General features: G+C 49.3%; 149 protein-coding genes and 1 pseudogene. 78 read left to right on the top strand and 72 right to left on the bottom strand.

Annotation, left to right across the window (positions count from 1 at the left end):
* Window positions 1-710, top strand: a pseudogene (locus ACN4EK_RS04560) (cobyrinate a,c-diamide synthase); the annotation flags it as partial.
* A 91-nt stretch (window positions 711-801) separates the two neighbouring features.
* Here ACN4EK_RS04560 and ACN4EK_RS04555 read toward each other — a convergent pair.
* Both ACN4EK_RS04555 and ACN4EK_RS04550 read right to left on the bottom strand, forming a co-directional pair.
* Window positions 802-1668 carry a DNA adenine methylase gene (locus ACN4EK_RS04555; protein ID WP_431656304.1) on the bottom strand — a complete coding sequence of 289 codons (867 nt, stop codon included), beginning with the start codon at window positions 1666-1668 and terminating at the stop codon, window positions 802-804.
* Between the two features lie 159 nt (window positions 1669-1827).
* On the bottom strand, window positions 1828-2175 hold the full coding sequence (locus ACN4EK_RS04550; protein WP_431656303.1) for an ArsR/SmtB family transcription factor: 348 nt from the start codon (window positions 2173-2175) through the stop codon (window positions 1828-1830).
* 180 nt (window positions 2176-2355) lie between these two features.
* On the opposite strand from ACN4EK_RS04550, the gene ACN4EK_RS04545 reads away from it, so the two are divergent.
* Complete coding sequence (locus tag ACN4EK_RS04545; protein ID WP_431656302.1) at window positions 2356-3465, top strand: alkene reductase; 1110 nt, start codon at window positions 2356-2358, stop codon at window positions 3463-3465.
* Window positions 3466-3535: 70 nt separating this feature from the next.
* Here ACN4EK_RS04545 and ACN4EK_RS04540 read toward each other — a convergent pair whose 3' ends face one another.
* Entirely contained in the window at window positions 3536-4273 is a 738-nt protein-coding gene (locus tag ACN4EK_RS04540; protein WP_431656301.1) for a dienelactone hydrolase family protein, read from the bottom strand.
* Window positions 4274-4404: 131 nt separating this feature from the next.
* On the opposite strand from ACN4EK_RS04540, the gene ACN4EK_RS04535 reads away from it, so the two are divergent.
* Together ACN4EK_RS04535 and ftsE are read left to right on the top strand one after the other, a co-directional pair.
* Window positions 4405-5163, top strand: coding sequence for a WecB/TagA/CpsF family glycosyltransferase (locus ACN4EK_RS04535; RefSeq protein WP_431656300.1), 759 nt, complete (start codon window positions 4405-4407; stop codon window positions 5161-5163).
* Window positions 5164-5323: 160 nt separating this feature from the next.
* Window positions 5324-6109, top strand: a complete 786-nt coding sequence (gene ftsE / locus ACN4EK_RS04530; protein ID WP_431656299.1) for a cell division ATP-binding protein FtsE — start codon at window positions 5324-5326, stop codon at window positions 6107-6109.
* Between the two features lie 4 nt (window positions 6110-6113).
* Here ftsE and ACN4EK_RS04525 read toward each other — a convergent pair whose 3' ends face one another.
* Together ACN4EK_RS04525 and clpB are read right to left on the bottom strand one after the other, a co-directional pair.
* The gene (locus tag ACN4EK_RS04525; protein WP_431656298.1) at window positions 6114-7127 is read right to left on the bottom strand and encodes a M48 family metallopeptidase; all 1014 of its coding nucleotides are present in this window, start codon (window positions 7125-7127) and stop codon (window positions 6114-6116) included.
* A gap of 382 nt (window positions 7128-7509) precedes the next feature.
* On the bottom strand, window positions 7510-10128 hold the full coding sequence (gene clpB / locus ACN4EK_RS04520) for an ATP-dependent chaperone ClpB (RefSeq protein ID WP_431656297.1): 2619 nt from the start codon (window positions 10126-10128) through the stop codon (window positions 7510-7512).
* Window positions 10129-10221: 93 nt separating this feature from the next.
* Between clpB and ACN4EK_RS04515 the strand changes: the two genes are divergently transcribed.
* The 9 genes from ACN4EK_RS04515 (at window position 10222) to ACN4EK_RS04475 (ending at window position 17891) form a co-directional block, all read left to right on the top strand.
* Window positions 10222-10353, top strand: a complete 132-nt coding sequence (locus tag ACN4EK_RS04515) for a hypothetical protein (protein ID WP_431656296.1) — start codon at window positions 10222-10224, stop codon at window positions 10351-10353.
* Window positions 10354-10833: 480 nt separating this feature from the next.
* A complete protein-coding gene (locus ACN4EK_RS04510) occupies window positions 10834-11079 on the top strand; it encodes a hypothetical protein (RefSeq protein ID WP_431656295.1) in 246 nt (81 codons plus the stop codon).
* 620 nt (window positions 11080-11699) lie between these two features.
* Window positions 11700-12437, top strand: a complete 738-nt coding sequence (nuoB, locus tag ACN4EK_RS04505) for an NADH-quinone oxidoreductase subunit NuoB (RefSeq protein WP_431656294.1) — start codon at window positions 11700-11702, stop codon at window positions 12435-12437.
* A 393-nt stretch (window positions 12438-12830) separates the two neighbouring features.
* Window positions 12831-13802, top strand: coding sequence for a sodium-dependent bicarbonate transport family permease (locus ACN4EK_RS04500; RefSeq protein ID WP_431656293.1), 972 nt, complete (start codon window positions 12831-12833; stop codon window positions 13800-13802).
* A gap of 6 nt (window positions 13803-13808) precedes the next feature.
* A complete protein-coding gene (locus ACN4EK_RS04495; RefSeq protein ID WP_431656292.1) occupies window positions 13809-14123 on the top strand; it encodes a P-II family nitrogen regulator in 315 nt (104 codons plus the stop codon).
* Window positions 14124-14319: 196 nt separating this feature from the next.
* Window positions 14320-15027, top strand: coding sequence for a carbonic anhydrase (locus tag ACN4EK_RS04490; RefSeq protein ID WP_431656291.1), 708 nt, complete (start codon window positions 14320-14322; stop codon window positions 15025-15027).
* A 145-nt stretch (window positions 15028-15172) separates the two neighbouring features.
* On the top strand, window positions 15173-16570 hold the full coding sequence (locus ACN4EK_RS04485) for an MATE family efflux transporter (protein WP_431656290.1): 1398 nt from the start codon (window positions 15173-15175) through the stop codon (window positions 16568-16570).
* A gap of 17 nt (window positions 16571-16587) precedes the next feature.
* Window positions 16588-17073, top strand: a complete 486-nt coding sequence (locus tag ACN4EK_RS04480) for a GNAT family N-acetyltransferase (protein ID WP_431656289.1) — start codon at window positions 16588-16590, stop codon at window positions 17071-17073.
* Between the two features lie 101 nt (window positions 17074-17174).
* Window positions 17175-17891, top strand: a complete 717-nt coding sequence (locus ACN4EK_RS04475) for a potassium channel family protein (RefSeq protein WP_431656288.1) — start codon at window positions 17175-17177, stop codon at window positions 17889-17891.
* Here ACN4EK_RS04475 and ACN4EK_RS04470 read toward each other — a convergent pair.
* A complete protein-coding gene (locus ACN4EK_RS04470; RefSeq protein ID WP_431656287.1) occupies window positions 17848-19461 on the bottom strand; it encodes a cation:proton antiporter in 1614 nt (537 codons plus the stop codon). The two genes, ACN4EK_RS04475 and ACN4EK_RS04470, sit on opposite strands and share 44 nt — an antisense overlap.
* Before the next feature lie 70 nt (window positions 19462-19531).
* Between ACN4EK_RS04470 and ACN4EK_RS04465 the strand changes: the two genes are divergently transcribed.
* The 8 genes from ACN4EK_RS04465 (at window position 19532) to ACN4EK_RS04430 (ending at window position 28957) form a co-directional block, all read left to right on the top strand.
* Window positions 19532-20119 carry a DUF3124 domain-containing protein gene (locus ACN4EK_RS04465; RefSeq protein ID WP_431656286.1) on the top strand — a complete coding sequence of 196 codons (588 nt, stop codon included), beginning with the start codon at window positions 19532-19534 and terminating at the stop codon, window positions 20117-20119.
* A gap of 390 nt (window positions 20120-20509) precedes the next feature.
* Complete coding sequence (locus ACN4EK_RS04460; protein ID WP_431656285.1) at window positions 20510-24520, top strand: GAF domain-containing protein; 4011 nt, start codon at window positions 20510-20512, stop codon at window positions 24518-24520.
* The gene (locus tag ACN4EK_RS04455; protein ID WP_431656284.1) at window positions 24507-25337 is read left to right on the top strand and encodes a beta/alpha barrel domain-containing protein; all 831 of its coding nucleotides are present in this window, start codon (window positions 24507-24509) and stop codon (window positions 25335-25337) included. Before ACN4EK_RS04460 ends, ACN4EK_RS04455 begins: the two co-directional genes overlap by 14 nt.
* Before the next feature lie 64 nt (window positions 25338-25401).
* Window positions 25402-25707: a hypothetical protein gene (locus tag ACN4EK_RS04450; protein WP_431656283.1), complete on the top strand. Its 306-nt coding sequence runs from the start codon at window positions 25402-25404 to the stop codon at window positions 25705-25707.
* Between the two features lie 14 nt (window positions 25708-25721).
* The gene (locus ACN4EK_RS04445) at window positions 25722-27401 is read left to right on the top strand and encodes a glycosyltransferase family 4 protein (protein WP_431656282.1); all 1680 of its coding nucleotides are present in this window, start codon (window positions 25722-25724) and stop codon (window positions 27399-27401) included.
* Window positions 27402-27561: 160 nt separating this feature from the next.
* On the top strand, window positions 27562-27876 hold the full coding sequence (locus tag ACN4EK_RS04440) for a hypothetical protein (protein WP_431656281.1): 315 nt from the start codon (window positions 27562-27564) through the stop codon (window positions 27874-27876).
* Between the two features lie 155 nt (window positions 27877-28031).
* Complete coding sequence (locus ACN4EK_RS04435) at window positions 28032-28526, top strand: universal stress protein (protein ID WP_431656280.1); 495 nt, start codon at window positions 28032-28034, stop codon at window positions 28524-28526.
* A 20-nt stretch (window positions 28527-28546) separates the two neighbouring features.
* Window positions 28547-28957 (top strand): nuclear transport factor 2 family protein, encoded by a 411-nt coding sequence (locus tag ACN4EK_RS04430; protein ID WP_431656279.1) that lies wholly within the window; start codon window positions 28547-28549, stop codon window positions 28955-28957.
* Between the two features lie 11 nt (window positions 28958-28968).
* Here ACN4EK_RS04430 and ACN4EK_RS04425 read toward each other — a convergent pair whose 3' ends face one another.
* A complete protein-coding gene (locus ACN4EK_RS04425) occupies window positions 28969-30030 on the bottom strand; it encodes a DMT family transporter (protein WP_431656278.1) in 1062 nt (353 codons plus the stop codon).
* A 230-nt stretch (window positions 30031-30260) separates the two neighbouring features.
* Between ACN4EK_RS04425 and sppA the strand changes: the two genes are divergently transcribed.
* Together sppA and aroH are read left to right on the top strand one after the other, a co-directional pair.
* Complete coding sequence (gene sppA / locus ACN4EK_RS04420; RefSeq protein WP_431656277.1) at window positions 30261-31097, top strand: signal peptide peptidase SppA; 837 nt, start codon at window positions 30261-30263, stop codon at window positions 31095-31097.
* A gap of 158 nt (window positions 31098-31255) precedes the next feature.
* Complete coding sequence (gene aroH / locus ACN4EK_RS04415; RefSeq protein ID WP_431656276.1) at window positions 31256-31690, top strand: chorismate mutase; 435 nt, start codon at window positions 31256-31258, stop codon at window positions 31688-31690.
* 145 nt (window positions 31691-31835) lie between these two features.
* Here the strand turns inward: aroH and ACN4EK_RS04410 are convergent, their stop codons facing one another.
* On the bottom strand, window positions 31836-33389 hold the full coding sequence (locus ACN4EK_RS04410) for a pentapeptide repeat-containing protein (protein ID WP_431656275.1): 1554 nt from the start codon (window positions 33387-33389) through the stop codon (window positions 31836-31838).
* A 100-nt stretch (window positions 33390-33489) separates the two neighbouring features.
* On the opposite strand from ACN4EK_RS04410, the gene ACN4EK_RS04405 reads away from it, so the two are divergent.
* Window positions 33490-34329 (top strand): prephenate/arogenate dehydrogenase, encoded by an 840-nt coding sequence (locus ACN4EK_RS04405; protein WP_431656274.1) that lies wholly within the window; start codon window positions 33490-33492, stop codon window positions 34327-34329.
* A 44-nt stretch (window positions 34330-34373) separates the two neighbouring features.
* Here the strand turns inward: ACN4EK_RS04405 and ACN4EK_RS04400 are convergent, their stop codons facing one another.
* On the bottom strand, window positions 34374-35282 hold the full coding sequence (locus ACN4EK_RS04400; protein ID WP_431656273.1) for an ABC transporter ATP-binding protein: 909 nt from the start codon (window positions 35280-35282) through the stop codon (window positions 34374-34376).
* Between the two features lie 101 nt (window positions 35283-35383).
* Window positions 35384-36547 (bottom strand): hypothetical protein, encoded by a 1164-nt coding sequence (locus tag ACN4EK_RS04395; protein WP_431656272.1) that lies wholly within the window; start codon window positions 36545-36547, stop codon window positions 35384-35386.
* A 94-nt stretch (window positions 36548-36641) separates the two neighbouring features.
* Here ACN4EK_RS04395 and crtD point away from each other — a divergent pair, with 94 nt between their 5' ends.
* Window positions 36642-38210, top strand: coding sequence for a C-3',4' desaturase CrtD (gene crtD, locus ACN4EK_RS04390; protein ID WP_431656271.1), 1569 nt, complete (start codon window positions 36642-36644; stop codon window positions 38208-38210).
* Here crtD and cbiD read toward each other — a convergent pair.
* From cbiD to hisH, 9 genes are all read right to left on the bottom strand, one after another.
* Window positions 38207-39286 carry a cobalt-precorrin-5B (C(1))-methyltransferase CbiD gene (gene cbiD / locus ACN4EK_RS04385; protein WP_431656270.1) on the bottom strand — a complete coding sequence of 360 codons (1080 nt, stop codon included), beginning with the start codon at window positions 39284-39286 and terminating at the stop codon, window positions 38207-38209. The genes crtD and cbiD overlap by 4 nt on opposite strands.
* A gap of 358 nt (window positions 39287-39644) precedes the next feature.
* Window positions 39645-41987: a catalase/peroxidase HPI gene (katG, locus tag ACN4EK_RS04380; RefSeq protein WP_431656269.1), complete on the bottom strand. Its 2343-nt coding sequence runs from the start codon at window positions 41985-41987 to the stop codon at window positions 39645-39647.
* A gap of 300 nt (window positions 41988-42287) precedes the next feature.
* Window positions 42288-43235 (bottom strand): pentapeptide repeat-containing protein, encoded by a 948-nt coding sequence (locus ACN4EK_RS04375; protein WP_431656268.1) that lies wholly within the window; start codon window positions 43233-43235, stop codon window positions 42288-42290.
* A 547-nt stretch (window positions 43236-43782) separates the two neighbouring features.
* Window positions 43783-45213 carry a cyclic nucleotide-binding domain-containing protein gene (locus ACN4EK_RS04370; RefSeq protein WP_431656267.1) on the bottom strand — a complete coding sequence of 477 codons (1431 nt, stop codon included), beginning with the start codon at window positions 45211-45213 and terminating at the stop codon, window positions 43783-43785.
* An 85-nt stretch (window positions 45214-45298) separates the two neighbouring features.
* Window positions 45299-48535: an AAA family ATPase gene (locus ACN4EK_RS04365; protein ID WP_431656266.1), complete on the bottom strand. Its 3237-nt coding sequence runs from the start codon at window positions 48533-48535 to the stop codon at window positions 45299-45301.
* A 107-nt stretch (window positions 48536-48642) separates the two neighbouring features.
* Window positions 48643-49098, bottom strand: a complete 456-nt coding sequence (locus tag ACN4EK_RS04360; protein ID WP_431656265.1) for a DUF4385 domain-containing protein — start codon at window positions 49096-49098, stop codon at window positions 48643-48645.
* Window positions 49099-49201: 103 nt separating this feature from the next.
* A complete protein-coding gene (locus tag ACN4EK_RS04355) occupies window positions 49202-49474 on the bottom strand; it encodes a GlsB/YeaQ/YmgE family stress response membrane protein (protein WP_431656264.1) in 273 nt (90 codons plus the stop codon).
* A 153-nt stretch (window positions 49475-49627) separates the two neighbouring features.
* Window positions 49628-50182 (bottom strand): 16S rRNA (guanine(966)-N(2))-methyltransferase RsmD, encoded by a 555-nt coding sequence (gene rsmD, locus ACN4EK_RS04350; protein ID WP_431656263.1) that lies wholly within the window; start codon window positions 50180-50182, stop codon window positions 49628-49630.
* 9 nt (window positions 50183-50191) lie between these two features.
* Window positions 50192-50833 carry an imidazole glycerol phosphate synthase subunit HisH gene (hisH, locus tag ACN4EK_RS04345; protein WP_431656262.1) on the bottom strand — a complete coding sequence of 214 codons (642 nt, stop codon included), beginning with the start codon at window positions 50831-50833 and terminating at the stop codon, window positions 50192-50194.
* Window positions 50834-50913: 80 nt separating this feature from the next.
* On the opposite strand from hisH, the gene ACN4EK_RS04340 reads away from it, so the two are divergent.
* The 4 genes from ACN4EK_RS04340 (at window position 50914) to purU (ending at window position 54653) form a co-directional block, all read left to right on the top strand.
* Window positions 50914-51462 carry a pyroglutamyl-peptidase I family protein gene (locus tag ACN4EK_RS04340; RefSeq protein WP_431656261.1) on the top strand — a complete coding sequence of 183 codons (549 nt, stop codon included), beginning with the start codon at window positions 50914-50916 and terminating at the stop codon, window positions 51460-51462.
* 48 nt (window positions 51463-51510) lie between these two features.
* Window positions 51511-52908, top strand: coding sequence for a DUF3370 domain-containing protein (locus ACN4EK_RS04335; protein WP_431656260.1), 1398 nt, complete (start codon window positions 51511-51513; stop codon window positions 52906-52908).
* Between the two features lie 36 nt (window positions 52909-52944).
* Window positions 52945-53676: a DUF4340 domain-containing protein gene (locus ACN4EK_RS04330; RefSeq protein WP_431656259.1), complete on the top strand. Its 732-nt coding sequence runs from the start codon at window positions 52945-52947 to the stop codon at window positions 53674-53676.
* A 122-nt stretch (window positions 53677-53798) separates the two neighbouring features.
* The gene (gene purU / locus ACN4EK_RS04325) at window positions 53799-54653 is read left to right on the top strand and encodes a formyltetrahydrofolate deformylase (protein ID WP_431656258.1); all 855 of its coding nucleotides are present in this window, start codon (window positions 53799-53801) and stop codon (window positions 54651-54653) included.
* 176 nt (window positions 54654-54829) lie between these two features.
* Here the strand turns inward: purU and ACN4EK_RS04320 are convergent, their stop codons facing one another.
* On the bottom strand, window positions 54830-55174 hold the full coding sequence (locus tag ACN4EK_RS04320) for a hypothetical protein (protein ID WP_431656257.1): 345 nt from the start codon (window positions 55172-55174) through the stop codon (window positions 54830-54832).
* Between the two features lie 286 nt (window positions 55175-55460).
* On the opposite strand from ACN4EK_RS04320, the gene ACN4EK_RS04315 reads away from it, so the two are divergent.
* The 4 genes from ACN4EK_RS04315 (at window position 55461) to ACN4EK_RS04300 (ending at window position 64995) form a co-directional block, all read left to right on the top strand.
* Complete coding sequence (locus tag ACN4EK_RS04315; protein WP_431656256.1) at window positions 55461-55628, top strand: hypothetical protein; 168 nt, start codon at window positions 55461-55463, stop codon at window positions 55626-55628.
* A gap of 618 nt (window positions 55629-56246) precedes the next feature.
* The gene (locus ACN4EK_RS04310; RefSeq protein ID WP_431656255.1) at window positions 56247-58922 is read left to right on the top strand and encodes a PAS domain-containing hybrid sensor histidine kinase/response regulator; all 2676 of its coding nucleotides are present in this window, start codon (window positions 56247-56249) and stop codon (window positions 58920-58922) included.
* Window positions 58923-58928: 6 nt separating this feature from the next.
* Window positions 58929-60542 carry an RluA family pseudouridine synthase gene (locus ACN4EK_RS04305; protein ID WP_431656254.1) on the top strand — a complete coding sequence of 538 codons (1614 nt, stop codon included), beginning with the start codon at window positions 58929-58931 and terminating at the stop codon, window positions 60540-60542.
* A 76-nt stretch (window positions 60543-60618) separates the two neighbouring features.
* Window positions 60619-64995 carry a sensor histidine kinase gene (locus ACN4EK_RS04300; RefSeq protein WP_431656253.1) on the top strand — a complete coding sequence of 1459 codons (4377 nt, stop codon included), beginning with the start codon at window positions 60619-60621 and terminating at the stop codon, window positions 64993-64995.
* Between the two features lie 28 nt (window positions 64996-65023).
* On the opposite strand, the gene ACN4EK_RS04295 is transcribed toward ACN4EK_RS04300, so the two are convergent.
* A complete protein-coding gene (locus ACN4EK_RS04295; RefSeq protein WP_431656252.1) occupies window positions 65024-66007 on the bottom strand; it encodes an alpha/beta fold hydrolase in 984 nt (327 codons plus the stop codon).
* 201 nt (window positions 66008-66208) lie between these two features.
* Here ACN4EK_RS04295 and ACN4EK_RS04290 point away from each other — a divergent pair, with 201 nt between their 5' ends.
* On the top strand, window positions 66209-67264 hold the full coding sequence (locus ACN4EK_RS04290; protein ID WP_431656251.1) for a HEAT repeat domain-containing protein: 1056 nt from the start codon (window positions 66209-66211) through the stop codon (window positions 67262-67264).
* A 200-nt stretch (window positions 67265-67464) separates the two neighbouring features.
* On the opposite strand, the gene ACN4EK_RS04285 is transcribed toward ACN4EK_RS04290, so the two are convergent.
* Genes ACN4EK_RS04285 through xdhA form a run of 3 tightly spaced genes read right to left on the bottom strand, consistent with a single transcriptional unit; the run spans window position 67465 to window position 72223 of the window.
* Window positions 67465-68451, bottom strand: coding sequence for an XdhC family protein (locus ACN4EK_RS04285; RefSeq protein WP_431656250.1), 987 nt, complete (start codon window positions 68449-68451; stop codon window positions 67465-67467).
* Window positions 68451-70787, bottom strand: a complete 2337-nt coding sequence (gene xdhB, locus ACN4EK_RS04280; RefSeq protein ID WP_431656249.1) for a xanthine dehydrogenase molybdopterin binding subunit — start codon at window positions 70785-70787, stop codon at window positions 68451-68453. Before xdhB ends, ACN4EK_RS04285 begins: the two co-directional genes overlap by 1 nt.
* Window positions 70784-72223: a xanthine dehydrogenase small subunit gene (gene xdhA / locus ACN4EK_RS04275; RefSeq protein ID WP_431656248.1), complete on the bottom strand. Its 1440-nt coding sequence runs from the start codon at window positions 72221-72223 to the stop codon at window positions 70784-70786. The genes xdhB and xdhA overlap by 4 nt, the downstream gene beginning before the upstream one ends.
* A gap of 140 nt (window positions 72224-72363) precedes the next feature.
* Between xdhA and uraD the strand changes: the two genes are divergently transcribed.
* On the top strand, window positions 72364-72867 hold the full coding sequence (uraD, locus tag ACN4EK_RS04270; protein ID WP_431656247.1) for a 2-oxo-4-hydroxy-4-carboxy-5-ureidoimidazoline decarboxylase: 504 nt from the start codon (window positions 72364-72366) through the stop codon (window positions 72865-72867).
* Entirely contained in the window at window positions 72864-73109 is a 246-nt protein-coding gene (locus tag ACN4EK_RS04265; protein ID WP_431656246.1) for an excalibur calcium-binding domain-containing protein, read from the top strand. Before uraD ends, ACN4EK_RS04265 begins: the two co-directional genes overlap by 4 nt.
* 9 nt (window positions 73110-73118) lie before the next feature.
* Here ACN4EK_RS04265 and ACN4EK_RS04260 read toward each other — a convergent pair whose 3' ends face one another.
* A complete protein-coding gene (locus ACN4EK_RS04260) occupies window positions 73119-73331 on the bottom strand; it encodes a DUF6760 family protein (protein ID WP_431656245.1) in 213 nt (70 codons plus the stop codon).
* Window positions 73283-73663, bottom strand: a complete 381-nt coding sequence (locus ACN4EK_RS04255) for a phage tail assembly protein (RefSeq protein WP_431656244.1) — start codon at window positions 73661-73663, stop codon at window positions 73283-73285. Before ACN4EK_RS04255 ends, ACN4EK_RS04260 begins: the two co-directional genes overlap by 49 nt.
* A 71-nt stretch (window positions 73664-73734) precedes the next feature.
* Between ACN4EK_RS04255 and ACN4EK_RS04250 the strand changes: the two genes are divergently transcribed.
* Window positions 73735-75333 (top strand): cation:proton antiporter, encoded by a 1599-nt coding sequence (locus ACN4EK_RS04250; RefSeq protein WP_431656243.1) that lies wholly within the window; start codon window positions 73735-73737, stop codon window positions 75331-75333.
* Here ACN4EK_RS04250 and ACN4EK_RS04245 read toward each other — a convergent pair.
* Window positions 75330-75587, bottom strand: coding sequence for a hypothetical protein (locus tag ACN4EK_RS04245; RefSeq protein WP_431656242.1), 258 nt, complete (start codon window positions 75585-75587; stop codon window positions 75330-75332). The genes ACN4EK_RS04250 and ACN4EK_RS04245 overlap by 4 nt on opposite strands.
* 78 nt (window positions 75588-75665) lie before the next feature.
* Window positions 75666-77978 carry a Tex family protein gene (locus ACN4EK_RS04240; protein ID WP_431656241.1) on the bottom strand — a complete coding sequence of 771 codons (2313 nt, stop codon included), beginning with the start codon at window positions 77976-77978 and terminating at the stop codon, window positions 75666-75668.
* Window positions 77979-78288: 310 nt separating this feature from the next.
* On the opposite strand from ACN4EK_RS04240, the gene ACN4EK_RS04235 reads away from it, so the two are divergent.
* On the top strand, window positions 78289-83028 hold the full coding sequence (locus ACN4EK_RS04235; RefSeq protein ID WP_431656240.1) for a CHAT domain-containing protein: 4740 nt from the start codon (window positions 78289-78291) through the stop codon (window positions 83026-83028).
* A gap of 102 nt (window positions 83029-83130) precedes the next feature.
* Window positions 83131-84606: a glycogen synthase GlgA gene (glgA, locus tag ACN4EK_RS04230; RefSeq protein WP_431656239.1), complete on the top strand. Its 1476-nt coding sequence runs from the start codon at window positions 83131-83133 to the stop codon at window positions 84604-84606.
* Between the two features lie 172 nt (window positions 84607-84778).
* Here the strand turns inward: glgA and pgm are convergent, their stop codons facing one another.
* Window positions 84779-86434: a phosphoglucomutase (alpha-D-glucose-1,6-bisphosphate-dependent) gene (gene pgm / locus ACN4EK_RS04225; RefSeq protein WP_431656238.1), complete on the bottom strand. Its 1656-nt coding sequence runs from the start codon at window positions 86432-86434 to the stop codon at window positions 84779-84781.
* A gap of 345 nt (window positions 86435-86779) precedes the next feature.
* Here pgm and ACN4EK_RS04220 point away from each other — a divergent pair, with 345 nt between their 5' ends.
* The 5 genes from ACN4EK_RS04220 (at window position 86780) to ACN4EK_RS04200 (ending at window position 90641) form a co-directional block, all read left to right on the top strand.
* Entirely contained in the window at window positions 86780-87400 is a 621-nt protein-coding gene (locus tag ACN4EK_RS04220) for a cyclin-dependent kinase inhibitor 3 family protein (RefSeq protein ID WP_431656237.1), read from the top strand.
* A gap of 24 nt (window positions 87401-87424) precedes the next feature.
* The gene (locus tag ACN4EK_RS04215) at window positions 87425-88177 is read left to right on the top strand and encodes a hypothetical protein (protein ID WP_431656236.1); all 753 of its coding nucleotides are present in this window, start codon (window positions 87425-87427) and stop codon (window positions 88175-88177) included.
* Between the two features lie 56 nt (window positions 88178-88233).
* Window positions 88234-89019 carry a hypothetical protein gene (locus ACN4EK_RS04210; protein WP_431656235.1) on the top strand — a complete coding sequence of 262 codons (786 nt, stop codon included), beginning with the start codon at window positions 88234-88236 and terminating at the stop codon, window positions 89017-89019.
* 53 nt (window positions 89020-89072) lie between these two features.
* Window positions 89073-89738, top strand: coding sequence for a hypothetical protein (locus ACN4EK_RS04205; protein ID WP_431656234.1), 666 nt, complete (start codon window positions 89073-89075; stop codon window positions 89736-89738).
* 81 nt (window positions 89739-89819) lie between these two features.
* Window positions 89820-90641, top strand: a complete 822-nt coding sequence (locus tag ACN4EK_RS04200; RefSeq protein WP_431656233.1) for a GNAT family N-acetyltransferase — start codon at window positions 89820-89822, stop codon at window positions 90639-90641.
* Between the two features lie 329 nt (window positions 90642-90970).
* Here the strand turns inward: ACN4EK_RS04200 and ACN4EK_RS04195 are convergent, their stop codons facing one another.
* A complete protein-coding gene (locus ACN4EK_RS04195) occupies window positions 90971-92605 on the bottom strand; it encodes an alpha-D-glucose phosphate-specific phosphoglucomutase (RefSeq protein ID WP_431656232.1) in 1635 nt (544 codons plus the stop codon).
* Between the two features lie 98 nt (window positions 92606-92703).
* On the opposite strand from ACN4EK_RS04195, the gene ACN4EK_RS04190 reads away from it, so the two are divergent.
* Entirely contained in the window at window positions 92704-93777 is a 1074-nt protein-coding gene (locus ACN4EK_RS04190; RefSeq protein ID WP_431656231.1) for a glucokinase, read from the top strand.
* A 49-nt stretch (window positions 93778-93826) separates the two neighbouring features.
* Here ACN4EK_RS04190 and ACN4EK_RS04185 read toward each other — a convergent pair whose 3' ends face one another.
* From ACN4EK_RS04185 to ACN4EK_RS04170, 4 genes are all read right to left on the bottom strand, one after another.
* Window positions 93827-94498, bottom strand: a complete 672-nt coding sequence (locus ACN4EK_RS04185; RefSeq protein ID WP_431656230.1) for a dual OB domain-containing protein — start codon at window positions 94496-94498, stop codon at window positions 93827-93829.
* A complete protein-coding gene (locus ACN4EK_RS04180; RefSeq protein ID WP_431656229.1) occupies window positions 94486-94932 on the bottom strand; it encodes a DUF488 domain-containing protein in 447 nt (148 codons plus the stop codon). Before ACN4EK_RS04180 ends, ACN4EK_RS04185 begins: the two co-directional genes overlap by 13 nt.
* On the bottom strand, window positions 94868-95569 hold the full coding sequence (locus ACN4EK_RS04175; protein WP_431656228.1) for a DUF488 domain-containing protein: 702 nt from the start codon (window positions 95567-95569) through the stop codon (window positions 94868-94870). The genes ACN4EK_RS04180 and ACN4EK_RS04175 overlap by 65 nt, the downstream gene beginning before the upstream one ends.
* 138 nt (window positions 95570-95707) lie before the next feature.
* Window positions 95708-97045, bottom strand: a complete 1338-nt coding sequence (locus ACN4EK_RS04170) for a D-alanyl-D-alanine carboxypeptidase (protein WP_431656227.1) — start codon at window positions 97043-97045, stop codon at window positions 95708-95710.
* 63 nt (window positions 97046-97108) lie between these two features.
* On the opposite strand from ACN4EK_RS04170, the gene ACN4EK_RS04165 reads away from it, so the two are divergent.
* The 4 genes from ACN4EK_RS04165 to selD all read left to right on the top strand — a co-directional run bounded on the left by ACN4EK_RS04165 (window position 97109) and on the right by selD (window position 102228).
* Window positions 97109-97762: a cofactor assembly of complex C subunit B gene (locus ACN4EK_RS04165; RefSeq protein WP_431656226.1), complete on the top strand. Its 654-nt coding sequence runs from the start codon at window positions 97109-97111 to the stop codon at window positions 97760-97762.
* 36 nt (window positions 97763-97798) lie between these two features.
* Window positions 97799-98314, top strand: a complete 516-nt coding sequence (locus tag ACN4EK_RS04160; RefSeq protein WP_431656225.1) for a DUF456 domain-containing protein — start codon at window positions 97799-97801, stop codon at window positions 98312-98314.
* Window positions 98315-98572: 258 nt separating this feature from the next.
* Window positions 98573-99889, top strand: coding sequence for a cyanophycin synthetase family protein (locus ACN4EK_RS04155; RefSeq protein WP_431656224.1), 1317 nt, complete (start codon window positions 98573-98575; stop codon window positions 99887-99889).
* Between the two features lie 92 nt (window positions 99890-99981).
* Entirely contained in the window at window positions 99982-102228 is a 2247-nt protein-coding gene (selD, locus tag ACN4EK_RS04150) for a selenide, water dikinase SelD (protein ID WP_431656223.1), read from the top strand.
* 274 nt (window positions 102229-102502) lie between these two features.
* Here the strand turns inward: selD and ACN4EK_RS04145 are convergent, their stop codons facing one another.
* Window positions 102503-102796 (bottom strand): DUF5132 domain-containing protein, encoded by a 294-nt coding sequence (locus tag ACN4EK_RS04145; protein ID WP_431656222.1) that lies wholly within the window; start codon window positions 102794-102796, stop codon window positions 102503-102505.
* Between the two features lie 310 nt (window positions 102797-103106).
* On the opposite strand from ACN4EK_RS04145, the gene ACN4EK_RS04140 reads away from it, so the two are divergent.
* Window positions 103107-106256, top strand: a complete 3150-nt coding sequence (locus tag ACN4EK_RS04140; RefSeq protein WP_431656221.1) for a cation-translocating P-type ATPase — start codon at window positions 103107-103109, stop codon at window positions 106254-106256.
* 188 nt (window positions 106257-106444) lie between these two features.
* Window positions 106445-107887, top strand: a complete 1443-nt coding sequence (pyk, locus tag ACN4EK_RS04135) for a pyruvate kinase (RefSeq protein ID WP_431656220.1) — start codon at window positions 106445-106447, stop codon at window positions 107885-107887.
* 171 nt (window positions 107888-108058) lie between these two features.
* On the opposite strand, the gene ACN4EK_RS04130 is transcribed toward pyk, so the two are convergent.
* Together ACN4EK_RS04130 and ACN4EK_RS04125 are read right to left on the bottom strand one after the other, a co-directional pair.
* The gene (locus ACN4EK_RS04130) at window positions 108059-109558 is read right to left on the bottom strand and encodes an MBOAT family O-acyltransferase (RefSeq protein ID WP_431656219.1); all 1500 of its coding nucleotides are present in this window, start codon (window positions 109556-109558) and stop codon (window positions 108059-108061) included.
* A gap of 244 nt (window positions 109559-109802) precedes the next feature.
* The gene (locus tag ACN4EK_RS04125) at window positions 109803-110699 is read right to left on the bottom strand and encodes a formylglycine-generating enzyme family protein (protein ID WP_431656218.1); all 897 of its coding nucleotides are present in this window, start codon (window positions 110697-110699) and stop codon (window positions 109803-109805) included.
* A 147-nt stretch (window positions 110700-110846) separates the two neighbouring features.
* On the opposite strand from ACN4EK_RS04125, the gene ACN4EK_RS04120 reads away from it, so the two are divergent.
* The 4 genes from ACN4EK_RS04120 to ACN4EK_RS04105 all read left to right on the top strand — a co-directional run bounded on the left by ACN4EK_RS04120 (window position 110847) and on the right by ACN4EK_RS04105 (window position 113763).
* The gene (locus ACN4EK_RS04120; protein ID WP_431656217.1) at window positions 110847-111068 is read left to right on the top strand and encodes a photosystem I reaction center subunit IV; all 222 of its coding nucleotides are present in this window, start codon (window positions 110847-110849) and stop codon (window positions 111066-111068) included.
* A 516-nt stretch (window positions 111069-111584) separates the two neighbouring features.
* A complete protein-coding gene (locus ACN4EK_RS04115; protein ID WP_431656216.1) occupies window positions 111585-111779 on the top strand; it encodes a hypothetical protein in 195 nt (64 codons plus the stop codon).
* Between the two features lie 272 nt (window positions 111780-112051).
* Complete coding sequence (mutM, locus tag ACN4EK_RS04110) at window positions 112052-113068, top strand: DNA-formamidopyrimidine glycosylase (RefSeq protein ID WP_431656215.1); 1017 nt, start codon at window positions 112052-112054, stop codon at window positions 113066-113068.
* Between the two features lie 8 nt (window positions 113069-113076).
* Window positions 113077-113763, top strand: coding sequence for a tetratricopeptide repeat protein (locus ACN4EK_RS04105; RefSeq protein ID WP_431656214.1), 687 nt, complete (start codon window positions 113077-113079; stop codon window positions 113761-113763).
* Window positions 113764-114047: 284 nt separating this feature from the next.
* Here the strand turns inward: ACN4EK_RS04105 and ACN4EK_RS04100 are convergent, their stop codons facing one another.
* Window positions 114048-114347: a hypothetical protein gene (locus ACN4EK_RS04100; protein WP_431656213.1), complete on the bottom strand. Its 300-nt coding sequence runs from the start codon at window positions 114345-114347 to the stop codon at window positions 114048-114050.
* A gap of 120 nt (window positions 114348-114467) precedes the next feature.
* Between ACN4EK_RS04100 and trpS the strand changes: the two genes are divergently transcribed.
* The gene (gene trpS, locus ACN4EK_RS04095) at window positions 114468-115478 is read left to right on the top strand and encodes a tryptophan--tRNA ligase (RefSeq protein WP_431656212.1); all 1011 of its coding nucleotides are present in this window, start codon (window positions 114468-114470) and stop codon (window positions 115476-115478) included.
* A gap of 162 nt (window positions 115479-115640) precedes the next feature.
* The gene (locus ACN4EK_RS04090; protein ID WP_431656211.1) at window positions 115641-116603 is read left to right on the top strand and encodes a methylenetetrahydrofolate reductase; all 963 of its coding nucleotides are present in this window, start codon (window positions 115641-115643) and stop codon (window positions 116601-116603) included.
* Window positions 116604-116611: 8 nt separating this feature from the next.
* Here the strand turns inward: ACN4EK_RS04090 and ACN4EK_RS04085 are convergent, their stop codons facing one another.
* Complete coding sequence (locus ACN4EK_RS04085; RefSeq protein ID WP_431656210.1) at window positions 116612-117139, bottom strand: DUF2721 domain-containing protein; 528 nt, start codon at window positions 117137-117139, stop codon at window positions 116612-116614.
* A 138-nt stretch (window positions 117140-117277) separates the two neighbouring features.
* Here ACN4EK_RS04085 and ACN4EK_RS04080 point away from each other — a divergent pair, with 138 nt between their 5' ends.
* A complete protein-coding gene (locus tag ACN4EK_RS04080; protein ID WP_431656209.1) occupies window positions 117278-118936 on the top strand; it encodes a YcjF family protein in 1659 nt (552 codons plus the stop codon).
* A 17-nt stretch (window positions 118937-118953) separates the two neighbouring features.
* On the opposite strand, the gene ACN4EK_RS04075 is transcribed toward ACN4EK_RS04080, so the two are convergent.
* The gene (locus tag ACN4EK_RS04075) at window positions 118954-120399 is read right to left on the bottom strand and encodes an aminotransferase-like domain-containing protein (RefSeq protein WP_431656208.1); all 1446 of its coding nucleotides are present in this window, start codon (window positions 120397-120399) and stop codon (window positions 118954-118956) included.
* A 171-nt stretch (window positions 120400-120570) separates the two neighbouring features.
* Between ACN4EK_RS04075 and ACN4EK_RS04070 the strand changes: the two genes are divergently transcribed.
* Complete coding sequence (locus tag ACN4EK_RS04070; RefSeq protein WP_431656207.1) at window positions 120571-120852, top strand: hypothetical protein; 282 nt, start codon at window positions 120571-120573, stop codon at window positions 120850-120852.
* Between the two features lie 46 nt (window positions 120853-120898).
* Here the strand turns inward: ACN4EK_RS04070 and ACN4EK_RS04065 are convergent, their stop codons facing one another.
* From ACN4EK_RS04065 to ACN4EK_RS04055, 3 genes are all read right to left on the bottom strand, one after another.
* The gene (locus tag ACN4EK_RS04065) at window positions 120899-121465 is read right to left on the bottom strand and encodes a P-loop NTPase family protein (RefSeq protein WP_431656206.1); all 567 of its coding nucleotides are present in this window, start codon (window positions 121463-121465) and stop codon (window positions 120899-120901) included.
* A 199-nt stretch (window positions 121466-121664) separates the two neighbouring features.
* Window positions 121665-123005: an EcsC family protein gene (locus ACN4EK_RS04060; protein ID WP_431656205.1), complete on the bottom strand. Its 1341-nt coding sequence runs from the start codon at window positions 123003-123005 to the stop codon at window positions 121665-121667.
* Window positions 123006-123197: 192 nt separating this feature from the next.
* Entirely contained in the window at window positions 123198-127058 is a 3861-nt protein-coding gene (locus tag ACN4EK_RS04055) for a two-partner secretion domain-containing protein (RefSeq protein WP_431656204.1), read from the bottom strand.
* 211 nt (window positions 127059-127269) lie between these two features.
* On the opposite strand from ACN4EK_RS04055, the gene ACN4EK_RS04050 reads away from it, so the two are divergent.
* Together ACN4EK_RS04050 and queD are read left to right on the top strand one after the other, a co-directional pair.
* Entirely contained in the window at window positions 127270-127902 is a 633-nt protein-coding gene (locus tag ACN4EK_RS04050; RefSeq protein ID WP_431656203.1) for a 7-carboxy-7-deazaguanine synthase QueE, read from the top strand.
* Window positions 127899-128330, top strand: coding sequence for a 6-carboxytetrahydropterin synthase QueD (gene queD / locus ACN4EK_RS04045; RefSeq protein ID WP_431656202.1), 432 nt, complete (start codon window positions 127899-127901; stop codon window positions 128328-128330). Before ACN4EK_RS04050 ends, queD begins: the two co-directional genes overlap by 4 nt.
* Window positions 128331-128694: 364 nt before the next feature.
* Here the strand turns inward: queD and ACN4EK_RS04040 are convergent, their stop codons facing one another.
* On the bottom strand, window positions 128695-129669 hold the full coding sequence (locus tag ACN4EK_RS04040; protein WP_431656201.1) for a ferritin-like domain-containing protein: 975 nt from the start codon (window positions 129667-129669) through the stop codon (window positions 128695-128697).
* Window positions 129670-129997: 328 nt separating this feature from the next.
* On the opposite strand from ACN4EK_RS04040, the gene ACN4EK_RS04035 reads away from it, so the two are divergent.
* The 8 genes from ACN4EK_RS04035 to ACN4EK_RS04000 all read left to right on the top strand — a co-directional run bounded on the left by ACN4EK_RS04035 (window position 129998) and on the right by ACN4EK_RS04000 (window position 141789).
* Window positions 129998-130516 carry a 2'-5' RNA ligase family protein gene (locus tag ACN4EK_RS04035; RefSeq protein ID WP_431656200.1) on the top strand — a complete coding sequence of 173 codons (519 nt, stop codon included), beginning with the start codon at window positions 129998-130000 and terminating at the stop codon, window positions 130514-130516.
* A 136-nt stretch (window positions 130517-130652) separates the two neighbouring features.
* A complete protein-coding gene (locus ACN4EK_RS04030) occupies window positions 130653-131066 on the top strand; it encodes a YggT family protein (protein WP_431656199.1) in 414 nt (137 codons plus the stop codon).
* A gap of 10 nt (window positions 131067-131076) precedes the next feature.
* Entirely contained in the window at window positions 131077-132291 is a 1215-nt protein-coding gene (locus tag ACN4EK_RS04025) for a sensor histidine kinase (RefSeq protein WP_431656198.1), read from the top strand.
* A gap of 108 nt (window positions 132292-132399) precedes the next feature.
* Complete coding sequence (locus ACN4EK_RS04020; protein WP_431656197.1) at window positions 132400-133104, top strand: DUF6714 family protein; 705 nt, start codon at window positions 132400-132402, stop codon at window positions 133102-133104.
* A gap of 410 nt (window positions 133105-133514) precedes the next feature.
* The gene (locus ACN4EK_RS04015) at window positions 133515-136325 is read left to right on the top strand and encodes a bifunctional diguanylate cyclase/phosphodiesterase (protein WP_431656196.1); all 2811 of its coding nucleotides are present in this window, start codon (window positions 133515-133517) and stop codon (window positions 136323-136325) included.
* 383 nt (window positions 136326-136708) lie between these two features.
* Window positions 136709-140344 (top strand): response regulator, encoded by a 3636-nt coding sequence (locus ACN4EK_RS04010; protein ID WP_431656195.1) that lies wholly within the window; start codon window positions 136709-136711, stop codon window positions 140342-140344.
* Between the two features lie 45 nt (window positions 140345-140389).
* Window positions 140390-141223 carry a CheR family methyltransferase gene (locus ACN4EK_RS04005; RefSeq protein WP_431656194.1) on the top strand — a complete coding sequence of 278 codons (834 nt, stop codon included), beginning with the start codon at window positions 140390-140392 and terminating at the stop codon, window positions 141221-141223.
* Entirely contained in the window at window positions 141223-141789 is a 567-nt protein-coding gene (locus ACN4EK_RS04000; RefSeq protein WP_431656193.1) for a chemotaxis protein CheB, read from the top strand. Before ACN4EK_RS04005 ends, ACN4EK_RS04000 begins: the two co-directional genes overlap by 1 nt.
* 19 nt (window positions 141790-141808) lie before the next feature.
* On the opposite strand, the gene ACN4EK_RS03995 is transcribed toward ACN4EK_RS04000, so the two are convergent.
* From ACN4EK_RS03995 to ACN4EK_RS03975, 5 genes are all read right to left on the bottom strand, one after another.
* On the bottom strand, window positions 141809-142294 hold the full coding sequence (locus ACN4EK_RS03995) for a universal stress protein (RefSeq protein WP_431656192.1): 486 nt from the start codon (window positions 142292-142294) through the stop codon (window positions 141809-141811).
* A gap of 106 nt (window positions 142295-142400) precedes the next feature.
* A complete protein-coding gene (locus ACN4EK_RS03990) occupies window positions 142401-142622 on the bottom strand; it encodes a DUF4327 family protein (protein WP_431656191.1) in 222 nt (73 codons plus the stop codon).
* A gap of 128 nt (window positions 142623-142750) precedes the next feature.
* Entirely contained in the window at window positions 142751-144022 is a 1272-nt protein-coding gene (locus ACN4EK_RS03985) for a cyclic nucleotide-binding domain-containing protein (RefSeq protein WP_431656190.1), read from the bottom strand.
* A gap of 441 nt (window positions 144023-144463) precedes the next feature.
* The gene (gloA, locus tag ACN4EK_RS03980) at window positions 144464-144889 is read right to left on the bottom strand and encodes a lactoylglutathione lyase (RefSeq protein ID WP_431656189.1); all 426 of its coding nucleotides are present in this window, start codon (window positions 144887-144889) and stop codon (window positions 144464-144466) included.
* 104 nt (window positions 144890-144993) lie between these two features.
* Window positions 144994-145839: a LolA family protein gene (locus ACN4EK_RS03975; protein WP_431656188.1), complete on the bottom strand. Its 846-nt coding sequence runs from the start codon at window positions 145837-145839 to the stop codon at window positions 144994-144996.
* Window positions 145840-145998: 159 nt separating this feature from the next.
* Here ACN4EK_RS03975 and ACN4EK_RS03970 point away from each other — a divergent pair, with 159 nt between their 5' ends.
* A complete protein-coding gene (locus tag ACN4EK_RS03970; RefSeq protein WP_431656187.1) occupies window positions 145999-147300 on the top strand; it encodes an ABC transporter substrate-binding protein in 1302 nt (433 codons plus the stop codon).
* Window positions 147301-147307: 7 nt separating this feature from the next.
* Here the strand turns inward: ACN4EK_RS03970 and ACN4EK_RS03965 are convergent, their stop codons facing one another.
* The 3 genes from ACN4EK_RS03965 to ACN4EK_RS03955 all read right to left on the bottom strand — a co-directional run bounded on the left by ACN4EK_RS03965 (window position 147308) and on the right by ACN4EK_RS03955 (window position 149159).
* Window positions 147308-147544, bottom strand: coding sequence for a hypothetical protein (locus ACN4EK_RS03965; RefSeq protein ID WP_431656186.1), 237 nt, complete (start codon window positions 147542-147544; stop codon window positions 147308-147310).
* Between the two features lie 296 nt (window positions 147545-147840).
* Complete coding sequence (locus ACN4EK_RS03960; RefSeq protein WP_431656185.1) at window positions 147841-148452, bottom strand: hypothetical protein; 612 nt, start codon at window positions 148450-148452, stop codon at window positions 147841-147843.
* 125 nt (window positions 148453-148577) lie between these two features.
* The gene (locus tag ACN4EK_RS03955) at window positions 148578-149159 is read right to left on the bottom strand and encodes a thylakoid membrane photosystem I accumulation factor (protein ID WP_431656184.1); all 582 of its coding nucleotides are present in this window, start codon (window positions 149157-149159) and stop codon (window positions 148578-148580) included.
* Window positions 149160-149404: 245 nt separating this feature from the next.
* On the opposite strand from ACN4EK_RS03955, the gene ACN4EK_RS03950 reads away from it, so the two are divergent.
* The 5 genes from ACN4EK_RS03950 to ACN4EK_RS03930 all read left to right on the top strand — a co-directional run bounded on the left by ACN4EK_RS03950 (window position 149405) and on the right by ACN4EK_RS03930 (window position 156908).
* The gene (locus tag ACN4EK_RS03950; RefSeq protein ID WP_431656183.1) at window positions 149405-149854 is read left to right on the top strand and encodes a Fur family transcriptional regulator; all 450 of its coding nucleotides are present in this window, start codon (window positions 149405-149407) and stop codon (window positions 149852-149854) included.
* Between the two features lie 272 nt (window positions 149855-150126).
* Window positions 150127-152016 (top strand): coiled-coil domain-containing protein, encoded by a 1890-nt coding sequence (locus ACN4EK_RS03945; protein WP_431656182.1) that lies wholly within the window; start codon window positions 150127-150129, stop codon window positions 152014-152016.
* Between the two features lie 83 nt (window positions 152017-152099).
* The gene (locus tag ACN4EK_RS03940; RefSeq protein WP_431656181.1) at window positions 152100-153557 is read left to right on the top strand and encodes a RecQ family ATP-dependent DNA helicase; all 1458 of its coding nucleotides are present in this window, start codon (window positions 152100-152102) and stop codon (window positions 153555-153557) included.
* A gap of 34 nt (window positions 153558-153591) precedes the next feature.
* A complete protein-coding gene (locus ACN4EK_RS03935; RefSeq protein ID WP_431656180.1) occupies window positions 153592-155037 on the top strand; it encodes a hypothetical protein in 1446 nt (481 codons plus the stop codon).
* 179 nt (window positions 155038-155216) lie between these two features.
* The gene (locus ACN4EK_RS03930) at window positions 155217-156908 is read left to right on the top strand and encodes an iron uptake porin (RefSeq protein ID WP_431656179.1); all 1692 of its coding nucleotides are present in this window, start codon (window positions 155217-155219) and stop codon (window positions 156906-156908) included.
* Between the two features lie 90 nt (window positions 156909-156998).
* Here ACN4EK_RS03930 and ACN4EK_RS03925 read toward each other — a convergent pair whose 3' ends face one another.
* From ACN4EK_RS03925 to ACN4EK_RS03880, 10 genes are all read right to left on the bottom strand, one after another.
* Window positions 156999-158753 (bottom strand): DUF4347 domain-containing protein, encoded by a 1755-nt coding sequence (locus ACN4EK_RS03925; RefSeq protein ID WP_431656178.1) that lies wholly within the window; start codon window positions 158751-158753, stop codon window positions 156999-157001.
* 362 nt (window positions 158754-159115) lie between these two features.
* On the bottom strand, window positions 159116-160180 hold the full coding sequence (locus tag ACN4EK_RS03920; RefSeq protein ID WP_431656177.1) for a glycosyltransferase family 9 protein: 1065 nt from the start codon (window positions 160178-160180) through the stop codon (window positions 159116-159118).
* A 48-nt stretch (window positions 160181-160228) separates the two neighbouring features.
* Complete coding sequence (gene waaF / locus ACN4EK_RS03915; RefSeq protein WP_431656176.1) at window positions 160229-161317, bottom strand: lipopolysaccharide heptosyltransferase II; 1089 nt, start codon at window positions 161315-161317, stop codon at window positions 160229-160231.
* A gap of 64 nt (window positions 161318-161381) precedes the next feature.
* The gene (locus ACN4EK_RS03910; RefSeq protein ID WP_431656175.1) at window positions 161382-162476 is read right to left on the bottom strand and encodes a bifunctional heptose 7-phosphate kinase/heptose 1-phosphate adenyltransferase; all 1095 of its coding nucleotides are present in this window, start codon (window positions 162474-162476) and stop codon (window positions 161382-161384) included.
* On the bottom strand, window positions 162469-163131 hold the full coding sequence (locus ACN4EK_RS03905; protein ID WP_431656174.1) for a D-glycero-alpha-D-manno-heptose-1,7-bisphosphate 7-phosphatase: 663 nt from the start codon (window positions 163129-163131) through the stop codon (window positions 162469-162471). The genes ACN4EK_RS03910 and ACN4EK_RS03905 overlap by 8 nt, the downstream gene beginning before the upstream one ends.
* 9 nt (window positions 163132-163140) lie before the next feature.
* Complete coding sequence (locus ACN4EK_RS03900; RefSeq protein WP_431656173.1) at window positions 163141-163866, bottom strand: SDR family oxidoreductase; 726 nt, start codon at window positions 163864-163866, stop codon at window positions 163141-163143.
* 35 nt (window positions 163867-163901) lie between these two features.
* On the bottom strand, window positions 163902-165860 hold the full coding sequence (locus ACN4EK_RS03895; RefSeq protein ID WP_431656172.1) for a glycosyltransferase: 1959 nt from the start codon (window positions 165858-165860) through the stop codon (window positions 163902-163904).
* Window positions 165861-165908: 48 nt separating this feature from the next.
* The gene (locus ACN4EK_RS03890) at window positions 165909-166880 is read right to left on the bottom strand and encodes a glycosyltransferase (RefSeq protein WP_431656171.1); all 972 of its coding nucleotides are present in this window, start codon (window positions 166878-166880) and stop codon (window positions 165909-165911) included.
* Window positions 166881-166904: 24 nt separating this feature from the next.
* Window positions 166905-167408: a glycosyltransferase family 9 protein gene (locus tag ACN4EK_RS03885; RefSeq protein ID WP_431656170.1), complete on the bottom strand. Its 504-nt coding sequence runs from the start codon at window positions 167406-167408 to the stop codon at window positions 166905-166907.
* Window positions 167398-168495: a glycosyltransferase family 9 protein gene (locus ACN4EK_RS03880; protein WP_431656169.1), complete on the bottom strand. Its 1098-nt coding sequence runs from the start codon at window positions 168493-168495 to the stop codon at window positions 167398-167400. The genes ACN4EK_RS03885 and ACN4EK_RS03880 overlap by 11 nt, the downstream gene beginning before the upstream one ends.
* A gap of 374 nt (window positions 168496-168869) precedes the next feature.
* On the opposite strand from ACN4EK_RS03880, the gene ACN4EK_RS03875 reads away from it, so the two are divergent.
* Entirely contained in the window at window positions 168870-169343 is a 474-nt protein-coding gene (locus ACN4EK_RS03875; protein WP_431656168.1) for a hemerythrin domain-containing protein, read from the top strand.
* 129 nt (window positions 169344-169472) lie between these two features.
* Here ACN4EK_RS03875 and ACN4EK_RS03870 read toward each other — a convergent pair whose 3' ends face one another.
* From ACN4EK_RS03870 to ACN4EK_RS03860, 3 genes are all read right to left on the bottom strand, one after another.
* Complete coding sequence (locus ACN4EK_RS03870) at window positions 169473-170678, bottom strand: PucR family transcriptional regulator (RefSeq protein ID WP_431656167.1); 1206 nt, start codon at window positions 170676-170678, stop codon at window positions 169473-169475.
* A 425-nt stretch (window positions 170679-171103) separates the two neighbouring features.
* Window positions 171104-171346, bottom strand: a complete 243-nt coding sequence (locus ACN4EK_RS03865) for a hypothetical protein (RefSeq protein WP_431656166.1) — start codon at window positions 171344-171346, stop codon at window positions 171104-171106.
* 79 nt (window positions 171347-171425) lie between these two features.
* A complete protein-coding gene (locus ACN4EK_RS03860; RefSeq protein WP_431656165.1) occupies window positions 171426-171659 on the bottom strand; it encodes a hypothetical protein in 234 nt (77 codons plus the stop codon).
* Between the two features lie 500 nt (window positions 171660-172159).
* On the opposite strand from ACN4EK_RS03860, the gene ACN4EK_RS03855 reads away from it, so the two are divergent.
* Both ACN4EK_RS03855 and ACN4EK_RS03850 read left to right on the top strand, forming a co-directional pair.
* On the top strand, window positions 172160-172342 hold the full coding sequence (locus ACN4EK_RS03855) for a CsbD family protein (RefSeq protein ID WP_431656164.1): 183 nt from the start codon (window positions 172160-172162) through the stop codon (window positions 172340-172342).
* A 221-nt stretch (window positions 172343-172563) separates the two neighbouring features.
* The gene (locus tag ACN4EK_RS03850) at window positions 172564-172833 is read left to right on the top strand and encodes a GlsB/YeaQ/YmgE family stress response membrane protein (protein ID WP_431656163.1); all 270 of its coding nucleotides are present in this window, start codon (window positions 172564-172566) and stop codon (window positions 172831-172833) included.
* Window positions 172834-173057: 224 nt separating this feature from the next.
* Here ACN4EK_RS03850 and ACN4EK_RS03845 read toward each other — a convergent pair whose 3' ends face one another.
* The 7 genes from ACN4EK_RS03845 to ACN4EK_RS03815 form a co-directional block, all read right to left on the bottom strand.
* Window positions 173058-173726, bottom strand: a complete 669-nt coding sequence (locus tag ACN4EK_RS03845; RefSeq protein WP_431656162.1) for a sugar transferase — start codon at window positions 173724-173726, stop codon at window positions 173058-173060.
* A 576-nt stretch (window positions 173727-174302) separates the two neighbouring features.
* Window positions 174303-175091, bottom strand: coding sequence for a hypothetical protein (locus tag ACN4EK_RS03840; protein ID WP_431656161.1), 789 nt, complete (start codon window positions 175089-175091; stop codon window positions 174303-174305).
* Window positions 175092-175155: 64 nt separating this feature from the next.
* On the bottom strand, window positions 175156-176379 hold the full coding sequence (locus ACN4EK_RS03835; protein ID WP_431656160.1) for an aspartate aminotransferase: 1224 nt from the start codon (window positions 176377-176379) through the stop codon (window positions 175156-175158).
* On the bottom strand, window positions 176376-177536 hold the full coding sequence (locus tag ACN4EK_RS03830; protein WP_431656159.1) for an iron-containing alcohol dehydrogenase family protein: 1161 nt from the start codon (window positions 177534-177536) through the stop codon (window positions 176376-176378). Before ACN4EK_RS03830 ends, ACN4EK_RS03835 begins: the two co-directional genes overlap by 4 nt.
* Window positions 177537-177645: 109 nt before the next feature.
* A complete protein-coding gene (locus ACN4EK_RS03825) occupies window positions 177646-178161 on the bottom strand; it encodes a Ycf51 family protein (RefSeq protein WP_431656158.1) in 516 nt (171 codons plus the stop codon).
* 34 nt (window positions 178162-178195) lie between these two features.
* A complete protein-coding gene (locus ACN4EK_RS03820) occupies window positions 178196-178615 on the bottom strand; it encodes a tetratricopeptide repeat protein (protein WP_431656157.1) in 420 nt (139 codons plus the stop codon).
* Window positions 178616-178736: 121 nt separating this feature from the next.
* A complete protein-coding gene (locus ACN4EK_RS03815; RefSeq protein WP_431656156.1) occupies window positions 178737-179093 on the bottom strand; it encodes a HesB/IscA family protein in 357 nt (118 codons plus the stop codon).
* Window positions 179094-179208: the final 115 nt, after the last annotated feature.

Genomic DNA, 179208 nt, shown 5'->3' with positions numbered 1-179208 from the left:
AGATGTGTATAAGAGACAGTTCCCCCACCCTCCGAATCGCGATCGCCCACGACCCTGCTTTCAGTTTCTACTACGCCGATAATCTCGATTTATTGCAATCTCTGGGTGCTGAACTAATCTTCTGGAGCCCGTTACAGGATCGAGAATTGCCCGAAAACATTCAGGGGTTGTACTTCGGCGGTGGTTTTCCCGAAATGTTTGCGGCGACCTTAGCAGAGAACCTAGCGATTCAGGCAGCGGTACGATCGCAAATCCAAGCGGGTATGCCAACGTATGCGGAATGTGGTGGCTTGATGTATCTCTGTCAGCAACTGGTTGATTTCAATCAGAACACGTTTCCAATGGTGGGAATTCTGCCCACAACCGCCGTGATGGGGAAGCGATTAACTCTAGGATATCGCCACGCGATCGCTCAATACGACACGCCTTTAGTCACCAGTGGACAAACCATTTGGGGACATGAATTTCATCGATCTCACCTGACGATCGCACCCCCAGATCCCCTATTTCACATTTTTCCTTCATCGCTAAATCTGCGATCGTCTGACGTTCCCACTGCCCCCTCTCCTCATCCCCCGATCTATGAAGGCTGGTATCTACCCAACCTCCATGCCTCCTACATGCACCTGCATTGGGGAGCTTGCCCAGAGTTACCAACTCGGTTTCTTAACTATTGCCAGAATTGGAGCCAAACCGCGATCGAACATTAAGTAAATATTGTCAGCTTTACCTTAACTTACAGCAAGCTGATCTACTCAAAATAACTATTTAATGAATATGTTGGTGGTGTATTTTCTAATACTAACTTGGGTAGGAAGTGACTAATACTTCAGTGATTTTGCCGCGTCGTTCGGCTTTAGAATTAATTGCCCGAGCAGCGTAAATGGTGTGAATATGGAAATCTTGATAGAGTTCCCGCACAAAGGGACAGTCGGAATTAGAGAGCATGACTTTCACGCCCCGTCTGGCTAATTCGGCAAAGGTGTCGCGTAAGCGGATTTGATCGGCTGGAGTAAACGCATAGCGATTGTAAGCTGTAAAACTGCTGGTGGGGCTAATCGGATGATAGGGCGGATCGAAGTAAACGAAATCCTGCTTACTTGTCGCGTAATTTAAGATCGCTTCAAAGGGTGCAAAGGTAATATCCTGCGATCGCAGGGCAACAGAAGCGGCTTTCAGCAACACTGGATCATAAATGCCGGGATTTTTGTAGCGACCTAAGGGCACATTAAATTGTCCTTTAGAGTTCTCCCGATACAACCCATTAAAACAAGTCTTATTCAGATAAATTAGTCGAGCGGCTTTATCGATCGCAGATTCAGTACCCCGATCAAACTGATATAACTTCGCTTCACGATGCCGCGATCGTTGCTCATAATAATATTCTGGACAGTGGCGATCACGATGTTCCTTCAACCGACTGATCAACACATCGATGTGATCCCGGACGCAACAATACACGTTCACCAATTCCGCATTAATGTCCATTAACATAGCGCGGCGTGGTTGGAGATGGAAAAAGATGGCTCCACCACCGAGGAATGGCTCGTAATAAGTTGAGAATTGTTGAGGGAAATAGGACGAGTATTGCGAAATCAGGCGACCCTTTCCCCCTGCCCATTTGAGGAATGGACGTGGATTAATTGTTGGCAGAACATGAGCTTGCATTCCTTCATCATAAGGGCAATTCCTGCCAAAAAATCAATCTTTATTGCTTGATTTCGAGTTATTTTAGAAGGCGATCGAAGCGATCAAATTAATTAGAAAACCTGATCAATTCTACTAATAGAGTTAGCTCAACTGCAATTTCTTATACCATCACTAGATCTAGTGTTCTATCTCCGTCGTAACCTCGTTGCCGTCTTGGAGACTACTGAAACAATCACTCAGGAGCGATCGATTCAATGAGTTGTACTTTGTTTGCCCCTCACGGCGGATATGAATTAATCCAGCTTCGGCTAAGGTTCTAGAGTGATGACAAAACAGCGCCAGACTAATCCCCATCTGGTTGGCAATCTCTGACCCACTCAGTTCTCCTTGGGCGGCTAACAATTCGACAATCCGGAGCCGGGTTGGGTCAGCCAGGGCTGCAAAAATCTTGGCTCGGTACTCGGTGTCGGCTTTATGACTCGAATCGACCGAACTAATAGATTGATGATCAGAATGTTTAACCATAGAGAGTGACCAAACTAAAATGAGAGCCAGAATCCTACCTTTATCTTAGGCTGGGATAGATTGTAGTGAAATAGTTAAATAAGTACTTGACTGTCTAAACATGGCTGGCTATCCTGTAGTTAAATAGTTGCTTAACTACTAAATAACGCTACTCGCTTAGCAATCCCAGGAGTTTGGAGAATGGATCGCGATATACCCCTGCTATCTCCGGTTAAACTTGGTCGCTACGAATTGCCGAATCGTATGGTGATGGCTCCACTGACTCGGAATCGGGCTGGAGAGGGCTATGTGCCTGGAGAGCTAAATGTGACCTATTACACCCAACGTGCCTCGGCTGGGCTAATTATCACCGAAGCCAGTCAAATTTCACCGCAAGGTATGGGCTATCCCAGCACCCCTGGCATTTATTCGGCGGAACAAGTGGCTGGCTGGCAGCAAGTTACTGAGGCGGTTCATGCCCAGGGTGGACGCATTTTCTTACAACTCTGGCATGTTGGACGGATTTCCCATCCCTCGCTGCAACCGGACGGAGCGTTACCCGTGGCTCCCAGTGCGATCGCCCCGGCGGGTATGGCATCAACCTACACTGGGGAGCAACCATTTGTCACCCCCCGCGCTCTGGAAACCGAGGAAATTCCCGGTATTGTGGAGGATTATCGTCGAGCGGCAGCCAATGCTTTAGAAGCCGGATTTGATGGGGTCGAAATTCATGCTGCCAATGGTTATTTGCCGGATCAATTTCTGCAAGATAATACGAATCAGCGCACCGATCAGTATGGTGGCTCGATCGAAAATCGCACCCGCTTTTTGTTAGAAGTAGTCACGGCGGTCACGGATGTTTGGGGTAGCGATCGCGTCGGCGTTCGGTTAGCTCCTAGCGGCACGTTTAACGACATGGGAGACTCCAACCGCAAAGCGCTATTTACCTACGTGGTGCAACAACTTGATCGCTTTAATCTGGCTTACCTACATTTCGTCGAACCCCGAGCCGATGCGATCGCCTCCAGTCAAGCCGATCACCCCGATGCCCTCACCTGTCGGTATTTCCGCTCAGTCTACAGTGGCACGATTATGTCTGCCGGTGGCTACGATCGCGAATTAGCCAACGCCACGATCGCCGCAGGAGACGCAGATTTGATTGCCTTTGGCAGACTGTATATTGCGAATCCCGATCTGGTCGAACGGTTCGCGCTAGATGCACCGCTGAATCCCTACGATCGCTCTACCTTCTACGGCGGCACCGAGAAAGGCTACACCGACTACCCAACACTAGAACGCCAACCTGCTTAACTCAAATCTCTCGCGAGTGGGGCAATCCTTGGTGGTTGTCCCATTGTTGATTAAAACTCAAAATTTGAGGCTACAACGTATCGTGGTAAAGCTGCATCACATGGTTCCAGGCATCGGCGGCGGCTTCTGGTCTGTAGTCAGCGCGTTGATCGCAGCAAAAACCATGTCCGGCTGGATAGCGGAAAACCTGGTGATCAATTTGGTGCTGTTGCAGGGCGACCTCAATTTGATCAATCTGTGCCACTGGAATTAAGGGATCTTCAGTGCCAAAGAAGGCATAGAGTTTGCCGTGAATCTCGGCAGTGCGATCGAGCGTTGGTGCGCCACCCCCCGGAGTCATCGTGGCAATCCCGGCTCCATAAAAGGAGGCTGTTGCTTTCACATCGGGCAGAGTTGCAGCTAAATACACCACATGCCCGCCAAAACAAAAGCCGATCGTGCCAAATCCCCCTGCTTTCACATTCGTTCTGGATTTGAGATCGGCGATCGTCGCTTGGATATCACTCAATAACTCATTGGCTTTAGTTTGGTCTTTATGTTCCCGCCCTAGAACGGTATCCGCCTCACTGTAGCCAACCTCAAACCCAGGAGCAGTACGCTGAAAAATCGCTGGCGCGATCGCCACATATCCAGCTTTGGCAAGGCGTTCGGTCACCGATCGAATATGGGAATTCACCCCAAAGATTTCCTGAATCACGATGATACCCGGAAATGAACCTGCTCCAGTCGGTTCTGCCAGGTAAGCATCAATCTCTAAATCCCCATTTGTCACTTTGACCCATTCTGTCCGCATCGCTTGCTCTGTCATCGCCCTATCCTGACTACACCACTTCTGGTTATATCAGCCCCAGATCCATTCGTGAAGAGTAGCCCAGGCGATCTCCATGACTGGACTAATTTAATGCTTAAATAGGTTGGCAATCTTGGGCATGAGGAACAATGGTGCAACAGGCGATCCCCGATACTCCCCAACTATTTTCCGTACTGGGTCTACCCCTACATTTATTGGATGATTACACGGGCTGGCTGGTACGCCGAATACAGCAACGGCAAGGATGCCATGTTGTGACGCTAAATGCCGAAATGGCAATGCAGGCAGAACAAAATTCTCGGCTGGCAGCAGCAATTGAGCAGGCGGACTTGGTGATTCCCGATGGAGCCGGGGTCGTGTTTTACCTGAAACTGTATGGTAAACGAGCCGTTCGCTGTCCGGGAATTGAACTGGCAGAATCGCTCTTGCAACAAATGGGACTACGATCTGACTTAGGGACAGTCTTCTTCTATGGCGGTGCGCCTGGAGTGGCGGAAACGGCGGCTAAGATTTGGCAACAACGATCGCCCGGATTGCGGTTTGCCGGAGTGCAAAATGGTTTTCTGGCTCCAGAAGACCAACCTGCCTTTCAGCAACGCTTGAAAGACCTGCAACCCCAATTGATCCTGGTGGGATTAGGCGTACCCCGGCAGGAATTCTGGATCATGGAACACCGTCACCTTTGTCCGAATGCGATCTGGATCGGGGTGGGTGGCAGTTTCGATATCTGGGCGGGTGTGAAAGTTCGCGCTCCGGGTTGGCTACGGAACAATAATTTGGAATGGTTGTACCGGCTCTATCAAGAACCCTGGCGTTGGCGACGGATGTTGGCTCTACCCCATTTTGCGTGGCGATCGCTAGTCTATCGCTTGCGGGGGAAAGGATAGGGAGATAGGGAGATGGGGAGATGGGGAGAAACTGAGTTATGCCTCGCGATCGCCTAAAACGGGTGCGTCATCCTGAAGGTTCTGTGGTCTAATGAAGTGCGCTGGATTGCCAGTTGCTTGCAATATGAGTGCGTGATCACTGATTGGACTCTGGATGCGTATGGTCAGTAATCGTCGGGTCGCTGGTTCCGGGCAACATCGCCCTCGATCGTCACCAATACCAATGTCAGAAGTGGGTAGCACGACCGATCAAGGGGTGCCAACTTCAGGAACGGCGGCGATCGTCACACTGCAAAATGTCAGCAAGATCTATCCGAATGGCACGAAGGCGTTGATTAATGCCAATTTGGAGATTCAACGCGGTGAATTTCTGTTTATTACGGGGGCTTCTGGTTCTGGCAAGTCTACCTTACTGAAGCTGTTTTACGGAGCAGAACGAGCCACCACTGGAGAAGTTATTGTTGATGGTCAGGGGATCTCGTCGCTCAAGGGCGATCGTTTAGCCATGTTGCGGCGGCGGATTGGGGTGGTGTTTCAAGACTATAAATTAATTCCCCGCCGTACCGTATTGGAAAATATTGGCTTTGTCCTTTGGGCACAGGGCTTTCCTCGGCTGGAGATCGATCGCCGCTTGCAACCTGCACTCAAAATGGTGGGTTTACAACATAAAGCGGATTGTTTTCCTGAAGAACTATCGGGTGGGGAACAACAACGGGTCAGCATTGCCCGCGCGATCGTCAGCACTCCTCCCTTATTGCTGGCAGATGAACCCACTGGCAACCTGGATGCGGATAATTCCTGGCAGGTGATCAAGATTTTGAAGAAGCTGAACATGATCGGCATCACGATCATTGTCACAACCCACGATGAAACCCTAATTCGCCAGTCCAATCATCCAGTGCTGCAATTAATCAATGGTCATCTAGCCCAGCGTAAAGTGAGATAGGAGATTATTCCGATCGCTTGATGCGATCGATTTCCTGTTGTAGTTCTTCTAATTGGCGACGGAGGTTGTCTACTTCAGCTTGGGTAGTGCTGGATGTGGAGTTAGGCGATTGGGGGGGAGTCGTTGGGTCTGTGGGTTGCACCGGCACATCTACCGATCCTTCGGCTCCGGCGCGGCGATAGTTTCCCTGGCGAATTTGGCGGTAGTCCTCAGAACCCGACCATTCCCGTAAAAAGTGAACTCGTTCTACGGCAAAGGGATGGGTAAGAAACACACCAGCCGAAAGATCGTTGTACAGGAAGAATTTATAAATTTGGTTTAAGCCATCTTCATCTAAGCCCTGATAGCGTTCTGACTGCCGAATGAATTCATCCAGGCTAATTTCGTGGGCATGTTTGGTGCTACCACCCGCCATTTTCATCATCGTGTGCATGACGGGATTCAGATCATCGGTGACTAACAGCGCCGCGCGATCGGCAGAGAGTTCGGCTTTGCGTAACCACTCAAAAAATGCCATTAGTAGCCCCGTGGTAATCAGGGTACTTAAGCCAAAGGTTAAATCGGCTAACCCGGAAACCGCCTGAACCGTCCACATTGCCATTTGGATCAGGGTACTGTGCCCACACTTGATATGTCCCAGTTCATGGGCGATCACGGTTCGCAATTCGGTTTCATTCATCAAGTCCAGCAGCCCACTGTTAATCGTGATGCTGGGGTGGTCCTGCCCTAATGCCACCGCATTCACCAGGGGATTCTGGGAAATAAATAGATCGGGTTCAGGGTAAATATCTAAATCCCGTAAGCAGTCGCGGAATATTTGGTATACCGAAGCATACTGCCGAGGCCCAACCTGAATACTATTTCCCATCAAATAGACAAAGCGGGGACGCTCAGATAAGTATTCGACAAAGCGGCGGGCAACTAAGTCAAACCCTGGCACAGACCGCAGAGTTTCTTCTGCCTGACGATCGAGCGGGTGACGAAAGGCTTCACTAGAAATTCCGGTATAGGTTGGCATAATGACAAAAAATCGAGCGTAGAACGGGGAAATAAAAACCTGATTCCCTTCTTTTGTATCTTATGCGCCTGTTTCTTGGCAGGCTCTCGGTAATAATTTCGTCAATCCACCTGAACCCAGGCAACCTGTTAACCTCCTAAACCTCAATCCTGCCTTCTCCTGGAATGGCACTACGTCCCGAACCATTTTGCCCGCTTAGGTGGAATTCGTTTCTCTCTGTCTGTTTACCTCTAGTCAATCCCGTCAAGCTATCTCCTTGGTTGTGTGCGGAAAGACTCCCTCTAGCTCGATCGTGCTGGAGGGTTTTTTGTGAATTGGGATAACAAAATCGGGGTGAACCATTGCCCACCCCTAAAACTATCTCTGTTATTGAGTTATCAGGTTATTGAGTCGTTAGCACTTCCGACGGTAGTCGCTTGAAGGCAAGCCGTTCGTTTTCCACATCCACAAAAATCGTGTCATTTTCATGGAAGTCTCCTCGCAAAATGGATTTCGCGATCGCGGTTTCTAATTCGCGTTGAATGGCTCGCTTCAACGGTCGAGCGCCGAAGACCGGATCGTAGCCCACATCTGCCAGGAAGTCGATCGCGGCATCCGATAACTTCAGTGCCATCTTGCGATCGGCTAACCGCTTGCTCAACCGTTGCACCTGTAGTTGCACAATCTTCCGCAGTTCGGACTTTTGTAAGCCGTGGAAGATAATGATCTCATCAATCCGGTTGAGAAATTCCGGTCGGAAGCTGGTTCGCATCGCTTCCATGACACGGCTCCGCATTTCGTCATAGCGAGAGTCGTCACCGGCAACATCCAGAATGAATTGGGAACCGATATTGCTGGTCATGATGATCACTGAGTTCTTGAAGTCTACGGTATGCCCTTGAGCATCCGTCACCCGCCCATCATCGAGAATCTGCAACATGACGTTGAATACATCCGGATGGGCTTTCTCGATTTCATCAAACAGAATTACGGCATAGGGACGACGACGAATGGCTTCCGTCAGTTGTCCACCTTCGTCATAGCCAACGTACCCTGGAGGCGCACCAATTAACCGGGAAACGGTATGCTTCTCCATGTACTCAGACATATCAATCCGCACCATCGCTTCCTCGGTATCAAAGAGATACGCGGCTAATGCTTTTGCCAGTTCCGTTTTACCCACCCCAGTTGGGCCCAGGAAGATAAAGCTTGCAGTCGGACGATTGGGATCGGCTAACCCGGCTCGCGATCGCTGAATCGCATCAGCGACGGCAGTCACCGCTTCATCCTGACCCACCACACGCTGATGCAGTTCGGCTTCTAAATGCAAGAGTTTTTGCATCTCCGACTCCACCAGTTTGCTAATCGGAATTCCTGTCCACTTAGAAATGATCTCGGCAATGTCGGATTCGGTGACTTCTTCCCGCAACAGAGATTTACCGCTGGTTTGGGTTTCGGTTAACCGTTGTTCGGCTTCTTGCAGTTGGCGGTTCAAATTAGTCAGCTTGCCGTACTTCAATTCAGCCGCCCGATTCAAGTCGTAATCCCGTTCTGCCTGCTGAATTTCCACATTCACCCGATCGATCTCCTCCTTCAAGGATTGGATCTGGGTGATCTTGTCTTTTTCAGCCTGCCACTGGGCATTTAGCGTACTTTGTTCTTCTTTCAGATCGGCCAGTTCTTTCTCCAGTTTTTCCAGGCGATCGCGGGAAGCTGGATCGGTTTCCTTCTGGAGCGACAATTTTTCCATCTCCAGTTGCAGAATCTTGCGATCGGCTTCGTCTAATTCCTCTGGCTTAGAGGTAATTTCCATTTTCAGCTTCGCCGCCGCTTCGTCTACCAGATCGATCGCCTTGTCTGGTAGGAAGCGATCGCTGATGTACCGGGTGGATAGGGTTGCCGCCGCCACTAACGCACTATCGGAGATTTTTACCCCGTGGTGAACCTCATACCGCTCCTTCAGACCCCGCAGAATCGAGATCGTATCTTCAACGCTGGGCTGATCCACATAAACTTGTTGGAACCGCCGTTCCAGTGCCGCATCTTTCTCAATGTACTTGCGGTATTCATCCAACGTGGTCGCACCAATACACCGCAGTTCGCCCCGCGCCAGCATAGGCTTCAACAGGTTGCCTGCATCCATTGCCCCCTGAGTGGCTCCCGCTCCAACGACGGTATGAATTTCATCAATGAAGAGGATAATTTGACCCTTGGAGTCGGTAACTTCTTTGAGGACAGCTTTTAACCGTTCCTCAAACTCACCGCGATACTTGGCTCCGGCGATTAATGCCCCCATATCCAGGGCAATCAGTTTGCGATCCTTCAGCGATTGTGGCACATCACCACTGACAATCCGTTGTGCCAGCCCTTCAGCGATCGCCGTTTTGCCCACCCCCGGCTCACCAATCAGTACCGGATTATTTTTTGTCCGGCGAGATAGAATTTGAATCGTGCGGCGGATTTCGTCATCTCGACCAATCACAGGGTCAAGTTTGCCTTCCTCAGCGAATTGCGTCAGATCTCGCCCATATTTCTCTAAAGACTCGTATTTCCCCTCAGGATTCTGATCTGTCACTTTTTGGCTTCCTCGAATCTGGTCGATCGTTGCTTTGAGCTTAGCTTCATCTAGTCTAAATTCAGTGAACAGTCCTCTACCAAATCGCTCGTCTTTGTCATACGCCAGCAAAAAATGTTCGACCGAAATAAATTCGTCGTTGTATTGTTTCCGCAGGGCATCGGCGCGATCGAGTAATGTGTCTAAGCTGCGTCCCATATAGACCGAACTGCCACTTCCCGAGATCTTCGGCTGGCGGGCAATAAAGGCTTCGGTATAGTCACGTACCCGTTGAACACTAATGTTTAATTTATTGAACACACTGACGGCAATCCCCTCTTGTTCGAGCAGGGCTTTCATCAGATGTTCAGTTTCAATTTGTTGTTGTTGAACCTGTCTAACAATATCTGTAGTTCTAACAATGGCTTCCCAGGCTTTCTCCGTCATTTGGGATTGGTTTGGCTGCATAACTCCCCCTGGATGATTAAATTTCCGCTATCGCCATTGTAAGGAAGTTAGCAGGATGACAGAGATCGGTATTCCCACCTTCAGAGATCGGTATTGCCGTCTCTGAGAGATCAGTTAGCGCGATCGCGAGCCGCAAAGGATACCAAAATCGGCGATCGTGCCTGTAGCGGGCATCAGCGTTGGTTCGGAATTACTACTGAAAACGATGCCGATCGCGATCGTTGATCAATCACTCAATAAAAGCTCAGAAAAGTTACTGAGAATGGAGAAAAAATGGCTTAATCTTAGCTTTAAACTTTCCGTATCCGTTGTGAATCTTTTAGGTATTTCTCCAGTTAGTTCATCTAAAAAATTCATTTTTTCAAAAAATTAAGCCTCATTACATATCTCTTTAAAACCCGTCCGTATAGCGACGTAAAAAAGCAAAAACTCGTCAAATTATAGTCTGAATAAAATCAGGAAACCTACTCAGGTCAACAATCTCTGACATCTCCTTTAATAGGGTTATCGATTAAAGGAGACACTCAAATGTTCGGCAAAGGTCAATCTCAAAACGCTGCTAATGGTCTATCTACTGCAATGAGTAATGGTGGTGTTATTCTACCAGCACACTTAGGAGTTCAATCAGATTTGTCGGTTCCACTCTATCAATCTGGTGCGAAATCTTCTAGTGTTGACTCAATGGTTGGTGGCACAACTCCTTTGATGACTGAATCTTCTTGGCAAGAAGATGTAAACACCTTTGTGGCATCCTATGACTACTCTGGTTACGGTGGTTACGGTGGAGTTGTCGAACCGACTCCTGAACCCGAACCCATCGTGCGCCGCTACAACCAGGGGATTGGCAATGGAGCGGAAGGTGGCGATCCTGGTAAGTCCCAACCTCATGGCGGTAGCAATGATGAGGGTGGCAGACAACCCGGAGAACGCTGGTTCCCGAAGCTGTTCTAAGCCATTGGCAAAACACTCTAAATCCGCTTAGAACATCACTTCTAGCATCTACCTTTCATTTATGTCAGAACTAGTCAGGAGCCAGGTTGCTTACTGTTAGTCCAAAGGTCTAATTGGATTAACACCTTATATGGCTCCTGGCTTCCTATTGTTTAAAGGCACAAAAACTCTAGGATGAGGCATAGCGCGGCTTGCTGCAACCAAAAGGACAGTGATTTGATTGGCTCCACTACGGATTTTATATTTAGCATAGTTAGCGCTTCAGGAATGCTAATTTGAACCGGTGTAGTCACCTATTCGGCATCATTTCATCTGAAGGATTTTTCTCCTGCGACTAATATTTTTTGTCACTATTCTGACTGAAAAATTGCCGAATCTGGAAGCCAACTTGCAGAATGATGAATGCCGATCGCTGTAGTGATTTGAAATACTAAAGTAGCATTGGATTTTGGCTTCCCTTCATCATTCTGCTACCGCAATTTCTCCTGGCTGTTCCTTGTCATTAAGCCATTAATTTATCTTTCTCAGCCAATTAAATATTTGGATGTGAGCGGCTTTAACCGATCAGGCTGACTCAATATCCAGCCCCCAAATCCCTTTTCCTAGATGGAGTGCTACTCATGACACCGATCGCCCCTACAAACCCTACAACCGCATCGGAAAAATTGCCCTTAATCAATCCCGTAGCTTACCCCGAAGTGACCCAGCAACTTTCGGAGAATGTCATTCTTACCACTGTGGATGATCTGTATAACTGGGCAAAGATGTCCAGTTTATATCCTCTGATGTATGGGACTGCCTGTTGTTTCATCGAATTCAGTGCCATGTTAGGGGCGCGGTTTGACCTGGAACGGTTCAGCATGTTCCCCCGCATGACTCCACGGCAAGCTGACCTATTAATTACGGCTGGCACCATTACGATGAAATATGCTCCCGCCCTAGTACGTCTGTATGAGCAAATGCCAGAACCCAAGTATGTGATGGCAATGGGCGCTTGCACAATTACCGGGGGAATGTTTAGTGCTGATTCTCCCAGTGCAGTACGCGGGGTTGATAAGCTGATCCCAGTCGATGTGTATCTACCGGGATGTCCGCCCCGCCCCGAGGCGATTTTGGATGCGATCGTCAAATTACGGAAAAAGATTGCGAATGAAACTTTGCTAGAGCGATCGCAGACCGAGCAAACCCATCGCTACTATAGTCGTTTACATCCGATGGTTGCCGTACCCACGGTACATGATGGTAAATATCTGGAACGTGTAGAACAACCAACGTCGGTTGAGCCACTAACGTCAGGGCAGCACCTACCCTTCTCAGCCATCGGGCAGCATAACTTGGGTAAACCGCTCTTGCCCTAGCCCTCTCCCAAGGAGAAAGGCAACCAGAGCCGTCCGAAAACCCTTCTCCCTGGAGAGAAGGGTTGGGATAACGGAAATTTAGTTTCCCATCGGGTCAATTTATCCAAATTCTATCGACCAAATTTGTGTCTAGACAATATTGCAAATCATTGCAAACTATGAATTTTTACTGATTTTTAACTTAATTGTCAGTTTTATCCCTACTTAAAAGACCCAAATTTGCCTCCCTAGATTACTCCTATACAGGAGAAGGTTGGTTTATAAAGAAATAATCAGCATTTCATTGACATCAGGTGACAGGACACGATACATCATGATCCAATCGTTACCGTCAGCAGATGATAATGCGAAGTTTTCTTAAGTTTGCGGTTGTTCAGTGTGAGGAGGGGTGACATGGATGCCAATTTGATCGTATCCAACATCCTGAATCCACCCATTCTGTTCTTTTTCTTAGGGATGACTGCCGTTTTGGTGAAGTCTGATCTAGAAATCCCACCTCCAGTGCCAAAACTCTTTTCGCTGTACCTTCTCTTGTCGATCGGGTTTAAGGGTGGAGTCGAACTGGTTAAAAGCGGTGTCACTCAGGAAGTTGTTCTCACTATTGCGGCAGCCATGCTCATGGCATGTTTAGTGCCGATTTACACCTTTTTTATCCTGAAACTGAAATTAGATACCTACGATGCGGCGGCGATCGCGGCAACCTATGGTTCCATTAGTGCCGTAACGTTCATTACCGCCAGTGCCTTTCTCAATGAACTGGGGATGGCATTTGATGGTTACATGGTGGCAGCGCTAGCATTGATGGAGTCACCGGCAATTATTGTGGGATTAATCTTGGTCAATCTATTTACCTCTGATCAAGGGGAGCGGGATTTTTCTTGGCCTGAAGTTTTGAAAGAAGCCTTTCTGAATAGCTCTGTGTTCCTACTAGTGGGCAGTCTGCTGATCGGCGTACTGACTGGAGAACACGGCTGGGAAGTCCTATCTCCGTTTACCCAAAGCATGTTCTACGGAGTTCTCACCTTTTTTCTGTTGGATATGGGGCTAGTGGCTGCCCGAAGGATTAAAGACTTACAAAAAACTGGGGCTTTTCTGATCTCTTTTGCCATACTGATTCCAATACTAAATGCTGGGATTGGATTACTGCTCGCGAAGTTTATTGGCATGTCTCAGGGAAATGCTTTGTTATTTGCCGTGTTATCTGCCAGCGCTTCCTATATCGCTGTTCCAGCGGCGATGCGATTAACTGTGCCTGAAGCTAATCCTAGCTTGTATGTTTCTACGGCTTTGGCAGTCACCTTTCCGTTCAATATCATCGTGGGAATTCCACTTTACTTGTACGGAATTAATTTACTGTGGGGGTAATCCAATATGCACCTCGTTAAAAAGATAGAAATTATTGCGAATTCATTTGAACTGAGCAAGATTTTGGATGGCTTGGATCACGCAGGCGTTCATGGTCATGCTGTGATTCGTAATGTTTCTGGTAAAGGCTTACGCGGAGACGCAACCGAAGATTTAGACATGACCATGTTGGATAACGTCTATATCATCGCGTTTTGTATGCCAGAACAGATTAAACCTGTGATAGAGCATATTAGACCACTACTGAATAAGTTCGGCGGAACCTGTTACATTTCAGATGTTATGGAGATTCGATCGGTCAAATGTATTGCCTCACTCTGACCGAGTAAAGAGTGAAAAATGAAAATTAAAAATAGCAACTATTCGTTCAATTTTTAATTTTGCATTTCTAATTCTTTGTAAAGATCAATCTTGTTGGTTATATCAGGGCAAGTTGAGGTAAAAAACTTGCCCTGATCACTGTGATCGGTGGTTAGAGCAATACCAAACGCAGTTTTTAGAAGATAGGAGAGTGGATATGAGCCAGGGGCAAAATTTTGTTGGACGGCGAGCCTTTTTACAGCTAGGAGCGATCGGCGGAATTGGCTTAGGTATGACTGCTCGTGACTATTTCTGGCAAACCAAAGTAGCGCAAGCTGCCGAATCACAACCGGATCTAAGCCCAGATGCCGCATTGCAAAAATTAATGGAGGGGAATCAACGGTTTGTCCAGCAGCAAGTACAACATCCCCATCAATCCCATAGTCGCTTACTAGAAGTGGCTCAGGCACAGCACCCCTTTGCCACGATTCTGAGTTGTGCCGATTCCCGTGTACCGGCTGAAGTTCTATTTGATCAGGGGATTGGCGATATTTTTGATGTCCGCGTGGCTGGAAATATTGCCTCTCCCGAAGCGATCGGCAGCGTGGAATATGCGGTGGCATTGTTAAGTAGTCCCTTACTCATGGTTCTGGGTCATGAGCGGTGTGGAGCCGTGACGGCGGCGGTGCAGAAAGAAGCACTACCCGGCGATATCAGTACCTTTGTCAAGGCAATTCAACCTGCCCTGACTGGACGGGAAGAACCAACACCCGAAGGGATCGATCGCGCCGTCACCGCTAATGTGCATTATCAAATCGAGCAGTTGCAGCGATCGACTTTAGTTTCGGAGCGGCTTAAATCTGGCAAGTTGAAAGTGGTGGGTGGGCGTTACGACCTGGATACGGGAACCGTGACCCTGCTTTGAACTGAAGGGTTCGCCCGATCGGAGGTAGCAGGAGGAATCGGTCTGAGGGAGGATGTAGTGTTGTATTACCTGTATTACAAAGTCTGAGGGTGTTCAGGTAATCCGCTCTGCCGATACCGTTTTGCTCGTCCTGTATCCGTTCTTCATGAAGCATCTACCTGCAAAATCCCGACTGCTGACCGAAGTTCGGGAGAGTTTGATTCTGGCGCTACCTCTGGCAGGAGCGCAACTTGCCCAATCGGCAACTGGATTTGTCGATACGGTTATGATGGGCATTTTGGGCAGTGCCACGATCGCGGCGGGAGGGCTGGGAGCCATTACCTTTAATGGTTTGGTGTTAGTGACCAGTGCGATTCTGTCGGCGGTCAGTCCCCTAGTGGCTGAAGCCTATGGGTCTGGCAATCGCCACCGAGCTGCCCAAGTGACTCGCCAGGGCTTATGGTTAGCGGTAATCATGACCATTCCCCTGATGGTGATTCTCTGGAATGGTAATGCCTTGCTGCAAGGGCTGGGGCAAGCTCCGGCAACGGCGAGGCTGGCTGAATCGTATTTACGGTCGATCGTTTGGGGCTGTTTTCCGGCACTGGCGTTTGCCGTGTTGCGAAGCTTTGTATCAGCGTTATCCCAACCGCGACCGATTATGGTGATTGTAGTTGGCGGCACTTTACTGAATATTGGTGGCAACTATGTCCTGATCTTTGGCAAATTTGGGTTGCCAGCTTTAGGATTGGCTGGAATTGGCTGGGCAAGTACCCTGTCCTTGTGGAGTATGTTTCTGGCATTGACGGGCTACATGGTTTGGAATTCCACTCTCCGCTCTTATCGAGTGTTTCACCAATTGTTCCGATTTCAGGGCAAACTGATGCGGGAACTGTTGCGCGTCGGCTTACCGATCGGTGGTTTGGTCATGGTGGAAGCGGGACTATTTACGATTACTACCTTTCTGATGGGACAGTTGGGCACCGTGACGTTAGCCGCCCACCAAGTTGCCCTACAAACGGCAGCGATTACCTTTACGGGAGCCTTGGGGGTTTCCTTTGCTACTACGGTGCGGGTGGGACAACTGGGCGGACAGGGAGATACCCGGGGTATGCGGTTAGCGGGATTGGTGGGGATTGGGTTAGGGGGTGCTTTTATGGCGCTGATGGGGATACTGTTTTGGGCGATTCCCGATCGCATTGTGGCGCTGTATTTGGATGTCCATGATCCTGCTAACCAAGCCGTAATTAGTCTGGCCAAGCAGTTATTAGGCGTAGCGGCGGTATTCCAAATTGTTGATGGGTTGCAAGTGACGGCGGCGGGAGCCTTACGGGGATTGAAGGATACGCGCCTGCCGATGCTGATCGGCTTTGTTGCCTACTGGTGTGTCGGGTTAACGATCGGCTATCTGTTGGGTATTCGCTTCGGCTTTGCGGGGGTGGGATTATGGTGGGGTTTGGCGATCGGGTTGATGGTAGCAGCAGTGGTTCTGACGTTACGCTTCCTGCATCTTAGCGATCGCTTGATTCAGGCGGCTGACTCGACGGCAAACTTAACTCCCTAACTTTTTCCATACTGGCGATGATGCAATCACCCCAACCAACCCTCTCTTTCCGGGCCGCCACAGAGCAGGATGATGTGATCCTGGCGCAGCACTTCTATCATCTCTGGCTGGATAACGGAGCCACAGCGAATGATATTGTTGCCGATTGGCAAACGGTGGTACAGCAATTTATTGATCACGCTCGACAGACCCTAAACTATCAAGCGTTTGTGGTGGAAGCGAATGACGCGATCGTCGGTTCAGTGGGGTGTCAATTATTTGCTGGATTATATCCGTTAGTGTTGGCAGATCATCATCGCAAATATGGTTATATCTGGGGGGTGTATGTTGAAGCCGCCTATCGTGGTCAAGGGTTAGGGAAGCAATTAACAGTCCAGGCGATCGCCTACCTGAAGTCCTTAAATTGTACTCGCATCATGCTGCACGCCTCACCATTGGGCACACCTGTATACAAGCGGCTGGGATTTTCTACCAGTAACGAAATGCGATTCGATCTGCGGTGATTGGTTGAGGGAAAAGGGCTTTCACGCTCTATTCATCTGCCCCCTTCGGTAGCTAGAACGCCTATAGTAATCTGTAATATTGATGCTTGGATGGTCTAGCGATGTACGTGGTAATTGGTGGTGCGGGGATGATCGGGCTGGGTTTAGCCCAGCAATTATTACAACAGGGGCATACGGTTGCCATGATTGATATCGATCCCCTTGCCTGTCGATTTGCGCGGGAAAAAATCGGTGTGATGGCCTTTGAAGGCAGTGCTGTGAGTACAGTGGTTCTGTTAGAAGCCGGGATTCGACAGGCGAATGCAGTGGTGGCAGCCTTAAGAGATGATGCGCTTAATTTGGCGTTGACCACTCTATCGAGAAGCTACGGGATCTCTCATATCGTGGTGCGGATGCGCGATCGCGAGTTTTTGGAAGCCTATCGGCTGGCTCAAGCCAGCCACATTATTAGTACAGTAGATCTGGCAGTGGCAACGATGTCAAATGCGATCGAATATCCTGAAGTCGAATCGATGATGCACTTTGAGCAAGGGCAGGTAGAGGTGCTGAAGTTGCCTGTTCCCAATGGTTGCTATGTAGCAGGACGGAGTGTTGCCCAGATCGCTCAAGATTCTCGCTTCCCGAAGGGCTCGCTGATTATTGGCTATCAATGCCACGCCTGTGCCAATCTAGAAATCCCGAATGGCAATACCGTGTTAGAAGCGGGTTCAACCATTCTAGTTGTGACCCGTTCTGAATCAGTGCATCCCATGATCGATTTTCTAGGAATTCAGGCTAGTCATCTGCCAACGTTAGAAGTTTCTCATCCAACTCTTTGATGTAAGGCTGCACCAAATCCTCCGGAACAATGCGCTTGCGGAGGGCATCCCGGACGGCTCCTTTTTCTGCCAACAACAATTGGCGGCGAATGGCATCAAGTCCGCTACGATCGCTTTTCAAATGACCTGCCCGATACTGGTTATAAAGATCACGCAATACTCGCTCAGACTGGGCGACTCGCGCCTGATAGGATGCCCAGAGTTCTTCATGAATTGCCTTGGGCAGCACTCCTGATTTCAGCAAACTATTCAGTTCATCCTGGGCAGCTTTGGCAGCAATCAATTGAAGCTGGAGCTTGCCAACTTGCTCCATTGCCTCTGAAACGGGGCTAATTTTAAGCCGTTTGACCAACCAGGATAAGCTTAACCCCTGTCCCACCAGAGAGAAGAGGACGGCTCCAAACACCAGTTCAATAATACCTGCCCGTCCCGGCAAAGCCAGGGGGATACTCAGTGCCAGTGCCATCGACAGCGACCCTTTGATATTGCCCAGAACTAGAACATGCTGCCAGCGTAAGGGGATAGGGCGATCGAACCAGCGCAACCCTGCCAGCAGTATATAAACCGAGAGGATTCGTCCGAATTGGTATGCCAGAATCACCAGCAGGATGGCAGGCAAAATTCTCCAGAGCGTGATGGGATTAATCTCCAGGCCGATCAAGAGAAAGATAAAGGTATTGACTCCGAAGCCGGCATATTCCCAGAAAGTTAGTAAAGACATGCGATCGGAGGCAGACGAACTGCGGGGCAAGCCCAAATTGCCAAAGATCAATCCAGCAATGACTACGGCAACGGCTCCCGATACCCCCAGAAATTGCCCAATCTGGAATGTTCCTAAGGCTAGGGCGACAGTTAATAACAGGCTGCTTAATGGATCATTGAGGCGAGTAAAGATAGGCAAACTCAGATAGCCCAGGATGGCTCCTACCCCCCCTCCACCTAAAGCAACAATCAGCAGTTCTTTAATACCATCGACAACGGTGAGAGAGCCGGTGGTATAAACCACCAAGATCAAATTAAACGAAACTAGCGCCGCTGCATCATTAAACAGGGTTTCTCCCTCGACAATGGTGGACAGGCGGGAAGGGACACGGATTTCCTTGAAAACAGCAATCATGGAAACGGTATCCGTATTTGCCAGAATCACGCCAATCAATAAAGCAGGAATCCAGTCTAGCCCTAAACCATACTTGACAATCGCCGCAATAATTGCGGTCGAGAAAATAGATCCTGGGCCTGCTAACAGAGCGATCGGCTTGAATTTGCTTTGCAGACGACTGATATCGGTATTGATTGCTGCCTCAAAAATTAGAATGGGTAGGAACAAATTGAGGACAAGAGAGGGATCTAACCCAATCCGCCGCGAAAACACCTCTGTAATGGGCAACCCTGCCAGCACTAACCCGGTGACATAGGGAATTCGCAACCGCTGACTCACAAGAGCAACCACCGTTGCCATCATCAGCAAAACAATCAGAATAATGACCAGTTCAGGAATGCTGCCTGCCGCTTGACTGTTTTCTATAGGGCTGCTATCGAATGGATTCTGTTGTGCAACAATCCACTCCATTGCTGATCTTCCCATACGTGGCTATTCCCCAGAGTTTAAACTACTGTTTGAGTCTAGCGGGGTTCCGGCTATGCTTGAAGGATTAATGCAACGGGGTAAATGGGAGATGGGGCTGAAACATCATCCGTATTTTACTGGGGTGATTGTGGCGATCGCGCTTGCTTCCTGTTCAACCCAAACTCACCTATCCAATTCATCATCGGTTCCAAACCAGGAAACTCAGCTTCAAACCGTTCCCCTCAATCAAGACGATATCGTGATGGGGCAAACCGTTTATGTGCCTATCTATTCGCATATCTATCATTACAATAGCCAAGATCAGGTGATGAATTTGTCAGCGACGCTTAGCGTTCGCAATACAGACTCGACCAATCCCATTATCATTACTGCCGTGAGGTACTACGGTACGGATGGTCAACTGATTCGGCAAGACATTGAGCGTCCAGTCGCCCTAAAACCCCTGGCTTCCACGAGCTTCTTTGTTGCAACAGATCATACCAGTGGTGGGTCAGGGGCAAATTTTCTGGTGGAATGGGTTGCAGAAACAAAGGTTTCAGAACCTGTGATTGAAGCAGTCATGATTAATACCTCTGGAGGACAGGGCATTTCACTGATCAGTTCTGGGAAGGTCGTTAAGCAGCGTGGCAATAAACATTAGCCTCAGTAGGTTTGAATCATAGTTGAGTAGCTCTGTCATGGCAAGATGTTTGACTCTATATCGCTTTTGACTCCATACAATGTTTGAGGTAGTTGTTGAGTCAATTGAATAAACCAATTTTATGTAACATAAGCGATTAACATAAACTATTCGTAGCGACAATGTAAAGAAATATTGACAAAATGGGAGTAAACATGGCTCCTATTGAGAGATATTACTAATTAAATTCAGACTCAGTGGAAATTTGTTAAGCGGTTGTAAGTAATTGCTATTGGATCGGGATGAATAGGTTTAAGGATTGGTATTCCGTTATACCATTTGGTCACTTATGTGACTTGTCTGCATCTAAGGGCGATCGAGGTACAGTCAGATCAGGATTAAAAACCGATCATGAACCTAGCTCAATACTGGCGTTATTTCAGGCAGCTTCCTCAGTTTGACTGGTCTCAGCGAGCAATAGTTGGGCTGATTCTACTGATCACATCAGGATATTTGGGCAATTATTTCCGTTGGACACTATTTTTTGACATTGATTTTTTGTTTGGTTCAGTTGCCGTTTGGCTGGTCGTTTGCCTGTATGGCACTAGATGGGGCACCCTCGCCGGATTCGTGGCTGGTCTTTGCACCTATGTGATTTGGCACCATCCCTATACCACCGTCACCTTTACCTTAGAAGCGCTCTTCGTTGGTGGGCTATTTCACCGTCAACACCGGAATATTGTGTTACTCGATGGGTTGTTCTGGCTGCTGCTGGGCGCTCCATTAGTTTGGTTATTCTATGCCATCATTCTCCGGATCGACCCGGTACAAGCCCAAATTATTTTGCTGAAGCAGCCGGTGAACGGCATTTTTAATGCGTTGATTGCCAGCCTCTTACTCACCTATTTACCCATTCATCGCTGGGTCGATCGCCCGCAAGCCATTCGGACTCTAGCCTTCCGGCAAACGTTATTTAATTTGCTGATGGCATTTGTGCTAGTGCCAACCTTGACGTTGATTATTTTGAGTAGTCGGCAGGTGGTCAATGATATTCGAAGCGATGCTCAAACCAGTGTGGCAGTCATTTCTAAATATCTGGTTGCAGAAACGCAACTCTGGTATCAACAACGAGTGCAAGCGATCGCTAGACTAGCGGCTTTAGTCGCGACTGCCCCAACCGATCTCAATAATTTGGCTCAAAGTGCCGAGGTGATTGGACAAACATTTCCCGACTTTCACCATATTCATGTTGTGGATGCTGCCGGAAATTTACTGTTGGATGTTGATCCGTCGGCTGCCTTACCAGCCATTAGTTTGAATGCGACGGCTCAGCTAGAGGTCGATCAGCATCCTGCTGCCAATCATCCCATCGTCTTGAGTCGTCTCTATCTAGAGCAGGTGAAGCGCACTCGCCAACCGTTGCTATCGCAGGTTTACTTTCATCCAGGGGCAACCCCGATCCCGATCGTCATCCTGGGAGTGCCCATTTTCCGGGGGCAAACATTTGGGGGGATGGTGCTGGCGGAAATTAATCTCAGTAATATGAATACTGTTTTAAAGGCAGATATTCAGGAACAGCCGCTTGAGATTACGTTGCTGGATCGCCAACGCACAGTCATTGCCAGTACCCGCCCAGATTGGGTCGCCCAGCCTGATTTCGATCGCCAGCAATCGGGGGAGATTTATCCGTTAGCGGCAGGAGTGTACCACTGGTTGCCGACCCAGGGGAGTCGTTTAGTCATGGTGCGCTGGAATAACTCGGTTTTTATTAAAGCAGCGGTTGATGACCAAACGGGTTGGAGCATCATTGTTGAACTGGCGGCGACCCCCTATGTGCAACATATTCAGCAGGTTCACACCCGAAATATGGTGTTGCTGCTGTTAATCTGTGGAGTGGCATTGGTACTAGCCAGTTTAGTCAGCCGCAAAATTGTGAATCCCATTGCTCAATTAGCGATCGTCACCACTAATCTGCCCCACAAACTGTTGGAACAAGAGCCAATTCCCTGGACCCCTAGCCGGATTACAGAATTGGCTACGTTAATACAAAACTTTCGCTTGATGGCAGCGGCACTGAAACAGAAATTTTTGGAAATTCAACAAGTCAATGAAACCTTAGAACAACGAGTTCAAGAGCGCACACAAGCCTTGCGATACATGAATGATCAGTTGGCGGCTGAAATTGCCGAACGACTTCAAGCGGAAGTGGCATTGCGGGATAGCGAAGAACGATTCCGGCAGATGGCAGAAAACATTCGAGAAGTGTTCTGGATGAGTTCTGTCGATAAGCAACAACTACTTTATGTCAGTCGTGCCTATGAGGTCGTTTGGGGACGCAGTTGTGAGAGTTTATATAGGTCGCCAGAGTCGTTTGTTGAGGCAATTCATCCAGAGGATCGATCGCGGGTTTTGGCAGCATTCTCCCGACAGATGCAAGGAACCTATAGTGAAGAATATCGGGTGATTCAGCCGGATGGCAGTGAACGCTGGATTTGGGATCGTGCCTTTCCAGTTCGCAATGCAGCAGGAGTGGTCTATCGGATTGTGGGCGTGGCTCAGGATATCACCGAACGCAAACAGGCGGAGGAGGTATTACGGCAGCAGGCAGAACGGGAACGGTTACTGGCGGCGATCGCTCAACGGATGCGGAGATCGTTAGACCTGGAGAAAGTTCTAAATACCACGGTGCAAGAGGTGCGGCAGTTGCTTCAGGCAGATCGGGTATTAATTTACGAAATTTGTAATGGTACAGGCCGCGTTATTACTGAATCGACCCATCCAGACTATTCGACGGTTCTAGAGCAGGTGTTGCCAGCAGAAATGTTTCCGTTGGAATGTTATCAGTTTTATCGGCAGGGGTCGATCCGCCTGGTCGTCGATGTCGAAACAGATGATATGTCACCCTGTTTAGTGGACGTGTTGAGGCGGCTGCAAGTTCGGTCAAAACTGGTTGTGCCCATCTTGCAAGGAGAAGATTTATGGGGGTTATTGATTGCCCATCAATGTCGTTCCAGTCGGCATTGGCAAGCCTGGGAAGCGGATTTGTTACGCCAACTGGCAACTCAAGTGGCGATCGCTATTCAACAATCTAACCTGTATCAACATGAACAACGGTTGAACTCGATTCTGGAAGCGCAGGTGGAAGAACGCACAGCCCAATTGCAACAAGCCTTGACCTATGAAGCAAGCTTGAAGCGGATTATTGAGAAGGTTCGGGATAGCCTGGATGAATCACAAATTTTGCAAACGGTCGTCAAGGAATTAGTCGATAGCTTGCAGGTCTATCGGTGTGATACCGCATTATTTAGCTCCGACCAGATTCTACTGATCTCACACGACTTGATGACTGGGGTGACAGCCACCCAAACCGAGTTGGTGCCGAGCGTGAACCTGGCGGCTATTTACCCCCAATTGTTGGCAGGTCAAAGTCTCCAGTTTTGTGATGCTGTATCCCTGCGGCAGACTGACGATCCCAGGGCAATTCTGGTTTGTCCGATTATTGACAATCAGGCGATCTTAGGGCATTTGCAGTTATTTCGGCACAGATCGGCGAATTTTAGTGAGTCAGAAATTCGTCTGGTCTCCCAGGTGGCGAACCAGTGTGCGATCGCGGTACGGCAAGCCCGGTTATATCAGGCGGCTCAAATTCAGGTACAAGCGTTAGAGGAACTGAATCAGCTTAAGGATGATTTCCTCAGCACCGTTTCCCATGAATTGCGGACTCCAATCTCCAATATGAAGATGGCCATTCACATGCTCAAACTGTCACCAACGACCGATCGCCGCGATCGATACCTGGAGATTTTGCAAACTGAATGTATCCGGGAAGCCGATTTGATTAATGATCTATTGGATTTACAACGCTTAGCCTCCGGGACTAAGGTGTTAGACCTGGAAGCAATTCCGTTGCCAACCTGGGTGATGGAAGTGATTGAGCCTTTCCGCGAACGCACCCAAAACCGGGAGCAAACCCTACAGGTTAATCTGCCTGAACATCTACCAACGCTAGTCTCCGATGCCGCCTGCCTCAACCGCATCTTGGCGGAGCTACTGAACAATGCCTGTAAATACACGCCGCCCGGTGAACATATCACGCTCACTATTCAAGTTAGACCCCATTCCTACACTACGGAAATGGCACGAGCCGAGGGGTTTGCTTCCACTGGCATTGTGCAACTGATTGTCTGTAACTCGGGAGTTGAAATTCCGCAGCAGGAGCTACCTCGACTCTTTGACAAGTTCTATCGTGTGCCTGGGATCGATCGCTGGAAACAGGGGGGCACAGGCTTAGGACTGGCACTGGTACAAAAATTAGCCGAGCATCTCGGGGGCACAATTCGGGTTGAAAGTAATTCCAATCGCACCTGTTTTACAGTAGAATTGCCCATCCAAACTCCTTCTGTTACTGATGTCCCTAACTAAGCCAATTATTCTCTTGGACACCACGATGCGAGATGGTGAATTAGTACCTGGTGTGAAGTTCACAGTCGCCCAGAAACGAGAACTCGCTCAATTGCTGGAACAGATGGGTGTAGACGTAATTGAAGTTAGCTATCCGGCAGCGTCGGCACAGGACTTTGAGGCGATCGTGCAAGTCTCCCAAGTGATTGATCACGCGATCGTCTGTGGCTTAAGTGGTGCGAAACCCAGTGAGATTGAGCAAACCGCCGCCGCCCTGCGATCGACAACCAGACCGCGAATTCACACCTATGCGATGGTGCATTTACCCAAAGTTTCGCAGCAACCCCAGACCTTAGAGTTAATCAAAACCAGTGTCGCCTTAGCCAGAAATTACTGTGATGATGTGCAGTGGAGTGCGTTTGATGCCACTCGCAGTGACCCAGATTTTTTATGTCGAGCGATCGAAGTAGCGATCGCCGCCGGAGCCACGACGATTAATATTCCCGATAGCTTGGGAATTGCCACACCAGAAACATTCTCTAATTTGATTACCCAGGTCAGGCAGCGAGTGCCGAATATTGATCAGGCGGTGATTGCTGTACATTGCCATGACGATCGCGGATTTGCCGTAGCTAACGCGATCGCGGCGATGCAAGCTGGAGCCAGACAAATTGAATGTGCAATCAATGGCTTGGGTGCCCGCAACGGGAATGCGAATTTGGCTACAATCGTGCGATCGTTACTGCAACAATACCCAGGCTTAATAGCGGTCAATCCCAAGGGGCTCGATCCTATCTCAGCCAGAGTGACACAAATGATGCAAATAACGCTTTGTTAACACTAGTTAAAATCGGTGTGAAAGAATTCAAAGATTATTTTTTCTGGGCGTATAGTAACAGTGGGTGTCACATTCGGTTTGTGACATCTGGTTATATCGTGGTCAGCCAGCACTGATGGCAGGAGGTTTTATGCAAGTAGAACGCTGTAATGCCAAGCCCCTCACTCCCGCAGAACAACAAGAATTAGAAAAGTTAAAAGTTGTGATTAATCGGGCAGTCGCGGATGGTGTGATCACCCCCAGTGAAATCACCCATATCAAAGCGACGATCGCGGCGGATGGCAAAGTGTTAATTGAAGAACTGGATTTAGTCCGGGAATTAATTCGAGATAAGGTTGATCGGGGCGAAATCGTCTACGATTGGTCTTAAAACTCGATTTCCTTATGGCAAAAACAGCCGCAATTCTGTATCAGCGAGCGGGATACGATACGAATAGTCAACGGCTGATGGGTCGTCAGGCTGCCAGTGAAGGCTTCCTGAAAGCCATGAGCCAATATGGCACTGCTGAATCGCTCTACTGTTACACCCGCACTCGCCAAGAGTTTGAAGAATTCTGCCAACAGGTGCGCCCCTGGTTAGCCAAGGGGCGATCGTTGCGCTGGGTGTCCTCTGAAAATCCGATCGCCCTGGCGGAACCAGGGGTATTGTATCGCCCTGATCCGATGCTGTCACAATTGGCGTGGCAACGTCGCTATCGCCATCAATCGGCGTATAGTCTCTGTGGTATTACCCACACCTTAGCGAGTAAAGAGGTGATGACGGGCTTGGGGGATTTGTTGATTGCGCCGATTCAACCCTGGGATGCGGTGATTTGTACCTCGATCGCGGTCAAAACTCTGGTCGAACGCCTGCTGCATGATTGGGCAGATTACCTGGCACAACGGGTTGGGGCACGTCCCAAGATCGACTTTAAACTGCCAGTGATTCCGTTAGGAATTGATAGCGCCGCATTTTTGCAGGGACAGGCGGCTCAAGACGCACGACAACAGTTACGCCAGCAGTTAGGGATTGCGGCGGATGAACTGGTGGTATTGTTTGTTGGACGCTTGATCTTTCATGCGAAAGCCCATCCACTGCCGATGTATTTGGCGATCGAACAGGCAGCCCAGGCAACGACGACTAAAGTGCATTTAGTCCAGGCGGGCTGGTTTGAAGATCCGCAACAGGAAGCGGCATTTAAACAAGCGGCAGCAACCTTTTGTCCCAGTGTTAATGCCGTGTTTGTCGATGGACGGCAACCGGAAATTCGGCAGTCGATCTGGTCAGCCGCCGATGTTTTTATTTCCCTGGCGGACAATATTCAAGAAACCTTTGGGTTAACCCCGATTGAAGCGATGGCAGCGGGATTGCCAGTGATTGTGACGGACTGGGATGGCTATCAGGAAACAGTGCGGCATGAAGTGGATGGATTTCGGATTCCGACCACCTTACCCCCAGCCGGTTGTAGTGGAGATTTTGCAGCTAACTACTTTGAGGATACGCTCAACTACAGCACCTATGTCGGTCATATTAGCCTTATAACAGCAGTTGATATTGAGGCTTGTACTCAAGCGCTAACGGCGCTATTTACCCAGCCAGAACTGCGCCAACAGATGGGGGCAAATGGACGACAACGTGCCCGTGAGGTTTACGATTGGCAAGTGGTGATGCGATCGTATGAAACGCTCTGGCAAGAGCAGGCAGAATTGCAAACAGCCGCTACTGTAACGGCTCCGGTGGCGGCGGGACAACCTGCCCAACCTCTGTGTGATGATCCCTGTCGGTTGTATGCCCATTATCCCACTCAACAATTGTCTGGTCATCAGGTGTTGGCGTTGGGGGCGATGGCAACCCCCGATCGTTTGCAACAATTACGGGATACCTGGATGGTCAACTTTGGTGCGGATCGCCGATCGTCCCCTGGAGTGATCGATCAAGTGATTGCCGCGATCGCCCAGGCTGGCTCCCTGACGGTGGCAGAGATTGTGCAGCAGTGGGGTGGCACAGACCCCGCCTCCCGTATCCGACTGATCCGCACATTAGTCTATCTGCTGAAGTTTAATGTCTTGCAACCAGTGAAGTAATCCGATCGGGCGACCCAGACGGATGAAGGCGATCGATCCGGACTAGCCGTAACTTAATGAATGTTGCGGTGATGCAACTCTTCTTTGCTGCCTCCCCCAGCGGCACCTGTAGACTGCTTTCCCATGCTGCTCTAATTGATCTTTGCGAACGGAGTTGCCCATGAAACCGAATGAATTGCTGTATCGACAGTTGGAATTAATTACTGATCCGATCGCAGACTCGCGCGGAAGTCAATCGATCCCTCAACATTGGCTAAGTAAAGCTTGGCAATTTTTGACGAATCTATTAATGGTGCGATCAGAACTGCAAATTATTCAAACTCCCGATCGAACTGGACAACTGTGGTGGTACATCTATGATCCATCAACCGGACAAACTGCCTGGTTGGAGTCGGAAGATGAGGTCAGAATTTGGATTGAGAAACGCTATTCTCGTCCCACGTTTGAGCGTCCCCACAATATACGATTTTTGTGAATTTCTTGTGGTAGCAGCCAGCTAATTAGAGTTGTGAAGGACTTTGTTTAAGGCAGTGGACTTCACAGCTCACTGAACTTGGTGCATCTCCAGCACAGGGATTTGATATGATTACCACAACCCGAAGCAACTGAGTGTTGAAGGATCAGGTTGGCATGTTTCAAAAAATTCTTGTGGCGATCGATCAATCCGAAGTCAGCCAGCAAGCATTTGATGAAGCGATCGCGTTGGCAAAAGCCACCCATGCCAATCTGATGCTGGTTTATGTGTTGTCGCCCCTGGGTCAGGAGTACACCAGTCCAGTTTTTCCCTCCGATCCCTCCTATCCTGGGTTGCAGGCTGAAGCGATGCGAGTCCATCTGCAACAATGGGAAACTCTGGAAAAACAGGGTCTCGAATTTCTCAAATCCCGCGCAGATAGGGCGATCGCGGCGGGAGTTGCGACCGAATTTACCCAATCCCTGGGTGAACCAGGGCAAGCCATTTGTGAACTTGCCCGGATTTGGGGCGCTCACCTGATCGTGATTGGGCGGCGGGGCTATAGTGGCTTAACGGAGCTATTACTCAGTAGTGTGAGTAATCATGTTGCCCATCATGCCCCCTGTTCCGTTCTGATTGTGCAGCATCCTGAGCCGGTCAGTGCATCCTGAGTTTACTCACCGATTACCGCATGACTACCTCACCGATGTCAGACCAATTCCACCATACCTTACAGGTTGGTCAGCAAGCCTTTCAGCATTTTCAACAGGGCTTAGCGACTGGGGATTGGCAAGCATTTTTAGCCATGCTCACGGATGACTTCAGCTTTTGGTTTCCGATCGGGCAGTATCATGGCTTGAATGTGGGCAAAGAGCGAGCCAGGGAATTTTTTCAATATGTGAATGAAGTGTTTCAACCCGGATTAACGCTGACCCTCGATCGCGTGACCAGCAATGAAACGACCGTAGTGTTCGAGTTCCGGGATCAGGGTAACATGTGGGGCAATCCCTATAAAAATCGGATTGCGGTATCCTTCGATGTCCGGGGCGATCAGATTTGTGGATATCGAGAATATTTAGGCAGCGACGGCAAATCCAATTAACGATCGCCAGCCTATTCCTGATCCACGGCAGTAACGGCAACTTGGGTGGGTGCGATCGGGGTGTCGGGATCGGGAGAGGGTTGAGGCTCCTCACCGGCTGTCAGCGATCGCAGTTTCTGCATTAAAGTTTCTCGTTGATTAATTAAATAAATGCTGACTAAGGTTAACCCTACGCCTGCCCATTGGATCGGACTCAGCATCTCACTCAGAAACAAATTACCGAATAACAGAGCAAAGATGGGCGTTAAGAAGGTCAGCGAACTGAGACTGGTTAAACTACCACTAGAGGCAAAGTAGAAAAACAGTCCGTAGGCGATCGCGCTACCAAAGATCGTCGAGTAGCTCATGGCTATCCAATTCGACCAATCCAAATTTACCCACTGATCCACCTCTCGTTGGGCAGACAGCGCAAACAAGGGTAAACCACCTAGGATCATGTGCCAACCCGTTGCGGCTACCGGATCGGCATGACGGCTCACATAGCGCATTAATACGGTGCCCACAGCCATCGACAGGGCAGCGAGGAGCATCAGCCACTGCCCATTCTGAAACAAATCATGGAGCAGATTTACGCCCAACTGCAACCCATCAAACCCAACATTGCCCTGAAATAACCTGATAATCCATTCCTCCGGCAGTCCCAGTAGACTAATGCCGCCAATGCCCAACGCCAGACCAAACCACCCGATCGCCCCAATCTGTTCCCCAAATAGCCAGAGTGCCATGAGTGCCACGGCGATCGGCTGCGAATCAATCATCACCGAACCCAGACCTGCCCCCGTCCGCACTAAGCCCTCTGCCAAAAAGCCCTGGAACAAACTACCATCGACCAGTGCAAACAGCGCAATCCATAACCAGGCTGTCCAGCCTTTGGGTTGAGGTCTGCCCATCAGCACCGCACTCAGGAGTACCAACATCCCAGCGGGTACCAGCCGAATCCCTGCCATAAACAGGGGGGTGGTATGGGGAATCACCCCTTTCATTGCCACCATGGCTGTGCCCCAAAAGAAGAAGGGGGCGATCAACAGCAGGGGAGCAAAGGGAAGGCGGGATTCAGTCAGTTTGGATGGCATGAATTTGCTCGGGAACGCTAGAGGATGATCCATGAATGGATCGATCGCTTTCCTCGATTGTACTCAATCTTATACTTATGTTAAGTATCTGATCAGACTAGCTTAACAATAGGAGATAGGGGAGATAAGGCAGATGCAGCGGATAGGGGTAGGTTAAGATCCGAGTCCCATTCGATCTCTGAATCTCCCTGGCTGGTGAGTGACTGTTAATTTACTGCATACAGACAACTATGATTTGGTTTCTAAAACGGCGGTTTCGCAAACAAATAGCCCGGATTGAGATTAATGGCGCGATCGCGGGAGGAACACGCAAGCGGGTACTGGAAGCCCTCAAAACGGTCGAGGAGCGCAAGTTTCCGGCACTGCTCCTGCGGATTGATAGTCCGGGGGGAACGGTGGGGGACTCGCAGGAAATCTATGAGGCGCTCAAACGCCTGCAAGCTAAAACGAAGATTGTCGCCAGCTTTGGCAATATTTCGGCATCCGGTGGAGTCTACATCGGCATGGGAGCGCAGCATATCATGGCGAATCCCGGCACGATTACGGGTAGCATTGGGGTAATTTTGCGGGGAAATAATATAGAACGCCTGCTAGAGCGGCTGGGCGTATCCTTTAAGGTCGTAAAATCGGGTCCTTATAAGGATATCCTGGCCTTCGATCGCGAAATGACGGACTCCGAGCGGCATATTTTGCAAGAACTGATTGATATCAGCTATCGGCAGTTTGTGCAGACAGTGGCGGAAGCCCGGAATCTGGCAGTTGACACCGTTAAAAGTTTTGCCGATGGGCGGATTTTTACCGGACAGCAAGCGCTGGAGTTAGGGGTGGTCGATCGCCTGGGCACTGAGGAAGATGCCCGCCGTTGGGCGGCTGAATTAGCTGGACTTGATCCTGAGAAAACCACCTGCTACACCTTGGAAGAACGTAGACCTTTCCTGCGGCGGTTGGTCAGCGACGATCGGGCATCTACCCAACTCGCAAATCTGCCGGGACTCTCGGCTGGCATTAACTGGCTAGAGTTTGAACTGGAAACCAACGGTTTACCCCTGTGGCTGTGGCGACAATAAGCAAGTTACGATGCTGGACGGAATTTGTTGAAGTTTCAGTTACATCGCGATCAATATACTGACGTTTCGGGGATCTTCAGCCATGATCGGAAGGGGGTCTGATTTTCCCCTTATCTTCGTCGGCTACTATCGATCGATAGGATATTATCAACTCTGGTTTGGATTTATTTCTTGCAATTCGGGGAGGATTGGGCGTGGGTTGGCGAGTTCGAGCGATTCGTGGGGCTACAACTGTCTCAGAGAACACTGTTGAGGCGATTCGAGAAGCGGTACGTGAACTGTTAGATGAGTTGGAAGCCCATAACCACCTTGATCCCGATGAAATTGTCAGCGTGACATTTACCGTCACGAAAGATTTGGACGCGATTTTTCCGGCGGCGATCGCGCGGGAACGTCCTCACTGGGCGAATGTGCCGTTACTCGATGTGCAGCAGATGCATGTGGAGGGTAGCCTGGAACGGTGTATCCGCTTCCTGATCCACTTTAATACCCCCGATCCGGATGTAAAGATTTATCACCCCTATCTGCGGCAGGCGCGGAATTTGCGACCAGACTGGTCACTGACGCAGACGGCGCTTTCTTCAAAACGCTAACGGGAGTGTAGATCCATAACTGTGCCACTCAGTATTGGCTGGGTGGTTGTCTGATGAGAGGTCAGCGATCGTTATCCATCTGCCCAATAATCACACCAACCTGACTGGGTACGGTATTAAGCCCAAGCTGAGGAGTTTAGATATCCTATCGCTCGTAGTAAAAACTTTGGACAAATTCGATTAATGTCGTCAGTCCGGGAAGCACTATGGGGTAGTTTTGCAGTAGGGCAGTCGCAGGCAGAACGCTATCAGGGCTTTCGATCAGACGCTTGCCAAACATTGGATGGTTATAAATCACCAAACTATGATTACCAGAACTGGTGAGGGTCATTTTTGTGGGGGCTTGAAGAAATTCCAGTTGCTCCTGAATTGTTTCGATTTCGTCAGGCAGAGTAATCTCGCTGGCTTGGGCAAGGGTTTCAGTTAACGTGGTTTGGAGAAACTGAAACTGGAGCGATTGTTTCGCACTTTTGCCTGTACTGGCTGTCTGAATCATTTCCAATAAAGACTTAAAGTTGCGTTGGGTATTGACGGCATCCTTAAACGGCAGCACGGCGAGATACGCAGATAGAAATAATTGCCGATCGCTGCTCATTTCAAAGGTGAGGGTAGTCCGCCGCCGCCCGACTTGAATGTTGGGGGGGGTAAGCAGTTCGGAGTGTTGTTGTGCCAGTTGCCGATAGGCCGCCGCCAGAGCGTAGTGGGCTTCCTGGTTAAACGGGGCATCAACCACCAACTGCACTGTCGGGGGAGCTTCTTGGAAGAACACTTTGTAGTCATCGATCGTCAAGCGCTGAATGCTGCTCTGGTCGCCGTTGGGACTGAGATCAACCCATTCACAAATCATGCCATCGGTCTTCACACCAAAGCGTAATACGCCATGTAATTTGGCTCCAGTTAAGGTAGCGCCACTCAAATCAGCCCCAGACCAATCGGCATGAATTAAGTTGGCTCGGGTCAGGTCGGCATGGACGAGGATGGTGCCGAGTAAATTTGCTCGACTGAGATTCGCTCCAGTCAGGTTGGCACCACTCAAGCGGGCACCACTCAAGTCCGCCCAGCTTAAATCGGCACCACTCAAGTCCGCCCACCGCAGATTTGCCCCGCTCAAGTTAGCACCTCGCAGGTTCGCCCGACTTAAATTAGCCTGTCGCAGTTCAGTATGGCTGAGATCGGCACCACTAAAATCGGCACTACTCAGGTCAGTGCCATGCAGATTTGCCTGAGTCAGATTGGCGACGGTGAGGGTTGTCCACTTCAAATCCGCTCGACTGAGATTGGCATAGCTCAAGTTCGCACTTCTCAGCTTGGCATCTTTCAAATCCGCCCCACTGAAGTTGGTATAGCTGAGATTGGCACCGCTCAATTCGGCTCTGGTGAGTTCTGCCCGCACCAGCGAGGCCTGCGTCATCTCTGCCTTACTCAGGTCGGCGAGGGAAAGATTCGCCACATTCAGGTTGGCTTCGGTCAAATTGGCGCGGCTGAGGTTGGCACCACTGAGTTTTGCTACGTTGAGCTTGGCGCGACTGAGATTCGTATCGCTCAGGTTGCTACCACTTAGGTTAGCGACGCTCAGATTACTGCCGCTCAAATTTGCCCCGCTCAGGTTGACCCCGCTCAGGTTGGCTTCACTCAGGCTTATGGATGGAAAATTGCGCTCACCGGCAGCGTACTGTTTCAGAACTTCCTCGGGTTTCATCAGGATTCCTTGTGCGACCCCTGGCTTTTTTTAGGCGACACCAATGCTAGTGTGCTCCGATCCGGGTCAAAATTAACCTGGTAGATGGTGTCAAAGTGGGATGAATATCGGAATTGTAGGACTTGGATTAATTGGTGGATCACTCGGATTGGATTTACGATCGCTGGGACATCGGGTTTTAGGCGTGAGTCGCAAGCCGCAGACCTGCGATCGGGCAATGGAACGGGGGGTGGTGGATGATGCCAGTATCAGCCCTACCTTACTGCAAACCACTGACGTGGTGTTTATTTGTACTCCATTAGGGGTGATGGAAGCAACGGTGCGGGAGTTAATTCCCCATTTGTCGCCGGAAACGATCCTGACAGATGTGGGATCGGTTAAGGGTTGGGTGGTGCAAACGATCGAACCCTTGTGGGCAAACTTTGTCGGTGGGCATCCAATGGCAGGCAATACCGAAAGTGGGATTGAGGCTGCACAGTATAACCTGTTTGTGGGAGCACCGTATGTGTTAACTCCTACAACGGCAACACCGTCTGCCTCAGTGCAAGTGGTCGAAGAGTTAGTCCGTCCCTTGCAGACTAAGATTTACCACTGTACACCAGAGGATCACGATCGGGCGGTGGCTTGGATCTCGCATCTGCCCGTGATGATTAGTGCCAGCTTAATGCAAGCCTGTTTAAGTGAGGCAGATCCAGAGGTTCTCACCCTGGCGAAGGCGTTGGCGAGTTCCGGCTTCCGCGATACCAGTCGAGTCGGCGGGGGTAATCCGGAGTTGGGCATGATGATGGCTCAGTATAACCAGATGGCGTTACTGCGATCGCTGGCTGCCTATCGATCGCAATTGGATCAGATCATCACCTTAGTCGAACAGGAGGACTGGTCGGGGTTAAAGGATCGCTTAGCCCAAAATCAACAAACTAGACCAGAATTCCTCAAATAGGGTCAACTCCCCCAAAATTGGGGGTTGGGGGGCAGTTCGGATTCTTATCGATTCTCGTCCCGCCGCTCTTGGGTGACTTCCAGATAGATATGTTCTAGCCGGACGGGTTGCCGAGAGATGGAATCTAAGGGGATACCCTCGAAGCAGGTGATGATTTGGGACAGATCCATTCCCTCGGGTAGCCAGAATGCCAGGTCACTCCCGTAGTACCGATGGGGAAAGCCGAGATCCTGGGCACGGGCGATCGCGGCGGTGACGGCGGTGGTCTGGACGGTAATAATCTCTTGGGCGGCAACCCGTTGGCGGAGTTCTGCTAGAGTTCCCTCCGCTAAGAGTCGTCCTTGTTTGAGAATGCCAATCCGGTTACACAACCGTTCTGCTTCATCGAGCAAATGTGTGGTTAACAGAATCGTCATGCCTTCGCGTTGCAAGCGGCGGATTAATTCCCACAAATCATACCGGGCTTCGATATCCAGTCCGGTGGTTGGTTCATCTAAAATCAAAAGTTTGGGTTGATGCACTAGGGCGATCGCTAAACTGAGTCGGCGTTGCATTCCACCACTTAAGGTTTCGGCGGGAGCGTAGGCTTTATCAGTGAGTCCAACCGCCGCTAAACACAGTTGGACACGGTGGCGATTTTGGCGACCTCTCAACCCATAGAGACTGGCAAAGAAACTCAGGTTTTCGGCACAGGTGAGGCTACGGTACAGCAGTGTTTCTTGGGGAGCTACGCCAATTATTCGTTTGGTCTGCTCGGAAATTGGTTGTCCATGCAGGTGAACGGTACCGCTATCTGCCCGTAACAGGTTGCATAGAATATTGATCGTAGTTGTTTTACCCGCTCCGTTGGCTCCTAACAAGCCATACACTTCTCCTGCCGCGATCGTCAGATTCAAATGATCGAGTACAACCCGGTTGCCGTAAGTTTTCGTTAAATTCGCGATCGTCAGCACAGTAATAAATCAATGAACCTTAACAAACAACAGTAAACAATGAACGCTTAACAGTCACCAATGTTCATCAGGGTAGGATGGTTCATTGCTCACAGAGCTGATTATGGATTGCTCATCGGCTGGGGGGTGAGAGAACGATCACTACGACCAAACCCTGAGGAGATGGGGGTTGGTTGAGCTTGCAGTTGGCGTACCTGGGTAAACCATTGGTCAATTTTGGTTTGAGCTTCTTGATACAAAGCCCGCCCGTAATAGATTTTTTGGGCTTCATCGATCGCCGCTTGTAATGATTCCAGATCGCCTTTGTTCGCAAGCTGTGCAGCACGATCTAAATAAGGTTGGTCTTCCTGCTGTTCAATCTGTTGTTTCCAGCGATCGATCAGTTGTTGGGCTTCCTCGTATTGCGGTGTGCCATAGAGGATATCTTCGGCGGCAGCAACGGCGGATTTGAGATCCTCGGTTCCGTTAGATTTCGCGAATTGATAGGCTCGTTTTAACTGGGCGGTTGCTTCCTGCTCCTGTTCTTGTCGCCACCGTTCCATGACGTTATCGGTTGAAAAGGTATCATTAGTCACCAGTTTGGTGGGAGTCGGCGGCTGCCGATCGCGGGCAACTTGCTTTTTGGCATCTCTGTCTGCCTGGATCAGTTCCATTAGCTCCTGGTAGCGAGTCGTTTGCCAATACTGGTTATCGATCGCTAACAAGCTCCGGGCTTCCTGAAAAACCGCGCTACCAGCGTCCTCCTCGATACTCCGCGCCACTTTAGTATAGATTTCCTCCGCCTTTGCCCAGGTGTCCCGCCAGTCACGGATTTTGGTTTCCGAGGTTTGAAACGCTGGGGTGGAGGGCGGAATTTGCTGAATCATGGCGATCGCGTCATCCAATCTGCCTTCCTGAAATGCGGCTTCACCCATCGCTAACAACTGCTCTGACCAGCGTTTGATCAGCCGATCACCCTCTCGGCGTAACGGATGGTCGGGAGATAGGCTGTTGGCTAACCGAATCGCTTTGGCTAAATCGGTACTGGTTTCGCGATCGGCGGCAAGCTGGGCACAGTACAACCGGGTCGATTCGGAGGTGTTGTCTGACTCATCAACGGACTGACAGCCAGAAAAATCCAACAGACTCAACTGGGAGAAGGCATACCAGCCAATGCCAAGCGGCACCGTCAACATCAGCAATGACCAAAGTTGCCAGGGCACTTGACCAATAAACTGGATGCCAGATCGCAAAGAGGTTTGCCAGGAGAAGGGTTCGTGCTGCATGAATCGACGGAGGATAGCGAAAAACCCTCAAACGTGGGCATGGAGACACTATACCGTAGTTTTGCAAACCCGTTGGATTCTCGATAGACTGAAGGTGAGCAAATTATTAAAAAATGTAAAGGTGACTATGCCAGGGCAGGGCGATCGCACATCCCAGCGAGTAGTAGTGATTGGGGCAGGCATTGGCGGGTTGACGGCAGGCGCACTGTTAGCCCATCGGGGGTATGCGGTGCTAGTGGTGGATCAGGCGGTCGTCCCCGGTGGTTGTGCGTCTACCTTCAAACGGCGAGGTTTTACCTTTGATGTCGGGGCGACTCAGGTAGCGGGCTTGGAACCCGGTGGCATTCATCACCGCATTTTTAGTGAATTAGAGATTGAGTTACCTCCGGCTACTCCCTGTGATCCTGCCTGTGCCGTTTATTTACCGGGTGAATCCACTCCGATTAATGTCTGGCGTGATCCAGAGCGATGGCGAGCCGAGCGGCAACGGCAATTTCCCGGTAGTGAACCATTCTGGCAACTCTTGGCCGATCTGTTTCGCTACAGTTGGGCATTTCAATCCCGCGATCCAGTGTTGCCGCCGCGTAACCTCTGGGATCTCTGGCAACTGACCAAAGCGGTGCGTCCAGATACGTTGCTAACCTTGCCCCATACCTTCTCGACGGTGGGGGATGCGTTGCGAGGCTATCGACTGGCAGACGACCGCCGCCTCCGCACCTTCTTAGATTTGCAATTGAAACTCTATTCCCAAGTGGATGCTGAATCAACGGCGCTACTGTATGCCGCTACAGCCTTAGGCGTGTCGCAAGCGCCCTATGGGTTGTCCCACTTAGAAGGAAGTATGCAGTCATTGAGCGATCGCTTAGTCACCGCCTTAGAGCGGGATGGTGGCAGGCTCCTGATGCGGCATACCGTCGAACAAATTTGTGCCAGCAATGGAACTGTGGCGGGAGTCGTGATCCGGGATCAGAAAACCGGCAAGGTGTGGACGGAAGCCGCCGATCAGGTGGTGGCAAATGTGACTGTACAAAATCTCATGTTGTTATTGGGCGAGCAGGCTCCCAACGGGTATCAGCAACGGGTGGAAAAACTTCCCCCGGCATCGGGGGCATTTGTGATTTACCTGGGCGTTGATCAATCAGCGATTCCATCCAACTGTCCCCCCCATTTGCAGTTTTTGTATGACTATGAGGGTGCGATCGGGGAAAATAATTCCCTGTTTGTTTCGGTCAGTCGTCCAGGCGATGGTCGCGCTCCCGCCGGGAAGGCAACGATTATTGCGTCGTCGTTTACGGAACCGCGCATTTGGTGGGATCGGGGAGATGGGGAAGATGAGGTCGCTCGGCAACGGTATGAGCAACTGAAGCAGCAATATACAGATCAGGCGATCGCGCGATTAAGTCAATTCTTTGAGCTGAATCAGGACACTATGGTGGTGGTGGAAGCGGCGACTCCCCGCACTTTTGCCCGCTATACTGGGCGCGATCGCGGGATTGTTGGTGGCATTGGTCAACGAGTGCCCACCTTCGGACCCTTTGGGTTTGCCAATCGTACTCCGATTCAGCATCTCTGGTTAGTCGGCGATTCTACCCATCCTGGTGAAGGTACGGCAGGCGTGAGTTATTCGGCACTGACCGCCGTCCGACAAATTGCAGCGAGCTAATTTGCCTCAATCAATTGAGTGGCGATCGCGTCCTGGGCAATCACCTGTCCCTGGCGGTTAAATAGGACAGTACCGATCGTGAGCACGACATCCCCATATTTTTTCACATACGCCTGTGCCTTCTGAGAAATCGTTGTGGCTAATGCAGGAAAAACGCTATTGGCTAAGTCGAGTTCAACTAAGCGTTGATAAGCCGCATCTGCTGTCCCAGCCGCTAAAACAGCTTCTATAGCAGATAGACTGCCTCCTACCCTGGCGACTGCGGCACTGATAATTTCCAATTTGGCATCCGCAAGGTGACTGGAGGTATTGAAAATGCCCCCCGCCAGCTTCACCAATTTCCCCTGGTACCCCAGCAATAACACAGATGCTGCGCCGCGTAAGCCAGCTTCGATGAGCAGTGCCCCAACCCAGTTGCCCGTTTGGACAATGGCGGCTTCTGGAACCCCCATCTGTTGGGCAATGTGGATGCCATGACTGCCAATGCAAAAGACTAAATGGGTGTGCGAATGTATTTTTGTTTGCAGCATCTGACGTAATTCCTCCAGGTGATCCTCGGCGGAAAGGGGCTGGGAGATGCCGCTTGTGCCCAACAGTGACAGTCCTTCCAGCACACCAAACGCTTCATTCGAGGTTCGTTGAGCCAGTTGCCGACCTTCGGGCATGACAATGGCTACAGTGACGGTTTGATCGGCAGGAATCAACGGTAGCAAGTTGGCTTCAAACAAACGGCGAGCATACCGATAGATGGCTGGATCCCCCGATGCCGTTTTGCCGATGCCTTCTCCGGCTTCTAGAATCAGAGGTTCTGATTGGCGGGGCAAAAGTTTGACCCAGGCCCAAAGGGGTGTGTTGCGAGTCAGGTCTAAATTATCGCCAGGGTCGCTGACGGTGATCGCCAGGGCACTGTTGATGTCCAGATGAGCAACTTGCTGAATCGGAATGGTTGCTTCGCCAGGTAAGAGATCCAGGGCGATCGTTGGCAGGGGGGCGGGGCGATCGCATTGCAGATGAACTAAGGCAGCTTTGGCTGCTGCGACCGCAAAAACAGGAAGGGTATAACCGGAACGTGCCATTGATACAGTTAATGGACTGGGCTGGGCTAAAACTGAATGATTCTACCAGACGATCTGTATCGTTGTGTTGGGCAGATGTTAAGGTGATTTCCAACTACCCGCCATTGGAAGGCGGCATTTCAACTGGTTCTGAAACGCCGCCCTCATGATTGTCTCTAGCTGTGTTGAGAATCGTTGCAGGTTTGCGTAGCCTGGATTTCTGATTACCTAACGATTGGTCGAAACTACGCTCAGGGTTGTGGATTAAATCAATCCTAAAACTGTACGGGCGGGTTTAGCAGACCAATCTGCACTCTGCAATAGATTTAACAGCAAAACCCACCCCTACCCAAGCTCAAACTAATTTGATTTCCATTCCTTAGAACCCTCGTGAAGAACTCTGGGCTTGGACGATGCGAAGGTCATAGCGATCGAGGTTCATCACCTTATCCCATGCCGCCACAAAATCATGCACAAACTTCTGCGACGAATCCGTACATCCGTAAACTTCTGCAAGGGCGCGGAGTTGCGAGTTTGAGCCGAAGATCAGGTCAACGCGGGTAGCGCTCCACTTGAGTGCGTCGGTTTTGCGATCGCGCCCCTCAAACTCATATTCCTCCTCCGAGGTTGCCTTCCATTTCGTGCCCAGGTCGAGCAGGTTCACGAAGAAGTCATTGGTCAACGTCTCTGGGCGATGGGTGAAGACACCATGCTTGAAGCCGCCATAGTTTGCACCCAGGACGCGTAAGCCACCCACAAGCACCGTCATTTCAGGGGCTGACAGCGACAGTAACTGCGCCCGATCCACCAGCAACTCTTCTAGCGATTCGCTGTGTTTGCCACTGGTGTAGTTGCGGAACCCGTCTGCGGTTGGCTCAAGGACGGCAAAGGATTCCACATCGGTTTTCTCCTGCGAGGCATCTGTGCGTCCCGGCGTGAAGGGAACCGTCACATCATGACCCGCATTCTTCGCTGCTTGTTCGACTCCTGCACAACCACCCAGAACGATCAAGTCAGCGATCGAAACCTGCTTGCCGCCAGACTGCGAGTTGTTAAACTCCTGTTGGATGCCCTCCAGGGTTTGCAGCACCGTTGCCAGTTGAGTCGGCTGGTTGACTTCCCAATCCTTCTGCGGTGCCAGACGAATCCGTCCCCCGTTTGCACCCCCGCGCATGTCGGAGCAGCGGAAGGTTGATGCCGATGCCCAGGCGGTCGAAACCAGTTGGGCAACAGACAGTCCTGACTGGAGGATCTTGACCTTAAGGGCAGCAATATCCTGGTCATCAATCAAATCATGATCCACGGGGGGAATGGGATCTTGCCACAGGAACTCTTCCTCAGGAACTTCCGACCCAAGATAACGCGATCGTGGCCCCATGTCGCGATGGGTAAGTTTGAACCATGCCTTAGCAAATGCCTCGGCAAACTCATCTGGGTGCTCCAGATAATGCCGCGAGATTGGCTCGTAGATAGAGTCCATCTTCATTGCCATGTCCGCCGTGGTCATCATGGGGGCGTGCCGTTTCGACGGATCGTGGGCATCGGGTACCGTCCCAGCGCCAGCGTCGCCCTTGGGTTTCCATTGCCACGCGCCAGCAGGACTCTTTGTTAACTCCCAATCATATTTGAACAGGGTCTCGAAATAGCTGTTGTCCCACTGCGTTGGTGTGGGAGTCCATGCACCTTCGATGCCACTGGTGATCGCATCGACACCAATCCCTGTGTTAAAGGTGTTCTTCCAACCGAGACCCTGCTCTACAATGCTGGCACCCCCAGGATCAGCACCAACGTGCGTCGCTTCGCCTGCACCGTGACATTTGCCGAAGGTATGCCCACCTGCCGTAAGCGCCACCGTTTCAGCATCGTTCATCGCCATCCGAGCAAAGGTTTCACGAATGTCGCGTCCTGAGCCCACCGGATCAGGCTCACCGTCTGGGCCTTCCGGGTTCACGTAGATCAAGCCCATCTGAACGGCGGCAAGGGGATTCAGCAGTACGCGATCGCCTTCGTAACGCTCATTGCCAAGCCAGGTTTTCTCAGCGCCCCAGTAGATATCTTCCTCTGGTTCCCAGACATCCACACGCCCACCCGCAAAGCCTAGGGTTTTGAAGCCCATTGACTCCAGAGCACAGTTGCCCGCAAAGATCATCAAGTCAGCCCAGGAGATTTTCTTGCCATACTTCTGCTTGATCGGCCAAAGCAACATACGGGCCTTGTCGAGGTTGGCATTGTCGGGCCAACTGTTGAGCGGCTCAAACCGTTGACTACCAGAGCCTGCGCCACCGCGACCGTCGCCAATCCGATAGGTACCCGCACTGTGCCACGCCATCCGAATGAAGAGTGGACCATAGTGCCCGTAGTCGGCGGGCCACCAGTCTTGAGAGGTGGTCATCAGCTCGAAGATATCTGCTCTCAATGCCGCGAGATCGAGACTTTTAAACTCCTCAGCGTAGTTGAACGCCTCATCCATCGGATTAGACTTGGCTGAGTGCTGGTGCAGGATGTTCAGATTCAAATAATTTGGCCACCAGTCTCGATTTGATGTGCCCAACCGAGACTGAGGTTTACCCATCACCGGGCATTGGCTGGTACTGTTAGCAACATTAGGTGTTGTGGCATTAGGTGTTGTGGACTGTGGTGTATTGGTTTCAATCTTTTCCGCGTTGCTAGATGCCAGGGCAGAGGTTATTGCCCGCCAGATTTCCATTAGCTTTCTGCTCATTGGGAACGGACATTTCATTTGGCTATCTGTCATAGTTTTTTTCCTATTGTGGTTTAGGTGTGTTTGTTTCTTCTCTGCAAACGATTTTTCCTAAACAAAGAGAATCGTTGGCAAAGATCTCTGCCGTTGCAAGTTCCTGCAAACCCATCTCTGCAAAAATCTGCACGGTTACCTGAGGGATACGCTGCCCCTATAGTTGCAAAACATTTACCCAACTCCTTCCGCACATTCAACATCAGTTAAACTCTGCTTAACGACGAATTTTTAACGACAATTGATTAGTGGAAATACCTTAAAAACCTATTCCACTCCCTGTAGTCCATAGGGTAAAGTTACCCATGCCAAACTTGCTTCACTCACAGAAACTAGATCAACACACGCATGACTCAAATCGGCTCCTCGCAAGATTGCAGTACTCAAGTCCACATCCACCAGGATGGCGTTGTGTAGTGTTGCTGCACTCAGGTTTGTTCCCTCTAAGCTTGCCCAACTCAAATCTGCTTCGGTTAAATTTGAATTGGTTAATTCTGCTCGATCTAATTTGGTTCCTCGCATACATGTGAGCATTAATTTGGTATTAATCAGATTAGTTTGAGTCAGGTTTGCCCCAGTTAAATTGGCACCATCTAAACTGGCACAGCTAAGGTTTGCTCCACTTAAATTAGCCGCACTCAGATTCACCCTGCCCAAATCGGCTTCGACCAGAATCGCTTTATTGAAATTGGCTCGCTCCAGATCGGCACCCCGTAATTGTGATCGCACCAACTTAGCTTCTGTACCATTCACCCACCTCAGATTTGCTCCCGTCAAATCCGCACCACTCAAATTAGTGTGGGTTAAATTAGCTCTCCCTAAGGTGGTTTGGGTTAAGGTTGCTGCGGTCACATCTGCCTGATGCAAGTTTGCTCGATCCAGGTTGGCGTTGGGGAGAATAGCTCTTTTCAACATCGCTCTCCACAAGTTCGCTCCGCTTAAATCCGCCTTGCTCAGTTTGGTTTCCGACAGATCAGCCCCAGCTAGCTTGGCTCCAGCGAGACAACTCTCGGTCAGATTTGCTTGCCTTAAAACTACGCCATTCAAATCGACATCAACCAGATTAGCGCCGCTTAGATCTGCCCCAAATAAAACCGCATTTTTTAGGCTGGATCCCCTGAGATCCACTTCACGTAGCTGAACTCCACTTAAATCTGTTGTGTTAAAATTTCGTTCTCCTGCGGCATAGCGCTCCAGAAGTTCTTGAGCGTTCATAAGAGATACCTATACATTAACTTGGAAGTTCACGTACTATTCCCGTCTACGTCTCTACCGGAGTTCACACCACATTATTTTCTAATTGGCGAATATGGACTTGAGGTACTTGGTGAGAATCTGAGGTAAATACTCCAGAGTCCAATATTCTGCAAGGAGTGAGCTTGTGCTATGCCCACAATATTCACTTCAATTAGTGACCATCTCTCGGGGGTTTGGGTTCAATTGTAGGTGATTTGACCAAAAGCTAGATGAGCCCTTTAGAATTATTCATACTCATAACGGCTACGTGTATTATTCTATTTCGGTTGAATGTCACTGAAATAACAATCCGAACCGCCCCCCAGCCCCCAATTCTGGGGGAGCCGAACCTCAAAGTCCCCCAAAGTTGGGGGCTTAAAGCCCTACGGACATACCAGAAAAGGGGCGGTCAGAGTTAAGCATGTCCTTAAGTCAGTGCCATTCTATTTTGGTTCGTATCGATTGACGATCGGCTTTTTACCTCGTAGAACGAGCGGCAGGGGGGTTCTCGAGCACCAGGTTCTATTTACAATTTGAATAAGCGCTGCAATCGATTTTGCACCCAAACCATCAAATTTTTATCATCTTCAATACTATCGATTAATCCAAGCTGACGTAATTGTTTTTGTCGTTCTGCTAATTCTTCTTGATGAGTTTCTAATTCAGTCACAATGGTGTCATAAATTTTAGGATGGTTAGTTAGCAATCGTTTAAACCCATGTTGATTAATGGCAAACAGATGGGTCGGTTCTAAAGCCCGAACGGTAGCGGAACGAGGGACACCCAACATCAGGGATAATTCACCAAAGAACTTGCCCGCCGGAAGAATACTCAAGGTTTTGTTGAGGGTTTCGCTGACAACTTCAACCGATCCGGCTAAAACAATATAAAACGCATTGCCTGGATCATTTTCTTGAAATAATGTTTCGCCCGTTGTCAATCGTTGCCGATAGCCACTTTCAATCACCTGACGTAATTGACCATCTGTAAGATGCTTGAAATAATCGACTTGTTGCAATAAGCTTTTGAGCGATCGCGTTGGCGAATTCGACCAGGCTGAAGTTGCCAGTTCCGGTTGAGTGCCATCCGGTAATTTAGGGTTCGTTTGGCGTACCCATAAATCCAGTTGGGGAAACGGAATCACAATGTCATGTTGGCGCAGTCCCTCTTCAAGGGCAAAGTACAGATCGCTTTTAATGTCTGTTGCCTGATCAATCTGGTTAACCCAGACGAGCAATTCCAAATCCAGGGAGCTACTGCCAAAAGCCAGGAAAATGACGCGGGGAGCCGGATCTGCTAATACCTGAGGATGGGCATAGGCGCACTCCAATAGGACTTCAGTAGTGATGACCAGATCGGAGCCATAGGCAACCCCAACCGGAACATGCAACCGAGCGGTGTAGTTGTCGTAGCTCCAGTTCACAATGCGGCTATCAGCAAGTTGATGATTGGGCACAACCACATTGCCCCCATCCCGCGTCCGCATTACAGTAGCTTGCAGAGAAATTTCCTGAATATACCCAGCCACACTCTCCAGTTCAACGTAGTCTCCCACTCGGACTTTGCGAGCCAGTAGTAAATTAATTCCACTGACAAAGTTGACCGTTAGGTTTTGCAGCCCCAACCCAATTCCCACCCCTAAACCACCCGCCAGGACAGCTAATGATGCCAGGTTAAACCCAACTGTTTGCAAGATCACGATCAGACTGAGGGTACCAAGGCTATAGCTAATCAGAGTTGCGATCGCTTCCCGATTGTGAGTATCCAGTTTGAGTCGGGTCAGCAAGCGATTAGCCAGCAGCCGCCTGAAACCCTGAATCAGGTAAACAATCAGCAGTAAAGCCAGAACAAACTTGATAATTGAGCCGAGCGAAAAAGCATTCTCCCCAAATTGGAATAAGGGCATGTTAAATAAGTGAGTGGCACTTGTCCAAAGGGCTTGTAGAATACTAGGCATTAGTTCAAAGGGAGAAAAATCAAGTCGCTTTTAGAATACCCAATCTAACCGCGATCGCACCTAAAACGATACGATCGCATCGTGATCAATGGGATAAGCTCAACTGTGATCCGGTTTCAGTCTTAATCACTTCAATTCGGGTCTGGAATGCTTCCTTAAAGTGAGGCACATGCGTCACCGTCAGAATGCAAGCAAAATCCGGTGCGATCGCAGTGATGGCAGCAATCAAGCGATCGCAGCCTTCTGCATCCTGGGTGCCAAATCCTTCGTCAATAATCAGCATTTGTAATGCCGTTCCCGATCGCTGTGCCAGAAGGCGAGAGAGGGCTAACCGAATGGCAAAGTTGACACGGAAAGCTTCGCCGCCAGAGTAGGTTTCGTAGGGGCGTGTGCCCTGGGGATCGGCAATTAGAATATCTAACGTTTCAATCAATTTAGCTTGAAACCCTTTGGCTTTGGCACTGCGGGATTGATCGCGACGGTGCGATCGTTGCGTAATGAATTGCACATGCAGTTGATTGCCACTTAAGCGATTGAGAATTCGATTCGTCTCGGCTTCTAATTGTGGCAATATATTTTCAATCATTAATGCTTGAATCCCATTCTTACCAAAAGCTTGAGCCAGTTCCTGGTAGATGCGGTATTGGCGTTGAGCCGTTTGGAGTTGGGTGCTGAGTGCTGAGTGCTGAGTGCTGAGCAGGGCAAGTTGCTGTTGTTGTTGTTGTAAACGTCCTAAATAAGCCAGGTGTGTGTCTAATTGCCCTCGTTGTTGCTGAATTTTTTGTTCTAGCTCTTGAATTTGTGACTTTAGATCTGGAACTTGTTGTAAGTATTGAACTAAAGCAGCAATTTGAGTTTGAATCGCCTGTTGATTCTGCTGCCGATCGTGGAGTAATTGCGTCAGTTCTTCAACCCGTTGCCGTACCTGGGGATACTTTTGTCCTGCCTGGTGTAGCTCTTGATAATGTAGTTGCCAGGACTGAGCCTCTCGCAGGGCAAGCCGCAGGGCATTATGCTGCTCCAGGTCATAGCCGATCGTTGTCAGTTGTTGATCGAAGCTGGCGAGGGTGGCGGTAGCGTCTTGCTGGTACTGTTCTAGTTGAACCTCTAGTTGGGTCAGTTGAGCGATAAGTTCAGGTCGTCGTTGAGCAAGTTGTGCCTGTCGGCGTTGGGCTTGCTTAATCTCTGCCTGCTTAATCTCTGCCCAGCGCCAGCGATCGACATCCCCGCGCACGAGAGCATGGGTTTTCTCATCGTAGTTGAGTTGTGCCAGATGACGATCGAGTAACTGAATTTCCTCTTGCAACTCCTGGGCATACTGACCGGATTGCAACGTCTGTTCCAACTTCGCTGTCTCTGCCATCACCTGGAGTAAAGTCGCTTGTAAACTGGCAGTCATTTGCAGTTGTTCTTGCAGTTGTCCGCGTCGCTCTAGCACTGCCCCATAGCCCGCTAATTCATGTTCCAAATCCCGATATTCCTGACGGAGAATTTGAATTTCTCGTTCGGAGGCAGAGAGTTGTTCGCGAATCACCCAAATTTGATTGAGAATTTCTTGTTTTTGTTGCTGGTGTTTTTCCATCACCAGATGCCAGTGGTGTTCATCCAAAGGTCGATCGCAGAGGGGACAGGGTGGGTAACTCGATCGCAACGGATAATCTGCCGCTTGTGATTCTGCCGCTTGCCAGTGGCGATAGCTAAGGGTTTCAGACTCTTGGTTACCACTCTCTACCTCAGCGACGATCGCGAGATCGGCAACTGGTTCCTCTACTTCTACCTCTTGTTTGAGTAATTGAATCTTTTGCTCAACTTCCGCCAGTTGAATTTCATAATTGCGTTGGTGTACCTGAAGCCGTTCCATGAAATCCCGGCGTTCTAACCCCCGATCGCGAACTTTTTGCTGATAGAGGCGTTGCTGTTCCAGTGCCGCGATGCGATCGCTGACCTGAACGATCGCCTGTTGTAATTGGGGTTGATGTTCTTGCTGTGCCCGTAACTGTTTGGCAGAGGTATGCAGTTCTTCCAGCCGAGCGAGTAAGCGGGTGTGGGCACGATCGAGTTGACTTTGTAGGTGTTGACGACGTTGGGATAAGGGAGCGACTTGAGTTTGCAATTGATCAAGCTGTTGTAATTGCACCCGTGCTTGATGGAGTTGTTGCAGTGCCGCTTCCACTTCCAGCGATCGCTGAAGAATCTGCTGAATCTCCTGATCTTGTTGCGTTAATGCTTCTAAGTGGGCATCAATCTGTTGCAATTGCCGCTCAACCTCTGCCACCTGTTCCGAGTGCTGCTCTTGATACTGTTGGCGTTGTGCCTGGACTAATTGATAGGTTTTAAATCGCGTTGCCAACTGTTCTTCTTGCGCTTGCAACCGTTGCCAATGGGCGTATCCGGCGACGATCGTCTGTTCCTGTTGTAATAACTGCTCTAGTTCTTGTTGCTGTTGTTGAGCCGTAACCAGTTCCTGCTGTAACCGCCGACTATCCTGCTCTAACATGCGGTGCTGCTGCTGTTGCCAGCTCAACTGTTGCTGCCAGGTGTGATACTGATGTTGAGTGGCTTGTAACGTCTGGAGCTGCTGTGTATCTGCGGTTTGCTGCTGTTGCATCTCTGCCAGCGTTAGTTCCAGGTTTGCCTGTTCTGTGGCGATCGCTTCACGTTGCCACAATTGGGTTTGAATTGCCTCTAACTGCTGTTCTAACAGGTCTACCTGACCTTTGAATTGGCGAGATTGATCTTTCGCCCGTTCGGCTAATTCATCATAATGCGAGAGTTTTAGTAAGTCTGCCAGAATTTGCTTACGCTCACTGGGTCGCTTCAGCATAAACTCATCTGCCCGTCCCTGCCGCAGATATGCCGAATTGACGAAAGTTTCAAAATCTAACTTCAGGTGTTCCAGAATTAGTTGCTGAGTCGCCCGCACTCCTTTCGCCGTCAGACTACGAAAGTTGGTTAAGGGTTTGGTCGGAGACGGAGGCTGAACAGATGGTTCTGATGGTAATGGGGCGTTGTCAGGCTCGATCGCAATCTGGAACTCTAGGGTTGTCGTTTGTCCCCGTTGGCGGCTACGGAGGATGCGATACGTCCGTTGGTGAATCGTAAAGATGAAATCCACCTGAGCTTCCGCAGCCCCGGTATGAATCACATCATCTTCCGAGACTGCCCGACTTTCTCCCCACACTGCCCAGGCGATCGCTTCTAACAAAGACGATTTGCCAGCGCCATTCGACCCACAGATGCACGCAGTATGTAGCCCCTGAAAATCCAAACTGGCTTCCTGGTAGCTAAGAAAATTCTTAAGGATTAGGCGCTGGGGAATCATGCAACTTACAAAAAACGCCTAATTCCAGATTAGCAGTACAATCGCACTTCAGTACACCTGATCCTAAAGAAATTACTCAAATAACTACTTTTTGAAACCGGGTTGATCTACGGCTCTACTTGAGCCTGGTGCAACGCTTTCTGCTTTAAATACTCAATATCATTTTTGGCTAATTGCCATTTTTGATAAAAAATTTGAGCGGATTCCGCTTTAATTGGGTCTTCCTCTCGCGGCAGGATAGTTTTAGACCCTTTTTCATATTTCCGCCCTGACCTATGGTTGGCATACCGACGGGAGCGCGTATAGCCCATCTGTAAAAATTTCCGTGCCATATCCATGCCGATGAAATCTCCCTGCGCTTTGTAAGTCAGAAACAGGTCGTAGATTTTGTCCGCCGATCGCTGAGCGATTTCGGGTGTTTTGAATTTCCAATAGGGTAAGATTTCACTTTTATAGGGTTCCACCAGCAATACCCCCTGCTCTCCCCGACCCACCCGATAAAGTTCTGGATGTTGCCGAAAATCGATCGTGGTGAAATCCAGTGAATAATCAAACTCTTGCATGAATCTAGATAGTTGTTAAGGGCTGATTAAAGCTAAAAGCCTCCATCAATATGAAGGCTTTTCAACAGTAACGATCAGTTTTATGTAAACTGAACTCGCACGATTAATAAACTCTCCGGCTAACGATCGCGTAGTACAACCATAGGGCAATCACTGAACCAATGATGGCAATCAGTAGACCACCGAACGAAAAGCCTACTCCGGTTAACACAAACGAACCCGTGGTGAGTAAGGTATACAATGTGCCACCGACAAACGCGCCGATGATGCCCAGGAGCATGGTGCCTAAAATACTACTACTTTGATAACCGGGATAGATGGCTTTTGCGATCGCGCCTGCCAACAGACCTAAAACAATCCAAGCTAAGATACCCATCGTTAAATCTCCTTGTGCAACCGGATACTTAAAATCGTTTGTATCCTTGATTAAATCGATACTTCTATACTTTACAAAGTCGATCTAATCTTGGTTGCCTATCTTCTGGAGGAATTTAACTCTGCTGAAAGATAGATCGTTAATGTTTAAGAGTTATTGACTGGAATCAATCGGGCGATAAAAGGTCAATGCCGTACTGCCATAGACCTTTTGCCGACAAATTTCTAAGGTTTCCGGTGGGATAAAATCATGGCGATCGGGGCTATGTTCAACCGCTAATTCACCTGTATCTGCCAGCAAATGATAGGTCGCGATCGCCTCTAACACGGGTTGATATAAATCACTGGCATAGGGCGGATCAAAGTAAATGCGATCGAACTGTTGTCCAGCGAGAATCGGTAGCCGTTTGCTCACATCACCACGCAGCACTTGAAACTGTTGCTCTGGTTGCGCCACTTGCTGCCAGTTTTGCTGAATCACTCCACAGGCACGACCAGACTGCTCAATCCCAATCACCTTAGATGCGCCACGGCACAGGGCTTCCGCTCCCATTGCCCCACTGCCCGTACAAAGATCCAGCCAGCGACAACCCGCGATCGTACCCTGCCAGATATTAAACACGGCTTGCCGCACGATCGCAGCAGTAGGGCGGGTATCCAGTCCCGGTAAGGTTTTGAGTTGTCGATTGCCGTAGATTCTCAGGCTCATTCCTACCGATCAGACCCTAGAGAGTTGGCGGTTGGTGACGAGTTGCACGAAGTTTGCCAGTATCCGTAGTCCGGCATCCGAGGACTTTTCGGGGTGAAACTGGACTGCCATCAAGTTATCGCGGGCGATCGCGGCAGTAATCGTTTGGCTGCCGTGGGTGATCGTCGCCGCTCGAACACTCGGATCGATCGGATCAACGTAGTAGGAGTGGACAAAGTAGACCCAGGGATTGGCGGGAAGCTGCTGCCACAACGCGGAGTCTGGTTGGGTGAATTGCAACTGGTTCCAACCCATGTGGGGAATGGTAATCCCCGGTTCATGCTGAAACCGTTTCACGGTGCCGGGAATAATGCCTAATCCAGGTTCCCGACCTTCTTCACTCGAATCAAACAGGATTTGTAGACCGAGACAAATTCCCAAAAATGGCTTACCACTGGCGATCGCTTGCTGAATCGGGGCTTCTAACTGGCGCGATCGCAGATGTTGAACGGCTGGATCAAATGCCCCCACACCGGGAAGCACGATCGCATCGGCTCGTTCTAACTCAGTGGCAGAATCCGTCACATGAGGCGTTGCGCCTGCCTTCTCCAGCCCTTTACAGGCAGAGTGCAAATTTCCCATGTCATAGTCTACTACTGCAATGACTGGCATCGCTCGTCCTCGCTTGATTGATTCCTATTGTGTAGCATTGTAGTTTGAATCTCGGCACTCTGGAAAATTGGCAAGCAACTATGGCTCCTACGGTACTTCTGACCTCCTTTGATATTTGGGAATCGCATCATGTTTCCAACTCATCGGATGATTTGATTGCGGCGATGCTACAACGAGGTTGGTTGTCTGATACAACTCATCTGCTCCGGCGACTGCCCGTATGTTTCCAATTTGCGCCTGAGCAAGTGATTCGCAAAATTACAGAGCTACAACCGGAACTGGTAATTTGCTGTGGCATGGCAGAAAAACGCCACCAGTTAACCGTGGAATCAAATGGAAAACATCAGGGAGAGGTGCTACAAACCCCGATCGATCTGAATAGGATGGTGGCAAATTTGCCCATGACTGAAGTGAGCCATGATGCCGGAAATTTTGTTTGTAATTATCTTTATTACTCGGTCTTAAAGCATTTTCAAACGATGTCTCTTGCCAATCGGAGTCTGTTTGTCCATGTCCCGGTATTGCACTCGAATAATCAAGAGGCGATTTTGCAGGATTTTCGATCGCTGCTGCATTCCCTGCAATCTCAGCAACAACTGAGCGCTAATTTACGTCAGAACTCGCTATGATCAGTCCGCTAGCTACGACCCCTTCTGAATCGAGATTAACTATCATCCATGCTACCGTTTTTGCCGATCGTCACTTTGGCGCAAACTCCTGCCCCCGCCCCGACTCCTACTCCCACACCGACACCCACGCCACAAGAGGTGAGAGTGGTTCAACCGGTGCGACCATTGCCCGGTCAGTTAGATTCCGTCCTGGTTTTCAATAGCAATAGTCCTGAACTGGTATTGAAAGAAGGGATTCTGTTGTCTACCTTTCCGTCTACGGGGAAACGGACTCCCACGGCTCATTTGAATGTGCCCTTAGAGGGACGGTTTGATGTGTTTGCTCACCATATTGCCAGGGCTGAACCACCGGAAGATCTGCGAACCTTGTATATCGGAGTGATTCTGCATAATCCGGGGACTCAACCCGTGACGGTGGATATTTTGCAAGCGGCTAGTTACCTGAGCCAACCGGATGCCCCGTTTATTGATCTGCCCCCGTATGTCGATAATCCGACGGGGTTGGTGTATGCGGGGCCTGGCAGTCGGGCGATGGATGACATCCTCCGAGGTAAGCGACAGGAAGGGTTCCCAGCACAAATTCAGATTCCCCCAGGGGAAAGCCGGATGCTGATGAATCTACCCATTCCAGTCAGACCTCTAACTCCGCCGCTCAATGGTCGATCGAGCCTGATCCGCCTGAACAGTAGTGGGGCAATTTATGCGGCCAGTCTGGCAATGTTTGCCAAACCCGAAGCCGATGGTAGTGAACGAGCACCCACCCTGGAAGAATGGCAGACCCTCTTGGAAACCGGGGAATTATCGGGACCACGCGATCGCACTCCTACCCCCCCTGACCAGAAAACAGGACAGATTATCTATGGACGAGTGGCGGGAGTTGCCCGAGGGTCGCAGTGGACAGGACAGGTGGTTGATGCCACTGCCCAACCGGATAATCTGGCAACCTGGCATCTGAGTGTCCCTTCGGCGGGGCAAGCGTTCTCCTATGGCTTGAGTACCTTAATTGGCGGCAGATTAGGAACGGGTCAGGTGCAAACTACCCCCTTACTGGCTCGCTACCCGGATACTGCGTATCAAACCCACGGTAACTATGCGATCGAGTACAATCTGACCCTGCCGTTACAGAACACGACTCAGGAGACTCAGACGGTACAAGTCGCGGTGGAAACTCCAATTAAAGAAGACACCCCCAAAGATGACACTCTCCGCTTTTTCCAACCTTTACCCCGCCAGGTGTTTTTCCGAGGTACGGTACGGGTGCGGTACAACGATGATCAAGGCTTGCCGCAAACGCGGTATGTTCATCTGGTGCAGCGACGGGGACAACAGGGTGAACCCCTGATTACCATGACCATGAAACCGGGCGATCGCCGGTTAGTTCAGGTTGATTTCCTCTATCCACCGGATGCCACGCCGCCGCAAATTCTCACAGTGCGCTCTCAGTGATTTCCTTGATTACCGTGTCAAAGTTGGTTTGAAGCGATGAAATTGCAACGGACTCCGTTAATTTTGCTGGCGATCGCGGTGCTATTCGGTGGGGTCGTGTATCTGGTGGAGAGCCAGCGCACTGCCCAACCGGAAGCAACTGCCGAAGGACAGGGACAACGCCTGTTTGGCTTTGAGGAAGGTCAGGTGCAAGCCTTAACGCTGACCACAGCCCAGCAGACTCTCACTTTCAACAAAGTACCTGCCGATCAAGCCAAGTCTCCTGCCGCCAGTCCATCACCGTCGCCTAGCCCCATGGCAACTCCTCTAGCCGTTCCCACTGTCTGGAGGATGACCGCTCCAGAGAAAACCCTGGCGAATGAGGCAGCCATTGCCTTCCTGGTTAACCTGATTGCGACGGGCAAGCAGCAGCAAACCTTGACTGTGCCGATCGCCCGACAGGCTGAATTTGGGTTAGACAAACCCTTAGCGACGATCGAGGTCAAACTTCAGGATCAACAAACCCATCGCTTGATCTTAGGGAAACCGAATTTTAATCGCAGTGGGTTGTACGCTCGGATTGATCCACCCCCCACTCCCCAGGAGAACCTGGCTCTGGCGATCGTCCCGATCGAGTTTGAAACTGCCGTGAACCGACCGTTAGCCGAATGGCGACAGAGCGATCGCCCTGCGGCAGCAGCGCAACCAACGACATCACCCACAGAGCCAGCGATTGAAGGGCAAAATTCTGATTCGGCAGGAGAGCAATCTCAAGAAATCGATCGCTAGTGCATAAGATCGGTGGGTGAAGCCTAATAAAAGAATTAGAGAGATAGTTCACCAACTCAAGGATAGGAAGATATAGTGATCTTTTTATCCTTGAGCTTTTATTACCTGCCAAGCCTGTAGTGATGACTAGCCCAACTGCAACTCTATTGATTTCTTGCCCCGACCAACGGGGATTAGTGGCAAAGTTTGCGAATTTCATTTACTCTAACGGCGGTAATATTATCCATGCCGATCAACATACCGATGCTGCCGCCGGATTGTTCCTCACCCGCCTGGAATGGTTGCTAGACGGCTTCAATCTCCCCCGTGACATTATTGGGCCTGCCTTTAACGCGATCGCCCAACCGTTACAAGCCAACTGGGAACTCCATTTCTCGGATGCGATTCCCCGCATTGCCATTTGGGTGAGTAAACAAGACCATTGCTTATTTGATTTACTCTGGCGGCAACGGGCAAAAGAATTCCATGCCGAGATTCCCCTGATCTTAAGCAACCATCCCGATCTAGAAGCGATCGCCCACCAGTTTGGCAGTGATTATCACTATATTCCGATTACCAAAGACACCAAAGCAGATCAGGAAGCGAAACAGTTGGCACTACTGCAACAGTACAACATTGATCTGGTGGTGTTAGCGAAATACATGCAGGTATTAAGCGCCGACTTTATTCAGCAATTTCCCCGGGTAATTAATATTCACCACTCATTTCTACCTGCCTTTGCCGGAGCGAACCCCTACCATCGAGCCTTCGAGCGCGGTGTCAAAATTATTGGGGCCACGGCTCACTACGCCACCGCCGATCTGGATGAAGGTCCCATTATTGAACAGGATGTGGTGCGTGTCAGCCACCGAGATCATGTTGACGATTTAATTCGTAAAGGCAAAGACCTGGAACGGGTCGTGTTGGCACGCGCAGTGCGGTTGCACCTCCAGAACCGGGTTTTGGTCTACGGCAATCGCACCGTGGTCTTTGGCTAACCTACAGCCGTCCGCAAATGAATGCACCACACTTGTTAATTCAGTCAGCCCCCTTTTCTGGTATGCCCGTAGGGCTTTAAGCCCCCTTTCTACGATGCCGTCAGGCTATATTCTGAGGGACTTTGGCTCCTGTTCCCCCCAGAATTGGGGGGCTAGGGGGACGAAAACTGCTGTAATTATTTTCTGCGTCGGAAAAACCAACCAAACCGTCGAGTTGCCCGAGTTTTCCGGCGAATCGGTTTCACGCCAAATCCCGGTCGCCGATTGGCTAGGGGTCGGGAGGGCGGCGGTTCTGCTAATCTCACTTCTGCCTGTTCCGTTGGTCGGGAAGGTTCATCGACTAAAAAATCTTCCTTGGCATTCCACCAGGCTGCTACTAGACCACCTGCGACCCCTGCTACGGCTCCTAAAAATACACTTAAAGTCGGCGGATATCGCAGGAGGGCAAAGGAGATCATGAAAAATAACCAGAGTTGGAATCCGGTTGATGTCCCGGCGGAACTATCGGGTCGTTGAGCCATAAAGCAATAAATGTGAACGGCGAACAAAGAGCGTTTCTCAGCCTGTTCTTACAGGAGCCAAAGTCCCATCGTTGGCTAATTTTCTAAGTGTGAAGAATAGTTGCTATTTTTACAGGTCTGATCGGTTAAGCTAGACGGATTACCGACCTATGTCATGAGTAGACTACATACAAGGGATAAAATTCATCAATTTTTCCAACTTTCTGCTCCTCTAGGTATATATCTTCATGAATAGTTTGGTTACACTCGCTACTCTTTAAGAGAGAGCAGTCAAGATCTTAGAAACATGTCTGATACCCCTACCATCATCCCCGATCGGGTTAGTACGCTGGAACTATCTAAACTCTGGATTCATAAAGCTTTGCAAGAATTTGAACAGGAACTCCAAGCGCAGGAACTCCGGGCGCAGGAGAATCAAGATCCTCAACCTGAGGAAGACGACCCAGCTAGTTAGGGATTTGCTCGTTAATATTGGATTACCTTAGAGAAAATAATTCTGATGGCGATCAGTCATCGGTAGAGTGACCTACGGGGTCGGCTCCATAGCATAAATTGAGGCAGAAAGACCCTGGGTTGGGTGGCTAACTCAGGGTATCTTGCGTGGAATCAAATTCTGGGCGAGGTTGAATACAGAGTTCCCCCTAGGATATAACCTGACGGTATCGTAGAAAGGGAAAAGTTCAGGTGACGATCGTGCCTGTTCAAACAACCTCCAAACTATTCTCTAAAAAGCAATATTAGGCATAGTGATTGATTGAGAGAGTTGATTGCCCGATCGCGCGGTAATCCTCACTAGTTCTACATAATTAAGTTGTTTACTCTATAAAAGAAGACTACTTAATAACTGTTGGAAAAGTGATTAAAAATTCTGGCTAGTTTCAGGGAATACTGTGACCTGGAATTAACAGTGTTAGAGGAAAATTTCCTGTTTAAGTTGCGGTTGGAGATATTTACATCGCTCTCTTAAAACTAGCGATCTAATAAGATTTAAATTTCACTCTACCCGCAAGCAATTGGATAACAGTGGAACCGTTTATTGACCGTTTATCCTGGTTTGACGAGCGTAGAAACGATGACCATCACTCGATCCATAGAAACATTAACTGAGTTGCAAGGTAACTCTTTAATCGAATCTAGCCATTTCATTCAAGCCGAAATTTTAGCGAAGTTAGGATTTCTCCCACCGTTTTTCCTCCCTGCGATCGATAATCTTCAGGTATTAGCCCACCTCTGGCATCAAGCCCTGAGTGCCTATTTAGATAATCCTTTACCCGCCTTATTTAAAGAAAAATTATCGGCTTATTTATCACGGTTTTGTATCGTGCCCTATTGCATGATTTGCCATAGTTGCTCCCTCTATAGTTTAGGGATGCAGGCAAAAAACGTGCTGAATTTATTACAATCACCGCCCCCTACAGCACTGGAGCTAGAACACCATTTAGCTATCCTGATGTCCTATCCCGATCGCCTGACTGAACTATCGCAACTCGATACCGAGATCGGGGATAGTATCCTGAATTGTGCCATTTTTATGGCGCTGCAAGCCGAAGCCACGGAACCCTACCGTCTCGAATTGCGGCGGTTGTTAGGAGAGAGCAACTACCAGCATTTAATCACGTTTATTGCCTATGTCAAAAGCTGCCATAGCTGGATGGAAGCCAACTCAGGCATTGCCTATCAAGACGATCGCCGGGTGCAGGAAAACTTTGATGCCTTGATTGCTCAGGAGCCTGAATTAGCCGATTTCTTTCGTTACTATTGGCAGCAGGCAAAACGCGATCGCCAAACCTGGGCAGAACAGCAAGCGGAACTCGCGGAACGCAAGCAAGCCGAAATTGCCCTCCGTCACAGTGAAGAGCGGTTTCATTTGATTGCCCAAGTCACCAACGATGCCATCTGGGAGTGGGATTTGTTGACCGATCGGGTTTGGTGGAATGAGGGGGTGCAAACGCTGTTTGGCTATCATCCCCATGGGGTTGAACCAGGCGTAAGTTGGTGGTATGACCACATTCACCCTCAGGATCTCAATCGCGTCGTTGCCCATATCCATCAGGTATTACAAAGTTCAGCCCAATTTTGGTCAGACGAATATCACTTTCGATGTGCGGATGGTCACTATGCCTATGTCAGCGATCGCGCCTACATCATTCGGGATACGGATGGTCAGGTGTTACGGATGATTGGTGGCATGACGGATATGACCGAACGCAAGCGGGTGGAAGACGATTTGGCGACCCAAACCAAAATCCTTCAGAAACAAGCCCAATTGCTTGATCTGGCAGATAATGCCATTTTGGTGCGTGATATGGATAACCGCATCACCTTTTGGAATCACGGTGCTGAACGGCTCTATGGGTGGACGAAGGAACAGGGATTAGGGCAATGTTCCCATACCTTCCTCCAAACCAAATCAACTACTCCGATCGCCGCCATCTATCAACAATTGCTCCAGGATAACTATTGGCATGGGGAGTTAACCCATATCCGGCAGGATCACAAGCTGGTGACGGTCAACAGCCATTGGGCATTACAGCGGGATCAGGCTGGTAATCCGATCGCGATTCTGGAGATTAATAGTGATATTACCGAGAAAAAAGCCCTGGAATCCCAGGTACTCCGAGCGCAGCGCATGGAAAGCCTTGGTACCCTTGCGGGGGGTATTGCCCATGATTTGAATAATATCTTGACTCCGATTCTCTCGTCGGCACAATTGTTGTTGATGCAAGATACCTCCAACGATCGCAAACGGCAGCAGTTATTAGAAATTATTCAAGACAGTGCCAGACGGGGAGCAGACCTGATCAAACAAGTGTTATCCTTTGCTCGGGGAATCGAAGGTAAACGCACGATTCTCCAGACTCGCCATTTAATTTCGGAAATTCGCCAGATTGCCCAAGAGACGTTCCATAAATCGATTAATTTGCACCTGAATCTTGCCCGTGATCTCTGGCTGGTTTCTGGAGATGCCACACAACTGCATCAGGTCTTGATGAACCTCTGTGTGAATGCCCGTGATGCCATGCCGCAGGGGGGGCAGTTGAGCCTTAGTGCTGCCAACTTATGGATCGATCAGCAATATGCCCAGATGCATTTAGATGCTCAAGTCGGATCTTACATTGTGATTACGGTAGCGGATACGGGAATGGGGATTCCGCCGGATCATCTGGATCGCATTTTTGAACCATTTTTTACAACTAAGGAAGTGGGACAGGGGACAGGGTTAGGGCTATCCACGGCGTTAGCGATCGTCAAAAGTCATGCTGGGTTTGTGGAGGTTCATAGTCAGCCTGGTCAGGGCACAGAATTTAAAGTTTACTTACCGGCAGTGAAGACCGATGAACCCCAGGCAATTCCCGATGAGGAAGTTTCGATCGGGCGGGGAGAACTGATTCTCGTGGTCGATGATGAAGCGGCAATTCGGGAGAGTAATCAAGTTTCTCTGGAAGCCTATAATTATCGGGTGCTGACCGCGATCGATGGCATTGACGCGATCGCCGTTTATGCCGAACATAAACAGGAGATTCAACTGGTGTTAGTGGATTTGATGATGCCAACGATGGATGGAGCCGCTGCGATCCGAGCCTTAAAACGCATTAACCCCCAGGTTAAACTGATTGCAGTGAGTGGGTTAGTTTCCAGCAGCCAACTGTCTACCTCGATTGAAGGTGACATTCATGCCTTTCTCCCTAAACCCTATACCGCTAATGAGTTAGCCCGATGTATTGCCCAGGTTTTGCAGGGAGTATAGAGAAGGTTGAGCAGTCAGGAGCAAGCGAACTACTGGTATGAAGGTCGCTGTCCGCGATCGGGGGACTGGTTGCGCTTACCACGAACACCGGAGGCAGAGGCGATCGCGCGGGAGTTAATGCAAGCGTTGGCAATGGACGATCGCTATGCGCGTGAGGGCAAAATGTATGGAATCTTACTGGTAGAGACAGCGACCGGAGAACGGCAAGTTCTCAAAGCCTTCTCTGGATTATTGCAGGGAGCCGCGATTATCGCCGGTTGGGTGCCGCCGATTCCCGGACGCGATCGGGTGGCGCTGGCAGAAGCGCAAACTCTAGCCGCCTTAGCCGCGATTAAACAAGAATTAATTGCCTTACACCAACTACCTGAGCGATCGCAGTATGCCGAGTTGCGTACCGCCTACGATCGGGATTTACAGCAATTAACTACACGCCATCAGCAACGTAAACAGTCCCGTCATCAGCAACGCCAACTTCTTCTCGATACTCTGAATGGAGAAAGTTTAGCCGCGCAACTCAGACAACTGGAACAACAAAGCCAACGAGATGGGATCGAACGCCGACAATGGAAACGCCAACGAAATGCAGCATTAATGCCACTCCAACAAATTCTGGAGCTAGCAGATCATCGCATCCAAGCCTTAAAGCAACAGCGTCGAACCTTATCGCGGCAGTTACAAACCCAGATGCATCGACATTACTGGATGACCAATTTCGCTGGGGAATCCTTATCCCTGGAGCAAGTGATTACCGGGGGGGCAATGCCCACAGGAACGGGAGAATGCTGTGCGCCCAAATTACTTCACTATGCGGCAACTCACGGACTGCGACCGATCGCTATGGCAGAATTTTGGTGGGGTGGGGATGGGCAGGCGGGAGATAAATTAGCCGGAGAGTTTTATGGAGCCTGTGTCGATCGCTGTCAGCCGTTAATGGGATTTCTGCTATCCGGGCTATCCTCTGCACCAACAACCAGTCCGCCTGAGCATCTAGCCTTACCCATTATTTACGCAGATGACTGGTTGATTGCCGTGAATAAACCAGCCGGGTTGTTATCGGTTCCCGGTCGCTATCACGATCGCCAGGACAGTGTTCTCAGTCGGTTGCGCCATGGGCTACCGGATGGAGATGCCCTATTGCCTGCCCATCGCTTGGATCAGGAGACATCGGGAGTGTTATTATTTGCCCGCGATCGCCCAACTTACCACGCCATTAGCCAACAGTTTCAGCACCGCACCATTCGTAAACAGTATGAAGCCATTCTGGCAGGACAGATTAGCCAATCAGAGGGGATCATTGACTTACCATTGTGGGGTGATCCCAACGATCGACCGCGACAACAGGTGCATGAACAATGGGGGAAACCCAGCCAGACTCAGTTCCACGTTCTTGCTAAAACGGCGACAACTACCCGCATTGCTTTGATTCCGATTACAGGTCGTACCCATCAACTGCGAGTTCATGCCGCCGATGCCAGAGGGTTGGGCACTCCGATTCTGGGCGATCGCTTGTATGGCTGTCTGTTAGATAGCGATCGCTTGTACCTCCATGCCAAGTCTTTGCAATTCCGGCATCCTCAATCTGAACAATTGGTTTTGCTTCAGGTAGACACTCCCTTTTGATGTTTAAAACTATACTTTAGAATACTTAGAAAATAACGGGTGATGCGTTAAAATTTATATTTCTGTGCATGATGTTATGTCCTCAAATTCCCAGGAAAGCCCAGTCGGTCGTGATGAAAATTTGGCGGCATTACAGGTGAGTGAACACTCAAGGTCAGAAGCTAGCACGATCGCTGATGCACTGAGACAATTTCCTGGGACAGAGGATAACCGTTCTGGCTGGTTGAACGATCGTCCATTCCATACGCTGTTTGAAGCTGTGATGGATGCTGTCGTAATTATCAACCATCAAGGCTATTTGGTTGCCGCTAATCAAGCTGCCTGTGAGTTATTTGGCATAGCGCGGCAAGATTTATTGGGACGATCGATTGCTGATTTCATTGCCTCTGAATTACAGCTACACCAGGTTAGACAGGAGGTTCAACTACAGGTAGAGGAACGGGGTGAGTTAACCTTAGTCCGAGCGGATCATACGATACGGGAAGTAGAATATACTACCACCGCCAATTTTATGCCCCATGCCCATCTGTTGGTATTGCGGGATGTCACAGAACAGCGCCAACTAACACACCAGGTTCAGCAGTGTCATCAGGGATTAGAACAGCACCTCCAAGCGTGTACTGTTGAGTTGCCGCAAACCAAGGCTGATTGGCAAACTACCATCGATCGCCTGCAAACTCAGATCTGCCAATACGAACAATTAGTGGTACAACTCCGTCATCAATGCCACCAGTTACAACACCTGATTGATGCGTTACCCGTGTGTATTGCCTATACTGATCGCGATCGCTGTTATCGCTATGCCAATCAGAATTATCAAATCTGGTTTAACCTGAAACCCACAGACATCATTGGCAAATCGTTGAATGAGGTACTTGGCAGCACTGCCTACCAAGAGATTAAGCCCTATGTAGATCGAGTGATGGCAGGGGAACAGGTGGTTTATGAAGCGACAGTACCCTACGCCCAGGGAGGGGTACGTCATATTCAGGGCACATTAGTGCCAAATGTTGACAGCGAGGGGATTGTTCAAGGTTACTATGCTTTGATTCTCGATTTGACCGATCGTCGCCAATTAGAACTAGCCCTGCAAGCCAATCAACAAAAGTATCAAACCTTGTTTGAAATTTTGCCCATTGGGGTTTGTATTACGGATACGACTGGCAAGATTTTGGAAGTTAATTCTGCATCAGAGCGAATTTTGGGCATTCCAATTGCCGAACAGATCTGTCGAACCTGTGATGATCCAACCTGGCAGATTATTCGGCTGGATGGCAGTCCGCTCCCGATCGAAGAATACACGACGATACGGGCACTCCGAGAGCATCGCCTGATTGAGAATGAAGAAAAGGGGGTCGTTCGTCCCGATGGGAGTATTCGTTGGATTTCGATCAGTGCTGCTCCCATTCCCCTGGAATCCTATGGCGTGGCGATCGCCTATAGTGACATCACTCAGCGGAAACAAATTGAAACCATCCTGCGAAACAAAGAAGATCAATATGTTCGAGCGACCCAGGCTGGACAGGTTGGGGTGTGGGATTGGAATTTACAAACCAACGAGATCTATCTTGACCCCATGCTGAAACAGATGTTGGGCTACGCAGATCACGAGATTCGCAATCATCTCGATGACTGGAGCCAACATGTTTACTCAGAGGATTTACCTGCCGTCTTTGCCGCCGCTACGAATTATTTGGCAGGACGCACTACCGAATATGAGATTGAACACCGGATGGTACATCAAGATGGGAACCTGCGATGGTTTTTGGCTCGTGGTGTTGCTCTACGATCGGCAGATGGGCAACCCTATCGGATGATTGGTACCGATACCGACATTACCGAGCGTAAACAGGCAGAAATGGCTCTGCAACAGGCGCTACAAGAATTAACTCACCATGTTGACAATTCCCCTTTAGCAACCGTTCGTTGGAATCGTGAATTTCGCGTGGAACGCTGGTCTAAGCAAGCAGAGCAAATGTTTGGCTGGGCCGCTGCCGAAGTTATGGGTAAGACCATGTATGAATGGCAATTCCTATTTGAGGATGATGTGCCTCATATCAATCAAGCGGCGGCTCAACTGCTCAAGGGGGTGAGTGTCGTTTGTCATAACCGGAATTATCACAAAGATGGTTCTGTGCTGTACTGCGAGTGGTACAACTCTGCGCTTTTGGATGAACAGGGTCACTTAATTTCCCTATTGTCCCTCGCTCAAGATGTCAGCGATCGCAAGCGCCAGGAGGCAGAGCGGGAAGTGACGGAACTTGCCCTATGTCAGCGCGAACAGGAATTTCGTACACTGGCAGAAAACTCACCGGACGCAATTATGCGGTGCGATCGGCAGTACCGCTTCACCTATGTCAATCCTACAGTAGGTAAACTTGCTGGCATACCTGGTGAACAATTCATTGGCAAAACCACTACCGAACTAGGTTATTCCCAGTCCCTGATCACGTTTTGGAATCAAGCCCTGGAGCAAGTGTTTACTCAAGGACAAGAACAGACGATAGAGTATGAGATCGAACTACCGATCGGACAGCGCACCCTTTACTCCCGCCTGGTGCCAGAGCCATCGGCTACTGGAGAAATCACCTCAGTGCTGGTGGTTGCCCGCGACATCACAGATTTGAAACGGGCACAGGATGCTTTACAACAACAATCTGAGCGAGAACATAGCCTGCGATTAATCACCCAACATATTCGGCAGACGTTGGATCTCAACGATATTCTGGCAACGACGGTTACCGAAATCCAGCGGATTCTCCACGCCGATCGCACTCTGATCTTTCGGCTCAACTCCGATCGTTCGGGGGTGGTAATCCAAGAGGCGGTGCGCCCCGAGTATCCCGTGACATTAGCAATGCGTTGGGAAGATGAATGTTTTCCGCCAGATTGCTATGCCGCCTATTGTCAGGGTAATGTCCGCATCGTCCCAGATGTCACCTTAGATACCTGGGGAGCGTGTTTAGTGGAATTTATGCAACAAACCGCCGTTCAGTCCAAAATGGTAGCGCCGATCGTTCAACGACAAGACGAAGGAACAGCTAGGGTCTGGGGGTTACTCATTGTCCATGCCTGTGCGGAACAGCGCGTCTGGCATCTAGATGAAGCGAATTTGTTGGAACAGGTGGCAGATCAACTAGCGATCGCGATTCAACAATCCGAACTCCACCAGCAAATTCGCCAATCTGCCGATACGTTAGAACAGCAGGTGCAGGAACGAACGGCGGAACTGCAACAAGCGTTAGATTTAGATGCGACCCTCAAACGCATTACCGATCGGGTACGGGATAGTCTGGATGAAGACCAAATTTTGAAAACGGTGGTGCAAGCGTTGGGGCAGGCATTGGACTTAGAGTATTGTGATGCCTCAATTTATAATGCCGAGCAAACTATTTCGACGATTGCCTATGAATTTTCCAGTACACCTGAATCGGCTCAGGGATATACGTTTGCCCACACCGAGGCTCCCCATCCGGAAATTTATGCTCAACTCTTACAGGGTCAAATTTGTCAATTCAGTGAATTAACTCCCTATCACATTCGATCGCACCAACAGCGGCTGACAATCCTTGCCTGCCCGATCGTGGATGAACAACGGGTACTAGGCGATCTCTGGTTGTTCAAACCTTTAAAAGAGGCGTTTAACAACCTGGAAGTGCGACTGGTGCAACAAGTAACCAATCAATGCGCGATCGCTCTGCGCCAATCTCGCCTCTATCAAGTCTCTCAGGCACAGGTGCAAGAATTGGAGCGGCTGAATCATCTCAAGGATGATTTCCTCAGTACGGTGTCCCATGAACTGCGAACCCCAATGTCGAACATTAAACTGGCGACCCAAATGCTAGAAATTAGCCTGAATCGGTTAGGGTTGCTTGCTGACAAGTCAAATCCGATTAGTCGTTACTTTAGTGTATTGCGGGAAGAAGGGCAGCGTGAGATTAATCTCATCAACGATCTACTGGATTTAGCTCGCCTGGATGCGGGTAGTGAACCACTGAACTTAACGCCGATTGCGCTGCAAAATTATATTCCCCATTTAGCGGAATCCTTTATCGAACGAACCAAGCAACAACAGCAGGAGTTAGTCATCCAGATCGCCGAGAACCTGCCTGCCCTGACGGCTGATCTGCCCTATCTGGAACGGATTCTCAGTGAACTGCTGCATAATGCCTGTAAATACACCCCGGCTGAAGAACATATTACTGTATCCGCTCAACTGGTGTTAGAAACCATGGAGATTCGCATCAGTAATTCTGGGGTGGAAATTCCCGCTACGGAGTGCGATCGCATTTTTGATAAGTTTTACCGGATTCCCAACAATGATCCCTGGCAGCATGGTGGCACTGGGTTAGGGCTGGCATTGGTCAAAAAACTGACTGAACGGTTAGGCGGCAGGATTCGGGTGGAAAGTGGGAATAGACAAACCACCTTCATTCTAGAATTTGAGCGGTAGATCTGGAGGCGAAACCCAATCACCTAATTTACTGGCGGTACTTGTCCAGCAGCAGATGAACTGCATGAGGAATGACATCGGGTTGATCGATCCAAACAAAGTGACCACTTCTATCTGCATCTAATTGCACACAATGACTTGACAGGCTTTTAAACTGATGATGCATCCGATCGCGCAATCTATCAGCCGCTTTTAGAGGCATCAAAATAGTGATTAAGGATGCTTTGAAGAAAGCATGGGATTTGATACTGAGGATCGGTAAATCCTTTAAATCATTTGCACAACGAACTTGGCGACTACTGGTAGCCAGAGCTAGCAGTTCTTGAGTCATGGTTAGCCAATGTTTAGGACGACAAAATGACCGTTTTACAGCTTGCAGCGAGGAGCGGGAAAACTGGCGTAATTCCGGTTTCAGTAATTCAAATCCACCTACTAGCTTCAGGATCCGAATTAACCCCAACCCAGATCCCAAAACGGACATGATAAACCCAGAGACAAAGACCAGTTGCAGTCCTTTTAAGGCAAGTGGCATTTGTAACATTCCCGATTCATGTAAACCGTCTGTAATGACTAACCCGACTACTTTTTCGGGGAAGCGGTAGGCGTAGAGTCGCATGTTGTAGCTGCCAAACGAGTTGCCTACGAGCAGATAAGGCGGTGCTAATCCAGCACAGGTCAACATTTTGTCTAGTTCCGTTACAATCTGATGACTGGTACGGGGATAGGGGCTACGATCGCTCCAACCAAACCCTGCCCGATCGTAGATACAAACTCGTGATAGTTTTGCCAATTCATCCAAAAGCAAATATCCCTCTATCCCACCCAAGCTATGATCTAGCACGATCGTCAAATCGCCTGTACCAGCCGTGACATAGTGTAACCGATAGCCTCCCACATCTGCCCATTGCCCCGGAGGTGGCGATCGATCTTCTCGCCAGCAAGCAATCACCTGATACAGGGTCGTAGCAATTAAGCCTAAAGTTCGTAGATCAAGTAGATCAAACAGAGACATGAGAATGTTGAACTGCATAGCCTAGTTTACCCATAGATTCGGTTAAGGAAGCAACCATACCGTTGCGTAACCTGGCAGGGATAGCTTCCAAATATGGCAATTTTCTAAAGTCATAGTTTCCAGATTTGGCAACTTTTCGGGAGAGCCAAAACCAAGACCTGTAGGTAGGGAAGTACGCTTTCCTGGATGCATATACCCCCTATGAGTCACACTGAATTATCAAGTTCTGGCGCTAAACTCCATCCGCTAAAAACTCAGACCATCACCCTGGGCTTAAGTTTATTACTTTTGGTGACAACGGGTTGTGGTGGTAGAGACTCCAGAATTGTTGAACTGGAAACTCAAAAGAATGTCACGGAACTAATTAACCTGTTGAAACAGCAAGAGCCATTATCAGCGCAAGCGGCAGAAGCCCTCGGGAATATTGGTGACAAACAGGCGGTTGATGCCTTAATTCAAAGTGTCAGTGTCGAAGCTGATGTCTCGATTCGCAAACAGGCGGTTACCGCCTTAGGCAAACTTCAAGATAGCCGCGCCGCCAAGCCATTGATTACCGCCCTCCAAGATCCCAATCCTCAGGTGCGTGAGGCAACTAAAACTGCCCTTAAAGACCTGGCCGCTAAAGATCCAAAGGTGATCAAACTCCTCATGCCGGGATTGACCAGCGAAAACAGAAAGGTGTTAGACGAAACCCGATCGGCATTAGCCGCGATCGGGACTCCAGCCGTCGATCCCATGATCAAAGCTTTGAAGGATGACAACGCCATGATCCGGTTAGGGGCGGCGATCGTGCTGGGCGATATTGGTGATCAAAAAGCCATTAAACCCCTGGCAGCGAACTTAACCGATTGGTACTCTAACCTATTTGCGGCACGCGCCTTGGCGAAGTTAGACTGGGAACCCCAAACAGATACCGATAAAATTCGTTTCCTGGTTGCCCAGCAAAAGGGCGGAGAGTTGCGGCAAAATTGGGCAACGGCTAAAACGGTGTTGCTGAAAGATGTGGAGTCGAATGATTATCGCGCGATTCAAACGGCTCTGTATGCGTTCATCAGTATTGGCGATCGCGATATTGTCAATACTCTGATCAAATCGCTAGAAACCAAAGGCAATAAAACAATGGCGCTGGCATACCTGAATTCTGGGGAAAGCCAACTGAGTCAGGCGGCTAAAAACTGGGCAGAATCCCGTGGGTATGAGGTGGTCAAAACTATGAAAAATCAGGGTGTGCAACCGGTCACCTGGGGCGGTTGGTAATTTGTCCTGCTGTTTACAGCCGTTCTCAAATGAATGCACCACACTTGTCAATTCGGTCAGCCTCCCTTTCTGGTATGCCCGTAGGGCATTAAGCCCCCTTTCTACGCTGCCGCAGGTATATTTTGGGGGACTTTGGCTCCTGTTCCCCCCAAAATTGGGGGGCTAGGGGGGCGAAAACTGCTGTAAGTCCAGCCCTACACTCAATCACGTAATGGGTGGGATAGGGATTGACCTGTGCCACCCCGACGAACTTGAATCAGTTCGGCAGCAATACTAATGGCGATTTCTTCGGGTGTCAGCGCTCCGATATCCAGCCCGATCGGGGCATGGATGGTCTTGAGTTGACTTGTGACAATACCCCGTTCTTGTAAGGTTTGATACACCTGTTGAACTCGTCGTTGACTGCCAATCATACCAATATACTGACACGACAATCTGTGATTTAGGATTGCTTCTAAAGCTTCTAAATCATAGGTGTAGCCGCGTGTCACCAGGGTAATATACAGATTAGTATGCGTCTCTAGTGGCGCGATCGTCTCCCGGATCGGTGCTGTGAATATCTGGGTCGCCTGGGGGAAGCGGTGGGAGTTTGCCCACTCGGGGCGATCGTCCTGTACCCAAATCTCGAAGCCAATGAACGCTGCTACCTTGGCTAATTGTTCGCCGACATGTCCTGCACCCACAATCACTAGAATAGGGGGTGGTTGTAACACTTCCACAAAGGCTTGATCTAAGCTTAGATCTAAATTTAGATCTAAAGTCTGTTCAACACTGTAGGGAGATTGATCGATTGCAAAAGGGGTGACGATGGTCAGCGATCGTCCAGCCGCTAATGGCTGCAAAATTTGGTGGACGAAGCGCAACGCTGCCTCACCCGACCAACGCTCTAACCAGACCTGCATCCGTCCCCCACACACGCCCTGAGTGTCACGATCGCTGGCTCCAGTCAGATCAATCTCTACCCACTGCTTCACGCCAGTTTGTAACACTGTCATAGCGTGCTGAATCACCTTGGCTTCTCCCGCACCGCCGCCGATCGTATCCAACGTCTGACCATCCTCATCAATGATCATCTTCGCCCCAACTTCCCTCGGCACAGAACCACGTACCTGAACCACGGTGGCAAGTACCGCCGCTTTGCCTGCCTCCAGAACGGTTGCCAATTGGCGATAACCCGCGATCGTCATCAGGATGGGGTGATCAAGGTCAGTGCGGGAGCAGGGGTAGGCGACATTGACTGAACAACCTCGATCGCCCGGAGAATAGCTTCGGGAGTGGAGGGAGCCGCTAAGGGTACCTGCAACGGTTGACCAAACGCCGCAACAGCAGATCGAATTGCCTCTCGCACCGAAATTGCCAGCATAAAGGGCGGTTCACCCACTGCCTTACTACCATAAATCACGCCATCCTGGGCGGCTCGTTCTAACAACTGCACTCGAAACTGTTCGGGTACTTCACTAATCGTCGGGATTTTGTAGGTACTGGGGGCAGATGTGCGGAGTCGTCCCTGCTCGTCCCAGACCAGTTCTTCCATCGTTAACCAACCCATCCCCTGCACAAATCCCCCTTCAATTTGTCCCAGATCAATCAATGGATTTAAGGAGTTGCCCACATCATGAACAATATCGACTTGGCGGAGTTTAAATGTCCCGGTAAAACCATCAATTTCTACCTCACTCACACCCGCCCCAAACGCATAGTAATAGAATGGATTGCCTTTCCCTGTTTGGGCATCAAAGTAAATCTCGGGAGTCCGGTAATAGCCAGTTGCCGATAGACTCACGCGATCGTGGTAAGCCTGTTTAACCACTGTAGTAAATTCCACTTTTGTGGCTTGATTGGGAGCATAAATGTAATCATCGGCAAAGACTAACTCTGTGGCTGAATCGAGATGCAGGAGTTGGGCAGCGACTACCGCTAATCGAGCTTTCAACGTTTCACAGGCATCCTTCACCGCCTGACCGTTTAAATCTGCTCCACTAGAGGCGGCGGTGGCTGAGGTATTCGGGACTTTATCGGTACTGGTTGGCATCATCCGAAATCGCTGAATTGACACGCCTAATGCCTGAGAAGCAACCTGAAGCATTTTGGTATGTAAGCCCTGCCCCATCTCTGTGCCACCGTGGTTTAACTGGATGCTACCGTCCTGGTAAATTAAGATGAATGCGCCTGCCTGGTTATATTCAGTTTTGGTAAATGAAATGCCGAATTTGACGGGGGTAATGGCTAATCCACGTTTTTTGTAAGCATTTCGTTGGTTGAATTCCGCGATCGCCTGTTGTCTAGCCGCAAAATCCGCCTGGGCTTTTACTTCACTCCAAATCCGGCTGATCCGATTAGCCCGAATTTCCTGACCGTAATGGGTGGTGTTGGTTTCTCCGGTTCCGTGGTAGAAATTGCGTTCTCGTACCTGATCGGGAGGAAGTCCAAGGGTTCTAGCAACCCGATCGAGGATTTCTTCAATCACTACCATGCCTTGGGGACCGCCAAACCCCCGGAAGGCGGTATTCGAGACTTTGTGGGTTTTAACAATCTGCCCCCGTACTTCCAGGTGAGGAATGTAGTAGGCATTGTCAATGTGGAACATGGCGCGTTGCAAAATCGGGGGAGACAGATCCAGACTCCAACCGCCATCGGCATACAAATCGACGTCCAGGGCGTGTAGCCGACCGTCGGCGGTAAAGCCAACCTGGTAGCGTCCTAAAAACCCATGTCGCTTGCCCGTCAGAATCATATCCTGATCTCGGCGGAGTCGTCCCCGTACTGGACAGCCAGTTTTCTGGGCGGCAACTGCCACGATCGCCGCTAAGGGATTCGCCTGGGTTTCTTTGCCCCCAAACCCACCTCCCATGCGTAAACAGGTGACAACCACCCGATTGCTAGGAATGCCTAAGACATGGGCGACGATCGCCTGCGTTTCTGAGGGATGCTGGGTAGAAGAATAGATGTGATAGTTGCCTTCTAAATCGGGAATTGCCCAACTGGTATGGGTTTCCAGGTAAAAGTGATCCTGTCCACCGATCTCAATTTCCCCGTCCAGACGATACTCTGACTCGGCTAACGCCAGCCCTACATTCCCCCGCTGCATTACCTTGGGATCGCTATGAAACTGCTGTTGCGCGATCGCGGCTGCAATCGTCAACACTGGCTCCAACACTTCATAGTCAACGATGACCTGGGCTGCCCCCCGTCGTGCTGCTGCTTCGGTTCTGCCTACAACCCACACGATCGCCTGTCCCCAGTAGCTCACCTCCTCGGTAGGCAAGAGAACTTCATCATGGCGCAGTGTCCCTGTATTGTTCTCTCCGGGAATATCCGTTGCCGTGATCACAGTGACAACACCATCAATGGCAAGGGCATTTACAAGATCGATGCCGATGATCTTGGCTCTGGCATGGGGCGATAACACCGGATGAAGATGTAACATGCCTGCCTGTAACCGTTGATCATCGGTATAAACGGCTTGCCCTGTAACATGCCCGATCGCGCTTTCATGACTCCGTCGCTGACCCACACTGTTCATTCGCCTACCTCCGAATTGACAGCCTCGCACTCGACAAAAAACTTTTCAAACAAATTCGCGACTAACAGGCAGCGATAGGCGGCACTGCCTCGCATGTCCGTCAACGGGGTAAATGCCTCTCTCAATGCCGGTTTGACGGCTTGCACTGTGGTTAAATTCCAGGGTTGTCCGAGCAGGGTTTGCTCCACGTCTAAAGCTCTAATTGGAGTAGCGGCGACTCCGCCATACGCCAATCGGGCATGAATAATTCGTCCCTGGTGATCCAGATCGATCGTAAAGGCGGCGGCGACAATGCTGATGTCATCGGTTCCCCGCTTCCCGACTTTATAGGACTGACTTAACCGCCGCACCGCAGCCGGAGTCAGGCTTCTGGGAATCGTTACTGATACAATCACTTCTCCGGGTTGCAACGCGGTTTGCCGATAGCCTTGAAAGAAGTCCGCGATCGCCATACTGCGATTACCCTGGCGACCTGCAATCAATAGTTCTGCATCCAGCGCCAGTAATACGGGGGGTAAATCTCCGATCGGGGAAGCATTAGCAATATTGCCCCCGATCGTGGCTCGGTTACGAATTTGGCGGGCAGCAAACCAGTACAGCATCTCATCCAGGCTGGGAACTAGCCCTCGGAGTTGGGCGGCGATCGTGGTCAGGGTGACAGCGGCTCCAATGGTGACGGCTGTGTCGGTAACGGTGATTTGCTGCAATTCGGCGACGGCTTCCAGAGAAATCAGCACCGGAAAGGTTTGGCGATGGTGGCTCAGTTCGAGTCCCAGATCCGTGGCTCCGGCAATCAGGACGGCGGTGGGGTGTTGGTACAGCAAATCTAATACTGTTTGGAGGTGAGTCGGACGATAAAAGATCTGCTGCTGATTGGTATAGGTCAGAGCCGACCAATCACTGTTGACCTGCTGTAAGCGTTGACTAAACGGATCCGTTGGTGGATAAGCCGCGATTGACTCCATGATCTGTTGTACCGCTCGCCGAATGGCAAGATAACCTGTGCAACGACAGAGGTTGCCTTCCACCGTACTATCTGCGATCGCGCCATCATAATACGCGGCAAACAGGCTCATAATGAATCCCGGAGTGCAGTAGCCACACTGGGAACCTCCGGTTTGCACCATAGCCGCTTGGACAGGATGTAACTGCTCCCTGGCAATGCCTTCGATCGTCAGAATCTCCCGTCCTGCCAAGGCTGCGATCGGCATTAAGCAACTGTTGACTGCCTGATAATGCAGCTTGCCATCGGTTCCCGGAGCAATCATAGCGACCGTACAGGCACCACAGTCCCCATCGCCACAGCCCTCCTTCGTGCCGGTGCGACCACTCTGCCGCAAATACTCCAGCAGCGTTAAGCTGGGGCAAATTCCTGTGACCCGAACCATGTCGCCATTAATGATCAGGGTGAAACTATGATCGGATGCCTGATTCACGGAATTAAACCTGAGTTGAAAGCGTTACGATTGTGGTTTTTAACGTAGACTTGTATACAACTTTAACTGGGATCACCGATGTATTCATGCGTACAGTTTCCGGTCGCCGGAGTTCCTAGCTGTTCCCATGTCACCTTCCAATGCCCTACTCCCTTGAGCAACTAAACCAAATGAGTCAGACCGAATTTGTCGAGGTGTTGGGAGCCATTTTTGAGGATACTCCTGGCATTGCTCAAGCGGTCTGGAACCAACGTCCCTTTATCGATCGCGATCAGTTGCACCAGCAGATGGTAGAGGTCGTGCAAGCCCTCAGTCCCGATCAACAACTGGCATTGATTCGGGCACACCCGGACTTGGGTAGTAAAGCGAAAATGGCGGCAGCTTCTGTTCAGGAGCAGGCAGGTGCGGGACTCGATCAACTCACGGCGGCGGAATACGATCGCTTTCAGGCATTAAACCAGGCATATCGCGAGAAATTTGGCTTTCCCTTTATCATTGCCGTCAAAAATCATACCAAAACAAGTATTCTGGCAGCTTTTGTGCAACGATTGGAAAACTCTGCTGCACAAGAACAGCAACAAGCCCTGAGTGAAATTGCTCAGATCGCTAATTTTCGCCTCCAGGATATTGTCGAATCACCATGAGTTTCCAACGTTTAGGCATCATTCTCCTCCTCACGATCGCCCTGATTAGTTTAGGGCAATGGCAACCTACTACGATCGCCCAGGCTCCATGCAGCCCTGCCTACCCAGAGGTGTGCATTCCACTGCCACCTCCTGATCTGGACTGTAAGGATATCCCCTACCGCAATTTCAAAGTCTTGCCACCCGACCCCCATCGTTTCGATGGCGATAAAGATGGGATTGGGTGTGAACAGCGATCGTAGTCTGCGGTCTTAGTCTTCCAGCATCGATTCGACGGTGCGCTGCCGAATTTTAATGATTTCTTCCACCCAGCCCTGGCGATCGCGGTGTACCAAGCCCAAAACGTCTTCCAGTGACCAATGGAAATGGTAAGCAATAAAGGCTACCTCCTCTTGCAGCTTTTCTGAGGGGTAGCCTAAGATTCCCCCGATAAAGCTAACTCCACTTGAAAATGACTGTTGCACAACGGACACTGGACGGGAATGGTGGCTTCACCCTGCTGATTGATCCGGTTATACAGTTCTCGCAGATAGGCCAGATCTAAACTAAATAAGTTCTCTAATAGTTCTGGAGTTACAGCCGTTAACTCGCCCAATCGCGTAATCACCCGCGCTAACATCACCAATACCCCGTAGGCTGGGTCTGCTTGAGTCCGGCGATCGCGCTGTACCCAAATTTCATCCCTGGCAGTAGCCAGACGCATGACTCCCTGCCGATGCATCTTGCCCTCCGCATCGACTAACCCTCGGGGTAACATAAACTCAAATTCCATCACTGGCAGCGGCTCACTCCCCATACATCGGATCCTTTCGATCGCTGATACGCTCACCATTATAGAGTGCTATGTTGATGGGCTAGTAACTCTACATGGCTATAACGATGATGTATTGGGCAATGACAACGGGTAGCCAGGGAGACGTAGCTCAACTGGTGACAATTTTGATTATTTTGTTGCTAGTTGCAACCGGAGTGGCATTGCTATCCCGTTGGCTGCGAATTCCCTATGTTACCGGCTTAGTGGTCGCGGGGTTGGCAACCGCCGCCTTTCTACCCCGCCGCATTGGGCTAGATTCGTCACTGATTATTAATCTATTTTTGCCAATTCTGCTATTTGAAGCCGCCATTAATACCGATATTAGCCGCTTACGCAGTACCGTCAAACCGATCGCGCTACTGGCGGGTCCCGGAGTCATCATTGCCTCTGGAGTCACGGCTACAGTGCTTAAATTTGGCTTAGGATTAGCCTGGATTCCGGCATTACTGGTAGGGGTCATCCTTGCCATTACAGACACCGTTTCAGTCATTGCCGTATTTAAAGAAATTACGGTGCCCTCCCGCCTGATCACGATCGTCGAAGGTGAAAGTTTATTTAATGACGGAATTGCCTTAGTTCTATTCACATTACTCCTCCAGGTTAATGCCACGGGTTCCGTCACGATCGCAGAGAGCATCCGGGAATTATTCGTTGTCATTATTGGGGGTAGTTTAATTGGAGTGGTTTTAGGCTATTTAGGTAGCTTACTCTATGCCCGATCGGAGGATTCATTAAGCAATATTCTACTGACCGTTGCGATCGCGTTAGGCGCATTTCAAATTAGTCAGGGATTAGGCGTATCTGGAGTAGTTGCTGTTGTCGTCGCCGGATTAGTCATCGGTAATACAGAACTGGCTCGGAGTGTGTCTGCCTCTAACCGCATCACTGTCCTCAGTTTTTGGGAGTATGCCGGATTTGGCGTGAATACCTTCATCTTTTTATTAATTGGTTTAGAAATTAAATTAGAGACACTCGGGAGCACCTTTCTCGCCGTCCTATTAGCCGTGTTAGCTTACCAAATTGGGCGGTTCCTTGCTGTCTATCCGTTATTAGCATTACTACGATTATTCGATCGTCCAGTGCCCCTACGCTGGCAACATGTTCTGTTTCTCGGCAACATCAAAGGCTCCCTCTCAATGGCACTTGCCCTCAGCCTCCCAGCCGGATTACCAGAACGGGGGACGTTGATTGCCTTAGTATTTGGTACGGTTTTGTTATCCCTGGTGGGGCAAGGTATCAGTTTACCCTGGCTTGTCCGCCGACTGAATATTGCCCATACATCCGAAGCTCAACAATGGATTGAATCCCTGCAATCTCAACTGATGACGGCGAAAGCCGCCCAGGATGAACTCGAATCACTGTTGAAAGCGGGAGTATTACCAAAGTCGGTGTACGAAGAACTGCGAGCCAGTTATCAAGTTAAAGTCGCTGCCGCCGAACGATCGCTGCGAGATTTGTATCACCGTCGTTCAGATAGTTTGACGACCGCCACTGGCAGACATACCCGGTTAGATGCCATTCGTCGCCGGTTGTTCATTGCCGAAAAGGATGCCCTCAACAGTGCCTTACGCAAACGCATCCTATCAGAAGAAGTGGTGCGATCGCGGCTGCAAGCGATCGATCAACAACTCCTCAATCTAGAGGATGATTAAAAGGAGTCATAGGCTCCGTCTGGACGACCTACCACCACCATGACATCGGGAGCTTGAGCCGGAGCGGGCGGCACCACAACCTGTCTGGGATACCACAGTAAATCTCCTGCCACAAAGACGGTTTGCCCCTTGAATAAATGCTTGAGATTAGCCACTAGACGCACAATCCAACGATATTGCACCGTGTTGTCTGCCATCGGTTTACCGTCAGAATCCGGATAGAGAAATTGCGCTTCGATCGGTGTTTGAACCATAATGATCCCCTGCGATCGCATCGTTGCTTCAATCTATTGTATCCAAAATCAGATCGAACAAATTGTTACCTTACCTCTCTACAACTTCTTGAACTTCGCCTTTAAATCATCTAGAGATGAAGGCTTTTCTAATTTCTGAGTAGCTTGTGGTTGAACTTTCCTATCAGGTTTAGCTCCTGGTTTCACCGTTGGTTTCGCCTCTGGTTTTGCACTTGATTTTGCCTTTGGTTCTGCACCACCCGACGATCGCATCGATAAGCTAATGCGTTTCAGGGCTTCATTTACTTCTAACACACGTACTTTCACCACCTGACCGACCTTTACCACCTGCTTGGGATCACTAATAAAGCGATCGGCGAGTTGCGACACATGCACTAAGCCATCTTGATGTACGCCAATATCGACAAAAGCGCCAAAGTTAGCCACATTCGTCACTACGCCTTCGAGTTCCATCCCCACTTGTAGATCCTTCATCTCATGCACCCCTTCCTTAAAGGTGGCATAGGTGAATTGGGCGCGGGGGTCGCGTCCTGGCTTTTCTAATTCGCGAATCATGTCGCGCAAGGTCGGTTCACCAATGGTATCGGTGACATAGCGTTTCAGATCAGTGGACTGGAGCCGTTCAGCAATCTTGGGTGCTTCGGTCAGGGGCAGTTGTAAGTCTTTGGCGATCGCTTGCACGACCCCATAGCTTTCTGGGTGGACTGCCGTATTATCGAGGGGTTGTTTGCCATTGCGAATTCGCAAAAATCCGGCAGCTTGTTCAAAGGCTTTTGGACCTAATTTAGCCACTTTGAGTAGTTGTTTGCGATCCTGAAACGCACCATTTTCGTTGCGGTAGGTGACAATATTGTTGGCGATCGTCGCGTTAATTCCCGAAACAAATGTCAGCAACTCCTTAGAAGCGGTGTTTAAATCAACTCCGACATAGTTGACGCAACTTTCTACGGTTTCATCTAGCTTTTGTTTCAAGCGTTTTTGATCGACATCATGTTGATATTGCCCCACCCCGATCGACTTCGGATCAATTTTTACTAATTCCGCTAATGGATCTTGTAACCGCCGCGCAATACTGATCGCCCCCCGGATGGTGATATCTAAGTCGGGGAATTCCGCGATCGCCACAGGACTGGCAGAATAAATCGAGGCTCCCGATTCGTTCACCATTACTTTAGTCGGGGGTTGTTCCAGAGTTTGTAAGACAGTTGTGACAAAGGCATCGGTTTCCCGTCCGGCTGTGCCATTCCCGATCGCAATCAGTTCAATCTTGTGTTTCTGAATTAATTTAATCAATGTCTGTGCCGCTTGCTGGCGTTGGGCTTCGGATTGGTGCGGAAAAATCGCTTGATACTCCAGAAATTTCCCCGTTTCACTTAATGCCGCCACCTTACAACCTGTGCGAAATCCTGGGTCAATCCCTAGCGTTGGTTTCATCCCCGCAGGAGCGGCTAACAACAATTCCCGCAGGTTCGCTTCAAAGGTTTTAATCGACTCTTCATCTGCCCAAAGTTTCTTCTCCGCCATCACCGCATTGATCAACGAAGTCTTCATCAAGCGTTGGAATGCATCCTTCAACATTTCACGGTAAAAACTGCGTACCGGGGCTGCTTTTGTGCGAATTTCTTCATCTTCTAGATACCCCAGAACAAACTCTTCATCAAAGGTGAGTTCAAGAGTCAAAATTGCTTCGTTCTCACCTCGTAGCAGTGCCAACAGATTATGAGGGGCAATTTCCTTAATCGGCACCTGGTAGTTACGATACATTTCAAACTTAGTGCTGCCCTCTGGATGATCGGGTTTAATCCGGGACTGCAATAGTCCTGATCGCAGCAAATACTCTCGTAAGTAGGCGCGTAATTCAGCACGTTCTGATACCGCTTCTGCCAGAATATCCGAGGCTCCTTGTAAGGCTTCTTCAGCACTATTTACACCGCGATCAACCGCAATATACTTTGCCGCTTCAGTTTCCAGAGAGGCGGTTGCTGCATTCGGACGATTCAGGGTTTGAATCCATTCGGCTAACGGTTCTAACCCTTTCTCCCTGGCGATCGTGGCCCGAGTTCGGCGTTTGGGACGATAGGGCAGATAGAGATCTTCCAGTTCCGTTTTTTGGAGGCAATTGACAATTTTGGCTTGCAACTCGTCGGTTAACTTACCCTGATCCGCGATCGCCTTCAGAACCGTGGCTTTACGCTCCTCCAATTCCGTCAAATAGGTATGTTGCTCCAGTAAATCTCGCAACTGCACCTCGGTCATTTCTCCAGTCCGTTCTTTGCGGTAGCGGGCAATAAACGGCACCGTCGCCCCTTCTGCCATTAGTGCCAACGCCGCTTCGACCTGCGATAGCCGTAAGGAGAGTTCATTTGCCAGATGTTGAGGGATGTTGAGCATAGCCTTCGTTTAGACCTGAGAAAACCTCGGATCTCTTATCATGCCGCATCTCGCCCCAGAGTTCATTCCTTCGGACAAAATAATCTTAAATTAATCCCAATTCAACTTGCGATCGTGGCAAATTTCTAGATAGTCACTCTATTCCCAATGATTGCCTTCAGATGTGATCAATCAAACGTGAACTTATTTGGCAAATCCAAGATTTTACGGAACAGCTAGGGTATGGTGATAAATCAAATTATTCTTACTAATCATCATGAAACCCGCTGCTAGAATCGTGTCCGCTTCATACCGATTCTTGGTGTTCTGGATGCTGACTGCATCCGTTTCTCCCGTCTATGCCCAGTCGATCGTTCCGGCTCAGGATGGCACTGGGAGCAGAATTATTCAGCACAACCATCGCTACGATATTTCGGGGGGGCAGCGATCGGGGGATGGCACAAATTTATTTCATAGCTTCGATCGCTTGGGACTGAACCAGGGTGAGATTGCCAATTTTCTCTCCAATCCCGCTATCCAAAATATTCTAGGTCGGATTATTGGTGGTAGTCCGTCGATCATTGATGGCTTAATTCAGGTCACAGGTGGCAACAGCAATCTGTACTTACTCAATCCGGCAGGGATGATATTTGGAGCCAATGCCAGTTTAAATGTACCGGCTGCTTTCACCGCTACTACAGCAAATGGCATCGGATTTAGCAACGGTTGGTTTAATGCGATCGGGAACAACGACTACACCAATTTAATCGGCAATCCTCAAACGATCGCCTTTACCATGTCCCAACCGGGAGCGATCGTCAATACAGGCAATCTGGCTGTCCCACAGGGTTATAACTTAACATTACTGGGCGGGACGGTGATCAATACAGGACAATTATCTGCACCGGGAGGGCAGGTGACGATCGCCGCAGTACCCGGACAACAGCTTGTGCGCCTGAGTCAACCCGGTAGTATCCTGAGCCTAGAAATTCAACCTCTGTCTAGCGTAATCAACCCTTCGGAGGTGACTCTGCCAGCTAATTGGACACTGCCGATCGCGACCCTACCGCAATTATTAACCGGGGGCAATTTAGGAAACGCTACGGGATTAGTGGCTAACCCGGATGGTAGTCTGCAATTAACTGGCTCTAACTTAACGGTGCAAGCCGGTGATGTGGTTGCCACCCAGGTTCAGGCTGGAACCGCTACCCTAGCGGCAGCGAATCATCTGACGATCGCTCCCCTGGGTATCGCCAATCTGGTCAGAATACAAACAGCAGGAGATCTGACTCTGCAAGCGGGTCAAACGATCCATGTCAGGGATCAGGCGACCCATCCCTTAACCATTCAAGCCGGAAGCAATCTAGTGATCCAGGGCAATCAAGGCATTGATATCTTTGCCTTAAGTCATCCCCAGAGTGTCTTGTCATCCGGCGGAAATCTAATTCTGCGATCGACGAATCCGGTTGGAGGCGATGCCCATTACACTGCCAGGGGAAATTTCCGAGTCGAGCAATTAGATGGGACAGTGGGTAACTTATTTAGCCCCTATGATCCAATTATTCTCGCGGGTGGAGATGTCACATTAGGGAATTATCAAGGCGCTTCTTTGCACATCATTGCGGGCGGTAGTGTGACGTTGGGAAATGTGATTATTGACTCTCCAGATGACGTGGAGAATGCGATCGATCCAAGTACCTTTCCCGCTCTGGCAACGGTACCTTTATCCGATGGCACTAGCATTACGATCGACGGTACAGCCACCCCCACCTTGGATATCCGAGCCGGAGTAGATTGGTCAGCCTTAGGCGGCGCTCCTGAAGGGGGGCTCGCTGTGTTTGGAGAACTTGAAGTAGGAACAAATTTCCCTCCCACCAGCGCTGATATTACTGTGAATGGCAACATTTCGGTGGAGTCGGGAGTGGTGCTACTAACGAATCAATATAATCCTAATTTGGCACTTCCAGGCGGCACAATTTCTGCCCTAACAATCACTACAGGAACGAATAGTAACATGGCTGCTGGCTCCATCACGATCGATGCCAGACAAACGGCTAATTTAGGGTTACTGGCAACCGTAGCTGATGCCCTCACCAATGATGCTGGTAATGGGGGCGACATCAAAATTCTGGCAAATGCTAATGTCAATGTTGCTGCCAGCATTTTTAGCTTTAGTCAGGCGATCGCAAATTCTCCCAGCTTGTCTGGGAATTCAGGTAACGGTGGTCAAGTCAGCATTACTGCCAGAACCGGAGACATCAATGTAGCGGGTGTGATCAACTCCAGCACAACGGCTAATTCAGTCGGTTTAGGGGGGACGGCGGGGAGTGGTGGCGCGATTACCCTAACGGCTCCCATCGGGCGAGTACAAGCGAATGCCTTAAACACAACCAGTACCGCCCTCAATGGCAGTGTGGGCAATGGGGGGGCTGTGCAGGTGAATGCCGCCAATGGGATCAGCATTGTGGCAGGAATCAATACAACGGCTGATGCCAGATTCTTGACGGCGGGTAATGGGGGGGATGTGCGTTTGACCACCACTCAAGGGGATGTGGTGACTGGAGGCATATTTGCCAATGCGAGAAGCATGGATGGGGCATCGACTGGGAATGCTGGCAATGTCACGATCGCCACTGGAACGGGGAATATTCAAGCCCAAGCGATTCTGGCAGACGCGATCGCAGCACAGGCAGGTGTGAGTGGCAATGGTGGCACTATTAATCTCACCACCAATCGCGGTAACATCACGGTTGCCAGTGACCTCAGAACCCTGGCGTTCTCTAGCGCTAGCGGTGGGGGAGTTGGAGGTGCGGTTACACTCACTGCGTCAGACAATATTACGATCGGCTCCATCAACCTATTCCCGCCCAATCCCGGCATCCTCAATACCGATGGTTCGCTCACCGTTAATGCGGCTGGCGCGATCGATTTGTCGGGTGGCATCACGATCGATGGGGATATTCGGATTGGCAATCAGCTTGCCCCCACGACATTATTACTCCCTGCCATGATGCAATCCGCCAGGGGTGACATTGACATTACCGTTAACAATAATTTTCAACTTTCCAGCTTGATTACGACTCAAGGCGGCGATTTTAGCCTGACTAGCCCTGGTCATTTAAACATTACTCGTCCCGTTACCACCCAGGGCGGAGATATCACATTGCGGGGCAAGGCGATCGCGGCATCTGCGCCATTGAATTCCAGTCATGCTATTGGGGATGGTGGCAATATTTTCTTAATCGCCACCGATCGCATTCAGGTTGATGTCCTCAATAGTTCGGGCGCGGGTAAGGGTGGCAACGTGACGATCGACCCCGATGGCGATGTGCAGGTTGCTTTCATTAATGCTCAGGGCGGACTGAGTTTCCCAGGAAGTTCTGGCAATGGTGGTGCGGGGGGCAATGTCGATATCACGACCCGTCGCCTATTCCGAGCGATCGGCAGCTTCATTGATCAAAATGGTTTGCTGGCTAGCATTTCTACTGCCGGAACCAGTCAGGGAGGAGCGATCGTCATCCGGCATAGCGGGGGTAACGTGGGGATACCGTTTGTGGTGGGAGACAGCAGGCGCAACGGCACTGAAGCCGCAATTACGACCGGATCTAGCAATACCATTCAACCCAGACGATCGTTTCTCGGCTCCTATCGCCAGGGCACCCCACCCAGTGACATTCAGCTTCTGACTGCCGATGCCCCACCCTCCCTGGAACCACCTCCCGTTCCCTGTATCGCCAACAACTGTACGGCGGTTGCAGATGATCTGGTGACACCGAATATCCTGACCACGCTGCCGATCGTTCCAGTGCCGTTGAACTTACCCACCTTTGATCTAGAAGCCGCCAGAAATCGATTATTAGCCATTCAACAGGCAACCGGGGTTAGACCAGCCCTGATCTATATCCAGTTTGTGCCAACGACGGTTACTACCGATATTTCGGGTCAGGAACGATCGACCACCCAACAATTCCAACAGCATTTCCAGCGATCGCCGGTGAATAACTCAGTCAATCTGACGATCGTGCCATCCCCAGACGATCAACTCGAAATTATTGTGGTCACGACCGCCGATCGCCCCATCCGGCAACGGATTCCTCACGCCACAAGAGCCAACGTTTTACAGGTTGCTACAGAATTCCGTGATCGCATTGCCAATCCTAGAGAACGGCAGCGCTACCGTTATTTCGCCTCTGCTCAACAGTTATATCAGTGGTTCATTGCCCCGATTCGAGCCGAACTGCAAGCCCAAGAGATTCAAAACCTTGCCTTCATTCTGGATAGTGGGCTACGCATGATCCCGATCGCGGCGTTGCATGATGGCAACCAGTTCTTAGTGGAACAGTATAGTTTGGGGCTAATGCCCAGCTTTACCCTCACCGACACTCGCTATGCCGACCTCCGCCCCCTGAAAATTCTGGCAGCCGGAGCCTCCCGGTTTAGCGATCTTCCCCCTTTACCCGCCGTTCCGGGCGAACTAGCCGCAATTACCCAAACGGGTTGGCAGGGCGAAGTCTTAATGGATACTGACTTTACCTTGCAAAATCTCAAATCCCAGCGCCAGCAGCAACCCTTCGGCATTATCCACCTGGCAACCCACGGTGAATTTCGCTCCGGTGATCTGAATAACTCCTTTATCCAACTATGGGACACCAAACTGCGCTTAGACCAAATTCGCCAACTGGGCTGGAACGATCCCCCGGTGGAACTATTAGTGTTAAGTGCCTGTGATACCGCGACGGGTGATGAAACCGTGGAACTCGGCTTTGCTGGGATCGCTGCCCAGGCAGGGGCTAAATCTACCCTGGCAAGTATTTGGCTGGTGAGCGATGCCGGAACCCTGGGGCTGATGGCAGAGTTTTATCACCAGTTACAAACCGCTCCCATCCGGGCACAGGCCCTTCAGCAAGCTCAGATTGCCATGCTACGGGGACAGGTTAAGTTATCCAGTGGGCAATTACAGTGGACAGATGGAACTGTCGCCTTACCCTCTAGTCTGCAAACCTTGCCGGATCAAACCTTTAGCCATCCTTACTACTGGTCAGGCTTCACGATGATTGGTAGTCCCTGGTAGTCTGCCAGACAATTTATGCCAATTGCCAGGTTGCTTGACTGCCCTTTGGTCTTTATACTTTTGTGAAGTTAGGGCAAATTATCCAGTGAATGAGGAGTAAGGATGTACATCGTACAAATTGCCTCTGAATGTGCCCCAGTCATCAAAGCGGGAGGCTTGGGCGATGTCGTATACGGACTCACCCGGGAGTTAGAACTGCGCGGACATACCGTGGAGATCATTCTTCCTAAGTACGATTGCATGAGGTACGACCACATCTGGGGGCTACACGAAGCCTATCAAGATCTGTGGGTGCCCTGGTATGGTGGCGCGATTCACTGTACGGTCTACTGCGGTTGGGTACATGGGCGACTGTGCTTTTTTATCGATCCTCATTCCGATGATCTGTTTTTTAACCGGGGACACTATTACGGTTCCAAAGACGACAACATGCGGTTTGCCTTCTTCAGTAAAGCCGCGATGGAGTTTTTACAGCGTACCAACAAGCGTCCCGATATCCTGCATTGTCACGATTGGCAAACGGGTCTAGTGCCGGTGCTGCTCTACGAAATTTACAAATGGCATGGCATGGACAAGCAGCGGGTTTGTTATACCATCCACAACTTCAAGCATCAGGGGATCGCCGGAGTAGATGTGTTATGGGCAACGGGGCTGAATCGAGAGGCTCATTACTTTGACTTCAGTCGCCTGCAAGATAATTTCAATCCCTTTGCTCTCAACCTGATGAAGGGGGGGATTGTCTACTCGAATTTTGTGACTACCGTTTCTCCCCATCATGCCTGGGAAGCCCATCACGGCGAATTTGGCTATGGGCTGGGGCATACCTTGCACATGCACCAGCATAAGTTTGGTGGCGTATTAAATGGCATTGATTACGATGTTTGGAATCCCGAGATCGATCGCTACACGCCCTATCACTTCTCGGCAACTGATCTGACGGGCAAAACCCAGAACAAAAAAGCCCTGCGGGAGCGACTGTGGTTAAGCCACGACGATAAGCCGCTAATTGCCTATATTGGTCGGTTAGATGACCAAAAGGGGGTACATCTCGTCCACCATGCGATTTATTATGCGCTGCACCGCAACGCTCAGTTTGTCCTCCTGGGAGCCGCAACCGAACAGGGGATCAACGACTGGTTCTGGCATGAGAAACAATTCCTCAACAACAATCCCAATGTTCATATTGAACTTGGGTTTAATGAAGAACTCTCACACCTGATCTATGCTGGAGCCGACATGATTGTAGTGCCTAGCAACTATGAACCCTGCGGTTTAACCCAAATGATTGGCTTGCGGTATGGGACTGTGCCGATCGTCCGAGGAGTGGGTGGCTTGGTGAATACCGTCTTCGATCGCGATTACGATGAAATGCACCCACCGGAAGAACGGAATGGCTATGTCTTCCATCAAACCGATAATCAAGCTCTGGAATCAGCGATGGATCGCGCGATCGGTCTATGGGAATACTACCCCGAAGAGTTTGAAAAGCTGATCGTCCAGGGAATGAACTCCGATTATTCCTGGAAATACCCCGGACAGGATTACCTGGCAATCTACGAATTTATCCGCCATAAGTAACCAACCATAAAAATCCCCAGAGGTAGGAGTCTCTGGGGGTAACAACACGATGGCGTTGCAAAAACTAGCTGGAGATCACTGAATTAGCGTGATGTCCATCACCTATTGATTCATACGGTCGGGGGATTGACGTTATGCAGAGCATTGATTAATCCCCCACCAGGTTTATTGATTAACCGATCATCTGCTGCGCTTCGCTGAGAATCTGCTCCAGGTGGGCTTCGCTCTTAAAGCTTTCAGCATAAACCTTACAAACATTCTCAGTTCCCGATGGACGGGCAGCAAACCAACCGTTCTCCGTCGTCACTTTCATGCCGCCGATCGCCGCACCATTGCCAGGAGCTTTGGTCAAGGTGGCTGTGATTGGATCACCGGCTAAGGTGGATACCTGCATATCTTCCGGCGACAACTGACTTAACTTCGCTTTTTGTTCCGGGGTTGCGGGAGAATCAATCCGCTTGTAGAACGGTTTGCCCAGACGATCGGTGAGGTCTTGATAATGTTGACCGGGATCTTTACCTGTTTTCGCCGTGATCTCAGCCGCTAGTAGATCGAGAATAATGCCGTCTTTATCGGTCGTCCAGACGCTGCCATCTTTCCGCAGGAAGGACGCTCCGGCACTTTCTTCGCCACCAAAGCCAAAGGAACCATCTAGTAGTCCGGCGACAAACCACTTAAAGCCAACCGGGACTTCACAGACATTGCGACCGATTTCCTTGCCGACTCGATCGATCATGCTGCTGCTGACCAGCGTTTTGCCGATCGCGCTAGAACCAGACCAACCTGTGCGATTGGTAAACAGATACCAGATCGCTACAGAGAGAAAATGGTTGGGATTCATCAAGCCAACGCTGGGGGTAACAATCCCGTGGCGATCGGAGTCTGTATCGTTACCAAAAGCAATATCGTAATCATCCTTAAATTTGACCAACCCTGCCATCGCATAGGGAGAGGAACAGTCCATGCGGATCTTGCCATCCCAATCCACACTCATAAAGCGGAAGGTGGGATCGACAGCCTGGTTAATGACGGTGATATTTAAGCCGTAGCGATCGGCGATCGGTTGCCAGTAGGCAATATTGGAACCACCCAGGGGATCGGCACCGATCCGAATCCCGGCTGCCCGAATTGCCTCTAGATCAATAATGGTTTCCAGATCGTTGACGTAGGGCGTAATGAAATCAAATTGATGGGTGGTAGGTGCTTTTAGCGCCGCTTCGTAGGCAATTCGCTTCACGTCCCGGTTGCCAGTTGCCAGCAATTGATTCGCCCGATCCTGAATCCATTTGGTAGCATCAGGTTCGGCGGGACCACCAGACGGCGGATTGTACTTGAAACCACCATCTGCCGGAGGATTATGGGAAGGCGTAATGATAATGCCATCGGCTAACCCACTGGTGCGACCCCGATTATACGCCAAAATCGCATGGGACACAGCGGGAGTGGGAGTATATTGGGCTGCACCCGTACCAGCCGCAATGTAAACATCTACCCCATTCGCCGCTAACACTTCTAAAGCCGACTTCTGGGCGGGTTCCGAGAGCAAGTGCGTATCCATGCCCATATACAACGGCCCGTCGATGCCCTGGCTCTGGCGATATTCCACCACCGCTTGCGACACTGCCAGAATATGATCTTCATTAAAGGTGCCCGTTGCCGAGGAACCCCGGTGTCCCGATGTGCCGAAGCTAACTCGTTGTAGCGGATTCTCCGGGTCAGGATGGACTGTATAGTACTGGTCTAAGAGTCGATCGACATTAATCAAAATTTCAGCCGGGGCGGGTTTTCCAGCCAAAGGGCTAATCGTCACATCCGCTGTTGTTTGCATCTCGCTTCTCCAAATCCCGTCATCATTTGGCTACGTTCAGAATACCGTAAAATTTTGTTACATGCACCGAACTGGGGGAAGATGGGGAAGGTGGGGAGGATGGGGAGATGGAATGTTGGCTACGATCGAAGTCAGGCATTGCAGAATACAGAGATGAATTCTAGGCATCCAGATACCTAACAGCCCCCTAAATCCCCCAATTCTGGGGGACTTTGAAGGGTGTGAGTTCCCCCCAGGATATAGCCTACGGCATCGTAGAAAGGGGGGCTAGGAGGGCAAATCATACTTGCATTCAGCAATGCTCGATCAAATTTACACGCTGATTGAAATTGGAACTGACACTGAATGAATGATAGGCAGACGATCGAGCCACAGATTGACCGACGACCGATAATTACTTCTGATACCGATCCGATTCGGGTGGATTTTTTACCGAGTGAATTGACGGGCTTACCGGGGCGATTAGGGATGACGATCGCGCCAGGAAAACGCAATATTGGGATGCATGCAATCTGGGAGCGGGATCTAGAGAAGGATCTGACCCATTTATGGCATCACTACCGGGTTGAGAAGTTAGTGACGTTGTTAGAAACCCCTGAATTTGCCGCATTGCAGATTCCGAATTTTCTGCTTCAGGTTCAGGCACATGGGATGCGATCGCAGCAGTTCCCGATTCATGACTTTGGTACACCGACATCAATGGGGGGTTTGCTGGAATTAGTCGAGTCGATTCTGGAGGATGTAGCGCAAGGGCAAACGGTGGTGATCCATTGCAAAGCGGGGTTAGGACGGACGGGATTAGTGACGGCGGCTTGTTTGGTGGCGTTGGGCTATTCACCGGATCAGGCGTTTGGAGTAGTGCGTCAATCTCGCCCTGGCAGCATTGAAACTCCAGAGCAGGAAGCCTATGCGGAGGCATTTGCGAAAGCTTGGCTGGAGAGAGACACTAGAGATAGGGGGGCATGATGTAGGTAATTCAAGGAGGGCAGGATGAAACGCATTCATCAGTGTCGTTGGTTACTCCCAGTCCTAAGTGGGATCATCGTTGGGTTAGGCGTGAGTGTTCCCGCGATCGCCAAAACTCAGTTATCGGCTGGCATTCCCGCCAATCTGCGATCGACGTTACAATGCCATAATATTCGCTCGATTCAATATCGACAATTAGAACAGGTGGTGGCTCAATTTGGGCGTGGGCTACCCGATTTCTTTGAACAGGGCGATCGCCAGTTTGAGCGAGAAATCGATCGGTTAAACCAACCGCAAACAGATCCCAATCTCACAATTCAGAGTACAGGGGAGCAGTGGCGACCGATCGTGTCCCAGGCAGGCAAGTTTTCGATCTGGTTGCCTCCGGGGGTAATGAGTGAAGAGACGAAAACGCTGGCGATCGCGGCTAAATCGATGACATTTAATGTGGTTGCCAGTCAGGCTGAAGGTTCCCGGTTTGTGGTAGCTTATGGCGATCTTCCAGCTAACCAACCGTTAAGTGATCAAGCTGTATTTGCCGCGATTCGAGACGAGGTGGTCGCTCAAACCCAGTTCAAAGTTGTGAGTGAAAATCCAATTACCTTTGGTCAGTGGACAGGGCAGGAATGGCAACTGAGCCAAGCGAATGAGACGATTATCTATCGAGTGTATCGCGTCCAACAACGGGTCTATCTCTTAGCCGCGAAGCAAACCGGAAAGATCGCGAACCAGTCCAACTCAGTAGATACTTTTTTCCGATCGTTTAAGTTGCTGTAATGGTAATTTCCGCGATCGCTAGGGCATCAATCAGTGATGTTTGAAACCGTGAAGTTATGAAAGATCCCAAGACATTTCAATGGCTGATAGTTTGTGCTATTGGACTTGGGATCACCTTACTGTGGGGTTGTCAAAACACTGAGCGACACAACTTACCTGCAAACCCCACAACCTCAGTCTTTCCTCAAACTCAAAAAACAATATTGACTTATGGAGACTATCTAGAACAGTATCCTCGCAATGCTCCAGTTGAAAATGTCATGGAATATGTGCTGCGGTATGGAAGTCCTGAATTTGGGAGTTTACGGGATTCAGTTCTTAAAGAAAAACCTAAGTTTCGCCGGATGGCATCTGCCTGTTTAACTCTCCCAAAGCTCGAAAATGGGAAAGTCAATGTCTCTAATTACCCAATGCCTAAGGATGGCAAAGTAGATCTTCTTGCTTTTGAGTTTATGCCACCTATTCAAGTGGAGCCGGGTGTATATCTGCTTCGGCTACGTTGTGGTCGTGGAATTATTATTAATAGCTATAGCCTCTTTATCTATACTGAGCAGGAAGGGATTGATACCGATGCATTAAAGCTTTCTGTTGGAGCTATTAGCAAATCTGGAGAGTTTTACACCTATAGAACTACAGAAACGCTTATGTATAGACTTTTTTATGATGCTAATACCCAAAAACTCCAGGTAAGCTTACCTTGCAATGCTTCTGCTGGGACTATTGCTTCCCGAACTGTTTATAAATATGAGAATAAGCACTTGAGCTTAGTAGAATATTGGCAAGATAATCCAAAGAACGACAGATGTATTCAAAAACCTCATTTACGCCAGTTTTACCCATAGCACGATCGCCTTACCTAACCTAAAGTCAAGCATTCTTAAAGGAAACATGAGACATGGTTATTTCTGAAAAGTTAGTTGAATTAATAGTTGATAAGCTTTTATTGGGTGGCATTGTTTTAGTGGCAGGGTATTGGCTGAATAAGCGACTTGAGATGTTCAAGAATGATATGAATGAAAAATCTCGGCAACGGCAACTGATTGCTGAACTGGAAAATCAGCAAAAGCGGCAGATTGCTGAGTTAGAAAATCAACTAGCGATGGAGCGATATAACGCCGAACTAGAGTTTATTGAGAAACAAATTTCTGAGTTCTACTGGCCGATCTATTTAAGATTAGAAAAAGATAATGTGATGTGGAAGCGCATCAAATCTTTAAGTCCTGAAAACAATGTTTTGCCAGAATCGGCTAGTGCCGCGATCGAGCAGGAGTTCATTCTCAAAAATCATCAGGAAATTGTTGAGATTATCGAGTCAAAAATTCATTTGGCGGAAAATTCTGCTAACAGTAGAGAGTTAATCAACGAACTAGTGAAGTTTATTAAGCATGTCGCTATTTATAAAACGATCCGAACAATTGATGAATTGTGCCAAGTTAATCCAGTTGACATGAATGAACCTTATCCTGCCAATCTCTTTCCTTTAATTGAACGGAATTTACGAGAATTACAAAATCGCTACGAACAACTTAAAAAAGTTAAATTTGGCGAATTCAAGCCATAAAATTGCTGCATATTGGCATCGCTAAATTTAACTATGGAGGGCTGAATGCAAGAGAAATCATCAGATTACGTGATTAGAAGCATGACTCGTGACGAGGCTGCTTTAGCGATCGAGTGGGCAGCTTCAGAAGGATGGAATCCAGGGTTATATGATGCTGATTGCTTCTATAGTGCCGATCCACAAGGGTTTTTAGTTGGGGAAATTAACCAGCAACCGATCGCAACAATTTCAGCTATTAAGTATGGGGATACCTTTGGATTTCTCGGATTCTATATTGTTAAACCAGAGTATCGGGGACAGGGATATGGCATACAACTCTGGAATGCAGCACTTAACTATTTAGCTGGACGAAATATTGGACTAGATGGGGTAGTTGACCAACAACGTAATTATCAAAAATCGGGTTTCAAACTGGCTTATCGCAACATTCGCTATGAGGGAATTAGCGGTGGTAGTGACCCAAAGAACTCCGAGATCATTCCTTTATCTCAAGTTCCGTTTGAGCTGGTTGAACAGTATGATCGCCCCTTTTTTCCAGATCAGCGATCGCAGTTTCTTCGATCGTGGCTGCATCAACCCGAAAGTATCGCGTTAGGAATTCTTGAAGGGGACAATTTGGTGGGGTATGGCATGATTCGCCCCTGTCGATCGGGTTACAAAATTGGACCCTTATTTGCCGATAATTCAGAGTTGGCTGAAACCCTCTTTCTCGCTTTGAAATCCAGGGTCAAACCTGAGCAACCCATTTATTTAGATGTGCCTGAACCGAATCAACAGGCGGTGCTTTTAGCAGAAAAATATCGGATGAAATTAATCTTTGAAACCGCCCGAATGTATACAGGTAGCTTTCCAGGTCTGCAACTACATCATATCTTTGGTGTTACCAGCTTTGAACTAGGTTAAGAGGATGTTTTAAAGGATTTCTCTGTCCTATTAAACACTCAAAGATCCCCCTAGTCCCCTTAAAAAGAGGCTACCGTGTACACATAAGTGATCAAATCTAGCCAAAGCACTGGCGAACCGCCCCCCAACCCCCAATTCTGGGGGAGCCGAACGATTCAAAGTCCCCCAGAATTGGGGGATTTAGGGGGCTAAAAGGATGTCAACGAAGTCAGACTCGATTTGTGTGCACACAGTAGCTTAAACAGGGGAGATAGGCTCATAGTCCCACTGTTTAAGGGGAATTTAGGGGTCATACAGTTTAATATAGGTTAAAATATCTTCTAAATTTATCAAGTAATAACCGTAGGTTGGCTCATGCCTGTAAATTGCTGAATTTGGGCTACCGATTCCGCGATCGCAATTAAATCAGCTAATGCCTGTTGTGGATTCAGATTATGGCGATCGGGATGCGGTTCATAGCGTTCTAAATAAACCCTCAATGTCGCGCCTTCTGTACCCGTACCAGATAAGCGAAATATAATCCGAGAACCATCAGTAAAGCCCAGTCGAATTCCTTGATGCTGACTCACGCTGCCATCGATCGGATCACGGTAACTGAAATCATCCGCATACTGAATAGTGTATTGCCGAAATGGTTGTTGTTTAAGCGTCGGGATTGATGCTTGTAAATGAGTGATTAATGCCGTTGCTCGATCGCTATTAATCACTTCGTAATCATGGCGAGCATAATAATTACGTCCATAGGTTCGCCAGTGGTTTTGCACAATTTGGGCAACCGATTGGCGCTGCACTGCCAAAATATTCAGCCAGAACAACACAGCCCACAGCCCATCTTTTTCTCGCACATGATTCGAGCCAGTGCCAAAACTTTCTTCACCACACAGGGTAATTTTGCCAGCATCTAACAGATTGCCAAAAAACTTCCAGCCGGTTGGGGTTTCGTAACAGGGCAGATGTAACTGTTGAGCCACCTGATCCACCGCTTGACTGGTCGGCATCGATCGCGCTACCCCAGCTAATCCCTGTCGATATGCCGGAACTAACGTCGCATTTGCCGCCAAAATCGCGAGACTATCGCTTGGCGTAACAAAGCAGCGAGTTCCCAGAATCATATTGCGATCGCCATCTCCATCGGAAGCAGCCCCAAAGTCAGGCGCATGATTGCCGTACAAGGATTGAACCAAATCATGGGCATGGACTAAATTCGGGTCAGGATGACCACCGCCAAAATCCTCTAACGGTATGCCGTTTAACACAGTTCCCAACGGCGCACCCAATCGTTGTTCTAAAAGGCGATGGGCATAGATCCCCGTCACCGCGTGCATGGCATCAAACTGCATCCGGAAGTGTCCAGAGGTCAGCAGTTCATGAATGCGATCGCAGTCAAATACCGACTCCATCAACTGAGCATAATCATTGACCGGATCAATCACCTCGATCGTCATGCCCTCCCATTGCACCAGTCCTAACCGATCCAGATCAATATCGGGCACATCTAGAATTTTGTAGGCACGAATCTGCTGGCTCCGACCATAGATCGCCTCCGTCAACGCCTCTGGAGCCGGACTGCCATTGCCCATGTTGTACTTAATGCCAAAATCGTGATTCTTCCCACCGGGATTATGGCTGGCAGACAGAATTAACCCACCAAAGGCGCGATATTTACGGATCAAACCGGAAGCAGCAGGAGTAGACAAAATTCCGCCCTGACCAACGATCGCCCGCCCAACTCCATTCGCGGCGGCTAATTTGAGAATCGTTTGAATGGCTTGCCGATTGTAATAGCGACCATCTCCACCCATTACCAACGTTTGCCCCTGAAATCCTTCCAGGCAATCAAACAACGACTGGATAAAATTTTCTAAGTAATGCGGTTGTTGAAACGTGGCAACTTTTTTGCGGAGTCCCGATGTGCCCGGACGTTGATCAGCAAAAGGGATTGTGGATACCGTCTTAGGAGTCATGTCGTCGCCAGAAGGATGAGCGTATTCTGTGATAATGGGCTATTGAGTTTAATTGCACCATAGCACCATGATGCTGCATTACTGGGAGTAAATTGATCATGACCATCTTGTTGGCGGGAGATATTGGCGGCACTAAAACGAGTCTGCGCTTAGTTGAGTCTCAGCCTGCCAAAACTGCCAAGCAGCCGCCCATTCAGACAATATTGTATGAGAACACTTACCCCAGCCAGAATTATCCCGATCTAGCCCCGATCGTCCGGCAGCTATTAACCGAAGCCGATGCCAAACTCGTCCAGACCTTTGAGATTGATGCCGCCTGTTTTGGTATCGCCGGACCCGTGATCCACGATACCTGTGAACTGACGAATCTCAGTTGGTCGCTTAACGCCAGAACCCTAGAGAAACAACTGAATATTCCCTGTGTGCGGCTGATTAATGACTTTGCTGCGATCGGCTACGGAGTCTTGGGATTAGCCGATACCGACATTCATACCCTGCAAGTCGGTGAATATGATCCAGACGCTCCGATCGCAGTGTTGGGTGCAGGGACAGGGTTAGGCGAAGCCTTTCTCATCCCGGAGGCTACCGGCTATCGTGTCTTTCCCAGTGAAGGTTCCCATGCCGATCTCCCCATGCAAACAGAATTGGGATTACAGTTAGTTCGCTATTTACAAGAAAAACATGGCATCGATCGCGTGTCGATCGAACGGGTTGTTTCTGGGATGGGCATTGTCTCCATTTATCAATTTCTCCGCAGTCGAGGGAATGCCCCCGAATCTCCCGAAATGGCAGAACTCTTCAATACCTGGGAACAGCAGATCGGGCACAAAAACAAGACCGTTGATCCGGCAGCAATGATCTCGAAAGCCGCGATCGCGGGAACCGATCCCCTCAGCGAAGAAACCATGACCATTTTTATTCGCGCCTATGGGGCGGAAGCAGGCAACTTAGCCCTGAAACTCTTACCCTTCGGCGGTCTATACGTGGCAGGCGGCATTGTCACCAAAAATCTCCCATTAATGATTAAAAGTGACTTCATGGACAGTTTCTTACACAAAGGTCGCATGACCCCCCTGATGCAACGCATCCCCGTCCACCTCGTCCTCAACTCCAAAGTCGGACTAATCGGCGCTTCCCTCCACGCCGCCAATCTAGCTTGCATGAAAAATTAATTACATCTATCTAAATAGGAGAACTCGCTCTGTTAATAACCACCTTGCATCAAATTTCAATGACACCTGCTATCAGCTTCCAACATGGAATTTCGCCATCCCAATCTGGAGGTGCCCAAGGTATGCTGAGACTAACAGTAACTAAACATTGTTCTTTAGGCTTATAGCCTGCTTCTAGTTTTTCAACGAATACTGGATCAGTAATCTTTGCTCCCGTCAACCGTTGACCATGAGAGGACTGAATAGTGCAGCGCCACTCTAAATTTCCTTTTGAACTTGTCCTTTGCTCTACAGAAAGCTTGTCAACTTGCACCAATTGGAGGGTACGACGTTGATGAAATGGCAGATTTATTAGGTAAGAAGGATTAACATACTTCCACGAAGTATGAAGTATGTTTGTGAAACTATCACAATATTTGAGTAGAGCAGTGGGCTGTGCTTTACCTAGATATCTCCATTGACCAGCTAGGATTGAGAGATTTTCACATTCAAAGCCAAAGTCATTCCCAATTTCGGCAAGAGGGATTTCTAAAATATCGAGTAGTTCTGGTTCTTTACCTTCAATGAGTCGGATTGCTCTCGGAACTTTTCCATTCTCTGGATACAAGCTATCGCATACAGGACGAATCCATCTTCCAGTATCAATATCAATACCAGCAATACAACGTTCTTCCAACTTCCACGAATTAGCAAGACAAATGATTCTCTTTAAAGGTGACATATATTAACATTTCCCCACTTTCCATTTAGATACTCAGCAACTAAGCGACGATGGCAGTAGTGAGGCTTGGCTTCACTACAAAGTAGGCAAGCATCATTAATCAAATCTGGGGAAACTTTTTTCTCAATTTGACGGTTAGCTATAAGCTGTAAAAATTTTTGTTCGTATATCGACCAATCTCCCTTATTCTTCTTGTATTCATCAAGAATATCCTGTGTTGGGGCTAAATCTAGAATATGGACATAATCGATATCTCCAACAGTCTTCAAAAAAAATTCTAAATCTGCTCTTTTTGTAAATCCTGCTAACTGAGAAACATTATTTAAGCGAGTATCAATAACTCGCTTAACACCCGCTTTCTTAAGGATTTCAAAAAACTTTTGAGCGCTCTTTTGAGTGAACCCGATTGTGAATAGATTGACTTGTTTGTTCATAAACATCATTCCTTTTATCTACATAAGCAATTTCATTTCCCTGGAGTTGATATGCTCGCTCTAAACATTCTTCTTTTGTCGGTAGATTGTCTTCAGGTTGAGCGAATAAAGAAAGTTGAGCCTGCCCTTTTTGTATCTCTGAAAATTCTCTAAAACCATGCTTGATTAGCATTCTTTCTTCCAAGTGAGTATGAGTCTCTAAGTCGCCATCCTTCAAAATGTGATTAATTTGAAAATTAAAGTGCCGTAAATATCTACAGACCAAAATTGCTCTATGACAAGTTATTGGATCTTTTTCTGCACACATAAGAGAGATTCTATATTTTTTCAATCCCTTCAGAATTCTTTGGATCCCTTCATGAAATAAATCAGTAGAAGCGATTTTTTCATAAACAGCTTTTCCGTTAAAATAACACTCTTGATTACTAGGTCTTGCTCCCAGTTCCTGCCCTAGAAACACATAGCGTATTCCTTCCCTTGCCAAATACTCTTTCAATGCTACTTGATTAAAGTGTGGTAAAAAGCGGCTATATGGATGTGAACGAACATCCGCTACGGCAGTTATCTCATGCTGCCGCAGTAAGGAAATAAAGGTTTCCATCTCATAATTTGAGTGTCCAACACTGAAGAGTTCCATCAATACCATTCCCCAGATGTAAGCTAGACAGTTAACTTTATATTACCCACACTGTCCATGTTTGTACGAATATACCAATTCTAAAACTTTGTTACAGCAAAAATAGTGGAATTGAATAGGGCAATTTATCCTTACAACTTACTCTGAGGTGCTGGTCGCCTGAACGGCAGATCGCAGCAACACTTCGTTACGGCTGGTGGCAGTAATGGCAGGGGGAGTGTTCGGTAGGGTGGGGGAGATGGCGATCGGGGCGGTAGTGACAGTGCCCCATTGTTTGAGTAAGGTTTGTAAAAAGATGTCCTGTTGTTGCCGCAAATCTTCAATATCAGAACCGCGATTGATAATCGTAAACCAGACTAAACCCCGATCGCGGGTCGGGACTACCCCCGCCAAAGCACTGACCTCATTGAGCGTTCCTGTTTTAACCACAGCCGCCTTAGGAATCTGGCGATAGTCTAACGTGCCCCCATCAATACCGGAGATCGGAAACAGATCGGCGATCGTCAGATTTTGCGCTTGTAGATAGCGTTGAATTGCCGCAAACATCGCACAGACGGCTCTCGGAGACAGGCGATTCTCTACCCCTAAACCAGACCCATTTGCCAGCAGAATTTCCGATCGCGGTGCATTGGCTAACTCAGCCGCGCGATCTGCCACCGCCGTACCCCCACCCGCCAGGGTTGCCAGGGTTTCAGAAATCTCATTATTGCTATCCACATTCATCACCTTGAGGATTTGTACCAGAGGTGGAGAATAATGCCGTAGTAAGAGAGTCTGGGGAGCCGTCAGTGCCTGACCAGGCGGAATCACTTGAATGGTACCAGCAATTTCAACTTGGGGACGGGGACTGTTGGGCGGCAAGGTGTGATAGATGTATTGGGCATCTTCTAACCACTCTCGGGCATCCAGCGCCTGTTTGAACAACTCCGCCGCCTGATGGGGATCCGTTTCAAAGTTCATCAGAAACGTGCCAGCAATCACCAAGTTCCCTGTGACCTTCTTGATGCCCAGCCGTTCGAGTGCCTGCCCGATCGCAAAGGCTTCCTCCCAGACCATCATCGGATCTGCGCCACCTTGAATCACCAGATCACCCTGTAATACCCCCTGCTTAATCGTGCCAGTGGTACTGATCAATGTCTCAAACCGATGTTGTAAATCCCAGGTATGCAGCGCGACCAGAGTCGTTGCTACTTTGGTTAATGAAGCGGCTGGAAGGGGCGTATTACCTTGATTACTGCTCAACAGCATCGGACCACTTTGCAGCCAAATGCCCTGTGTTGTCGAGGTTAGCCCTTTTTGGGTCAGACCCTGGAGATAGCGCTGAACGATCGCTTCCGCCGTTGCATCGGTTGTCCCTGGAATCGCTACTGCCCAGGGGGTATCGTGCAATGCCGCCAATGCCACCGCAGGCGGTTTTACTCCAGCCGTCGTTAACCAGAGCGACACCAGTCCAGAACTGAAAAACTCCAGCAACATCTACCTCCAGTTATGAAGTTGAAGGGGTCAAGATAGAATATATAGGCATCTGGCAAATCTAGCATGGCTAAATCTGATCAAAATTCGGTTTTACGACGGTTGCCGATCGTCGTCGGTGGACTAATCGGCACTCTATTATTTATCAATCGCCTACTGACTCTGGGATTGACCGATTCGCAAGCGCGTTCTGATGTGCTGGGAGTCATTGCGAGTGCCGTCCTGATCTTGACAGGGTTACTCTGGCAACAAATTCAGCCCCGCCTACCAGAAAGTGTGGATCTGGTCGGAGAAGAACAATTTGAGTTACAGCCCAATCTACCGGAAGCCGCCAAAACGGAGTTAGCCTGGGCATCCCATTTATTACTCACCAATACCGTTACCCGATCGCTAATCGTTTGGTATGACGGGCAGGTATTACTTCGACGGGGAATTTTGCCAGAACAGTCAGCCGTCACTCCAGGGGCGATCGTGCAACGGGTGGTAGACAAACAAAAAGCCATTTACCTGGTTGATGTCAAAGCGTATCCAGGACGAATTGAATTTAACTATTTACCCGAGAATATTCAAGGCATTATCTGTCAGCCCCTCGGCAACCGGGGTGTGATGATTCTCGGTGCCAATGCTCCCCGCAGTTATACTCGCCAGGACGAAAAATGGATTGAAGCGATCGCTGAGAAATTAACTCACACCCTCAGTACGATCGCCGTTAACTGCTAACCATCTCCCCTATCCTCCCCATCTCCCCCATCCCCTATGCTCATCCTCTACTGGTGTCTAGTCATTCTCATGCTAGTTGGCATTATTGGCTCAGTCGCGCCAGTGATTCCAGGTATCGGTCTAATCGCGATCGCGGCCTTGATCTGGATGCTGGCGACTGGATTTAATAGCGGCGTGATTGCCTTCACAATTGCGATCGTCGTGTTCGGGGTAGGGATTTTAGTCGATTTTCTAGCAGGATACTGGGGAGCTAAACAAGCCGGAGCCAGTAAATGGGGGCAAATTGGTGCCGTCGTCGGCATGGTGGTGGGCATTTTAGGGCTACTGCCCACGGTGCCGTTGGGTGGGCCCTTAAGTCCAGTTTTGGGGATTATCATCGGTTCGGTACTCGGAGCCGCGATCGGTGAGTTTCTATATCGTCGAGATGTCGTCGCTGCCGCCAAAGCTGCTTTAGGAATTGTTGTCGGTAGCCTGGTCGGTAACTTAATTCAAGCTGTTCTGGCATTGGCAACGACGATCGTCTTTGTTGTCACCACCTGGCCGTACAAATAGCGGCATTCATGACTGGAATCCAGGGTCACCTGGGTGAAAAATTTTTACGTGAGTCAGACTTGCGAGCATAACGATTGAGAGCACCAAAATTTTCAACGGGTGCTCATCATCAGTATCAATGGAACTCACCCACTTGGAGGATACAGATTCACCTAATCTGCTGACTCATTGGCAGGACGGCAAAATTAGGAAAATCTCCGATGCTAAAGATAACTGAATCAGTTGTTTAGCCCCCCTACTGTATCGGAGTCCCGAGTCATGAAGATTCTTAAACTTCAAACCCTGAACGGTCCTAATTACTGGAGCATTTATTCGCATCGTTTGGTCGAATTGCGACTGGATCTAGAAGCACTAGATACTATCTTGACCAATGAAGTTGTTGGCTTTGATGATGGGTTAATCCAACTCCTGCCTGGGTTAGCCACACATGGGTGTGTTATGGGATACCCTGGAGAGTTTTTAGAGCGAGTACGATCGGGCATTTCCCTGGCAGAAGTAGTGGAACATGTAGCGCTGGAATTGCAAACCTTAGCTGGCATGTCGGTGCAATTTGGGCGGACGGGTGCCGCCGCGATCGCGGGAGTTTATCAGGTCGCTGTAGAGTATCAGGACGAACGTGTCGGACGGCTTGCGGTTAGAGCGGCAGTGGATATTGTGCAAAGTTTATGCGATCGGGGTGAATATCCCGCCCAGGATTTAGCCCAGGATTTAGCTGATTTATCCCGGCTTGGGGCAGCGGCCAAACAACAGATGGCAGAAGCCAGCCCAGGTGTTCAAGCCTCAATCCCTACGATCGCCGTTATGGGGAGACACTACCGCACAACAACCGCTCGGTTGACTACCCATTTGTTTCGCTACATTGGGCGAGGTGTGCATCATACGACTGCGGCTTCTCCGGCCAGCTATATCTTTCCCCGAACCGGTAAATGTGTGATCAATCAGGCTGCGAAGGGATCCACGATCGATGTGACTGTTTTGGAAACCTCGATGATGGACATTCTGCGATCGGGGCTGGCGGTAGACCATGTTGATGTCAGTGTGATCCTGGATACTCCTCAAATCCCATTAGGGTTTGTGCATACGGTAGATGACCTGATGCTAGTAGAGAGTGTGGTAGTAGAAGCCACTGTGCCGCAGGGATATGTAGTGTTGAATGCTGATGAACCGTTGATCGTTAACCTGGCACAACGAGCCAGTGCCAGGGTGGCTTACTTTTCTATGAATCCCTTCAATCCGGTGATTTGGGAACATGTTCGCCAGGGTGGCTTAGTCGCGATTTATGAAGATGGGTATCTGTCGATCATTGATGGCGATCGCATTATGCGGGTGGAACAGGTGAGTCATGTCCCTGCTACCCGACATGGTGTGACTCCGATCTTGATTGGCGAGACGTTGGCAGCCATGTTAGTCGCGTATGTGCAGGGCATTAGCATCCCCAATATTCGAGCGGCATTGAACATTTGCTCCAGCGCAACGGAACCATTATCGCAACCACTGATGCTGGGCGATCGCTGGTCTAAGGCTTGGTCTAAAGCTGATTATCCAGTCAACTCATCCTGTTCTTTGCGGGAGTGACTCTACAACAGTGGGATGAGCTAGGGAAGGGACAAACAGGGGATAATGAACATTGCTATCTATGCCTGAATCGCTATCCCAAGGGTTGAAGCATGAAACCTCAAGTACAACCAGTTTCGCAGGATTTAGTCCTAATTGGTGGAGGGCACTCTCATGCGATCGCACTGCGCCTGTTGGCAATGCATCCCCTGTCAGGAGTGCGGCTCACGTTAATTAGCGAAGCTTCGGATACTCCTTACTCAGGTATGCTCCCTGGGTATGTTGCTGGATTCTATAGTTATGATGATTGTCATATTGATTTGCGGGCACTGGCGCAGTTTGCGGGTGCCCAATTCTATGTGGATCAGGCGATCGGTTTAGATTTAGACAACCATCAGGTGCTTTGTGCCCATCGTCCTCCGGTTGCCTTTGATCTACTATCGATCGACATCGGTAGCACTCCCGCCATTTCTACTGAACTGACCGATCTGGATTGGGTATTACCGGCTAAACCCATTCGGCGGTTTCTAGAGAAATGGAATCAGTTAGTTCAGTCTATCCAACAGCATCCCGATCAGCCCATTTGTATCGCGATCGTCGGTGGCGGCGTTGGCGGAGTTGAATTAGCCTTCAATATACAACAGCATTTGCACCAAATTTTGCAAGCGGCTGAGCAACCACTATCGCATTTAACTCTGCATTTAGTTCACCGTGATGCCGATTTGTTACCCAGTCACAATCGTTGTGTTCGCGATCGGGTACGGCGGTTACTGAGCCAGCGAGGGATTCATTACCATTTGCAGCAGCAGGTCACGACAGTCCACGATCGACAACTGCACTGTGAATCTGGATTTACGCTTGCCTGTGATTATGTGATTTGGGTTACCCAAGCCTCTGCCCCAAATTGGTTAGCAAAAGCCGGTTTAGCCGTCAATCAAGATGGATTTATCTTGGTGAATGATAGCTTACAATCTGTATCCCATCCCCAGGTGTTTGCGGCAGGAGATGTCGCTACCATGATTAACCATCCCCGTCCTAAAGCGGGGGTCTTCGCGGTGCGGCAGGGCAAACCCCTCTCCCAAAATTGGCAACGGGCACTGCAACATCAACCTCTGCAACGCTTTTATCCCCAACAGCAATTTCTCACTCTGATTGGTACAGGCAACGGTTCCGCGATCGCCTCACGCGGCATGTTGGCAGGGGAATCTCCCCTACTGTGGCGATGGAAAGATTGGATCGATCGACGCTTCATGCAACGGTTCTCTCACCTCCCCCCCATGTCACCCCCCTCTTCTCTCACTCCCCCCTCCCCTCTCCCCTGTGCCGGTTGTGGCTCCAAAGTCGGCAGTTCGGTTTTAGAGCGAGTGTTGACCCGAATTCAGCCAGAACAACCACAGGTGAACCGTGACACCATTCTGATTGGACTGGATGCCCCCGATGATGCTGCTGTGATTCAAGTTCCCGTCGGAATGGTAATGGCACAGACGATCGATTACTTTACGGCGTTAATTAATGATCCGTTTGTGTTTGGGCAAATTAGCGCCAACCATGCTTTAAGTGATTTGATAGCGATGGGAGCCAGTCCGCATAGTGCCTTAGCGATCGCCACGATTCCCTATGGCACCCCAACAAAGGTTGAGGAAACTCTGTATCAACTGCTATCAGGTGCGATCGCGGTACTGCAACAAAGCCATACAGTCTTGATTGGGGGACATACTACCGAAGGATCTGAATTAGCGTTGGGATTCTCCTGTAATGGCTGGCTGGCTCCAGACGGAATTCTCCGCAAAGGGGGCATGTTACCCGGACAGATGTTAATTTTGACGAAAGCACTTGGTACAGGAACGTTGTTTGCGGCACAGATGCAACGGCAGGCGAAGGGACGCTGGATTGATCAAGCGGTTGATTCCATGTTGCAATCCAACCAGGCGGCGGCTCAATGTTTCATGCAGCACCAGGCGACGGCCTGTACGGATGTGACTGGATTTGGTCTACTCGGTCATTTAGGGGAAATGATGCGTGCAGCTAAGGTGGCAGTAAACTTGCAGTTAGACGCGATTCCCACCCTGGCAGGTGCTTTAGAAACCAGTCAACAGGGGATCGTCAGTTCGTTGTATGCTCAAAACCTGCAAGCCAGTCCCGCGATCGCAAATCTAGAATTTGCCACGACCCATCCCAACTTTCCCCTCCTGTTTGATCCACAAACCTCCGGTGGTCTGTTAGCGTCTGTTCCCGCCGATCGTGCTCATGCCTGTTTAACTGCTTTACATCAGTTAGGTTATCGCCAGAGCGCGATCGTGGGCGAGATTTTACCGACTGATATAAGTACACCAGCCTCACAGGTCAGAGTGATAGCCTGAACTTGGAACGGCAAAGTTAACTAGATTGAGGTGGCGGATTTAATTTTATGAAACTATTAGTTGAATGGCACTGACTTAAGGAAATGCTTAACTCTGATCGCCCCCTAAATCCCCCAATACTGGGGGACTTTGAGGTTCGGCTCCCCCAGTATTGGGGGTTGGGGGGCAGTTCGGATGGTTATTTCAGTGCCATTCAACTATTAGTTACCTCGTCCCTGACTTTAGAACAACTCCGTCTTGCAACCCTCTAACCCCTCAGGTGTTTACTGAATGGTTAAGCTTCAGTAGCCTCACTTACCACATCGATCGCAGTCGTTTTTTCTTGGGCTGCTGCTAGTTCGGCTTTGGCTTCGGCAATCATATCTTCCAAACCTTCACCCATTTCAGTGAACATCCCTTTTCCACGTTCATAAAGGAGAATTCCACCTTTAATGGCTGCTTTAGCGGCGGGTTTCACCACCCTTCCAACGCCAGGAACCAAAACAGGAAGTAGAACGATCGCGGCAATTCCTGGGACACCCAACTTTTCGGCGATTTCTTTAAATTCTGGTACAAGTTTCATAGACATACCATCGTACCTCCCTCTACCTCTAGTGTATCTTGATTAACAAAGGTATTTGCCGAAGAACATTTGCTTTTTGGTAAGATTTGTCTTGGTAAAAGAACTTCTAGTTGATTGACCTGAGTAACCCATGACCTCAGGCTGGAACAAGTGCTTAACTAACAAAATCTTTGAATCAAAATAGACTGCCGGATGATTCATTAAGCTTAAACCTATAAGAAAGTTGTGAACAAGTGGTACTCAGTTTGAGTCCCTAAATGCAATGAATCATCACAGGGATGAGTCAGGATGACCTGACAGTTTTAGGATCATAGTTATGAATACCTCCTATGGTACTGCCCACAGCAGCGGAACACCTCTTGTCCGGGCAATTCATACAGCAGTTCATGGTAGAGCCCGGTATCATGTCCAGGGGTTGCAACACTCCGAATCCCTGAAACAACATCTGGAAACGTATTTACTGGCGGAAGCTGGCATTCAACAGGTTTCAGCCAGTTCTGTGACTGGCAATCTCCTGGTTCATTTCAGTTCTGCCTGGGGAGCTAGGACGATCGCCCAGCACATTGAACAGCTTGTTTTACAATTCAACCACTACCACTACAAGCCTTTAATGAGTGAGAAGCCAACCGCCACCTCGCCACGGCTTCGCCACTCTTCTATCGTTCCGCGATCGCCCCAATTGTCTCGTGCTATCAGCAACTTTCCGACCTTAGGCTTTATGGAGCAAGACTTTCAAGCACAACGGGTTGAGCCCTGGCATCTGGTTGATGTTGAGCAGGTGATCCGTATCCTGCAAACCTCTGCCACCTCTGGATTGTCTCATACGTCGGCAAAATCGCACCTACAAACCTATGGCCCCAATCTATTACCCGAAGCGACAACTCGCTCGTGGTTCAGTCTCTTAATCAGTCAGTTCAAGTCTTTGCCTGTAGGATTGCTCACTCTAGCGGCGGGACTTTCGATCGCGACGGGAGGGCTGGCAGATGCGGTTGTAATCATGGGGGTAGTTTTCATTAACGCTGTCATTGGTTACGCCACCGAAAGCCAATCAGAACGCATCATTCATTCCCTCAAACATCTGTTACAACCAGTTGCCTGGGTGATTCGAGAAGGAACATTAACGGAAATTAACGCTCAGGAAGTTGTGGTAGGCGACATTCTGGTGCTGAAACCAGGCAGTTATGTCGCGGCTGATGCCCGATTAATTGAAGCCCATCGTTTAAGTGTGGATGAATCAACCTTAACAGGTGAAAGTTTACCCGTGAGTAAGACCGTTGTTCCGTTAATGGATGCCGCGTTACCTCTAGGCGATCGTACCAATATGGTTTACATGGGGACATTGATCACAGGAGGGCAGGGGTTCGCTGTGGTCGTTGCCACCAGGCAGTTTACTGAGATGGGACGGATTCAAACGCTAGTTGGTGAAGCCATTATGCCCGCAACGCCGATGGAGCGGCAACTGGATCAAGCCGGTGGTCAGTTGGTATTAGTCTCCAGTGCGGTTTGTGGTCTGGTGTTTGGCATTGGGATGCTACGGGGGTATGACGTTCTACAAATGCTGAAAACGTCAATTTCACTAGCGGTTGCTGCCGTTCCCGAAGGCTTACCGGCTGTTGCCACCACAACCCTAGCCTTGGGAATTCGCGAGATGCGTCGGCACAAGGTTTTAATCCGGCGGTTGGATGCGGTGGAGACTTTAGGCTCAGTGCAGGCACTTTGTCTGGATAAAACCGGCACCCTCACCATTAATAAGATGTCCGTCGTTGAATTGTATGTGACTGACGATCGCATCCAGATTGCTGACGCTCAGTGGAGTAATGGGCAGGAACCAATTGATCCGATGGCATCCGAGACATTGGTGAACCTGTTGCAAGTTCTGGTGCTGTGCAACGAAAGTGAAATCAATTCAACTGCCAACTCTCAGGTTGAACTCAAAGGGTCTTCTACGGAGAATGCCCTCCTGGAACTGGCGATCGCAGCGGGAATGGATGTGGCTAAAGTACGACAAACCTACCCCTTGCTCACCATCCATCACCGTTCTGAAGCTCGCAATGTGATGCTTACCCTGCATCAGGTACCGACCTCGATCACCGCCTCCCCAAAACAATTGCTGGCAGTCAAGGGAAGTCCAATGGAAGTGTTATCGCTCTGTAATTGCTGGATTCGAGCAGGCGTAATGTCACCTCTGACCCAAGCCGATCGTAGTGTGATTGCAATGGCAAACGATCGTATGGCAGGTCGGGCATTGCGAGTGTTAGGAGTCGCGTATCGTTACATTAATCCACCAGAGGAGACTATTCAGGACAATCTCATCTGGTTAGGGTTAGTGGGAATGATCGATCCACTGCGACCGGGAACAAAGGAATTGATGCAGGTGTTTCATCACGCTGGCATCGAAACCATCATGATTACGGGAGATCAAAATTTAACTGCCTATGCCATTGGCAAGGAACTCAATCTCAATCAAGATCAGCAATTACAGATTCTGGATTCGACTGCTTTCACCACCCTCGATCCCGAGATTATGCAGGCATTGTGCAAACAAGCGCAGATTTTTGCTCGGATTAGCCCAGCCCATAAGTTGCAAATTGTTCAGGCACTCCAACGCACTGGAAAAGTAGTAGCGATGACTGGAGATGGCATTAATGATGCTCCGGCTCTCAAAGCCGCGAATGTGGGAGTGGCGATGGGGCATGTTGGTACGGATGTGGCGCGGGAAGTGGCAGATATTGTGCTGGAAGACGATAACTTGCAAACAATGACGATCGCGGTTAGCCGAGGACGTACTATTTATCACAATATTCGCAAGTCGGTACACTTTCTGCTGTCTACGAATCTCAGCGAAATTCTAGTGATGCTGACCGCGATCAGTCTGGGTTTAGGGCAGCCGCTTAATGCCATGCAACTTCTCTGGCTCAATCTTGTCACCGACATTTTTCCTGGTCTAGCTCTTGCCCTTGAGCCCCCGGCTCCAGATGTATTGAGTCAACTCCCTCGTGACCCAAATCAGCCAATTATCAAACCCAGTGACTTTAAACGGATTTTGTTTGAATCGACTACGCTGTCTATCAGTGCGCTGGCAGCCTATAGCTATGCGATCGGACGGTATGGCATCAGTCCTCGGGCTAGCACCATTGGGTTTATGAGCCTGACCTGTGCCCAACTATTTCATGCGCTGAGTTGCCGTTCTACCCGACGGCGATGGGGACGTTCTGCCCTGCCCCCCAATCCCTATTTGACTACTGCGTTAGCGGGTTCTCTGGCTCTGCAACTTCTATCCGCGATCGTGCCTGGATTGCGAACGTTACTTCACATTACACCAATTAGTTTTGTGGATAGTGCGATCATTAGTGCTAGTGCTTTCCTGCCCCTGCTGGTGAATGAAGGAACGAAACGCAAGGATGACAGGCTAGGAGCGTGGGTAACGGAGGAACCTCCAGATCAATTGTGTGAATCAAATCAGTAATGCAACTCAGTTACTCGGTAGGGCGGAGAAAATTGATCTGTTCACCTTTTAAAAGATGAATTGGAGTGATGTGTAATACGTGGAATTGTTGGTACTCCGATTAGGATTGAGAGAATGCAGCCGTAGAACTTGGCTTACCCAATTCTGCGCTCGTGTCGAGGATTCACTGACATTCTAAAGGGACTGATATGAAACTACTGAGCCATCGCACCAAAATTGTGGCAACGATCGGACCGGCTAGTGATTCTCCTGAGATGATGCGCCACATGCTGCTGGCAGGAATGAATGTTGCCCGACTCAACTTTTCCCACGGGAATTATGCCGATCACGTGGAACGGATTAAACGCTTGCGAGATGCGTCTCAGGCACTAGATTTGCCGCTGATGTTATTGCAGGATCTACAGGGCCCCAAGATTCGGGTTAGTGAGTTACCTGCGGACGGCATGATGTTGGTTGCAGGGGAAAGTCTCACCTTAGTTCCGATCGCTGATTACACAGGACAACCCAATACCGTGGGGATCGACTACTCCCATGTGGCAGATGATGCAGAACCCGGAACCCAAGTGTTGCTGGATGATGGCTTGCTGGAATTGCGGGTCGAAGCCGTTCATGGTCGGGCAGTGCAGTGCCAAGTCGTAGAGGGAGGAGTCCTCAAAAGCCATAAGGGAGTGAACTTCCCTACCCTGAACTTGCGCCTGCCTTCTATGACAGAAAAGGATCAACGTGACCTGGACTTTGGCATTCAACAGAGGGTAGATCTGATTTCCCTGAGCTTTGTTCGTCAGCCCGAAGACATCCAGGCACTCAAAGCCTTCCTGAGGGAGAAAGGTGCGAATATTCCGGTGTTAGCCAAATTGGAGAAACCCCAGGCGATCGCTAACCTGAACGCGATCGTGGATCAGTGCGATGCCATCATGGTGGCTCGGGGCGATTTGGGGGTAGAAATGAGTCCCGAAAAAGTGCCCCTGATTCAAAAACGCATCATTCAACTATGTAACCAAAAGGGCATCCCGGTGATTACAGCCACCCAAATGCTGGATAGCATGATGCACAATCCCCGTCCCACACGGGCAGAGGCTAGTGATGTGGCAAATGCGATCATGGATGGAACGGATGCAGTGATGCTGTCGGGGGAGTCGGCAGTGGGAAACTATCCCGTGGAAGCGGTCAAAATGTTGGCACGGATTGCGGCGGAAGTGGAACCGTCGATCCAATTTATCAACTATCCACCCAATCGCTCGGATGATGCTGATGCCATTAGTGAAGCCCTCCATGCGATCGATGACACTCTGAATCTGCAATGTATTGTGGCTTTGACTGAAACAGGCTACACTGCCCAACTGGCCGCCGCAGAACGTCCGAAAGCTCCCATTGTTGCCTATACTCCCCACTCCCATGTCTATCGCCGCCTTTGCCTCAGTTGGGGAGTCAGACCTGTTTTACTCAAAGGGTTTGATGGCGCGACGTTCAGTGAAGTGATGCGTCAGGTTGAAGCGAATTTAATTGCCCAAAACTTTGCGGCTCCTGGTGATAAGGTTTTGGTGATGGGAGGCATCCCGTTTGGTCAAGCTGGTGGTACTAATTTTCTCAAAATCCATACGATCGCTACCCCTGGGGCAGACAGCGTTTAGCTCGATCGAGATTGCCTCCTCGCTTCCCAATGCTGGGCTACGGTGAACACAGATCTCCTCAAATACCTCAAGCTCCTGCATTCTGCCCCCCTAGTCCCCAATTCTGGGGGAATTAGAACCGGCAAAGTCCCCCAGAACATAGCCTGGCGGCACTATGATCATCTGGATGTGCTAGAAGTCAAAGTAAATGTAGGGTAAAGCTCCCTGGGGGGCTAAGAGCCAAACGGCAAATAGGCAGGCGGGAACTAACATCAGCTTAAATGTCCAACTGAGTTGCAGTTTCAGCACATGTTTGAAGGTGTAGAAAATAACCATCACTGCCATCATCAGACAGAGTAATAGAGCAATCTGCAACGGATCAAGTCCGATCGTTTCTACATAAACCTTTTGGGCAAACTGCGGATCTGCCTGCTGTCCCCAGAGATGCTGCACCACATACCAGGACTCCTTCAGGTTCGGCAAGCGGAAAAAGATCCAGGTGAAGAACACCATGAACTGAGTCAGACACCAGGCGGTTAAGACTCCCCAGAGACTACTCCAGAAGCGAGTTAGCCGATCGCTGTGCTTGGAGATCGCATCCGTCAACCGATGGGCGATCAACGCGACCCCATGTAATGTTCCCCAAACCACAAACCCCCAAGCCGCACCATGCCAGAGTCCGGCGATCGCCATGACAATCATTAAGTTTAAGCAAGTACGCCACAAGCCCTGGCGGGAGCCCCCCAATGGAAAGTACAAATAGTTCCGCAGCCAGTCGCCGAGGGTGATATGCCAGCGTCGCCAAAACTCGGAAATATTAGTAGTCAGGTAAGGAAAATCAAAGTTGGCAGGGAGGTTAAAGCCGAGCAACAACGCCGTTCCCCGCGCCATATCCACATAGCCACTGAAGTCTAAATAAAGCTGGAACCCGTAGGCAAAGGTGGCTAACCAGAGATCACCACTACCTGCCCGGTGCAGATTTTGGAAACTTAGATCGACTAAAATCCCCAAATTATCCGCTAATAAACCTTTTTTAATTGCCCCACAGGCAATCAGCCAGAGACCATCTGCTACGCGATCGACCGTCGGCTGAGACTGGGCTTGCAACTGGGGAGCCATGGCCTGATAGCGCGTAATCGGCCCCGATAGTAGCTTGGCGAAGAATAATTTATAGGCAGAAAACTTGAGAAATTGTTGCGCGGCAGGTGCTCCCCGGTAGACATCGACCAGATAAGCGATGCACTCGAAACAAAAGAAGCTCAGTCCCAAGGGGGCAATCAGATTCAGGCTAGTCCATTGGGCACCTGTTTGCAGGGCAGGGGAGCCAAATAACGTACCCAGGTTCGTTAAGGCAAAGGGAACGTACTTAAAGCCAAATAGCAGCAGCACATTAATGGCGATCCCGAACCACAGTAACTTGAGGCGACGACGGTTCCAGTCCTGTTGGGCAAACTGCCAATCATTGATGCGCCAATCTGGGGGCATGGCGATCGCTTGTCCCAACCGAAAGTTAACCCAAGTACCTGCGAGCAATAGGGGAATGTAGCCTGCTTGCTGACCAGGCAAAGAGGCATAGAACACCAGACTGGCAATCAGAATTGTCCATAGCCGGAGTTGCTGCTGGCGGACTGACCAGTAGATGCCCAAGACACTGAGCAGAAAGACAGCATAGGACAGAGAAATGAACGTCATAAGCGGTAAATCAAGAAGTAACGTGCAGTCTCCACAACACACTGGAATTGGAATGGGCTTGATTATAGTGAAACTCTGGCAAATCAGCGAACTTCTTTTTTATTCGATCGCATTCCTAGCAGTTCCGCCGATTTTACTCCTCTCCGTATTTGGTATAATTCAATACCCGTGTCTCTGAAACAGGAAAAGGATGAGGAGGCGAGGGGCAAACATGGCAGATCAATCTGAATGCTGCGTCTACTGTTTAAGATTCCGCCTCAGAACAGGCAACCCGAAAGCCAATATCGTACAGGCGACCATCGGCATTAAAGCGACTGCGGAACGCCGAACGGCAACAAGCAGGGCCCATATTCCAGGAGCCCCCTCGTAAAACCCGCTTATGGATATCAACCGCGATCGTCCAGGCACTGCCATCCAGAGGTAATCCCTCGTAGGAATCATGCCAAGCATCGGCACACCACTCCCGGACATTGCCATGCATATCGGCCAGCCCAAAGGCATTAGCAACCTGGAATAATCCCACGGGGGTCGTTTGCCGCCGATCGTCCCCTTTCGGTCCGGCACCATACGCACCGCGACTGCACAGCCGTCCCTGCACTTCCCAGTCCACCCCGGAATAATTTGCCAGATCAGTGGTAATGGTGTTGCCAAAATGAAATGGGGTCTGAGTCCCGGCACGACAGGCATATTCCCACTCTGCCTCAGTCGGCAACCGATAATGCCGCCCGGTAGCCTGGGATAAGCGGGCACAAAACTCAGTTGCCTCCTCCCAGGACACTTGCTCCACAGGGCGATCGCAGCCTTTAAAGCTAGAGGGGTCGGGGTCAAGGAAGTGGTGAATTTGGGGGAGGTGGGCTACTGCCTGCCACTGCGCTTGCGTCACGGGATAGCGACCAAGCCAAAAGGCGGCAATAGTGACGGTCTGCTGAGGATTCTGATTAGGCAACCAGCCTTCCTCGGTTCGGGCAGATCCCATATATACCGTCCCTGCCGGAATTGCCACTACGTCTAATGTGACATCCTGCCCCAACTGCTCTCGGTGGATTTGGGCTGTGGTACGGCGGCGATCGCTCTCCTGTCCCAACCCATCCAGCTTGACTAGATCAAATTCAACTGTTAATAGCTCAGTCTGCGTAACCATATCCCGTAACCTCGTATGGGGCTTGAACTTGCCCAAATATTTCAGATTGTTGCAACCCGGTGACTGCTGAATGTCTGTGTCCCTCCTCCGTAGTAAAGTGGAGAGCATTAGCTGTCTGAGTTAAAGATTAACAAGGGAAAAACACTCATGGTTCAGCGTGGTTCTAAAGTCCGTATTACTCGTAAAGAGTCCTACTGGTACCAAGATGTAGGCACCGTAGCCTCCGTAGACCAGAGCGGCATTAAATATTCTGTCATTGTCCGCTTTGACAAGGTCAACTATGCCGGTGTCAACACCAACAACTTTGCTCCTAGTGAGGTTGTAGAAGTGGAAGCACCCAAGAAGAAAGCTAAAGCTGAAGCCGCCTGATCCGTTCTTTAATTGAAGATACCGTGTCAGGTCTGTTTTGATTGAACCCTTAAGGTTACTGTCACCTCGCTCTCATCCTGATTTCAGACATTACTTTGTGAATTCTGAAATCGGATTGTCCGGAAAGTGGCTCGTCTAGAGTGCTTCCTGAGAAAGGGTGACAGTCCCACTGGATAAAATAGTTTGCTTTGCGAAGGATTAGGTGAAAGCTCTGAGCAACCGTTCGGAACTTCCACCTATTCTTTTTTTGTAGTTATAGCGATCGCAGAATCTATTACTACAGCTAGATGATCTGATCTTGACGTTTTTTCGATCGCGCTATTTTCTATCTCTAGCAAGATGATGATTTTTTAGCTGTTACGAAAGGTGATCAAAGGCTAAATTTCCTCTATCTTTAGGAATCTGGCTGAGGCTAGATGTGGCAATGATTTAATCTCAGTATCTTGTAAACATAGCCACTGAAGGTAACTTGAGCGGCAAGTAAAAACAGATTCGATATGTGATGAGGTGACAACAATGTCTGATATTGAAAACAAGCAAGCTTATCCTAGATCCGGTTCTGATGACGGCAATACCCCGATCGATGAATCCCAACGCAAAACGGGTAGCAATGTCGCTCCCGATCGGGCTGAAGGTGGTGCTAAACCGGAATCCGGCGAAGGTAGTGATGTTGTAGCAGGTTCGCCCAACCAGGGTACTGAAAGCCGCTAGGTCAAGAGCTTCGCTGAAAATATTTTGAGCAATTGGCAGCACCTCAAAGTGTTTTCTGATCTATGTTCTTTACCTGTCGATTTAACATTGGCAGGTAACTCATTTAAACCCATTAAGTTAAACCTAAACTATAGTTAACCCACCGAATTATCAGCGGTCTTGTTTAACAAGTATCTCTGATAGTTCGGTTATGTTTATGGATAGGTCGAGGGACAACAACGCTAGACTGAAATTAGATTGACCAACATTTCAGTTTAACGTTCTAACGACCTGTGCCTGAACTGCCCGAAGTTGAAACCGTCCGGCGGGGACTAAACCGCAACACCCTACACCAGCCGATTCAGGGGGGAGATGTGCTACTGGAACGCACGATCGCCTACCCATCTACTATTTCTGAATTTCTTAATGGACTCCAGGGAACCACGATCGCGACCTGGCATCGACGCGGCAAGTATTTGCTAGCGGAATTGGTGAGGGGTAAGGGAGATAAGGGAGATAAGGGAGATAGGGGAGATAAGGGAGATAGGGGAGATAAGGGAGATAGGGGAGATAGGGGAGATAGGGGAGATAAGGAAGGCAAGAGAGGGACGATAAAGCTTGCTACTACCTCACCTTCCCCATCCTCCTTATCTTCCCCATCCTCCTCATCTTCCCCACCTGCTGCTGGCTACCTGGGTGTCCACCTCCGCATGACTGGACAACTGCTCTGGTTGCCGCCGACAGAACCGCTCCAGAAGCACACCCGCGTTCGCTTGTTTATGGGCGATCGCGAGTTACGGTTTGTCGATCAACGGACGTTTGGGCAAATGTGGTGGGTGCCGCCCGGTCAACCGCCGGAACAGGTAATCACTGGCTTACAAGCCTTGGGCCCAGAACCATTTTCCGATCAGTTTTCCGTGGCTTACCTGATCGCGCAGTTGCTCGATCGGCGGCGACCGATCAAAAATGCTTTATTAGATCAAGCGTTGGTTGCTGGAGTGGGCAATATTTATGCCGATGAGGCGCTGTTTCTGAGTAGCATTCATCCCACAACGCTATGTAGTAGTTTGCAGCGATCGCAGATTGAGCGACTCCGGAGTAATATTATTCGGGTGCTGGAAGCCAGTATCGAAGCGGGGGGGACAACCATCAGCACTTTTCGGGATCTGGCGGGGGTGAATGGGAATTATGGTGGCGTTGCCTGGGTCTATGGGCGGGATGGGGATGATTGTCGCCAGTGTGGTACGGTAATTCAACGGTTAAAACTGGCAGGACGATCGGCACACTTTTGTCCCACCTGTCAGCTCTAGAGGTAGTCATGATTCGGGAGTTCATGCGAGGAGCGATCGTTAGTGTCCTGCTAGGAATCAACTGGCTGATGGCACAACCCACCTTTGCCCAATCGGCTAGTGAGTATCGGCAACTGGGGTTGACCTATCGGAATCAGGAACGCTACGACGACGCGATCGCGGCTTTACAGAAAGCAGTGGCATTAGAGCCAGAGTCCCAGTCGGGTAGGGTGCTTCTGGGGTGGACGCAGCATAAAGCCGGACAGAATCCCCAAGCTGCCGAAACGTTACTGCAAGGGTTTTATCGGGATCTGTTCGATGTGCCGACCTTGAATGCGTTAGGGATTGTCTATTTAGTGAGTGACCAATTGCCGAACGCGATCGCCGCGCATACCTGGGCAGCTACCCTCAAACCGGATAATGAAATTGCTTACTATAACTTGAGTCTGGCGTTTGAGCGCATCGGTCAGTATGACTGGGCGATCGCGGCAGCTAAGGAAGCGGCGAAATTAGAACCGAGTAATCCCCATCCTCCGGTGGCTGAGGCGATCGCCCATTGGGGTAATCAAGACACTACCCTGGCACAGCAAACTTACCAGCAAGCGATCGAGCTTGATCCACGATATGCCGATGCCGCTTTTTTGGACTATTTAAATGAGGCTGGCTTTAGCGCTGAACAAATTCAAACCTCGAAACGGGTGCTGGCAAGCCGTTAGTCGGCTCAAATCTGTTTAAGGTTATAAGCTCAACGCCCCCTAAATCCCCCAATTTTGGGGGACTTTGAGAGCCTGCCGCTCCTGTAATAGGAACCTACCGTGTACACAAGTCAAGCCGGACTTCGTTGAAGCTTTTAGCCCCCTAAATCCCCCAATTCTGGGGGACTTTGAATTATCTGGTTCCCCCCAAAATTGGGGGGCTAGGGGGCAAAATGCAGGATCTTGAGGTGGTGGAGATGTGTGTACACCGTAGGTAATACGGGCTGAATGAAAAGATTCTGGACTTATTGCTCCTGGACTAACCGCAGATAGTTTTGATGTAACTGCAAGTGATCTTGGGTAATTCGTTCCGACATTTCCTTCTCTACATCGCTAATTTGCTCCCAGAAGGCAGCGGAACGGCGGGCGGTTAACACTTCCTTCCACAAGAGTTTTAGTAGTTCAAAAGCGGGGGAATCATCCGCTACACTAGCTAAAAGCTCGGTAAATCCCTGATTGGCGGCGGCATGGGTGCGGGGATCTTGAGCCAGAGCAAAACAGGCTTGCAGTTGTTCGATTTGGTTCGGTGTGAGAGAGTCGCTCATAATGAATTACGCAGATTTCGCGGGTTTTCTGGTCAAGCGGGTACGATAACTGTTACATTTCTTAATTGATTATAGCGAAGCGATCGCGGACGTATCATCCACCACTCGGACTAACACGGTATGGCAAAGCAACGGGTTCTTTCTGGCGTTCAACCCACGGGGAATTTGCACCTGGGGAATTACCTGGGCGCGATCCGCAATTGGGTCGAACATCAGAACCAGTACGACAATTTTTTCTGTGTGGTTGATCTCCATGCCATTACCGTTCCCCACAATCCCACTACCCTGTCGGCAGATACCTACGCGATCGCGGCTCTGTATCTTGCCTGTGGCATTGACCTGCAATATTCCACAATTTTCGTGCAGTCCCATGTGTCGGCACACAGCGAACTCACCTGGCTGTTGAACTGCATCACACCACTGAATTGGTTGCAAGACATGATCCAGTTCAAAGAAAAAGCGGTGAAGCAAGGGCAGAATGTCGGCGTGGGATTACTGGATTACCCGGTACTGATGGCAGCGGATATTTTGCTTTACGATGCCGATAAAGTCCCCGTGGGTGAGGATCAGAAGCAACACATTGAATTGACCCGCGATATCGTCGATCGTCTGAATCACCTGTTTGGCAAACCCGATCAGCCTGTTCTCAAGTCTCCCGCTCCGTTAATTCGGACGGATGGGGCGCGGGTAATGAGTTTGACCGATGGCACGAAAAAAATGTCGAAATCCGATCCCTCGGATCTGAGCCGGATTAATCTGCTCGATGCGCCAGAAACCATTCAGACCAAGATCAAGAAATGCAAAACCGATCCAGTCCGGGGACTGACCTTTGGCGATCCCGAACGGCCGGAGTGTAATAATCTGCTAACGCTTTATCTCTTGATGTCTGGTAAGTCGAAGGAAGAAGTCGCTGCCGAATGTGCCGATATGGGTTGGGGACAATTTAAGCCGTTACTGACGGAAACGACGATCGCCCACCTGAAACCGATTCAGGACAAGTATCACGAGATTATGAACGAACAGGGCTATTTAGAGTCAGTGCTGAAAGAGGGGCGAGAGAAAGCCAGCGCGATCGCCAACGAAACCCTCCGCAAAGTCAAGGTAGCATTAGGATACTCCTTGCCAAGTTAGCCAGACTTGATCCTGATTTAAGATGTACGCTGGAAGGAAGGATTTTCAGGACGATCGATCAACTCTTTAAGATCAGTTGAAATTCTGGTAAGCGTTTTAAGGTAAAATTTCGCCTACCGCTTGATCCTGATTATTCTGTAACTGTTCCATCCCTAATTCGCAATGCCTGACAGTTTAAATGCCAATTTCCGTCTTCCACCCAGGGTTCCTTCCTTCCGGGAAGCCGTACAGGCAGGCGATTTCCTCCTGACTGCTGAAGTTGCCCCACCCAAAGGCTGTGACCCAACCCACATGCTGCAAATGGCGCAATTGCTGAAGGGGCGGGTACATGGCGTGAATATTACGGATGGCAGTCGAGCGGTGTTACGGATGTCGTCGTTAGCGGCTTCAGTGATTCTGTTACAACATGGCATTGAGCCAGTTTGTCAGGTGGCGTGCCGCGATCGCAATGCGATCGGATTACAAGCCGATTTGATGGGAGCGCAAGCCTTAGGCATCCGGAATGTGCTGGCGCTAACGGGTGATCCGGTGAAGGCGGGAGATCATCCTACTGCCCGTCCCGTGTTTGAACTAGAGTCAGTGCGGTTGCTGAATCTGATTGGCAAGCTGAATGGTGGCTTGGACTTCAATGACAAAGCTCTGCCCGATGGTGCTACGGATCTATTTGTCGGTGCGGCGGTTGACCCCCAATCCGGGAGTTGGTCAGGCTTACAGAAACGGTTTGAGCGGAAAGTGGCAGCGGGGGCCCGGTTTTTCCAGAGTCAGCTAATTTCGGATTTCGATCGCCTGGAAAAATTCATGACCCAAATTGCGGCGGGCTGCGATCGTCCGATTCTGGCAGGGATTTTTCTCCTCAAGTCCGCGAAGAATGCCCAGTTTATTAATCGCTGTGTGCCGGGGGTACAGATTCCCGATCACATTATCGATCGCTTAGCGCAGGCGAAAGATCCGCTTTATGAAGGCATGGTGATTGCGGCGGAGCAGGTGAGATTAGCTCGCCAACTGTGTCAGGGCGTACACTTAATGGCCGTGAAGCGGGAAGATTTGATTCCACAGATTCTTGATCTAGCGGGGATTGAACCCTTAGCCAAGCCAGAATTGCATCCAGAATCCGTGGTTGTGTAGGGCTGAAATTAGCGAACGGAAGAATTTTCCTGCCGCTGAAATGCTGGCTCAAAGGCTTGGCAGGCGTTTAGAGTGGCGTTGATCTCGCGGCAAATGATCCGGTGAGAAACCCGGATTTCCTGGGAGGTAAATACCACCGCGATTAACAGCAGGGCAACGCCCACCAGAAAGAGCAGCAACGCCCCCGATGAGAACCAGGTCGAATTGAGCGTGATCGAAGCGGCGATCGTAAACATCGTGAACAGAAAAATTACGATCGCAGTGTAAGCTGCCTGGACGGCCTGTTGCAGCAAATTATGGCGACGGCTGAGAATGGGCATCTGGATATCGATTTTCTGTAATTGTTTGAGTCCAGCTTCCTGCTTATAACCTTGGGCTTGCAGAAGTTCCAGGCGATCGCGAGCCATCCCGTGTAATGAGTCAGCCACTCCGGTGTAGCGTCCTAGTAAGCCATTCAAGAAGATCACACAGACAGTAATCAATACCGCAGGCGCAATAATGGTTTGAATAATTTCAGCCGCAACTTTGGCAGACATAGAAGATTTCAGGTGAACCTACTTTATTAGCTTAAGGCGGAGTTGAGAAAAAAGCGGAGCCACGGCTGAAGCGAGAATAAGTTTATGCCAGGGAATTAGAATGAAAGGCAGAAACCGCACAGAAGTTAAATTCAACCCATGCCCCTGTCGCGTCTGCTCACGTTAATCATTGGTCTGATCGTCATCTTTGGCATGATGGTCTGGTTGATTGATTCCCTGGCTCGGTTGTACTGGCAACTGGCGTACTACCCCTTGTTGTCCCAGGCGTTGCTGCTGCTGTTGATTGTGTTAATTGGGGTATTAATCGCAGCGCTAGTCTATTACTTATTTATCGTGCCGTCCCAGAGCCAGAAAAAACGGCGGAAGCGAGTCCCCAAAATTCCGGTCGCGAAGACAGAAGCGGCAGAAGAAACCCTAAAAGCAGTCCGCAAACAGGTTTCCCAAATTCAGGATGAGGTAGCGCGGCAGGAGTTATTAAGTCGATCGCGGGCGATCGAGCAAAACCTGGCGCGGGGTGAACTTCAGGTAGTGGTGTTTGGCACAGGTTCCGCCGGAAAAACCTCGATCGTCAATGCCTTGATTGGGCGAGTCGTGGGCAGAGTTGGGGCACCCATGGGTACAACGGAGGTGGGGGAAACCTATTTGCTCAAACTCAAAGGGGTGAATCGGGACATTCTGATCATTGATACACCGGGGATTCTGGAAGCGGGAGTGGCTGGAACGGAACGGGAACAACTCGCCCGACGATTGGCGACTGAAGCGGATCTGCTTTTATTTGTGTTAGACAACGATTTGCGCAAATCGGAATATGACCCGTTACGCACCCTGGCAGAAATTGGCAAGCGATCGCTGATTATCCTCAACAAAGCTGATTTATATACCGAAGAAGATAAAAAAACGATTCTGGCACAGTTACGAGAACGAGTCCGGGGCTTAGTCGCTGCCGCTGATGTGATTGCCGTCGAAGCGAATCCGCAGGCGGTGCGGTTAGAAACAGGAGAAATATTTCGACCTGACCCGGATATTATGCCGTTAATCCAACGACTGGTAGCCGTGTTACGGGCGGAAGGCGAGGATTTAATTGCCGATAACATTTTGCTGCAATCGCAACAATTGGGCGATCGGGCGCGACGATTGATTGATGCCCAACGCAAACGCGATGCCAACAAAATTGTCGAGCGGTTTCAGTGGATTGGTGCCGGGGTAGTGGCGGTGACACCATTACCCGTGATTGACATGCTGGGAACCGCAGCTGTGAATGCTCAAATGGTGGTAGAGATTGGGCGGGTGTATGGCTGTGAGATCAACATGGATCGAGGGCGAGATTTAGCCTTATCACTAGCAAAAACTTTAACGGGATTAGGGGTGGTAAAAGGGGCTGTCACCATGCTGACCACTGCCTTACAACTGAGTATTGGGGGAATTATCGTGGGTCGGGCGGTTCAAGCCGTCACTGCCGCTTACTTAACTCGAATTGCCGGAAAGAGCTTTATTGAATACTTCCGGCATGATCAGGATTGGGGTGATGGCGGCATTACCGAAGTAGTGCAGCGCCAGTTTCAACTGAATCGCAAAGATGAGTTTGTGAAATCGTTTGTGCAAGATGCCATTACCCGCGTCGTCAAACCACTACAACTGGAACTACCGATTCCCCAATTAGAAGCCGATGACGACTATGAAGAAGAGTATGAACTAGAGGAAGTAGTCGAACGAAACGTGATGATTCCCCTGCAAGCTAGATTAGAGTCGGAAGTGGATGATTGGGAGTTGCAATCATCAGACGATTGGGATGATTGAGGTTTAACGGCATCCCTCTAACTGTACGCCTTGAGTCGTTCCCCCAAGATTTTGATTCCCCATTGAATCGCTTCCGTCGGTCGGCAAAAACTCAGACGCATGGAGGCATAGCCCTGACGATCGGGGAAATAACTGCTGCCCGGTACGACTAATACCCCCTGTTCGCGTACTTCCTGACAAATTCGTTGTAATGGTAGGGCTTCGGGCAGTTGCACCCAGAGGAAAATGCCCCCATTGGGAACTGTCCAGGTTGCTTCAGAAGGAAAATACTGCTCCATTGCTTCTAACATAACGTTGCGGCTTTGCAAATGCCACGATCGTAATTGCTGCAACCGATGACGATAATGTCCTGATGCCAGATATTCCTGCACGATCGCTTGTGATGGTGTGGGAGTATGCAAATCATCAAGAATCTTTTGTTCCAATATGGGTTGATAATGTTGTCCTGTGACGACGATGTAACCGATTCTTAAACCGGGCATCAAGGTTTTAGAAAATGTGCCCAGATAGAGCACACTATCTTGTTGATCGATCGCTTTAATCGGAGCAGGTACAGGTGCAAAATTTAGACCTTCATAAGCATTGTCTTCTAACACGGGGCAATTATAGGCTTGAGCGAGGGCTAGCAGTTGTTGCCGATGAGTCTGAGAAGTAGTAATTCCGGTTGGATTATGTAAGGTACTAATCGTGTAGAGGAGTTTGGGACGATGACTCTTGAGATATTGTTCTAATAGTTCTAAATTCATCCCCTCGGGTGTCATCGGAATCCCAATAATTTTGGCTCCCATTCGTTCCAGTACCGTTAACGTGCCGTACCAGGTCGGACTTTCGACAATTACCCAATCTCCCGGTTTGATCAGATAGCGCAAGGTTAACGCGATGCCCTGCATTGAGCCACTGGTAATGATCAGATCATCGGCTGACACCACTAACCCCCGTTGCACCAGGAGTTGAGCAATTTGTTGGCGTAATCCTGCCTGTCCCTGGGGAAAGTCGTAATTGGATAGACGATCGACCACCTGATTCATAGCCCGACGAGCCAGACGTTGTAAGTCATCTAAACCAAAGAGTTGCGGAAAGCCCATACTAAAGTCCACCATGTCAGTTTGGCGATAGACTTTGAGCGATTCGATGTAAGAATCACAAAAGGAATGAATAGTGGACTGAGCAATAATTACCTTCTGATCTGGGGCAAAGGTAGCAGGCTGGGGTAGTGTAGTGGCAGAACTGCGATTGACAAAATATCCCGCTCCCAAACGGGCATGAATTAAGCCTTCTGCTTCTAACGTGCTATAGGCTTCAATCACCGTCAGTTTATTTACCTGCGTTTCTTTAGCCATTTGCCGCACCGATGGTAAACGATCGCCCGGTTGTAGCGCTCCAGAGACAATCAAGCGCTTGACGCGATCGCGAATTTGCAGGTAGATCGGTTGCGTGATTTGGCGGTCTAGGGGAATTTTCATATTCCGCACTATACGCAATTCTGAGGAGAATGTCCTGGTACGGTTGGGTGAATTTTAACTAGACCAGTTTTGGAAATGACTGGCTGTACTAGCAAAAGTCAGCCAATTTGTACCTCCTCAATCGGGTAGGGAAATGACAAGGTAAAGGAGTTGTTGCCATCAAGATGACTCATGATGAAACCTCAACCATTGTCAAACTCTAATTCGACTTCTAACCCGAACCCTGCGACACAGCCGAAACAGTTTTCCCGGACACCAGGCTATTTGCTGAAACAGGTTTGGCAACGATTTATGCGAATCTTGGCAAATGACGAATTCCAGGTCTGGCATCGGGTCGATCGCCAGGGACAAATTATCTCATGGCATGTCTATGATGCTAAAACTGGTCATACCACTCAACTCGCTTCTGAGATGGAAGTCCGCCTGTGGCTAGAACAACATCTTTATCGATGAATTAGCATCATCGATCGTCCGTCAGGCTGAATTCTTTGAAGTTTGGTCAATGGGCGATTGTGGTTGTGGCTGTGGCTCGATCGTTGATTTCCGCCAGTTCGAGTTCAATCTCTTGGTAGAACTCTTGCACCTGCTTAAGTGACTGAAGATGATAGACTCGCTTGCTTTCCTTAGCCTTATTCACATACTCTCGGTACTTGGGAGACAGCTTCTTATGGCACAGCCAGACCGTATAGTAACTGTTTAGCGTCCCCTTCAAGAGCGGACTATGCTGAGGCCAGTTTACGGGTGGAACTAGCCAACCCTTCAGAAATCGCTTCGTAACCCACCAATAATGCTTGAGAACTGGCAGATCTACATAAACTAAGGTATCTGCAACCTCCAGGCGTTCCCATACAGTATCTAATGATCCAAACCCATCAATGATCCACTGATCTTGCTGGAGCAGTTGATCGTGCGCCGCTTTATATTCTGCGTGAGGAACTTCGTCACCGCCAGGTTTATATTTCAACAGGTCTAAAGCCACGATCGGTAAACCTGTCATTTCTGCTAAACGATTGCTGAGAGTAGACTTGCCACCTCCAGCATTACCAAATACAGCAATTCTATTCATAAGCAGATCCTTGATCAAGGTTGCTCTTAACTACTCTCTAGGAATGCACCGTTACGGTTTAACTGACATCCATTCATGACAGCTCTTCATGATCTGATGTATATTCCCAATTTGGAGTAACCTTGCAGGTACGTTCGGATCATCTACCCTATCAAAAATTTCTCAACCGATCTGAACGGAGCAGTTAGCTATCTCTCACTTACAACAAGTTGCCTGCAACCATTTGTTTAATATTCTCCAGATCAATATTAAACTTGCTGGAAATAGCTTCTAACACCGCCGTCTCGGCGGGCGATCGCTCCTGATCAATCTGTGAAATTCGGTAGCATAGCGCCAAGAGTGGCACAGCATAATCGCGGTTAAGCTGGTCTAGAAATTCATGCAAGGGTTTGGGCGATTTGAGATTCGCCGCGATCGCCTCCAATGACGCTGGGCTTAATTGTAAAGCGGCTAAATTGGGGAGGATCTGCTCCCAGTCCTGGTTGGGATAACTCGCCACAATCATGTGAACCATAATCTGATCCATCACGGTCTGTTGGGCGATCGCTACTTCCAAATACTGATCACTTTCCTGAGTCAGTGCCTCCAGCGTTTCAGCTGTCGGAATCGAGGTGGATTCTTGCTGTTTAGCTTCATAAAACCGACAGGCAGCATAGCCCAACGCATAGGTCAGGGTGGCATTCGTGCTGGCACCAATAATCACCCCTGCCATCGGCACATTTCTCATCAAGCCTAACCCAGCCTTAAGCGCTCGACCACCGCCCAGCGCTAACCCAAAAATCGCCAGAACTTCTCCTTTACGGGCAGGGTCTTTTAAGTCCAATCCATAGGCAGCAGCAATTTGATAGACCATTTCTGCCTGGAGGGAGGTCGTTGCCGCCAAATCGACAGCCAGCAGAGCCAGGGCCGCTCCGGGAACAAGGCTAGTGACCAACCCAGTCCCACCGGCAAAGGCAGCTTTTTGCACCATCAGTCTATGGGCAATTTGGCTCGGTGAGTCATTGGGATACTTTTGTTGCAGTTCTCGAACATCGGCTTCTGCCCGATTTAAATCCACCCGATCGGCCACTCCAACCAGCCAGTCCAGTTTGAGAACGCCCGATAAGCGACGAACCAGCCAATTATTACCGATAAAATTAACCGCGTGTCCGGCTCCTTGAGTGGTCTGCTCCACCCACTGGTAAGTTTGCTTTGCCGTATTCTCACCCACCCACTTGGCAATTTCAATCGCGGTTTTCCCCGTATGAGAGACACTATTCTCAACCACCCCACCAAAAGCAAACGCTGTATGCAAAGCCGCTTTACCAGTACGGGAAGCTGTGCTGCCGATCGCCTCACCTACCTCACCTAAGCCAGCCCCCAGTCCCACTAGGGAATTGAAGACATTCGGCTTCTGTACGGATGAACTCTGCTGAGGCACACTGGTGGCATCTTCATCAACTGTCTCGCCAGAGGGTATCGAACTTTTATCCGAGCTTGTGATTGGAGTTAAATTCTCTGGTGTTTGATGTTCCAGCGCTGGGTCGTGTTCGTTGTTCATACGTCTCTACGGGGCCAATCCACTCTAACAACTGAGTACCGACATCGCATGTAGTTCTTGAGCCTACAATTAGACTGTATCGCGGTTGCTTAATAATCACCTCAACCCCAAGTCAGGCGTTCTTCCAGCTAACTATCTGTCTTTGAGAGGATTTGGTAACGGCAGCGTTGGAGCCAGGTAAAAAAGTAATGCTTATGGCTGATCGAGGCAGTTCACTGGATTTTGCCCCCCCGTATGGGGTAGAGCGTTAGTCGCCTGAATGACTAAATAAATTGAACCATCCTGGTTCGTCACCCAACCTCGGGCTTCCACAATTTGGGGAGATTGAGCCGATATTGCTACTGGCGTTGTTATTTGTTCGGCAGGGAACTGAATAGCACGATCGCCAGAGTTTTCCGGCGTAACCCAATCAACAGCAACAGTCCAATCCTGTAACGGCTCCTCGGGGTTAGACGGAATGCCACCGCGTCCAGTTTGGGTAAATGAACTTGATCGATTGCTGTCACCAGAACACCTGGCTTGAATCTGAGTCGTGGGATCAACCACATCTACCGGGAGCGCCACTAAGCCTTGACTGGGATCGAGGCTCAACAAGTTCAGTGTTACTGTGCCATTGATGCCAAATTGAGAACTCGCTGTAATGTCGCTGTTAGGGGTTAATTGCGGCTGAAATCGTAGTCCAAAAATGCCATTGGCTGTGATATTAATGTTACCGCCTTTGCCGGTGAAAGCATTGGCAGTGATGTCACTATTTTCCGGTAATACCGCAATGATAAACGGAGATGCAATGGTAATGTTGCCACCATTGCCACCTGCTTTTGCCGTTCCGGCAGTGGTAGAAATTTGGCTCTGTCGTCGTAGAAATAGGATATTGGGCGATCTCACAGTAATATTGCCGCCATCCCCAGAGCTACTGCTAGCGGTAATTGCCGCCTTGCGATCGAGGTGAATTGAATCAGCCGTTACCACAATATTGCCAGCCGGAGCGGTTGTCGATCGGCTATTGACAGTAATCCAAGCCTGGTTTTGAACTGTCAGATCATCTGCCTGGAGATTAATTGTCCCACTTTGCCCAGAGGCGATCGAACCTGCCGAAATGAACGAGCGATCGCGAATCAGTAAGCGACCTGCATCAATATTGACATCACCGCCGCGTCCACTCCCGATCGTAGTGTCAGAGTCGATGTTACTGTTATTAGCAACTTCTAGGAAATCAGATGCTCGAATCGCGATCGTGCCGCCGTTACCAGAACTGCCTGTCGTGCCGGAAGAAACTGCACTTTTATTCAGGCTGAGTTGGGGGGAGACGATCTTAATACTGCTGCCTGCACCTACGCCCAATGTACCGCTGGAAATTAAACTATTGGCTAAATTAGTAGATTCTTTAGCTTGAATGGTAATTGCTCCAGCATTACCTGAGTTAAAGGTGTCTGTGTTAATCTCACTATTCGTTAACGTTAATCGAGTTGTGTTCAAGCTTAAGTTGCCACCATTATCTGATCCGAAAGTAAGGCTAGAGATCAATCCGTTATCTAAATTGATCGTCTTCGTGGCATTGATAGTTAAGTTGGCTGGTTGACCCAAAAATGTATTCAGACTAATTAAACTATTACCTTGAAGATTAAAGTGAGTAGTATCGATCGCAACTGTACCGCCCTGTCCTTGAGTTGCTACAACTGATAGATAACTTTCACCAAACACATTGACCGAATCAGAGGCATTGAGGGTCAAATTACCTGCTCTACCTAAACCAAATCCATCGGTTTTTAGAGTTGTATGATTTCCCACGAGCAATTGTTTAGTAGTCAATGACAAATCACCAGCCTGTCCACCAAATGATGCTGTAGAGAGGGAACTGCGATCGAGTAGTGTAGCATTCTCAGTCGCCTGAATCGTCAGATTGCCTGAAGTAAAGGCTTCTGTGGAGAGTTTAGCTCTATCCTGAACCGTCAGATTTTGCGTTATCAGCGCCAGATTGCCACCTTGACCGATTACCGCTCCCGTCGCCAGTTTTGCCTGATCTTGAACCGTGAGAGAGGTAGAGCGGATAGTGAGATTGCCACCATTGCCCAAGCCTATCGATCGCGTGAATAAACCACTGAAAGAACCCTCTGGCGATCGACCAGTAATCAGCGTTTCAGTTGCATCAACCTGGATATTTCCGGCATTGCCGTCAACCAAAGCACTCGCAGCGATCGATCCGCCATTTTGGACGAGTAATTGCCCTGTCTTCAGTTGGATATCTCCAGCATTGCCTGAACTAGCGCTAGAGGTGAAAATGCCACTAAGGAACTCACCTGTTGGCGATGGAGTGAACCCGCTAACTTCCACTAGAATCGGGGCATTGATGACGATCGTTCCCCCTGAACCCGGTTCAAAGGTCGGCGCACCGATCGCCGCTCCATCGCGAACTCGTAAGATCGGTGTAGTCACAGTAATGTTGCCAGCATTGCCTGAGCTACCGGGCAGAATACTCCCAGCATTCAATCCAGTAGCACTTAAATTGCCAAATAAATCAGTGCCAATTCCGCTTAAGTCAACGGCTTCTGATGCGGTGACGGTCAAATTGCCACCATTACCGTTAAAAAAGGAACCGACTTTTAACAGTGAGCCATTGGTTAAAACCAGCGATCGGGCATTGACAGTTAAATTACCACTATTGCCCTCAGACGGTGCTGTATCAACTTGTGCTCCATCCAGTAACGAGATGGTTCCGCCTGCGCTTAACGCGGCATTACCGCCATACGTCCAAAGGTAGGCATTACTGTTCGTTAACGTGAGGTTTCTGCCTGCCTGTAATTGAATGTTGCCAGTTCCCGTTGCCTGAATGGAAGTATTCACGGTGATGTCATTACCGGCGATAGCCGTCAGACCCACACCAGGATTAAATATGAAGATATCGGCATTAAACGTAATATTATTGGTTGCTTGCAAAATTACGTTTGTAGCGGCAAAGTCGATCGTACCATTGTTGATCGCGTTGTTAGTGCCAGGATCAGTGAATTGATCATTTTCTGCTAATTGGGCGGGTACATCCAGAAAATCATCCACGATCGTGATGTTTTCTGGGTCAAGTAAGAGCGTTCCCGTTTGACCATTCGGCGCTAAGGTATTTACAAATCCTTGGAACTGTAATTGTGCGCCACTCACCTCCACCAAGCCACCATTCCCAGTTTGACTTTGGGCACTAATCGTTCCAGCAAATCTAGTATCACCCTTTGCCCAGACGATTACCTTGCCCCCATTGCCTTGATTGGGAGCATCCGCCTGAATCGTGACATTCGCACCCACGATCGTTTGCATGGCTTGCGGAATCATGCCCTGTCCTTGATAGTCTCCACCGATTAAAACCGTTCCGCCTCCCGTAGGACTAGAGACATCGATATAGGCTGGCTCCAGCACATGAATGACATTGCCCAATACTTGTACTGTGCCACCAGGAGCGATCAGGCTACCTGTATTTGTCACCCGATCGCCGTATAACGTAATCTGTTGTCCGGTGGGCACGACTAAATCCCCGGCTTGCTCAATCTGCCCGATCGGAGTGCCATACTGCAATCCCATGGGTATATTCATCGTGAGCAGTGGCGGAGCCTGGGGATTGGTTGCACTAAACTCGCGACCATCGGGAAAAATGAAGCGATCGGCGGTACTGGCAGAGAATGAGCCAGCAAGATTTAAGCGGGCGTTTCTGCCAAACACAATGCCGTTAGGGTTGATAAGAAACAGATTTGCTGTGCCATTTGCCTTTAACAGCCCATCAATATTAGAGATAGAATTTCCCGTTACCCGCGTCAAAATATTCTGAATCGCGGCTCCATTGTTAAACCAGGCAGAACCTCCCGTTGGGATGGAAAACTCGCGGAAACTATGGAATAAGTTAGTGCCGCGAATCGTGCCGCCGACAATTACACACTGCACACAACCAGGGGCAACACGGGAGTTTTCTGGGAGCGTCGTATCGGGAACAATTTGGGCTTGGGCGGGATGAAGCGTTGCCAAGCTAACCAGTAGGCTGCCAAGAAGCGAGCAGCTAGAACCAGTAGGTTTCATCGCTAATGGGGACAATTGACGATAACACCACTGTAGATCTACCTATTGAGAAGATCGGCTAAAGTTTATTCTCTGATAAAGAGATTCATGTCTCGTTACATGATGTCAATTAGAGCAACGGTTCAGTGCTTCAGTCGCCTTGAGGGGACAAGGCTTGCCAGCGATCGACTACGATCGCTAAGATAGCAGGGCATTAGCAGGAGGGGTATGAGTGATTACAGTGGATGAAACGATTCAGCTACCGATTCATGAGACGTTTCAACGTACCGTCCAGGGTGAGGGGTTTTGGACAGGAACTTTGGTTGATTTTATTCGACTGGCAGGATGCCCAGTGGGTTGCCCCTGGTGTGATACGGGCTATAGCGACGGGGGGCAACATACGCCAAGAGAACTGCGATCGCTCCAGGCGTTAGTGCAAGAGTTGCAATCGCCTCGGACGGTAATTAGTGGTGGAGAACCATTTATGCACAGGTCACTTGCTGAGTTAGTACAGGCAATTTTTGCTACGGGTCGATCGGTGAATATTGAAACTTCAGGAGCATTTTGGCAGGATGTACCTTTGGCAACCTGGATTACCCTATCCCCGAAACAGCATATCAATCCGAAGTTTCCAGTTCAGCCAGAGTTTTGGCAACGAGCCGATGAAATCAAATTAATCATTAGTACCGGAGCAGAAGTGGAGTTTTATCAGCCTTATTTGAACCAGCTTTTCCATCGTCCGGTGTTTCTCCAACCAGAATGGAATGAGCGCGATCGGGCGATTCCAATCATCCTAAAATTACTGCAACAATATCCCACTTATCGACTTTCCCTTCAAACGCATAAATATATAGGTGTGGCATGATTAATCAATGGATTTTGGGTAAAGAGTTTCGCTTTGAAGCAGCGCATGAGTTGCCGCATTACGATGGCAAATGCGCCAGATTACATGGGCATAGCTGGCGAGGGGTGGTTTATGTCAGTGGTAGCCACTTAGTGCAATCAGGGGCAAAGTCGGGGATGGTAATGGATTATGAAGAGATCAAACAATTTCTCAATCCCTTAGTAGAGGATTATTTAGATCACTATTTTCTGAATAAATCCACTGGTCTGGAAAACCCAACGAGTGAAGAACTAGCTCGCTGGATTTTTGAGCAACTGGAGCAACGCGGATTACCGGGATTAGTCGCTGTCAGAATTGATGAAACCTGTACTTCTACCTGTATCTATACCCGATCGCCCCAGGTCGGCAGTCAGCTACTAGCGACCAATGCAGCATCGATCGCGGGGTAGTTAATTCCTTGGGAAGGGCAGTTTATACACCGCCCCTTAGAGATCTCTTTTAGATTAGGACGTGTTTTAAAACCTTTTGTTTGATTTATTGGTACTAGAGTGATCCCCCTAAATCCCCCTTGACGAGGCTACGGTGTACACACAAGTCGAGTCTGACTTCGTTTAAATTTTCTACGCCCCCTTTTCTGGTATGCCCGCAGGGCTTTAAGCCCCCAATTCTGGGGGACTTTGAATACCGAGTTCCCCCCAGAATTGGGGGGCTAGGGGGGCAGAATGCAGGATCTTGAGGTAGTTGAGGAGCTGTGTGTATACAGTAGCCTTTTTAAGGAGGGTTAGGGAGGAGCGAAGGGTTTTAACACACAGATTAGGCAATGCGGCGATCGCATACAGATCGTGTTCTTAACTTTGGTGAATCACCAAACAAATGTTTGAGATAGCTGTAGCTCAACTCTTGATTCCAGCGACGTAACCGCGCCATAATTCTGACCATTGTGAAGGTTAATTCCACAGCTAGTACGGCATTTTTCAACCCTTTAGTACGACTGATTAAATCAGGGCTGTTGGTACGTTCCCCTTTATGGTGTTTGAGCAACAACATTAAATTCCGTACTGATCCTCGCAGTTGTTGGAAATAAGAATCGGCAAATGCCCAACGGCTGAACCCCCAAAATTTTGCCAAATGATTGATTTCGTCTTGAAACGGTTGCGCGATCGCCTGCTGTAATTCCCCCGTTGAATGTGCCATCAGCCAGAGATAAACCGATGCGGCTCCCCATTCAGTGGTAATGCGGCTCATCACATGGCTATGTAGATCTGCCCAAGGGTCATTAGTGGGTTGAAATCCAGCGACAGAATTTGGTTTAGGTATGAGTTTCTGTCCTGTCAATTGTTGATAAATCTTGCTAAATGCTGGGGCATGTTGCCGTTCTTCTTTCTCCCAAACGCCAACGGTTAGGGTTGTATCATCCTCGGCATATTCGCCGCCCATAAACCTTGCCATCTGGGGATGGACTCGATCTAGATAATCGTGGCTTTCCTTGGAATAAGCTCGAATTGGGGCTTCAATTTCCGTCGCTCCAGCTAAAACTTGTAGAAATAGATCTGGATCAATGCCAATAATTTGGCTACGATCGATCTGCTGCCAGCAAATCGGTTCCCAAGGGTGTTGATGGGGCTGAGTAAATTGACTGGGTAAATCTGACAGGCGATCGCTCAGGAGTTCGATCGAGACATACTGGTTAATTAAACGCTTAATCCTAGCCCGTGTATGGATGTAGTGAGGGTGATCAACCCGAGCACCCGCTAAATCGATCGGACGGATTTTAGTTGCCTTAGCCATATTTCTAAACCTCAATCATGCAAGTCTTGAGAAATGTTCAGAGGGCGTTTGAAAAGTCACAATCGTTACCTGAACTGCCCCCCTAACCCCCCAATTCTGGGGGGAACCGGATTCAAAGTCCCCCAGAATTGGGGGATTTAGGGGGCTAGTGCAATCGTTTTGATACTTTTAAAACATCCTCTCAGGCTCTAATTCCTGACTGTGTTTAGCATAATCGGCATGCATAAAGAAATTGGCTGAAAAATTGGCTGAAAAATTGGCGTAGTTAAACGATAAATTGTCAGTAATAGGCAACTTTAGTTGAAATGTTCTCGTAGGTAATCTTTTTGTGACTACTGCGCCTCTAATTCTGACCTTAAAGCTGGATCAATCTAGCTTCGATCGCTTCACTGCATTACGCCAGCAGTATTTTCCACCAGAAAGGAATTTTTTGTCGGCTCATATTACGCTGTTTCATGCCCTGCCAGGTGAGCAAATAATCCCAATTCAAGAGACTTTAAGTTCTGTTTGTTCACAAACGGCGCAACTACCTTTGCAGTTTCCCCAACTGCGTTTTTTAGGTCGAGGGGTAGCGGTAGAGGTAGCTTCTCCTCAGTTAAAGCAATTGCGACAGCAGTTGGCTCAAGCTTGGCAATCCTGGCTGACAGCTCAAGATCGGCAGGGCTATCGACCCCATATCACGATTCAAAATAAAGTCAGCAGCACCGAAGCTCGACAGGTATACGCCCAACTGAGTCAGTCCTGGCAACCCAGTAATGGACAGGGTGAGGGTCTGCTGCTTTGGCATTATCAAGGGGGACCTTGGCAACTCGCGACCCAGGTTTTATTTACCTCTACCACACCATAAATCTGTCTTTAGGGCGTTGCTGAAGTAGGGACAAATCATCTATTAAATAGACCATTGGTAAGAGAATTGTAGATCCTCTCTGGTCTAGAAATTACTCTTATTTGTCCTGCCGACCTGCCAATTTGGAGAAGTTGTTATGAGCCAAGATCCCTACCGATCGCCGGATAATTTTGAGCGTCAGCGATCGCTGCAACATGAAGAAGAAGCGTTTCAACTTCGTCAAGAAGAACGCCGCTTAGAATTAGCAAGACGTAGAGCCACATTAGGTTGGGTAACGAATAGTATTTACCTGTTAGTCGGGTTATTAGAAGTTCTGTTACTGTTACGCTTTTTCCTGCGGTTAGCGGGGGCAAATACCCAAAATACGTTTGCACAGTTTATCTACAATCTTTCAGAACCATTTGTCGCTCCCTTCTCTACGCTCTTTGTGAGTCCCGTTACGGCTGGAGGAGCCAGTATTTTTGATGTCAATGTGTTGATTGCCATGATCGTATATGCGCTTTTAGGTTGGTTGGCAATTTGGCTATTTAAGTTTGTGCAAGGGCGCTAACGAGGACAGGATGGATTTTAGCCAAAAATTACAGGAGAAAAGTCAAACGATCGTCGATCGCTGGGTAGAAACGGTTTATCAAGATGAGCAAATAGAAGCCACAAAAGAACTCACCTTCAAGGCTGTTCGGGATAGTTTACCGAAGGTATTAGAAGCTCTAGCAACAGTGCTTGCCGTATCGGAACCTAACGATTTAACGACCTTAAGAGATGCCAGTCTGGAGCATGGTCGGCTGCGAGCAGAACAGGGATTTGAGCCGGATGAGATTGCTCGGGAGTATCGATTACTGCGGCATGTGATTTTCTCTGAAATGGAACCTGATTTAGTTCAGGGTTCTCCTACCGAAATTTTACGGGCAGTACGATTGATTGACATGGTGATCGATGAAGCGATCGCCCGGTGTTTCAATAGTTATACCGATGGTCGATTGCAGGAATTAAAACACCTCCAAAGTCAACTCAGTTTAACCAATCAAGAACTCACTCGATTAGTTCGCGCTAGTAAAGACAACTTAGCCCAACTCGCCCATGAATTGAAAACCCCGTTGACATCCATTATTGGCTATGCAGATTTATTTCTGCGTCAACAGCGTCAACGTGAAGTAGCTCCGAAGGATATCTATCCAAACCTAGAAAATATTGAGCAAGTGCTGCGTAGTGGCAGGTTATTACTGCGGTTAATTAATGATGCCTTGGAAATCTCCCGATATGATGCTGGCAAGATGAAATTACAACCAGGATTAACGGAGGTACGGGAGTTAATTAATTCAGTGACTGAGTTAGTTGAACCGTTAGCGGTTAGTAAGGAATTATCTCTAACGATCAATTACGATCGTGCGCCAGCGCATGTGCTGACTGATCCCCTGAGATTTCAACAGGTTCTGACAAATCTACTCAGCAATGCGATTCGCTATACCGAAACTGGATTCGTGCATTTAGAGTGCTGGGAATTACCTGAGCAACGGTGGGCGGTTGCTGTTTCAGATAGTGGCATTGGTATTGCTCTTAACGCCCAAAAATCGATTTTTGAACCTTATTTCCAGGTCACAGCCACCTCAGAACAGCAGAAAGCCGATAGCACTGGATTAGGTTTAGCGATCGTCTCTCGCTTAGTGAAACTGCTGCAAGGCGAGATCACCGTTGCCTCTCAGTCTGGTCAGGGATCAACTTTTACCATGATCTTGCCCTTAGACGTGACCTTTCCGACCAACCCGCAGCCGGAGTAAAGTACAACGTTCAAATAGCCACATTCAACCGGCATAATTGCAGTATTGAAGACTCGACATTCTCGATCGAGAGGCTTCGTCCCTATCTCTACTGACTATGTTGGCGACATGAAGATTGAGACGCTTTACCCTTGCCCGTGTTGTGGCTACAGAACGCTGAACCTTGAGCCACCAGGAACCTATCTCATCTGTCCAATATGCTTTTGGGAAGATGATGGGGATACAGGAGCAGCCGGTGGATATAGCTGGGTAGGATCTAATCAGGTCAGTTTACGGCAGGCGCAACGGAATTTTATTGCCTTTGGCGCTTGTGAGCGGCAATGGTTAAAGGATGTTCGTTCACCCACACCGGATGATGTGCAAGACCCCAATTGGCAGACACTGGATGACTTGGCTGAAAAAACTCGATCCGAGCTAATTGAGGAGATTACTATTGCTTTCAAAGATGTAGTCCTTGAAGATGGAGTCTCACTCCATGAAGCACGGGCATTAGATGATTATCAGGATCCAAAACAGGCACGTCAAATTGATTGTAAAGTGCCCTGGCAAGAGATTCCTGTTGATTGGATTGAGAACTTCCATGATGTTTTCGCATTTATGGATGCAAAAGGGTTTCGATATGCGATTCCAGCGTATATGGTTTGGTGTTTGAAGTACAACAAGCATGATACAAATTCCTTTGCTGCGACGGTGGCATCCTTGAAGTCCTACAATTACCAAAGTAGGTTTTTTGGCGATCTGGATGCCACTCAGAAACAAGTAATCTCTAAGTTCATGAACTTTATCAATACCTTCGTTTGGTCAGTTGAATAGAGTACTCGATCGTGCTTCGTTGTGATTAATGGGTATGGTGGTACAACGCCGTGAACTGGGCACAGTTAAACAAGCTAACTTAGTGTTAGAGTGAGCTTGAATCATTGCGTGAAGAGTTCTATTAAAGTTCTTTAATTACATCATGTTTTGAGAGCAGGGTAGAGAAGTAGATCTACCATTGACTGTAATCTATGATGTGTATATGTAATCGCGAGGGTTGGTGATGCTTATTCAGGGGTGGAATCGGGAATCCTGAGAGTAGTTTGCGGTTGTTCAGAAGCCTCCTGGCTATTTTAGCCAAGTTGAGTCTAATTTTTATATGTCAGAAGGAAATTAACCATATAAGATAAAGTTCAGGAGCATAGAACCGCTTTAGGTTGGCAATAAACTAATTAAACAATGCTGTGGCTATGGCAAACCAGCGATTCTTTTCCTATGAACAACCGTTTCCAGAGGATTGGGAGAATACGCCAGAGCCTGTTAAGCGGTTGGTGGAATTTTTGATTGTCGGTACACCTGGTTCAGAAACGGATGATCGATTAATGCGATCGCTTGCTACTAACTCAACTGGATCTCCGGTTCCCGATATTACTGGACAGCAGATTGTCGAAAATATTCTGCTTAGAAGCGAACGCCGCTACCGCCAAGTAATTCAGGCGCAAACCGATCTAATTTTGCGATCGCTGCCAGATACTACCATTACCTTCGCTAATGATGCACTTTGTTCTGTTCTGGGACGCTCGATCGACGATGTTGTAGGCATGCGGTGGAGTCATTTTGTCCCGTCGGCAGAGGTCGATCAGCTATATGCCAAGATTGCTGATCTGACTCCACAAAACCCGATATTTGAAAGCATTAATCAAGATTACCGTTCGGACAATCAGGTTGGTTGGACCCATTGGGTAAATCTGGGGATTTTCAACGATCGAGGGGAGTTAGTGGAGATTCAATCCGTGGGGCGAGATGTCACTGAGTTGCAGGAGAAAATTTTGCGGGAGCAGGCTTTAAACCGGGTGTTTCAGGCAATTCGCAACTCGCTAGAGTTGGAAACCGTTTTTGCCACCGCCACGACAGAAGCGGCTCAACTTTTGAAAAATCTTGATTGCTTTGTTGTGCAATATCTGCCTGAGCAGGGAGTCTGGAAACATATTGCTGGCTATCGTCATCACTCAGAGATTACCACTGCGATCGGGCTGGAGATTCCCGATCCGGGCAATCCGTTTGCGGCTCAACTGAAGCAATTGCAGATTGTCAAAGTCGGTGATACAACGAATTTGAGCGATGACATTAACCGGGAAGTTGCCCAAACTTTGCCTGGAGCCTGGTTACTCATTCCCCTGGTGATTGAAGGAACGTTGTGGGGCAGCTTTACCATTACGACAACCCAACATCCGTTTACCTGGCACGATGAGCAGGTTGCCTTAGCACAGGCTATTGCCGAGCAACTGGAGGTGGCAATTCAACAGGCTCATCTTTATCAGCAAGTACAACTGGAGCTAGAAGAACGTCGTCGAGTAGAGACGGCATTGCGAGAGAGTGAAACTCGCTATCGATTGTTAGCTGAAAATATGAATGATCTCGTCTGTCTGCATGATTTACAGGGACGCTATCTCTATGTCAGCCCTTCCTGTGAAGTGTTGCTGGGTTATCGATATGACGAAATGCTGGGCAAAGATGCCTATAGTTTTTTCCATCCGGACGATCGCGATCGCATTTATCGGGAAGCGCATACCGCCGCCGTTAGTGGAAAACCAACACCCATTACCTATCGCATCTGTCGGAAATCGGGGCACTACATCTGGTTTGAAACCCTGACTAAACCGATCGTGAATGCCACCGGACAAATCGTACAACTACAAACCACCTCTCGGGATGTGACTGCCCGTATCCAGGTACAAAATCAGTTAAAGCACGATGCTTTACATGATGCCTTAACCGGATTACCGAATCGCTATCTGTTAATGGAACGCTTAGAATTGGCGATGAATCGCGCCAAACGGTTTGATAATTATTGCTTTGCCGTATTATTCCTTGACCTCGATCGATTTAAGGTGATCAACGATAGTTTGGGGCATTTAGCGGGAGATCAATTATTACTTGCGATCGCCCAAAAGCTACAGGGGACGCTCCGCAGCATTGATCTGGTGGCTCGCCTGGGGGGAGATGAATTTGTCATCCTGCTGGAAGAGATTGCTGATGTGCAAGAGGCAGTGCGTGCTACGGAACGAATTTTTGCTGTGTTACAAGCTCCGTTTACGATCGAAGGTCGGGAGGTATACACAACCTCTAGCATCGGCATTGTGTTAGGGAGTCAGGATTATACTCAAGCGGCTCATCTGTTACGAGATGCAGATATTGCCATGTATCGGGCAAAACATCAAGGCAAAGCGCGGTACGAAATTTTTGGGGTGGAGATGCATCGGCAAGCCTTGAACCGTTTGCATTTAGAGAATGATTTACGGCGGGCGATCGACAGTCAGGAATTTGTATTGTACTATCAGCCCATTGTTGCCCTGGAGACTGGTGAACTGGTGGGGTTTGAAGCCTTAATCCGATGGCAACATGCCACTCAAGGATTAAAAGCTCCAGGCGACTTCATAGCGGTGGCTGAAGAAACTGGACTAATCACACGGCTAGACTACTGGGCACTGTGGGCTGCCTGTCAGCAACTGGCAACCTGGCAACTGAGGTTTCCCGATCTGGTAACGATGAAAGTGAGCGTCAACCTTTCCGCTCAAGATCTACGCCGCTCCGATCTCCTGGAAGAGGTCGATCGAGTTCTGGCGCAGACGCGTTTACCAGGTCGTTGTCTGACATTAGAAATTACTGAAAGTATGTTGATTGAAGATGTTGTATCGACAATTCATTTGCTCAGCCAGTTGAAGGAACGGGGAATTCAAATTAGTATTGATGACTTTGGTACAGGATATTCATCCCTGAATTATTTGCATCGATTACCCGTTAATAATTTGAAAGTCGATCGCTCATTTGTCAATCAAATTCAACCTGACCAACGAAAGCATCAAATTGTAGAAACGATCGTGGCGTTAAGTAATCAGTTAGAACTGGACACGATCGCGGAAGGAATCGAAACTCAACAACAACTTGAATACTTGTATCATTTAGGCTACAAATTTGGTCAAGGCTATTTATTCTCGCATCCCCTCAGCCAAGCCGCTACAGAAACTTTACTCATCAGTAAACGTTCGTTCATCGAATAACTTGCTAAAAATGCAAAACCTTTCTTGAGCCACATGATGTTTTTCTTTTCAAAAAGCTTAAGGATCGATCTTGGCTGGCAGGTAAAGATGTATTCTTAGGATCGGAGATTTATTCAGGTGTAATTTTGCGTAGATGTGTAGCATTCGGTAAACATTCCTTGCCATTGCCCCAAAAATCTCTGCTGTAGCTTGCTTCCCGGAGGGTATACCGCGTCCGTACAGAGAGATGCGGAGTGATTGAATTCCCATTCCTTAGCACACCCATGATCAACTGCAAGATTATCCTGGCGAAGATTCAGCATCTTTAGCATTCTGCCCAGATACGGTGTGCGGTATATTTACTACAATCGTAATTTGACCGTTCTTCAACCCTGATCGTCTACATGTTTAATCGCTTTAAAATTGGTACTCGAATTGGTGGAGGTTTTGCCTTAGGATTGACCATTTTAACGGCGATCGGGATTGTCTCGTATCGAACAACAACCAATTTGATTGAAAACGCCGAGCAAGAACGCACGACTTATCGAGTATTAGGGCAACTGAATACTCTAAAGACAGAATTAGTCAATGCTGAAACCGGGCAACGTGGTTACATCATTACTGGACAGCCCCGTTATTTGGTTCCCTACGACAATGGGTTAAAGGAGATTGAACGCAGTTATACCATTCTTCAACAACTGACCGAGGACAACCCCAATCGCCAAAACCGATTAAATGATTTACAACCCGTCGTGGAAGCCAGGTTGGCAAGGTTGCGAGAGGGCATTCGCCTGCGGGATAGTGGCGGGTTTGCAGCCGCCCAGGCGTTTGTGTTGAGGGATGAAGGGCGGCAGTTAATGCAGCAAGTCCGTCAGTTGATTGAAGAGATCCAGTTAGAGGAACAAAAGCTGTTGCAGCAGCGATCGCGCAATGCCCAACTGGCAGCCCAGCAAACGGTTAACACGATCGCCTATGGCGTTCCGGCCGCCTTTATCATCTTGTCGATCATTGGCATTTGGTTATCTCGAAATATTTCCCGCCCCCTGCGCCAACTATCTCTGACCGCAGAAGCGATCGCGGCGGGGGATTTATCTGTTGATTTGCCAGAAAGTCGTTCGCGGGATGAAACTGGGATACTGACTCGTTCGTTTAACCAGATGGTGATGAATCTACGGGAGACGATTCAGACGAATGAGAACCAACGGTGGTTAAAGTCAAATCTGGCAGATCTGTCGCAATCCCTCCAGGGTCAGCGATCGCTTGAAACAGTCGCTCATCTGGTTCTGAGTCGATTAGCGCCATTGATGGAGGCACAACAGGGGCTGTTTTATCTGCTGGATTCGCATCAAGATCCACCCGTACTGCGATTGTTGAGTAGCTATGCTCATCAGGAACGGAGACATCTGGCAAATCAGTTTCAGTTGGGGGAGGGGTTAGTCGGACAATGTGCGTTAGAGCGGCAGCGTATTCTGCTCACAAATGTGCCAGGAGATTATATTCGTATTACCTCTGGGTTGGGTGAAGCGGTTCCCCTCAATATTGTGGTCGTTCCCCTGTTGTTTGAGAATCAAGTCAAAGGGGTGATTGAGCTCGCCTCTTTATATCGCTTCACGGATGTGCAGTTAACGCTTGTGGAAGAGGCCTGTGGGGTAATCGGGGTGATGCTGAATGCGATCGCGGCATACCTGAAAACCCAGGAGTTACTGGAACAGTCGCAACACCTGACGGAAGAATTACGGGATCAACAAGAGGAACTGCTTCAAAGCAATCAGCTTTTAGAGGAAAAGACCCAATCCCTACAGGAATCAGAGTTGGTATTGCAACAGCAACAGGAAGAGCTACAGCAATCGAATGAAGAGTTACAACAGTTAAATGAAGAGCTAGAAGAAAAAGCAGAACTTCTGGAATCTCAAAAGCAGCAGGTTGAACGCAAGAATCAAGAGATCGAACAGGCACAGCAGGAATTACAAGAACAAACTCGCCAATTAGCTTTATCGTCTAAGTATAAATCCGAGTTTTTGGCGAATATGTCCCATGAATTGCGGACTCCACTCAATAGTTTGCTGATTCTGGCGAAACTACTTAGTGATAATGAAGGTGGTAATTTAACTGAAAAACAGGTTGACTACAGTCGCACAATCCACGCGGCTGGAGTTGATTTATTAGCATTGATTAATGACATCCTTGACTTAGCCAAAATTGAGTCGGGAACGATGCCGATCGCCATTGAAACCGTGAACTTTTCTACGGTTAAGCTGGAGTTAGAACGCACCTTTCAACCAATCGCGGTGAATAAAGGACTCCAGTTGGAAATTACGCCGGATGCCCAATTACCCCCTAGCCTCTCCACCGATCCCAGGCGGCTTCAGCAAATTCTCAAAAATCTGCTCTCTAATGCCTTGAAATTTACCGATCAGGGCAGTGTCACACTCCAGATTCAGAGAGCGACAATGGCACGAATTGCCTTTATTGTTCGTGATACGGGTATTGGCATTGCACCAGACAAGCAGCAGTCGATTTTTGCGGCCTTTCAACAAGCGGATGGCACAACCAGCCGTAAATATGGCGGTACAGGATTAGGGCTGTCGATTAGCCTGGAACTGGCGCAGTTGTTAGGTGGCACGATCGAACTGATCAGCCAATTGGGACAGGGCAGCACCTTCACGCTGTATTTACCTGAACACTACGCGGCTCCTGAACCAACCATGACGACAAGTTCGGGGTTGCCCACGACGACACACCCTCCGGCGCTCCATCCAGCACCATCCCCAGGCATAGGCGGATCTCCCCTGGCAAAAATTTCCCCCCGCTTGCAACCGGCTCCGTCCAGCGAGATTCAAGACGATCGAGAACATTTGCAACCCGGCGATCGCATTCTGTTAGTGATTGAGGATGATCTGAGTTTTGCCCGCATTCTACTGGATATGGCACACCAGCAGGGGTTTAAAGTGCTGATTGCCCTCCAGGGTCAAGCCGGATTAAGTCTAGCCCAGCACTTCATTCCTGCCGCGATTACGCTGGATCTACATTTACCCGATATGGAAGGTTGGGCGGTGTTGGAGCAGTTAAAGCATGATCCCATAACTCGCCACATTCCCATTCACATTATGACGGTGGATGAGCAGCAACCGCGCGAATTTCAGATGGGGGCGATCGCCCATATCCAGAAGCCTGTTGCTCCGGACATATTGACCCAAACCCTAACGGAAATTAATCAGTTTATCGATCGACAAATCAGACATTTATTAGTGATTGAAGATGATGCCGTTCAGGCAGAAAGCATTATTGAATTAATTGGCGGAGACGATATCGTCAGTACCGCCGTACATACGGGAGCCGATGCGTTGGAGTTCCTGAAATCTCATCCCTGTGATTGTGTGGTGCTCGATCTGGGTCTACCCGATATGAGTGGGTTTGCCTTGATTGAACAAATTAAACACGAGCCGAATTTAGCCACTCTACCCATTATTATTTACACCGGCAAAGAACTGACTGCCACGGAAGAGACTCAGTTACGCCGCTTAACGGAAACCATCATTGTTAAAGATGTGCGATCGCCGGAACGGCTGTTAGATGAAACGGCATTATTTCTGCACCGAATTCAGGCCAATCTTCCCCCTGCCAAGCAGCATATCCTGGAGCAACTACAACAAGCGGACTCCACCCTGGCAGGTAAAAAAGTCCTAATTGTAGATGATGATGTCCGGAATATTTTTGCGCTGACTAGCCTGTTAGAGCAGTACCAAGTCGAGGTATTATTTGCCGAAAATGGCAGAACCGGGATTGAAGTGTTGCAGGCAAATCCAGATACGGGGGTTGTGCTGATGGATGTAATGATGCCGGAAATGGATGGGTATGAAACCACCCAACTCATCCGCCAACAGGAACAGTTTCGCTCGTTACCAATTATTGCGTTAACCGCCAAGGCGATGCAGGGCGATCGCGAAAAATGTATTGAAGCAGGGGCATCGGACTACATTACTAAGCCGGTAGACACAAATCAGTTACTTTCCCTCCTTCGCCTGTGGTTATATCGCTAGAATAAAAATAAAATCCAGTTTGAGATAGCGATCAATGTCAGATTTATGGTTCCAGCGAGGGTGATTACTCCGGAAGAAATAGAAGTTCAGTTGTTGATCGAAGCGGTCTACCGTCGCTACGGCTATGACTTTCGGAACTATGCCTTAGCGTCCTTAAAACGGCGAATTTATAACTTCCTCCGGACTGAAAAGCTACCCAGCCTATCGAGGTTGCAGGAGCGAATTTTGCACGATCGGGCCTGTGTAGAACGCTTAGTTCTGGGGCTAACCGTTAACACAACGGCAATGTTTCGTGATCCCAGCTTTTATTTAGCCTTCCGAGAATATGCGGTACCCATCCTGCGGACTTATCCCTTCATTCGGCTCTGGCACGCCGGGTGTTCGACCGGGCAGGAGGTATACTCAATGGCAATTTTGTTGCAAGAAGCGGGACTTTATCATCGCTGCCGGATTTATGCGACCGATGCTAATCCCAAAGTGTTGCAAGTGGCCAAAAGTGGCATTTATCCCTTGCGGCAGATGCAGGAGTATACTCCGCTTTACCTCAAAGCCGGAGGACAACGGGCGTTTTCGGAATACTACACCGCTAATTATGGTAGTGCGGTCATCCGATCGTCGCTTCAGGAACAGGTTGTCTTTGGGCAGCACAATCTAGTCACCGATCGATCGTTTAACGAATTTAATGTGATTATTTGCCGCAATGTTTTAATTTACTTTAATCAGGCATTACAAAATCAGGTGCACGAATTGTTTTACAACAGCCTATGTAAATTTGGCATTCTGGGCTTAGGGAAACAGGAAACGCTGCGATTTACCGACTATGAACACCATTACGATCCCTTAGCCAGGGCTGACAAGTTATATCGGAGGCGTAATTAGTGCCATTTAAATTAATTACGATCGGTGCGTCTTTGGGAGGATTAGCTGCCCTAAGGACTATCCTGAAGCACCTGCCAACGAACTTACCAGCGGCAATTGCGATCGTTCAGCATCGTCATAAAGAATCAGCTAATACGTTAGCGGCTCACTTGCAACAATTTACGCCTTTGCCTGTATATGAGGTGGAGGATAAACAAATCATTTCCCCCGGAGAGGTGTATCTGGCTCCGGCGGATTATCACTTGCTCGTAGAGCCCGGTTATTTTTCGCTGTCTACGGATGATCCGGTATCCTATGCCCGTCCGTCGATCGATGTGTTGCTGGAATCGGCGGCAGATGCCTATGGTGAACAAGCGATCGGGGTACTGCTCACGGGAGCTAACCAGGATGGGGTACGGGGTCTGTTTGCCATTAAGGTACATGGGGGACTGGCGATCGTGCAATTACCCGAGACGGCTGAAAGTCCGGTGTTGCCGATGGCAGCGATTTCAACCGTAGCCATTGATTGGATCCTTCCCCTGGAACAGATCGCGGCTCACCTAGTTCAGCTTTGCCAGCCAGGTTAATAGGGAGCAAATCCGATTTCTATAAGCCACCTTTGACCACAAAGACCGAGCAAGGGGCATGGTGCAGAACGTAATTACTGACACTACCCAGCAGCAGTTCTTGTAACCCCGATCGACCACGACTGCCCAGGAGGATCAGGTCAGCATCCCAGGTTCTGGCTAACCGACAGATTGCCCGTCCGGGACTGTCCGGCAATTGTTGAAATTCAACCGTTACCCCTGCCTGCCGAGCGGTAGCTGCCAGAGCTTGTAGGGTCTTCAGATTTTCGGCAGCGTAAGTTTCCCACTGTTGCCGCCAAAGTTCCAGATTCAACTCATTACCGGGTGACCAATACATCGTGTCGGCATTGGGCGGAATCGGCAAGGGGCTACCCTCTTCATCACTGGAGAGTACATGCACCAGCATGAGTTGGGCAGATGACGTTTTGGCTAATCCCAGGGCAGTTTCAAACACCACGGTTGCCAGGGATGAATGATCGATCGCCACCAAAATTTTTGTAAACATACACCTCTCCCCATAGCAAATGCTCTGCCACCCGCCGCTCTGACGATCGCAGCCAGGAGCATCCATGCCATTGATTGACTGAATAAAGTAGTGATTCAGTGATGAATTAATCCTCTTGCCATACTTCCTGACTGAGCAGATCACCAATCCGATCTCTGAGTAAGAACTCGTTTTGTTCTAGTTCAGCTTCAATGTAGCCCCATTCCTGAATTGGGAAGCAGTGGCACAGGCAATAGATCGGCTGATGGCGACTTAGAGTTCCTTGCCGCACCATATATGCCACTTCATCTTTAATCACATCCAGGGAGTACCGAACGGTCGAGATCATAGTTCCCTCCCCTACTGAATTTTGCACCTTACCCCTAACCAGGCTAGTGGTGACACTATCCCTACCTTCAGAGTAAAACAGGAAATGGGGACTGGCGCAAACCGATCGAATTCTTATCATCTCTGGGGCTAACGATCGGATAGCGACACCCAAAAGCCCAGTAGAAAGCCCAGGATGGTGGAGAAATTTACGGAAGCTCCGCCTAATTCATACGCCTCTGGCATCATGGTGCTGGCAATCATTGCCAGAATCGCCCCACCCGCGATCGCCTGAATCACTGCCATAATCAGGGGATCGCTACTGCCCTGCAAGAAATTACCCGCGATCGCCCCTAGCCCACTGAGCAGCACCACTCCACTCCATAGCGCCAGAATATATTTGACCGGAGTGCCGGACTTTTTCATCCCGATCGAACTGGATAGGGCTTCCGGGAAATTAGAGATAAACACAGCTAACAGAAACGATTCCCCGACATGACTGTGTTGCACCGTCATCCCCAGGACTAACGATTCAGGAATATTATCAATCAACGACCCACACAGAATCGCGATGGGAGCCGATCGTTCAGTCAATTGCTGAAGCATGGCTTGCTGTTCCGGCAACGGTAGATCTAACTCGGTGCTATCCAGTACCTCCTGTCGCCAGCGCTGGCGGCGTTGTTCGGCTTCTGCCTGGGATTCCGTGGTGGCTTGCAGACGGCGAGCCAGAATCCGACTAAGGGATTGAGATAACTGGGGAGTCCGAGCCAGAACCGCATTAAAATCAGCTTGCTTTAACTCATACAATTCCATTGGCGATCGCGCGATCACAGTAGCAGAGCGGGGTTCCCCAGTGAGCATTGCCATTTCCCCAAACACTTCCCCGGCGGATAAGACGGTAATGAACTGTTGCCCTTTACGAATTTCGGCTGCTCCGGTCAGGATTAGATACATCGAATCGCCTGCCATGCCCTCCTGACAGAGAATGCTACCTGCGTCCGCCGTACAGAGTTTGAGAAACGGAATAATGGCTTGCATTTCCGCCGGGGGAATATTTTGCATCACCTCGATCTGTGCCAATCGATCGAGGATTTCTGACGCAGCTTCCTGGCGTTGCTGAAACAAATACCGCCGACTGGAAGCCGGATGCCGCAAAAATCCGCCCCACTGGTCGATATACCAGTTGATTAACGTAAATAAACTGCCACCAGCCAGAAAGCCAATGATCAGGGGCAAAAAGCCACTTTGTTGATAGACCTGCATGGTAATTTCAAAGGCGATCGCAGAGAGCAATGTGCCACTGCCAAACGCCATGATCGCTGCCGAAAAAGTGCGACTGGGTTGCCAAATGGCTCCTAATCCGGCTCCCGCTAACAAACTGGAAGCGCCTAAAATTCCTTGTAAAAAAGCAGTTGCTGCCATGGTGCTTTCAGCTTACTGCAAAATTTTGTTCCAGGTAGAAATATAAATAAGCAGGTAGGTGCAATTAAACTAACTATGCTGAAATTGCCCTCATCCCCAACCCCCTTCTCCCAACGTTGGGCTACTATGTACACACAAATCGAGTCTGACTTCGTTTGCATCCTTTTAGCCCCCTAAATCCCCCAATTCTGGGGGACTTTGAATCGTTCGGCTCCCCCAGAATTGGGGGTTGGGGGGCGGTTCGTCAGTGCTTTAGCTAGATTTGATCACTTGTGTGTACAAGGTAGCCCAAATTTAGGAGAAGGGAGCTAAGATTGGCTCCCCTCGCCCAGTTTTAGGAGAGGGGCTGGGGGTGAGGGCAAAAGGCTGGCATCTGACAATTAATTGACCTGACTACTGATACGCCCAATTCCTACCTGGGCTAATTTCAATGGTAGCTATCTACACGGTGGCTGTCGCCTGTTCAGTTTTGGCGGAACCCTGGGTACCCAATTGAATCAACTCAACTTTGTAGCCATTGGGATCTTCCACAAACGCGATCACCGTCGAGCCGTGTTTCATCGGGCCTGGTTCACGAGAGATTTTGCCCCCTTTGGCTCGGATCGCTTCACAGGTAGCATAAATGTCATCCACCCCGATCGCGATATGCCCATAGGCATCCCCCAGGGTGTACTGGTCTTTACCCCAGTTATACGTCAGTTCTAGCACTGTGTGATCGGCTTCATCCCCGTAGCCCACAAATGCCAGGGTAAACTCGCCACCGGGATAGTCCTTTCGCCGCAGCAACTTCATGCCCAGCAAATCACAGTAGAACTGTAGAGATTCTTCCAGGTTATTCACCCGCAGCATGGTATGGAGTAATCGCATAGTTAATCCAGAACGCTTCCTCATTTATGGTAGCGATCATTCGTCCCTCATCTCCCCATCTCCCCATCTCCCTATCTCCCCATCTCCCCATCTCCCTATCTCCCCTACAACGGACCGATCGCCAATGACTCCACTCTCCTGGCTCCCACAGGTGGAGTGAAGCGAAACGTATTAGCCGTGACTAAGGGATTGGCAGTCCGTCGGCGGATGGTTTCAGTAATGGCATAATCAACTTGCTCCGCTTGACCAGAAATCCGGAGTTGCTTCAGCGTACCTGTAATTGGATCAACAAACGCATTGACGATAAATCCTTCCTGCGCATCTGTAAATTCGTAGGCGTAGAGCGGTTGATTATCGATCAACTGGGGTCTGCCTTTGAACCCCGGATTCGACAATAGCCCCAATTCCTGAATCACCTGGCTATCCGCTAACGCCCCCTGAGCAATCACGCGGCGATCGTCCGGGGGGAGTTGCAGAAATAGTAAGGATGAAACTCCAATAAAATAACTATCATCCAATTGCTCAAAGGCGGCATAGGATTTGACCGTATATTGCTGGGTATCCGCCCGGTAAATCCAGACTTGCTGCCCATCTCCAACCACTAGAATGTTGACTAACCCTGTCTGGTCGGGACGGTTGTAGGCAATCTCCGCCCGGAATTGCTTGGGTGACTGCACGATCGTGGTTGCCTGAACACCAGCCTTAAAGGTTTGTTGAGGAGTTGTCCCCGTCACTTCCATAATCGATTCGGTCTGGTAGCGATCGCTTTGCACAAAGGCGACGCTGGCTCTGGCTAGCAGCGATAGATCCGGGGTAGCGGTGGTCTGACTGGGTGATTGTGCCCGCAGGGGGGCTTGTTGAGAAACCACGGGTGACTGTCCCCAGAGCGTTGTGCCTCCCCAAACCAAACTCGTACTGAGCAGGGCGATCGTGCCAACCAGAACTTTCATAGTGCTATCGAATTACAGCGTTACGCACTTACCCTAGCCGATCGACGGTCAGACTGGCTACTGCGGCGCTACCCCCAACGAGGGGCAATTTATGCCACAATCATCTCTGGCAACGAGTTCGGTAAACTCAGTCACATTCAGCACAGGAAAATCACGACCATGAGGCGAAGACAGTTCTGGAAACGGTTAGGATTATTTGCTGTATTGGGTGTGGTCTTGAGTTGGTTGATCAGTTGCGGGACAGGCACGCCCACGGCAGGAAACAATCAACAGTCCGGGGGACGACAGGAACTGGAGTTCTGGACGATGCAACTCCAGCCCAAGTTTACCGACTACTTTAATGGACTGATTGCCGAATTTGAACAACAGAATCCCACGATCAAAGTGCGGTGGGTCGATGTGCCCTGGGCAGATATGGAGCGGAAGATTCTCACGGCGGTTTCTGCTAAAACGGCACCGGATGTAGTGAATCTGAACCCAGGATTTGCTTCGCAACTGGCACAACGGGGTGCCTGGGTAGAGTTAGACGATCAAGTGCCCGCTGATGTGCGGCAGCAGTATTTACCGAATATCTGGAAAGCCAGTACCTTTGATGGCAAGACCTTTGGCATCCCCTGGTACTTGACCACTCGGGTAGCCATTTGTAATCAAGATTTGTTGCGAAAAGCGGGGATTAGCAAACCACCTGCCACCTATGCTGAGTTAGCCACAGCAGCAAAGGCAATTAAGGAAAAGACAGGTAAGTATGCCTTCTTCACAACCGTGGTTCCAGAGGATTCCGGCGAACTGATCGAGTCCTTTGTGCAAATGGGGGTGGAACTGATCGATGCTAACGGTAAAGCCGCCTTTAACACTCCCAAAGGCAAAGCGGCATTTCAGTATTGGGTCGATCTATACAAGCAAGGCTTGATTCCCAAAGAAGTGTTAACGGAAGGGCACCGCTACGCGATCGAACTTTACCAACGGGGTGATAGCGCTATCCTGGCATCCGGAGCCGAGTTTTTGAATAACATTGCCACGAATGCACCCACGATCGCCAAAGCCTCGATTTCTGCGCCCCAAATCACTGGGGAAACGGGTAAAAAGAATGTGGCGGTGATGAATCTGGTGATTCCCAGGGATAGTGATACTCCCGATGCTGCCCTGAAATTTGCGTTGTTTGTCACTAATGATGCCAATCAACTCAGCTTTGCCAAGGCGGCCAATGTCCTGCCCTCTACGGTGCAAGCGCTTCAGGACAGCTATTTTCAGACGGCTCCTGCCAATGCCACTTCGGTGGATCAAGCGCGGGTGATCAGTGCGAAACAAATGCAGGATGCGGAAGTATTAGTACCAGCCATGAAGAATGCGAAACAACTGCAACGCGTGATCTATGACAATCTTCAGGCAGCGATGTTAGGGCAGAAAACCGTAGACGATGCCCTGAATGATGCAGCAAACCAGTGGGATCAGTTGGTGTAACTCAGCCCTAACCGATTTTTGGTGGTTCGACCTTCACCCCTGGATGGAAAGCTTTCCACAGCTTTTCGGCATCCTCCTGGTTCAGGATCACGATTCCCGGCACAGAACCATCGGGATTGTTTTCCGGTAAGCCTGAGAGATAGGCACAGGCTCCTTTGAGTTCAGAGCCGTCAATCTCCCATTCCACCTTGGCAATTAACGCGGTGTTGAGCGTTGCACCTGAAACATGCAGGAATTCCGTCATACTCTCTAGAGGAACAATTATGGTTATATTTAGTGTGCCCGATCGCCGTGAATTTGGCGTTACCGGAGTGAGCAATCCATTCCTGGTGACTCTGTTGATTCACCTACCGTGTACACACATCTTCTCAACAACCTCAAGATCCTGCATTTTGCCCCCCTAGCCCCCCAATTCTGGGGGGAACTCAGGATTCAAAGTCCCCCAGAATATAGCCTGCGGCATCGTAGAAAGGGGGATTTAGGGGGCGTAGAGAATTTCAACGAAGTCAGACTCGACTTGTATATACACGGTGGCGTTGATTAACAGAGGGGTTGCTGACCGGGATACACCGCATGAATGGATTCACTGCCCGAATCGGGGAAGCCCCGGCGGTAGGTCGCCGCTTCCGGTTGACCCCAACCCAGTTGCAGAATGATTTCTAGACTGGTGGATTTGCCTTGCTGACAGAGGCTCGCCCATTCTGTGCGTTGAGCAATGCGATCGACATCTACAGCGGCGATCGGTTGATAAAACTTGCCTGCCTTCAAACTTAAATAAAGATCCATACCGGCACTCACCCGTTGCCAGAACGCTAGAATCTCAAGTTTGGCGGCTTTCAGAGTCGCGAGATCATCCGGTAGGGCAATTAATTGATCATCCACTTTGGGATAGCGGAGTGGTTGACCATGAATGGCGATCGTTTGCCAGACAATCCCCGACACCTGATGAGTCCGCTGATATTGATGAATTGTGGCTCGGAAGTCACTGTAGGCCGCGAATTTTTGAATGCCTTCTGGTTGGAGAAACTGATCAATAAACGGGCTGATGCCAGAGGGACTGACCGCTAAATTTAACCGTTGTCCGCTCATGCAAGCCCGGCGTTCGTCTGCCAGAATTTGAATTAACTCCTCGGTGCTGTAAACCTTTGACATCCAGCTATCCTCTGGTTTCGGCACGTCTAGTGTCTGTACTCTAGCCTGACGTACCCGGAAGCCGTCAAGAGAGAATCTGTCAGAACTTTAGAAGGTTGCCGTTTCCAGAGGAGTAACCTGGAACACTACTGGACTAATTCAGTATTGATTTCATTCACCGGACGACGTTTGAGTTCCACGGATTCCGATCGCGGCAACAGGTTAAACATATCCCGGAGCACATCATCAATCCGCTCAAAGGCGATTTTGCCGGATTCGTTCAACCGCACTTTGCCCGAGGCATCCAGTAACACCGTTTGCGGCACAACGCCCTTGTAGTAGTAGCCCGGTTCGGTGGGCGCATATTGCTGCTTGGACGGAATTGAGTCTACCCGAATCGGAATCAGGTCTGCTGCCCGACCATAAAACGCTTGAAGCTGGGAAATCACCGTGGCATATTCTTTACAATCGCTACTGTCATCGACATACAACACCAGTAACGCCGGACGATCGCGCTGGAATGCCTGATCTAAAGTCACTTTAGGGGGCACCAACGAGCCATTGCCAGCATACAGAGCAAAAATATCCCCGTCATAGCGATCGTCATGCAAGCCTGCCAGGGCTGGGGCAGCACTGACGCACCATAGACAACTGAGGATGACCAGGAGGCTTAAGATGCCTTGAGTCACCGTAAATAAACTTTGCCAGGACAACCGAAGGAAGGACATAACCTGCTGAGTCAATAGTGAATGGGTCTAACCTGATGCTCTAGCGCGATCGCAACTCACTCCAGAGATCTTCAGATCTTCTCTATTGTGCGGGAATCCGTGCCATCCATGAAAGGTAAAGTTGTAGCGAGTTTGCTTTAGCCTGTGCTAAAAATGTACTAGGTGGAAAATGTACTGGGTAATAAAACCTGGAATTATGACATAGGGCAGATGATCAAGCCTGGGATGTAGTTATGCAGAACGACATGGCAACGAAACCGATTCGCTCCTTCGATGATGCCCTAGAGCGTTGTCAGACTTTGGGGATGCGCCTGAGTCGTCAGCGTCGCTTCATCCTGGAACTCCTCTGGCAGGCACAGGAACACCTGTCAGCAAGGGAAATTTACGATCGCCTGAACCGTCAGGGCAAGGATATCGGACACACTTCAGTCTATCAAAATTTGGAAGCACTCTCCAGTCAGGGAATTATTGAGTGTATCGAGCGATCGGATGGACGGCTGTATGGCAACATTAGTGATTCGCACAGCCACGTCAACTGTTTAGACACCAATCAGATTCTGGATGTCCACATTCAACTCCCGGCGGAAATTATCCAGCACATTGAGGCACAGACTGGAGTCAAGATTACGGACTATCACATTAACTTCTATGGCTACCGGAATGCGGAAGCGATGACTGAGCCAACTCCTCAGTAGAGCGATCTCAACTCAATGGAGCAGTCGGAAGGGAGCAGTCAGAGAATTGGGTGTGGGGTAGCGGCAGTGTGCTTGCCAACGATCAATGGCTACATTCTGGCAAATCTTCCTGAATCATCTTCTTCAAACCAGACAACAGCTTATACAATGAACGGCAAACTCCTGCTCAAGCTGAACCAGGACTAAATTGGTATTAAACGGTGTTCCATGACCGTACTACCACAAGTCATTGTCGGCTAACTGGGGTTTTCTGTTCTGCTAGTGCTGAAGTCATGGCAACGAAAAAGGCGATTGTTCCATTCCGGGTGCAGGCAATGTCAAAGCCGCGAACTCCTCCCAAACGGACTAACCAGGATCCCAATTCATGCACCGATGGGTCGCCCACTGTCATGGAGCCTCCTGCCGAACCTGAGTTGGCATCGGATCGATCGCCGGACGACACCCCACCGGAGCAATCATCAATGGTTGGCGATGGCGCTGAAACCGCTGCCGAGTCAAACCCTGAAACCACTGGTGAGGACACGATCGCGGAACCAGATGCCGCTCCCACGGATGCCCCAGAGGTTGCCAAACCTGTCCGCTTGCATCATCAGGTGGCGACGCAAATGGGACGCGGGATGCGATTTCTGGCGATGCCATTGGTGTGGATTAGTTTACTCGCCTTTTGTGGCGGCTCAGGGGTGGCAGCGTTTCTCTGGTTGGCCACTCTTCCCCCCCTACCGGACTGTAAACGGCTGAATTTCATGTCCGGCGATTTAGATCGGTTAATTTGTGCGGAACAGTTTGCCCGATCGGGAAATGTGCATTCTTTGGTAGGCGGCTTAAATTTGGTCAAACACTGGACTTCCAGCCATCCGTTGTATGCTCGCTCCAAGCCATTAATTAAGGACTGGTCAAAGGCGGTGATGGTAATCGCTAATGAACGAGCCACCCAGGGTAATTTAGACGGGGCGATCGGGCTGGCGCGGTACATTCCAGCTAATAGTCCGCTCTATAAAACGGCTCAAACCACGATCGCGGATTGGCAAAAGAGCCGCAGTCAGCAGAAACAAATTGAAGCCCCCTTACAAGCGGCATTAAAGGCACAGCAGTGGCAGGCGGCAGAACAACAGGTACAGAATCTTGCCCAATCCAATAGTGACTATTGGCGACAACAAACGAATCGGCTGCGTCAACGCATCATCACCGAGCGGCTTGCCCGTCAGCAACTCGTCCAGGCGAAGGCACTGGTGGAACAGGCTCCCGAAGATAGTGCGACCCTGGCGGAGGCGATCGCTCAGGCAAAACAAATGGTGCCCAGCACCTATGCTGCCGCCGAACTGAAGCCAGAGTTGGCGAAATGGCAACAAGCATTACTGAAATCGTTGAGTCGGCAATTAAGTCAGAATGATTTGGCGGGGGCGATCGCGATCGTGCCGAAAATTCCCCTCGATGCCCCGTTGCCCCCGGATGTGCGGGATCTGATTTGGTTTGAACGGGCACAGCGACTGGCGGCGGAACAACCGATTAATCAGTTAATGGCAGGGGTGCCAGTGTATCAGCAACTCTGGCAATATATCAGTACCCTGGCGGCGGCGCAGCGGATTACCGTCGATCGACCGTTTTATGCCCAGGCACAACCCTATATTTCCCAATTGCAAACGCAAACGCAAGATCTCACCCAAGTCCAGCTAGCGACTGCCGTGGCAAGTTCAGGTCAACTACCAGCGCTTTATCTGGCAAGCTTCCTGGCTCAAGGGGTTGCCCCGAATCGTCCCCAACGAATCTATGCCCAAACGCTGATTGCTCAGTGGCGCAAGGAGATCCAACATACGGAAGACCAGGCAGATCTAACGCTGGCAAGGCAGATTGCGAGGGCAGGGACACTACCTCACCTGAACGCCGCGATCGCCCAGGCAAGTCGGATTCAGTTAGGGCGATCATTGCGTCCCCAGGCTCAAGCGACCATCTATGAATGGAAATTGCAGATTCAAGCCCTGGAAGATAAGCCCATTCTTGATCAAGCCCGTAGTTTAGCGAAACAGAATCAACTATCCAAAGCCATTGAAATGGCGGCTCGAATTCAACCCGATCGGATTCTATATAACGATGCCCAAACGGCAATTCAGATTTGGACACGGATGCTGCAAACCCAGGTGGATAGTCCGGCAGCAGAGGGCTGATCCCAGATCCTATCCGGAACATCAGGAGCAATTTCCTCGGCAATTGGGGCACTCTCAAACTGGGTGCATTCAATCGGAGGTTTATGACTACTACGATCCCGCCAGCCTGGAATCAGGTTCAAGCCGCCTTGCAACGTATCTGGGGGTACCCTAGCTTTCGACCGCCGCAGGGTGAAATCGTCCAAAGTCTGTTGGCACACCGGGATAGTGTGACGATCTTGCCGACGGGGGGTGGTAAATCCATTTGTTTCCAATTACCGGCAATATTGCAACCGGGATTAACCCTGGTGGTATCGCCGTTAGTGGCATTGATGGAAAATCAGGTGCAGGAACTGCGCGATCGTGCAGCAGGATTTCGACAGTCAGTGGCACTGTTGCATAATGAACTGTCAACTTCCGATCGCAAACGTATTCTGGGATTACTGGAACAGCGAAAACTCCAGTTACTCTATCTGTCGCCCGAAACCTTATTTAGTCCGGCGGTATGGCAACGCTTGTGTCAGCCAAATTTCCGCCTGAATGGGCTAATTCTGGATGAAGCCCACTGTTTAGTGCAATGGGGCGACACCTTTCGTCCGGCTTACTATCGCCTGGGAGCAGTACGATCGAGCTTAGTCCCCTATCAACCCGCCAACCATCGCATGGCGATCGCGGCATTCACGGCAACGGCGGATCCCCAGGCACAACAGACGATCGAGCGAGTGCTGCAACTGGAAGACCCGCAAATTTTTCGGCTTAATCCCTACCGCAGCAATCTTCAGTTAACGGTGCAGGTTGCCTGGTCGCCTCGCCAACGGCGGCAACGGTTATTACAGTTGATTCAAGCCCATCCCGCGCAAGCCGGATTAGTGTATGTCCGAACCCGCCGGGACAGCGAAGCTTTAGTCACCTGGCTACAGGCACAGGGATGGCGAACTGCCGCCTACCACGCTGGATTAAGTCCAGACAGCCGCCGTCAGATTGAGCAAGCCTGGTTAAGCGATCGACTTCAGTTCGTTGTTTCGACAAACGCCTTTGGCATGGGGGTCAATAAACCAAATGTTCGCTGGGTTGCCCACTTTCATGCCCCCTTACTGTTAAGTGAGTATGTGCAGGAGGTGGGGAGAGCCGGACGGGATGGTAAACCTGCTACTGCCTTGACCTTGATCAGTGAAACGACGGGATGGCTTGATCCAGAAGATAAACACCGTCGGCAGTTCTTTCTAGACCATCAGCAACAACAGGTTCAATCCGCACAACAACTGATGCGCCAATTGCCTTTAGAAGGAGAGGTGACAGCAGTAATTAAACAATTCCCCCAAGCCGCGATCGCGTTCGCACTTCTGCATCATGCCGGGTGTTTAGATTGGATTGATCCGTTTCACTACCGGATAACCGAGCGAAAATCTGGTAGGTTAGGACAATCTAATGCCACGGCGGCAACCCAAATGCTTGATTACTTGAAAACGAACCGTTGTCGCTGGCAAGTTTTGTTAGCAGGCTTTGGCTTTGGGACAGAAGCAGCCCAGTTTCGCTGTGGGCATTGTGACAACTGCCGTTAATGCAAGCAATGGCTTCAATCTGGAGATTTGTACTATGTCCCAGCTATCCGATCGCAGTCAACGATGGTATGTGCGATTCCTGCTCGGGATGTTGGCGTTTGCCCTGGTAATTTTGGGGGTTTCAGCCCTGAAAGGTAACTCTCCCGATCTGATCGTCAGTGATGGCAATGGTTACTATGCCTGGGTGCGATCGCTGGTGATTGATGGGGATATCAACTTTGAAAATGACTTTCAGCACCTCTATTTCCCAGATCCGCTCCCGCCGGAGGCATCGCAACGCACACCAACCGGATTAGTGCCAAATAAATATCCCATCGGATTGGCAATTCTAGAAACACCGGGATTTCTACTGGGTCATGCGATCGCCCACCTGACTCCCTTTGCCGAGGATGGGATGAGTTTGCCCTATCAACTGGCGGTAACGGTATCCTTGGTCATCCTGGTGTTAGTCAGCTTTTATCTGTTGTATCGGGCATTCCGGAACTATCAGATCTCTGAGCCAACGGCGCTCCTCTTTTGTGTGATGCCGTTAGTGGGCACAAATCTCCTGCATTATCTGGTCAAGGAACCCGCGATGGCGCATGGGGCGGGAGTTGCCCTGAGTAATATTCTGATTTTTATAGCGAGTTGCCCATCCAGTCGGGTGAGATCTAACTGGCGATCGAGCTTACAGCCGTTCTCAAATGAATGCACCACACTTGTCAATTCGGTCAGCCCCCTAAATCCCCCTTTCTACGATGCCGCAGGCTATATTCTGGGCGACTTTGGCTCCTGTTCCCCCCAGAATTGGGGGGCTAGGGGGGCGAAAACTGCTGTAATTCCTGGTCTGCTGATTGGGCTGAGCTTGATTGTGCGGCTCTCGAATCTGGTATTTTTACCCTTCTACCTGTGGCTATTTCGGGCTGAATTTAGGAATTGGCGGCGAAGTCTACCCTTGGTTGGCGGCATTGGCGTAATGCTGTTGCTCCAGCAACTGAGTCTGCTGTGGTTATGGGGTAGACCGATCGCGCATTCCTATCAGGGGCAGGGGTTTACCGGGGGAATTTCCGGGATCGTTGCCATGGTTTTCGGCACTGATTACGGACTGTTTCTTTACCATCCCTGGTATCTGGTGTTAGTAGGATTAAATGGTGTAGGACTATGGCGGTTGCATCGGCAGCAGAAACCTTGGCAGGGCATCATCCTGGTTTGTTTTACTTGCCTCTGGATCTTGAATGGACTCTGGGGCTTTAGTGGCGATTCGTTTGGGAGTCGGGCGTTCATCGAATCATTACCCCTATTATCATTGGGAGCCGCTATGACAGTTGAGCATCTGTCCGATCGTGCCTTTCGTTGGGTGAAACTTCCTGGCGTAATATTAGCTGGACTCCTAATTGTCACGAATATTTATTTATGGGGAGGATATTTGTTGCAAGAATATCCCCACAACAGCGATCGCACGCTGGAGCAGGCATACCTGTGGATGATTGATTCCCGTTAACCGCTTTCACTGGATTAATTGACAAATCTCTATGCTTTTAAGCATTGTTAATCTTTCCTGTAATCTCAAGTGCGAATGAAATCCGGGTGCCTCGCTGGTTAGCCCCGATCGCAGCTTCATATCACTCAAATGCTAGATGTATTCTAGAAGCAGTCTACTTTAGGTGTGAGGACATAGTGATGATTTCTCAATCTGTTAAAGGGCTTCGGCTACTAACTCCAGGGTTGCTGGGCATGGCGTTGGCAAGTGCGGGACTGGCGATCGGGCAAGCTCCGGTATCTGCCCAGATAGAGTCAACCTCGGGAATGGAATCCTTATCGGGGGTAGCAAATCTTCAGGAAGCCGTAGAAGCGGCACCAGCCACCTCAGGTATGGAGCAAGTCACTTCGGTATCGCAGCTAACGGATGTGCGACCAACGGACTGGGCATTTCAGGCACTTCAGTCGTTAGTTGAACGCTATGGCTGTATTGTGGGGTATCCCGATCGCACCTACCGGGGCAACCGCGCCATGACTCGCTATGAGTTTGCGGCAGGTTTGAATGCCTGTATGGACAAGATTCAAGAGTTAATTGCTGGAGCAACGGGTGATCTGGTCAGAAAAGAGGATTTGCTGACGTTGCAACGCTTGCAAGAAGAGTTTGCGGCGGAAGTAGCAGCCCTGCGCGGTCGAGTGGATACCCTGGATGTGCGGTTAGCGACCGTGGAAAGGCAGCAATTTTCGACGACTACCCGGTTGGCGGGAGAAGCGTTGATTGTTGGTGCCCAGACGATGGGAGATGACATTGATGATGATAAAGCAGTCCGGCAGAATCGGGTGCGGCTGAACTTCCAAACGAGCTTTACAGGCAATGATATTCTCAATACGCGGTTAGCGGCTGGGAATGCTGTGCCACCTGGAACTCCCGGCAGTTTATCGCCGTTTGTAGAAGCCGGAACCGCCGAAGGTTTTCTGGCATCCTATGTGGGTGGCATTACTGGTAATAATGTGGTGCTCGATCGCCTGGACTATGGGTTTAATTTCAACGATCGCCTGAAGGTTTACATTGCGGCGGAAGGTGGCAAGACCCCTTATATCAGCAATCCCAATAACCCTTACTTCTATGATGATGATGGGGGAGATGGGGCAATCTCCGCCTTTGGTCAGCAAAACCCAATTTACCGGATTGGCGGTGGTGCCGGAGCCGGGGTCAGCTATGCGTTTGATACTGAGCGGCGGTTCGTCCTGAGTGCGGGTTATTTAGCCGAGGATGCCAATGATCCGAATGCCGGGAATGGGTTGTTTAATGGCACCTATGCTGCCCATGCTCAACTGGCTTACGCTACCGATCGATTCGGGATTGGGGTGACGTATGTTCACGGATACCATACCGAAGATAGTGCGATCTTTTCCCAGGGCTTCGATGATGTGTTTGTGACTGGCAGCACACCTGCCAACCTGGTGCATACGGGGTTAGGCAATGCGGCAACGACCGATTCTCTAGGCGGTTCAGCCTACTTCCGCCTCAGCCCTCAATTGGTACTGAATGCCTTTGGTGGTTACACCCGGTTAAATCTGAAGGGTGGTGATGGACAAGGGGATATCTGGTACTATGGCTTAGGGCTGGCATTACCCGATTTGCTGAAGCGGGGCAATCTCGCTGGCATTGTGGTTGGGGTAGAACCGTATCTGGGTGGGCTAAAAGATGGCTTGAGCCTGAGTGGCGTAGGTTTAACCAATGACACCTCGTTGCATGTGGAAGCCTTCTACAAATATCGGCTCAGTGATAATGTCTCAATTACGCCGGGGATCATTTGGGTTACAGCACCGGATCAGAATAGTAATAATGATGATTTCTTTGTACTGACCCTGCGATCGACCTTCAAGTTCTAACGATCGCACTATCAATCCAGCCATAACAAAGCCCCCAATCGATCGGGGGCTAATTTGCGTTGAACTGAACCTCAATTGTCCGTTAGCCAATTACCGCTTTTTGCGACGGAATTTTTGCTTCTTGACTTTAATCTTGATGCCACTCTTCCCTTTCTTACTGGTCTTGAAGATTGAAGGGGGTGCGGTTGTGACTACCACAACTTCCGCCGGGGGCACAATCACCACCGCAGGAGGAACAATTACAACTTCAGGAGGAACAATTACGACAGGAGGAGGAGCATCGATCGTAATACCTGCCGTTTCAATGTTTACACTGAACGCGCTAGCGCCACCATTGACCGTTGTATTAGCTGTGCTGCCGTTAGTTCCGCTAGTCTGATCCCAGGCGCGGAAGGAAATTCCCTGGGTCACCGTACCGTTAAAGCCAGCATTGGGGACAAAGCGAACTCGTGTAGTGCTATTGTCTGCCAGGAGACGGGCATTGGTGGTTGAAACGGCTCCAAAGCTGACCCAGGTACTACCGCCATCCGGGGAATATTGCCAGGTGCCATTGCTATTATTCACTCCAGTAACAGCGATACCGCGCAATGCTCCTGTATCTGTATCGGTAATTCCTGTACCACCTAAGCTACTAATTAATTGAAAGATAGTAACTCCATTAGGATTTGTAGCATCTTGAGACACATTGGGTAAAGCAGGATTCCCAGATGTATCTAAGACGGGTGCAGTGTTAGGAGTGATAGCTGTAATATCCAAGCTCCACCCACCTGCAATAGTGCCTGCGTCCCCGCCAAGGTCGTCAACGACAAACAAGCGCCAATCACCATTCGGATTTGTACCAATAAAAGTGGAGAGAGCGGTCGTATAGGAACCAACCGGAGCTGGCTCTGGGAAGGAATCACCAGTACCAGTGTTAGTGGGGCGATAGGTTCCAGTAACAATAGTGGCAGGCAGTCCGGTAGCCGCAGCGTCACTAAACGTAAGCGTAACGCTTACAATATCAGTTCCTCCCCCAACATCCGACATCAGGATTAATCCTGCACCTGTAGGTCCAACTAGAAGGATGTCCACATCTGCTGGGAAAGTGTGACTCATATTGGTTAGGGTGACAGTGATAGCACTGATAGAGCTTCCCAACCCAGAAACACTAATTGTAGAAGGATAGGGGGTAGCTGTACCACTATTCGGAATCGCAATAGCCGCCGTATTTGAGAAGACTGGCAGGATATAGTCATAGGTTTGCAGCCACGTAGACCGAGCCGCTAGAGACAGGTCGATCTCGCCAGCCTGATACTCCAATACCCAGTCACCGCCGAGGTTAGCACTACCCGTTAAATCATTGGATGCAGCGATATCGGCTCCGGTGACTTGGCTCAAAATTTGGATAAAGGCTTGACCTAATTCGCCTTGTGCTACATCACAGCCATAGACAAGAATGTCTGCATCGTCGGTTAATGAACTAGCCCAAGACTGAAGCAAATCAGCGTTAGCAGTAGTGATCAGGTCATTACCTAGTTGGAACCCGCCGATCTGACCGTGGGAAAAGATTTGCAGACTGGCAATGTTACTTTTTCCGGCTAAATAGCTCTGAACTTGTTGTAAGCCGCTCTGTGCCGAGTTCAAGATCACAACTTCCGTACCGGGTTGCAAAGCTGAAACCAGGACTTCATAGTCGTTCAAGCTACTATCTATAAACGCGATCGACCGATTTGTTCCCGCGCTTGAACTGGAAGAGAGATTGAAGGGCTGATCAAATGGGGTCGGACGCTGGACTCCGTTTAGGGTAGAACCGGACAGGTTTGGCTCAAGGGAGGCTTGCAAGGTTGGTGATAGCGGCAAGTTCATAATTGACTGTCGTGATAGCAGGTAAATCGCGACATCATGCCATTACCGAGCTAATGACTTAGCTCAATCAGTGCTTAGACTAATTAGGTGGTATAACTGGTACTGGCTCAATGTGGCTTAACCGTAGAATGCCCAACCCCCGATCGGAACTCCCACTTTTTCCCATAAAAAGCAAAAACTTTAAATTGATTCAGATTTTGGATGAAGTTGTCTCAAAATCCCCGGATAGTCAGTTATGCAGAAATCAGTTAACGATGAATGACTGTTAGAAAAGCGATCGAAATACTAAGTTTGTCTATTCTACTTTCGTCTAAATTTCAGGTATCAAAAGTGATCTATTTTCAGCAAAAATACGGAAAAGCTTATTTCAGGTTTCCGAGCAGTTCTAGCGCCGTAGCCACGATCGTTTCTGGTGCAATATCCAGGCATTGGAGTTCGTAAGGACAGGTAAACGCATAACAGGGGCTACAGTCTGTCGGACGACGCAGCAGTCGGGAGGGACTATGGCGAGGTTGCCACTGGCTTTCGTGATCGGTGCCCGAATACAACACGACATTGGGAGTGGCGGTGGCATCAGCAATATGCATGGTTGCGGTGTTATTCGTTAACACTAATTGGGCATGGGCGACGAGGGACACTAATTCGGATAGGCTGGTAGCTCCAATTAAGTCGATCACGCAATTTCCCAAAAGCTCAAACAAAGGAGATGCAGAGGCACGATCTTTGGTAACTCCCGTGACAACTACCAACCACCCGGTTTTTTTACTTAACTGCCGCGCCGCGATCGCAAATCGTTGCAGGTCATAGGTTCTGGCCTGGCAACTCGTCCAGGGACTCAGCAGAATATACGGTGTTGTAATTGCCGGAGGTGGGAGTGGAATAGGCAACGTTAAGCGACGATCGGTGATCGAAAACCCAACCGCTTCAATTAACCGTAGATTCCGTTCTGCTTGATGAATGTGATCGGGAGCCGGAGTCACCGCATGGGTGAGAGTGCCGCTATCCTGTTCTTTGGATTCTCCTAGCCGCAGAGGAATATTGGCTAAGGCGCAGATTAATCCAGCCGGATGCGGGCTTTGAGAGAAACTGGTTAACACGATCGCGGCATCAAATTCAGCTTCTTGTAACGTATGAATTAACTGCCATTCTCGCTCCGGCTGAAACTCCAGACGACCTAAGTCCTGCCATAGCACTCGCCAGGTCAGCACTTGATCAATCCAGGGTAGCAGGGGGGTAACCAGTGATCCGGCAGGACTTGCCACTAAGGTGATCTGCGTGTCGGGTAGATTCTCGCGCAGTGCCTTTAAGGTTGGAGTAGTGAGGATAACATCTCCAATATTGTCCAGCCGCATGATCAGCAGGTTACGAATCGATCGCCAGGGAGAGCGGCGGTTATGTCCGATACCAGGTTGTAATCGTTGGCTCATACAGACTGCGATCGTCAATAGGGCATTGCTAGTGCAGCAAGGAGTAAATTAGTGACTCAATAAAAGTTCTGAACTCAGTTGGAGTAATTCTAAGGTGGCTTGTACTACTGTCTCCGGGAGAACTAATCGTAAACAGTTATGATGCCCTTCTGGGCAAATACTCTTGTAACAGATCCGACAGGGAACATCATGAAATAACACCCGATTCGGCACGCCCCAGGGAGTATGTTGAAGATTAGTTAGCGCATAGAGATCAATAACTGGAGTGCCTACTGCTGCTGCTATATGAACAGGACCCGTATTGTTAGAAATCAGTAAGGGAGCGATCGATAATAAGGCAGTCAGTTCAGCTAAATTTAAGCGATCGACTAGCGAATGAGATGGCACTTTCATTGCCCGTTGAATGCTTTCAACTAACTCAAGTTCCGAATGAGTTCCCGTAAAGATCACCTGAATGCCTGATGTCTGCACCAGTTGCCGAGCTACGATCGCAAAGTGCTCTGGCGGATAGCGGCGAGACGGAGCCGTTGCTCCCGGATGAATCACGACCCAGGGGCGTTGCAGATCTACTCCCATTACCGCTAAATTCTGCCGTACCTGATATTTTATCGTCGCATCTACCTGTAGCCTCATGCGATCGTCATTGACCTCGCAACCTACACTGGCAACTAAGTCGAGTTGTCGCTGCACTTCATGGCGAGTCAACTGCTCGGGTTCTGGATCTTTAATCCAGTTGGTGAGTAGTTGATAGGGATTTTCATGGCAATGGGCTAATCGTAGTGGAATGCCTGCCATATAGCAGAGAAACGCCGATGGTAAGGGATTTTGACTATAGACTGTAAAAATTACTGCCGCATCATACTCTGCCTGCCGCAGCCGCTCAATCATGGCGTATTCCGGTTCACTATTCACCCGAAGGGCGGTGGCTTTGAGCCAGGGGGCATCATAAATGATCAGATCATCCAGTTCGGGAATTTGCGGCGCGATCGCGGCTCCGGCGGCTGAAGTCATTAAGGTAATCCGGCGACCCGGTTGGGAGGTTTTTAGTGCCCGAATCGCTGGCGTGGTCATAATCACATCCCCGATCGTGTCTAAGCGGATGCAGAGAATATGGTTAGCTGAGTGCCAATTTGACATAAGCTGGTTGCGGCTAAGGTTAGGGAAATCAATTTATATCCAACCTAGATTTGTATTAGAACTTTCAAAGTCCCCCAGAATTGGGGGATTTAGGGGGCGAGTGCAACAGTTTTGGTACTTTGGAAGCGTCCTTTAAGCGATCGCCAACGAATTGATTTTGCTCCTTTAACGATTGAGATAAGGCAATTGCAGCGCAGGGAGTGGTTCCGGGCTGTTGCACGACTACAGCCGTGGCAGTGGAGGCGAGGAAAGCTGCTGTAGGCGTGGGAGTCCGGCTGGCTAACGCCAGGGTAAGGGTGGCAATAAAAGTGTCTCCTGCCCCAGAGGTTTGGTGTTGTGGAGCGGGTTGCGTGGTAGTGTGGCAGACAGGTTGCCCCTGTTCAAACACGATCGCGCCTTCAGTATCCAGGGTGACGGCAGCAATCTTGGCTCCAGTGATCTGTAAGAGGCGATCGCCAAAGGGGGCAATTTGATTCGCGCGATCGTGGGTTTGCTGGGATAACCCCAGTAATTGGATCGCCTCCCGATAGTTCGGTTTAACGGCTGTGACGTTGACTGCCTGGTAAGCGGATAGCTGCTTGGTATCTACCACGATCGGGCGGGGCTGTTGCGCCTGGAGATCGGCTAAAACATCAATTATCCGAGGAGTCAGGATGCCATATTGATAGTCGGAAATAATGATGGCATCACATTGAGGGAATAGCTGGATTAAGCGATCGATCAGTTGCAGCTCTAATTCAGGCGAGAGTGCTTCTGTACTGCCGTGATCGAATCGAACAATTAACTGGGTATTAGCCACCACTCGTTGTTTGGTTAAAGTCTGACGATCGTCACTCCTGATTAGATGTTGATCGCTAATAGTTGATCCGGCTAGTACGTGTTGTAACCGTTTGCCAGCCTGGTCGTGACCAATGACCGATAGCAGCCATACCTGTGCCCCTAAACTGGCAACATTCATTGCTGTGTTGGCGGCTCCACCGGGAAAGTCCTGGCGTTGATTAACGGCAACCACGGGAACGGGAGCTTCCTGGCAAAGCCGATCGGCGTGTCCTATCAGGTAAGAATCCAGCATGACATCACCGATCACTAGCACCGTGAGGGACTGCCAGCGATCAATGATATCAGCGAGGTTAGTGAGTTCGATCGCAGACTCAATCATGTTCCGTCACGCAAGGTCGATTAGTCGTTAAATGGGTTAGTTCGATCGTTGACAAAGCGATTGACGGTGACAGTTCTACTGGAGAGAAACTAAGATTGTCGATCGCAGTGATGACTCGGGCTGCTTCCCATAGATTATTAACAACATGATGCGGCAGTCGTCGCGGGGAAAGCTGCCACTCGGTTTCATTGCCGTTATCCAATAAAATGGTACGACATCCAACCGCACGACCGGCCTCAACATCATGCAGAATATCTCCAATGAACCACGATCGCGGCAAGCTGAGTTGGTGGATATGGGCGGCGCGTTTGAGTAGACCGGGTTGGGGCTTGCGACAGGTACAATCCACTGCGTAAGGCTGCACCACACCATCAGGATGATGGGGACAATAATAAAATCCTGTCAGGGGAACCGCGATCGCGGCAAAGAGTTCCTGTAACCGTTGTTCTACCGCGACTAACGCCGTTTCGGCAAAGTATCCTCGTGCTACTCCAGATTGATTGCTAATCACAATTAATGGATATCCTGCCTGATGCAGTAAACGTAGTCCTTCTGCCGCTTTTGGGGTAAAGCGAATCCATTCTGGATCAACATTATAGGGAACATCCTGAATTAGTGTGCCATCCTTATCCAAAAATACCGCTTTGCGATGCATGATTTCTCCCTACGGCCAGGAGGTTTCTTGCATGGGTAATACCATTACCTCTGGAATCACGGTTGCTTCCGGCTGGGTCAAAATAAATCGCACTGTTTCTGCTACATGTTTTGGCTCTTGTAATTTCTCTAATGGTGTATCAGGAAAGCGATCGAGAATAAATGGAGTTCTCATTCCACCCGCGACAACGGCTGTAACTTTCACCTGATGGGGACGTGCTTCTACGTGGAGCGCATGGCTCAAGCCCATTAAACCCCATTTGCTGGCGTGATAGGCGGTAGCATTCGACCAGGTGCGTTTAGCGGCAGTCGAGGCAATGTTCACGATATGTCCATGCCCCTGCTGTTTCATCAGAGGTAACACGAGTTTAGCAAGAATAAATGGCGCTCTCAGATTCACATTTAACACGCGATCGATATCCGCGATCGATAGTTCTTCGATCGGTAAGGTTACGTCGGTTCCGGCATTATTCACCAGTACATCAATGCGACCAAATTGATCAACGATTTTTTGAACGGTAGTTTCCAATTGTTGATCATTAGTGATATCTAGAGGCAACGCGATCGCTTCCCAGCCCTGTTCCTGTAATCTCCTTGCCACCTGCTCCGCCTGATCAAACTTAATATCAGCGATGATAACTGAAGCTCCAGCCTCAGCTAAGGTTTCACAAATCGCGGCTCCTAAACCCTGACCACCGCCTGTAATCAGGGTGACTTTTTCTGTTAATCCCGTCATGCAAATTCACTCCTTAATTGATTTCATTGCGAGAGTTATGCCAAGGTCGGAAAGACTGTATCTGATTCCACCAATCTAACGGCATCGGGTTGAGCTGGACTGATGATTTTTGGCATTCCTTCCAGTTCCCAACTTGTTGGCAATTGGGTCTGCCTGGAATTTGTTGTGAGTAATTGTTCTTCCAGTAGTTCACACAGTAGATGAATCACTAAAATCTGTACCTCCTGAATTCTCTGAGTTTCTAACGCTGGCACTACGATCGCAATATCTGCCATTGCCTGTAGTTCACCTCCGTCTCCCCCTAAAAGCGCGATCGTGCTGAGATTCAAGCGCTGGGCGGCGGTAAATGCTGCCACCAAATTCTTAGAACGACCACTGGTACTGATGCCAATCAATAGATCCTGTGGTTGCGCGAAGGTTTCTACCTGTCGGGCAAACACATCCTCATAACTGACATCATTTGCCCACGCGGTCAAAAACGCGGTATCCGCTGTCAATGCCATTGCCGGTAATCCGGCGCGGTGGGGACAACAAAAACGACCAACGAGTTCGGCAGCAAAATGCTGGGCATCAGCGGCACTGCCCCCATTTCCGGCAATCAGTAGTTTACCTCCTCGGGAGAAACAGGTACTCATGGCTTGGGCGGCGGCTTGAATCACAGGTCGTAAGCGCCGCTGGGACTGTTGAATCGCATCCGTAATGGCTGCAAATCCCCGATCTAAGACGGCAAATTGCTCCGTTTCCACGCCTGTCACGATACTGATGCCGCTCAAAACCTCTTCATACAGGGCTGCAACCGTACTGGTCACTTTCTGCCAGGTAAAGTGCTCCTGACTGCGACGGATGGCTTGATGCCCAAATAGACTGATCAGTTGGGGGCTGTTGAGTAAATGCAGCAGGCGATCGGCGAGAGGCTTGGGTTGATTCGGTGGCACCAAATAGCCCGTCTCACCATCTTTGACCGTGAATTTAATTCCTCCAACATCGGCACCGATGACTGGAGTACCACAGGACATGGCTTCAATGGGCGTAATCCCAAACGGCTCATACCAGGGAGTTGTGACAAACACATCGGCAGCACTGTAGTAGTATTTCAACACTTCCCGCCCTTTACGCCCCACAAAGGTCACTTGGGAGGTAATCCCCAGTTCTGCCGCGATCGCCTGTAACCGTCCAATCTCCGGTGTCTGTAGGGGGTCTGGAGTATCTGCTTCACCCCCAACAATCAGAAGTCGAACAGGGGCAGGGTGGTGTTTGAGCAGTTCCGCAAACCCGCGTATGACATTATCAATCCCTTTACGCGGTACCATGCGACCCAGTTGTAAAATCAGTTGTTCATCAGGAGATAAGCCTAAGGTTAACCGGGCGCGAATTTTGTTAATTGCCCAAAATTCCATCGGATCAAAGCCACAGGGAATGACGCTAATGCGGTTGGGATTGGCGTGGTAGAGCGTTAGCAAATCCTCGCGATCCTGGGGACATTCGGCAATGATGTAATCCGCATCCTGAACGACTCGATCTTCGATCGCAAACCGTTCGTCTGGAAATAGATCTGCCTGTCCTTGGTACTGACGGCGAACCCGACCTAAGGCATGGAACGTCACGACATAGGGAATGCCCAGCGATCGCTTAATTTCGGCAGCAACCAGGGCTGACATCCAGAAATTAGCATGGATCAGATCATACGCGACCTGACAGCGACACCAGTGCAACACAAACCCGGTAAATTCGCCCATATAGGGTAGCAGATGTTCCTTGGGTAAAGCGATCGGCGGTCCGGCGGGAACATGGATAACTCGGACTCCCTGCTGCCACTCCACAATATCCGGTAGACGCTCACAATCCCGGCGAGTCAGCACATCTACGTCATAACCGATCGCGGCTAAATGCTTGGCGAGTTGACCTACATAAACATTTTGCCCACCACTATCAACGCCCCCAAAAATGCCAAGTGGAGTGGCATGTTCGCTAATTAGCGCAATTCGTTTCGTCATAGTTCCGCTCTCGGAGGTGAATATAGTTCTGGTGCTAATCGCAATCGTTTATGAGGAATGGCTAACTAAGGCTGAATGGTAGTCGATCGCTCGTTCAAATGCCTGCTGCCAATCCTGGGTAAAACGCTGAATGTTAAAACGCGATCGGGCTTGCTCCTGGGCGGCGGCTCCTAACCTGTGGGCTTTAGCGGGATCGACAATCAGTTCTCGCATCCGTTCGATCAACTGCTCAATATTCGTATCAATATAGCCAGACACTCCATTTTCAATCACCGTTGTCAATTCAGTCGTGGCTAATCCAACGATCGGGAGTCCAATCATCATGGCTTCACATACGGCTAAACCGAGGCTAGTGTAGCGCACTGGATGAAAGAAAAATCGATACCGCGATTGAAATTCGGGTAACTGGAGATGGGGCACTTCACCCAAACCCCCGAGTAGTTCTGCCTGCATTCCAACTAAATCGAGGGGAACTGTTTGCCGTACCTGCTGAAAAAGATCTGCTCCTAACCGCCGCCCTCGCTTGGCTAAACCGTTGGCAACAACGATGCCTCGCGCGATGTCTCCAGTATATTGCACTGTATCGGGGATCACTACTCCATGCTCGATCACACAGGTAGGGGTACGACCGCAATCCCACATCAATTGGTTGAAATGAGTCACATGCACTAGTAATACATTTGGATCATCAACAATATGGGTTGTATTTGTGGGATGTTCTTGGGGCGGGTCATGTTCTAAATAAAGGCAAGGTAGCTGTCGCTGAGATGCCGATAAGATTTCATACTGATCCTGTAAATAGTTACGACGAGATTGAAATAAGATGCAATCAAATTGCTGATTTTGCACCTCTTGAGCAGGAATATCATGCACATTATCCCCCCAAGGCAACCCTGGTAGCCGCCCTCCATATCCTTCGGGTTTACTCGGTTTAATCGGCAGATAAAACTCATGGGGAGTTTGAGTTAAGTAGTAAAGATAGCTACCGTGAATGTGCCAGGTGAGGATTCGTAACCGCATAGGATCAAAGGATAGAAGAATAATTCATTCAGCGATCGCTAAAGCACTTGCTTCTGGAACAGAAAAGCCGACAGAGGTGAGTAAATGCAGATAATAGTCTGTCAATGTCATCGCAATCATGGGAGGTGGAACAGATGGTGAAAGCACTCCACCCCCAAACTCTTGAGATTGCCCTAAGCGGATGGGAATGCCTGCCAGGTAGCAGGAGTACGCCAATGAGTAGGGAGATTGCCCCGGTGTCGTGAAGATCATAGCGGCATCATAGCGATGGGCTTGAAGTTGCTCTATTAACGTCCTACCGCGATCGCCATAGTTTGAATGGGTTTGCTGTACCCACTCGTCTAATGTTGTTGTCATTGGAGCGTAGCGATATGTTGATGTTTCAAGCAACAGTAAAGTGATTTCAGCCTGGGGTAGGTTGTGTTTAACCACTTGTAAGGCGACATTAAGGGCAGCTAATTGATTCTGATCATCGCTGGAACAGAGTATGAGTAGTCGTGCGACTTCTTGCCAGGGTTCAGGAGGCACAAGCAACCTCCTGTTCTAGTAGTTTGATGGCGGCTGTGATTACGGCTGTAGTGGTTCTAGAGGAGGAAAAGAGTGTAGGATCAGATGCTAGATACTCTGAGTCAGATTGCCTACACTCTTCAGGGCAGACTTGAACAATGCGGTGACGCTGGCGATCGAGGGGTGACCAACGCTGCGGATCGGAATTAGAAAACACGACGACACTTTTCACCCGCAGTGCCGCCGCTAAATGAGAGATACCCGTATCGTTACAAACCACTAACTGCGATTGTTTCAACAATGCTGCGATCGTCCCTAAGCTCGTTTTTCCTACCAAATCGATCGCCGGAAATCGCATCGCTTGGGCGACGGACTGCGTCAAACTTGCCTCAGCTTTGCTTCCTGTTAGAACAATCTGCCAGCCCTGAGCGGCTAATCGATCCGCGACGATCGCAAAGTTATGGGGATGCCAACGCCGAGAACTCACACTAGCCCCAGGATGAATACAAATATAGCTACCAATCCTGAGGTCATGGCTGAGTGCGATCGCTTGGAAATCCTGCCATTCTGATTGCCCGATCGGAAATTCTAGCTGTGTCCCTTGCAGGGGAATGCCCAGGAACTCTAGGAGTCGCAAATGTCGCCAGATTTCATGCTCCTGCTCGGGATACGCCAGGAAGGTCGTTGGATCGGGGCAGTAGTGTTCATCTGAGAAGAATCCTGCACTCTGCTGGGCTCCTAACAACAGAGTCAAGGCATTCATGCAAATCCCATTCCCATGCATTTGCAGGGCAAGATCGAGGTTTAACTGTTGCATTTGTGCCAGAAAGGCGGCGACGCGCTGTGGGTGGACTGAAGCTTCGGGAATGCCGGGATAGCCAGGAAACTCAACCCAGCTATCGAGGTAATGCTGGAAGCGTTGGACAAACTGGGTTGCCCAGGGTAGACCGACTAACATGATTTGAGCATCTGGAAAGTACGATCGCAAAGCTCGTAAAGCCGGAACTAAACAGAGTAGATCGCCTAATCCGGGGAGCGCTCGCACGATCGCAATAGTTTGAGGTGAAGGATTTTGTAGTTTTTGATGCATATTCAATGACTGTTTCACCTCCTACATTCCTTTGCCGACAATACCACCCCAGCAAAAATTTCTTTAACTAAATAGTGATTGGCTTTAATTAGATATAGGTTTCTATAAAGCATATTAGTGAAGCAGTTTTCTTAAATTCATTAGGCATTTGCACAAATAGTACGATCGTCTTTTTTAAAGAGATTGGTCAAATGCCTAATTGTGTAAAGAAGTGATGTATAATTCGTCCTAGTTCGATTTGCCTAAAAACTTTTTTCAAGCTTTTGATTTATTTGATAATTACTAGAGTGACGGCATGATGTTAAGTCAAAAGGATGATGATTTTCCTGGGACGCGATCGTCAATTTAAACGTAAGCCTATACTTAGGTGACTAAACTACAGGAGAACGATCATGGCTAGGGCACAGAATATTCTTTTGATGATTGAAAACGAACATCGAGAAGTAGAACAATTGTTTGATCAATTTGAAAGTGCAGGCAGTAGGAAAAAAGTCCAAGAATGTTTTAATCAGATTTATAAAGAATTAAGCTTACATGCCCAGGCAGAGGAGTTAGCTTTTTACCCAGCGATGCGGGAGTATGAGGAAATAGAGAGCTATATCGAAGAGGCTGAGTCTGAACACAATTCAGTCAAGATTTTGCTTGAGCAGATGAAAGCTCTTAAGCCTGAAGATGCTGAATTTAAACTAAAAATGACTCACTTAAAAGAAGCTGTCATACATCACATTAAGGAAGAAGAATCTGAGATCTTTACGGCAGTACGTGAATGTATGAATGAAGAGAAGCTGGAAGAATTGGGTCAACGATTTCAAGAAGCAAAACAGAAATGGCAATCCGAGGTTGAAGCCGCTTTAGCTAGAAAATAAGTTAAAGCTACCATGGACTGAATATCTAACAATCTCTTGGATAAAACAAGCAACATCTTTTTTGAATTACGATCGCTCGGAATAAAGGGTCGTAATTTTTAATACTTACTTGATGCTAGTACCAGTTAACTAACTCACTGGGGCAGATTGGAGCGATCGCAGAAGTAAACAAAGCCGCATTTGTACCGCATCATCAAATCTGCGTGGCTCTAAACCAGTTAAAGAGAAAATTTTATCTAATCGATAACTCAGGGTATTGCGATGAATTGAAAGTTGTTTCGCCGTCGCAGAAGGACAACAATCTTTGGCAAAAAATACATTTAAAGTAGTGAGCAATTCTGGTTCGTGATCTAAAGGGCTAAGGAGATATTTCGCCAAATCTACCTTAGTCCCTTCATCTGCCACACCAATGAACGCGGCGATGCCTAGCTCACCTAAACAATGCACTCGGTTATGTCCTTTGAATCGGCTCCCGAGCGACAGGGCGGCACGGGCATCTTCATAGGAGCGAGCTAGTCCTTGAACTCCAGGGTGATAGCGACCAACTCCAATGTCGATCGCTGCTCCCGTATCACTGCGTAATCGAAGTAGTAAAGCGTCGGCGGCTCGCTTTAACGCGGCTAAATTTGCCCAGGATGACCCCGATCCCCGAGAAATGTCTCCACAATCTGCCCAGGGATTCAGATTTTTCGTATCGCTCGCTTTAAGGACACAAACATTACCCTGTCCTAAATCAGCACAAATGGTATCGCTGGGTAGGTGAAAAAAGTTGACAATGCTACCAATAATAACTTGGGTGCGGCGGTGTTGCTCTAATTCAGCTAATTGATAGCCTGCCCAACCAGAGGTTTTCAAAACATAATCTGCCGCATTAATTAAGATGACGGCTCTAGGAGGAGCTAAGTCCATACCAAGTTGCCTTGCTTGAGTAAGAATGACCGCCTCATCCTGAATCCGACCATGCAATAGCTCATAAATCAATTGATTTTTTAACTCATGGGGGTTAGGTGGTTGCTCTTGGTGATTAGTGGTTTGATGAATAACTAATTCAACCAAAACTTGAGCCAATCGAGGTGAAATAGCCTCTTGATTCAGTGGTTCACCGACAATAATTTCGCCAATTCCAGCTTCATGTTGTAAGGGTACTCTTAAAAAGTTTTCTAGGAGCTTACTACTTCTTTCCCAGTTCAACGCCAACCCAACTTGATCAGGTTCACTACTTGTAACGACTACTCCTTTTGCATCGGTGACTAAAACAGGAGCATAGAGGAGTTGGGCAATCTTATCGGTAACAATACCGGCAATTTGAATGAAGCGATCGGAAACATCTATCATGAACTTCGCTTAAAAAAGTCCCTTAAAATATAGCCTGATGGCATCGTAGAAGGGGGCTTAAAGCCCTGCGGGCATACTAGAAAAGGGGGCTAAAAGGATGCAAATTAAGTCAGACTCACTGTGGGTTTACACCGTAGCTCAGAATTGGGGGCTAGGGGGTAGTTCAGGTAGCGATGATGGCTGTTCAAACAACCTCTAAAGCTACGACTAACTTAATCATGCAACTTACTCTACTTTGAACTGCCTAACATCTATCAGAAGAGCGAATCATCCGCTCCAATTTATTCTTTGCTGCCTTAAAATAAAACTTCCGTTCATGACAACGATCTTTCTTTAAACAAAAAACTGCCTTGCTATCAAGCAAAGCAGAAATATAAATCTTGTGCGAGTTAGAAAAGCTTAATCCCTTGGGCTGAAGGACAAACTTACATTTTGCCTTTCTGCATCACTTCTTGCAGATGACGACGCAGTTCTTCTACATGCTTGTTGTCTTCTTGTTGAAGCTTTTTCAGTAGATCAACACAGGGCTGAGAACCTATCTTCTGAGCGTCTTGCATATAGGTTTCATACATTTGAACCGCTTCAGCTTTGTTCTTTAGCACCGTCAAGAGATCATACTCAAGATCACTGATCGCCTTTGTGCCACTATTGGAGACACCAGTTGTCATAATATTCCTCCTTTTTGCTGAGAGTTCTTGAATCGAACACTGCTAAAAGTTTACTGATCGCCTATTAGTACAACATCAATCAAAGGAGGGAAGAGTTGGGTGTGCGATCGTCGCTACTTTCGGAATGGGTTGGCTGAAAAGCGGTTAAAAAGCTGGGTTGTCGCTCCCGCAGAGGTAAGGGCTGAGGCATAGGACGATCGGCGATCGCTTCTACCAATGGTAATTCCCACCAACAATGGCGGCAAAACCAATATATCTGGGTATCACGCACATGCCGAAGCAGTTTAGCGGAGCAATAGGGACAAGTTGCCATAATGTTTTTTAAGCATTTGTTAAACGTCTGACGTGTTAAATTGGCATTCATTTTTAATGAATTGCCTCTTTATTAAAGTCTTAATATTATCTCAGTTTCCTTAGAAAAATACTTCTGTCGATCGAGTTACTTCCTGATAAAGAATTGCTTGAATATCTTGTCATCCTAAATACATTTAGATTGCCATTACTGAGTATAGTTAAGCACGTAACACCGTTCTTGATAGAAATATGCCTGTTTTTAAGACTTGTCTCAGATTGTTTTTCTATCTATATCGCTAGAAAACTTTAATTAACTGCCGTTGATCGGCTGGATAACTTATCACCCTAATTTCCTATAACATGCTAGGAAGTTATCCTGTTTTTTGTTTACCCTATTGCTAAGAAATACAATGTAATCGTTGAGTCGAGCGCTGTACCTCTAGATAGATGAATCACGTTTGTATATTGTTTACTTTATAAGTGTTAAGTAGTTTATGAATGAAAAGGATCAGCACGAATATGAGTATCGAAGATAGAGCGAAGGCAACTTCTAAAAATGTTGAAGGGAAAGTCCAGGAAGCCGTTGGTAATGTAACCGGCGATCCTGAGGATAGAGCAGAAGGTAAAGCCAAGCAAGGTGAAGCCAAAGTTCGGCATACGGCAGAAAATGCCAAAGATAAGGTAAAAGAAGCCCTGGATTAATTATCAACCTTCCTTGGTCTGCTAATACACGAATAGGGGAGTTAAAGGCATTATTAGCTTAACTCCCCTATTTTGTTTTTGGTAGCATACTGTTAGTTGAATTTATTCACCATTTGGTTTGGTTAAGCATTAAAGCTTAACTTATACCTTATGACAGAGAGAAATATAGCGTTAATTTAGATAATCTCGTAAATAGATTTAGAAAAATATGAGGTGAAGCCATGAATATTATTGCCTGGTTAATTTTAGGATTGATTGCTGGGGCGATCGCAAAAGCAATTTATCCAGGTAGTCAAGGTGGTGGTATTCTTGCCACAACAATTTTGGGAATTATTGGTGCCTTCGTTGGCGGTAGCTTATACACACTACTGACAACAGGCACATTACAACTAGCGGCAACTGGATTCAGCATTCCAGGGTTAATTGTGGCTGTGCTTGGGGCGATTATCGCTATCTTCATCTGGGGTTTGATGACACGCCGTGCTGCATAAGTTGCCAAAACTTTAAGCGTTTACAACCGGGTTAGAGGCTTTCTTGGTTTACAAGAGAGCTTTTTTCTATGAGCCTCTAAGCTCACGTTTGACCATCAGCATGAATCTGCATTGTTGTTTAATGATGGCTTGTAGTCATAAGCATAGATTCAGAAAAAATGAGGGATGCAAACTGTATGCCCCTCATAAAGTATTAGTGGATCGAATTGAGAGAGTTTATCACTTTAACAAGCACCACTGCGAGCTAAAACAATTTGAACTGTTTTCATAACTAGCTGTAGATCGTAGACTACAGACCAGTAATGTTGGTATTGCACATCCAGTTTGACGATTTCCTCAAAATCCAGCACACTGGAGCGACCGCGCACCTGCCATTCTCCTGTCATGCCGGGTTTAACGTTCAATCTTGTCCAATGATGATTAGAGTAGTGTTGCACTTCGTCGAGGGTGGGTGGACGAGTGCCGACCAGGCTCATGTGCCCTAACAAAACATTCCAAAATTGTGGCAATTCATCCAGGCTAGTTTGGCGGAGAAACCTTCCCACGCGGGTAATACGAGGATCGTTTTCGTTCTTGAAAATATGACCTTTAGCTTGGTTTTGGATCTGGTGCTTGAGTTGATCGGCTTGAACCACCATCGATCGAAACTTCCACATCCGGAATGGACGACCACGATAGCCACAGCGAGTTTGACTGTAGAAAATGGGACCTGGATTGTCGATCTGAATGGCGATCGCGATGGGAATGAAGACTAAGGCAGTAATCAGGAGTCCAGCGATCGCCCCAACAATATCAAAGCATCGTTTGGTTTTACTACGGATAGAAGGGTGTATTGCCAAGATGCGGTCAACATCGGGGGGAATCCGCAGTAATGAGGTCTGAATTGAAGTCATAGTCATAGTCTTGCCGAGTCTCTGATGCAGTTCACAGCATATTCAGGAGCAATTATTTACTAAGGAAACCACGGGAAAACGTGGTACAGCCAAAGTCAGGCTGTGATGCTTAGTTATGATGACCGCTCTAGAATTATGCAACGTTAAGGTCGATGCCCCAGAAACCTGGACAGTCTACAAGAATGTATCAATGGCTATCAACGTTCCATTGAGCAGAGGAAAACCGAACATAACTCTGTTCGCCAGCCAGGTATCCTAACGCGGTTAAGCGTGATATTCCTACTTACCTATTTGGCAGATGACCTGACACTAAGACAACCTTCTTCAGATAGATGCGGACGGCATTCAGGCAGATAAACGTGGAGTCAAAAAATGCTACTACTACCCTGCCCTTGCAATGATCGACGTGTTCTGCAACTTGGCTGAAGTTGGAAGAATCAGATCAGTAGATGTCTCTTGTTGTGCCATTTATTGGCGAAAAATGCCAATAGTTATCTACTCGCTTCGCAAAATCTTAATCAAAATTCCGTAGGTATTCCGAAATTATACCAATTGAACCAGTAATCTCCGTAGCAGCTACAGCCCTGGTTTAATTCCTAGAAATTCTTCAATCCGGTCAACGGCAACCCGTACAGTATGGGCATTGGTATAGTCCTGATTAATCGGTAAGCGTTCGGCGGAACTGAGAAATAACACGGCTCGATAGAGCTTCTGTTTCTTCACCTGTTTTGTCTCTAGTTCGATCGCTAATATGGTGTCTAACGGTCGCTCAGTTATAGACCGCACCCCAAACCAGTTTTTCCGTTCCAACACTACTTTTTTTAGGCTTTTATAGAACGTACACGTCACCATGGGGTTCAGACTAACCGTTAGAATGCCACCGATCAGTCCGGTCACTCCCATCAAACTCAGAAGGTTAGTTGAGGTGCGGTTGGTTTGATGAATCGCGAGGGTAGATTGTCCAGGATTACTGACAAACTGGTTGATCTGCTGGATAGTCTGCTGCTGACCTGGATACCCCCTATCTGGATTGGCAAGTAAGGAAACCTGAGCCATTTCTGTGCTGATTGCCACATAGTAAGTCGGTCCCCCGCGCCCTCCCGATCGCCGGATGAGGGTGGCTCCTTGAGGGTTATAAAGTTTTTGGCTGGATGTCCTGCCAATCCAGGTGGCATGTTTGAGTTCACAGCTTGTCTGCGTTGGAGCCAATCGTTTGCAGGTGAAGGAGAGGGAGACAGGCTGGAAGCCAATCAGGTAAACCAGCAACCCTACACTCCCGATCGCCAGCAACACTCCCGTTATCCACAATGGCACTGGACGATGTTGTAGCGTTAGGCGTGTAGTCGTTTGCTCAATGACCTTCATCGCGAGTTCAGGTAGGGAACCACGATTCTAGCTGTTCCAGCAGGGATTAAGCGAAATCCGTCATCTACCGTCCTAGAACATCCCCACTACCCGTTAAAGCATTGGAGGGATAGGTGATCCCCGCTTGCTTGAACCGATTTAAGGCTTCACCCAGGCGATCGCAATCAGCAATTAAACTGATCCGCACATAGCCCTCTCCACCGGAACCAAAGGCATTGCCTGGGGTGACGACTACGCCAGTTTGTTGCAAAACTGACAGCGCAAAATCGGTTGACCCAATGCCGGGTGGACAGGGAACCCAGAGATACATGGTGGCTTCCGTTTTTGGCACCGTCCAACCCAATTCAGCTAACCCAGCAATTAAAAAATCCCGCCGGGTGCGATACCGGGCTTGCACTTCATGGAGATAGACATCCGGTAGTTGTAAGGCAGTTTCAGCCGCCGTTTGCAAGGCAGCAAAAATCCCATAATCGAGATTAGTTTTTAACGTCCGTAATCCCTGCACAATATGGCGATTGCCCACCACAAAGCCCACTCGCCAGCCTGCCATATTGTAGGTTTTAGACAGCGTATGGAACTCTACCCCAATATCCTTTGCCCCTGGAATCTCTAGCAAGCTCGTGGGTTGATAGCCGTCAAACGCTAACTCGGCATAACAGAGATCATGCACCAGTAAAATTTCATACCGGCGAGCAAACGCCACCACCTCTTCAAAAAACTCCCGAGGAGCCGTTGCCGCAGTTGGGTTACTGGGATAGTTAAAGTACAAAATTTTAGCTTGTTCCGCCACGGCATCCGGAATCGCAGCTAAATCAATTAACCAATTATTTTCCGGTTTAAGGATCAACTGATGAATCTTGCCACCCGCAATTAATGGGCCCCGGAAATGCGCCGGATAGGCTGGACTGGGTACCAGCACCAGATCCCCAGGATTGACATAGGCAAGTGCCAGATGAGTCAGTCCTTCCTTTGATCCCAGCAAGGGTAAGGCTTCCCCATCGGGATCTAGATCTACGTTGTAGCGTCGTCGATACCAATCGGTAATGGTGCGGCGGAAACTGGCGGTACCTTCAAAGGGCGGATAACCATGATTCGCGGGGCTTTGTAATGCCGCGATCGCCGCTTCTACCACGGGCTGAGGGGTGGCTCCATCGGGATTTCCCATGCCCAAATCAATTAAGTCCAAGCCCTGTTCCCGCGCCCGCAGCTTCAATTCATCGAGTCGGGCAAACACATAGGGAGGTAGCGATCCTAGACGATCGGCCGGGCTGATCCAATCCAGTTTCATGCCGACACCTCGCTGCTAGATGGATGGGAGATCAGCGCCGTCGATGCCATCGATCGCACTGGAGGCGGGGCAGTGGTGGATACCATCGCTGCCATCAATTGGGTGGGATCAACCGGGAAGGGTAAGCGGTGAAGATCGGAGTTAGGGGCACAGGCGACTTCGGCAGCATGACGCAGATCGGCGATCGACACCGTTGTTAACTGCAAATCATCCAGCGTTTGGGGTAAGCCAATTTCACTGTAGAACTTTAACAGTTGTTGACGAGCCGTTGCCGCCAGTTGATTGCCCTGCACCAATTCTTCTAAGCGCAACTGCACCAGAATGCCAAACGCCACCTTTTCTCCATGTAACATGGCGTGGCTAGCCGATAAATGAGTCAGTCCATTATGCACAGCATGGGCGGCTACCGTCCGACATTGGGCACCGCCTAACCCCCCAATCACTCCCGCCAGTAACACAGTGGCATCGACTACTTCCTGCCAGGTTTCGCCTCCCGGGGACTCCAGCGCCGCGATCGCTTTTTGCAATAACAGATCGCGTAACACCCGTGCCTGTTGCACCGCCGCAATCATCAAAGTTTGCTGCGAATGACCGCTACTGACTGAGGCTTCATACCACTTGGCGAGCGCGTCCCCAATCCCGGCAACCAGAGTGCGGCGGGGAGCGGTTTTGATCAAGTCATAGTCTAAAACCAGAAGATCTGGGCAGCGCGGTAGCCCCACATCATATAAAAAGGCTCCCTGATCCGAATACACATTGGATAGGGCTGTCCAGGCGGCACAGGTAGCTGCTGAGGTGGGAATTGTGACGACTGGAAGTTGTCGTTGATAGGCTAACAGTTTGGCGGCATCTAATGCCTTACCACCTCCGATGCCAATAATCACATCTGCCTGGTGAGTGGCTGCCGCTTGATGCATCACGGCTAACGTGGCTTCACTACAATCGGGACGGTAAGACACCTGGGAAAGTTGCAGCGATTGGGATTCCAGCCCTGACTGTAGCGGTGATTGCACCAGAGGTAGGGTTTGATCCCCACCGACCAATAACGGACGTTGCCCCAGACGGGCGATCGCTGCCCCTACCTGAGTCAAGATGCCACTGCCCCGGATCACCTGAGCAGGAGCCACCATAAGGGAGGGCAAGGGATAAGAGGTCATAGGCAGAGGCAGGAGTCGTGAGTAGCGGTGAATGAAATTACGGGGTTGGATTGGGTGTACCAAGAGCCAGAATTGGTGTCTAAGGACACACCCATCGTCATCTTACAGACTAACTTGTAACTTTCGGTAACTGAGCCAGCCGATCGCGGAAAATCGTGATCTGCATCTCGGTATCTTCCCGGCTTGACAGCGATCGTTCCACCTGTCCCAGATATAACGGCTGAGATATACCAGGAGCGGGATGTAACACGGTGCGAGCGCGGATTACCATCTTATCGCGTCCTTGAGACAAGCGACCGGATGAAAACAGATCCGCCGCCGCCTGTTGGAGAGTGGCATCCAGTTGGGTTTCGGTAATTTGGGGTGGGACAGCGATTACGGTTTCCGTGGCTCCCGTGTCATAGACCAGGGAAAATCGGACAGCACCGGGAATCTCGGGGCGGGTATAGAGTCCCAAACTGAGGGCAAATAGTCCAACAGTTAACACACCCATAAAGCCAGTCACACCGACCAGCCGAAAACGAAAGCCCCATTTAAGAATCCAGGCTAAAACGGTCACTGCTGCACAGAACAGAGTGAAATAGCCCGACCATTGGGCAAAGGTTTGTAATTGATTCGGAGACATGGATATCCAGCGTCAATGGCAGTGGGTACAGAATTTACTCAAATAACCAGGCTTTCACCCGTTCCAGGCTTTTCCAGTCGGGTTTGCGCGTTAACCCATCTTCCAGGTTGTGCTGGACTTCCTCACGGTACTCGGCGATCGCCATGATCAACTGTTGAGCCACTTCAATGTGAGGACGAACGCCTTTCTTGCCGGTATCCAGCATGGCGATCGCCAGATTAACCCGTGCCTGGGGATCTTGCGGGTTTAGTTTCACGGCCTTGCTGGCTGTCTCATAGGCTTTACTGGGTTTATCGGTCAGCAAATATAACCAGGCAAGACAGGTCCAGGCGGAACTTGTTTTCGGGGAGCGATCGCAGACCTCTTTAAACACAGGAATTAATTCCTCAGGTGCTTCCCCTGCCTTGTAGCGCTCAAGTCCTTGGTCAAAAAGAGTCTCAACGGTTTGGGTCATAGATTTGGGTATCAATGGTCAATAGGGAGTAAACAGAACTCAGCCAACAGCCGCCCTGGAAGCAAATCAATCTCCCTTAGGCTAGGTAACTGCTGGCATGACTCTGCTCACAGATGGTGCCTTATGCTGAAAACGACTTGCCACAACCGCAGGTTTGGTTAGCGTTCGGATTGGTGAACTGGAATCCACCTCCGATCAAGGCATCACTATAATCTAGTACCAATCCATAGAGATAGAGCATACTCTTGGGATCGCAGACGACTTTAAAGCCGTCGTAGTCAAACACTTCGTCAGTTGGCTGAATCTTGCTGGGGTCTTCAAAATCCATGGTGTAGGACATGCCAGAGCAACCACCGCCCCGAACCCCAACTCGCAAGCAGAGATCCTGTCCTTGCTTTTCACGCAGCAACAGTACATGCTTGAGAGCCGCATCCGACATTTGAATGCCTCGCTGTTGAGGCTGAACTGCCTGTGTCATGGGTGCTTACAACTCCTTGTTAATCCCAACATCCATCGATCGCGAGTCTATCCCTTCATCCTATCAAGGATAGAGGCTTAGGGGGGAGGTGGGGAGCTGTCTCTTATACACATCT

Origin of the sequence: Pantanalinema rosaneae CENA516 (assembly GCF_050753385.1) — a bacterium.
GTDB lineage: Bacteria > Cyanobacteriota > Cyanobacteriia > Leptolyngbyales > Leptolyngbyaceae > Pantanalinema > Pantanalinema rosaneae.
This window is presented reverse-complemented; position numbering and strand designations above follow the sequence as displayed.

What these genes read in the sequence shown, in the direction of transcription:
- ACN4EK_RS03870 (WP_431656167.1), bottom strand. Translation starts at nt 170,678, where the DNA reads ATGATAGATGTTTCCGATCGCTTCATTCAAATTGCCGGTATTGTTACC.
- ACN4EK_RS04295 (WP_431656252.1), bottom strand. Translation starts at nt 66,007, where the DNA reads ATGTCTCTGTTTGATCTACTTGATCTACGAACTTTAGGCTTAATTGCT.
- ACN4EK_RS04485 (WP_431656290.1), top strand. Translation starts at nt 15,173, where the DNA reads ATGAAGCATCTACCTGCAAAATCCCGACTGCTGACCGAAGTTCGGGAG.
- ACN4EK_RS04360 (WP_431656265.1), bottom strand. Translation starts at nt 49,098, where the DNA reads ATGCAAGAGTTTGATTATTCACTGGATTTCACCACGATCGATTTTCGG.
- ACN4EK_RS04440 (WP_431656281.1), top strand. Translation starts at nt 27,562, where the DNA reads ATGAAACCGAATGAATTGCTGTATCGACAGTTGGAATTAATTACTGAT.
- ACN4EK_RS04410 (WP_431656275.1), bottom strand. Translation starts at nt 33,389, where the DNA reads ATGAAACCCGAGGAAGTTCTGAAACAGTACGCTGCCGGTGAGCGCAAT.
- ACN4EK_RS04480 (WP_431656289.1), top strand. Translation starts at nt 16,588, where the DNA reads ATGATGCAATCACCCCAACCAACCCTCTCTTTCCGGGCCGCCACAGAG.
- ftsE (WP_431656299.1), top strand. Translation starts at nt 5,324, where the DNA reads ATGGTCAGTAATCGTCGGGTCGCTGGTTCCGGGCAACATCGCCCTCGA.
- ACN4EK_RS03985 (WP_431656190.1), bottom strand. Translation starts at nt 144,022, where the DNA reads ATGGCAGCAACTGCTTTTTTACAAGGAATTTTAGGCGCTTCCAGTTTG.
- ACN4EK_RS03930 (WP_431656179.1), top strand. Translation starts at nt 155,217, where the DNA reads ATGATTTCTCAATCTGTTAAAGGGCTTCGGCTACTAACTCCAGGGTTG.
- gloA (WP_431656189.1), bottom strand. Translation starts at nt 144,889, where the DNA reads ATGCGATTACTCCATACCATGCTGCGGGTGAATAACCTGGAAGAATCT.
- ACN4EK_RS04340 (WP_431656261.1), top strand. Translation starts at nt 50,914, where the DNA reads ATGGCTCCTACGGTACTTCTGACCTCCTTTGATATTTGGGAATCGCAT.
- cbiD (WP_431656270.1), bottom strand. Translation starts at nt 39,286, where the DNA reads ATGGCACGTTCCGGTTATACCCTTCCTGTTTTTGCGGTCGCAGCAGCC.
- katG (WP_431656269.1), bottom strand. Translation starts at nt 41,987, where the DNA reads ATGAGCAGAAAGCTAATGGAAATCTGGCGGGCAATAACCTCTGCCCTG.
- ACN4EK_RS03875 (WP_431656168.1), top strand. Translation starts at nt 168,870, where the DNA reads ATGGCTAGGGCACAGAATATTCTTTTGATGATTGAAAACGAACATCGA.
- ACN4EK_RS04355 (WP_431656264.1), bottom strand. Translation starts at nt 49,474, where the DNA reads ATGGGTATCTTAGCTTGGATTGTTTTAGGTCTGTTGGCAGGCGCGATC.
- ACN4EK_RS03920 (WP_431656177.1), bottom strand. Translation starts at nt 160,180, where the DNA reads ATGAGCCAACGATTACAACCTGGTATCGGACATAACCGCCGCTCTCCC.
- ACN4EK_RS04525 (WP_431656298.1), bottom strand. Translation starts at nt 7,127, where the DNA reads ATGCCAACCTATACCGGAATTTCTAGTGAAGCCTTTCGTCACCCGCTC.
- ACN4EK_RS04205 (WP_431656234.1), top strand. Translation starts at nt 89,073, where the DNA reads ATGGTTATTTCTGAAAAGTTAGTTGAATTAATAGTTGATAAGCTTTTA.
- ACN4EK_RS03825 (WP_431656158.1), bottom strand. Translation starts at nt 178,161, where the DNA reads ATGTCTCCGAATCAATTACAAACCTTTGCCCAATGGTCGGGCTATTTC.
- ACN4EK_RS04495 (WP_431656292.1), top strand. Translation starts at nt 13,809, where the DNA reads ATGCACCTCGTTAAAAAGATAGAAATTATTGCGAATTCATTTGAACTG.
- ACN4EK_RS03990 (WP_431656191.1), bottom strand. Translation starts at nt 142,622, where the DNA reads ATGATCTCGACCGTTCGGTACTCCCTGGATGTGATTAAAGATGAAGTG.
- ACN4EK_RS04245 (WP_431656242.1), bottom strand. Translation starts at nt 75,587, where the DNA reads ATGGTTCAAACACCGATCGAAGCGCAATTTCTCTATCCGGATTCTGAC.
- ACN4EK_RS04180 (WP_431656229.1), bottom strand. Translation starts at nt 94,932, where the DNA reads ATGAACAAACAAGTCAATCTATTCACAATCGGGTTCACTCAAAAGAGC.
- ACN4EK_RS04500 (WP_431656293.1), top strand. Translation starts at nt 12,831, where the DNA reads ATGGATGCCAATTTGATCGTATCCAACATCCTGAATCCACCCATTCTG.
- ACN4EK_RS03845 (WP_431656162.1), bottom strand. Translation starts at nt 173,726, where the DNA reads ATGACTTCAATTCAGACCTCATTACTGCGGATTCCCCCCGATGTTGAC.
- ACN4EK_RS04265 (WP_431656246.1), top strand. Translation starts at nt 72,864, where the DNA reads ATGAGTTTCCAACGTTTAGGCATCATTCTCCTCCTCACGATCGCCCTG.
- ACN4EK_RS04120 (WP_431656217.1), top strand. Translation starts at nt 110,847, where the DNA reads ATGGTTCAGCGTGGTTCTAAAGTCCGTATTACTCGTAAAGAGTCCTAC.
- nuoB (WP_431656294.1), top strand. Translation starts at nt 11,700, where the DNA reads ATGACACCGATCGCCCCTACAAACCCTACAACCGCATCGGAAAAATTG.
- ACN4EK_RS04550 (WP_431656303.1), bottom strand. Translation starts at nt 2,175, where the DNA reads ATGGTTAAACATTCTGATCATCAATCTATTAGTTCGGTCGATTCGAGT.
- ACN4EK_RS04405 (WP_431656274.1), top strand. Translation starts at nt 33,490, where the DNA reads ATGAATATCGGAATTGTAGGACTTGGATTAATTGGTGGATCACTCGGA.
- hisH (WP_431656262.1), bottom strand. Translation starts at nt 50,833, where the DNA reads ATGCCAGTCATTGCAGTAGTAGACTATGACATGGGAAATTTGCACTCT.
- ACN4EK_RS04145 (WP_431656222.1), bottom strand. Translation starts at nt 102,796, where the DNA reads ATGTCTATGAAACTTGTACCAGAATTTAAAGAAATCGCCGAAAAGTTG.
- ACN4EK_RS03815 (WP_431656156.1), bottom strand. Translation starts at nt 179,093, where the DNA reads ATGACACAGGCAGTTCAGCCTCAACAGCGAGGCATTCAAATGTCGGAT.
- ACN4EK_RS04040 (WP_431656201.1), bottom strand. Translation starts at nt 129,669, where the DNA reads ATGGCTAAGGCAACTAAAATCCGTCCGATCGATTTAGCGGGTGCTCGG.
- ACN4EK_RS04210 (WP_431656235.1), top strand. Translation starts at nt 88,234, where the DNA reads ATGAAAGATCCCAAGACATTTCAATGGCTGATAGTTTGTGCTATTGGA.
- ACN4EK_RS04080 (WP_431656209.1), top strand. Translation starts at nt 117,278, where the DNA reads ATGCCCCTGTCGCGTCTGCTCACGTTAATCATTGGTCTGATCGTCATC.
- ACN4EK_RS03840 (WP_431656161.1), bottom strand. Translation starts at nt 175,091, where the DNA reads ATGAAGGTCATTGAGCAAACGACTACACGCCTAACGCTACAACATCGT.
- ACN4EK_RS04365 (WP_431656266.1), bottom strand. Translation starts at nt 48,535, where the DNA reads ATGATTCCCCAGCGCCTAATCCTTAAGAATTTTCTTAGCTACCAGGAA.
- ACN4EK_RS04070 (WP_431656207.1), top strand. Translation starts at nt 120,571, where the DNA reads ATGATGAAACCTCAACCATTGTCAAACTCTAATTCGACTTCTAACCCG.
- ACN4EK_RS03955 (WP_431656184.1), bottom strand. Translation starts at nt 149,159, where the DNA reads ATGTCCTTCCTTCGGTTGTCCTGGCAAAGTTTATTTACGGTGACTCAA.
- ACN4EK_RS03945 (WP_431656182.1), top strand. Translation starts at nt 150,127, where the DNA reads ATGGCAACGAAAAAGGCGATTGTTCCATTCCGGGTGCAGGCAATGTCA.
- ACN4EK_RS04475 (WP_431656288.1), top strand. Translation starts at nt 17,175, where the DNA reads ATGTACGTGGTAATTGGTGGTGCGGGGATGATCGGGCTGGGTTTAGCC.
- selD (WP_431656223.1), top strand. Translation starts at nt 99,982, where the DNA reads ATGAAACCTCAAGTACAACCAGTTTCGCAGGATTTAGTCCTAATTGGT.
- ACN4EK_RS04510 (WP_431656295.1), top strand. Translation starts at nt 10,834, where the DNA reads ATGACTGAATCTTCTTGGCAAGAAGATGTAAACACCTTTGTGGCATCC.
- ACN4EK_RS04425 (WP_431656278.1), bottom strand. Translation starts at nt 30,030, where the DNA reads ATGCCATCCAAACTGACTGAATCCCGCCTTCCCTTTGCTCCCCTGCTG.
- ACN4EK_RS04320 (WP_431656257.1), bottom strand. Translation starts at nt 55,174, where the DNA reads ATGGCTCAACGACCCGATAGTTCCGCCGGGACATCAACCGGATTCCAA.
- ACN4EK_RS04445 (WP_431656282.1), top strand. Translation starts at nt 25,722, where the DNA reads ATGGCAAAAACAGCCGCAATTCTGTATCAGCGAGCGGGATACGATACG.
- clpB (WP_431656297.1), bottom strand. Translation starts at nt 10,128, where the DNA reads ATGCAGCCAAACCAATCCCAAATGACGGAGAAAGCCTGGGAAGCCATT.
- ACN4EK_RS04250 (WP_431656243.1), top strand. Translation starts at nt 73,735, where the DNA reads ATGGCTATAACGATGATGTATTGGGCAATGACAACGGGTAGCCAGGGA.
- ACN4EK_RS04140 (WP_431656221.1), top strand. Translation starts at nt 103,107, where the DNA reads ATGAATACCTCCTATGGTACTGCCCACAGCAGCGGAACACCTCTTGTC.
- ACN4EK_RS04115 (WP_431656216.1), top strand. Translation starts at nt 111,585, where the DNA reads ATGTCTGATATTGAAAACAAGCAAGCTTATCCTAGATCCGGTTCTGAT.
- ACN4EK_RS03830 (WP_431656159.1), bottom strand. Translation starts at nt 177,536, where the DNA reads ATGACCTCTTATCCCTTGCCCTCCCTTATGGTGGCTCCTGCTCAGGTG.
- ACN4EK_RS03865 (WP_431656166.1), bottom strand. Translation starts at nt 171,346, where the DNA reads ATGACAACTGGTGTCTCCAATAGTGGCACAAAGGCGATCAGTGATCTT.
- ACN4EK_RS04235 (WP_431656240.1), top strand. Translation starts at nt 78,289, where the DNA reads ATGCTGACTGCATCCGTTTCTCCCGTCTATGCCCAGTCGATCGTTCCG.
- glgA (WP_431656239.1), top strand. Translation starts at nt 83,131, where the DNA reads ATGTACATCGTACAAATTGCCTCTGAATGTGCCCCAGTCATCAAAGCG.
- ACN4EK_RS03895 (WP_431656172.1), bottom strand. Translation starts at nt 165,860, where the DNA reads ATGACGAAACGAATTGCGCTAATTAGCGAACATGCCACTCCACTTGGC.
- ACN4EK_RS03965 (WP_431656186.1), bottom strand. Translation starts at nt 147,544, where the DNA reads ATGACGGAATTCCTGCATGTTTCAGGTGCAACGCTCAACACCGCGTTA.
- ACN4EK_RS04330 (WP_431656259.1), top strand. Translation starts at nt 52,945, where the DNA reads ATGAAATTGCAACGGACTCCGTTAATTTTGCTGGCGATCGCGGTGCTA.
- ACN4EK_RS03855 (WP_431656164.1), top strand. Translation starts at nt 172,160, where the DNA reads ATGAGTATCGAAGATAGAGCGAAGGCAACTTCTAAAAATGTTGAAGGG.
- trpS (WP_431656212.1), top strand. Translation starts at nt 114,468, where the DNA reads ATGGCAAAGCAACGGGTTCTTTCTGGCGTTCAACCCACGGGGAATTTG.
- ACN4EK_RS04055 (WP_431656204.1), bottom strand. Translation starts at nt 127,058, where the DNA reads ATGAAACCTACTGGTTCTAGCTGCTCGCTTCTTGGCAGCCTACTGGTT.
- pgm (WP_431656238.1), bottom strand. Translation starts at nt 86,434, where the DNA reads ATGCAAACAACAGCGGATGTGACGATTAGCCCTTTGGCTGGAAAACCC.
- ACN4EK_RS04455 (WP_431656284.1), top strand. Translation starts at nt 24,507, where the DNA reads ATGTCCCTAACTAAGCCAATTATTCTCTTGGACACCACGATGCGAGAT.
- purU (WP_431656258.1), top strand. Translation starts at nt 53,799, where the DNA reads ATGACTAGCCCAACTGCAACTCTATTGATTTCTTGCCCCGACCAACGG.
- ACN4EK_RS04075 (WP_431656208.1), bottom strand. Translation starts at nt 120,399, where the DNA reads ATGAAAATTCCCCTAGACCGCCAAATCACGCAACCGATCTACCTGCAA.
- ACN4EK_RS04175 (WP_431656228.1), bottom strand. Translation starts at nt 95,569, where the DNA reads ATGGAACTCTTCAGTGTTGGACACTCAAATTATGAGATGGAAACCTTT.
- ACN4EK_RS03820 (WP_431656157.1), bottom strand. Translation starts at nt 178,615, where the DNA reads ATGACCCAAACCGTTGAGACTCTTTTTGACCAAGGACTTGAGCGCTAC.
- ACN4EK_RS04185 (WP_431656230.1), bottom strand. Translation starts at nt 94,498, where the DNA reads ATGTCACCTTTAAAGAGAATCATTTGTCTTGCTAATTCGTGGAAGTTG.
- ACN4EK_RS04105 (WP_431656214.1), top strand. Translation starts at nt 113,077, where the DNA reads ATGATTCGGGAGTTCATGCGAGGAGCGATCGTTAGTGTCCTGCTAGGA.
- pyk (WP_431656220.1), top strand. Translation starts at nt 106,445, where the DNA reads ATGAAACTACTGAGCCATCGCACCAAAATTGTGGCAACGATCGGACCG.
- ACN4EK_RS04065 (WP_431656206.1), bottom strand. Translation starts at nt 121,465, where the DNA reads ATGAATAGAATTGCTGTATTTGGTAATGCTGGAGGTGGCAAGTCTACT.
- ACN4EK_RS03910 (WP_431656175.1), bottom strand. Translation starts at nt 162,476, where the DNA reads ATGATTGAGTCTGCGATCGAACTCACTAACCTCGCTGATATCATTGAT.
- waaF (WP_431656176.1), bottom strand. Translation starts at nt 161,317, where the DNA reads ATGTCAAATTGGCACTCAGCTAACCATATTCTCTGCATCCGCTTAGAC.
- ACN4EK_RS04335 (WP_431656260.1), top strand. Translation starts at nt 51,511, where the DNA reads ATGCTACCGTTTTTGCCGATCGTCACTTTGGCGCAAACTCCTGCCCCC.
- ACN4EK_RS03935 (WP_431656180.1), top strand. Translation starts at nt 153,592, where the DNA reads ATGTCCCAGCTATCCGATCGCAGTCAACGATGGTATGTGCGATTCCTG.
- ACN4EK_RS04015 (WP_431656196.1), top strand. Translation starts at nt 133,515, where the DNA reads ATGGCAAACCAGCGATTCTTTTCCTATGAACAACCGTTTCCAGAGGAT.
- ACN4EK_RS04470 (WP_431656287.1), bottom strand. Translation starts at nt 19,461, where the DNA reads ATGGAGTGGATTGTTGCACAACAGAATCCATTCGATAGCAGCCCTATA.
- ACN4EK_RS04170 (WP_431656227.1), bottom strand. Translation starts at nt 97,045, where the DNA reads ATGTTGCTGGAGTTTTTCAGTTCTGGACTGGTGTCGCTCTGGTTAACG.
- ACN4EK_RS04020 (WP_431656197.1), top strand. Translation starts at nt 132,400, where the DNA reads ATGAAGATTGAGACGCTTTACCCTTGCCCGTGTTGTGGCTACAGAACG.
- ACN4EK_RS03890 (WP_431656171.1), bottom strand. Translation starts at nt 166,880, where the DNA reads ATGCGGTTACGAATCCTCACCTGGCACATTCACGGTAGCTATCTTTAC.
- ACN4EK_RS04010 (WP_431656195.1), top strand. Translation starts at nt 136,709, where the DNA reads ATGTTTAATCGCTTTAAAATTGGTACTCGAATTGGTGGAGGTTTTGCC.
- ACN4EK_RS04395 (WP_431656272.1), bottom strand. Translation starts at nt 36,547, where the DNA reads ATGCAGCACGAACCCTTCTCCTGGCAAACCTCTTTGCGATCTGGCATC.
- ACN4EK_RS04240 (WP_431656241.1), bottom strand. Translation starts at nt 77,978, where the DNA reads ATGCTCAACATCCCTCAACATCTGGCAAATGAACTCTCCTTACGGCTA.
- ACN4EK_RS04315 (WP_431656256.1), top strand. Translation starts at nt 55,461, where the DNA reads ATGTCTGATACCCCTACCATCATCCCCGATCGGGTTAGTACGCTGGAA.
- ACN4EK_RS03905 (WP_431656174.1), bottom strand. Translation starts at nt 163,131, where the DNA reads ATGCATCGCAAAGCGGTATTTTTGGATAAGGATGGCACACTAATTCAG.
- sppA (WP_431656277.1), top strand. Translation starts at nt 30,261, where the DNA reads ATGATTTGGTTTCTAAAACGGCGGTTTCGCAAACAAATAGCCCGGATT.
- ACN4EK_RS03995 (WP_431656192.1), bottom strand. Translation starts at nt 142,294, where the DNA reads ATGTTTACAAAAATTTTGGTGGCGATCGATCATTCATCCCTGGCAACC.
- ACN4EK_RS04300 (WP_431656253.1), top strand. Translation starts at nt 60,619, where the DNA reads ATGTCCTCAAATTCCCAGGAAAGCCCAGTCGGTCGTGATGAAAATTTG.
- ACN4EK_RS04155 (WP_431656224.1), top strand. Translation starts at nt 98,573, where the DNA reads ATGAAGATTCTTAAACTTCAAACCCTGAACGGTCCTAATTACTGGAGC.
- ACN4EK_RS04165 (WP_431656226.1), top strand. Translation starts at nt 97,109, where the DNA reads ATGGCTAAATCTGATCAAAATTCGGTTTTACGACGGTTGCCGATCGTC.
- ACN4EK_RS03835 (WP_431656160.1), bottom strand. Translation starts at nt 176,379, where the DNA reads ATGAAACTGGATTGGATCAGCCCGGCCGATCGTCTAGGATCGCTACCT.
- ACN4EK_RS04090 (WP_431656211.1), top strand. Translation starts at nt 115,641, where the DNA reads ATGCCTGACAGTTTAAATGCCAATTTCCGTCTTCCACCCAGGGTTCCT.
- ACN4EK_RS04125 (WP_431656218.1), bottom strand. Translation starts at nt 110,699, where the DNA reads ATGGTTACGCAGACTGAGCTATTAACAGTTGAATTTGATCTAGTCAAG.
- ACN4EK_RS03975 (WP_431656188.1), bottom strand. Translation starts at nt 145,839, where the DNA reads ATGAAAGTTCTGGTTGGCACGATCGCCCTGCTCAGTACGAGTTTGGTT.
- ACN4EK_RS04285 (WP_431656250.1), bottom strand. Translation starts at nt 68,451, where the DNA reads ATGACGATCGCGGGTTATCGCCAATTGGCAACCGTTCTGGAGGCAGGC.
- ACN4EK_RS03925 (WP_431656178.1), bottom strand. Translation starts at nt 158,753, where the DNA reads ATGAACTTGCCGCTATCACCAACCTTGCAAGCCTCCCTTGAGCCAAAC.
- uraD (WP_431656247.1), top strand. Translation starts at nt 72,364, where the DNA reads ATGCCCTACTCCCTTGAGCAACTAAACCAAATGAGTCAGACCGAATTT.
- ACN4EK_RS03950 (WP_431656183.1), top strand. Translation starts at nt 149,405, where the DNA reads ATGGCAACGAAACCGATTCGCTCCTTCGATGATGCCCTAGAGCGTTGT.
- ACN4EK_RS04545 (WP_431656302.1), top strand. Translation starts at nt 2,356, where the DNA reads ATGGATCGCGATATACCCCTGCTATCTCCGGTTAAACTTGGTCGCTAC.
- ACN4EK_RS04005 (WP_431656194.1), top strand. Translation starts at nt 140,390, where the DNA reads ATGGTTCCAGCGAGGGTGATTACTCCGGAAGAAATAGAAGTTCAGTTG.
- ACN4EK_RS04060 (WP_431656205.1), bottom strand. Translation starts at nt 123,005, where the DNA reads ATGAACAACGAACACGACCCAGCGCTGGAACATCAAACACCAGAGAAT.
- ACN4EK_RS03970 (WP_431656187.1), top strand. Translation starts at nt 145,999, where the DNA reads ATGAGGCGAAGACAGTTCTGGAAACGGTTAGGATTATTTGCTGTATTG.
- ACN4EK_RS04215 (WP_431656236.1), top strand. Translation starts at nt 87,425, where the DNA reads ATGAAACGCATTCATCAGTGTCGTTGGTTACTCCCAGTCCTAAGTGGG.
- ACN4EK_RS04130 (WP_431656219.1), bottom strand. Translation starts at nt 109,558, where the DNA reads ATGACGTTCATTTCTCTGTCCTATGCTGTCTTTCTGCTCAGTGTCTTG.
- ACN4EK_RS03960 (WP_431656185.1), bottom strand. Translation starts at nt 148,452, where the DNA reads ATGTCAAAGGTTTACAGCACCGAGGAGTTAATTCAAATTCTGGCAGAC.
- ACN4EK_RS04310 (WP_431656255.1), top strand. Translation starts at nt 56,247, where the DNA reads ATGACCATCACTCGATCCATAGAAACATTAACTGAGTTGCAAGGTAAC.
- ACN4EK_RS04100 (WP_431656213.1), bottom strand. Translation starts at nt 114,347, where the DNA reads ATGAGCGACTCTCTCACACCGAACCAAATCGAACAACTGCAAGCCTGT.
- ACN4EK_RS04025 (WP_431656198.1), top strand. Translation starts at nt 131,077, where the DNA reads ATGGATTTTAGCCAAAAATTACAGGAGAAAAGTCAAACGATCGTCGAT.
- ACN4EK_RS04200 (WP_431656233.1), top strand. Translation starts at nt 89,820, where the DNA reads ATGACTCGTGACGAGGCTGCTTTAGCGATCGAGTGGGCAGCTTCAGAA.
- ACN4EK_RS04540 (WP_431656301.1), bottom strand. Translation starts at nt 4,273, where the DNA reads ATGACAGAGCAAGCGATGCGGACAGAATGGGTCAAAGTGACAAATGGG.
- ACN4EK_RS04490 (WP_431656291.1), top strand. Translation starts at nt 14,320, where the DNA reads ATGAGCCAGGGGCAAAATTTTGTTGGACGGCGAGCCTTTTTACAGCTA.
- rsmD (WP_431656263.1), bottom strand. Translation starts at nt 50,182, where the DNA reads ATGAGCCTGAGAATCTACGGCAATCGACAACTCAAAACCTTACCGGGA.
- queD (WP_431656202.1), top strand. Translation starts at nt 127,899, where the DNA reads ATGATTAATCAATGGATTTTGGGTAAAGAGTTTCGCTTTGAAGCAGCG.
- ACN4EK_RS04460 (WP_431656285.1), top strand. Translation starts at nt 20,510, where the DNA reads ATGAACCTAGCTCAATACTGGCGTTATTTCAGGCAGCTTCCTCAGTTT.
- ACN4EK_RS04555 (WP_431656304.1), bottom strand. Translation starts at nt 1,668, where the DNA reads ATGCAAGCTCATGTTCTGCCAACAATTAATCCACGTCCATTCCTCAAA.
- ACN4EK_RS04375 (WP_431656268.1), bottom strand. Translation starts at nt 43,235, where the DNA reads ATGAACGCTCAAGAACTTCTGGAGCGCTATGCCGCAGGAGAACGAAAT.
- ACN4EK_RS04220 (WP_431656237.1), top strand. Translation starts at nt 86,780, where the DNA reads ATGAATGATAGGCAGACGATCGAGCCACAGATTGACCGACGACCGATA.
- xdhB (WP_431656249.1), bottom strand. Translation starts at nt 70,787, where the DNA reads ATGAACAGTGTGGGTCAGCGACGGAGTCATGAAAGCGCGATCGGGCAT.
- ACN4EK_RS04370 (WP_431656267.1), bottom strand. Translation starts at nt 45,213, where the DNA reads ATGCCTAGTATTCTACAAGCCCTTTGGACAAGTGCCACTCACTTATTT.
- ACN4EK_RS04535 (WP_431656300.1), top strand. Translation starts at nt 4,405, where the DNA reads ATGGTGCAACAGGCGATCCCCGATACTCCCCAACTATTTTCCGTACTG.
- ACN4EK_RS04195 (WP_431656232.1), bottom strand. Translation starts at nt 92,605, where the DNA reads ATGACTCCTAAGACGGTATCCACAATCCCTTTTGCTGATCAACGTCCG.
- ACN4EK_RS03900 (WP_431656173.1), bottom strand. Translation starts at nt 163,866, where the DNA reads ATGACGGGATTAACAGAAAAAGTCACCCTGATTACAGGCGGTGGTCAG.
- ACN4EK_RS04190 (WP_431656231.1), top strand. Translation starts at nt 92,704, where the DNA reads ATGACCATCTTGTTGGCGGGAGATATTGGCGGCACTAAAACGAGTCTG.
- ACN4EK_RS03850 (WP_431656163.1), top strand. Translation starts at nt 172,564, where the DNA reads ATGAATATTATTGCCTGGTTAATTTTAGGATTGATTGCTGGGGCGATC.
- ACN4EK_RS04085 (WP_431656210.1), bottom strand. Translation starts at nt 117,139, where the DNA reads ATGTCTGCCAAAGTTGCGGCTGAAATTATTCAAACCATTATTGCGCCT.
- ACN4EK_RS04030 (WP_431656199.1), top strand. Translation starts at nt 130,653, where the DNA reads ATGAGCCAAGATCCCTACCGATCGCCGGATAATTTTGAGCGTCAGCGA.
- ACN4EK_RS04290 (WP_431656251.1), top strand. Translation starts at nt 66,209, where the DNA reads ATGAGTCACACTGAATTATCAAGTTCTGGCGCTAAACTCCATCCGCTA.
- ACN4EK_RS04430 (WP_431656279.1), top strand. Translation starts at nt 28,547, where the DNA reads ATGACTACCTCACCGATGTCAGACCAATTCCACCATACCTTACAGGTT.
- ACN4EK_RS04160 (WP_431656225.1), top strand. Translation starts at nt 97,799, where the DNA reads ATGCTCATCCTCTACTGGTGTCTAGTCATTCTCATGCTAGTTGGCATT.
- ACN4EK_RS04435 (WP_431656280.1), top strand. Translation starts at nt 28,032, where the DNA reads ATGTTTCAAAAAATTCTTGTGGCGATCGATCAATCCGAAGTCAGCCAG.
- ACN4EK_RS03940 (WP_431656181.1), top strand. Translation starts at nt 152,100, where the DNA reads ATGACTACTACGATCCCGCCAGCCTGGAATCAGGTTCAAGCCGCCTTG.
- ACN4EK_RS03860 (WP_431656165.1), bottom strand. Translation starts at nt 171,659, where the DNA reads ATGGCAACTTGTCCCTATTGCTCCGCTAAACTGCTTCGGCATGTGCGT.
- ACN4EK_RS04255 (WP_431656244.1), bottom strand. Translation starts at nt 73,663, where the DNA reads ATGGGGAGTGAGCCGCTGCCAGTGATGGAATTTGAGTTTATGTTACCC.
- ACN4EK_RS04465 (WP_431656286.1), top strand. Translation starts at nt 19,532, where the DNA reads ATGCTTGAAGGATTAATGCAACGGGGTAAATGGGAGATGGGGCTGAAA.